Origin of the sequence: Polaribacter sp. Hel_I_88 (assembly GCF_000687935.1) — a bacterium.
Lineage (GTDB): Bacteria > Bacteroidota > Bacteroidia > Flavobacteriales > Flavobacteriaceae > Polaribacter.
In genome coordinates, this window is record NZ_JHZZ01000001.1 from 57,672 (window position 1) to 288,357 (window position 230,686).

The following is a 230,686-nucleotide window of genomic DNA, read 5'->3' on the forward strand; positions in this document are numbered from 1 at the left end:
TGCCCCAGGTATTTCTGTAATTGCACCAGCTTATAACGAAGAAAAAACAATTATTGTAAATGTAAAATCTTTACTAACCTTAAACTACCCACTTTTTGAGGTAATTATTGTAAACGATGGTAGTAAAGACAAAACATTAGACCTACTTATAAAAGAATTTGATTTAGTTGAGGCACCTTTTGCTTATGTAGAAAAAATTAAAACAAAGCCTTACAAAAGAACATTTAAATCTCAGAATCCTAAATACGAAATTTTAACAATTATTGATAAAGAAAATGGAGGTACTAAAGCAGATGCCTTTAATGCAGGTCTTAATGCATCTGTATTTCCATATTATCTAAACACAGATGTAGATTGTATTTTAGCAAGGAATACGCTTACTAAAATGATTAAACCAATTTTAAGTTCTAAAGTTACTGTTATTGCAGTAGGTGCAACTTTAAGAATGTCTAATAATTGTGAAATTGAAGAAGGAATTATTACAAGAGTAAGACCTCCAAAAGCATTAATTCCACGTTTTCAAGAATTAGAATATATTAGATCTTACCTTTTAGGAAAAATGGGGTGGGAATTAATAAACTCTGTTCCTAATGTATCTGGAGGTTTAGGAATGTTTGATAAAGATATTGCTATTAAAGCTGGTGGTTATGGAGCAGATTCGCATGCAGAAGACATGGATATGATGACACGTATGGCTGCACATATGATGAACAACAGACTTGATTATAAAATTGGCTATATTCCTCTTTCTTGTTGTTGGACAGAAGGACCACCAAACATCCAAATTTTAGGAAGACAAAGAACAAGATGGGCCAGTGGATTATTTCAAATGTTTAGTGACCATAGAAAAATATTATTTAACCCAAGTTATAAAAGATTGGGTTTAATTACATTTCCATATATTTTTATATATGAGTTTTTAGCACCAATTATAGAAGCTTTTGGTATACTATTTTCTATATTCTTATTATTTTATGGTTATGTAAACTGGAATTTTGCACCATTAATCCTATTGTATTCTTACACATTTGCAATTATGATTTCATCAATTGTAATTATTTGGGATCAAATGACGTTTAAGTATTATAATACCACTAAAGAAGTTCTTACTTTATTTTTAACCGCTTTTATTGAGCCATTTTTATATCACCCTATGATCATGTTTTTCTCTTTAAAAGGATATTTCAGTTACGTTACCTCTCAAGAACTTGCTTGGGGTACAATGACTAGAAAAGGATTTGATAACGAAGATGATAAAAAGAAGAAATCTGACAGTAGTAACGACAATAATAACGATCAGAACAATAACTCTGGAGGTTCGAATGAAAAGAAACCTAACATTTTTGAAAGATTAAAAAAAGATAAAAGCTCAGATTCAGATTTTGAGCCTATAAAAACATAAATTACCGATTATTAGTTATGAAAATAAATAAATCCATTTTTATTTTTATTGTGATATTACTTTCACAATTAAATATTTATTCTCAGGTATTTGATTCTTCGGATTTATATTTCGAAGAAGCTAAAAAAGATATTGCAGAACAAAACTTTACGAAAGCTGCAAAAATGAGCTGGAGAGGACTACAAATTTCTAGAGAAGATCTAGATTTAAAAGTTCTTTTAGGAAAAGCAAATCTTCAACTTGGTAAATACGATACTGCAAGATATGTATTAAAACAAGTTTACGATAAACGACGAAAAGATATTGATGTATTACAATATTTAGTAACCATAGAGCAAACAACTCAAAGATATTCTGATGCTATTTGTTTTGTAAACGAATTATTAGAAATTACTCCTTATAGTAGAGGCTGGCATTTACGTAAAATAGAAATCTACAAAGAAATGGGTAATTTTGAAGAAGCAGAAAGAGCTTTAAAAAGAATTTACCAAATTTATCCTAATGATACTGAAATAGAAAGCAGGTATAATTACATTATGATAGGTGATGGAAATGATGCCTTAAAAAATAAAAATTACGATGATGCTAACCAAATCTATAAAACGATTATCGATAATAATCCATCTAACAAAGACGCATATTTAGGGTTAATTCGAAATGAGATTTTAAAAGGAAATCCAGAAGTTGCACTTCAATACACAAACAGATCTCTTTTAGAATTACCATCTGATAGAGAATTAGTAGAAAAAAAGGTTGGTTTATTAGAACAATTAGGCAGACATGAAGAAGCTATCGTTTATATAAAAACAGATCCTAGTGTTAGTGCAGATAAGTTTCCTGAATTGCACTCTAAAACTTTACCTTATTTAATGCAGCAATCTGCAAGTTTTAATGAATACAATGATACTTATGAAATAAATAAGAAATTAGCAGAAATGAATGGCAATTCAGAATCTACAACCTATGTTATTAATAACGCTTTAGGAAAAGGATATGATATTGATGCTGAATATTTCTTAAAGAAAAACATCAAAAGAAACCCAAATAATAAAAAATTCTTAGTTCAATTAAAAGAACTTTATAGACCAATAAAAGATAAGGAAAGGTTTGAAAAAGAAGTAATTGAACTACATGAAAAATTTCCTAATGATTCTGACATTACAGCAGATTATAATTTGGTAATGTACAACAGAGCAAAACAGTTTGTTATAAATAAACAATATAGTGAAGCTCTAGAAATTTTTAACGAATTGATAAACTTTCCAGATTTTACAGAAGAATCTGAAAGTCAAATTTTTGGTATTTATCTACTACAAGAAAGATATGATGAAGCTACAGATCAAATCGATAAATTAATTGGTTTGGCTCCAGATGATCCAGATTATTTAGAAAAAAAATCTACCCTTTATCAACAAATGGAATTATTTGATGATGCTTTAGAGATTACAAGATCATTAGAACAAAACTATCCATTAGAACAAAGATACCCAACTTTATATGTAAGTCAAGTAGAAGCGTATGCTACGTATTTAATGAGAGAACAAAGATATAGAGCTGTATTACCATTGGTAGAAGATGGTTTAACAAGAGAAAATAACAATAAAAGATTATTAGACATTGCCATAAACGCATCTTCTGCAATACCAGATTATGAAAGAGGAATCAATTATGGAAAAAGTGCCTTAAGTTTTTATCCAAATAATAAAAACTTTAAGCTAAAATTAGCTAATCTATACTCTCAAAACAAACAATATGATGAGGCTAAAGGTGTTTTAGATTCTTTAAGAACTGTATATGTTTATGATAGAAACGTTAAAAATGCACTAGCTGAAGTTTTATTTTACAGAGCAAGAAACCAGGAAGAAGAAGGATTAGTTGATGAAGCTTTAGTAAATTATGACTCTGCAGTAGCTTTAAATCCAGCTGATAGAGGTTCATTAATGAGAATGGTAAATTTACACATTACTCAAAAACCAAATGATGAATCTTTAGAATTTATTAATGAAAAACTAGAAAAAACACCCGAAGATAATTTCTTAAAATATAAAAAAGGGATAGTTTTTGAATTATTACAACAATATGATTCTGCTTATTATTATCAAAAATTTAGAGAAATTGATAATCCTTATGAAAAACAACAATGGGAATTAGCGTTGGAAGTTTTAAGAGCGGCAAAACTAAAAAATCAGTTAGCAGCAACGTACTCTCAAGCCTCTGCAGATTCTACTGCTTTTAGTACATCTTTAGCAAGTTTAAGTTACAGTCATAAATACGATGATAAAAACTCATTTGGAGCTAATTTAAATTATGCAGCAAGAAGATCTGGTGTTGGTGTTCAAGGAGGTGTTAATTATTCTAGAATATTCTCACCTACTTTATATGCAGATGTTGGTGTTTTATTGGGAAACCTGTTTTTTCCTAAATTCGTTCTATATGGAAACGCTTATAAAGGTTTAGATAATGATTATGAAGTTCAAGCTGGTGTTCGATTTTTAAGGTTACAAAACGATATAAACTTTTTTAGTATTCATGGAGGGGTTTCTAGAACTTGGGAAGATATTTGGTTAAATGCCAAATTAACATTAATGAGAGATGATCAATTTAATTACTTTAATTTTGCAACACAAACAAGAATTAACGTAAACCCAAGAAAAGATTATGTAAGCTTTATTGTTTCTTTTGGTAGTGCTCCTTTCAACGATCAATTACCTGAAGCAGAAGCAGCTTTTTTGAACTTTTCTAACGTACTTGTTGGAGCTGGATATGGATACAATATTTCTCCAAAAACATCATTGATATTTAATGGATCTTGGATTAACTTTCAAAGTCCAGTAACTGATAGTAATGCTCTAGCTTTTATAAATGTTTATAACGTTTCTATTACTATTGTAACAAAATTTTAAACATATAATTTTATTATAATTATGTTTACAAAAAACATTTATCTAATTATATTTTTTTTAAGCCTAACATCTTGTGCTCAAAATAAAGTAACCTTGTTTTCAAAGAAAGAAAAAATAGCTCCAAAAATAAGCATTCCTTTTAGTGCTGATATTTTAGTAACAAATGCTGCAAATAAATTTAATGAAAATTTTAAAATTGTTACCGGAGAAATTTTAAATATTGAGAGAAGTAATAACTTAAATAAAAATTATAACTATATTCTTTTAAGGGTAAATCCAACTCAAAAAGAGGATTTTTGCATTTATAAAAAAGATCAAAATATTACAATTCAAGGTACCACATCGCAAAATTTAGAGTATGCCATTGACGATTTTTTTAAACGCTACACCAATCTTAATTTCGAGAAAATAAAAGAAAATAAAGAAGAAAATTCAATTTTAGATTCTATTGAAGTGCCTGAGAAATTTAGCGAATGCTCATCTCCTGTATTTGAGTATAGAGAACCTTACTATTCATCAAATTTTAACCCGAATTTTAGATCTTGGAACAAGACTAATTTTTTAGAATTAGAATGGGGAATTTGGGGCCATAATTTAAATAAAGTATTAAAAGATATTGAAGTACCAGAATCTATTTATGCTAGAGTTGGTAACAAAAGAGTTAAAGACCAATATTGTTTTACAAGCGACAGTTTGTTTAAATATGTAAACGAAAAAGTAAAAGTTACTTACGATAGTGATCATGCTCTTAACAAGTACATGATTTTACCCAATGATAACGATATTGTTTGCACCTGTGGTACTTGTAAAGCTGCTGGAAACACAAATACAGATGCAGCACCAGCTGTTTTTACCTTTTTAAATAAATTGGCTAAAGAAAATAGAAAATTATCTTTTTTTACAACTGCATATATAACTGTTAAAAACGTTCCAAGGTTTAAAGCAGAGTCTAATACTGGTGTTTTTTACAGTACTATAGATATTCAAAAGGGAATTGCTATAGAAAACACTAAATACGCTAAAGAGTTTCAAGAGGAAATTACCAAATGGCGAAATTATGTAAACAACGTATATATTTGGGATTATACTGTAAATTTTGACAACTATTTTGATATTTATCCGATTATTAAAGTTACACAGCAAAATTTAAAATTGTACAATAAATTAGGGGTAAATGGCGTTTTTTTACATGGAAGCGAATATGATTATAGTACTTTCCAAGAGTTAAAAGCTACCCTATTTGCAAAACTATTATGGAATCCTAACATCAATATAGATCAAGAAATAAATGACTATTTCCAAATACGATTCTCAACTAAATTAGCTAATGTTTTAACCAATTATTACACTTTTATAGAAAACTCATTTTCTACAAATAAAAAGGAATTAAGCATCTATAGTGGTATCAATAAAACTGTAAAAAAATATTTAGATCCAAAAGTGTTTTTTGAATTTTATAATGAATTCGATACGCACACCCAACAAAATAAGTTTGATAAAGATTATTTAAAAATAGCCACAGGACTTACATTTCTTAAATTAGAAATTATGCGAGATTATGGTTTGGGATCTTATGGTTTTGGTATCTTAAATGAGGATAAAGAAATTATCGTAAAAAACGAAGCTGCTGTTTTATTAGACCATTTGTCAGCCTACAGTAAAGCTGCCAATCTTAAAACGTATAATGAAAGAGGTTATAAAATTGATGACTATATTGATAGTTGGCGAAAAAATATATTTAAATATCATAAAAGAAAACATTATTTTTACAAAAAGGATTTTGAGGTAACATCTAAATTAGATGAAGATTACCAAAACACCAAAATTTTAAATGATGGTGCTTTTGGTTTGAATGATTACAATACAAACTGGCATATAAGTTCTATTGATAATTTAGTTTTAAAAATAAAAAAAGACGATATTTCTAAATCTAAAAAAATTACGTTTTCATTTTTACAAGATACAAAACACAAAATTTATTATCCAAGTTCCATTGAAATACTGGATGCAGAGTATAAAATGATTAAAAAAATAAAGTTAAAAACCGATACAACAGTATTAGACACAAAAGAAGTTTCTATAGATTTACCATCAGAATTCGATAATAAACAACTTTCTGATTCATTTATCATTAAAGTAATAAAACCTATAATTGCTGGTAAAAATGCTTTGGCTTGTGATGAAATTATATTTAATTAATAACAATTAAATTTACAAAAAATGAAAAAATTATTTATAGTATTCTCCTTGCTTCTGATTACTACATCTTGCTTTAGAAAGCCAGATTTAGAAAGTGCAAGAAAAACAAAAATGGAGATTATTGATCCTGAAAGACATTATTATCCAATTTTACGTGGCTCAGAACTAACTGCTGAATTTAAAATATACAATAGAGGTAATGAACCTTTAATTATTTATGATGTGCAAGCTTCTTGTGGTTGTATAGAGTTAGATTTCCCAACAGGTTCTATTGGTAAAGACGATTTTGGTTTTATAGTTTTAGATTATGACAGTGCTAAAAACATTGGGTATGTAGAGTTTTTTGTAACCATACTTGCCAATACAGAAAAAGATGTGTTTACCACTGTTAAATTCGATTTAAACGTAGTTACATCTCCTCATTATACACAAGATTATGAGGAAATTTATTTAGAAAGAAGAAAAGCAAAATTAGCTGGTGAAGTTGATGGAGATTTAACCCAACAAGGGTATTATATTGATGAAGAAAGAACAGTAAGATAATAATTATTAAAATTTAAAAATATGAAAGCAAAATATCAAAGTGTATTAGACTTAGGAGAAAAGTTAAACATTCAAAATGGTGATGTAAAAGAAGAAGGTGGAAAATTAAAAATTAATGGAACTGCTAAAACTCAATATGAAAAAAACCTTCTTTGGGATGAAATAAAGAAAGTTGGTGGAGAAAATCCAACGGATTTAGTTGCAGATATTAAAGTAGAAGATACTTCTGTTTTTGCATATCATACAGTAGAAAAAGGTGAAACTTTAGGTAAAATAGCAAAACAATATTATGGAAACCCATCAAAATATACTGCTATTTTTAAAGCCAATGGAAATATTTTAAAAAATCCAGATGTTATTCATCCAGGTCAAGAATTAGTGATTCCTAATTTATAAGAATTAAAAAATAAAAATATTTAAAACCGAAGTTAAAAGCTTCGGTTTTTTTGTATTTTATATTGAACAATACTTTTTTTTATAGAATATTGAAACAACGTTTTTAAAACATTTCAGTATTTATAAATTATTCTATTAAAAATAAATGACTTCCTAAATTTAGAATCTTATTTTTACAAAAAATATATCCTTTGATAACCAACAAGAAATTTTCTATATAGAAGTTACAAAAACAATAATAAAGTTGATAATTGCAGAAGTTTTAATCGGATTTTTAAAACAAATCGACGGAATTATTACAATAGAGACATTAATCTTAAATTCTAACAAGAAACTATCTTATATAATAAATTAATTAACATGAACTCTAAAGAATATTACAAAAAGAAAAATGATGGTTTCCTGAAATATTGGGGACCTAAAAGAAAAAACAGACTGAAATTTTCGCTTTTACAAAGCTTATATTTTGCTGTTCCTTTTAGTATTATTTTTCAAGTTTTAGAAAGTTTTGATAATTTTTTGAGTTTACAATTTGTGTTTAAATTTATTTCTATCTTTTGTGTTTACTTTCTACTTACTCATTATATTACTTATAATATGTATGAAAAACGTTATCAAAAATTAATTAAAGAACCACAAAATCTTGATCACTAATAAAAAGAAATTTTCATTAGAAATTACAAAAGCAATTATAAAATTAATTATTGCTGGCGTTTTAATTGGTGTTTTAAAACAATATGATGCAATTATTGCAGGAATCCTTATCCTAAAAATAATACATAATATTTATAAAGACATTTTAAAACCTAAAACAGATAAAAATTATCTTTTGATAGCTGGTATGCTTTTAACTGGTTTTGGTGGCATTGTTGGCGAAACTTGGGGCGTTGCAAATGGTTATTGGGAATATCATCAAGTAACCAGAGAAATCCCATTATGGGTACCATTTGCTTGGATGTTGGCTTTCCATTATTTATATAAATTAGAGGGAAAATTGATTCCGCTATTAGTACATCAATCACAAAAAAATAAAATAATTTTAGCTATTATTTTAGCATTAATTTTGCCAGCTTTTGGTGAAATCGTAACTATTTATCTAGGAGTTTGGACCTATTATTGGCCATATCAAATTTTTGGAGTTCCTTTATATGCTTTTATTTGCTTGGTTTTTGTGCACATGTTAGTTTATGTAATTTTACATTATATCTGCAAAAAATATAAAATTAAAGATATTGTTTACAATTAAAAACAATTATAAAAATAATATTTCACAAAGATTCACAGAGAAAAAAACAAATTTCAAAAAGTATTCATGTTAATATCATATAGATATTTGCATAACAGAGTTTTCCTTTTTAGGGAAATTGAAAAAAATCATAAGAGTATTTTCCCCTTTGGGGAATTAAAGGGGCCATTGCCAACAAACAATTCTAGTAAATTTATTACCTTGGTTCATTGGGATTACTTTAAACGCTGTTACGCCTAATTTTTTAGCTGATTTTTCTAAACTTTCAACGTTTTCTTTTTTAGAAACCAAGCTTGTAAACCAGTTACTTTTTTCTTTAAATAAAGAACTTTCGTATAAATAATTGTGTAAAAAAGCTTTCTCTCCTCCAACATACCAAAGTTCGTTATTGTTTCCAGAGAAATTTCTAACAGCATTATTACCTAAATTTCTGTTTTTACGTTTGTTTGCTCCTTGGGCTTCTTCTGCAGATTTGTAAAAAGGCGGATTACACATTGTCACCGAGAATAAATCATCATTTTTTAAAATTCCTTTTAAAATTTGTTGTTCATTAAATTGCTGACGTAATTCTATTTTTGACTCTAGCTTATTATCGTAAATAATATCTTGAGCAGTATCTAAAGAATCTAAATCGATGTCTGTTGCTACAAAATCCCAATTGTATGCAGCAACTCCTAAAAGTGGATAAATACACGTTGCTCCAGTACCAATATCTAAAATTTTTATGGTTGAATCAGATGAAATTAAATCATTTAAATGATGAATATAATCTAACCTTCCAGGAATTGGAGGACATAAGTTAGCGTCAGGAAAATCCCAAGTCGAAATTGCATCAAACGTAAACAATAAGGCTTTATTGAGTTCTTTTACAGCTTTAGGATTTGAAAAATCAATTGTAACTGAATCGTATTTATTTATAGTTACAAACGGTTTTAACTTCGGATTTACTTTAACAAGTTCATCAAAATTATATCCTTTATCAAACTTATTATTTGGATGAAGTCCTTTTTCTTTCATTTTTTTTTCTGAAATTTGAGATTTATGTCTTTGCGAGGCACGAAGCAATCTTTTAATTATAAATTCCTAATTATATTTAAGAGCCATTTTCTTAATTATAATTACATTTCTAAAATAGTAAACTCCAGCTCTAATGGTTTTAAAGCTTCTTTTAGGTTGATGATAAAATTACGACCATATTCTAAATAAAATTCAGAAAAATTTCTTTGACGTTCTTCTAAAGATTCATTTGGCAACAACTCATTTTGAATGATTGTAATTCTATCTACTAAGTCTTTTTGACGCTTTTTCTCGGCTTTTAACAACCGTTTTTCAAGATTTTCTAATCCCTTTATCTGTTTTCTTTCTTGAGCGTTTACAGCGTTTATAAAAGTAACATCCGTTTTTTCTGCAACTTTTTTTAAGTCTTTAAATTGATTTTTTAAAAACTCAATTTTATCACTAAAATCAGTTTCAATATCTGTATTTTCAATTACTTTTTTCGATAGCAATTCAAACTGATTTAAGAAAATCTCTTCTTTAGTAATGTTTAATTTTTCTAATTTACCAGCTTGTTTTTCTGATATAATTTGTACAGAATTTCTTAACAATAAAATAGGAAAAGGAACATCAACTTTATTAAAATAATCTTTTAGTTCTAACCAATATGCCATTTCTCCTCCTCCACCAATGTAACAAAGGTTGGGTAAAATAACTTCTTGAAACAAAGGTCTCATAATTACATTTGGCGAAAAAGCTAACGGATTTTCATCCACTTCTTTTAAAATTGCTGCCTTTGTAAAAGTGATTTCTGTATTATTTACCTTGTATAAATTGTCTTCAAAAATGATGCGTTCTCTATAATCATCACCTAAATAAAACAAATTAATTTCTCTAGGATTTACTTGAATTGGATAGTTTTTTTCAAGCGTTTCAATCGTTTTTGATACTTCTTTAAAAGAGGTTTCGTTTTCTAATTCGTCTTTAACAAAAGGCGTAAATAATTGTTTTAAACTTTTATCATCTCCATCAATAATTACCAAACCATATTCTTTGAACAATTCGTTGGCAATAAAACGAGTGGCATCTGCTAAATTATTATGTTTTAAATAGCCTTCAGAAAAAAGGCTTTTTAAATAATTCGCATTTTTAGAATTCCCTAAATGATTGGAAAACACTTCAAAAACTTCCTCCAAACCTTCTGTTGAAAACCTGCCAACTGCTCCACCATCTTTTCTGTTCCAAATAACCTTTTTACCATCAAAATTAAAATAATTTATCTCATCAAAATCATGATCTTCAGTAGCCATCCAATAAACAGGAACAAATTTTTCTTCTGGGAATTTTTCTGATAATTCTTCAGCTAAATTTATGGTAGAAATAATTTTATATAAAAAATATAAAGGCCCTGTAAATAAATTCAATTGATGACCAGTAGTAACTGTAAAGGTATTTTGTTGTTTTAAAAGCTCTATATTTTCATCTGTTTTTGCTGATGTTTCAAAACTTTTATACTGATTTTTTAAAGCATCAACCAACACTAATCGAGACTGTAAACGAAAAGATTTCTTCTTTTCTTCAAGCTGATTATGAAAGCCATTAATGTCTGGAAAATTATGATAAAATGAAGTTATATGTTCATTTTTCTCCAAATAATCGGCCATTGTTTTAGAGAAAAACCCTGTTTTTTGGAAAGGGATCTGTGTTATTTTCATAGATTAATAACACTTTTTTATGCAACAATCTGAATCTGAATTCGCGTTCATGTAGTTTGATTAATTTTCGATAAAAATACAACTATTTTAAGTGAACATAAAAAATGTAAATCAATCTAACATATTTTTAACTTGATCCTTTACTTCTCACCTTAAAGAATAAAATTTATTGCTTATTTTTGATGATTATCAAATAACTATTTTATGAAATTAAAAGCTATTTTACTTCTTTCTTTTTTAACAATCGGAACCATTTTTTCGCAAACAATTCAATCTCCATCAGAGTTTTTGGGTTACGAAATTGGTACTCGATTTACAAGACATCATAAAGTTGTCGATTATTTTGAATACGTTAGCAACACTTTAGCTAATGTACAACTGGAAAAATATGGTGAAACCAACGAAAATAGACCTTTGTATGTTTCCTATATTTCATCTGAAGAAAATATTAAAAATTTAGAGAATATTAGAAAAAATAATCTTGCTCAAACAGAAATTTTATCAGAAAATACAACGAATAAAACAGCGATTGTTTGGTTGAGTTACAATGTACATGGAAATGAAGCTTCAAGCACAGAAGCTTCTATGCTAACGCTTTACGATTTAGTTACTACAAAAAAAGCGTGGTTAGAAAACACTGTAGTAATTTTAGATCCGTGTATAAATCCTGATGGAAGAGACAGGTATGTAAATTGGTACAACCAAGTAAAAAGTACACCTTTTGATGTTACTCAAGATGCCAAAGAACACAATGAACCTTGGCCTGGAGGAAGACCAAACCATTATTTATTCGATTTAAATAGAGATTGGGCTTGGGCAACACAAGTAGAAAGCCAGCAAAGAATTAAAATTTACAATAAATGGATGCCACACATTCATGTAGATTTCCACGAACAATATATTAACAATCCTTATTATTTTGCACCAGCTGCAGAACCTTTTCATGAGATTATTACAGATTGGCAACGAGATTTTCAGACTGCAATTGGTAAAAATCATGCAAAATATTTCGATAAAGAAGGTTGGTTATATTTTACCAAAGAAAGTTTCGATTTGTTGTATCCAAGTTATGGAGACACATACCCGACTTTTATGGGCGCTATTGGAATGACGTATGAACAAGCAGGTCATGGAATGGCTGGTCTAGGAATTAATACAAATGAAGGTGAAGTTTTAACGTTAAAAGATAGAGCAATTCATCATAAAACTACAGGCTTATCCACGGTTGAAATTGCGTCTCAAAATGCGGAAAAATTAAATACTGAATTTAAAAAATTCTTTGATAATACTAATTTAGCATATAAAAGTTTCGTCTTAAAAAATGAAAATCAAGATAAAACGAATCGTCTTAAAAAATTATTAGATACGCATGAAATTAAGTATGAGTATGCAACAAATGGATCTGTAAAAGGCTACAATTTCAGCAATCAAAATGATGAAAAATTCACAACTTCTGAAGGGGATTTAGTGATTCATACCAACCAACCAAAAGGGAAAATGGTGAATGTTTTATTTGAACCTTCTGCAAAATTAGCAGATTCATTAACCTATGATATTACTGCTTGGTCATTGCCTTATGCTCATGGTTTTAAAGCTGTAGCTAGTAAAAGCAAGGTAAGTTCATCAACGAATGCAACAATAAAAAGCGTAACAAATACTGTTGATAAAAATGCGTATGCGTACATTTCTAAATGGAATAGTCTTGAAGATGCTACTTTTTTAGGCGAATTACTAAAAAATAATATTGTGCCTCGTTTTTCAGAAAAACCATTTTCTACAAACGGAAAATCTTTTGAAAGAGGAACTTTGATCATTTTAAGAAATGATAACAGAAACCAAGATTTTGATTTAACTATCGTAAAAATTGCAAATCAAAACAACCGTCAATTAATAACAACTTCTACTGGTTTTTCTGATGCTGGTGTAGATTTTGGTTCATCTGCAGTAAAACCAATCAACAAACAAAAGGTTGCCTTACTTTCTGGTGAAGGAACTTCTTCCTTAAGTTTTGGAGAAATCTGGCACTTCTTTGAAACTGAATTACAATATCCATTAACCATTTTAGATTCAGATTATTTTAGCCGTGTAAATTTTTCTAATTATGATGTAATCATTTTACCAAATGGATATTATAGTCGTGTTTTAAACAAAAACACATTAGATAAATTATCGACTTTTGTAAGTTCTGGAGGAACTTTAATTGCCATTGGAAGCGCTTTAAATAGTTTTGCTGATAAAAATGGTTTTGCCTTAACAACAAAAAAATCTGATGACAAAGATGACAAATCGCCAAACTTAACTCCTTATGCAGAACAGGAAAGAGAACGTGTAAAAAACTTGATTACAGGTGCAATCTTTAAAAGTAAAGTAGACAATACACATCCTTTAGGTTTTGGTTATTCAGATGAATATTTTTCTTTAAAACTAGGTGGAACTTCTTATAATTATTTAAGTGAAGGTGTAAATGTTGCTTATTTTGACGAAAATTCTAAAAATATTTCTGGTTATGCAGGCAGTAAAGCTGTAAAAAATATCCCAGAATCTTTATTGTTTGGTGAGGAACAAAAAGGAAGAGGAAGTATTATTTATATGGTAGACAATCCATTATTCCGTTCTTTTTGGGAGAATGGAAAGCTATTTTTGGCAAATGCAGTTTTTCTTTTAAATTCAGATAACTTGAATAAATAAATTTAATTAATTTCCTGCAAGGTCTTTTTTTTGACCTTGTAGGTATTTATTTACAACCAATAATCGCAAAGTTTATAATGCTGTAAGCATTTCAAATAAGAGTAAGCTAACCATAAAAGATTATTTCAGAATAACAAACTGAAAGCAAAATGACAAACTGTATAGGAATTTCAAAAAAATCTATAATTATTTTTTCTTTTGATGCATAGGAACTGGCTTATCTAATTTCTTAACAGGAGTTCCATACAAATCGTAATCGCCAGCTTCGTAAATTTTAACATCAATAAATTCACCTATTTTAATATAATGTTGTTTAGCATCAACTAAAACATCATTATCCACATCTGGTGAATCAGATTCTGTACGTCCGTAAAAATATTCACCATCTTTTCTATCAAACAAACATTTAAATGTTTTCCCTATTTTTTGTTGATTCAATTCCCAAGAAATTTGAGACTGAACTTCCATAATTTCATTCACTCTTTTGAATTTTACTTCAGCAGGTACATCGTCTTCTAAAACATATGCTCCTGTGTTTTCTTCATGAGAATATTCAAAAGCACCTAATCTTTCAAAACGCATCTCCTCTACCCAATCTTTCAGCTCTTGAAACATTGCTTCTGTTTCTCCTGGATACCCCACAATTAGCGTAGTTCTAATTGCCATTTCTGGCACAGCTTCTCTAAATTTATGAATTAAAGCAGTCGTTTTTTCATGTGTTGTTCCTCTTTTCATCGACTTTAACAACTCTGTGTTAATGTGTTGTAAAGGAATATCTAAGTAATTACAGACTTTTGGCTCACGTTTCATCACCTCTAAAACATCCATAGGAAAACCTGTAGGAAACGCATAATGCATTCTAATCCATTCAATTCCCTCTACTTTTGCCAAGGCTTCTAATAATTGTGCTAATGCTCTTTTTTTGTAGATATCTAAACCATAATAGGTTAAATCTTGGGCAATTAGCATAATTTCTTTGATGCCTTTTTCTGCTAATTTTGTTGCTTCTGTAACAATATCTTCAATAGGCGTAGACCTGTGTTTTCCTCTCATTAAAGGAATTGCACAAAAAGAACAAGGTCTATCACAACCTTCTGCAATTTTTAAATATGCATAATGTTTTGGAGTAGTTGTTAAACGTTCTCCAATTAATTCGTGCTTATAATCTGCCTCTAATACTTTTAATAAATTAGGTAAATCGTGTGTCCCAAAATACTGATCTACGTTAGGAATTTCCGCTTCTAAATCTGGTTTGTAACGTTCGCTTAAACATCCAGACACAAAAACTTTATCAATTTCTCCAGCTTCTTTTCTCTGAGCATAGTGCAAAATAGTATCAATAGATTCCTCTTTTGCTTTCCCAATAAAGCCACATGTATTAATCACGACAATATTTCCATCATCATTTTCATCTTCGTGCACTACATTTTTTCCGTTGGCTTTCAATTGCCCCATTAAAACCTCACTATCGTAAATGTTTTTTGAGCACCCTAAAGTTACAACGTTAATTTTATTTTGTTTGATGGTTTTTGTACGCATATTTTTAACTTTATGCTTAAGCCATAAGCTTTTAGCAGGAACTATTTTTAAACTTTCTTAAATTTTAAAACGAGTGCAAAAATAGGCATTTTCTAAGGATTGTTATTATATCTATTGATAATTTCTAGGCATTTTTCGAACTCTGGTTAATTGTTCAAAAATATAGCCAATTTCTAACAATCTTCGTTCGGAAAAAGGAACTCCAACAAACGTTAAACTTACAGGTTCTCCAGATTTTTTATAACCCATAGGCACTGTTAATGTTGGGTGAAAAGAAACTGCTGCGATTCCTGAATGATAATTATTAATCGATAAAATTGCATCTAAATTTTCGTCTTTTAAGGCTTGTAAATATTTTTCTGCTTCAGCTTTTAGATTTGCTTTTATGACTGCTAATTCTTTTAATGTAGTTTCGTCTTTTACAATACCCTCAAATAATTGTTGCCCATAAGGAGCTCTAATTAAAGAATCTTTTTTATTGAATTCAACTACATCCTTTACATTTTTTACAAAGATCGATTTATCTGCATTGTTTTTTAAATAACTTGGTAAATCATATTTCATATCAATATTTAACAGCGTTACAAAACCATCAAAAGAGATTTCTGGAGGCGTAATTTCTATAATTTCTGCACCAACTTGTTTTAATTTATCAACAGTTAAAGCATAAATAGAATCTGTTAAAAGAGAACTCAAAACACCTAATTTTATACCCTCTAATTCTTTTTGAAATCCATTTTGAAAATAATCTTCTTCTAATTTTAGAGACGCTTTATCATTTTTATCATAACCCAACATGGCATTCATAAAAATTGCATTGTCAATTACATTTTTTGTCATTGGCCCAGGTGTATCTAAAGTTGATGATATTGGCACAATGCCACTTCTACTCAACACACCAATTGTTGGTTTTAAACCCACTACAGAATTTTGACTTGAAGGTGAAGTAATAGAACCAGAAGTTTCTGTACCCACTGCAACTACAGCAAAATTGGCTGCAACTGCTACTCCACTTCCTGCAGAACTTCCTCCTGTTTCAAACTCAGCTCTTCCATAAGGATTTAAGGTTTGTCCACCAATGGCAGAATAGCCTAAAGGACAGCCAGAACAGAAAAAATATGCCCATTCACTCAAGTTTACTTTTCCTAAAATCAAAGCACCATTTTCTCTTAATTTTTCTACGATAAATGCGTCACTTTTGGTATAATTTCTTTGCAATGCAACTGCACCTGCAGTTGTTGGCATTTCTTTAGTATTGATATTGTCTTTTAATAAAACTGGCATTCCATACATGGAAAATTCAGAAATATTTTCCTTGTTTTGATCTTTTTCTCTAGCTTCTTGTAAAACATTTGGATTTAAAGAAATGATGCTATTTAAAGATAAAGTAGAATCGCTTTCAAATTTTCTGATTCTATATAAATAAAACAATGTTAGTTTTTCATACGATAACTTTCCTTCTTGTACACTTTTTTGAATTGTTGGGATGTCTTGCTCTAAAATTAAAGGTTTTAAATCTTCATAAGTATCTTCTGAAAATTGAGCCAAGTCTGTATTAAAAGGTTTAAAAACTTCATTCATATCTAAGGTTTTAGATTGAAAAAGTTTGAATTGCATTCTCTTTTTTTCGTGATTTTGTTGAGCTGCTAATTGCTCAGTTTCATCATAATTTTTAAAATAAACGATTTCTTTTTCTTGTTTCTTTTCACAAGAAGAAATTAAAAGGATTGAAAAGATGATAAAAAATATTTTTTTCATGATATTTGGTTTGATACTCAAAGATAGCATTTTAAACCTTCAAGAAAAAAAAGCGTCTTATTACAAATCTGTTTTTTTATGAACTTTATTAAAAATGGTATTTTAACAATCGGTTTTTCTTTATTATTCATTTTCTGTTCTAAAGATGATGAAATAAAAAATAGTGTAATTGATTCTTCTGCTAACGAAATTTATTTTCCTAAAATAAATGCTGATGTTTGGGAAACTAAAGCAGTTTCTGAATTAAATTGGAATGAAGATAAGCTAACTCCTTTATTCAATTTTCTAGAAGAAAAAAACACCAAAAGTTTTATCATTTTACACAGAGGTAAAATTGTTATTGAAAAATATTTTGATCATCATACTTCATCTTCTCTTTGGTATTGGGCAAGTGCAGGCAAAACACTAACCTCAACTTTAGCTGGAATTGCACAAGATGAAAGTTTCATAAATATCGATCAAAAAGTTTCAAATTATTTAGGCGAAAATTGGACAAGTATTTCATTAGCAAAAGAAAACCTAATTACTTGTAAAAATCTATTATCTATGACTTCTGGTTTAGATGATAGTTTAGGTGAGAATATTTCTCCTCAAAATTTAAAATATGTTGCTGATGCTAATGAAAGATGGGCTTACCATAATGTGTATGCTAAAATGCAAGATGTAATTGCAAACGCTGCAAAAACAGATTTTACAACCTATTTTAATGATAAACTAAAAAATAAAATAGGAATGAATGGGGTTTGGAGAAATATAGGAGATTTAAATGTTTATTGGAGTAATAGCAGAAGTATGGCTCGTTTTGGATTGCTAATTGCTGCCAAAGGAAAATGGGAAGACACACAAATTGTATCAGAAAATTTTATTACAGAAGCTACTTCAACTTCTCAAAACATCAATAAATCATATGGATATTTATGGTGGCTAAATGGCAAAGAAAGTTATCATTTACCACAATCGCAAAATGAATTTATGGGACAATTAATTCCTAATGCTCCAAAAGATATGTTTTGTGCTTTGGGTAAAAATGACCAAAAAATTTATATTGTACCCAGTAAAGATTTGGTAATTGTAAGAATGGGAGAAGCTGCAAATGATGATAATTTTGCTTTATCTTCTTTTAATAATGATTTATGGATAAGAATTAATGCTTTGATTGATTAAAATTTTACTTTTAATAATTAGCATTTTGTAAATATAGAATTTATCGAAATCTTCACTACTTAAAAAAACTATCTACAAACTCAACTTTATTAAACACCTGTAAATCGTCTATACCTTCTCCTACTCCAATATATTTTACAGGAATTTTAAATTGATCTGAAATACCAATCACAACACCACCTTTTGCTGTTCCATCTAATTTTGTAACTGCCAAAGAAGTAACTTCGGTTGCTAACGTAAATTGTTTTGCTTGTTCAAAAGCATTCTGACCTGTAGAACCATCTAAAACTAGTAAAACATCGTGAGGAGAATTCGCCACAACTTTTTGCATTACGCGTTTAATTTTAGTCAACTCATTCATTAAATTAACCTTATTGTGTAAACGACCAGCTGTATCTATAATTACAACATCTGCATCTTGTTTTACTGCTGATGTTAACGTATCAAAAGCAACAGAAGCTGGATCAGAACCCATTTCTTGTCGAATAATTGGCACACCTGTTCTGTCTGCCCAAACTTGTAATTGATCTATTGCTGCTGCTCTAAACGTATCTGCTGCTCCTAAAACAACTTTAAATCCTTGTTTTTTAAACTGACTAGCTAACTTACCAATTGTAGTTGTTTTACCAACACCATTTACGCCAACAACCATTAAAACATAAGGCGTTTTTTTACCTTCCGCTGTTTTTGGTAACGTCGGAATTGTAAATTCAGTGGCATTTCCTTTATTCGTTTCTGATAATAAACCAGCAATTTCTTCGCGAAGAATAGTGTTTAACTCATCTGTACCAACATATTTATCTTTAGCAACTCGCTCTTCGATTCTTGTGATAATTTTTAAAGTTGTGTTGACACCAACATCAGATGCTACTAAAACCTCTTCTAAATTATCTAAAACATCGTCATCTACTTTCGATTTTCCTGCAACAGCTTTTGATAATTTACCAAAAAAACTTTCTTTAGATTTCTCTAAACCTTTATCTAATGTTTCCTTTTTTTCTTTCGAAAATATATTTTTGAAAAAACTCATTTTTTTATTTTTATACTATAAAGCAATACGTTAAAAAACGTGCCAATAGTTAGGTTTGGTCAAATTGTCATTAAAGTTGCCTGCGTTAGGGATTGAAACGACATCCTTTTTTGTTTTTCTCAAAAAAGATATAGTGTAAAGCCCGACCTTTAGGGAACGCCCAAAAATACGCAATTATAAGGCACAAAAAAAACTACTTCCTAAATTTAGAAAGTAGTTTGTATATTTTGTAAGATTTTTGTCTTATTTGTCTGCTAAAAATGCATCTACGTTTGCAGGATCTATAATAGTTTCTACAAATGTATAAGCTCCAGATTTTGGAGATTTTACCATTTTTATTGCTTTACTTAATCTTTTAGAAGAAGTCTGTAAAGATGCTACTGTCTTTTTTGCCATTGTATGAATGTTTTAAAATCTATGTGCTCAACTAATTGAGTTCTAGATAGTATAATTATTTAATTTCTTTATGAACAGTCATTTTCTTTAAGATAGGATTGAATTTTTTAATTTCCATTCTATCTGGAGTGTTCTTTTTGTTCTTAGTAGTAATATATCTAGAAGTACCTCTTTCTCCAGAAGCTTTATGCTCTGTACATTCTAAGATTACCTGAACTCTGTTTCCTTTTTTTGCCATCTGTATATGATTTTATGAGCTTAAACTTATTTAGTTAAAAATCCGTTTGCTCTAGCTTCTTTAATTACTGCAGAAACTCCTAATTTATTAATGTTTTTTAAAGCAGATGCAGATACTTTTAAAGTAATCCATTTATCTTCTTCTGGAATATAAAAACGCTTGGTCATTAAATTAGCGTCAAATGTTCTTTTTGTTCTATTTAATGCTTTAGAAACATTGTTTCCAACCATTGCTTTTTTCCCTGTTAATTCACAAACTCTAGACATCTTCTTACAGTTATTTTAGTGTTATCTCTAAACGAGGTGCAAATCTACAAATAAATCTAATTCTGAACAAAACAAATTTATTAATTTTTTAATATTTCTTTTAATAATAACTCTAAAGACTTATTTACAGTTTTATCGATAACTCTTCCTCTTGGTTTCCCAAAGTTAAATTCTTCTACAAAAACATCAAAATCTGTTGCTATGGCTATAAATACAACTCCAACACTTTTATCTGTATCGTCTGTTGATGGTCCAGCATTTCCTGTAACTGCAATTGCATAATCTGTTTTCAATTTTTCTTTAGCTCCTTTTGCCATTTCTATAGCTACTTCTTTGCTAACTACAGAGTGTTTTTTGATGGTTTTTACTGAAACTCCCAACAAATTAATTTTTGTTTCTGCAGAATATGGAATAATGCTTCCTTTATAATAGGCTGATGAACCTGCAACCGAAACTAATGTTGCTGCAATTTTTCCTCCAGTTAAACTTTCTGCTGTACAAATTGTTTTTCCTTCTTTTTTTAAAAAGATGCCAATTTTGTCTTCTATTTTTCCTCCCTCGTCAAAACCAGAAATGATGTCTGGAATTAGTTGATACAGTTCATCAATTTGTTCTTGAAGTGTATCTTCTAATAACTTTTTATTGTTTCCTTTGGCTGATAAACGCAAACGAACTCTGCCAAAATTGGGCAAATACGCTAACTTTACAAAAGCTGGCAAATTATTTTCAAAATCCTCAATTCTTTCTGCAACCACACTTTCTCCTTGTCCATAAGTAATCAAAGTTTTATGGATAATAAATGGCAATTGAAACTCTTTCCTTATTTTTGGTAAAACTTCATTTTTCATTAAACCTTTCATTTCTTCAGGAACTCCTGGTAATGAAACAAAAACAGTATTATTTTCATTAAACCACATACCTGGAGCTGTGCCATATTCATTTTTTAAATAGGTTGCTTTTGTAGGAATCATTCCCTGCAATCTATTTAGCTCGCCAAAAGGAATGTTATATTTTGCAAATAAGGTTTTAATATGATGCACAACTTCTTCATTTAATACTAAGGTGTCATTAAAATACTCAGCAATTGTGTGTTTTGTAATATCGTCTTTTGTGGGTCCTAAACCTCCAGTAATAATCACAATATCTACTCTTTGTTGTGCCTCTTCTAGCGCATTTAAAATATGTTGCTTATCATCTTGAATAGAAGAAATCTGATACACAGAAACTCCAATTTTATTTAATTCTGTTCCTATCCACTGTGAGTTTGTATCTACGATTTGCCCGATTAAAATTTCGTCTCCAATAGTTATAATTTCTGCTTTCATTCTTTACCTATATCATTTATATCTTGATAATCTGTATTGTTTTTTTGTAATCTTTTTCGCAAAAAAACGAAAAGTATATATGGAATAATAACACTTAATAAAATTGATAAATTTCTATTGTCTTGAAAATCTTGGTGAATTTCGAAATCAGTAATAAATCCATAAATTAAAAGGTACAAAAATCGAATTGCTAAAGATGTGAAAAATCCCACACAAAAATAAAAGATTTTGTTTTTATGAAATCTTTTAGCCAAATATGTAAAACAACCACCAATAAATATGGATGCAATTATTTGTATTGTAAAATTTATCAAATCTTTTTATTCTAATATTAAATAATTTAGTACTGTGTAATCACTAAAATTAAGTACTTATTTGGTCTGAAGGTTTTCCTATTTCGTCAATTAACTTATTTGTGTTTGGTATTTCTTTTTGCCAAGTCTTTTTTAAATAATTATACAAGAAGTAACATGTTAAAAGACCAAAAGGCATAGCTATTACACCTAATAAAAAATCGCTTATAGAATCATCAGAATACTCGTTAGAAAAAGCATCAATTAAAAATAGAATAATTACTCCAAATAAAAGACTTCCAACATAATAAACTACTATGCCCAAAATTGCAAAAACCCATTTGCTTTTATCATATTCCTCTGCTAATTTGTAGAAATATTTTCCAATCCAATACAGTAATATTAATCCTAACATAGTTTTTCAATTTTTAAATTTTATTTTTATACTTTCCCAATATCACTGATTTTAGAATCTTTAATTAATTTTTTAAATTTTCTTTCTAAGAATTTATAATAAATTCCAGATATTAGTAAAGCAAGAGGTATTATGAAACATCCCATAACAATTTCATTCGAAAAAGATAACTTATCAAAAGCAAATGAAAAAAGAGATACTGAAATCACATATAAAAAATAATAGCTTAATAAAAAAGACAATAACCCCAATATTGAATATAAAAATAAATATTTATTATATTTTTTCGCTAAGCTGAAAAACATTCTAATTACAAAAAGACAAAAAATAATTGATATTGGATTCAATTCAGTTCTAGTTTTTTACTTTACTCTTATATTAAATGCTTCTTTGCCTTCAATGATTCCTTTTAAATTGTCGTTTTCTACAACTTTACCAACACCTGCAGGAGTTCCTGTAAAAATGATATCTCCTTTTTTTAAGGTGAAATATTGAGATACATAAGCAATCAACTCGTCAGTTTTCCACAACATTGCATTTGTGTTTCCATCTTGTACCAGTTCATCATTCTTAAACAATTGGAATTTTAAATTGTCTAAATCAAAGTTATCCTTTGGATAAAATTCGCCAACAACTGCACTGCCATCAAAAGCTTTTGCTTTTTCCCAAGGCAAACCTTTTTCTTTGCACTGTTGTTGTACATCTCTTGCTGTAAAATCGATTCCCAAACCAATTTCGTCATAATATTTATGCGCAAACTTGGCATCAATATGTTTACCAACTTTATTTATTTTTATCAACACCTCTACTTCATAATGCACATCATCAGAAAAAGGTGGAATAAAAAATGGATTTTTCCTCGGTAAAATTGCAGAATCTGGTTTTAGAAAAACAACAGGGTTTTCTGGTTTTTCGTTTGCTAATTCCTCAATATGTTTTGCGTAATTGCGCCCAATACAAATTATTTTCATTCCCATCTTAATCTTCCCAAAGGGAAGAAACTATTATATTAGTATTATGTTTATTTTCATTTTATATCCACAAGATTGTTTTCCCCTTTGGGGAAATTAAAAGGGCTACTCCCCAGCTTCTGGGAATACAATAGCTCTATTTCCAGAAACAATTATTTGGTTGTTTAAATGACATTTTATAGCTCTTGCCAAGACTAACTTTTCTATATCTGCACCAATTCGTTTTAAAGTAGTTGGTGTACTTTCGTGCGAAACTGGCTTTACATCTTGCTCTATAATTGGACCTTCATCTAAATCTTCAGTGGCATAATGTGCAGTTGCTCCTATTAACTTCACGCCTCTTTCATAGGCTTTTTTATATGGATTTGCTCCTTGAAAAGCAGGTAAAAAAGAATGATGAATATTGATAATTTTCTCTGGATAATGATTGATAAATTCTGATGACAAAATTTGCATATATCTAGCCATTACAACCAAATCAATATTATTGGAATCTAGCAAATTAATAACCTGTGCTTCTTGATTTGTTTTTGTTTCTTTTATAACTGGTAAATGATAAAAAGGAACATCAAACATTTCTGCAATGTGCCTTAATTTATCGTGATTACTGATAATCATTTTTACATTACCATTTAAACTTCCTTCTTTAAAGCGCTCTAACAAATCATATAAATTATGACTTGTATGTGAAACCATTAATGCAACATTTTGTTTTTTATCACCATAATTTACAGACCAATCAAATTTTAGAGGTTCTGCCAACTCTAAAAAACTTTTTTCTAACTCGTTTTTAGAAATATTTGTGCCTTCTGCATTTAAACGAACTCGCATAAAATAGGTGTTTTCAATAGAGTTTACATATTGCTGACAACTTAAAATATTGAATCCTTTTTCATAAAAAAAACTGGTAATTTTTGCTACCAATCCTTTTTGATCTGGACATTTTATTAAAAAAGTTACTAGTTGTGATTTCATTCCCATCTTAATCTTCCCAAAGGGAAGAAACTGTTATGTTATTAATATTGTGTTTTGCTTTCTGTATCCTCAAGAATGTTTTCCCCTTTGGGGAAATTAAAAGAGGATTATGGTATCCATTTTTTAGGAAAATTTGGTTTTCTTTTTTCCAAAAACGCATCTCTTCCTTCTTTTGCTTCGTCTGTCATGTAAGCCAATCTTGTTGCTTCACCAGCAAAAACTTGTTGCCCAACCATACCATCATCTGTTAAATTCATGGCGAATTTTAGCATTTTTATAGACGTCGGACTTTTCTCTAAAATTTCTTGTGCCCATCCATAAGCTGTACTTTCTAATTCTTCATGAGGAATTACAGCATTTACCATGCCCATTTCGTACGCTTCTTGTGCAGAATAATTTCTTCCTAAAAAGAAAATTTCTCTGGCTCTTTTTTGTCCAACCATTTTTGCCAAATATGCAGATCCATAACCACCATCAAAAGAAGTTACATCTGCATCTGTTTGTTTAAAAATAGCGTTTTCTTTACTTGCTAATGTTAAATCGCAAACAACGTGTAAAGAATGTCCACCACCAACTGCCCAACCAGGAACCACTGCAATTACTGCTTTTGGCATAAAACGTATCAACCTTTGAACTTCTAAAATATTCAATCGATGATACCCATCTTCACCCACATATCCTTGATGACCTCTTGCTTTTTGATCTCCTCCAGAACAAAAAGAATAAATGCCATCTTTTGTACTTGGGCCTTCAGCAGATAATAAAACCACCCCAATATTCACATCTTCTCCTGCATCATAAAAAGCATCATACAATTCTTTGGTAGTTTTTGGTCTAAAAGCATTTCTAACATTGGGTCTGTTAAAAGCTATTCTTGCAACTCCATTGCATTTTTTATACGTAATATCTTCGTATTCTTTAACAGTTTTCCATTCGGGTTGTATCATATTTTTGTATTTTAGACGTTGTTAATTAAGAAAAAAGCTATTATCAGCAAAAATAAACAATCTAAGCTATGATTCAGAAAACACTCTCATTATTATTTATACTTTTTTCTTGTGTAGGATTTTCTCAAAAAACAATTCAACATTCTTTAGAATCTGACATTTTAGAAACCACAAGAAATATTAAAATTTATATTCCTGAAGGATATGAAAAAGATAGTATTAAAAATTATCCTTTGACAATTGTTTTAGAGGAGGAATTGCTCTTTGATATTTATGTAGGCAATTCAGTGTTATTTGCCAAAAAAGACAAAGCTCCCAAACAAATTGTAGTGGGTATTTCTATGGAAGATACAAAAGGACAAGATATTTCTTTCAATAGAAATACGGGTCAATTAACAACTACAGCCAGTAATTTTTACGAGTTTTTAAGAGACGAAGTTATTTTTTATATGGAAAGCAACTATAGAACATCGCCTTTTATTTCTTTGTTTGGTGAAGGATACTCTGCAAACTTAATTTCTCATTTTTTGAGAGAAGATGCTGCTTTTATCAATTCTTTTATTTGTATAAATCCTAGTTTTTCTGATTTTATTGGTGGTGAATTACAATCTTATAATTTAGATAAATTTAGCAAAAAGGACAATACTTTTTATTTTTACACCAATAATTCAACCTCTTTTTCAACTGATAAACAGCAAAAAATTGAGCAAATTCAGACAGCATTAAGTAGTGTGGAAATTAAAAATTTTAATATCATAAACGATGTAATTACAACCTCTAGTTCTATTTCTGCTGCAAGTGAAGCAATTCCAAGAGCAATGACTAAGATTTTTGAAATTTATTCACCAATTTCTGATGAAGAATTTAATGAAAAAGTAAAAGATTTGGCACCAAGTGATGCCATTTACTATGTAGAAAATAAATATTTAGAAATAGAATTTTTGTTTGGCACAAATTTAGGAATTAGAGAAAGAGATATTTTTGCAATTGAAAAAATTATCATCGAAAAAGAAAATGGCGACAAATTAAGAGATTTTGGCAAGATGATTTTAAAATTATATCCAACATCTCATTTAGGTGATTATTATATTGGTAGATATTATGAATCTGGAAAAATGTTTAAAAAAGCATTAAAACAATACAAAATAGGTTATGGAAAAATGGATCCTGCTGATCCTAATTCGGATGCTTTTTACGAGAATATATTAAGATTGGGAGGACAGTAAGGCCCCTTTAATTCCCCAAAGGGGAAAAATGTTTGCGGTTTTGTGTTTGTAGTAAAAAAAACAATGGTTAATGGTTAATGGTTAATGGTTAATGGTTAATGGTTAATGGTTAATGGTTAATGGTTAATGGTTAATGGTTAATGGTTAATGGTTAATGGTTAATGGTTAATGGTTAATGGTTAATGGTTAAACCTAAAAAATCAAGAAACATTATAAAAATTAAATGTGTAATTATTTTTTATTGAAAGGAACTCTCCAAGTAAAACCAGCACCAACAAAAAGTCCATCATTTTCACCAATTAAAGCATCTAGCTGAAAATTAGTATTGATTAAATAATAGTACCCAGCATCAAAATTAATTTGATCTGTATTGTTTAAAAATGTTCCGAAAGTTTCTACAAAAACACCCATTTTAGTATTTAGACTATAAGCCATATTAAATACATACAATGCATTATTTGTATTAAAATCATCATTTACATTGATTCCCAAATTGGCAGTATACGAAAGTTTATCCGTAAAAGAGCTTCCAAAAATATAGGTTAATTGTGTGTTTTTAGCATCTGCACCAAAATCATAAGATAGTTGTAAGCTAGATTTTGAATTGCTATCTACATTGCTTAATAAATATCTTGCTCCTATTGTAAAAGATGCTAAATCGCTTGCAAAGTTTTCTCCTGATAAAATGAACCCAGAATTTAGTTCTAATTTTTCTGAAAGTCCAAACCTAAAAAAAGAACTTGGTACATAAAGAGAATTATTTTCAAAAAAATCTATTCCTGTTTGGTTTTGAAAAACATTTTTACCAACCGTATTTACAGACAACGCTTGTCCTGGTCTGTCAGAAGCTAAAGATTCTGTAAACTGAGCTTTTACAGTAATCGAAAACAATACAAAACAAAGAAATACTATTTTTTTCATAGCTATTTTACCAATTCAATTCTGTCTTCTTTGATCACAATTAGCTTTTGTTTGTACAAATTACCAACTGCTTTTTTAAACGCTTTTTTACTCATTTTCATATGAAAACGAATTGCATCTGGAGAGCTTTTATCTGTCAATAATAAAAAACCTTCTCTACTATCTTTTAATTTGTTTAAAACTTTATCAACATCTGCATCTATAACATTTCTAAAACCTTGAGGACGCAAAGAAACATCAATTTTACCATCTTCTCTGATGTTTTTGATGTACCCAACAACTTCCATATTTTCTTCTAACTCCTGAAAAACTTCGCTTCTAAAAAGCAAACCATCAAATTCGTCGTTAATGCAAACTGTGTATCCTAAAGCTGTTTCGTTTTCAATCACTAAACTTACTTTATCTCCTTCTTTAAAATCATATTCGAATTGTTGAGAATCTTCTTGCTCATTATTTTCAAACTCTTGATGCTCGTTTTCTTCTTCGTGTAAATCCATTATTTTATATATTTAAAATAGTCTTTTAAAACTGAGTCGTTTTCTAAACTCGGTGTAAATATCTCTAAAATTTTTGGTTTTTCTGATGTTTCATAAAAACCTATCAATTCTTTTTTTACAGTTTCAGTAGAAAATGCTTGTTGATATTCAAATTGGTGCATTTTACACAAATGTTCTGCTGTTAAACAATGTGGAGTTTCAAAATACTTGGCTGCATTTGTTGTTCCTGGTCCAGGAATAATTTTAAAAATTCCTCCACCAGAATTATTCACTAAAATAATTCTAAAATTAGCAGGAATATTTTTATTCCAAAGTGCATTTGCATCGTAGAAAAAACTTAGATCGCCAGTAATAAAAATGGTTTGTTTTGTTGATGCAAAAGCGGCTCCAATTGCTGTACTTGTACTTCCATCAATACCACTTGTACCTCTATTACAAAAAATACTAATGCTATCTTTTACGCTAAACATTTGTACATATCTAATTACAGCACTGTTGCTAGATTGTACTTGGCAATTTTCTGGAACACTTGCTATAATTTGCTCATATACTTTTAAATCTGAATGTTTTATTTGTGATAAATATTCAGCATGTTTTTCTCTTCTTCGGTCTCTAATGGCTAACCATTTTGGCTGATAATCGCTTTCTTTTTTTGAAATAATTTTATTAAACTTCGAGAAAAAATCGACGGGTTTTGTTTGGATAAATTCTGTTAAACAGAAAAAAGTATTCATGGCTTTTTTCTCATCGATATTCCAATGATGTTTTGGTTGATAGCTTCTTAGAAATTTCTTGATTCTCTTGGAAACAATCATACCACCAAAAGTGATGAGAATATCTGGTTGCAATTCTCTAAACTCTTCATCTTCTAAAGAAAAAATTAATTGATCTATGGCATTAATGGCTTTTTCATGATGCAAGTTAGAGGTTGTTTCCGTTAATAAAATAACAGAATCATCTTCTGAATACAAATCCATTAATTTATGGAGTGCTGCATCTGGATAATTTACACCAACAACCAACATTTTTTTATTGGCCTTGTTCCAAATGTCTGCTAAACTGCTATAATTAATATGAGAATTATCTAAAGAACTTAAAGAAATATGTGGAAAATTAAAGTGTGCTAACTCACCAACAGTTTCGTACAAAGGCTCATCAAAAGGCACATTTATATGCACTGGACCTTGTTGAGAAACCGAAATTTGTAAGGCTTCTCCTATTAACTGAGCATTTCTGGTTTTATACTTTTCGCTTTCAATTAAGTTTGCCGAAAATAAAATATGATTTTCAAACACATTTTCTTGTCTGATGGTTTGTCCATCACCAATATCGATTAAGTGTTTTGGTCTGTCTGCAGAAATTACCACCAAAGGAATATTACTGTAAAAAGCTTCTGCAATTGCAGGATAATAATTTAACAACGCTGAACCAGAAGTACATAAAATTGCCACTGGTTTTTGGGTTTGCTGTGCAATTCCCAACGCAAAAAAAGCAGCACATCTTTCATCTACAATACTCAACGTTTCTATTGCTGGATGATTAGAAAACCCAATGGTAAGTGGCGCATTTCTTGATCCTGGAGAAATTACAACTGTAGCAATGTTAAATTGATGACAAGCTGCAATTACTTGTTGGGCTAACTCTTTTTGTGGAAAAGCCCCTTTTAATTTCCCCATTTCGTCTGCGCTCAATGCAGGCTTCTGGGAAAAACTATTGCTGGATAAAGTTTGCTTTTCTGTTTGTTTCATTCAGAAATGTTTTATTTCTAATTTTTATTTTTTTAACTAAAAACTCCAAACTTTTGCGAATTTGGAGTTCCTGTAATTTTGATGATGCTATTAATTAGCAAACAAGTTTAGCCCTGATTGAAACGACATCCTTTTTGCTTTTTCAGCAAAAAGATATAGTGGAAAGCAGGAAATAGCTCCAAATCATTATTATTAGTTTTGACTAAATACGAATAACCAATAACTAATAACTTTTTTTAGTTTCCTTTTTTATAATCCTCTAAAAACTTCGCCAAACCAATATCTGTTAAAGGGTGCTTTAAAAGCCCTTCAATAGCGCTTAAAGGCCCAGTCATAACATCAGATCCTAATTTTGCGCAATCGATAATGTGCATTGTATGACGCACTGAAGCTGCTAAAATTTGAGTTTCGAATCCGTAATTGTTATAAATATGACGAATTTCTGATATCAAATTTAAACCATCTGTAGAAATATCATCTAATCTACCAATAAATGGCGAAACATAGGTTGCTCCTGCTTTTGCTGCCAATAAAGCTTGCCCAGCAGAAAAAACTAACGTTACATTTGTTTTAATACCTTTAGATGAAAAGTATTTACACGCTTTAATTCCGTCTTTAATCATTGGTAATTTTACCACGATTTGCGGGTTTAAAGCAGCCAAAGCTTCCCCTTCTTTAACCATTCCATCAAAATCTGTAGCAATAACTTCTGCAGAAACATCTCCTTCTACCAACTCGCAAATTGCTTTATAATGATTAATGATATTGGTTTGCCCAGTAATGCCTTCTTTTGCCATTAAAGATGGGTTTGTGGTTACACCATCTAAAATTCCTAAAGCTTGCGCCTCTTTTATTTGCTCTAAATTTGCTGTGTCAATAAAAAATTTCATCTTTTAATATTTATATGTATGCTACAAAGATAATAAGTTTGGTTCTTTATCTTTTACATATTGATGACAAGTTTTTTAAAGTGAATTATATTTTACGTAATTTATAGTATTTCAAATTTTATTTAAACAAGGTTTAACAGAAAAAGTTTATCAACTTAATTTTAATCTTTTAATTTTGTAAAAATTATGACCCTTACTAGAAACATATTTACCCTTTTGATTTTTTTCAGCATTTTTTCATGTGAATCAAAAAAAGAAGAAATACCTCCTTTTAAAATTGATGAAAATGGGAAAATTATTTGTAATAATACAGCAACCTCAATAACAAAAGGTGATACTATTGTTGTTGAAAATGGCGAAAACTCTATTGTTTGGAAAGGAACCTACACTGAAACCTCTATACACATTAATTTTACAATTCCTATTGGTAGTAGTGGAGAAAGCGAACAATATAATTTTATTTTCGATAAAACTTCTGAGTGCCCAAAAATAGAACGTGCTTTTAAATTTTATAATGGAAATGATGATGATGTTTCTGCGGTTACAGAAATGGACGTTTTAGAATTTTACAATCATGCTTGGGAAAAAGACAAACAGTTTTCTGGTCTTTTAGTATATAAGGACCCTCATAACAAACAATTATTTTCTAGAAAATTTTGGTTAGATTTTACAGAAAGTGACAAAATCACAGAAAATACAAATTTTTCTTTTTTTGATGATTATTTTAATGGAAAACTACCCATTGATATTGACATGGATAAAAATGGTAGTATTGATTATAAAATGGTAGCCGAAGCAAAAAGAGATATTGGGAACACACCTCAATTTAATTCTTACACTATCAAATTAATTTCTACCAACGAAGATGAAAATTTAATTTTATCGCCTATTATTAGAAATGGACCTTACACTGTTATTTACGAAGCTCCTTTTAATTCTGAAAATAAAAGACAATATAACAATGATGTTAAAGATGCGTTGGATGTTTTTTATGAGTTTGATGCTCCTTATCAAAACTACAATTACTTTTTAGGCAATAATTTAACAAATAAAAATTTTCTAAGCAATAATAAAGAAGATTACTATATTATTAGAATGAATTTTGGTGATAAAAAATTTTATGGATGGATAAAGTTTGCCTACGATTCAGAAAACTACAATATTGAAATATTAGAAACTTTTTTAAATCCTATTGAAACCAAACATGTATATGTTGATTAAAATATAATGTTATAATTTATAGTGATTCATTAATATCTTTTCATACAACCTATCTGGTAAAATTCTTTTTAAAACAATAGAAAACTTCTCTAAAAGATTCCCAACTTTATAATGAATTTTAGGGTTTTTAGCATTGATTATTTTATAAACAGTTTTCGCCATTTCTATAGGATTCATTCCTCCAGTTACATCAGCATCAATAATATCTAAGTTGGTTTTATAATCTTCTCTATAAGCAGAATCCTCAAAAACTGGAGTGTGATATCTACCTTGAGCAATGTTTGTAGCAAAATCTCCAGGTGCAACACTTACCACTTTTATTCCAAACCCTTTAACCTCCATACTTGTAGCTTCAGTAACTAACTCTAAAGCGCCTTTAGTTGCAGAATACATTCCTCTAAAAGGTAACCCCATGTAGCCAGCAAAAGAAGTTACGTTTATAATAGTGCCAGATTTTTGCAAACGCATTTGAGGTAAAACCGTCTTTAAAACATCTATAGCTCCAAAAAAATTGGTGTCAAAAACAGCTTTCATTTCTTCTGAAGGAGTATCTTCAATGGGCCCAGTAATGCCCATTCCTGCATTGTTTACCAAAACATCTAATCGTCCTTCTTTATTAATAATAAAATTAACGGCATTTTTGATGGTTTCAATTTTTAAAACATCTAAAGCAATTAATTTAAAAGGATAATTTTCTATGTTTTTAGGTTTTCTACTTGTACCATAAACATGATATCCTTTTTCATGCAAAAAAGTAGCAATTCCTTTCCCTATTCCAGAGGAAGCTCCTGTAACCAGTATAACTTTGCTCATAAAAATTTAAGATTCAAGATTTAAAGTTTAAGATTCTACTAATATAGAATATTTAAGAATACAGAAATATATCAAAAAAGAAAAATATTAATCAATAAATGTTTTTTTGAAGTCCTTTCCTTTGGAAAGGATTTAGGATAGGAATAAAAAATGGCAAGCTACCTACATCACACTGCTACAACCTAATACCTTTGCTGTGTTCCCACCCTGGAGGATTCAAAGGGAGCTAGTTGTGTAGGACTTGCCACTGCAAATTTACAACAGATTTTTATTTTATCCATAAAAAATTGTATAATTTTTGTAAGATTTTTAATGATTTGATACTGAAATAGATGTTGCTTTTAATTAGCGTAAAACTATTGATTCTACTGATAAATATGTAAATTTTAGATAAAATTATTCCTCAAAAAATGATTCAGAAATATTTTTATCTGACAAAAGATTATGAAAGAATCTAAATTTTTCACAAAACTCTAAAAAGAATTAATATTCCGTCCTTCTAAGGCTTAAGAGCGCTTGTAGAATAAAATGCTATTAATATTTCATCCCTTTGAGATTTTTCAGCTCTGTAAGAGGGAAAGATTAATAATAAAATATATTGTAAAAACTAAGAAGCTCCATAGGAGCGAAATTCAATTAAAGATTATGAATTAAATTGTAGTTGAAAAGGATTGTTTTTAAGAAAAGTACTTTTTACTTTCATTCCAATACACATCCATTTCTGTTAAGGACATATCTGAAAGTTCTTTCCCTTCTTTTTTGGCAGCTTTTTCTAAATACTGAAATCTATTAATGAATTTTTTGTTTGTTTTTTCCAAGGCATTTTCAGGATTCACACCTATAAAGCGTGCGTAATTGATCATGGAAAATAAAACATCGCCAAATTCTTTTTCGGTGTTTTCTTTATTTCCTGCTTTAACTTCTTCATTTAATTCTGTAAGTTCTTCTTGTACTTTTTCCCAAACTTGTTCTGGCTTTTCCCAATCGAAACCAACTCCTGCAACTTTTTCTTGAATTCTACTTGCTTTTATAACTGCAGGCAAACTTTTTGGCACTCCTTCTAATACAGATGTTTTACCTTCTTTTAGTTTTAATTGTTCCCAATTGCGCTTTACTTCTGTCTCGTCTTTCACTTTTACATCACCATAAATATGAGGATGTCTGCTAATTAATTTATCAGAAATACTATTGGCAACATCAGCAATATCAAAAGCTTTTTTTTCACTTCCTATTTTTGCATAAAAAACAATATGTAATAAAACATCACCTAATTCCTTTTTAATTTCTGGCAAGTCATTATCAAGAATTGCATCTGCCAACTCATAGGTTTCCTCAATGGTTAAATGACGTAAACTTTCTAGAGTTTGTTTTTTATCCCAAGGACATTTTTCTCTGAGATCGTCCATAATATCTAACAAACGATTAAAAGCGGAAAGTTGTTCTTTTCTTGAGTTCATAATAAATTGAGTATAAATAAAAATTCTACAAAACTATGTTAAGCTTTGTAGAATAATTATAGTTGTATTTCTAGATTTTTGTTGATGTTAGCAAATTGAAAATTATGAATGCCAAGTGCAACTGCTAACTGATTACTTTTTTTTAAGCCTCTTTTTCAGCATTTTCTTCAGCAGCAACTTCCTCAGTTTTTGTAAAATCAAAACCAGCTTCAATTAACAAATTAAACCACTGAATTACTTTTTTAATGTTAGAAGAATACACTCTCTCAGCATCGTAATTTGGTAAAACTTCTTCGAAAAAAGAGGCTAATTTTTTACCACTTTCTTTATGAGAAATTGCTTCTTTACCTTCTGTTTTTGCTGCCATAGCTTTAAAAACTTCTAACAAAGGCATATCTTCTTCGTAGGTATAAATCGCAATATTCTCTAACATACTCACATTTTGTGTAGCATTAATTGCCAATCTTTTTTTATCGGTTAAAGATTCTACAATAATTGCATTTTTTGATTGTGATACTACTTGAAATAAACCAGGTTTACCAGTTACTGAAATAATTTTACTAAATTCCATTTGTATATATTTTTATAAAGTGTCTTTTTTTGATTGTAATCGATAAGGTTTTAAATTTTATATTTAATTGATATTTTAATATAAAACATCAATAAAAATTATCTACCTTTTTTTAAGTTTGGGAAACGCATTCTATAATCCGCATTTATTTTCCCTTTAGAAATGTTTTCTAGTTTCTTTTTAATCAATCTTTTTTTAAGTGATGATATTTTGTCTGTAAACAAAACACCTTCTATATGGTCATATTCGTGCTGAAAAACTCTTGCTGCTAAACCTTCTAAAACCTCAGTATGCTTGTTAAAATCTTCATCTTGATATTCAATAGTTACTTTTGGCTGACGAAAAACGTCTTGACGAACATCTGGAATACTTAAACAGCCTTCGTTAAAAGACCATTCTTCTCCTTCTTCTTCTAAAATTTGTGCGTTGATAAAAACTTTATTAAAAGATTTTAGCGTTTCTCTGTCAGCTTCATCTAAATCTTCATCTTCTGCAAAAGGAGATGCATCAATTAAAAACAAACGAATTGCTTTGCCTATTTGAGGGGCAGCTAAACCAACACCAGAAGCATTGTACATGGTTTCTTTCATGTTTACAATTAGTTCTTTTAGGTTTGGATAATCTGCATCAATATCCTTACATTCCTTTCTAAGAACAGGATCTCCATAAGCTACAATTGGTAAAATCATTTTTTCTTTTTTTGTGGGTGCAAAAGTACAATTTACAATTCCGAAATCCGAATTTTTGAAATCGATTTTTTTTTAAAGAACGTATTCTTTCAATTAAATCGTATTATATAAATAAGATTGTAAAATAATAGTGGCGCTAATTTCATCTACCAACGCTTTATTTTTTCGTTGATTTTTTTTCAATCCACCATCAATCATGGTTTGAAAAGCCATTTTAGATGTAAAACGTTCATCTACTCTTTTTACAGGAACTTGAGGAATTTGTTTCGCTAATTTTGTAAGGAAAGGCAATATTAAAGCTTCACTTTCACTATCAGTATTATTCATTTGTTTTGGTTTGCCAACTAAAAAAAGTTCTACATTTTCTTTGCTTATGTATTCTTTTAAAAACTTGATCAATTCACCCGTTTTTACAGTCGTTAAACCAGATGCAATTATTTTTAATTCATCTGTAACTGCTATTCCTGTTCTTACTTTTCCAAAATCAATGGCTAAAATTCTTCCCAATTTAAATACTTTTTTGGCAAAAATAAAGTTTAAACTTTTAATAGGATACATTAAAGAGAATAAAATCAATCTATTAAAAAAACTAAGCCTAGTATTTTAAACAAACAAGCCATATCTGTTAAAAAAACGTATATTCGCCTTGGTTTTTGGCAATCAATTTATATTTGCAAAAATGAATTTATTAGAATGGAAGATATTAGAAAAATTATAGAATCGGCTTGGGAAAATCGTGATTTATTAAAAGAAGAAAACACGATAAACACAATTAGAAAAGTTGTTGATTTATTAGACAAAGGTGAGTTAAGAGTTGCAGAACCAACAACTGATGGTTGGCAAGTAAATGAATGGGTAAAAAAAGCAGTTGTTTTGTATTTCCCAATTCAAAAAATGGAAACGTTAGAAGCTGGTATTTTTGAATATCATGACAAAATTCCATTAAAGAAGAACTTTGCAGAAAGAGGAATTAGAGTTGTACCAAATGCAGTTGCAAGACATGGAGCTTATATTTCTGCTGGCACAATTTTAATGCCAAGTTACGTAAATATTGGTGCGTATGTAGATGAAGGAACCATGGTTGACACTTGGGCTACAGTAGGTTCTTGTGCACAAATTGGTAAAAATGTACATTTATCTGGTGGTGTTGGAATTGGTGGAGTTTTAGAACCATTACAAGCGGCTCCTGTAATTATAGAAGATGGTGCTTTTATTGGCTCTAGATGTATTGTTGTAGAAGGTGTTAGAGTAGAAAAAGAAGCTGTTTTAGGAGCAAATGTTGTGTTAACAATGAGTACTAAAATTATAGATGTTACTGGTGACGAACCTGTTGAAATGAAAGGAATTGTCCCTGCAAGATCTGTAGTAATTCCTGGAAGCTATACCAAGAAATTTGCTGCTGGAGAATACAATGTACCTTGTGCATTAATTATCGGAAAAAGAAAAGAAAGTACCAATAAAAAAACATCTTTAAACGACGCTCTACGTGAGTATGATGTTGCTGTTTAAAGATTAAATGCTATGACAAAAATTACTGCAATAATTCCTACTTTAAATGAAGAAATTCATATAGAAGAAGCTATAAAATCTGTTGGTTTTGCTGATGAAATTATTGTAATAGATTCATATAGCACAGATAGTACAGTTGCATTAGCTGAAAAATACAATGTAAAAATCATCAAGCGAAAGTTTGATGATTTTTCTTCTCAAAAAAACTTTGCGATTCAACAAGCTAAACATCCTTGGATTTATGTTTTGGATGCTGATGAAAGAGTAACTTCAGAAGTTAAAAGAGAAATTTTAGAAGCTGTACAAAACCCAAACAATTGTGTTGGTTTTTATGTGCGTAGAAGTTTTTATTTTGTTGGCAAGAACATCAATTACGGAGGTTGCCAAAGAGATAAAGTAATTCGACTTTTTTTGAAAGAAGAATGTATGTATAGAGGTATTGTTCATGAAAAAATTACTACAAATGGTAAATTAGGATTTTTCAAGCATAAAATTGAACATTATTCTTATAAAAATTATGATCATTATATTTCTAAAATGAATCACTATGGTGCTTTAAGAGCAAAGCAATATTTTGATGAAGGAAAAACAGTTAATTTATATCATATTCTAATAAAACCACCTGCAAGATTTTTTATTCATTATTTTTTAAGACTAGGCTTTTTAGATGGTTTTCCTGGTTATATTTTTGCAAAAACCCAAGCTTATGGAGTTTATGTTAGGTACGTAAAACTCTGGCTTTTAAACAGAAACGTGAAGTAAATCTTATTTTAAAGTTTGATAAAAGAAGTAATTTCGAACACATCTTTGTAATTTATAGGTAAATAGCGTAAAAATTTGCCAAAAAGGTCTGATAATTTCTCTTTTAACTTTATTGAATTTAGGTAAGTTATTTTGCTGAATAGTACTACCTCCCATTTTCTTATCAACACTTACAACATATTGTTTATTGGTAGAATATAATGGCACTTTATGTTTGTAAACATCTTGTTTCATCACATCAATGGGTGCATAATAATCACTCAAATTATCCGTTAATTTTTGTGCTGCATTTTTACCAATAATTTGTCCAATCATTAAAACTGGAGGCATTAAAAATTTATTGAGTAATTCAGTTTTTTGGAGTGAATAAAAACCTTTTTTACCTGAAATATCTAAAAAATCGTTTATTGTTATTTTTGATAAAAGCTGATCTAAATCTTTAAAAAAGTCGTCATGAACCAAAGCATCATCTTCTAAAACAATCGAAAAATCTTCTGGCTGATTTGCTAAAAATTCCCACAATTTAAAGTGCGTTAAACAAATACCAATTTCTCCATCATTTGGGTAAGGAAAATGTGCTAAAATATTGTGTTTCGCTTTTTCTTTTTTTAAGAAATTCGGATCTAAATCTTTACCATAAGTTGCAGAAATTCTGGTAATTGGAATGTTCAATTTTTTAAATTGATTTTCCATAAAATCTCTACGTTCTTTACTTTTATCTAAATTGATGTAATAAACTTTGTAAGACATCATAATTGAATCCAATTTTTAGAAGCGACTTCATTTTTTTGACTTACAAACCATTTTTTAGGAGCAATAACTGTTTTGTCTTTATATTGATTTAACCAAGCTCCCCACCAAGAAAAACTACTATTTGCTGTAATATTGTGGTTGCATAAACTCATTAAAAACATGTCTTCATGTGGAATTGTTTTATGGTCTATATAAGTTGCATTTTCTAATTGTAAGTTTTCTTTTGTCCAAGCAATATTATCAGAAAAAACAAAAAAGTGAGTAGTATCAAACTTTTCATTAATCAACTTAATAGCGGCTGCATAATAATTTAAATCGCAAGTTCCATGAACACTATTTGCTTTTTCATCAGTAATATAATCTCCTCTTCTAATATGCAAAGAACAAGAATTTTTATGCTGATGAATTTCTTTTGAATATTCTTTTGTTGAATTAGAAAGCTCTGATTTAATCGTAAATTGTTTTAACAGAATTTCTCTAATAGATAAAAAATACTTTTCAGTTTGAAAATATCCTTTTACAAATTCATTCCCTTTAAGTTTCAATAAATTTTCATCAAACAACAAACTTTTTTCTTTTACATTTTTCTTTAGTTTTAATAAAGATAAAAATGTGTCTAAAGAACCTGCTTTTTGTAAATCGATATTATAGGAATCTAAATGATAACCACCATGTAATTTGTATGTTTTGAATTTAGAAATATCAATTTGAACATCAAAACCTTTTTGTTGCAAAGATTTCGCATACGCATATTGAAACATTTGGTTTCCAAGTCCACCAACAATTCTTACAATAATCATTTAAATTTTAGTTTGATAAAAGAAGTTACAGCAAAAATACAAATGTTCTTACTATTTTTCTTCTTTTAAACTATGTAAAACAATAAATTTGCCAATTGACTGCAAAAAAAATATGAAGTACACAGAAGCAATTCAATCAGAAATATTTACAATCATTTCTCAAGCATCCAAAGAACTAAACATCGATTCTTATGTAATTGGTGGATTTGTGCGTGATTTTTTTCTAAAAAGAGGCACAGCAAAAGACATTGATGTAGTAGCTGTTGGCAGTGGCATTGAGTTGGCTAAAAAAGTAGCACAGCTAATTCCAAACAAACCTAAAGTGCAAATTTTTAAAACTTATGGAACAGCAATGTTGCGTTTTAAAGATGTTGAGATTGAGTTTGTGGGCGCAAGAAAAGAATCATATTCTGAAGATAGCAGAAATCCAGAAGTTACTGAAGGCTCTTTAAAAGACGATCAAAATAGACGTGATTTTACTATAAATGCGTTGGCTTTAAGTTTAAACGAAGACAATTTTGGAGAGTTGTTAGATCCTTTTAATGGTATTGAAGATTTAGAAAATAAAATTATTAAAACACCATTAAATCCTGATATTACTTATTCTGATGATCCTTTAAGGATGATGAGAGCCATTCGTTTTGCAACCCAATTAAATTTTGAAATCGAAGAAAATTCGCTTGCTGCTATTTCTAAAAACGCAAACCGATTACACATAATTACTAAAGAAAGAATTGTAGTTGAGTTGAATAAAATTATGTCCTCAGCAACACCATCTATAGGGTTTTTGTTATTAGAAAAAACCAAATTACTACCTCAAATTCTGCCTGAATTAATTGCATTAAAAGGTGTTGAAGAAGTTGAAGGTCAAAAACATAAAGACAACTTTTACCACACTTTAGAAGTGGTAGATAATATTGCAGAACATACAGAAGATGTTTGGTTACGTTGGGCTGCACTTTTACATGATGTTGGAAAAGCACCTACAAAAAGATTCAGTAAAAAAGTGGGTTGGACGTTTCATGGACATGAATTTGTGGGCTCTAAAATGGTATATAAAATCTTTAAAAAATTAAAAATGCCATTGAACAATAAAATGAAATTTGTTCAGAAAATGGTATTGTTGAGTTCAAGACCAATTGTATTAGCAAGCGATGTAACAGATTCTGCTGTAAGACGTTTGGTTTTTGATGCAGGTGATGACATCAACTCTTTAATGACGCTATGTGAAGCAGATATTACTACCAAAAACCCAAGGAAATTTAAATTGTATCATAAAAATTTTGATTTAGTTCGTTCTAAAATTAAAGAAGTGGAAGAACGAGATAGAGTGCGTAATTTTCAACCTCCAATTACTGGTGAAGAAATTATGGAAGCCTTTAATTTAAAACCTTGTAGAGAAATTGGGCAAATAAAAGAAGCCATTAAAAACGCTATTTTAGATGGTGAAATTCCTAACGAACATAAAGCAAGTTATGATTTTATGATTGAAAAAGGCAAAAAACTCGGTTTAAAACAAGATTAAAAACCTACATTAAATTATCATTTTATCTAAAAAATTAAGATAAAGCTATTTTTTTCGCCATACTTACTCTTACTCATTTTTCCTATTAATTTATCAATAAAAGCCATAATTTTCTTTTACTCATTGATTTCTGTATTGTATCTTTAAAGCAATAAAAAATCAATCAAAAAGAAAAAAAATGAAAATTAAAAAAGTATTAGTTGCAAACAGAGGAGAAATTGCTATCAGAATATTTAGAGCTTGTACAGAAATTAATGTAAAAACGGTAGGTATTTATACTTTTGAAGACAGGTATTCTTTACACAGATATAAATCTGACGAATCTTATCAAATTGGTGAAGACAATCAACCTTTAAAACCTTATTTAGATATTGATGCAATTATAAAAATTGCCAAAGAAAATAATGTAGATGCCATTCATCCTGGTTATGGTTTTTTATCAGAAAATGCACTTTTTGCTCAAAAATGTGAAGAAAATAATATCATTTTTGTGGGGCCAAAAGTATCCGTTTTAAAATCTTTAGGTGATAAAATTACGGCTAAAAAAGTAGCAATTGATAACAATATTCCTATCATTCAAAGCAATAAAAAGCCTTTAGAAAATGTAGAAATTGCTTTAGAAGAAGCAGAAAATATAGGTTATCCTGTAATGCTAAAAGCAGCTTCTGGAGGTGGAGGAAGAGGAATGAGAGTTATTAGAAAAGCAGATGAATTAAAGAAAGCTTATGGAGAAAGTAAACGTGAAGCTTTAAATGCTTTTGGAGATGACACTGTTTTTTTAGAAAAGTTTGTAGAAAATCCAAAACATATTGAAATTCAGATTGTTGCAGATAATTATGGCAACACTGTTCATCTGTTTGAAAGAGATTGTTCTGTGCAAAGACGTTATCAAAAAGTAATTGAATTTGCGCCTTCTTATGGCTTAAATGACGAAATAAAAAATGCCCTTTACAACTATGCAATTAAAATTTGTACAGCTGTAAATTATAACAATATAGGAACTGTAGAATTTTTGGTAGATGATGATGGTTCTATTTATTTTATAGAAGTAAATCCAAGAATACAAGTAGAACATACTGTTACAGAGGTTATTACAAACATAGATTTGGTAAAAACGCAATTATTTATAGCAGGTGGTTACAAATTAGAAGATCAACAAATAAAAATACCAAGTCAAGAATCTATCAAAATAAATGGCTATGCTTTGCAATGTAGAATTACTACAGAAGATCCTCAAAACGATTTTAAACCCGATTTTGGCACAATTTCTACTTACAGAAGTGCATCTGGTTTTGGAATACGTTTAGATGCAGGTAGTATTTATCAAGGTGTAAAAATATCACCTTTTTTTGATTCTATGTTAGTTAAAGTTACTTCAAACAGTAGAACTTTAGATGGTGCTGCACGTAAAATTAGAAGAGCTTTAAGCGAGTTTAGAATTAGAGGTGTTAAAACAAATATGCCTTTTTTAGATAATATTTTACAACACGAAACTTTTAGAAAAGGAGAAATTACTGTAAATTTTATAAAGTCTACACCTAGTTTATTCGAGTTTAAAGCACCAAGAAACAGAGCCAATAAAATTATTACTTATCTAGGAGATATTACTATAAATGGTAATAAAGATGTCAAAAAATTTGATGCAACAAAAACGTTTGTAAAACCAAAAGTTCCTGCTTTTGATGTAAATACGAGTTTCCCAAAAGGAACAAAAGATATTTTAACAGAATTAGGTCCAGAAGGATTTTCTCAATGGTTAAAAAATGAAAAGAAAATTCATTTTACAGACACAACAATGAGAGATGCACATCAAAGTTTATTGGCAACAAGAATGCGAACTTTTGATATGCTAAAAGTAGCAGAAGGCTATGCAAAAAATCATCCAGAAATATTTAGTATGGAAGTTTGGGGTGGAGCAACTTTTGATGTTTGCTTGCGTTTTTTACAAGAAAATCCTTGGGAAAGGTTACGTTTATTAAGAGAAAAAATGCCAAACGTTTTATTACAAATGTTAATAAGAGGCTCAAATGGAGTTGGTTATACAGCTTATTCAGATAATTTAATTGGCAAATTTGTAGAAGAATCTTGGGAAAATGGAGTTGATTTATTCAGAATTTTTGACTCCCTAAATTGGATGAAATCATTGGCACCTTGTATAGAACATGTTCGAACAAAAACGAATGGTTTAGCTGAAGGTTCTATTTGTTACACAGGTGATATTTTAGATGTAAAAAACACCAAATACAACTTAAAATATTACATTAATCTTGCAAAAGAAATCGAAAATGCTGGTGCACATATTTTAGCAATTAAAGATATGGCTGGTTTGTTAAAACCTTATGCAGCATCAGAATTAGTATCTGCTTTAAAAACGGAATTAAATATTCCAATTCATTTGCACACACATGATACATCCTCTATACAATCTGCTACCTATTTAAAAGCAATTGAAGCTGGTGTTGATGTTGTAGATGTTGCTTTGGGTGGTTTATCTGGTTTAACATCGCAACCAAATTTTAACTCGATTGTAGAAATGATGAAGTTTCACGAAAGAGAAAATCCTATAAATACAACTTCTTTAAACGAATATTCTAATTATTGGGAAGCTGTTAGAGAATATTATTATCCTTTTGAATCTGGTTTAAAAGCAGGTTCTGGAGAGGTTTTTAAACACGAAATACCTGGAGGACAATATTCTAACTTAAAACCTCAAGCACAATCTTTAGGATTAGAAAGTCGTTTTCATGAAATTACAAAAATGTATGGAGAAGTAAATACGTTGTTTGGAAATATTGTAAAAGTTACACCAAGTTCTAAAGTTGTTGGTGATATGGCTCAGTATTTAGTAAGTAATAATTTAACGATTCAAGATGTTTTAGAAAAAGGGGAAAGTATTTCTTTTCCACAATCTGTAGTAAGCTTTTTTAAAGGAGAATTAGGTCAACCTGTTGGTGGTTTTCCACAGAAATTGCAAAAACTCATTTTAAAAGATCAACAACCTTTTACTGATAGACCAAATGCACATATTCCTCCTGTAGATTTTGAAGTAGAATATGCCGAATTTAAAAGAATATTTGAAAATGATTTAGGAAGAACTATAGAATTTACAGATTTTTTATCTTATAAATTATATCCAAAAGTATTCACAGAAGCTTTTAACAAGCATCTTAAATATGATAACCTGACTAATTTACCAACCAAAAACTTCTTTTATGGAATGGAAATTGGAGAAGAAATTACAGTAGATTTAGATAAAGGAAAAACAGTTTTAATTACGTTAGATTCTATTGGAGAAACCAATGAAGAAGGTATGATTACCATCTATTTTAAAGTAAATGGACAAGGTAGAACTGTAGAAGTTAAAGACGAATCTATTAAGGTAAATATCATTAAAAACACGAAAATAGATAAGAATAATGCATCTCAAATAGGTGCGCCCTTGCAAGGTTTGTTATCTAACATTTTAGTAAAAAATGGCGAAAAAGTTTCTAAAAATCAACCTTTATTTATTATTGAAGCCATGAAAATGGAAACTACAATAACAGCAAATAATGAAGGAACTATCAACAAAATAGTTCTAAAAGCAGGAAATATGGTAAATTCTGATGATTTGGTTATCGAAATGAAATAATTTTTTAAAACTAATCATAAAAAGTAAAGTCATAAAATTTTAAAATTTTATGACTTTACTTTTAAAAAAAAACTATATCTATTAGAAAAATTTTAACCAATACATTTAAGGCTAACTCAAGCTTTGCATGGTAACTAATTTAAAATATTCGCTTTTTTTAGCTAATAATTCTTCGTGTTTTCCTTGCTCTACAATTTTTCCTTTTTTCATTACTACAATTTTATCTGCTTTTTGAATGGTAGAAAGCCTGTGAGCAATTACTAAAGAAGTTCTGTTTTGCATCATTTTTTCCAAGGCTAATTGCACTAATTGTTCAGATTCTGTATCTAATGCAGAAGTTGCTTCGTCTAAAACCATTATTGGTGGGTTCTTTAAAACTGCTCTTGCAATCGATAAACGTTGCTTTTGTCCTCCAGAAAGTGTGCCTCCACTATCACCAATATTAGTCTCAAATTTTTCTGGTAAATTCTGAATAAATTCGTTCGCATTTGCAATTTCCGAAGCTTCTAAAACTGCTTCTTTTGTTGCATGTTCTGTTCCTAGTTTTATGTTGTTTTCAACAGTATCATTAAACAAAATAGATTCTTGAGTTACAATACCCATTAAATCTCGTAAAGATTTTTTGGTTATATCTTTTATATTGATATTATCAATTAAAATATCGCCTTTATTTACATCATAAAATCGCGTAATTAAATTGGCTAAAGTCGATTTTCCACTTCCAGATTGTCCAACCAAAGCAACAGTTTCTCCTTTTTTAATCGTTAAAGAAAAATCTTTTAAAACGTAATCGTTTTTATATTTAAAGGAGATATTTTTAAAATCAATTTGATTTTCAAAACGCTCTTTAACAAGTGCATTTGGTTTGTCTTTAATACTGTTTTCAGTATTTAAAACTTGCATAATTCTTTCTGCAGAAGCTTCACCCTTTTGAATATTATAATACGAAGTTGTAATTAATTTAATAGGATTTAAAACTGTATAAAACAATACAATATAACCCATAAATTCATCTGGCTGTAAAGAACTTGTGTTCGATAAAACCTCAGTTCCTCCATACCAAAGAATGGCAATAATTGTTGCAGAACCTAAAAACTCACTCATTGGAGATGCCAAGGTTTGTCTGTGAAAAACGCTCGTCATTAAATTTCTAAAAGTTGTGGTAGATGTATTGAATTTACGCTCAATAATTTTCTCTGAGTTAAACCCTTTTATCACTCGTAAACCTGTTAATGTTTCTTCTATAAATGATAAAAAAGTTCCTGTTTCTTTCTGTGCTTTTACAGAGTTCGATTTTAATTTTTTACTAATAGATGAGATTATAAATCCAGAAACTGGTAGTAAAATAAACACAAAAAGCGTTAATTTAACACTCATAAAAAGCATGATAGAAATAGCAATTACAACTGTAAGAGGCTCTCTAACAATAGTTTCTATAGATGTTAAAATCGATACCTCAACTTCTTGCACATCCGCTGTCATTCTTGCAATAATATCTCCTTTACGTTTTTCTGTAAAGTAAGAAATAGGCAATTCTACAATTTTATGATATAGTTTATCTCGTAAATCTTTTACAATTCCTGTTCTTAAAAAAGTAATTACATAAGATGCTAAATAGCGAAATAAATTTTTTAGAAAAAATAGCGACAATGCTAAAAGGCATATAAAAAATAAGGTTTTTATTTGTCCTTCATTTTCAATTTTTTCTGATATAAAATAATAGAAACTTTCTTTTAGAAAAGTACCAATATTTGTAATGCCTTCGTAAGTTGGTTTAGAAACAACTTCTTTATCCGTTTCAAAAAGAATTCCTAGAACAGGAATAAAAGCCAACACTGATAAAACATTAAAAAGAGCATAGAAAATATTAAATACTATATTGAGTACTGTAAATTTTCTATACTTCTTTTCGTACTTTAAAATATCTTTAAAATAGTTCATTAATTCAACTTCATCTCTTTAATGATTCGTTGAATTTTAGCATCCAAATTCGCTTCTACTTCTGCTGCATTTTTAATACTTTCTAAAGGAGAATTTACGCTAAAATAAAATTTTATTTTTGGCTCTGTTCCACTAGGTCTTGCAGCAATTCTTGTTCCAGATTCAGTTTGATAAATCAACACATTCGATTTTGGCAAATCGATTTTAGAAACCTCACCAGTAATTAAGTTTTTCTTGGTTGATGCATCATAATCACAAAGCGATTCTATTTTTTCACCATCAATTTCTGTGATTGGGTTGTTACGCATATCACTTAACATTTGCTGAATTTCTGCAGCTCCATCCATTCCTTTTTTGGTAATTGAAATTAAGTGTTCTTTGTAGAAACTATTCTCAACATAAATATTTAGTAATTCTTGATAAAAAGAACTACCATTTTGTTTTGCCAAAGCTGCAACTTCACAAGCTAAAAGTGTTGCAGTAACTGCATCTTTATCTCTTACAAAATCGCCAACCATATAACCAAAACTCTCCTCACCTCCACCAATAAAATCAAGCTCTGGGAAATCTCTTACCATTTTTGCAATCCACTTAAAACCAGTTAAACCCACTTTGGTTTCAACACCATAACTTGTGGCAACATCGTTCACCAATTCTGTAGAAACAATCGTAGAACCAACAAATTGACTTCCATTCAATTTACCTTCATCTTTCCACTTTTTTAGCAGAAAATTTGTCATAACAACCATGGTTTGGTTTCCATTCATCAACTTCATGTTGCCTTCTAAATCTCTTACAGCAACTCCTAACCTATCACAATCTGGATCTGTACCAATTACAATATCAGCATCAATTTTATTTGCTAAATCTGTAGCCATTTTTAAAGCTTCTGGCTCTTCAGGATTTGGCGATTTTACAGTTGGGAAATCACCATTTGGCTCTCTTTGTGCTGAGACAATATGAACATCTGTATAACCTGCTTTTGCTAATGCATCTGGCACAGAAACAATTGAGGTTCCATGTAAAGATGTAAAAACTATTTTTAAATTTTTACGATCAATTTTATTATATAATGATCCATTTTTTACAGCATCTTCTATAAAAACGTCATCTACTTCTTTACCAATAATTTCAATTAAAGCTTCATTTGCATCAAACTTAATTTCAGAAAAATCCAACGAATTTACGTTTCCAATAATTCCACTATCATGAGGTGGTACAATTTGTCCTCCATCTGCCCAATACACTTTATATCCATTATATTCTGGTGGATTATGAGAAGCTGTTAACACAATTCCTGCATCACAATTTAAATGACGAACTGCAAAAGATAGTTCTGGAGTTGCTCTTAAATCTTCGAACAAAAACACTTTTATATTATTTGCTGATAAAACATCCGCAACAACTTTAGCAAACTTTTTACTATTATGCCTACAATCAAAAGCAATCACAACACTTAATTGTTCTTTTTTTACATTCTCAATTAAATAATTAGACAAACCTTGCGTTGCTCTACCTAACGTATATTTGTTAATTCTGTTGGTTCCTGCACCCATAATTCCACGCATTCCACCAGTTCCAAATTCCATGTCTTTATAAAATCTGTCTGCTAAATCGTTTGGATTGTTATCGATTAAATCTTGAATTTCTGACTGCGTTTCAGCATCAAAAGTAGCAGTTAACCATTGTTTTGCTTTGTCTAAAATATCTTTCATAGGTAATAAAAAAAGTTAATTGAAATACAAATATACAGATTAGAAATTGAGTTTTTCCTTTATTGTATAGTGTTTTTCGTCAGGTTTCATTTTTATGATCAATTCGCCTAAAAATCCTGATAAAAAAAGTAATGTTCCTAAAATCATGGAGGTTAGTGCTATATAAAACCAAGGATTACTGGTTACCAAAATGGTTTTAATTCCATTAAAAAGCTTGTAAAGTTTAAGAACACCAATATAAAAAGCTAAAGAAGTTCCGAATAAAAACATCAAAGTGCCCCACAAACCGAAAATATGCATAGGTCTTTTACCAAACTTTGATAAAAAAGAAATGGTGATTAAATCTAAAAAACCGTTTATAAAACGATCAATTCCAAACTTAGTTTCGCCATATTTTCTTGCTTGATGCTGCACTACCTTTTCTCCTATTTTATTAAAACCTTCGTTTTTGGCTAAAACAGGAATGTATCTGTGCATTTCTCCACTTACTTTTACAGCTTTTATAACCTCATTTTTATAAGCTTTTAAGCCACAATTAAAATCGTGTAATTTTAAACCCGAAGTTCTTCTTGCAGCTGCATTAAATAATTTTGAAGGTATATTTTTAGTGACAACATTGTCATATCGTTTCTTTTTCCAACCAGAAATTAGGTCAAAATCATCCTTGATAATTAAATTGTATAGTTCAGGAATTTCTTCTGGATTGTCTTGCAAATCAGCATCCATTGTAATAACAACTTTGCCTTTTGCAAGTTCAAAACCAGCATCTAATGCTTGACTTTTTCCGTAATTTCTTTGAAAACGAATTCCTTTTACAGCAGTATATTTGGCTGATAATTCTTCGATAACTTGCCAGGAAGTGTCTGTGCTGCCATCATCAATAAAAATAATTTCATATAAATAACGATTGGATTGCATAACTTTTGCAATCCAATCGTGTAATTCTTGTAAAGATTCTTCTTCGTTAAGAAGTGGTATAACTACCGAAATTTCCATATTATTCATTCAATATTCTAAAATCAAAGTTCAAAGTTACGATTTTATGAATTATTGAACGTTGAAGTTTGAAATTTAGTAAGTTTCTTCTTCAGATTTTTTCATTGTAGCAGCTGCAATTAAAGATGTAACTCCACCTAAAAATAAATTCCATATTAAAATTCCTCCAAACATACTTAAGAAAAAATTGTCTTCAGAGTTTTTAGTAGCTTCTTCAATTTGCCCTTCTGTCATTCCAAAAGAATCTGCAAACATCGTTTTTTGAGCTTCAATAGTGTTTGTTACAAAATCTGGTTCAATTACTGTTGATAATAAAACATAATAAATTATAACAATAATTGTTGCAATCATAGAAACACCTATACCTATTTTAACACCTTGACCAAATGTTAAAAAACCACCATTGTCGCTTTTGTATTTTTTTATACTTAAAATTACAAAAACAATTAATAAAATTATACCAGCAATACCTGAATAAAACTCTGTAACATAAAGGTTTCCTGTGGCGTATTTAATTAAACTTATAAAAATACTTATAATTCCTAAATACAATCCATAATTTAAAATAACACTTTTACTGTTTGCTTGATTTTCCATTGATTTTAAAGTTTAGTTAGTTTACAAATATAAAATTTTCGTTTTAAAAGTTTTTTAAACAATTTCTAAAACACTTTTATCATATCTTATTAGTATTCATTTAATTAAAATTGTTACAGAAAAATATACTTTTTTTTTAAATTGATACATCAATTGTATGTATCTAATTCTATCTATAAAATATTCCTTTTTGATTTTTTTTTTTAGAAAAACCTTCGTAATTATTCAAACAAATATGGTCTTCAATAAAATTTCTAATCATAATATTGATGTTGTTTTGTGAGATATAAATTTGCTTATAAATTCATTAAAGTAAATGTAACAAAAAACCACAACTAAAAGATGTGGTTTTAAAATATTAAGAATCAAAATAATTTTGTTTGTTTATATTTCGCTCCTATGTAGCTTTAATTTTAAATTATATTTTATTTCCTTATTAATATTACGCTCCTACAGAGCTAAAAATCCCAAAAGGATAAAATAAAAATACTAAAATCAAAAAAACCACAATCTTTCAATTGTGGTTTTGTCTTGTATCTTGGTTCAAAAAAATCTTGTTTCTAAAAGTTTAGTTATTCAACATCACTGGCATTACCAACATGGTTACTTGTTCACCTTCATCAGTTCCATCAATAGGAGTTAAAATTCCTGCTCTGTTTGGCAAAGACATTTCAATTAAAACTTCATTAGAGCTTAAATTGTTTAACATTTCGCTTAAAAAACGTGAGTTAAAGCCAATTTGCATGTCATCTCCTTGATAATCGCAACTTAAACGCTCATCTGCTTTGTTGGCAAAATCTAAATCTTCAGCAGAAATATTTAATTCTGTTCCTGCCATTTTTAAACGAATTTGATGTGTAGTTTTGCTAGAGAAAATAGAAACACGTCTTACAGAGTTTAAGAAAGAAGCTCTATCAACTGTTAATTTATTTGGATTCTCTTTTGGAATTACAGCTTCATAATTTGGATATTTTCCATCAATTAATCTACACACTAAAACTACATTATCGAATGTAAACTTTGCGTTTGCATCATTATATTCAATCGTAACTTCGCTTTCAGATCCACCTAAAATACCTTTTAATAAATTTAAAGGTTTCTTTGGCATTATAAATTCTGCAGTTTGATCTGCAGTAACATCTGTTCTAGAATATTTTACCAATTTATGAGCATCAGTAGCTACAAAAGTTAAACTTTGAGAACTAAACTGAAAAAACACTCCACTCATTACTGGGCGTAAATCGTCATTTCCTGCAGCAAAAATAGTTTTAGAAATCGCTGTTCCTAAAATATGTGCTGGCACAATAGTTTTACTTGGACTTGGTAAAGAAACCGCTTTTGGGAATTCATCACCACCAAAATAAGCCATATCATATTTACCTTGATCAGAACTTATTTCAATAGTATTATCACCTTCCGTTTTAAACGTTAAAGGCTGGTTTGGAAACGTCTTTAAAGTATCTAACAACAAACGTGCAGAAACAGCTATAGAACCAGTACTATCACTTTCTACATCTACTACAGAACTCATAGTGGTTTCTAAATCGGATGCTGAAACTTTTAATTGATTTTCTGATAATTCAAACAAAAAATTGTCTAAAATTGGTAAGGTATTGTTGCTATTTATTACGCCCCCTAAAACTTGTAATTGTTTTAAAAGTTGCGAACTCGATACAATAAATTTCATTTAGTTTTTTTCTTAATTAGTGTTACAAATATAATGTTAATATGTGATTCTGAAAATTAATTTATTAACAGGTTATCAGCATTTTGTTGATGCACTCTAAAACGTTATAAAAATGTTAAGACCTTCCTTTTTACTGATAAATTAAAGTACATTTGTTCGTTATCAAACAATAAAAATGAAGAATAGTTTACTTACAATTTCAGCTTTTTTGCTGATTTCCACGTCAATTTTTGCACAAAAACCTCAAAAATTAACTTCAAATGAAATTTACGAGAAAATTCAGAAACTTAATTTTTTAGGAACTGCACTTTATATTGCTGCACATCCAGATGATGAAAACACTCGTTTAATTGCCTATTTAGCAAATAACGTAAAAGCACGAACTGGCTATTTATCGTTAACAAGAGGAGATGGAGGCCAAAATTTAATTGGCTCAGAAATTAGAGAATTATTAGGCGTTATAAGAACGCAAGAATTATTAGCTGCCAGAAAAGTGGATGGTGGAGAACAATTTTTTACACGAGCAAACGATTTTGGTTACTCTAAACACCCTGATGAAACTCTAAAAATCTGGAATAAAGAAAAGGTTTTGAGTGATGTAGTTTGGGCAATTAGAACGTTTAAACCCGATGTTATTATCAATAGGTTTAATCACGAAACTCCAGGAACTACCCATGGTCATCATACAAGTTCTGCCATGTTAAGTGTAGAAGCTTTTGAGTTGGCAAATGATAGCACACAGTTTACTGCTCAACTAAAAAAGACCAATACTTGGCAACCAAAACGTTTGTTTTACAATACTTCTTCTTGGTTTTATAGAGATAATGCCGCTTTTGAAGCTGCTTCTAAAGATTTTATAAAATTTGATATTGGCGAATATTATCCTTTAAAAGGTCTTTCCAACAACGAATTAGCTTCCATTGCTAGTAGCCAACATTTGTCTCAAGGTTTTGGACGCGAATCCACAAGAGGATCTCAAAACGAATATTTAAAATTTTTAAAAGGCGATTCTTTACAAGATAAAAAAGATATTTTTTCAGGAATCAATACCACTTGGAATCGAATCAATGGTGGTGGAAAAATTGGCGATATTTTATATGATATTGAAGAAAATTTCGACTTTAGAAATCCGTCTAAACACGTATCAAAGTTATTAGAAGCGTATCAAAAAATTGAATTATTAGAGAACGAGCATTGGAGAGATTTAAAGAAAAAACAAATTTTAGAAATCATTGAAGCCTGTGCAGGTTTGTATTTAGAAGCTTCTGCAGAAAGCAATAAAGGAACTCCAAATTCTAACATTAAAGTTGATTTTGAAGTTTTAAACAGAAGTAATGTTAATATGACTTTAGCTTCTATAACTTCTACATTAAATCAAGAAGTTTTTGTAAAACAGCAAACCATTTCAAATAACCAAAAAATTAATTTTACAGAAACTATAAATCTTTCTGTTGATGAGTATTCTGATCCATATTGGTTAAGAAAAACGCCAACTTTAGGAATGTATACTGTAGATGATCCTTTATTAATTGGAAAACCAGAAACACCAAGCCCTGCAAAAATTGATTTTAATATCGTGATTGGAAATATCCCAATTACCATTACTAAAAATATTGTAAGAAAATATGCTGAAAGTGACAAAGGAGAAATTTACGAACCTTTTGAAATTTTACCTTTAATAACTACAAAATTAGAGGACAAGGTTTTTATTTTCGCAAATGAAAATCAAAAGAAAATACCTGTAACTATAAAGGCTGGTGCAAATTTTACTTCTGGAAAAGTAACTTTAAAACTTCCTGAAAATTGGCTAGTTTCACCTAGCGAAATTATGTTTAACATCGAACAAAAAAACGACGAAGAAACTGTTGAGTTTTTGATATCTCCTCCAAAAGAGGCGTCTGTTGGAAAAATGGAAATAGTTGCCACTTATAATGGTAAAGAATATACCAAAGAGTTGGTAGAGATTAACTACAGCCATATTCCTAAACAAACTGTTTTATTAAATTCTGAAGCTAAAGTTGTCCGTTTAAACATTAAAAAAGCAGGTGATAAAATTGGCTATATAAAAGGTGCTGGAGATGCTCTTCCAGAAAGTTTGCGTCAAATTGGGTATACTGTTGATGAAATAAATCCTGCTGATATTAACGAAGATATTTTAAAAAAATACGATGCTATTGTTTTAGGAATTAGAGCTTATAATGTTGTAAAAGAACTAAAATTCAAACAAAAATATTTGTTGGAATATGTTGAAAAAGGTGGGAATATGATTGTGCAATACAACACAAACAGAGGTGTTAATGTTGATGCTCCTTACAAATTAAGACTTTCTAGAGATCGAGTTACAGACGAACTTGCAGACGTAACTATTTTAGATAGCAATCACGAACTGCTAAATTACCCGAATAAAATTACTGACGAAGATTTTAATGATTGGGTGCAAGAAAGAGGTTTATATTTCCCAGATGCTTGGGATCCAAATTTTACGCCTCTACTTTCCATGTATGACAAAGGCGAATTGCCAAAAAACGGAAGTTTGTTAATTGCAAAATATGGCAAAGGAAATTACATATACACAGGTTTAAGTTTCTTTAGAGAATTGCCTGCTGGAGTTTCTGGCGCTTATAAATTATTTGCGAATATGTTGTCTGTGAAAGGAAGGTAGTTTTTCAAGTTATGAGTTATGAGTTTATAAAAAAATCATTTTTTTGTTCATCAACAAGTAGTAATTATTTTATAAAAAACGGTTTGAAATAAATAAGTTTAGCCCTGATTGAAACATTTGTTTGAGCTCTTTTTTAGTGTCAGTTCGAGTGAATTTGCTTTTCGCAAATTTGTATCGAGAACACACTAAAAAAAGCGAGTGTTGAAAGCAGAAAATAGCTTCAAATAAAAACAAGATACAATGAAACAAGAAAAATATACTTGGAAAACAGCATACACATTAGTCTTAATTGCCAATGTTATTTACATCATCGCATTTTATTTTATTACGAATTATTTTACAGTTTAAAAGATGGAAATAGAAAGCAAATTACATCTGGTAGATTGGATAATTTTAGCGACAACCTTACTTTTTATTGTAGGTTATGGAACGTATGTAACCAGAAAAAACAGCAACGTAACTGATTATATTAAAGGTGGAAGTGATTCAAAATGGTGGACAATTGGCTTATCAGTTATGGCAACTCAAGCCAGTGCCATTACGTTTTTATCTACTCCAGGACAAGCATTTCATAGTGGAATGGGTTTTGTGCAATTCTATTTTGGGTTGCCAATTGCCATGGTTATTATTTGCGTGGTTTTTATTCCTATTTATCACAAATTAAAAGTTTATACAGCCTACGAATTTTTAGAAGGAAGATTCGATTTAAAAACACGAAGTTTAGCTGCAATTTTATTCTTAATTCAACGTGGTTTGGCTGCTGGAATTACCATTTTTGCGCCTGCAATTATTTTAAGCGCAGTTTTAGGTTGGGATTTAATGACCTTGAATATTATTATCGGGTTTTTGGTAATTATTTACACAGTTTCTGGAGGCACAAAAGCTGTAAATGTTACTCAAAAACAACAAATGATTATCATTTTTATAGGAATGTTGATTGCATTTTTTATGATTATGAGTCAGCTTCCTGAAAATATTACGTTTACAAATGCACTTGAAATTGCTGGAGCAAGCAATAAAATGGAAGTGTTAGATTTTTCTTTCGATTTGAGTAATAGATACACAGTTTGGACAGGGATTTTGGGAGGAACGTTTTTAATGTTGTCCTATTTTGGAACGGATCAAAGTCAAGTGCAGCGTTATTTGTCTGGGAAATCTGTGAGAGAAAGTCAGTTAGGTTTAATTTTTAACGGTCTTTTAAAAGTGCCAATGCAGTTTTTTATTTTGTTGATTGGTGTGATGGTTTTTGTGTTTTATCAATTTAATCCTGCTCCTTTAAATTTTAATCCTGGTGCAAATATTGAGGTTCAGAAATCTAAATATGTTGAGGAATATAAGGCTTTAGAGCAAGAACACATCAATATAGAAAATAGTAAAAAAGCACTTTTTTTGGATGGTTTTCAAGTGGAAGAAAAACAACAAGTTCAAGAGTTAAATGAAAGAGATTTGGCTGTTAAAGCAAAATCGAAAGCCATTATTGATAAACTTGATGAAGAAAATTTATTAGAGAAAATAGAATCGAATGATAAAGATTATGTGTTTATTCATTTTATTTTAAATAATTTACCAAGAGGTTTAATTGGTTTGTTATTGGCTGTAATTTTATCTGCAGCAATGTCATCTACAGCATCCGAATTAAATGCGTTAGCTGGCACAACTGCCATGGATTTATACAAACGAAATGTAAAAGGAGAAAAAAGTGATGATCATTTTGTAAAAGCCTCTAAATGGTTCACGTTAGCTTGGGGAATTATTGCCATTTCTGTGGCTTGTATTGCAGATTTGTTTGATAATTTAATTCAATTGGTTAATATTATTGGATCCATATTTTATGGAAATGTTTTAGGGATTTTTCTATTGGCATTTTTTGTGAAATTTGTGAGAGGAAATGCTGTTTTTATTGCAGCATTAATTACGCAAATTATTATTATTACTGTTTACTTTTTAGATTGGTTACCTTATTTATGGCTCAATTTATTAGGTTGTGCTTTGGTTATGGGAATTGCAATTATTTTGCAAACCTTTATTCCAACAAAAGATAAAATTGAGGAAGATTTGGAAGCTATTGGCTTGGATTAATCAAATTTTCAGAGCTGAAAAAATCTTTATGAAAAACTCAAGATATTAATTTGACAAAAAAATAAAAAGCACTAATTCACGAATTTTTATTTGGAATTTTTAATGTTTTAAAAGTTTTATTCGTGAGTTCGTGACATTTCAAAAAAAATATTTATGGAAAAAAGAACAATTAAATGGGGAATTATTGGTTTAGGCAAAATCGCCAATAAGTTTGCAACAGATTTAGCAACCATAGAACATGCAGAATTAGTTGCTGTAGCTTCTCGAAGTCAAGAAAATGCAAATGATTTTGCTAAAAAATACAATGCAGAAAAAGCTTATAATTCTTATGAAGCTTTAGCTAAAGATGTTGAAGTAGATGCTGTGTATATTGCAACTCCACACAGTTTTCATAAAGAGCATGCTATTTTATGTTTGCAAAATAAAAAAGCAGTTTTATGCGAAAAACCTTTTGCAATGAATTTACAAGATGTTTCAGAAATGATTGCTGTCGCCAAAGAAAATGACACGCTACTAATGGAGGCTTTATGGACGTATTTTTTACCTCACTTTAATTTTGTTTTAGAAATTATACAACAAGAAAAATTCGGAAAGCTACAAGAACTAAAAGCAGATTTTGGTTTTTATACACCTTATAATACAGATAGTAGAGTTTTTAAGAAAGAAGTTGGTGGAGGCAGTTTATTAGACATTGGTATTTATCCAATTTTTGCAGCTTTATCAACTTTAGGCAAACCAAAAAACATCGAAGCAGAAGCTACATTTTTTAAAAACGGAGCAGATTCAAGTTGCTCTATGATTTTTGAATATGAAAATTCAAAAGCCTATTTAAAAAGTACACTGTTAGAAGAAACGCCAACTGAGGCTATTTTTACGTTTGACGATGCCATTGTAAAAATAAACACACAATTTCATGAACCTTCCAATGTTACCATTATAAAAGATGGTAAACAAGAAACCATCGATTTTGGGTACAATACTATTGGTTATAATTACGAAACCGAACATTTTAATCAACTAATTAGAGAAAACAAAAAAGAAAGTACTATAATGACTTTTGAGTTTTCTAAATCTTTAATGAATACTTTGGATGACGTTCGAAAAGTTATTGGTTTGGAGTATTAACGTACTTCATTCGTCAAACCCTCACCATTTTCAAACTCTTTAATATTATTTAAAGTAGTAGTCGTTATTTCTGTCATCGCTTCTCTTGTAAAAAAAGCTTGATGAGAAGTAATCAACACATTAGGAAAACTATTTAACCTCATTAACAAATCGTCTTTAATTATGCTTTCTGATAAATCATTGAAAAAAACATTTTCTTCTTGCTCATAAACATCGATTCCTAAAAAAGCAATTTTTTTAGACTTTAAACCTGCAATTACATCTTTTGTATTTACTAATGCACCTCTACTTGTGTTTACCAACAAAACACCTTTTTTCATTTTTCCGATAGAACTTTTATCAACTATATGTTTTGTATGTTGATTTAAAGGACAATGAAGCGAAATAACATCACTTTTATTAAAAAGCGCATCCAAAGAAACATATTGAACACCCTTTTTTTCTAATTCCTCATTTTTATTGATATCATAAGCCAAAACCTCACAACCAAAACCCTTTGCAATGTTACAAAATGCAGCTCCTATTTTCCCTGTTCCAATAACGCCTACAACTTTTTTATGCAGATTAAAACCAATTAAATTTGTTAACGAAAAATTACCTTCTCTAACTCTATTATAAGCTTTATGTGTTTTCCTGTTGAGTGTTAAAATGAGCGCCATTGCATGTTCTGCAACAGCTTCTGGACTATAAGCTGGTACTCTTACAACTTTTATATTATTTTGTTTACAAGCATCTAAATCTACATTATTAAAACCTGCACATCTTAAAGCTATTAATTTTACACCTTTTTTTGCAATAACTTCAACCGTTTTTTTGTTCATTACATCATTTACAAACACACAAACTGCGTCAAAATCTTTAGTTAGGTTTGCTGTATTAGGTTTTAAACTTGTTTCAAAATAAGATATTTTTATATCATATTCTTTTTTGAATTTATCAAAATACTCTTTATCATAAGGTTTTGTACTAAAAACGGCTAGTTTCATTTTCTGTTTATTTTTAAAACTAATTTAGTTAAAATTAATTTACAAAAAAAAAATCTCAAGCATAAACTTGAGACTTTTTATTTTTTTAATAGAAAGTTACAATTTACATTGCTCCCCATTCTTTTAAAGATGCTTTGTTCATTTTTACATAACCAGCATTATTAGCTTTTTCAGCATATTCTAAAGATTTTTTTGCAGCAGCAATGGCACCTTTAGTATTCCCAGCTTTTGCATGGATTAAAGATTGCTGACGTAAAAACCAAAATTTTGGAGCATCAGCAGTCATTTCTACAGCTTTATCAATCCAAGTTTGTGCTTGTTTAATGTCTTTATCTGCTTCTAAATAATATACTGCAGCTGCATACATATCCTGTGCAGAAGGTCCAGCCATTAAAGCAGTAATTTGCTTAGAAACCATTGAATCTGTTGGCACTTCAAACTTAAAAGGTACGTAAACGTTTTCCCACATAATTCCTAAAACAGCAGAATTGTTGGTTAAGTCGTCAAAAGTAATGGTAAAAGTTTCAATTGGCATTGGCATATCGTAAGGAGTTACAGTTACTTTTGCAGCAACTTTAGTTTCATCCCACTTTGCAGGAGCTCCCCAATTTGATGCGTCTGTGTATAACATTACATCCCAAGTTTCTTTTCCAGGAATGGTATACAAAGCGTACGTTCCTGCTTTTAACATTTTACCATCTACCATAAAATCTGTAGAAAAAGTAAGTTTTGTGTTTGCATTTGCGCCTGTTCTCCAAACTTTTCCATAATCTTCTAAACCTCCAAAAATGGTTCTACCTTTCATGCTTGGTCTTGAATATTCTAAAGTTACGTCTGTTAAACCAACTGTTTGTTCCGTTTTTTGAGATGGACTTGGTGCTGGTGTTTTAATTTGTGCAGTTGCAGAAAAAGCAAAAGCTGCTACAAATAATGATAGTATAATTTTTTTCATAATGAGTGAGTTATTTAATTTATAATAATATCAAAATTACGATTTAGAAAAAATAGAAATGTTAACAAAAGCCTAAATTAAGGGGTTGTATCTTTGTAGGTATTCAACAAAAATAACATTACATCTATGAATAAAATAAGCATTTTAGGTTGTGGCTGGTTAGGGAAATCTCTGGCAATTTCCTTGATAAATCGAGGATATTCTGTTAAAGGTTCTACAACATCCGAAGAGAAATTAGAGTTGTTAGAAATGAATAACATAGAACCTTATTTGGTTGACATTAGCGATTTTGAAGCAGATGATAGTTTCCTAAATTCCGATATTTTAATTGTAGCCATAACTTCTAAAGATATAAATGGTTTTGAACGTTTAATTGCTCAAATTGAAGAATCGCCAATTCAAAAAGTGATTTTTATAAGTTCTACTTCTGTGTATGATAAATTGAATAAAGTAGTCACAGAGGAAGATGCAGTACTTGAAGATAATCCTTTAGTAAAAATTGAAAATCTATTTAGAGAAAATACATTATTCGAAACAACAATTATTCGTTTTGCGGGTTTGTTTGGTGATGAAAGACACCCAGCAAATTGGTTTAAAAACGGAAAGAAAATTCCACAACCAGAAGGTTTTGTGAACATGATTCATAAAGAAGATTGTATCGAAATTATTCAGGAAATTATTGCTCAAGATTGTTGGAATAGAACTTTTAACGCGTGCTCAAATCATCACCCAACAAGAAGAGAGTTTTATACTTTAGCGAAATTAAGTCACGATTTTGAAGCTCCAGAATTCGAAGAAAATGAAAATTATGAATGGAAAATTATTAGCTCTAAAAAAATACAAGACGTTTTAGGCTATACTTTTATTCATGATGATTTGTTAAGTATTTAAAATTTTGTATTTTTATTTTGATTAGAAAAATCGAAAAACTTAAACTTATTTTAAATGATACAACCTTTTCATATTGCCATTCCTGTTCAGAATTTAGAACCTTGCAGAACATTTTACAGAGATATTTTAAATTGCTCTGAAGGCAGATCTACAGAAAATTGGGTCGATTTCAATTTCTTTGGTCATCAATTAGTAATTCATCAAAAAGACGATTTTAAGCCACAAAGAATCTCAAATCCTGTAGATGGTTTTGATGTTCCTGTGCCTCATTTTGGTGTTGTTTTAACTTGGGAAGATTGGCATAATTTAGCAGACAGATTAAAAGCTGCCAACACAAAGTTTGAAATTGAACCTTGTATTCGTTTTAAAGGAAAAGTGGGTGAACAAGCAACTATGTTTTTTAAAGATCCAGAAAATAATGCTTTAGAGTTTAAAGCTTTTCAAGATATTGGGCAATTGTTTGCTAAATAGCTTCTTTATTTTTTTCGTAGTTATTTTTAATTTGATTTTTTTATCTTTAGAAAATAAACCAAACTACAAATATTATGAAAAAAATTATCCTTCTTTTTTCTTTAATCCTCAGTTATTCAAGTTTTTCTCAAGGCACAAGATTGTTAAGGCAACCCACATTATCAAATACTGATGTTGTTTTTGTGTATGGAGCAGATTTATGGAAAGTGCCAATAAATGGTGGAAATGCTGTTCGTTTAACAAGTGATGAGGGCGAAGAATCCAATCCAAAATTTTCTAAAGATGGACAGTGGATTGCTTTTACAGCAGAATATGATGGAAATACAGATGTTTATCTAGTTCCTGCAATTGGTGGCGAACCAAAAAGATTAACCTACCACTCTGCAGCAGATATTGTGCAAGGTTGGACTCCTGATGGAAAAATATTGTTCAGATCTAACAGGGAATCTAAACCTACACAGACTAATAAATTCTTTACAATTTCTACGGAAGGTGGCATGCCAGAATCTTTTGAGATTCCAAGAGCTGCTTTTGGAGAAATTTCTGAAGACAATAAATACATTGCCTATACTCCTATTACAAGTTGGGATGCTGAATGGAGAAATTACAGAGGTGGACAAGCAATGCCAATTTGGATTGTAGATTTAAAAACCAAAGAATTGATAAAAACTCCACAAAAAGATGGAGAAAGACATGTAAATCCTGTTTGGTTTAATGGAGATGTTTATTACATTTCAGAAAGAGATTATACTGCAAATATTTGGTCTTACAACATCAACACAAAAACAGAAACTCAAGTTACATTTCACAAAAAATTTGATGTTAAAAATCTTGATGCTAATAAAAACGGAATTGTTTACGAACAAGGAAGTTATTTACATTTCTTAAACCCAGAAACCAAAGAAACCAAACAAATTATAGTTACTGTTAAAGGAGATTTAAACTATTCAAGAACAAGATGGATGAACGTTACTGGTAGAAACTTAACAAATCCTAACGTTTCGCCAAATGGAAAAAGAGCCATTTTTGAATATCGAGGAGAAATTTTTACCATTCCTAAAGAAAACGGAACTTGGAGAAACTTAACAAACTCCTCTGGAGTTGCAGATCGTTCTCCAATTTGGTCTCCAAAAGGCGATAAAGTCGCTTGGTTTTCTGATAAAAATGGAGAATATGAAATGGTTTTAGCAGATCAAAATGGCGATAATCAAGAATATATAAAACTACCAAATCCTACTTTTTATTTTCAGCCAGATTGGTCTCCAGATGGAAAACACATTGCTTATACAGATACTAATTTTGTAATTTGGATTATCAATATTGATACTAAAAAAATTACGAAAGTAGATGCTGATGGTTTTGCACATCCAAACCGAACTATGAATCCAAAATTTTCTCCAGATAGTGATTGGATTGCCTACGCAAAACAGAATGACAATAGTTTTAAATCTATTTATGCGTATCAAATTAGTACACAAAAAATTATTCAAATTACAGATCCAATTGCAGATGCAATTTGTCCAGTTTGGGATGCTTCAGGAAAATATATTTACACCTTAGCAAGTACAGATTATGGATTGCAAACGGGTTGGTTAGATATGAGTTCTTATGATCCAAGTGTCACAAGATCTTTATATACAGTAGTTTTAAATTCAACAGACAAAGCACCAACATTACCAAAAACAGATGAAGAATCTTTAGAAAAAGAGAAGGCTAATGATGATAAAAAAGACAAGAAAGATGACAAAAAATCATCCGAAGAACATAAAACCATTATTGATGAAAAAGGATTATTTGATAGAGCTGTTGTGTTAGATTTACCTGCAAGAAATTATGTAGCTTTATTAAAAGGCCCAAAAAACAAAGTTTTTATAGCAGAATCTATTCTTAATGATAATGGTTTAACCTTACATTCTTATGATGTTGCTAAAGAAAAAGCGACAGTTTTTGCTACAGGAGTTTCTTCTATGAATGCTTCTAATGATAGAGAATCCATATTGCTTTCTAAAAGAGGAAATTGGAGTTTAAACAAAACGAGTGCAGAAAAAGCTGGAAAAGAATCTTTAAATACAAATCTTAAAATTAAAGTTGATCCAAAAGCAGAAGCACATCAAATTTTTAAAGAAGGTTGGAGATATATGCGTGATTTTCTATACGTAGATAACGTGCATGGAGCGCCTTGGAACGACATTTACGAATGGTATGCTCCTTGGATAAATGATGTAAAACACAGAAGCGATTTGAATTATGTGGTTGATATAATGAGTGGTGAAGTGGCTATTGGACATTCGTATGTTTCTGGTGGAGATTTACCAAATATTGATAGAGTTCCTGTTGGCTTGTTAGGTGCAGATTTTGAAAAGAAAGACGGATTTTATCGTTTTGCTAAAATTTATAATGGCGAACGTTGGAATCCTTCCATAAAAGCTCCTTTGGGAATTCCTGGAATTAATGTAAATGAAGGCGATTATTTAATTGAAATTAATGGAATTGCTTTAACATCAAACATGAATCCTTATAAACTTTTAGAGCAAACTGCTGGAAGAGAAATCTATATTAAAGTAAATGATAAACCATCCACAAAAGATGCAAGAACAGTTTTGATTACTCCAACTTATAGCGAAAGAAATTTACGTTTTATAGAATGGGTCGAAGGTAATAGAAGAAAAGTTGATGAACTTTCTAAAGGAAAATTAGCATATGTGTATGTTCCAAATACTAGCAACCCTGGTTTTACATCTTTCAACAGATATTACTTTTCTCAACAAGATAAAAAAGGTGTTGTGATTGATGAAAGAAATAATGGTGGTGGTTCTGCTGCAGATTATATGATTGATATTATGTCTAGAGAAGTAGTTGGTTACTTTAATAGCAAATCTGAAAGTAGAAAACCTTGGACAACACCAATGGCTGGAATTTGGGGTCCAAAAGTGATGATTATAAATGAAAGAGCTGGTTCAGGTGGAGATTTACTTCCTTATATGTTTAAGGAGAAAAATTTAGGTCCATTAGTGGGGACTAAAACTTGGGGTGGCTTAGTTGGAACTTGGGATACACCACCTTTTATTGATGGAGGAAGAATGGTGGCTCCAAGAGGTGGTTTCTATGATGTTGATGGAAATTGGGCTGTTGAAGGAGAAGGAGTTGCTCCAGATATTGAAGTGCATCAAACACCAAAAGAAGTCTTGGCAGGACAAGACCCTCAGTTAGAAAAAGCAGTAGAAGAAGCTTTACGATTGTTGAATTTGAATGAATTTAAAATGAAACCAGAACCCAAAGCACCAATTCGTTCTAAAAGACCAAAAGGCTATAAAAATTCTGATAATTAGCATATTTAAACGGATTATTTTTAAAAAATAATCCGTTTTTTAAATTACTTTATTTTTGAATACTTCAGAAACTCATATTGTCAAAAAACTAGAAAAACCAATTCGTTTTCAAAAATATGGCGTTGGTATTTTTAAAACAATTCCCACAAAATCTGGGATCAAAAAAGCCATCAAAAAAGAATTAATTTTTATTGATGGAATTTTAGCAACCACCTCAAAATATATTTCTGGTGGCGAAAAAATTGAGCTATTTGAATCTGAAAATTCATCAACTTTTGAAAGATTAGAACTCAATTTAGAAATTTTATTTGAAGATGATTTTCTAGCCATTATTTGCAAACCTGCAGGAATTTTAGTGAGTGGCAATAAATTTGTAACAATTGCAAATGGTTTAGCTCAAAACCTACAAAAAAGCAATCAAATTGATGCTGTAAAACCACAACCCATTCATAGATTAGATTACCCAACAAGTGGACTTTTAGTAATCGGAAAAACGAGTGCATCAATCTTAAAATTGGGCGAATCATTCAAAAATAAAGAAATTCAAAAAACGTATTTTGCAATTACTATAGGTAAAATGCAACCTCGAGGAGAAATCAATTTTTCTGTGGACGAAAAAGAAGCATTCACTAAATTTGAAGTTGTACAAACTGTAAAATCTGAACGTTTTGACTTTTTAAATTTAGTGAAGTTATCACCCAAAACAGGAAGAAAACATCAATTAAGAAAACATTTATTTGCTATTGGGAATCCTATTTTAGGCGATAAAATATATTTTTTAGATGATAAAATTTTAAAAGGAAAAGGTTTGTATTTACATGCTGCAACTTTAGAATTTTCACATCCATTTACGAAAGAACAAATAAAGGTTTCTAAAGAATTGCCTAAAAAGTTTACAAATATTATTGGTGATTTTGATTTGAATAATAAATAAGATTGTTACTAAAGATTCCAAAGCTAAAGAATAACAACTATATATAAGGTATTTTATTATTTAGTAAAACAGCATAAAAATATCATCAATATAAAAAAGCTATCTAGTATAAATATCAAAACACATCATAGATTATTCTCTTCAAAATAAATAAGTTCCTTTAAAAAGTAATAAATTTGTGTTTTAAAATTGAAAAAATAAAATGAAGAAAGTTTTTAAGTTTTTAGGAATTCTCCTAGTATTAGTAATTATTGCAGGAACTATTTTTTATTTCGCTAAAAATGAAGATTTACCTCAAGGTAAACAAGGTGTTGAAGCAGATGCTTTAGCAACTAAAATGTTTAACGCCTTAAATCACAAAGCTTTTGAAAACACAGAAATTATTGAGTGGGATTTTAGAAACGCACATTTTTATAAGTGGTACAAACAAAAAAGCATTGTAGAAGTTTCTTGGGATGATAATAAAGTAATCTTAAATACCAAAGAACCTAAAGAATCTGAAGTATTTGTTAATGGCAAAAAAGTTGAAAACGCGGAACTTATAAAAACTGCCGAAGACTACTTTAACAATGATTCTTTCTGGCTAATTGCTCCTTATAAAATATTTGATGCTGGCACCAAAAGAAGCATCGTAAATTACGAAGGCAAAGAAGCTTTACTGGTTACCTATACTTCTGGTGGCTCAACTCCTGGAGATTCTTACTTGTGGTTTTTGAATGATAATTATATGCCAACATCATTTAAAATGTGGACAAACATTATTCCAATTGGTGGAATTGAAGCAACTTGGAGCAATTTTAAAAACACAAATTCTGGGATAAAACTACCTACAAAACATTCGCTTTCTTTATTTGGTTTAGAAATTCCAATTAATAATGCAAAAGCATACAATGAAAATGCTGATGCTTTAGCTAATAAAATTTTAGATGCTATTAATCACGAAAATTATAAAAATACTAAATTCTTAGAGTGGAGTTTTGGTGGAAAAAGAGCTTTTAAATGGGATAAAGAAAACCACATTGTAGATGTTTCTTGGGATGATTTTCGAGTGCATTTATATCCACAAGACATTGATAAAAGCACTGTATTTTTTGAAGGCATAAAACAAGAAGATACAGACGAAAAAATAATAAAAAGAGCTTGGGATATTTTTAATAATGATTCATTTTGGTTGGTTGCACCCCACAAATTATTTGATGATGGAGTAATAAGAACCCTAGAAAATTTCGACAATCAAGAAGTTTTAAGAGTTACTTATACTTCTGGAGGCACAACTCCTGGAGATTCTTATGTATGGATTTTAGATCATAATTTTGTACCAAATAGCTACAAAATGTATCTTAAAAATGGCAGGATGAATGGAACTTCTGCTACTTGGGAAGATTGGATAACTACTGAAAGTGGCACTTTATTACCAACAAATCACACTTTTGAGAGCGGAAGTGAATTAAGTATGGGCGAAGTTAAAGGGTATAACTAATGACATCAAAAACAATTTCGAACGGAATTTTAAGAGCCATCACAATTATTTTAGGTGTTGTTTTGCTTTTATATTTTCTTTTTAAAATTCAATCTGTAATTGTTTATATCGTAATTGCTGGTGTCGTTTCTTTAATTGCAAGACCTTTTACTAAGTTTTTAAGAATACGATTAAAATTCCCAAATACCATTGCTGTTGTAACCACAATGATTTTAATGTTAGGGCTTTTGGCAGGGATATTTGTCTTATTTATTCCATTAATTATTGAGCAAGGTAGAAATTTATCACTCTTACAAATCGATCAATTAGAAACCGATATTCAAAATATTTTTAGTCAAATTACTACTTACTTTTCATCAAAAGGAATCGATGTTTTAGGTGAATTAAAAAATATTAATATGACACCTCAATTTAAAGCGATTCCAAATTTATTAAACGCTATTTTAGAAACGTTAGGATCTTTAAGTATTGGCTTGTTTTCGGTGCTATTTATTACGTTTTTCTTTATGAAAGACAATCAATTATTAAAAAACGGAATTATGACATTAATTCCCAATAAAACAGAAGGCAGATTTTCTAAATCACTAGAAACCATTAACGATTTACTATCGAGATACTTTATTGGTCTTATTTTTCAAATTACAATTCTATTTGTTTTATACACCATTATTTTATTAACTTTTGGTATTACAAACGCAGTTGTTATTGCATTTTTATGTGCCCTACTAAACCTAATTCCTTATATAGGTCCTGTAATTGGTTTTGTAATAATGCTCATTTTAACAATGACTAGCAATCTTCAACAAGATTTTCAAACGGAAATATTGCCAACAACAATTTATGTGATGATTGGTTATTTTATTGCTCAAATTATCGACAATTTCTTAAGTCAGCCAATTATTTTCTCAAAAACAACAAAATCGCATCCGTTAGAAATTTTCTTAATAATTATTATTGGAGGTTTATTATTTGGTATTTTAGGAATGATAACTGCTGTACCTATGTACACAGCTTTAAAAGTTATTCTAAAGGAGTTTTTAGCAGATAATAAAATTGTAAAATCATTAACTAAAAACCTATAATTTCTTTTGAATTTCGATATTTTAAATGATGATGTCCAACAATTTATTTGTGATAATTTAAACTCAGAAATCACAAAACTGATTTTAAAAGGAAGTCCTTTTGGAAATATTTCTATTCAAGAATTAGCGAATCAATTAGTTGCAAAGCAAAAATCAACAAAAAAACTACCAACTTGGTTTTCTTCGGATAAAATTTATTATCCTGCAAAAATTAGTATTGAGCAAACCTCATCAGAAATTACTGCCAACTACAAATCAACCATTATTTCTGGTGATGCCATTATTGATATTACAGGAGGTTTTGGAGTAGATTGTTATTACTTTTCAAGACAATTTAAAAAAGTAATTCATTGTGAAATTAACGAAGAGTTATCGAAAATTGTAAAACACAATTACCAACAATTAAACATCCAAAATATTCATACTTTTTGTGGAAATGGTTTTGATTATTTAAAAGGAGCAGACCAAGTATTTGACTGCATTTACATAGATCCATCAAGAAGAGATGATGTAAAAGGAAAAGTGTTTATGCTAAAGGATTGCCAACCATACATTCCTCCAAAAATTGATTTTTTCTTTACAAAAGCCAATCAAATTTTAATAAAAGTTTCACCTATTTTAGATCTTAAAAACACAATTAGGGAATTACAAAATGTAAAAGAAATTCATATTGTTGCTCTACATAACGAAGTGAAAGAAGTGTTGTTTTTATTAGAAAAAAGCTATACAAATCCAATACAAATTAAAACGATTAACATTCTAAAATCCGAAAATCAAATTTTTGACTTTATTTTTGATGAAGATATTTATTCTTCATATTCAGAGCCTCTCTCTTATTTATATGAGCCTAACGTTGCTATTTTAAAGTCTGGTGGTTTTCATCAAATATCAAGAAAATTAAGCGTTTATAAATTACATCAACACTCACATGTATACACCTCAAAAAAACTCATTAATTTTCCTGGAAGAGCTTTTAAAATTGAGCAGGTAATTCCTTATGATAAGAAAAAACTTAAAAAACTATTACCAGATAACAAAGCAAATATTACGACTCGAAATTTCCCTAAAACTGTGGCACAAATAAGAAAAGAAACCAAAATTAAAGATGGTGGAAATACGTACATTTTCTTTACAACAGATGTAAATAACAATGCTAAGTTAGTTATCTGTAAGAAAGCAGACAAAAAAGTATTAAATTAATAATAATTTGTAAATTTTATCTTTTATAATTAAAATAAAATATTATATTTGTATCTACTTTATGTGTTTTATTTTTAGGGGTATAAGACACTAAAGCCCAAGTCTCGATTTTAATATCGAGACTTTTTTTTTACACCATTAATTTTTCATTAAATTTGTTTGATACAATTAACTTCAAAACTGAATGCAGATAACTAATTATCAAGGTTTAAAAATAACAAATAAAAGTACTGTAAAAATTGATGATTATTTGGTTGTAGAAGCACCACTTCAAATAAATATTAACAACGAATCTTACACGGTTGTTATGAGAACGCCAAACAACGATTTTGAGTTGATAACAGGCTTACTTTTTGCTGAAGATATTTATAAAAAAAATGCCCCATTAACTTTCCAAATTATAAAAGAAACCTTAAAAATACCTGAAATTATTAATGTTACAATTCAAAAAGAAGCATTAGGAAAAGGATATTTAAATAAACGAACTTTGCTCTCTGTTTCTTCTTGTGGTATTTGTGGAAAAAAAGAACTTGAAGACATTCATGTAGCTGGTAAAAGTTTGGAGGAAAACATTCAAATTTCTTCAGACAGTTTGCATAAAATGCATGCTATTATGAAAAATTTTCAAGAAACTTTCAATAAAACAGGTGGTAGTCATGCAGCTGCTATTTTTAATAAAAATCAAGAGTTATTAACAATAAAAGAAGATTTAGGAAGGCATAATGCTGTTGATAAGTCTGTTGGAGAATTGTTAATACATCAAAATTTAAAGAATGCACATTTTTTACTTGTTAGTGGTAGAGTTTCTTACGAAATTGTAACCAAATCTTTTATTGCTAAAATTCCTGTAATTGTTGCCATTTCTGCATGCTCTTCTTTAGCTGTAGATTTTGCAAAAGAATTTGGAATTTGCTTAATTGGTTTTACAAGAAATAACACAATGACAGTGTACGCCAATCCAAACAGTATAAATAATTTTAAGGATGATTAAAAAGACAAACGCACAACCACCAGAAAAATTAACTGGAATTGAACTTACTGATATTCCAAAATCGGCAGTTGGTGTAAAAGCCATTAAATCTTCTTTAAATCATGTTGTTGGAGAAGTTGGTTTGGTGAAAGGAATTGGTTTACTTAAAAACTTAAATCAAAAAAATGGTTTTGATTGTCCTGGTTGTGCTTGGCCAGATCCAGATGAAAAACGTGCTTTTTTAGCAGAATATTGCGAAAACGGTGCAAAAGCTGTAGCTGAGGAAGCAACTAAAAATCGTGTTTCTCCCATGTTTTTCTCTACGTATTCAGTACCTAAATTAGCAAAATTATCAGACTATGAAATTGGCAAAAAAGGTAGAATAACACAACCCGTTTATTTACCTGAAGGCGCAGACCATTACAAAGAAATTTCTTGGAAAGATGCTTTTGCTTTAATTGCTGATGAATTAAATGGGTTAGATTCTCCTGATGAAGCCATTTTTTACACCTCAGGAAGAACAAGCAATGAAGCTGCTTTTTTATATCAACTTTTTGTAAGACAATTTGGGACTAATAATTTACCAGATTGCTCTAATATGTGTCACGAATCTAGTGGAGCTGCACTTTCTGAGACCTTAGGAATTGGCAAAGGTTCTGTTACTTTAGACGATTTTAACCACACAGATTTAATTATTGTAATGGGTCAAAACCCAGGTACAAATCACCCAAGAATGTTAACAGCTTTGGGTGAAGCAAAAAAAAATGGAAGTAAAATCATCACCATAAATCCTTTACCAGAAGTTGGGTTGATGAATTTTAAAGATCCACAAAACCCTTTAAAATGGGTTAGTTCTGGACAAAATTTAACAGATTTATTTTTACAAGTTAAAATTAATGGCGATGTTGCTTTGCTTAAAATCATCTTAAAATTAATGCTAAAAAAGGAAGAAGATACTCCTTATTCGGTTTTTGATTATGATTTTATCAAAAATAAAACACATGGAATTGAAGATTTATTAGATGATTTAGAAACCTATTCTATAGATTATTTAGTACCTCAAACAGGGTTATCACTCGAAAAAATAAAAGAAGCTGCAGATTTAATTATCAACAAAAAAAAGGTAATTATTTGTTGGGCAATGGGTCTTACACAACATAAAAACTCTGTGGATACCATTAGAGAAATTGTAAACATTTTACTCTTAAAAGGAAGTATTGGAAAAAAAGGTGCTGGAACCTGCCCAGTTCGTGGTCATTCTAATGTTCAAGGAGATAGAACTATGGGGATTTGGGAAAAAATGTCTGATGAATTTTTAGACAAACTAGATGCAAATTTCAATTTTAAATCGCCTAGAAAACACGGTTTTGATGTAGTAAATGCTATTGAAGCCATGCACAAAAACAAAGCAAAGGTATTTTTTGGAATGGGAGGAAATTTTGTTTCTGCAACTCCAGATACAGAATTTACTGCTGAAGCTTTAAGAAAATGTAACTTAACAGTTCATGTTTCTACAAAGCTAAATAGAAGTCATTTAATTCACGGCAAAAAAGCGTTGATTTTACCATGTTTAGGTAGATCCGAAAAAGATATGCAAAGTACTGGAGAACAATTTATATCTGTAGAAAACTCTATGGGAGTTGTGCATAATTCGCAAGGGCATTTAAATTCTGCTTCTGAGCATCTTTTAAGTGAACCAGCCATTGTTGCTGGTTTAGCCAATGCAACTTTAAAAAACTCATCTGTTAACTGGACAAAATTAATATCAAATTACGATTTTATTAGAGATGAAATTGAAGCAGTAATTCCTGGTTTTGAGAATTATAATGAGCGTGTAAGAATTGGGAAAGGTTTCTATTTACCAAACAACGCAAGAGAAAATGATTTTAAACCAACAAATACAGGGAAAGCTAATTTTAGTATTAATTCGCCTTCTGAAATTAAATTAGAAAACAATCAATTTATATTGATGACGATTAGAACTCACGATCAATACAACACCACAATTTATGGTTTAAATGATAGATACAGAGGTGTTTTAAATGAACGTAGAGTAATTTTCATGAATCCTAAAGACATGGAAAAACTAGGTTTAGAAAAACTAGATTTAGTAGATTTAACCAGTCATTTTAATGGAGAAAAAAGAGAAGCCAAAGGCTTTTTAGCCATTCCCTATAGCATTCCTGAACAATGTACAGCAACCTATTTCCCAGAAGCTAATGTTTTAGTTCCAATAAAAAGCACTGCTGATATTAGCAATACACCAAACTCTAAATCAACGATTATTACCATCAAAAAAAGATAATTTTATCCGATGAAAAAATATTTATTATTATTCACAATTGCTTTTTTAAGTCAGCAATTAGTAGCTCAAAATGACATAGTTCCTGAAAAGAAAACACAAAAAGCGTTTGGAAAAATAGATTTTCTTTCTATTAAAATGCCAGAAACTAGCATTGTAAACGAAGCCAATATGGGTTTTACAGGAATTCATTATAACTTAATGATCAACGATTGGGCTTACACTGGTGTTGGACTTTATGGAGCTGTAACTGGTGCAAGAGGTGGTTTTTTTACGCTAGGTGTTAATGCAGGAATTAAAAAATATTTTGGAAAAGATTTTTATGTAGATTCTGGTTTTCATTTTGGTGCTGGAGGTGGAGCTGCGGCTCCAGATGGTGGAGGTGCTTTTATTTTGCCTCATTTTAATATAGGGTATGATTTTAAAAATTTCGCTATAAATTCTGGTTGGAGTTATGTCGATTTTTTTGATGGTGGAGCCATAAAAGGACATCAATTTAATGTAAGTTTAGAAATACCATTAGGGTATAATTATGCTGATTATAAAAAATCTCAAAATGAATATTCTTTTGCTACTTTAGAAAAATCTGATTGGAATATCAACTCGAAAAAAACATCTTTACTTTTTCATTTGAATAATTTAATGATAAAAGGCGATGATGATAACGTTAATGTTAATCAATTTGGTAATGCAACGATTAGACTTGCTGGTTTTGAGTTTGCAAATTATTTTTCTGAAAATTGGTTTGCTTTCTTAAAAGTTGATGGAGCTTACGCTGGAATTAGAGCTGGTTATATGGATGTGTTTTTAGGTGGTGGTTATCATTATTCATTCAACAAAAACCGCACAAATATTTTGGCTAAATTTGGTTTAGGTGCTGGAGGTGGAGGTGGTGTAGATTCGAAAGGTGGTTTTTTAGTATACCCTGATATTTCTATCGAACAAAAGATATTTAAAGATATTTATATTGCTATTAATAAAGGGTATGTGTTATCTCCAGATGCACATTTTTATACATCATCTTATGGAATTGGTTTAAAATATTATGTAGAAAGAAATGGTATAAAATCGGATGAGAAAACATTTAAAAAAGGAATTTTTAAAGGTTTAGAAGTAATTACAAAACACGATATTTATTTTGATGCAGCAAGAGATGGAAATTTTGAAGAAGATATGCACCAAATATCGGTTCAAATTAATTTAGATTTAAATAAAAACATCTTTATTGCAGGGCAAACTTCTTTTGCTAGCTTTGGTGATGCTGGTGCGTATGCAGAAGGCATTGTTGGTTTAGGTGCTAGAACAAATCCTTTATTTAATGAAAAAGTCACTTTATTTGTTCAAGGTTTAGCTGGAGCTGCAGGTGGTGGAGGCATTAGTACAGGTGAAGGTTTTATTATAAAACCAAGTACTGGTTTAAACTATAAAATATCCGATAATTTAAGTTTTAGAACTGCTGCTGGCTATGTAAAAGCAAAGGGTGCTGGACTAAGCAACACATTCATAAATTTCGGAATAAAGTATCATTTATCTTTTTTAAAGATGAATTAATATAAAAAAGCCTATTTTTAGACTCAAATTACAAATAAAATGAAAATCAAATCCCTCTTTTTTTTTAGTTTACTGATTAGTTTAAATTCTCAAAAGGTTTTATCTCAAGAATTACAAATTACACCTCGACCTTTAGAAGTGATTTCTGGAAATAATACTTTTAAAATTAATACAGAAACTCAACTTGTCTTTGACGAAAACACTAAAAAAATTGTCACTAATTTACAAGATTATTTTAAAAATGATTTTGGTTTCGATTTAAAAACAACCAATTATCAAAGTTTAAAAAAGAATTATATTGTTTTTAAAGTTGATGAAAATTTAGCTGAAGAAGGCTATGAGTTAACAATATCTGAAGACAAAATACGTATTTGCGCAAAAAACGCTACTGGCTGGTTTTATGGAACACAAACATTAATGCAGTTATGTTCTTATAATGCTGATTTTTCTAAATATGAAAAACAGTTAACACTTAAAGAAGTTACTATTAAAGATGCTCCAAATTTTAAGTGGAGAGCTTTTATGTTAGATGAAGCTCGATATTTTAAAGGAATGGAGCAAGTAAAAATGTTGTTAGATGAAATGGCCTTTTTAAAAATGAACGTTTTTCATTGGCATTTGGTTGATGATCAAGGTTGGCGAATTGAGATCAAAAAATATCCAAAATTAACCGAAATTGGTTCTAAAAGAAAAAGCACACAAATTGGTCCTTTACAATGGGAAAGTCCAATACAATCCGCAGAACCTCATGAAGGTTTTTACACACAAGAACAAGTTAAAGAAATTATCAACTATGCTAAAGAAAGACACATTACAATTGTACCAGAAATAGAAATGCCTGGACATTCTACTGCTGCAATTGCTTCTTATCCTTGGTTAGGAACTTCAAAAAAAGAAATTGAAGTCCCGATTAAATTTGGTGTGGGTAAAGATGTTTATGATGTTACAAATGAAAGAACAAATCAGTTTTTAAGAGATGTTTTAGAAGAAGTTATGGCTCTTTTTCCATCAGAAGTAATACATATTGGTGGAGATGAAGTAAAATACAATCATTGGAAATCTTCTGAATCTGTCCAAAAATATATGAAAGAAAAGAATTTGGCAACACCTGCTGATTTACAAGTTTATTTTACAAATAACATTTCTAAATACATAGAAAGTAAGGGAAGAAGAATGATGGGTTGGAATGAAATTATGGGACATAATTTACATGACTATCAAGATAAAAAAGATACAAGAACATCACAAAAATTAGCAGAAAAAAGTATTGTACATTTTTGGAAAGGTGATGTAAAACTAGCTGAAACAGCTGCTAGAAATGGTTATGAAATTGTAAATTCTCTACATACTTTCACTTATTTAGATTATAAATATAAAAATCTATCCTTATCTAAAGCCTATTCATTTGATCCTATTCCAGAAAATTTAGATGAAAAATATCATGATAAAATATTAGGTTTAGGTTGCCAAATGTGGGGTGAATGGATACCTACTAATGGCGAAATGCATTATAGGGTTTTTCCAAGAATTGCTGCGTATGCAGAAGTTGGTTGGACAGAAAAAAAACGTAAAGATTTTACTTTATTTAAAACATCTTTAAAGAATTTACAAAAAAGATGGACTGCAAAAGAGATATATTTTGCACCTGACGACTTTACAGAAAAAAATTAAATAGTCAATTTATTTAGGGCAAATCGTTTATAAAAAACAAGTTTTTTTTATAAAAAACTAATTATTATGTCTATATTGCACCACTAAAAACCCCAAAAACCCCAACATCGTGGAAAAAGATACCTTAAAACAGGTTGTACTATTTATATTTACATCGGTCGTTTTATATTTTTCAGGACTTTACTTAATGACAATAGGCAAGATAAAAAACATTAGTGACGGATTGATTGTAATGACTTTCTTTTTTGCTGTTTTTCCTTTTTTGTGCTCTTCAGCAATGTTAACTATAAAGTTTATTAAATTTTTCTTGAATCCAAAAAGATCTCAATCATAAACTATTTTTTGATTAAAATAACTTAATATATTTTATTGATTCATAATACACTATTACCAAAAAAACAACCCTCACTTTTAAAGTGAGGGTTGTTTTTTTAAATGATTCTAACTAATCATATTTATTTTTCAGTACAAACTTCTATCGAATTAATTTTTTGTACTTCAAACGTTTTGGCATTAAATCTCCACCTAAACGTTTCTTCTTATTTTCTTCATAATCAGAAAAAGAACCTTCAAAGAAATATACTTCACTATTACCTTCAAAAGCCAAAATATGTGTACAAACTCTATCTAAAAACCATCTATCGTGACTAATAACCACTGCACAACCTGCAAAATTTTCTAAACCTTCTTCTAAGGCTCTTAATGTATTCACATCCAAATCGTTGGTTGGCTCATCTAAAAGTAAAACGTTTCCTTCTTCTTTTAAAGTCATTGCTAAATGCAAACGGTTACGTTCTCCTCCAGAAAGTGTATCTACTTTTTTGTTTTGCTCACTTCCGGAAAAGTTAAATCTACTTAAATAGGCTCTAGAATTTACTTGCTTTCCTCCCATCATTACTAAATCTTGTCCTTCAGAAAAGTTTTCCCAAATAGATTTATCTGGGTTGATATTTGAATGTGCTTGATCTACATAGGCAATTTTTGCAGTTTCACCAACATTAAACGTTCCAGCATCAGGAGTTTCTTCTCCCATAATCATTTTAAAAATAGTCGTTTTACCAGCACCATTGGGCCCGATAATTCCAACAATTCCTGCTTGTGGTAAATTAAACTCTAAGTTTTCGTATAATAATTTATCTCCAAACGCTTTAGAAACTCCAGTTGCTTCGATAACATTTGTCCCTAATCGTGGACCATTAGGAATGTAAATTTCTAACTTTTCATCCACTTGTTTTTGATCTTGACTCATTAATTTGTCATAGTTCTTTAAACGTGCTTTTTGCTTTGTTTGACGACCTTTTGCTCCTTGACGAACCCAATCTAATTCTCTTTCTAAAGTTTTTTGACGTTTAGAAGCTGTTTTACTTTCTTGCGCCATTCTTTGAGATTTTTGATCTAGCCAAGAAGAGTAGTTTCCTTTCCAAGGAATTCCTTCACCTCTATCTAATTCTAAAATCCAACCAGCAACATTATCAAGAAAATATCTATCATGCGTTACTGCAATTACAGTTCCTTTATATTGTGCTAAATGATGCTCTAACCAATGTACAGATTCTGCATCTAAATGGTTTGTTGGTTCATCTAACAATAAAATTTCTGGCTCTTGTAACAATAATCTACACAAAGCAACACGTCTTTTTTCTCCACCAGAAAGTACACCAATTTTCTTATCAGAATCTGGTGTTCTTAAAGCATCCATGGCAATTTCTAATTTGGTATCTAATTCCCAAGCATTGGCTGCATCAATTTTATCTTGCAACTCAGCTTGTTGGTTCATTAGTTTTTCCATCTTATCAGCATCAGAATACACTTCTTCCAAACCAAACATGTCGTTGATTTTGTTGTATTCATCTAAAATTGCAACAGTTTCTGCAACTCCTTCTTTTACAACTTCTAAAACCGTTTTTTCTGGATCTAATTGTGGTTCTTGCTCTAAATAACCAACTTTATAACCAGGAGAAAATGTAACATCTCCTTGATAATTTTTTTCTACACCAGCAATAATTTTTAATAAAGTTGACTTTCCTGATCCGTTTAAACCAAGAATTCCAATTTTTGCTCCGTAAAAGAAACTTAAATAAATATCTTTTAAAACTTGTTTTCCTGTTGATTGATAAGTTTTAGACAACTTATTCATCGAAAAGATTACTTTCTTATCGTCACTCATTTTTTATAATTTTATAAAATTTTTAAAACTGCTACTGAAAACTGTAGACTTTTACACACGTCCTTTTAACGCATTAAACACCCAAGCAATACAGAAAAATCCAATACCAACTGTTGCAAAACCCCAACCAGCAACATCATTGTATCTGTATGCACCTAATAAGATTAGTGCTACACCCATTCCTATCATTAAAAAAGTAGCCCAACCAAGAACGGTATTTTTATTCATTTCAGTAAATTTTTAATTCGTTAATTTAATTGACAAATATCCGAAAAATTCAGGAGATTTTCTACAATTCAGCAGCCAATCTTGCACCTTGATTAATGGCTCTTTTTGCATCTAATTCGCTTGCAAAATCTGCACCTCCAATTACATGAACCTTTTTGCCTAAATCTACTAAAGGTTGATACAACTCTTTAAAAGGTGTTTGACCTGCACAAATAACTACATTATCAACATCTAAAATAATTTCTTTTTCATTTTGGATATAATGCAAACCTTGGTCATCAATTTTGGTGTAAGAAACCTCACCAATAAACTGTACTTTTTTCTTTTTTAAGGTTGATCTATGAATCCAACCTGTAGTTTTACCAAGATTTCCTCCAAACTTTCCTTTGCTTCTTTTAAACATAAAAATTTCTCTTGGAGAAGGATGAAAATCTGGTTGTACACCTTCAATTCCACTTCTAGATTTCATCGATTTATCAATCCCCCATTCTTTTAACCAAGCATCAATATTTAATGCAGTAGATTCTCCTTCATGAGATAAATATTCTGAAACATCAAAACCAATTCCTCCTGCTCCAATTACTGCAACTCGTTTTCCTACTGGTTTTTTATCTTTTAAAACTTCTATATAACTTAATACTTTTGGATGATCAATTCCTTCAATTTTTAATTCTCTAGGTTTAATTCCGGTTGCTAAAATAATTTCATCAAAATCAGATTTTTCTAAATCTCCTACTGAAACTTTAGTGTTTAATTTTACGTCAACTTTATGCAAATCAATTTGTTTTTGAAAATATCTGATGGTTTCATAAAACTCCTCTTTTCCAGGAATTTGTTTTGCCATATTAAATTGCCCACCAATTTCTGAAGCAGCATCAAAAAGTGTTACAAGATGTCCTCTTTCTGCTGCAATTGTGGCTGCTGCCAAACCTGCTGGTCCAGAACCTACAACTGCAATTTTCTTTTGATTTGAAGTAGGATTGTAATTCAATTCGGTTTCATGACAAGCTCTTGGATTTACCAAACAACTCGCTACTTTTTTCTGAAATGCGTGATCTAAACAAGCTTGATTACAAGCAATACAGGTATTAATTTCATCACTTTTTTCTGCTTTTGCTTTGTTTACCCATTCTGGATCTGCCAAAAAAGGACGCGCCATAGAAATCATATCTGCATGTCCTTCTGATAAAACTTTCTCAGCAGTTTCTGGCATATTGATTCTGTTAGAAGTTATCAACGGAATTGAGATTTCTTCTTTCATTTTTTTGGTAACCCAAGTAAATGCGGCTCTTGGAACTGATGTTGAAATCGTTGGAATCCTAGATTCGTGCCAACCAATTCCTGTATTGATAATGGTTGCTCCAGCTTTTTCAATTTCTTTACCAAGTTGCACAACTTCTTCCCAAGAAGATCCTTTTTCAACCAAATCTAACATCGATAATCTGTAAATGATGATAAAATCTTTACCTACAGCTGCTCTTGTTTGTTTTACCAATTCAATTGGCAAACGCATTCTGTTTTCATAAGCTCCACCATAATTATCGGTTCTATTATTGGTTCTTTTTGCAATAAATTGGTTGATTAAATAGCCTTCAGAACCCATAATTTCAACACCATCATAATTTGCATCTTTGGCTAATTTTGCACAGTTTACAAAATCTCTAATCGTTCTTTTGATACCTGAAGCTTTTAATTTAAAGGGTTTAAAAGGTGTTATTGGCGATTTTATATTCGATGCTCCAACATTAAAAGGATGATAACCATATCGTCCTGAATGTAGAATTTGCATACAAATTTTACCACCTGCTTCATGCACGGCTTTTGTAACTTTTTGATGATTTCTTACATGTTTTTTAGAGCTCATTCTTGCAGAAAAAGGCGCTGTCCAACCTTGAATATTTGGGGCAATTCCTCCTGTTACTATTAACCCTACTCCACCTTTTGCACGTTCTGCAAAGTAAACAGCCATTTTTTCATAACCGTTTTTTTCTTCCTCTAAACCTGTGTGCATAGAACCCATTAAAATTCTATTTTTTAAAGTTGTAAATCCTAAATCTAATGGCTCAAAAATGTGTGTGTATTTCATCAATCTTAATTTTAATTTATTATGCACGCATAACAACTGCAAGATATGTTTTATTTCTCAAAAATATAACATCAAAAAACAGAATCTATAGTTCAATTACTCCTAATTTAACAATATTAATTATCATTTAAGTTAAGAACACAATGGATTGCAATCAATAAAAACCAAATTTAAAGTAATCTTTGTAGAGTAGAAAATTTAAAAATAGGAAGATGAGCGAAGACAAAACAATAAAAACGATAAATCCTGCAACAGGAAAAACTTTAGAAACGTATAATTATTTTTCTGATGCTGATATGAATTCAGCAATCGAAAAAACTCAAAAAGCTTTTTTAGATTGGAGACATCAATCTTTAGATAAACGTGCCAAAATAATTGGTGCAATTGGTAAAAAACTAATTGAATACAAAGACGAACTTTCTAAATTGATGACCAATGAAATGGGAAAAATTATTTCTCAAAGTAATGATGAAGTTGATTTGTGTGCTGGTATTTGTAAATATACTGCCAAAAATGGCCCTAAAGAATTACAAGATGAGCATCGTGAATTATTTACGGGAGGTAAAGGAATTGTAACGTATTCACCAATCGGAATTATTTATGGGATTCAGCCTTGGAATTATCCCTCTTACCAAGTTATTAGATATGCAATTGTAAATTTAATGGCAGGAAATGCAGTTTTATTAAAACACGCATCGAATGTAACTGGAACAGGCCTTTTATTAGAAAAAATATTTGTAGAAGCTGGTTTGCCAGAAAATTTATTTAAAACCTTGTTAATTTCTCACGACCAATCTGATGAAGTTATCAAACATAAAGATGTTAGAGGTGTAACTTTAACTGGGAGTTCTGATGCTGGAAAAAATGTAGGTCAAAAAGCAACTGCCGAACTTAAAAAAGTAGTTTTAGAATTAGGAAGTAATGATGCTTACATTGTTTTAGAAGATGCTGATATTGAATTAGCAGTTGAAAAATGTGTAAAAGGTAGAATTTACAATAATGGCGAAACGTGTATTGCTGCAAAACGTTTTGTAGTTGTTGATGCTGTTTACAATCAATTTAAGGATGCTTTTGTAAAAGCGATGAAGGATGTAAAAGTAGGAAACCCAATGGATGAAAATTCAGATATGGGACCCATGGCTAGAGAAGATTTACGTGAAACTTTGCATGAGCAAGTTGAACAAAGTGTGCAAAAAGGTGCCGAAATTTTATGTGGTGGAAAAATGACAAAAGGTGATGGTTTTTATTATCCTGTTACTGTTTTAGGAAATGTAAAACCTGGACAACCTGCTTATGATGATGAACTTTTTGGACCTGTTGCTTCTTTAATTAAAGCGAAAGATGAAAATGACGCCATGAAAATTGCCAACGATAGTAGATTTGGTTTAGGTGGAGGAATTTTCTCTAAAGATGAAGAAAAAGCTAAAAACTTAGCCAAAAATTATTTTGATACTGGAATGGTATTTATCAACGCATTTGGTTTAGCAGATCCTGCAATGCCTTTTGGGGGTGTAAAAAACTCTGGTTTTGGAAGAGAACATGGAGGTTTTGGAGTGAAAGAATTTGTGAACGTTAAAGGAATTACTTTAGGGGAAGCCTAAAATATCTTTATTTATTAAAAATAAAAAAATCGTTTTGAAAATTTCAAAACGATTTTTTATGTTTTACAGCAAGGGGTTTAAACCCCTTGTTATCTGAATTGGAAAATGCTTTCTTGTTACATAGGAACATCAATAATTAATAATTTGCTATTTTTTGATGCTTTTATACTTACTTTTTCTACATTTTCGATGCCAACTGCGTCTCTATTTTCTAAAACCTCATCTGCAACAGAAACTTCGCCATCAATTAAAAAGAAATAAGCTCCATTTTTTAATTCGTATTCCGTTTCGAAATCTTTATCTAAATCAATCATAGAAATATATCCTTGCTGATTGATGGGTAAAGAACCTTCTACCTGTTTGTCTTTTGGCGAAACCAACGTTTGAAATTTGTTTTTTCTACCTGCTGAAGCAAACATTTTTTGATTGTAATAAGGGGTTACTTCTTGCTTTTCTGGAAATATCCATAATTGTAAAAAGTTAGATGCAGTTGTTTTAGAATCGTTGAATTCTGAATGTGTAACTCCAGTTCCTGCACTCATAACTTGCACTTCTCCAACTTCTATAGAACGTTGATTGTTTATATCATCTTTATGAGAAAGAGCACCTGAAATCGGAATCGAAATAATTTCCATATTTCTATGAGGATGTGTACCAAAACCCATTTTAGGCTGCACAATATCATCATTTAAAACACGTAACATTCCAAAATTCATTCTATTTGGATTTTGATAACTGGCAAAACTAAAGGTGTGATATGATTTTAACCAGCCATGATTTGCTAGTCCTCTTGTGTCTGCTTTGTGAATTGTTTTTTTCATAATTTTATGATTTTAGCAAGGGGTTTAAACCCCTTGTTATAGTTGTTGTGTTAATACAAATACCCCATTTTTCCTTGTTGATAATCACGCATTGCTTCTAAAATTTCAGTTTGCGTATTCATTACATAAGGTCCATATTGAGTTATTTTTTCGTTGATAGGTTCTCCCGATAAAATCAATAGTGTACTTTTTTGTTTCGCTTCAAATTGAATGGTATTTCCATCTTGATTGAACACAATCATTTGGTTTTCTCCTTTTTTTAAAACGTCAGAATTATTGACTACAATTTCTCCTTCTAATACATAAATTAAAGATTGATGCGTTTCTGGAATATCAATTTCTAAGGTTCCTCCTGCTTCAGCATTTGCTGTAAAAACATTGACAGAAGTTTGCGTTTTTATCAAACCTGTTTTGTTATTCTGATTTCCTGCAATGATGTTTAATTGCACTTTTTTATCATCAGAAAACACCTTTGGAATTTGCTCATCTTCTAAATGTTGATAATTTGGTGTCATCATTTTATTTTTAGCAGGAAGATTTAACCACAACTGAATTCCTTCTAAATCTCCTCCTTTTTTCACGAACTCTTTTGTTGGAGCTTCTGCGTGAATAATTCCACGTCCAGCAGTTGTCCATTGAACTCCACCAGCTTTTACAACCATTTCGTTTCCTAAAGAATCTCTATGAAATTGCTCACCTTTGAACAATAAAGTGATGGGCTCAAAACCTCTGTGAGGATGAGGACCTAAATCAAAAGGATTGTTAAATTCGGAAATTGCATAAGGTCCATAATGATGTAACAATAAAAACGGATCAACATTTTCTATACCTTGAATTGGCAATGGCTGACGCAATTTTATAGGGCCCATATTTACAAATGGACTTGCAGTTTTATGTTGTATTGATTTTAGTTTTTTCATTTTGATTTAGCTTTAGAGTTGATTTTGGATTCTTTTAAATACCTACAAAGTTTTTTAAAAACTTGCAGGAGATTTCGTTGTTTTTTATTTCCCAAGGAAAATATTAACTTAAAAAAACGAATTTTATTTAAGTGTCTGAAACAAGTTCAGAGTAACAATGTCATCTTATTTTATCTAAAAGGTCACTTAAAATGGTTGCTTCTTCTTCTGTTAAATTTTCTAAAAAAGAAATATTATTATTTTCATCAATTGTGGTTAACAACTCTAAACCTTGGTTTGTTATTTTTACAAAAACGACTCTTCTATCATCATCACAACGTTCTCTTTCAATTAAGTTTTTATCACATAATTTATCCATTAAACGAGTTGCATTTGGCGCTCTTTCAATCATTCTTTCTTTTACAATTTGCACCTTTATTTTTGTTTTTGCTCCTCTTAAAATTCGTAAAATATTGTATTGCTGAGGCGAAATTCCATAAGGTTTAAAAAACTCATTTTCTTTACTACTCAACCAATTCGAAGTATATTTTAAATTGATTAATGCCTTTACTTTGTTATTCGTAAATTTAGATTTTATGTCTTTTGAAATGTCTCCCATTATTTAGTATTCAGTATTCAGTATTCAGTATTCAGTATTCAGTATTCAGTATTCAGTATTCAGTATTCAGTATTCAGTATTCAGTATTCAGTATTCAGTATTCAGTATTCAGTATTCAGTATTCAGTATTCAGTATTCAGTATTCAGTATTCAGTATTCAGTATTCGAAAATTAAAAAATCTACTTTATTAAAAAATAATAATTCTTGATTTTTTCTCAAATTCTTGTCTCTTGTCTCTTGTCTCTTCTTATTTTCTCTTGTTTGTGAAAATTGAACACATAGGGACATAGAAAACATAGTTCTTGTGGGGTTCTTCTCTTTGTTATCTGATCTTGGTTCTTTTCTCTTTATTCTTCAAACTTCCAACTTCACTCTTCTAGCTCCCAACTTTTCTAAGCTCTCAACTTTAAATCTTGCATTATCTTATTAAACTCTTCTGTTGTTGGTGTTAAAAAAACTTGATCATCCACAAATAATGTTGGGAATTTAGCAACCCCATTATATAATTCTTTGCTGTGTTCTCTTGCTTCTACATCTTTAGAAATATCTTTGTAGGTATATGGAACATCTGTTGAGTTTAAGAAATTTTTAAAGGCTACTGTATAAGCGTGTCCTTGTTTTCCGTATAAAGTTATTTTCATCATTTAGGCTTTTAGTGTAGCTTCAAATTGCTTAATTTTTTCTTTTAATTGAGACAATAAGTCATCATTTACAATGTTGCCTTCTTTAAAATTATCGTTAAAACTTGGTAACGAATAAGAAATAATTTCTTTTGCGCCCATAAAAGGGAATTTGGCAACACCATCACTCAAAACTGACTGTCCTCCTCTTGCTCCTGGTGAAGTAGCCATTAATAATAAAGGTTTGTTTCTAAAAACTTTGCTTTCAAGTCTAGAGCACCAATCAAAAATATTTTTAAAAGCTGCTGTATAAGATCCATTGTGTTCTGCCAGAGAAAGAATAAAACCATCATAATGATCTAATGATTCACTAAACTTTTTAATATCTTCTGGAAAACCATTTTTCTCTTCATCTTCACTGTACATAGTTACCTTTAAATCTCTTAAATCTACAACGTCAAAAGCGTTATTTTCTAAATTTTCAGCAGTAAATGTTGCTAATTTTTTATTGATGGATGTTGAACTTGTGCTTCCTGCAAATGCTAATATTTTTTTCATATTTTAAAATTATTTATATGTGTAATTGTTTAGGCGTTTAATTAATTTGATAGATATTTTGTTAATTTTAAACTGTTCTCGATACAATTTTTCGAAAAAGAAAAATCACTCGAACTGACAATTTTTGAACTCTAAATTAGTTTTTATAAAGACAATTCCAACAGTGATAAACTGAAAACTGCGACTGCCAATTGAAGACTGATTTACTGCCAACTGAAGACTGATTTACTGCCAACTACATACTGAAAAACTGCAAACTGAACTACTGAATACTCGTTTCTATCACAGTTTCTCCTTTTACCATTTTAGCTACAGGACATTTCCCAGCCATTTCTAGTAATTTGGTTCTTTGTGCTGCTGTAATTTCGTTTTCGAAAGAAATTTCTTCTATTAATGATTTTTTAACTCCTTGTGATGTTAATTCCTCTTTTTGTGAAACTAGTACTTTTATTTTACCAACATCCCAACCTTTTCTTTCTACAAACATTCTTAATGTCATGGCTACACAACCACCAATTGCTGTTAATAAATATTCTACTGGAGTTGGCCCTGCATCTCCTCCACCATCTTTTATGGGTTCATCTAACACCACAAAATGATTTCTCATTTTTGCTTCTCCTAAATATCTTTTTTCTGATAAAATTACTTCTGATTGCTGTTTCATTAGGCTTGTATCTTTTTCCAAAAAAAAATAAGGTATTTAGAAAATCTTTATTAAAATTCTAATACAAAGTTACATAAAATTATTTTATTTACCAAGGAAAATAAATCCAAGGAAATATATTGAAATGATTTTATTTTGAAAAGGGTGTTTTTCCTTTTGATGTTTTATGATAAACAACTAACTTCGTTAACTTATAGTTTAAGACAGTATAAAGTCGAATATTTTTAAGAAAGTGATAAAAGATACTAAATGAAAATAAACATTTCAAAAGCAATAAAACAATTCTTTCCCAACCCTTCACTAGATCTAGTCTATTTTGAAGCTATTGCAAATTCTTTAGACGCAAATGCTACTGAAATTAGTTTAAAAGTAAATATTCAATCATTTGAAAATTCGAAGTCTTTAGAAATTGAAATTACTGATAATGGAGAAGGATTTACAAATCGAGGATTTGATAGGTTTTGTGCTTTATTAGAGACAGATTCACCTGACAATAAAGGGTTAGGTCGTTTAGTTTTTTTAAACTATTTTAATAAAGTAAATTATGATTCTTTATCAAATGATTCCAAAAGAACATTTATTCTTGACAATAATTTTGAAAGAGAATTCGAGGCGAAAACATCCTTGAAAGAAAATGGAACAAAACTTTCTTTAAATAATTATAAATTAGAAGGAATTAAAACATATGATTATATAAGAGCCGAAACACTTGCAAAATCTATAGAATTACATTTTCTTCCAAGACTTTTTTTAATAAACAAATCTGGGAAAGAAGTAACAATAACAATTCTAGTTAATACTGAAATACCAAATACAGATAAAAATTTCTATTCAGACAAAAGAATAGTTTCTTCTAAAAAACTGCCTAAATTAAAAAGTAAATTATTTAAGATTGAACAAGCGGATTTGTATGCCAATTTTGAATTACTTTACAAGGTTGAAAAAGATTATGAAAATTCAAATTTAACAATTGCTCTAAACGCAGATAATAGAACTATACCAATTTCAGATATTATTTCAAAAGATAATATACCTCAAGGTCATAATTGTATATTTTTAATTCAATCGGAATACTTTAAAGGGAAGGTAGGAAATTCAAGACAAAAACTTGAATTAGAAAAGAATCAATTTAACGCATTAAAATATTCTATAATAAAAGAAATTAAAACTATTCTAGAAGTTGAAATACCTTCAATAATTGAAAGAAATAAAAATAAAAAAGATTTTCTTGATAAAAAATACCCACATTTAGAAGGCTATTTTAATGAAAATGTTGCTGGTCTTGTTGATAAAAACAAACTTCTTGAAAAAGCACAAGAAAGTTTTTTTAAGGATCAAAAAGAAACTCTTGAAGCAACTCATTTAACCGAAGCTTTATACAAAAAATCACTTGAAGTATCTTCTAGAGTCCTTACTGAATATATACTTTACCGTAATTTAATTATTCAAAAACTAAAAAGTACAAATCATAATAACAGTGAATCCGAGATTCATGAGATGATTGTACCAATGAGGGAAACTCTCAAAGTTAAAACATATTTCACAGATTTATACAGAAATAATGCTTGGTTATTGGATGATAAATTTATGTCATATAATACCATTTTAAGTGACCAAGAACTCTCTAAATTAATAGATGAGCTAGCAATTGAGGAGGAAATTAAGCAAGATAGTTCTACAAGACCAGATATTTCTATTATTTTCAATGGTAATCCTGAAAATCAAAAAGTTGATTTAGTAATAGTTGAACTAAAAAAACGTAAAGCTGGTCTTCACGAAAATGAAAAAGTAATAGGACAAATTCAAAGAAGAGCTAGAAGACTTTTAGAATATTACCCAAATAAAATTCAAAGAATGTGGTTTTATGGTATCGTAGATATTGATGATGATTTTGAGCTTTATCTAGATTCTAACGAATACACAGAGATTTTCAGTGTAGACAAAGCCTTCTACAAAACTCAAAAAATAGTTTATAAAGTAAGTGAAGAAAAAATTGAATGTCCAATAGGAATAACGATTTTATCGTTTGATGCTTTTTTAAATGATGCAGAAAAACGAAACGAAACATTTTTGAACATATTAAAGGAATCAATAAAAACTACCAACAAAAAAGTATAAAAATTATTAAGAATAAATTTCAATTAAAAAGTTTATAAACTTTAAATAATAATACTAAAAATAAATGCTTTTTAATCTCAAACTATTATATAAAGCATTAACAAGGAAAGACTAACAACTCCAAAAGCAAGCAAACAAGTCTAGCCCAGATTGAACGACCTGTTTGAGCTCTTTTTTGCCTTTTTCAGGCAAAAAAAGCGAGTAGTGAAAGCTGGAAATAGCTTCTAATAAAAATTATGTTGATTTTATAAAAAAGATTGCTTCGTAAACTCGCAATGACGTTAGTTGTTCATTTTAATAGAATCAATCTGTTTTTGTAAACGATTAATTTCTTCCAACTTTTTTTGTTGGGTTGATAACAACTGAATGGAATCTAAAACTGCTCGGTTTTGCTCTAGAATAGTTTTCTCTTTTTCGAAATAGATATTGGTGTTTTCACTTGTTCGCCAAGCTTCATTTAATTGCTCATACAATTCCTCATTCCACGTGCTTGGTTTTTTAGCATTGATCCAAACAACATCTCTGTATTCGCTATCTACCAAAGCTAAATCTGGAGTTGCAGAACCATCAAACTGTTGTGGATTGTCTTTGCTAATCGTGGAAACTGTGCCTAGAAAAAACAACCTTTTTTTACCTGCAATATTCTTTATATAAGGTCTGAATTCCACTGGCGTATTTGAATCCCAATCGAACTCTTTTTTAGATTCCCTTACCTTTAAATGCATTGCAGAGACGCCTGCATAGCCTTCTTTTTTTGAAGCGTGATCATAAAAATAAAAGTTGTTTGAACCATCTGCAGGAATAAAAACGCTATAACTTAAACTGGTTCGTTCAGCGCCAATTGGCTCTAAACCAAACCAATGATACAAGCCAGTAAAAGCGCCAGTTTTGGTATCAGAAAAATCGAAATCAGTTACATAAGGTTGTTGGTTTTGGTCTTTTGGCGCCAATGGAATTTTTACGGCACTTTTCATATTCCAAGGTAAAGGATCTGAAAAACCAGCTAAAAACTTTAAACTTTCGGCTTGCAAACGACTTACTTTTTCTGATAATGTATTTTGCTTGGTTAAGTAGTTGTAGTTTTTCATTTCGGCTGGAGAAATGTAGGTTCCTTTTCCGATGGTAATTCGCTCTAAATAATCTGTAAAATTGTGTTCGCCATTTTCTATAACCATGACTCCACCAAAACTTGGATAAGGAAAAAAGAAACCTTTCCATTTTATGAGACTCACCACTTGCACCCAAGCATCCTTGTCGTTTTTCATATAATAGGTGTCACTTGGCTCGTAATTGAACAACATCCAAGGGTTTAAACGCTGCACAACTGCATTGTAGGTATTTCTACTAAATCGTAAAGATTCGCCAATTGAGAAAGTTACAGGAATTCTGTTTTCGCTAGAAAAACGTGGAAAAGGTGTGGTACTTGATACCGAAAAAACCTCTTCAGTATTGTCTTTAATGCCTTGCCAATAATATTTTTCTGTTGGCTGAATAGCCATTGTCCATTGATTGGAATCGTCTACTCTTACCAAATGTGGCAGAGAAACATCTTTGGTTTCGCCCACAGATTCGTTTGCCATCGAAAAAATGTTTCTTAAAGGCTGAATTCTTTCGTTTTGTGTTAATGGCAATTCTACAATTTCGATTCTGTTTAAATCGTTAAACACATTGTAGGTTTGCATAAATGCGTACATTTTTGAGTGAAAACCTACGTAATAAATTGCGCCAAAAAATATTCCTAACAATACTAAAATACCAATTCTACTTCCTGTTTTTGCTGATTTCCTGAATTTTCTTAATCCAAAAAACAAGACTGTAAAACAAAGTAAAATGATGAAAATAAACTTTCTAAAAAATAATAATGCAGGTTGATAATCGTCTCTTAAAAAGAAAACTAAGGCTAGAAGGATGATTCCTAGAATTATTAAGTTTCTTTTTTGTTTTGTTCCTTTATGCCAATAATTTCTAATCATACTAAAATCCCATCTTAATCTTCCCAAAGGGAAGAAACTCGCAGCGTGAGCAACTGTTTTTTATATTATGTGTATCTTTTTCTACGAAAATTTAAGAATAATTATTCTTTTATTATGGTTTTGGGTAATCTTGTAAACTGCCACTGAATACTGCTACTGTAAACTTTTTTTATTTCAAAAATCCTTTATCTTTCAAACGTTCTCTTGCACTTTTTTCCTGTTCTTTTGGCTTTTCAATTTCCTCTTGTGCTTTTTCAATAGCAACTGGTTCTTTTGCTTTTATATCTTCAATAAAATCTTTTCCTTTTCCGATAACATCTTGAAATTTATCTTCTAAAGATTCTGATTGTTCATCTATAATTGCTGATGATTTAAATATAAATCCTGCCAAATACGTGCCCACTAAAGTCCCAAAAATCATGGAAGCAAAAAGCGAAATTGTTGCCAAATCAATTGGAATTAAAAAACGTGTGATTACAATTCCGAATAAAAATAAGGATGTGATAAAAACCAACCTCAATAAAAATGATTGCTGATAGACAAAGCCTTTTTTATCTGATGCTTGCATTTGCAATTCTTTGGAGTTCATCAATTTATTAAAAAAACGATACACACCATTTCCTTGAGATTCTCTCCAGAAAATAATGGCTCCAAAAAGTATGGATGCAATAAATATAATAAGTTCTAAAGTCATAATTTTTATTTTTCATGCAAGGTTTTCAAAACCTTGTAGGTATTATTTCTATTTAATTTTTATCTTACTATACCTAAAAGGTTCAAAAGAAACCTTGCAGGATGTTAAACCCACTATTTTCTTATTATAAATTATTGTTGTCCTATTAAAAAACTTTATAAACGTCCAAAACTCAAACTAAATAACCAAATATTTAATATATCGCCCTTTTAGGGCTTAACAAAAATTTAAAATAATTTTCTATTGATATTTCATCCCTCTGGGATTTTTTAGCTCTGTAAGAGCGATATATTAATAAAAAAACACAAAAATGTTATAAAGCTCTATAGGAGCGAAATTCAATCGGACAATAGTAATTATAAATATACAATTTTTTTATGTCAAGCTTCCAGCTTAATTCTTCCAACTCCAAACTACCAGCTTATGACTTCAAACTTCTAGCTCAATTTATCCAACCTAAAACCCATCCTTAATAGTCTCAACTACCCAATCTTGTTTTGTTTCTTGCCACGTTTTAAAGTTTTTATAAAAATCTTCTTTGTCATACCAATACCAAAATAACACATCTTTTGGAGCAATGTTGATGAGCAACTTCCAGATTAAATCTTGATGATTTGCTCTTAGTGATGAATGTGGTTTGTGTAATGCAAAATAAAATTCTTGATCCACAATATCATTCATTTTTGTGTCTTTATTTGTTTGTTTTTTATCCAAATAACGCTCAACACTCATTACTTTTTTACGCGTTTCTATATCGATTTTATTCAAATAACTTTTGAAAAGCATTTTGTCTTTTAAAATATCGTTTACATGATGTTGGGTTTCTTTTAAAGCTTCACCAAAAATAAAATTTTTGATTCGTTCGTATCTTTTTGTGGATACTTCTTCTGCTAAATTACACTCAATAATTAAGTGATCTCTTAATTGTCGAACCAATTCTGGTTGCAAAATATGAAACATCAAGACATCATAATTAGTGTCATTGATAGCCACTTTGTAGGCTTCCTTTTTCTCGAAAATTAAAATGGGTGTTATAAAGTTTCTTAACAAATAAATGCCGCCAAAAGCTTCTGTAAAAAATGAATCAGTTGTAAAAATAATGGGCTCTAAACGTAAATCTCTTTCTCTTAAATCGCCATATTTTTTTGCTGATGTTAACAACTGTTGATGCAAATTTTCATCAATAAAATTGGTGTCTTTTTTAAATGTTTCTATCAGTTTTAATTGGGCCTCTTTGGCTTTGTCTAAATCATCTATCAACCGAAAACTGATCTTTATATCTTGATATTTTAAAACATCTAAAGGTTCATAAAAAGCATCTATATTTTGATCAAAATCTACACAAATAGCTGAGTCTCTTGTAATATTATTAATCTTTTCATGATGTGTTTTAAAAACTAATTTCATCAATTCCACGTCAAAAGAATGAGATGGATTGTAAATTGGCAATCCTTTTTGCAATGGTGAAATTATAATTGCATGCGGATTTGCTTCGCCATTATTCAAATAAAAAACTTCATTTTTTTCTTCAGCAATTTCTGGACTCCAACCCAATCCATCAATAGAAAATGACGTTAATTTGGTTACAGTAAAACCTAATTTCACTAAACATTTGTTATAACGTTCTACTAATTTCCCACTGATTGGAATTAGTTCGCTTCTATATAGATTTGCTTGTTTTAGTTTGTTCATATGGCCTATCCTAAATCCTTTCCGAAGGAAAGGACTTTTATGCTTGTGATTTATTTATCTTCATTTATAATTTAAGGATACTTTTCTTATTGTCATTCCTTTTCAGAGCTGACAGGTTTTAAAAACCTGTCAGCTCTTGTTTATTAATTTATTTATCTGTAAATATTGCAACAACATAATTGTTCTTGCGTCCATAATTTCTTGGGTTTCTATCATTTTTAGAGCATCAACAAAAAGAGTTTCTAACACTTCTATTTCTTCATTTTCTGCTTCAACTCCTCCTCCATTTTCTGTTTTGTCTTCGTCTTTATATTCACCAATAAACAAATGCACTTTTTCTTTCACAATTCCTGGTGATAAAAAAGTTGTAGTTACTTTTTTTACGGTTGCTATTTTATAACCAACCTCTTCTTCAGTTTCTCTAATTACACAAGTTTCTGGAGATTCATTTTTATCAATTCCTCCACCAATTACTTCAATAGAAAAACCATTATCAACTCCAGCAACAAAAACGGGCATTCTAAATTGTTTGGATAAAATTACTTTTTTTGATGTTGGATTGAATAACAGAATTGCAACTCCATCAGCTTTACCATACACTTCGTGTGTTAAGTTTACTGATTTTCCATTTTTGAAGGTAAAATCAAAATTTACGTGTTCAAGTTTTCCCCAGAAATTGGAAATTACTTTGGATGTTATATTGGTTATTTTATTTTTAATTTCCATTTTCAAAATTTCTTCTCGCTTCCAAATCTATATTCATTTGATTTACTCTTACATCTACTTTTCTTTTAAAATCGGTATCTGCAATTGTAGCCACATTGTCTAAATAACGTACAACTTCTTGTCTTCTAATTTCAGAAAAATCTAACCCTTTCATGTTGCTTTTCATCAATTCTTGCAACATATTAAACTTGGTTTTGTAATCTTTCTTAAAATAGATTTCAGGATTCTCAAACCAATCTTGTTCTAAATCAAAATCTGTTAATCGCAAAGAAATTGCAGATTGAATGTTTCTAACATCTCTTGATGAAAAGAATGGAAATATTTTCTGAATTTCTTTATATAAAATCGCAAAGAATAAATGTTCGTTTGATCTATGATTTCTTTCCGCTTTTTCATAAGCTTGCAAAACTCTTTCTTCATTTGGTTTTTCAACTAAATTTAGAATTTCTCCCATACTTTTTGTAACTCCTTGATCTTTCAAATACTGATAATTTGAAGGGTTTTGCATGTTTACAAAATCTGGAATTGTTTTTTCGAATTTCTTCCACCAAATATAATCTTGATCTAAAAAATCGTGTTCAGTTCTTGCTCCATCAATCTTAAAACGACCTTGAATTCTAGAAATCACAGCTTTGTCTAACATTTCTGGTAAGTTGGTGAATAAACCTACCGAAGAATTTCCATAATTTACAGCATAAGCACCTTCTGTATATCGTAAGAAAACACCAATAACTTCTTTAACTCCCGCAGAAACGCCTTGTGCAGTTCTTTCTTGTAAATTATTTTCTGCATCATCAATGGGTGCAAAAATAATTTTCGTTGGGTCTTGCAACGGTTTCATCCATTCCACCATTTTTTCTGCAGATCCTCCTTGAAAAGTTGAAATCAATGTATCTGGCATTGGATGAAATAAAAATGGAATATTTAAATGATCACAATGTTTTTTTAAACGAGTTGCAATGGCTGCAATTAACATACTTTTTCCTGTTCCTGGAATACCATATCCCATAAAAACAGGCATAAAACCTCCTAATTCTTGAAACGGATTTTTCTGAGCTTCAAAATCGTAACTCAACATTCTTTCTGTTAATCTACGTGCAAAATGCTTGGCATCTTTGTTACCAACAATTTGCTCAAACTGAATTTTATTGAATTCAACACTTTTGGCTGTTCCTTGAAAAACGTTCTCCCAACCAGCAACTGCAAAGTCTGAATTTTCTAATTTGTAGGTTCTATCAACAATCGTTTCTGTGTATTCTAAGCTGCTTTTACGTAACTGAATTTCATCTATTAAAGCTTCAAAATAAACGACTGTAAAATCGACAACATCTTTGTCGATTTTTATAATTTCTGGATGACCTAAATATTTGTCAAAATAAAATAAAGCACACGCAATTCCTTTTAAAGGTGATAAAAATGACACTTCTGGAATCCCTGCAAACTTTTGTTTCATCACAGACAAATCATCACTTGCAAAAGGTTTTAAATCGTGTAATATTTTATAGGAAGTTGCAAATAATTGAAACGCAGTTGCAGTTTGTAACTTGCTTTCAAATTCTCTTTTTTGAGATGAATTTAAGGCTGATTTTCTTTCATTTAAACTTGATAAACCTGAAGCATCATAATAAGAATCTTTGATCCAAATTCCTAAAGTTAAGCCTTCTTGAACTGCAAACAACGTTTGATTTAAATGCACAGGAATTGCAATTGAATCTGGTAATAATCGTTTTTTTAAGCCTAAAATAGTTTTAGAAATTGAGGTAATTTCTATACTACTTCCGTTATTTGCTCTTGATAAATACAATAAAATAGAATCGTCTTTTGCTTCTTTGTCTCTGCTTTTTGCTTTATTACTTTGTTCCCATTGAACAGATTTTAAATAACCTGTTGCTTCATCTCGAAGCATATCAAGTTCGTTTTGTTTTATAGGAAAAGTTGAGTTGTGATTCATAGCCCCTTTGTCTTTCAGACATTTCCCCAAAGGGGAAAATTTAGTTAGTTATTCTGGTTTCCGTTTAAAGTTTAACAAGTTATTTTATCAACTTTCAAACTTTCTACTTATTTATTTTTTTTCAGACCTCATAGGTTCTAAACCTGTGAGGTATTTGTTCTCAAGAATTTTATTATTTCAACTAAAACAATTTACCTGATTTCTGACATCAAAATAGGTTCTTTTGCCAATGTATCTAAAGCTCTTGGAACTTGATTGTGTAAAAGTTGAATAATTCTATGTGGCGCAAAAAGATATTTTTGTTTTAAAACATCGCTCCATTTTTGCATGGTTTGCTTGTTAAAAAAACTACCTTCTGTAAATGTTTCTCCAGCAAAAACTTCGTCAACATTCATTGAAACTGCATACGATTCTAAAGGAATTGTTTTGTTGGCAATACCAATTAAAAGCGCATGTGTAATTTCGTTTTCATCTTTTGCAAAAACGTTGTGTAAAGGTCCTAAATCGATTCTTTTAAAATGTTTCGGAATTAAATCTGGTAATTTCCTATCGATGTTATAAGCCATTGTATCTAAAGCCATTTCTCTATCTGCACTTTCTTTTAAAGTTTGATAAATTTTCTCCTTATCATTAATGGCATTTTTTTTATTATAATCAAAATACATAAAACAAATAAAAGGCCTGTTATGACTTACATCATAAAAACTCCAGCTTGTAACATAATCGTAATTTGCATCTTTTGGCGCTTCTAAAATTTTGCCTTGCACAAAACGATTAAAAATATAATTTTTATCAACAGTTGTATAATAAATAATAGAGGAAGCTTTGAATAAGTCTGACTTTTTAATCGATTCTTTTTTACGTAAAAGTGTGTCTAAAAATTGTTCTTTTAAAGCATCTGTATCTACTAATTTATCTAAATGTTGTTTTCTCAACTCTAAATCATTATACAAAAAACGGAACTCCAAATAATTAGGAAAGCCAGAATCTGTTAAATCTACTTTCATGTTATCTTCCTCATCATACATATACTTAATTCGCATTGCTTCAATGGAATACAATAACAAATCTGAATATTGTTTAAAGAAAATTAACTCTTGTTGTGTACACAATTTTTCTTGTTGCATGCTCACTATAATTTCCTTCAAAGCAAAATCGACCATTTTATGATAGAAAATGTATTGCTCTTTCGAGTTTAAAATAGCAGAATCTAAAGGAGTTGTAATCATAATTAGTACTTCAAAATATCGTTTAATGTTTTTTTGATAATTTCAACATCCTTTAAAGAAATCTCCCCAATTCTTTGCTCAAACCTTGTTTTAGAAACTGAACGAACGTGAAATGTTAACACTTCAGAAATTTTAGACAAACCATTTTTAGCATTTGGTTTTAAAATTAAATTCCCTTTATAATTTTTAATGCTTGTTGTTAACGGACAAACGATTACCACTTGTAAATATTTGTTTACCATATTTCCACTAATAATTACAGCAGGTCTTCGTCCATTTTGTTCACTTCCTTTGGTTGGGTTTAAATATAATTCCCAAATTTCACCTTGCTTCATTTATTTGGTTTCTGCATTGTTTAATGCAGAAAAATAATCTTGCATGCCTTCTTCTGCAACTAATAAAATATCATCATCTGCTGCTGCTTGTTGGTAAGATTTTATATAACTAGCTTTTTCTATTTGCTCTAAGTAAATTTCTAGTGCATTTTCTATCAACCTATTTTTAGGAAGTTTTAATTCTTTTGCTAAAGCCGATAATTTATCTAATAAATTATCAGGTAAAGAAGATGTGAATGTTGCCATAATTAATAATTTTATACAAATATAATATATTTACAATTTATATTTACATTTTATACATATAATAATTAAATACTTTATTTACTTCCAAAAAACAATAAACAATTTACTAAGATTTGAGTTAAGGATTGAAATGGCATCCTTTTTTCTTAGTTCGAGTGAATTTGCTTTTTGCAAATTTATATCGAGAACTCAGAAAAAAGATATAATGGAAAGCCTGACCCTATTTTTATTTTCAAAAAATAGGGAAACGCCCTTAAAATATTAACTTAACATATCATCATTAGAAACATCTTTCTTTGGAGCATCTGGAGTTTTATCATCATCAGCTTTTGGCACATTTGCATCTGCTTTGTAATAATCTTCAAAAATCTCTTTCATGTCAATTCCATATCTGTCTGCAAAATTCTTTTGAATGTCAGAATCTTTTTCTCTAATTTCCTGTAAAGCCTCTGCATACGTGCTATAAACGCCATTCATAACTTTTTCGTGAACAGGAATATTGTCCATCATTTCTTGACGAGCTCTGGCACTTGCAGAATGCATAGAGGCCAAAGTTGCACCTATATGTTCATCTGTTTTAACCCCTAAATGTTCTAAAATTGCTGCAAATTCTTGATCTGTTCTTGCTTTTAAAGCCACAACATACCCATCATAATATTTTAAACGCTCTTCAGTATCTGACTTTAATTTTGCTCTATGAGTTTGTAAGTTAGAACGCAAAGAAGTTAACACTTTGATGGTTAAATTATGCTTGTGCACAAAACTATCTTTACTTGCAGCCAAGGTTGTATATGCATTTTTTAAACCTTCTAACTCCTCAACTTTTTGCTCAATTGTGGTTACTTTGCCAATTGCCTCTGAATATGCTGTGGATTGTTTGTCTGCAATTTCATCTAATTCTTGGCGAGATTGTTTTAACAACGCATATTGCTCCTCTAACTTTTCTTCTGTTTCTTTTTTCTTCTCTAAGGCTTTTGTATGATTTTTAGAAGCTTCTACAATTGCCATTTTTAGTTTTTCTTCAACCTCTTTGATTTCTACTTCTCTATTTTTTAAACGATTTACAGCTGCTTGAGATTTAAAAGACAACTCTGCTAAGAGTGTTTGTACATCTGCACTTTCTATACGTTGTTGAAATAATGCTTTGGCTTTATTATCTGCTCCTAATCTTATTTTTTCAGCTGCTGCAAATTCTTGTTCTTCTTTTTTGATTTTCGATTTCCTTCCCCACAAATTATTCCACCAAGTATCAGGTTTGTTTTGCGCGTCTTCCAATTCTATTCTAGCTCTTTCTAATTCTTTTTGAGCATCATCGATTACTTTTTGTTCAGAAGGATTTAATGACGAAAATTTCTCGAACATAATACCTACTTCATCTTGATAATCTGTCAAGTCTTTTATGGCGTCTAAAAGTGTAGTTCTATCTTTTTCTGCCATATGAACAACATCATCTAAAGTTGCATTTAATATTTTCTGACGTTTTTGCGGGTCTTCTTCTTGAGCCAATTTAGATTTCATAGAATCTACAGCTTTACCCCAATTTACTTCTACTTTTTCAGTTTTCTCAGCAGAATTTGTTTCTAATAAATCAAAATCATCAGACATATTTTTTTAGTTTTTTAGGTTGAACAATTTTTAGATAAGCAATTTCGTATTTTTTTTTTAGTATAAGAAATTTAAATACATATATATGTAGCATAAATTATCTGATTGTTACAGTTTTTTAAAAATCTTTAAACTTTCAGTCTATTTAAGAATGTTAAAAAAACTAACTTCTTAACCTTTTTAAATATATTTGACAGAAATTATTCAAACATTATTAAATGAAGAAATTATTACCGTTTTTATTCCTCTTTTTTGCGTTTAATTTATTTTCTCAAAAGGAAGCCAACTTTTGGTATTTTGGAGAAAGAGGAGGCTTAGATTTTACTACCAACCCTCCAAACCCTATTTCTGGGGCTTTAAATACTGATGAAGGTTCAGCTTCTATATCTAACGCGAATGGTGAATTACAGTTTTATACAGATGGTTCAGTTGTTTACAATAGAAATGATGAAGTTATGACAAATGGTACAGGATTGTTGGGTGACTCTTCTAGTGCGCAATCTGCTATCATAGTACCAAAACCTTTAAGCGATACTATTTACTATATTTTTACTGTAGGAAATCAACTAGCAAATGATAATCAAGGAAATGGTGTTGCTTTTTCTGAGGTAGACATGAGCCTTAGTAATGGTTTAGGAGCTGTTATTACTAAAAACACTCCATTAGTTTCCTCTCAATTAGCTCGAGAAAAAATTACAGCTGTAAGAGGTAGTGAATGTAATACTTTTTGGGTAATTACCTCTGATAGAAATAGGTTTTACGCTTACCTCATAGATTCAAATGGTGTTAATAATGGTACTTCAGGAAGTCCAAGAATATCCGCTCATAATAATAATTTAAATAATTTAAGGGGATATTTAAAAATATCTCCTAATGGTAAAACCCTTGTAAATGCAAGTGCTAGTTCTGGGTCTTATATATTTGATTTTAATGCTCAAAATGGAGAAATCACCAATGGAGGAACTTTAAATATTGATGGTGATGGCTATGGAGTAGAATTCTCTAGAAATGGAGAAAAATTATATGTTACCACTGGTACATTTAGTCAGTTTACGAATCAAGGAACAAGAAATAATCCTGACTATGCAAGTGTTACACAATTAAGCTTAACATCTAGAGATATTTTTGATATTAATGCAAGTAAAAAACTAATTTATGAAACCAATTCAGGCTATAGAGGGGCTTTACAATTAGCAGCAAACGGAAAAATTTATTATGCCAGAAGTCGTGAAAATTTTTTAGGTGTTATTAATTTTCCTGAAAATGATTTTACAAACACTACAGCTAACGAAATTGGCTTTGAAGAAGAAGGCTTATTTTTAAATAGTAGAATATCTACTGAAGGGCTTCCTCCATTTATACAATCTTTCTTTTTACCTATAGAAATTAGAGATACTGATACAAACGAAGTTTTAAATGATCAAAATTTACAATATTGTGTTGGTGAAGATAGAGTTTTACAAACTGAGGCTGTTAATGGAAGTAATATTATTTATAGCTGGACTTTTACAGACAGCACAGACATACCCATAGATATAACACCAAGTACTAACCCAGAAACGTTAACTTTAACGAATCTACAAGTAAACAATACTGGGGAATATTCCTTAAAAATTGAGCTTACAGATGATTGTAATAACGAAATTATTTACAATGGAACTTTTAACATAGAGGTTTTTGAAGCTGCTGTAGCTACACAACCTGCAGATATTATTTTTTGTGACACAGATAGAGATGGTTTTAATGCTTTTGATTTAGAAAATCTTAAAAACAATGAAATTCTAAATGGTTTAAATCCTGATACTTTTGAGGTACTCTATTATACTACTGAAGCAAATGCCTTATCCAATTCTGATGCTTTGCCTAAAATTTACACAAATCCAACAGCTTTTAGCTCTGAAACAATATATGCCAGAGTCCATAATAAACAAGCTATGGACGCTTGTTTTGAAATCACAAATTTTACTTTGGCTGTAACTGATTTACCAGTTCCAACACAACCTGAACCCTATAGAATTTGTGATAATTTAGAAAGTACCTCAGATACTGATGGAGTAATAAATACATTTCTTTTAAATACAAAAGATTCTGAAATTTATGGGAATTTAGATAGTTCAAAATACAATCTTACGTATCACACAACTCAAATTGGTGCAGATACCAATGATACAACTACCCTAATTGATAAAAATACAAACTATAGTGTCACAAACTCTCAAACCGTTTTTATAAGAATAGAAAATAAAGACAATACAGATTGTTACGATGCAGAAACAACTCTAGAACTAATTGTAGATCCTTTACCAGTAATCACCCCAGAAGTAGATTTATTACAATGTGATGATGATTTGGATAGAATATCAACTGTAAATTTAACAGAAGCAGAAATTAGTATTTCTGCAAATTCTGCAAACGAAAGATTTGAATATTTTGCTACTGAAGCAGATGCTATTGCTGGAACTCCTTTAGTTGATGATGAATTGCGTTATCCCGTAAATCAAAATGGAGAAGCTTGGGTAAGAACCATTTCTTCTGAAGATTGTTACCGAATTTCTAAAATTAATCTAGAAGTGGAAGCTGCTGCAGATGTTGCTTACAACAAAGAATTTGAGGCTGTTTGTGATGATTTTCTGCAAACGGATGGCACAAATGGCCCTGCAAATGATGATACTGATGGTATTACAAACTTCGATTTTAGTGAAGCAAATGCTGAAATTTTAGCATTCTTCCCTCCTGCTTTACGACCAGATTTAGAAATCTCTTTTTATGAAACAAGAGACGATAGAACTGCTGTTGTAAATGCAATTGCTGATATTTCGAATTACAGAAATATCAATTTTCCTTCAGATGTTACAAGACAAACTATTTATTTTAAAATCACCAATAAAAACAACAACAATTGTTCTGGAACTGGCGAATTGTATCTAAGAACAAATACAGTTCCTGAAGCTGCAAATGTGCCAGACTTAGAGCTTTGTGATGATGCTAATGATGGTGATGGAACCAATGGGATTGTGCAATCTTTTGATTTAGAATCCCAAACTGCTGCTATTTTAAATGGTCAAAATCCTGCTGATTTTACGGTAACGTATCACCTTTCTGCTGCAGATGCCAATGCTGGATTTGATGCTCAATCATCTCCTTTTGCAAATACAACTCGCGATTCTCAAACCATTTTTGTGAGAGTTACCAATACTACAACTGGCTGTTTTACTGATCATACTTCATTCAATGTGATTGTAAATCCTATTCCTGTTGCCAATTTTGTAGAAGATTTAGAAATTTGTGATGATAACTCTGATGGTTCTGCTAGAAATGGCTTTTCACAAGCTATCGATTTGGAATCTCAAACTGCTGGTATTTTAGGAACTCAAAATCCAAATATGCATACAGTTACCTATCACAGATCTTTGGCTGATGCTCAAAATGGTAACAATCCTTTGATTTCTCCATATTCAAATAACGCTCCAAATAGAGAAACAATTTTTGTACGTATTTTGAACAAAGATACAGGGTGTGCAAACCCAATTTCTAACTTTGATGTCATTGTAAATGCTGAACCCGTTTTTGTAGTACCAACTAATTTAGCTTATTGTGATAATGACTTGGATGGTGATGATGCCAATGGAATTGTGCAAAACATCGATTTGGATAGTAAAATAACCGAGATTTTAGGAACAACTCAAAATCCAAACGATTTTAATGTTACGTTTCATAACTCTCAAGCAAATGCAACTTCTGGAAATGATGCCATCATTTCTCCATATCAAAACACAAATGCTACAGAAACTATTTTTGTGCGTATTGAAAACAAAAATACAGGCTGTGTAAATGATGATGCCAATTTTGATGTGATCGTCAATACATTGCCTGATTTTACAGTGACAACTCCTCAAATTTTATGTTTGAATGATTTACCTTTAAACATTGCTGCAGAAAATGCAAGAGATGTCTATAGCTATATTTGGCAAGATGAAAACGGAACTGTTTTAAATACAGCTTCTAGAGATAACATCAATATCACTTCTGGTGGAACCTATACAGTTACTGCAACCACCACAGATGGCACTTTATGTGAAAGATCAGAAAGTATTGTTGTTAACGAATCGAATCCTGCTACTTTAGAGCGTGATTTTATCACCATTATTGATGAAGGAAACAATATTAGCAGTGAGGCTAATTTATCTATTTCTATTGATATTGTCAATAATGATTTAGGTCCTGGAAATTATCAATTTGCCATTGTAAATACTGATGATAACTCAAGAATACCAATCATAGGTTTTCAAGACGAACCGTTGTTTGAAAATTTAGAAGGTGGCGTATATCAAATTATTGTAAACGATAAAAATGGTTGTGCTCCAGATGAAATGCTGTTAGTCTCTGTAATTCAGTTTCCAAAATTCTTTACACCAAATGGTGATGGACGAAATGACACCTGGGTTGTAAAAGGCGCCAACAAAGATTTTTATCCAAATGCAAGTATCAATATTTTTAATAGATATGGAACCTTGGTAGCACAAGAACAAATTGATAGCGAAGGTTGGAATGGAATGTATCAAGGTAAATTGTTACCTTCTGACGATTACTGGTTTAACATTACCCTGATTCCTGCTGATACTACAAAACCGACCATCAACAAAAAAGGAAACTTTTCGTTGTTGAGGAAATAGGTTTTCTCAAAGTTCTGACCACAATAAAAAATAGCCTCAAAATTAAATTTAATTTTGAGGCTATTCAGTTTTTAAAGTATCTTAAAAAATCACTTCTTAGCGTTTTATTACGAAGGAGTAGGATTTGTTCTTATTGTTTGTTTATAAAGAAGTATGATTAATACCTAAGAAAGCAAAACCTTTTTGAAAGAAAATTACCCTTAAAAAATTTGATTGTCGAACATTACATATTTACAAAAAACTTAAAATTTATAGCGTATGAAACAGAAAACAAAGAAGATTATCAATAATAATTTTACTACAATTAATCAACTTAAGCCAATCAGTTATACAATTTCGCATTAATTACTTCGCATTAAATTTATAATAAAAATCAAAGCCACGAATTCACGAATTTTAATTATTATAAAATATGTTTTATTTTATTGGTATGAAAATCCAAAGGATTTTAAAATTTGTGTTCATATATTAGATTAGATTAGTTGTATTTTAATTCGTGAATTCGTGGCAAAAATTTGATACGTTTGTCACAGGTAAAAAGTTAAAAGAGTATAAATAAGAGAATTTTAAAATATGCGAATTATTTGTTTTCAAATCGTATTAGTAAAAATTCATCTACTTTTTTAAAACAAAAAAATACCAAAACTAAACTAGCTTTGGTATTTTTTATATAAAATTAAAGAGGTTTTATTTCAACTTCTTTTTAACTGCTACTTCTTTATACGCTTCAATAACATCTCCTTGCTCAATATCATTGTAGTTCTTTAATTGAAGTCCACAATCATAACCTTTGGCAACTTCTTTTACATCGTCTTTAAAACGTTTTAAAGATGATAAAACTCCATCATGAACAACAATACCATCTCTAATAATTCTAACTTTAGAATCCCTATAGATTTTACCAGACATTACCATACAACCTGCAATGTTACCAACTTTAGAAATTTTATAAACCTCTCTAATTTCAACATTACCAGTAACTTCTTCTTTCATTTCAGGAGATAACATTCCTTCCATGGCATCTTTCAAGTCGTTTATTGCATCATAAATAATAGAATATGTTCTAATATCAACTTCTTCTTTATCTGCAATCATTCTTGCATTTCCTTGAGGTCTTACGTTAAATCCTACAATAATTGCATCAGAAGCTGTTGCTAATAACACATCACTTTCAGTAATGGCTCCAACACCTTTATGTAAAATATTTACTTGAATTTCTTCCGTAGATAATTTCTGGAAAGAATCTGTTAATGCTTCTACAGAACCATCTACATCTCCTTTTAAGATGATATTTAACTCTTTGAAATCTCCAAGTGCTATACGTCTTCCAATTTCTGCAAGTGTTAATGTTTTTTGTGTTCTTACAGATTGCTCTCTTTGTAATTGAGAACGTTTAGAAGCAATTTGTTTCGCTTCTCTTTCATCATCAAATACATTAAATTTATCACCAGCTTGTGGAGCACCATCCAAACCTAAAATAGATACTGGAGTTGATGGTCCTGCTGTTTGTAAATTATTTCCTTTATCGTCAAACATAGCTTTTACTTTACCACTATGTTTCCCTGCTAATAAATAATCTCCGATTTTTAAAGTACCTGCTTGTACTAAAATAGTGGTTACATAACCTCTACCTTTGTCTAATTGTGCTTCTACAACTGCACCAACAGCATTTTTATTAGGGTTTGCTTTTAATTCTAAAATTTCAGCTTCTAATAAAACTTTCTCTAATAATTCTGGAACACCTGTTCCTATTTTTGCTGATATATCTTGAGATTGAATATTTCCTCCCCATTCTTCTATCAACAAATTCATTTGAGATAATTGTGTTTTTACATTATCTGGATTCGCATTTGGCTTATCAATCTTGTTTATTGCAAAAATAATTGGAACCCCAGCTGCTTGTGCATGCGAAATAGCTTCTTTTGTTTGTGGCATTACATCATCATCTGCTGCAGCTACAATAATTACTAAATCCGTTACTTGAGCACCTCTTGCACGCATTGCTGTAAAGGCTTCGTGACCTGGTGTATCTAAAAATGCAATTTTTTGATCTCCAACATTTACAGAATATGCTCCAATATGTTGCGTAATTCCTCCACTTTCACCTTCAATTACATTTGCTTTTCTAATATAATCTAACAACGAAGTTTTACCATGATCTACGTGACCCATTACAGTAATAATTGGTGCACGTGTTATTAAATCTTCTGGTTTATCAACTACTTCTTCTATAGATTCTTCTACTTCTGCTCCAACAAATTCTACTTTGTGGTTAAATTCTTCAGCAACAATCACTAATGTTTCAGCATCTAAACGTTGATTCATTGTAACCATCATTCCTAAAGACATACATGCAGAAATAATATTTGTTACAGGAACATCCATCATTGTAGCAACCTCACTTACAGTAACGAATTCTGTTACTTTTAAGATTTTGTTGTCTAATGCTTGTGCTTCTTGTTCTGCATCTGATTGCTCTCTTCGAGCATCTCTTTTGTTTCTACGATATTTTGCACCTTTTCCTTTAGAAGATTTCCCTTGCAATTTTTCAAGAGTTTCTCTTACTTGTTTTTGGATATCTGCTTCTGTAGGCTCTTCTTTTTTGATAGGAGTTCTACTTGCGTTTCTTCCTCTTGGTCCTGTTCCTCTTGGTCTAGGAGCATTACCTCCAGCTCTGTTTCCTGTTGGTCTTCCTACACCACCTCCACCAGGCTTGCTAATACGTTTACGTTTCTTTTTAGCATCTGTACTAGATGTTTTTTTAACAGCTTCTGGCTTTTTCTTTTTAGGTCTTTCAAATTGCTTTAAATCAATTTTTTTACCAGTAAAGTTAGGTCCGTCTAATTTTTTATACTGTGTTTTGATAGCTTCTGCATTTTCTGCAGTCACTTCCTCAGTTTTTATTTCTTCTTTTTTCGAATCTTTTTTAGATTCTGTTTTAGCCCCTACTTTAGAAGATATCTTTTCGATTTCTGAAACTGATTTTTTAGCTTTTGGAGCTTCAGCAGCAGGCTCTTTTAAAGCTGGCTTTTCAATAACAGGTTTGTCCTCTTTGGTTTCAGCAACTTTAGGTGCAGTAACTTTAGGAGCTTCTGTTTTAGTTTCAACTTTCGTTTCTTCAACTTCAGGTTTCGTAGTAGCAACTTCTTTAGGAGTTTCTTTTACTTCTTCTTTCTTTGGTTCTTCTTTAATCTCAACAGGCTTTTTACCAGCCTTATCAATATCTATTTTACCAACAGTTTTAAACTCTAACTTATCTGCTTTGGCTTTAAGAACTTCTTCTTTTTTAGCTTCTTCCGTTCTTTTCTTTTCTAATTTAGCTTCTATTTCTAAACGAATTGCCTCTTTCTCTTTACGTTTTTCTTCGCCAACTTCTTTAGATGCAGCTTTTTTATTTGCATCAGTTTCAAAGCCATCTTGTAAAACTTGATAGATATCACCAGAAATTTTAGTAGTTGGTCTTGCTTCTATTTCATGACCATTCTTTGCTAAATATTCTACTGCTCTATCAAGAGAAATGTTTAACTCTCTTAAAACTTTATTAAGCCTCATTGTTTTGCCTACAGACATATATTCTTTTTAACTTTATAATTGTAAAAATATAAATTTTTACGTTACTTCTTTAATGCAAACCATAAATATTATTCAAATTCTTCTTTAAGAATTCTCTGAACATCCATGATAGTTTCTTCTTCTAAATCAGTTCTTTTTACTAATTCTGCAACGCTTGTTTCTAATACACTTCTTGCAGTATCTAATCCAATTTTCTTGAATTCTGTAATTACCCAGTCTTCAATTTCATCGGTAAATTCTGTTAATTCTACATCTTCCTCTTCTAAACCTTCTCTCTTAACATCAATTTCGTAACCTGTTAATTCGCTTGCTAAACGTATGTTAACACCACCTCTACCAATTGCTTTTGATACTTCTTCTGGTCTTAACAAAACACTAACACGTCCCTTTTTACCATTTCTTTCTTCTTCATACATTTCAATTTCCATTGAAGTAACCTTAGCAGGGCTTAATGCTCTTGAAATATATAATTGTTCGTTTTTGGTATAATTGATAACATCGATATTTTCGTTACCCAATTCACGAACTATGCCATGAATTCTAGAACCTTTAACACCCACACAAGCTCCAACAGGATCTATTCTATCATCATAAGAATCTACAGCTACTTTTGCTTTTTCGCCAGGAATTCTTGCAACACCTTCAACCGTAATTAAACCGTCGAAAACTTCTGGAATTTCTTGTTCGAATAATTTATTTAAAAATGCTGGTGCAGTTCTAGATAAAATTATTGCTGGCTTATTTCCTCTTAATTCTACTGTTTTTATAACACCTCTAACAGAATCTCCTTTTCTAAAGAAATCTGAACGAATTTGCTCACTTTTTGGCAAAACGATTTCATTACCTTCATCATCTAACAAAATAATTGCATTGTGACGAATGTGATGCACTTCTGCTGAGTACAATTCACCTTCTAAATCTTTAAAATGTTTAAAGATGTTTGTGCTATCGTGCTCGTATATTTTAGATATTAAATTTTGACGTAATGCTAAAATAGCTCTTCTACCTAAATCAATTAGTTTTACTTCTTCAGAAACATCTTCACCAATTTCAAAATCAGGTTCAATTTTTCTTGCTTCCGTTAATTCAATTTCTTCATTATCGTCTTCAGAAAAACCATCTGCAACCACAACTCTATTTCTCCAAATCTCTAAATCTCCTTTGTCTGGGTTTATAATGATATCAAAATTATCATCTGAACCAAACTTACGTTTTAAGGCAGCTCTAAATACTTCTTCTAAAATAGACATTAATGTTACTCTGTCTATACTTTTATTATCTTTAAATTCTGAAAACGAATCAATTAACGCTATATTTTCCATTACATCTTTACTTAAAATACAATCTTCACTTTTGCCTCTTTAATATCTTTATAGTCTATAGTTGCTGTTTTTGTTACAGTAACTTTTCCTTTACCTATTGGTTTTGGCTCTCTAGCTTTCCAGTTTAAAACAATTTTATCTTTATCTGCTTCTACTAAAGTACCTTCTATTTCTTCTTCTGCAGTTTTTACTTTTAATATTCTGTTGATATTTTTAACATACTGCCTCTTATCTTTTAACGGATGAGAAATATCTGGAGTAGAAACCTCTAAAGAAAAATCTTCTTCTTCCCTATCTAAACTATTTTCAACATTTCTGCTGATTCTAATACATTCACTTAAAGGAACGCCATTATCACCATCTACAGTTATTTGAATTTTGTTGTTTGCTGATATAGATAAATCTATCAAAAACAACGTTTCATTCAGCGCTAAAGCCTCTTCTACTAAATCCTTTACCTTGGTTTGATTCATGCTAAAATCTTATAATTTTCTCAAAAAACATTGCTTCTGAGTATAAAAAGAGGGGACTTTAAGTCCCCTCATTTATCAAATTACTGCTAAATTCGGTGCAAATATACGAATACTTTGCTATTTATCAAACGTAATTATATTCATTTTTTTTTGTAACTTTAATTATATCAATTTAAACCAGAAAATTCTACAATCATGAAAAATATTTTAGTTCCTATTGATTTTTCAAAAAAATCTGAATTTGCCTCTAAAATGGCAGCAAGAATTGCCAAGAAATCTAACAGTATTGTGTATCTTTTACACATTATAGAACTGCCAACAGGTGTTGTAGATATGGGCCCTGCAAGTAGTTTTAGTATTCCTGAAAGCATGTTGTATTTAAGAAAGATAAGAGAACGTATTTTAGAATTTAAAAATAGTTTTTTTAGTAAAAACACTCAGGTACATTATGCTATAAAACTGCAAACTCCTTATGAAGGTATTTTAAAATATGCTGATAAAATTAATGCTGATTTAATTGTAATGGGTTATAAAGGGCAATCTGAGTTTGAGGAAATTATTATTGGCTCTAACACAGAAAAAGTAGTAAGGACAGCTAAAGTACCAGTAATTGTGGTGAAAAAAGACAGTGAAAAATTTAGAATGAAAAATTTGATATTTGCCTCTAGCTTTAAAAATGAAGATAAAAAAGAAGTTTTTAGGAAATTTTTAGAGTTTGCAAATCATTTTGATAGCAAAATACATCTACTAAAAGTAAATACACCTTCAAAATTTGAAAGCACGCAAGAAGCAACTGAAAAAATAGAAACTTTTATTGAAGGCTTTGATTTACCCAAATATTCCATCAATATATATAATGATGCATTAATTGAAAAGGGAATTTTAAACTTTGCCAATAATATTGATGCAGACTTAATTGCTTTAAGTACAAGTGGAAGAACAGGTTTATCGCACTTATTTTCAGCTAGTGTTACTAAATCTTTATCAAAAAAAGCATTAAGACCTATTTTGACGATTAAAGTTTAGATTAAAAAAAACTAACATTTATAGATATTTTAAATGGATAATAAAATTAGACTAATAGCCATCAACCAGCTTTTGTAAATTTTACATTTTAAATAAAACTATTTTACAAATAAGTTATCTTTACAAAATACCAGTAGTTTTTAAATTATGATATCCTGTTAAATTTGCGGGATATGCGTAATAAAAGTTACTATATTAAGGAGTTGGCAACCATTTGACCAATTACTCTCTGAAAAACAAAACATATAATTAAAAATAAATATTATGCAAAAAGTTATTACGATTACAAGTCACACGAACATAATTGATGATGGAAACAAATTTATTGAAAATGAATATCCAAAATTAAATGAATATCTTGAAGACGGATATATAATTAGAAATACAATTCCGATTATAAAACCAGCAGATGCGAGCTATATGTATTCAATAACATTTATTCTTGAGAAATAATTAATCTGAATTACAATTGTATTACTATATTACAAAATAAGTTCTTTAAAATATTGAAAATAATTATAGACTGTGCTACCTGACTGTTAACTCAAAAATAAAGTGTTGCGAGTAATCAGATACATTCTATAAGTGCTTCTTGAATTAGATTAATGTAGCCTCTATCTAAACTATTATTACATCTAACACAATGTAGTATTAATTCCAAAACAAATTAATTTATGTCTAAAAACATAAAATCTATGGTGGTTATCTGTATAACTACTATAGTGATTTGTCTGACACTTTGTGTTTTCGGATATAAAAAACTATCGATAGAGATTCCAGCAATCATTTCGATTTCTGCTGAAAAGTAGAAAGTTTTTTAGACTGATGCGAAAGTGTCAGTTTTTTATTTTTAAAGAATTGATTTCAATTAGAATTAGAAAAAAACGGTTGCCAACACCGTATATAAAAACGTTAGGCACCATTAAAAATAAACTATGAGAAAAATATTTTACTTTTTACTTACATTAACACTTCTGATTTCTTGCAATGAAAAAAAGACAACCGATTATACAAAAAGCGGAAAATCTACACAAGTTACTTCTAGTCCAACAAAGATTATTTTGAGTATAAAAGGTTATAATCCAAGTGAACATAAAAGATATATTGATATACAAATTATTACTACCTTAGAACCGATAAAAGAGCAATTAAAAATTTCTGATGACGGAACTGTAAATTATGTGTTTTTAAACCAAAATAAAAAAGAAATAATTTTTGATTATGACAGTAGGACATTTTCATTGATTGTGAGCCCAAATGAAGAAATATTAGTGGAATTAAATATTAATGAATTATTGAATTGGTCTAAATTCAAAAATCATAAAATAAGCGGAACAAATAAAACCACTAACAATTTAATTTTAGCTAATGCATCTTTTATAGACAGCTTAATCAAACAATCAACAAATGCTTTTGTTAAAGACAGTACATTAAACAATATTCTCTACAAAAACAAACGAATGTCAGAAATGGCTAATCAGTTAAAGGTTTTTAATAAATATGTGTTTGACGAAAAAATTAAAGACAAAGTTTTCATTGATTGGGGCAAATCACAAATCAAATATAAGACAGGTTATGACTTAAACCTATACCCTTTTATGGGTAAAAGTGACCGAGATTTAGATGATGAAAATGAATACTTCAGTTTTATAAATGATGAAGGATTAAATCCCAATAACGAAATAATCTACAAAGTATATTTAGATTATTTAGAATCTTTAACAGGAAGCTATAATCTAATAGGTAATTGGTGTAATAAATATAAACTAAAAAGGGAAAAATTAAAAAAGCTCTGGCCTACACCATATTTTTTAAAGCTTGAAATACTTAAAAAACTTCCTCAAGGAAAAGATAGGGAAATAATGATGGCATATCTATTTAAAAACGAAATTAGGCTATCAAAATACACAGAAAAAGAAATACCTAAAACATATTTTGACTCTTTAAATCTTTATACCAAACCCGTTTATATTTCTCAACTATTAAAAAAACAAGAAGCAGAAAACAAATCAATTGAGGATTTAATAAAAGAATATGACATAAATGAAAAGGAGAAAAACGAACTATTAGATTTATATAAAGACACCAAAGGTAAAGTAATTTATCACGATTTTTGGGCTACTTGGTGCGCTCCTTGTATGAAAGAATTGCCGAACTACAATAAATTAATTGCAACAACCAAAGGAAAAAATGTTAACTTTATTTTTTATGGAGTGCATATGAAAAAGGACGAGTGGAAAAAGACAATTAATAATTTAGACCTCAATGGAAAACACTATTTACTAACTAAAAATCAATTAGCCTTTTTTGAAAAATATTTTGGAGTCAGTAGTTTTCCTCATCATCAAATAATAAAATCAGACGGAACTATTGGGGAAAAAGTGTCTTTTGGGGCTTATCCTAATAATTTTGACGAAATAAATAGATTAATTGAAAAACATCAAGTTGAATAAAATAACAGTGCCTAACATCCGTATATAAGTAATAAAATTTTAAAAAGACTATATCACTAACAAGATATTATCAAATTTTACCCTCTTATACTTTGCTCAAAAGGAATTCTATTTACAATACTTCTTCCTAAAGTAACCTCATCTGCATATTCTAATTCATCACCAACTGCAATTCCTCTTGCTATTGTAGATGTGGTTATATCGAACTTTTCTATTTGTTTGTAAATGTAAAAGTTTGTGGTATCACCTTCCATAGTTGAACTTAATGCAAAAATAAGCTCGTTAATTTCTCCATTTCTTACTTTGGTTATCAAAGAATCTATCTTTAAATTTTGTGGACCAATTCCTTCAATTGGCGATATTTTTCCACCTAAAACATGATACAATCCTTGAAATTGAGACGTACTTTCAATAGCCATTACATCTCTAATATCTTCTACAACACACACAATTTCTGGGTTTCTTTTCGGATTTTGACAAATGTTACATAACACTGTATCAGAAATATTATGACACTTTTCGCAGTTTTTTATATCGTTTCTTAAATGTAATAATGCTTCAGACAAAAATTTTGTATTTTCTGAAGGTTGTTTTAATAAATGTAAAACCAAACGCAAAGCTGTTCTTTTACCAATTCCTGGCAAACGTGAAACTTCATTTACAGCGTTCTCTAATATTTTTGATGAAAAATCCATAGTTGGCAAAATTACTACTTTTCATCAGAAAAAAGAACAGAGATTATAGAGAAAAGACGCTTTGAATTATAAAATCGTTTTTTGAATTATTGCCACGAATTCACGAATTAAAAACATATAATATTTATTTCTATTTAAAATAGAAATAGATATTATTTTTTCTTATCATTATACAAATACGCATCTTGGTTCTTGAATCTATTTTTATCCTGATTCTATTCAAAAACTTTACTCTTTTTTAAATCTATTTTCTATCCTCTTAAATTCCTATATTCGTAGCCTAAAAAAAGCACATTCAAAATGCAACCAATCCATATTATCTTATTAATTCTAGGTTATTTTTCGGTATTGATTTTTATTTCTTACATCACAGGAAAATCTGCAAACAATAAAACTTTTTTTAAAGCAAACAACTCATCTCCTTGGTATTTAGTGGCTTTTGGTATGATTGGAGCCTCACTTTCTGGCGTAACTTTTATATCTGTTCCTGGTTGGGTAGAAGCGCAAAGCATGAGTTATATGCAAATGGTTTTGGGCTATATTGTTGGGTATGCTGTAATTGGCTTGGTGTTGCTTCCTTTGTATTATCGACTGAATTTAACATCAATTTACACCTATTTACAAGACAGATTTGGTAATAATTCTTACAAAACTGGGGCAAGTTTCTTTTTATTATCAAGAACAATTGGTGCTGCTTTCAGACTTTTTTTAGTAGCAAATGTGTTGCAATTGTTACTGTTTGATGCATATGGAATTCCTTTTTGGGTAACTGTAACCATTACAATTTTGCTAATTTGGCTATATACTTTTAAAGGCGGCATTAAAACGATTGTTTGGACAGATACTTTACAAACTTTATTTATGCTAATTGCTGTTGGAGTTTGTATTTATACAATTTCTGATGAATTACAAATCAGCAATATTTTTAGGTATGTTGCAGATAGTGAACTTTCTAAAACCTTCTTTTTTGAGGATGTAAAAACAGGCGATTATTTCTGGAAACGCTTTTTAGCGGGTGCTTTTGTTGCGATTGTAATGACAGGTTTAGACCAAGATATGATGCAAAAAAACTTAACTTGTAGAAACTTAAAAGACGCTCAAAAAAACATGTTTTGGTTCACTATTGTATTAGTAATCGTAAACTTTTTCTTTTTAGCTTTGGGTGTTTTATTAACAGATTATGCTCAAAAAAACGGAATTGACGCTCATAAAGACGAGCTTTTCCCAATAATCGCTACAAAAGGAACTCTAGGTTTGGCAACTGCTATTTTCTTTTTATTAGGTTTAATTGCAGCTGCCTATTCTAGTGCAGATTCTGCTTTAACTTCTTTAACAACCTCTTTTAGCATCGATATTTTAGAGATTGACAAAAAACAATCCGAAGAAAATCAAGAGAAAATAAGAAAGCGAATTCATATTCTTTTCTCCTTTATATTGATAGGAACCATTTTAATCTTCAAATATTTTATTGCTGATGAAAGTGTTATTGCTAAAATATTTACGTTTGCTAATTACACCTATGGTCCTCTTTTAGGTTTATATGCTTTTGGTTTGTTCACAAAATTGAAAGTAAAAGATAAAGCAGTTCCGTTTATTTGTATTGCAGCTCCTTTTGTAACATTTTTTGTTAATTACCTATGCTTAAGTCTCTTTAATTTCGATTTTGGTTTTGCGCTTTTAATACTAAATGGTCTTGTAACTTTTGTAGGTTTATATCTTTTTAAAAAATAAAAAAGTTGTTTTTTAAGTATTTTTATGAATATTTATTTTTTTATTTAAAAAAAAATAATATATTTATCGAATAATAAAGCCCCCAAGATGAATACCTCTATTAAAAATTGTCATTTAGACAAAACCGAAACTACTACTATTAAATACTGTTTTGCTAACAAATTTAGCTATCAAAAAACAGGATATTCCAAATTACATTCAGAAATACACCTTTTCCGATATTAGTTTTTTTTATTATTAAAAATTAAACTATAATTATTTTAAAGAATTCATTCTAACCCCCAAGTTATGGAATCAAATAAAAAAGTGTTTTTATTAAAATGTGATACCTTATCATCTAAATCTTATACACAGTATTTAAATTTTAAGATTGATACCACTACTCTGTTTGCAAAAAACAACCACACAAATATTGAATTTAAAAGTTTTTTTAACCGAAAACTAGGTAACTTCAAAACTGTTTTCAGTAGCTATAAAACAACTATTACCAATTATCAAAAGATTGATAATGTAATCGTAAACAACATAAAATATTCCACTAGTTTTACTTTTGATAATTCTTTTCCTCTTTATAAAACAACCAATGATTACATCACTATATCATCAAAAAGTATAGAGCTAACAGCACTAAATTTAAAAGACGATTTACGAAAAGCAGCACCTAAAAAAAATGTAAAAATTAAATACGTTTTAAAACATAAACAACTTAAAATTAAGAGTGATACTTCATCTGTAGCCATCAAAAAAGATGTAAATTATTTTAATCATATCCCTAATATTATTAAAAAAAATACACCTACAGATGAAGAACACTCTACTTTTTTAAACTATAAAATATCACATAAATAAGAGATACTTCATCTGCAGAAATTAAAAAGTAAAATCTGCAAACTGCATCCCTAATGCTCATAAAGATAATACAACTGCGGATGAAGCTAACTCTATAACAAAATAATAAAAATTAAAGATCCATGAAAAATTACATCAACTATATTCCAAAAACTTTAGATTAAAATAAATTAAATATTCATATTAATTAAATTTTATTATCTTTGTATATTATTCAATTTTAATTAGATAAGAAAAATTTAAACCCTAATAAACTTTCTAAAAATTGATTAAAAAAAAATTTATCGAAACAAAACAAACCCCTTAGTTCAAAATTCAATTAATTTTGAACTTAAATTATAAAGTTATAAACCCTATAAAAACTTTTCAATTATGATACCCCAAAATTTCCCTAATCTTTCAGTTAGAAAAAATCTAAAATTTTTATCGAAACTTACTGACTAAGTATTTTCCAGAAAAAACATTTAGGACAGTTTGATTGCACAAATTATTGTTAAAAAAACAATTTGTGTGCTACTTATAGATTGGATTTAAACTTAAATAATGCCCTAAATCCAAAAGCCCTAAGTCTTGTTTAAAGGAGAACGAAAGTTATAACCCTAAATATAATTTTTCCAATCATGAGAAAAAAAATTACACACCTATTACAGCTAGTAATACTATTACAAATAGCAATTACTTACCCCTTACATGCTAGTTTCAATAATCTAGCAACGAATTCTTTTGAACAAAGCTTCAAAAACTCGAATGTATCTTTTTATGAACTTTACGAGCTAAATTGGAAAAACATTCAAAACTTTAATGATTCATCAATTTGGGAATCTAAAACAAACGCAACACTTAAAACAGAAAAAACTGTTTCAAGTGCTTTACCTTTTCAAGGAAATTTTGTTGGTTCTAACAACAATTGTTCAGACAATAGTGTATCAACTATTAGCGTTAATGTTCCAAGTGGTTCAGTAAACGACTTATTAATTGCTTCAGTTTCTACGGATGATGATAAAACAATAGATACACCAACAGGTTGGACTCTTGTAAGAGGTGGAGAAAATGATAAAACATCAATCTATGTTTTTTCTAGACTCGCTAGTAATTCAGAACCTAATAGTTATAGTTTCGACATTTCTTCTGGTAAAAAAAGAATGTGTGCTGCTATTCTAAGATATTCAGGTGTTAATACAACTACACCTATAGAGGCATCCAATATAACTACTGGTGATTCAGATAATCCTAATCCACCTTCAGTAACCACTGTTACAAATAACACAATCGTTGTAAATATGATTGCGATCGATAAAGATCAAAAACCCATGTCAAATCCTTCTGGAACTTCTGAAAGGATTGATATTGAAAGTGACAAACACTCTATGGGAATTGCTGATCAAAAAATAGCAACAGCAGGAGTCGTAAATCCTTCTTCTTGGAGTACTGATGATGATGAGAAATGGGTTGCAATTACACTAGCAATAAATACTACACCAAACGTAGATCCTTGTGACGCTATTGCTTCAGGCAATTTAGATACAGATTTGGATGGTGTTTCTGATATTTGTGATTTAGATGATGATAATGATGGTATTCTTGATACTGACGAAAGTGGAACTTGTAATTCAAGTAACAATAATTTAAATATAGCAGGTAATTTTGGATTTGGATCTTTAGGTAGTGGAGATAATGGAACGTACCCAACAACTTTATCAGGTTTAAATTATACTGCAACATTTACTGAAAATGGAAATAGTATTACTTCTGAAAACCTAAATGGTACTAATGAGCATGGACCCGTTTTTAAATTTAGTGGTGGTAGTGGAGATACTGGTTCAATTGACATCGTTTTTTCATACGCTATATCTGGTGCAAAATTTAAATTATCAGATTTTGATCAGCGTGAAATTCTTAGTGTAGAAGCTTATGATGCAAACAATAATTTAATTTCTCTTGCTGGCAGTACTTATGTAACTTCTGTTGGTTCACAAATAAATCAAAGTGGAAATAATTTTATAGAACCAGATACTAATAACAATGTAGATGGTGATTCTGAAACTACTGACAATCTTGGAGCAGTAACTTTTGATTTTACAGGTGTTTTAATAAAAAGAATTAAAGTATCTATTCAGCATCAGGAAGGCTCTTCAATAAGATACAAAATGGTAAATGGTACATTTTGTTCAGAAACTGACACAGATAATGATGGTATTATTGACAGCTTAGATACAGATTCAGACAACGATGGTTGTCCTGATGCAACTGAAGCTGCAAATAATTTAACTGCATCTGCTACTTTAAATGGTGGTAGTAATGGAGGTAGTTCTAAAAATTTAGGAACCTCTTCTAATAGCAATGGTATCCCTAATGGTTTAGGAACTACAACAGGTCAAAATACTTCATCTGCTGTTGTAACTGCAGAAAAAATTACTATAAATACAGCTCCACAAAATTCAAATGTTGCTAATGGAGCTAACAAAACGTTTACTATAGGAGCTTCTGCAAAAAAAACAACTGTTTTTAACAATGGAACTCCAAATTATAATTCAGGTACAACAACCACAAGTAGTTTAACATATAAGTGGTTTAAAACTTCAAATCCAAATACGGTTTTATCTACAACTAATTCATTTACATTAAACAATGCAAACGCATCAAGTGCAGGAGATTATAAGGTTCAAATTAGAGCCCTAAACAATTCTTGTTTAGAAGAAAGAACCTTTACTGTTACTATATGTACAACTGCTGAAAATAATACCAGTTCTGCATCTATAAACGAAGGACAAACAAAAACATTAACAGGAAACCCAACTGGTGGAACTTGGTCAATCGTTTCTGGTGGTGGTTCAATCAATGGTACAACATATACTCCAGATAATATTAATACTAGTACTAATGTAACAATTAGATATACAATTGCTGCTGATGGTTCTTGTGCTGCTACTACTGACGACGTTACTTTTGCAGTGACACCAGTTTGTGATGTGGTTGCTGATAACACAACTTCAACTGCAAGCATTACTGAAAATGAAACAAAAACTTTAACAGGCACTCCAGATTCAGCACCAGATGCTACAATTTTAGTAAATGTTGATGGGAATACACAAGGACAAAATCCACAACCTGCAAGAGACTTGCAAGCTGGTCAAGTTTTACGAATTATTGGAAACGGATTTTATAATGGAACTATTACTGTTAGAAGTGGAGCTCACTTGATTGTTTGTGGTTCTGTTAACATTTTTGGATCTGTGAGTATAGATAATGGTGGTCACTATTGGAAAACAAATACAACTGGCTTTACAGGTTCATTTGCAAATAATGGAACCATTCACGAAGGACCTACCAGTTGTGAAGCAGGAACTTGGTCAATCGTTTCTGGTGGTGGAACTATTAATGGAACTACTTATACACCAGATGATATCAATACTGATACTACAGTTGTAATTCGTTACACAATTGCTGCAGATGGAGATTGTGCTGCAACTTCAGATGATGTTACGTTTACTGTAACGCCTGTTTGTGATGTAGTTGCTGATAATACAACTTCTACTGCTTCAATCACTGAAGGGCAAACTAAAACTTTAACGGGTACTCCAAATGGAGGAACTTGGTCAATCGTTTCTGGTGGAGGAACTATCAATGGAACAACATATACTCCAGCTGATATTAATGAAGATACAAATGTAAAAATAAGATATACAATTGCTGCTGATGGAGATTGTGCTGCTGTAACTGATGATGTTACTTTTTCTGTACAAGTGTTACAATCTGTTACAATTTCTAAAACAGATGTTACTTGTTTTGGTTTAGATGATGGTAGTATCACCTTTAATTTTGATGACACTACATCTAGAACATTTATAGAATTTAGTTTAGATGGTGGAAGCACTTATAAAAACCAAGTTTCAGATGCCTCAGGAAGTGTTACATATTCTAACTTAGAACCAGGCACATATGATGTTTGGGTGAGATGGGGTAATGGAGATTTTCCAAGAGATTTAGGTGCAGATATTACTATTTCTGAACCAGCTGAAGTAGTTGTAAACAATACAACTTCTGGAACTTCAATTTCAGAAAATCAAACAAAAACATTAAGTGCAACTCCAGCAGGTGGAACTTTTTCTATAGTTTCAGGTGGTGGAACAATTAATGGAAATGAATATGTACCTGGAAACATTAATACAAATACTTCTGTAAAAATAAGATATACTGTTCCTGCAAACGGAACTTGTAGTGCTATTTCAGATGATGCAACGTTTACAGTTACACCTATTTGTTTAACAGTAAATAATACAACTACAACAGCTTCAATAACTGAAGGACAAACTAAAACTTTATCAGGTTCGCCTGCTGGTGGAACATTTTCTATCGTTTCTGGTGGAGGAACTATCAATGGAACAACTTATACTCCTGATAATATCAATACTGATACAACAATCGTAATTAGATATACAATTGCTGCAGATGGAGATTGTGCTGCAACAACTGATGATATTACGTTTACTGTAACGCCTGTTTGTGATGTGGTTGCTGATAATACAACTTCAACTGCTTCAATCAACGAAGGTGAAACTAAAACATTAACTGGTGCTCCAAATGGAGGAACTTGGTCAATCGTTTCTGGTGGAGGTTCTATTTCTGGAACAACATATACTCCAGATAACATCAACACTGCTACAACTGTTGTAATTCGTTACACAATTGCTGCTGATGGAGATTGTGCTGCTACAACTGACGATGTTACTTTTACTGTAACTCCTATTTGTGATGTAGTTGCTGATAATACAACATCAACAGCTTCAATTACTGAAGGACAAACAAAAACTTTAACTGGTGCTCCAAATGGAGGAACTTGGTCAATCGTTTCTGGTGGAGGAACTATCAATGGAACAACATATACTCCAGATGATATCAACACTGATACTACAGTTGTAATTCGTTATACAATTGCTGCTAATGGAGATTGTGCTGCAACAACTGACGATGTTACATTTACTGTAACTCCTGTTTGTGATGTAGTTGCTGATAATACAACATCAACAGCTTCAATAACTGAAAATGAAACTAAAACATTAACTGGGGCTCCAAATGGAGGAACTTGGTCAATCGTTTCTGGTGGAGGAACTATCTCTGGAACAACATATACTCCAGCTGATATCAACACTGATACAATAGTTGTAATTCGATATTCAATTGCTGCAGATGGAGATTGTGCTGCAACCACTGAGGATGTTACGTTTACTGTAACTCCAGTTTGTAATGTAGTTGCTGACAATACAACATCAACAGCTTCAATAACAGAAGGAGAAACTAAAACGTTAACAGGTGCTCCAAATGGAGGAACTTGGTCAATCGTTTCTGGTGGTGGTTCTATTTCTGGAACAACATATACTCCAGACAACATCAACACTGATACAACAATCGTAATTAGATATACAATTGCTGCAGATGGAGATTGTGCTGCTACAACTGATGACGTTACATTTACTGTAACTCCTGTTTGTGATGTAGTTGCTGATAATACAACTTCAACAGCTTCAATTACTGAAGGAGAAACTAAAACATTAACAGGTGCTCCAAATGGAGGAACATTCTCTATTGTTTCTGGAGGTGGAACTATCAATGGAACAACATATACTCCAGCTAATATCAATACTGATACTACTGTTGTAATTCGTTATACAATTGCTGCTGATGGTGATTGTGCTGCAACAACAGACGATGTTACTTTTACTGTAACTCCAGTTTGTGATGTAGTTGCTGACAATACAACTTCAACTGCTTCAATTACTGAAGGAGAAACAAAAACTTTATCAGGTTCGCCTGCTGGTGGAACATTCTCTATCGTTTCTGGTGGAGGAACTATCAATGGAACAACATATACTCCAGCTAATATCAATACTGATACTACTGTTGTAATTCGTTATACAATTGCTGCTGATGGTGATTGTGCTGCAACAACAGACGATGTTACTTTTACTGTAACTCCAGTTTGTGATGTAGTTGCTGACAATACAACTTCAACTGCTTCAATTACTGAAGGAGAAACAAAAACTTTATCAGGTTCGCCTGCTGGTGGAACATTCTCTATCGTTTCTGGTGGAGGAACTATTTCTGGAACAACGTATACTCCAGATGATATCAACACAAACACAACTGTCGTAATTCGTTATACAATAGCTGCAGATGGAGATTGTGCTGCAACAACTGATGATGTTACGTTTACTGTAACGCCTGTTTGTGATGTGGTTGCTGATAATACAACTTCAAATGTTTCAATCAACGAAGGTGAAACTAAAACATTAACTGGTGCTCCAAATGGCGGAACTTGGTCAATCGTTTCTGGTGGAGGAACTATCAATGGAACAAAATATACTCCAGCTGATATTAATACAGATACAACAATCGTAATTAGATATACAATTGCTGCTGATGGAGATTGCCCTGCAACATCAGACGATGTTACTTTTACAGTAACGCCAGTTTGTGATGTAGTTGCTGATAATACAACTTCTACTGCTTCAATTACTGAAGGTCAAACAAAAACATTAACTGGTGCTCCAAATGGAGGAACTTGGTCAATCGTTTCTGGTGGAGGAACTATTTCTGGAACAACCTATACTCCAGATGATATCAACACAAATACAACAATCGTAATTAGATATACAATTGCTGCTGATGGAGATTGCCCTGCAACATCAGACGATGTTACTTTTACAGTAACGCCAGTTTGTGATGTAGTTGCTGATAATACAACTTCAACAGCTTCAATTACAGAAGGACAAACAAAAACATTAACTGGTGCTCCAAATGGAGGGACTTGGTCAATCGTTTCTGGAGGTGGAACTATCAATGGAACAACATATACTCCAGCTGATATCAACACTGATACAACTGTTGTAATTCGTTATACAATTGCTGCTGATGGAGACTGTGCTTCAACAACTGATGATGTTACTTTTACAGTAACTCCAGTTTGTGATATAGTTGCTGATAATACAACTTCAACAGCTTCAATCACTGAAGGACAAACAAAAACATTAACTGGTGCTCCAAATGGAGGGACTTGGTCAATCGTTTCTGGTGGAGGTTCTATTTCTGGAACAACCTATACTCCAGCTAATATCAACATTGATACTACTGTTGTAATTCGTTATACAATTGCTGCTGATGGAGATTGTGCTGCAACAACTGACGATGTTGCCTTTACTGTAACTCCTGTTTGTGATGTAGTTGCTGATAATACAACTTCAACAGCTTCAATAACAGAAGGTGATACAAAAACACTTTCAGGTTCGCCTGCTGGTGGAACGTTCTCTATCGTTTCTGGTGGAGGAACTATAAATGGAACAACCTATACTCCAGCTGATATTAACACAGATACTACTGTTGTGATTCGTTATACAATTGCTGCTGATGGAGATTGTGCTGCAACTTCAGACGATGTTACGTTTACTGTAACTTCATCTGGTTTAGGTTCAATCGGAGATTTAGTTTGGTTTGATAATGATGGAGATGGAATAAAAGATCCTAATGAAAATGGGTTGGCTGGTGCTACTATAACTTTAGATCCAGGAACACCTAACAATTCTGCAGATGATGTAACAACAACATCAGATGCTAATGGAAAATATCTATTTGATAATTTACCAGCTGGTATTTACACAATTTCTGTAGATTTAAGTTCTGTAACTTCTGGATTGCCAACAGGAACAACAATTGGAGATTTAATACCTACATTTGATGGAAATGGAGTTGGTACCCCAAACACTAGCACAATTACTTTACCAGCTGGCGTAAACAATTTAGATCAAGGTTTTGCTTATGGAACATCTTCTGACGAAACTTCTGGTGGAAATGCTGGTGGTGTAGAATCTGAATCTTTAGGTGATGCAATTTCTAAAATTTATGTAGGTAGAAAAAAGAATTCTGTTCCAACTGAATTTGTAAAATCTGAGGCTAACTTGTATAACAAATCTAAAATGAAGTCTGTTCAACCTTATCAAGGAAAAGGACAAACCATGTTAGATATGTTTCCAACGCAATTATTTGCAGGTAACATCGCAAATGTTACCTCACCAACTGATATTTTAGATTACACAGTTGCTGATGAAGTATTATCTGTAGATTTCTCTTTAAATGGTGAAACAAAAGGTGTTGTTTTAGGAATTAAAACAACAGATAAGATATACAATCATACAAAAGCATCTTGTGATCGTTTAAGAGGGGCTGAAATTTTGAATATTCAAAAAGTAAACATCAAAGGCTACAATTTCTTAATGCAAGGAATTAAACAAAGAAGTGGTGTTGTAGAATATGCAATTTCTTTTGCTACTGCTAAAAACAATAACGATAGTCAATACACGATTCAAACAAATTGGTATGTAAATGCTTACAATAAGTTTAATGATGTATACAACTTTCAAGTATGGGCTACTAAACCAGCAGATACTCAAAAGTTAGTAGCGGATATTTTAGAGAATTTAACCTCTTTTATTCCTGTTACACAAACAGAAGTTCAAAAAATACCTGAAACCTATGCTTCTAAAATCTATAGAGATAAAGGAGATTTAGTTGTAAAATTAAGAAGTACTGAAGAAGGTAAAACTGCTGAAATTTCTATGGTAGAATTGTATTCTGAAACTGCAAATAACGTTAAATACAGAAATAATTCTTTAAGCACTGAAATTCAACAAAGTTTATCAGTAGACATTGCTGATGGTTATGAGTATGATGCACTAGTTAAAGTTGATGGAGAAATAGAAGATGCTTTTTATCATGCAGATGGAAACTGGGGCTTAGACTTTGACAAAAGATATACCAAAATTAACAAATACTTTGTTTGGAACGATTTTGATAGAGTGTACCAAGATGATGAGCATACATTAAACAGAAATATAGAATTAAAAGCAACAAGTGACTATGATTACTTAACTGTTTACAAATCTTTATTACCTGGTACTATTTCTGCAGATTATTCTGCTTACAACTATGTAGCTTTTACAGCTAAAGGTTCTGGATTAATGGAATTAGGTTTGGTTAAATCATCCATTCAAGATTGGAAAGCTCAATATAGAGTCATGGTAGATTTTTCTGAAGAAGAGCAAACGTATTATGTTCCTTTTGATCTTTTTACATCAAGTGCGAGTCAAGATAAATTAGAGGCTAATGATTTAACCACATTACTATTTACTTTTTTACCTGTTGAAGCAAACACAAACGATTTAGATTTGGAAATTTCTGACGTTCGTTTTACAAAAACAGCTGTTGAAGAATTTACGGTTAATAAAATTGAAAAGTTTGAGAACCAGTTTATGGCACACCCAAATCCATCAAAAGGAAATGTAAACTTAGTTTTATTCAGTGAGAATGATGAGGAAGCAACTGTAACTTTATCTGATGTGACTGGTAAAATAATTTACAGTGAAAAAACTACTTTAAATGCTGGTAAAAATGAGCTAGCATTCGATTTTAAAGTAAAGGCGGGTGTAATGCTTTTACAAGTAACTAGTAACGCTACTAATTACGGAACATCTAAAATTATTTTTAGGTAAAAGATAAGTTAGTAGTTTTGAACACTTGTAGGGTTATTAATTTCAATCTATTAATTTTAAAAGAGCTGGTTTTTATCAGCTCTTTTTTTGTTATAAATTTTTGATTACTTTTTTAATAAATTTTATAGAACACCAATTTCATCGATAAACTACTGGATTTCATCGATTTTACGTCAAGAAAAGAGCACGAAACCATAAAAACAGTATATTTGTATATTATTTTAATTGATATACCCCCTATTTCAAATTAAAGCTAACCTCTTTGAACGTATTATCACATGATGAATTATAATAAGAATTTAAAGCTTTTAAGGGTAAAGCTACCTCTTAATAAATTTGCACTATTTACCTTTTTTTTGTTATTTATAACAATCAATAGTAATTCACAATGTGTTAATGCTACAGACTGTGATGGAGATGGAATTGCAAACAGCATAGACTTAGATGATGACAATGATGGTATTTTAGATACAGATGAATTTAACTGTCCACCTTTAGCATCAGGAACAATTACTTCTTTTATAATTGAAAATAAAGCTCAAACTACTTCTAATAAAACAGTCAATTCTTTTTCAAATTCTAGCTCTCCTTTTGCTAGCAACACATCTTATAATTTATCTTATGGAACTAAATTTGGAAAAAGACTAAAAGGTTTTGTTTTTAGTTCTGGAAATACGGTTAAAGTTGATGATGATGCATCAATTGGAAATATTACATTTAGAAGAAACCTATCAGCCCCTGCACCTACCAATCAAATTATTTGGATTGAAAATGATGGCCATACAAACACCACAAACGCTACAAAATTACACACCAATCAAATAACAAATATGGCCGAAACATTTTCTCACGGTTTTTACAATGTGGGTAGTGACAATGTTTTCGACAATAGCTTATCTTCTCAAAACAATAATGATATAGAAAGAGTAGATGTTACTTTTGATAATGGATATTTGGTAAATTCAGCCGATAATCAATATATTACTGTTGGCGAAAGAGGTAAAAATAATTTTATTGATATTGCTGTAATTACAAGTTTAAATAGCAGTGGAACACCAACTTCTTACAGTACAGTTTATAGAGTAACTACTACCTCTATGACCACCATAGAAAAACTACCTTCTACTGTTTTAAGAAAAGAAATTTCTGACACAAATTTTAGACCAAGTACCGCTTTAAATCAAGATGTTGCTATAAGAGCTGTTAAATTATCTGATTTTGGCATTACTAATGGAACAATTATTTATGGATATTCAATTTTACCTCCAGATTATAATACAGCAAACATCTTAGATTGGAATACATACCCAACAAATACAAATTCAACTTTGGGTGGTTTAGATTTAGTACTTTTTAATTACTTTTCTTCAGATTGTGTGGCTAGAGATACAGATGGAGATGGTTTACCAGATAGTAAAGACACAGATTCAGATAATGATGGTTGCCCAGATGCAATTGAAGCAGCTGGTAATTACACAACTGCACAAGTTACAAACACTCTAATTGGCGGAAGTAATGGAGGAAGTTTATTAAACTTTCCTACCCCAGTTAACAACAACGGAATTCCAACAGCTGTTGGAACAACTAGTGGTGGAAATGAAACTATAGGACAAGTAAATGCTGCTTTTGTAACGAATGCTGAACAAATTACCATAAACACAGCACCAATAAGCACAACTGTTAATGAAAATGATAATGCTAGTTTTTCTGTAAATGCATCTTCAATCTCAACAACAACATTTGCAGCTGGCAATCCAGATTATACAATTCCACCTGCAACAAATTCAACAGGTACTTTAACCTATAATTGGTTTAAAAATTCTGCTCCCAACACAAGCTTATCAACCTCAAATACTTTAAATTTAAATACGGTTTCTTTTGCTGATGCTGGAGATTACACTTTGGTAATTACTGCTGTGAATAATTCTTGCCAAGAAGAAAGAACTGTAACTTTAACTGTTAATGACGTTCCTACTGCTACAAATGATACCTTTAACACTAATCAAAACAGCCAAAATAATAGTTTAGATGTTTTAAATAATGATTCCTTTGGGAATGATGGACCAAACACAGGTACTATATCTTTACCAAGTGGAACCACAACAAATGGTGGAACAGTAACTATAGACGATGGTGGAACACCAAATGACCCTACAGATGACAAGGTTCTTTATACACCTTTAGCAGGCTCTACAACAAACGATTCTTTTACATATACAATAACTGATGCTGATGGAGAGACATCTACAGCTACAGTTTCTATTACAGTAAGTCCAGTTGCAGATTGTAATGACAGTCCTACAGCTCCTGCACAAGGATTTAACGTGTTTGTAGAAACAAATATGGATGTAATTACCACAGAAACAAGAGGTAGTGTTGCAGTAGGTGAAAATTTAACTATAAAAGGAGATTACAATGTTGCTACTGATGATTGTGGTGATTTTGATACAAATGGATTAAAAACAGGACTTCTTGTTGGTAACCAAGTAAACTATCCACTAAATACAGTTATCAATACAACTGATGATGAATGTAATTGTGGAGATCCAACAATTGTTAATAATGGCAGTTTTGAAACAGGTGCAGTAACAAATACGTGGATTTTAAAAAATGAAAGTGATATTCCTGGTTGGTATACAACTGCGACCGATAACAAAATAGAAATCTGGAAATCTGGTTTTCAAGGTAAAAATGCTCAGGATGGAAATTATATAGCAGAGATTAATGCAAACCAAAGAGCTTCTTTATATCAAGTTATTTGTGCAGAACCAGGTTCTGTTTTAGAATGGTCTATTTGGCATAGAGGAAGACGTGGAATTGATGTTGCTAACGTAAAAATAGGTGTTTCTTTGAATTCTGCTACAATTGTAGAAACAATGAGTACAGATCAAAACGCTTGGCAGAACTACACAGGTTCTTACACAGTTCCTGCAGGAGAAAAAACTGTATATTTTGTTTTTGAATCTGTTTCAAGTCAGCCTTTTAACAATCTTACTTATGGAAATTTAATTGATAATTTTGAAGTTACCAAAACGTTTCAAGGAACATGTCCTGTTGGGGTTGGTTCGAATAATGGTTTATTAACCGTTGTCAATCCTAATTATTATACAAAAATTGGCAATAGCAATGGTTCTGTTGCATGGTATTTTGATGAATTAAATGCACCTGCTCCAATGAGAGTTACGCCAAATGGAACTTACAATTCATCATCAAGAATTCAAATGAATAACAATTCTCCTACTTACGGAGTAAGTTCTGGAAACAATCCAGTTTTTGAAAGTAATTTATTAGATTTTTCTAGTGCATTTCAAAGTTTAAGAGCGAATTCCACAAATATGGCTTCTAACAGCAATACTGCAGTTTTAGAGGATGACAGTTCAAATTCAATTACGAATACAACGTTAACTAACCAGACAGAAATAATTTTAAATAATGGTGTAAATTATTTAAATGTTACAGGTACAGATTTAAATAGTGTAAATGGTTTTACATTTCAAAACTCACCTTCAGCAACTAAAATTTTAATCATTAATGTTGATGCTCCTGGAACTTTTAGTTGGGATACTTGGCAACAGTTAGGCATAACTCAAGCAGAAAGTGCCTATGTTTTGTATAATTTCTTCAACACAACAGATTTAAATATTGAAGGAAGTGAAACTATTTACGGAACTATTTTTGCTCCTTTTGCTGATGTAAATAAAGTAGTAAACAAAGAAGATATTTATGGTCAAGTAATCGCAAAAGCGTTTATTCATGATGGTGGCGTAATTCACTGTAATAAATTCGCAGCAACAAGTACTTGTCCTACTTTTGCAGGAGTAGCACCTTCACCTGGCTTCGATATTAATGTAAACCCACAATGTTTTGTTGCAAATGATTTTGTATTCACAAATACAACAGATATTGTTGGTGTTCCTCAGCCAGAAGCGCCTATTACTTATCTATGGGATTTTGGTGATGGTACCACAAGTACAGCTATGGATACAACTAAAACCTACGCAACTGAAGGCACCTATACAGTTAGTTTAACTGCAACAAATATTTATGGATCAGAAACTTATTCAGAGCAAATAGTTGTATTGCCAGTTTTAGAACCTATTGTTTCTGTAGTAGATTTACCTTCTGGTCCTGGACAAGTTTACAAACAATTTACAATAGACAATGCAGCTTCATTTACAGATTTTTCATGGACAATTCCTGGATCTGGACCTGGATTATTTCAAAATACAAACCCAATAGTTCAATTATTTACTGCTGCTGGTTTATATTCAGTTTCTGTAACTGCAACAAGCAACGATTGTACGATAACTGTTGAGGTTCCTGTTGTAATTTCTTCCAATGAAGTAACTACTGGAAACTCAGGGGGAATTGAATCTGAATCTTTAGGAGACGCAATCTCTAAAATTTATGTCAACAGAAAAAAGAACTCTGTACCAACAACTTTTATAAAATCTTCGTCTAATATCTTCAACAAAGCTAAGATGAAGTCTACACAACCTTACCAAGGTAAAGGGCAAACAATGTTAGATATGTTCCCAACAGAATTATTTGCTGATAATGTTGCAAACGTAACTTCACCAACTGACATTTTAGATTATACAGTGGCTGATGAAGTTTTATCTGTAGACTTTTCTTTAGATGGAAAAACAAAAGGTGTTGTATTAGGAATTAAAACAACTGATAAAGTTTACAACCACACCAAGGCATCTTGTGATAGGTTGCGTGGAGCAGAAATTTTAAATATTCAAACAGTTCAATTAGAAGGATATAATTTCTTAATGCAAGGTATTAAACAAAGAAATGGAATTGTAGAATATGCTATTTCTTTTGCAACTGCTAAAAATAACAATGATGCTGAATATACTATTCAAACAAATTGGTATGTAAATAATTATACCAAATTTAATGATATGTACAACTTCCAGGTTTGGTCTACAAATCCAAAAGATACTCAAAAAATGGTTGTGGATATTATCAAGAACTTAAATTCTTTTATTCCTGTTAAACAAACAGAAATCCAGAAAGTTCCTGAAACGTATGCCGCTAAAATTTTTAGAGATAAAGCAGATTTAGTAATCTTAATGAGAAGTACTGCTAAAGGGTTAAGCTCAGAACTTACTATGCAAGAGTTGTATTCTGAAACTGCCAATAATGTAAAATATAGATACAATCCTATAAACACTCAATTAGAGCAAACTCTAAGAATAAATATTGCAGATGGTTATGAATACGATGCTTTAGTAAAAGTAAATGGCACTGTGGAAGATGCGTTTTATCATGCAGATGGAAATTGGGGATTAGATTTTGATAAAACCTATACAAAAATTGAAGTATACTTTGTATCCAACAACTTTAATAGAGTTTATAATGATGATGAACATGCCATCAACAGAAATGTAAAAATTAAAGCAACTAGCGATTACGATTATTTAACCGTTTATAAATCTTTATTACCTGGAACTATTTCAGCAGATTACTCTGAGTACAACTATGTAGCTTTTACAGCAAAAGGATCTGGAATGATGGAGTTAGGTTTGATAAAATCATCAATCGAAGACTGGAAAGCACAATATAGAGTTATGGTTGATTTGTCTGAAGAAGAAAAAACGTATTATGTGCCTTTTGATATTTTTACATCGAGTGCTAGCCAAGAAAATTTATCAGCAGAAGATTTAACAACGTTATTGTTTACATTTTTACCTTTTGAAGCAAACACAACTAAATTAGATTTAGAAATTTCTGATGTGCGCTTTACAAAAACAGCTGTTGAAGAATTTACAGTAAATAAAATTGAAAAGTTTGAAAATACTTTTATGGTATATCCAAATCCATCAAAAGGAAATGTAAACTTGTTACTATTCAGTGAAACAGATACAGAAGCAACTGTAACTTTATCTGATATTACAGGTAAAATCATCTACAGCCAAAAAGCGGTTTTAAACGCTGGTAAAAACGAAATAGATTATGACTTTAATGTGAAGGCTGGAGTATTGTTTTTACACGTTTCATCTGCTGAAAAAGATTACGGAACTTCTAAAATAATATTTAGATAAAAAAACTTAAATTTATATTTTTTAAAAGAGGAAAATCATATGGTTTTCCTCTTTTTATTTTTAATTCATAAAACTAAACCCAACACATCCTTCCTCTTCTTAAGATTTTAAGTTATCAAAAATTTATTATTAAAAATCTTTAAAAAATTAATATTTTTACATCAACAAAAAATAAAAATGGCGAAAGACTTAAGTAACTATAGAAAATCTTACGAAAAACAAGAACTTTTAGAGAGTAACTGCCCAGAAAATCCAATGGAATTATTTCAAAAATGGTTTATAAATGCAGATAATTCTGATGCTGTTGAAGAAACTAATGCCATGACAATTGCCACCATTGGTAAAGATGGTTTTCCTAAAAGTAGAGTTGTTTTACTTAAAAAATATACTTGGGAAGGTTTTATTTTTTATACAAACTACAACTCAGAAAAAGGAAAAGCAATTGAAGAGAACAACCATATTTGTATTTCATTTTTTTGGCCAGCTTTAGAGCAACAAATTATTATAAAAGGGGTTGCAGAAAAACAAGCAGAAAACTTATCTGATGGTTATTTTGAGTCAAGGCCAGATGGAAGTAAATTAGGTGCCTGGGCTTCAGAGCAAAGCAAGGTAGTTTCGTCCCGTGAAGAATTAGACGAAAGCTTAAAAAATTATGAGCAAAAATTTGAAGGTAAAGAAATACCTAGACCCGAACATTGGGGAGGTTTTTTAGTAAAACCTGTTTCTATAGAATTTTGGCAAGGAAGACCAAACAGAATGCATGATAGAATAAAATATTCGCTACAAGAAGATTTTTCTTGGAATTTAGAAAGATTAGCACCTTAAATTTTTATATTTACAATTCATTAACCAAATTAAATGAAAACACTATACATAGTTCGTCATGCAAAATCTTCTTGGAAATATTCGGGTATAGAAGATATTGACAGACCTTTAAAAAAACGTGGTATTAAAGACGCGCATTTAATGTCTAAATTTTTATCGAAAGAAATAGCAAGACCTGACGTTTTTATTTCTAGTAGTGCCAATAGAGCTTTGCATACAGGAATAATTTTTTGCGAAAACTTAGAATATCCTTTGGCTAACCTTCAAATTAGCAGGCAGTTATATAGTTTTAGCGATGGCTATTTAGTAAAAACAGTGTGTGCTTTAGATGATGCTTTTAACTCTGCTATTATCTTTAGTCACGATCATGGTATCAATACTTTTGTAAATAAATTTGGAAATACCCCAATTGCACACGTTTCTACATGTGGAATTGTTGGTATTAAATTTCAAGAAAAACATTGGAAAAATATTAAAAAGGGAAAAACTTTTATGGTTGAATTCCCTAAAAATCATAAATAATTGTAGCTTTTTGGAAATAAAAAAATACGGTGCAATCGATATCGGTTCAAACGCAATTAGACTATTAATCGCTAACGTAATTGTTAAAGAAGGGAGAGAACCACAGTTTAAAAAATCTTCTTTGGTGCGTGTGCCAATTCGTTTGGGAGCAGATTCTTTTGTTAATGGTGTTATTTCCGAAGGAAATATTAAAAGAATGTTAGATGCTATGGAAGCATTTAAACTTTTAATGGGAGTTCATAATGTAGAGCGTTACAAAGCCTGTGCAACTTCTGCAATGAGAGAAGCTGAAAATGGTAATGAAGTTGTTGATAAAATTTTTGAAGAAACTGGCGTAAAAATTGATATTATTGGTGGTAAAGAAGAAGCTGCCATTATTTCATCAACAGATTTAAATGAACTTATAAGTGGAGATAATTCTTATTTATATGTTGACGTTGGTGGAGGAAGTACCGAATTTACAATCTTTTCTGGTGGCAAAATAACCATTTCAAAATCTTTTAAAATGGGTACAGTTCGTTTGTTAAACAACAAAAAAGCTGTAAACAAAGAAATTTTTGCCAATGTTGAAAAATGGATTAAGAAAAACACCAAAGACTTAAAAAACTTATCTTTAATTGGTTCTGGAGGCAATATTAACAAACTCTTTAAAATGTCTGGAAGAACTGAAGGAAAACCAATTTCTTATATCTATTTAAATGCTCAATATCTGTTTTTAAAACAAATGAGCTATCAAGAAAGAATCTCTGAATTAAGCTTAAACCCTGATAGAGCCGATGTAATTATTCCTGCTGCAAAAATATACTTATCTGCTATGAAATGGAGTGGCGCAAGAAAAATATATGTTCCTAAAATTGGTCTTTCAGATGGAATCATAAAAAGTTTATTTTACAACAAATTATAATTTTAAAATTTTGCTATCAACTTATAAATGTTTTTAGTACTTTTGGCACAATCGTTATTTACCAAATAAAAGTATTGATTAATGTTTAAGAGTATGAAAAAATTTCTATTAAGTATAGCTATTGTAATGATGGCTACTGTTACTTTCGGTCAAGATTTACCAGAAAATCCTGAACCAGGAAAATGTTATGTTCGCTGCAAAACACCAGATATATACAAAAATGAAACTGTAAATATTGCTGTTTCTCCAGAATATAAAAAGATTGTTACGTTTCCTGCAGAATACAGAACCATTCAAGAAAAAGTTTTAATAAAAGAAAGTGGCCAAGAAGTAAAAATTGTTCCTGCTGTTTGGGGTACACAAGAAGTTACTTATTTTGAAAAAGAAGATGGTACAAGATTAGAGTCTCAAAAAGCGGTTTTTATTCAAGGATTTGAAACAGTTGAAACAAAAGCGGCTTCTGCAAGTTGGGAAATGAGTGAAAAAATGCCAAATTGTGACTCTGATAATCCAGATGATTGTAGATATTGGTGTTACAAGCCATTACCTGCTGAATTTAAAACAATGCCAGTAGAAAAATTACAAAGCGATGCAACTGTTGTAAAAATTCCTATTCCAGGTGTTAGAAAAACATACCAAAGAAAAGTAATGGTAAAACCACCAAGTACAACTTTGGTTAAAACAGAAGCAGAATACCAAACAATAGAAAAAACAGTTTTAGTAAGAGATGCAAGAACTGAAGAAGTTGTAATACCAGCAGTTTATAGATCTGTTACGAAAGAAATTTTAGTTCAAAAAGGAGGCTTAACTTCTTGGAAAGCTGTTGACTGTCAATTAATTGACAATACACCTTTACCAATTAATTGGGATTTTTCTAGTGCTACTTTAAACGAAGGTGCAAAACAAATTATTGATGCTCGTTTATTACCTATTTTAAATGATGGTGTTGCTGTTTTTATTGAATCTCATACAGATATGAGAGGAACTAAAAAAGACAACCAAGAATTGTCTGACAGAAGAGCAAAAGCTGTTACAGATTATTTAATATCTAAAGGAATCAACTTAAGCCAATTATATGCAAAAGGTTTTGGAGAATCTAGATTGCTAAACAAATGTTCTGACGATGTTGTTTGTTCTGAATCTGAACATGCAGTAAATAGAAGAACTACTTTTAGAGTTGTAAATCAAAAATAATATATAGCTTAAAAACTATGTAACGTAAATAAAAAAACGAAGCAGATTTGCTTCGTTTTTTTTTGTTTAATATTTTCCAATTACGGATTGGAAAAAAGGATAATAGTATTCTGTAATTACATACCCTTTTTTTTCTGCTATTTTTTTCCCTCTATGATTCACCATCATTAAAGTAGGAAAAGCTTTTACTTTATATTTACTTTGTAGGTATAAATTTTCGCTCATTTTATCTTCAGAAACTATATCTTTTCTTCTAGGAATATCTACTTCTAGTAATACCAAATCTTTATCTGCTATTGCCTTAAATTTTTCAGTTTGAAATAAATCCCTATCCAAAACTTTACAAGGTCCACACCAATCTGAACCTGTAAAGTAGATTAAAACAGGTTTTTTTTCTTTTTTAGATTTTTTTAAAGCATCTTTATAAGTAGCAACCCAATTCAATTCAATTTTGTTAACAATCTTATTTTCAGCAATCTCTACATCAGTAGAATCGGTATTTTGAGCATATGAGGTTTGATACGCTAAAAAGCTAATCATAAAAAACCCAAATAATTTATTCATAATCTTTAAATTTATTCAAAAGTATCAAAAATAATACCATTCATAAAACATAAACTGTGACTTGCTAAATTTTATTGTATCATAGATCTTTTAGCAATCGCATTTTAAATATTTCTAGCAAAACTAAAAAAGAGAAACCGATTTTTTTAACTTTGATTTTGTTGTATATGACTCATAACCATTTCATCAAACCTATCTTTTTGATTCTCTAAAAAACTTGTTTCTATGGGGATATAAAAAAGATTTTCGATACTTTTTTCTAATCGAACAAAATCTTTTTCTGTGGTTAGTATTATTTTTTTAGCTGATGAAATAGCATCAAATTCTTGTTGTATGTTTTCTATTTCTATGGATGAAAAATTATGGTGATCTGCAAATTGTAAATGTTTATAATTGATTTTTTTATCACTTAAAAAACCTAATAGTGGCTTTGGATTTGCAATTCCTGTAATCAAAACAATTGTATACTCTTTTAAATCATCTATTGGAATCACATCTTTTGATGACAAAATTGCTCCATAAGTAATTGTCGTGAAAAATACTTCTTTTTGATATTTCTCTAATTTTCTCTGAATCGTTTCTTGCTTTTGATGACTTAAATCTTCTGGACATTTTGTAACCACGATAACATTGGCTCTTTTTGCTCCTCCTCTACTTTCCCTTAAATTTCCTGTTGGTAATAAAAAATCATCTGTAAATAAATCATCGAATTTGGTGAGTAAAACGTAAAAACTACCTTTTACTTTTCGATGTTGATACGCATCATCTAACAAAACAAGTTCAGGTGATTTGTCATTTATCAATTTTTGAATACCTTCTACCCTATTTGCATCCACAGCAACATCAATTTTTTTAAACTTTTTAAAATATTGCAAAGGTTCATCACCAACATCTAAAGCTATATGAGTATCATTTAACAACACAAAACCAGTTGTTTCACGTTTGTATCCTCTGCTTAAAACTGCCACTTTAAATTGATCCTGAAGCAATCTTATCAAATATTCAATTTGAGGTGTTTTGCCTGTGCCACCAACACTTAAATTACCAACAACAACTACTGGTATTTTAAAAGAGGTTTGCTTAAAAATACCAACATCAAAAAATAAATTTCTGATAGTTGTTACCACATCATACATAATGGCGAAAGGAAATAATAAGAATCTTACAAATTTCATTGGTGTAAAATACAATAAAAGAATTTTTAATTTATTTCTAAAATTTAAAAATATCATTTTCAAAGATACAAAGGAATTAAAGTTGATGTTTTTTTTAGATTAAATATATTAACTTTGAGTTTCTCTAAATAATTGAAAACGATTAATAAGAAATGACTGTAAAAGCTTCTGAAATACTTATTGAAAATATAAGTAAAGATCTATTTTTAACAAATTGGCATCAACAAGATTCTGATTCGCTTTACAAAGATTTTTTTAATAACTTTAGTTTAAAAATACCCTTTAAGTTTAAAGGTAGTTCTGCAAGTATTGTGCTAAAGTCAAAATTAGTTTTAGAGGAAAATAACAAAGGTGTTTTAATAAAGCTATACAGCAACATTACAAAACCTTTAGCATTTTCTTTAGCTATTGGAGTACTATCTTCCTTAATATCTATAATTTTTTATTTCAATATTATATTCTTAATATTTATCCCAATATTGTTATCTTTCATTTTCTTGGCAACTTTTTATTGGAATACATTAAAAATAAGTGAAAAGTATTTGAATAAAATAAAAGAGAATTATATTTAATTTTATGTCAAAAAGCATCTAAAATATGACCATTCAAAACATCACAAATTATATTGAGGAATTAGCGCCTTTAAATTACGCAGAAGATTTTGACAATGTTGGCTTGCTAATTGGCAATTACCACACAGAAGTTACTGGAGTTTTAGTAACTTTAGACACTTTAGAGCAAACTGTAGATGAAGCTATTGCTAAGAACTGCAATTTAATCGTAAGTTTTCATCCGATTATTTTTGGTGGATTGAAAAAAATCAATGGAAATAATTATGTAGAAAGAGTGGTTTTAAAAGCGATACAAAATAACATCGCTATTTATGCAACACACACAGCTTTAGACAATTCTAAAAACGGCGTTTCTGCAAAAATGTGTGAAGTTTTAGGATTGACGAACACTAAAATATTAATTCCTAAAAAGGGAATTATTAAAAAACTAACAACCTATATTCCTGTTGATGAAGCATCAACATTAAAAGAAAAGTTATTTGAAGCTGGAGCAGGAAACATAGGGAATTACGATTCTTGTTCTTTTGATGTAAAAGGCGAAAGTTCTTTTCGAGGAAATAAAGACGCTAACCCAACTTATGGAAAGAAAAACGAACTTACAAAAAGAGAAGAAACTAAAATTTCTGTAGTTTTTGAGAGTAAAAATGAAAATGCTATTTTAAAAGCTTTAAAAGAGAATCACCAATATGAAGAAGTTGCCTACGAAATTGTAACCACAGAAAATGTATATCAAAATATTGGTATGGGAATGATTGGTGAGTTCGAAACTGAAATGGACGAAAAAGATTTTTTATTATTTCTTAAAAAAACAATGAAAACAGATTGTGTTCGGCATTCTGCACTCATCAACAAAAAGATAAAAAAAGTGGCAGTGTTGGGTGGATCTGGAAGTTTTGCCATTTCTAACGCAAAAAAAGCTGGAGCAGATGCTTATATTTCTGCAGATTTTAAATATCATGAGTTTTTTAAAGCCGAAAACAGCATACTTTTGGCAGATATTGGCCATTATGAGAGCGAACAGTTTACAAAAAACCTTTTGGTTGATTATCTTACGAAAAAATTTAGTAATTTTGCAGTCATTTTATCAGAAAAAAGTACAAATCCTATATATTATATATAAACATGGCAAAGAAGAAAGAAATTTCGGTTGAAGCAAAATTAAGAGCATTGTATGATTTACAATTAATAGACTCTAGAATTGACGAAATTAGAAACGTTAGAGGTGAATTACCTTTAGAGGTTGAAGATTTAGAGGATGAAGTTGCTGGATTAAATACAAGAATTACTAACTTAAATAAAGATGTTACTAGTTTAGAAACAGATATTAATAACAAAAAGTTAGCAATAGATGAATCTAATTCGTTAATGAAAAAATACGATGAGCAGCAACAAAAAGTTAGAAATAACAGAGAATTTGATTCTTTATCGAAAGAAATTGAATACCAAGATTTGGAAATTCAATTAGCTGAAAAAAGAATTAACGAGTACAAAGCTAAAATTGCTCAAAAAAATGAAGTAATTAACGCTACTAAAGAAAAATTAGCAAAGCAAGAAGCTCATTTAGGTCATAAAAAAGCTGAATTAGATGCTATTTTGAAAGAAACTGAAAAAGAAGAAGCACTTTTGATCAAAAAATCGAAAGAATTTGGTGAGTCTTTAGATGAGCATTTATATACTGCTTATAACAGAATTAGAACCAAAGTAAAAAATGGTTTAGCTGTTGTTGCCATAGAACGTGGTGCTTCTGGAGGTTCTTATTTTACAATTCCACCTCAGGTACAATTAGAAATTGCTAACAGAAAAAAAATTACTATAGACGAACATAGTGGACGTATTTTAGTGGATGCTGCTTTAGCTGAAGAAGAAAAAGAGAAAATGGATAAAATGTTTTCTTAATTTAAAAGAAATAAAATAGCAAAAAAACTCGAAGTGAAAGCTTCGAGTTTTTTTGTGGTGTTTTGTTTTGGTTCGTTTTTTACTTTTTTAGACTCAAATTTATCAAGCACAGTCTTAGCATACACAGTTTGTCTTGCTGAAAGCATCTCACACAAAAATGGTTTTTTAGGCTTTTGATTACTCAGGCTTTATCAGTTTTGTGTGGGATTTCTACGAAATGACAAAGTGAGTGGAAAACGCATAAAAATTAACTTGATTCCTAACTCAAACTTTTAACCAAAAAAAACTCAAAACTATGTTTTGAGTTTTCTTAAATTAAATATTAATATTAATTATCTAAATTTTTAAGATAATTTAGTTTTTGTTCCCATAAAGCAACCTCTTCTTTAAATTTAGTAACCTGATTTTTTACATTCATTACCAAAGGATTATCTGGTTTTGCATTTGAAAAGAATCCTAAGTTATTTTCTAATTGCTGAATTTCTTTAGTAGCTTCATCCATCTTTTTTCTGATAAAAAATTGCTCAGACTCTAACTTTCTATTGTCATTATCTGCTGCATAACCATCTACAACTGTTGTAAACTTTAGCATAGAAATTTCATCCTTGTCTAAAGATAAACTTTCTAACATGGCATCTATTTGCTTGTTAAATTTCCCTTCAAGATGACGCATATTTCTTGGCAAAGCACCAAGTGCTCTCCAATCTTCTATAGCACTTAAAACTGCTTCTTTAGTAGATAATTTGGTTTCTTTTAAGTTTTCTAAAAAGTCTTTTTTAGCAGAAACGTTTGCCTGTTCTTCTTTGCTTACATTATTTTTTTGTTGATGTAATCTATCAAAATAATAATTACAAGCTGCTTTAAAACGTTTCCATATATCATCAGAGAATTTACGAGGTACATGTCCAATTTCTTTCCAATCTGCTTGTATTTTCTTTAATGTATTGGTAGCATTGTCCCAATCTTCACTTTCCTTTAAAGACTCAGCAGTTTCAATTAATGCAATTTTCTTTTTTAAATTTTCTTGCTGCCAATTCTTTTCCTCTTTGTAAAAAACATTTTTGGCACTATTAAATTTCTTTGTGGCTTTTTTAAATTTTTGCCAAACTTCTTCGCTTTTAGAATAAGGCAATTTACCAGCATTAAAATATTGTTTTCTTAATGCCTCAATATCATTGATGCTTTTTTGCCAATCGCTATGATTTTTGTTTTTAGAAGTATCATAAGCATTAATAGCTGCAATAACTTCTAATTTTTTCTCGGTAATTTGTTGATATTTAGAACGCATCTCTTTAAAATAATCATGCCTTTTATCATGAATTATTTTTGTTGCTTCACTGAATTTATGCCAAATTTCTTCGCGCATTTCACTGGCAACTGGCCCAATATCCTCTTTCCAAATTTTATGTAATTCTTGCAATTCTTTGGAAGCAAAATTTACATCACTTTCATTTGCTAAAGCTTTCGCTTTTTCTATGATTTGTAATTTTTGCTCTAAATTATTTTTAAACTCTATATCTCTAAAATCGTTACTTAAATTTAACAAATCGTAAAAACGCTCTACATGATGATGGTAAATTTTCCAAGTATCATTATAATAGGATTTTGGCACAGGACCAATCGATCTCCAAGAATCTTGAATATCTTTAAATTTATGATACATAGTTGTGGCATCTGCCTCTTCTATAAGCTCCTTTAAATCTTCAATAACCTTTACTCTTTTTTCTAAATTAGAGTTTAGTTGTTTGTCAATTTCAACGTAATACGCATCTCTTTTCTTTTTATAATCAGCTAATAAAGAGTTGTACTCTTCTTTAACAGGTAACGTAAACTGAAAATCGATAACGTTTCCACCTTCTGCCAAAAAAGCTTTTTTCTTTTCTGAAACAAAAGCTCCAAACTTTTTATTAAAAGCACTTTTAACCTCTTCTACTTGCGTTTTTATTTTTTGAACAGGATTATCGCTCATAATTTTTTTAAGACTAGCTACTAATTCCTCAAGTGTAAATTTAGAGTAATCTTGCTTCGCAACTTCTTCATCAGCATCATTCTTTCCATCTTGCTTATTTTCTGAATTTTCTGCTACAGATTTTTCAATTTCATCTACAGCCTCTTTATTTTTATCAATAATTTCAGCTTTTGCAACTTCTTTTAATTCAGTAGTTTCTTGAACAACTTCAACATTTTTTACAGTTTCTTTCTCTGTAGACTGTTCAGCAATTTCTTGTTTGTTACTTTCTACGTTATTTTCTGTTTCAGCAGATGTTAACTCGTTTTTGTCTAAATTTTGATTAGCATTATCTAACATATATACAATGTTTAAAGGTCTTAATATAATACTATAATTATATTGTTTGTAAAAATACAGACAACTTATGTGAACCACAAGTTATCATTATAAGTAAAATTTATAATTTGTTATTATTGATTCCAAATTCTCCACGATTCTTCTGCTTGCAGCTCTAACATTTGCAATCCGTTTTTAGTAATTGCTCCTTTTTCTTTTCCTTTTGATAAAAAAGTAGAGATTGCTGGATTGTAAATTAAATCGTATAAAATGTGGTTTTTTGTGATAAATTGATAAGGTATGTTTGGACATTTATCAACATCAGGAAACGTTCCTAAAGGTGTAGAATTGATTATAATTGTATGTTTCTCTATAACTTCTTGCGTTAAACTATCGTAAGAAATTTCTTTTTTCCCTTCAGGATTTCTAGAAACAAACTTATAGGTAATACCATTTCTTTTTAATGCGAACGCAATTGCTTTGGATGCGCCTCCTGTTCCTAAAATCAAAGCTTTTTTATGGTGTTTTTTTAACAACGGAAGTAAAGAGTTTTCAAAACCAACAACATCCGAATTATAGCCTTTTAAATTCCCTCTTTTTGTGAATTTTATAGTATTTACAGCACCAATTTTTTTAGCAGTTTTATCGACCTTACTTAAAAAAGGAATAATTTCTTCTTTATAAGGAATGGTTACATTGATCCCTTTTAGATGCTCATTTTCATCGATAATTTTAGGAAAATCTTCTATATTTTGCAAATCGAAATTTACATATTTACTTTTTTTAAGTTTTAATTTTTCAAACTTATCCGTAAAATATCCTCTTGAAAATGAATAGGAAATATTTTTTCCTAACAAACCAAACAATTTATTTTTTTCTTCTCCTGTCATAATAATCAATTGCTAATATTAATCCTATTCCCAAAAATATAAAGAATATGGCTAAACCTGTTTCTAAATTTAATGTTTCTGGAATAAAACGTTCGTAATTTTCAACTATTTTATTTCCTTTTGTATCTAAAGAAACAACTCCATTGTCAGTTACATAAATCGTTTTTTTCCAAGGCCAAACAATGCCTAAAGAACCTGTAATAAAACCAATAATAACTGCATTTACTATTTTATTATAATGTTTTAACACATAGCCTAAAAGATGCGAAATAGAAACCAAACCAAATGCAGAACCTCCAGTAAAAACAGCTATTATTTTTAGGTATCTTATTTTTATTGGGTCTGATAAAACATCAAAATTACCTGTAAGCAAATTAGTCATTATGTATAATAAAGCGTTTACAGAATCTACCAAAAGCAATACATAATTGCCCAACAATATTAAAATAAAAGAACCTGAAAGCCCAGGCAATGTCATGCCAGAAACACCAATAATTCCACAAATAAAAACAAACCAAAGATTGTCATTTTCTACTGCTGGTGTTAAAAAACTAATGCCTACACCAATACTTGCTCCTATAATTAAAGAGATAAAATTCCTTTTTGTCCAACCTCCAAAATCTTTACCAATGTAATAAATTGAGCCAATGATCATCCCAAAAAACCAACTCCAAACATAGAGTTCGTAGTTTTTTAAAAAATAATCTAGTAATAAGGAAACACTAAAATAACTGAACAAACTACCTCCCATTACAAGGAAAATAAATTGCGCATTTGTATAGTGATAAAATTTTTTGAACTCGCCAGCCCATAATAACTTCAGGGCTTTTAGATTCACTTTTTGAAAAGAATAAATCAACTCTTCATAAAAACCTAAAACAAAAGAAACTGTTCCTCCAGAAACACCAGGAACTTTATTGGCAGCACCCATGGCTAACCCTTTAAAGAACAACGTTACTTTTTGCGGAAAAGTTCTTTCTTGTAGCATTTACTGCTTTTTAACGGCTAATTTTTCCATCAATAAAATAAGCACAAAACCAACAACCGCTAAAATAAGCGCAGGAATTAATTGAGAATCCAGTCCTAAATTTACCTCTGTATACTGAAAAGGAGAAATACTTTTTTCTAAAGCTACTTTGTAAGTTTCAAAATTATCAATTTGCTTTTGATATACTGACAAACTACCTACATTGCTTACCTCGTTAAATGGTACAACAGCACTCGAAGATTTATCAAAAACAGACTGCGTTAGTTTCCAAGGCCAAATTTTATTTAAAGAACCGATGATAAAACCTGTTAAAACTGCTAAGGTGTAATTTTTATAATTGGCAAATAACCATTTTAAAATTTTAGAAAACGCTAATAAACCAACCACTGCACCTGTCATAAAAATTAAGATTGTTTTAAAATCTCTATTGGTAACAGCATCTAAAATTGGCTTATAAGCTCCTAATAAAACTAAAATAAAAGAACCTGAAATTCCTGGTAAAATCATGGCACAAATTGCAATAGCACCCGCAAACAAAATATAAAGTGAAGATGAACTTTCCGAAACTAACGGATTTAAAGTAGTTATGTAAAAGGCTAAAAAAGCACCTAAGATTAAGATGATTATCGAGATTAAATTCCATTTTGTAATTTGCTTTGCGATATAAATAATACTCGCCAATACCAAACCAAAAAAGAAAGACCACAACAAAACAGGCTGATTTTCTAATAAATATTTAATAGCTTTTGCTAAAGAAACAATACTGATAAAAATACCGATAAATAAGGCTAATAAAAAATTACCATTCAACTGTTTCCAGGCTGCTTTAAAACCGTCATTCTTTAACGTTTTAAACAACCCCACATTTACATTGCTAATAGAACCTAATAATTCCTCGTAAATACCAGATATAAAAGCAATTGTACCTCCAGAAACCCCAGGAACTACGTCTGCAGCACCCATTGCCATTCCTTTTAAGCCAATTACCACATAATCTTTAATTTTTCTACTCATTATCAATTTTTTAAAAAACGAAGATAAAAGAAAATAAAGAAATCATACCAAGATTTTTTTTCAATATTCTTATCTTTGAGATTAACTATATTATAAAAATGAAAAAACAACTAATCTTATTGACTCTTTTTGCAACTATTTTTTTTGCTTGTAAAAATGATGTAAAAAAAACCGCTGATAAAGAAACGACTCCAGTTGAAGAACAAATAGCAGTTTCTGAAACTAAAATAACACCCATAAGTCATGCAACTACAGTAATTGAGTTCGATGATACTATAATGTATTTAGATCCTACAGGTGGTTTAGAAGCTTTTGCAGATTTTGAAAATGCCCATTATGTTTTAATAACCGACATTCATGGAGATCATATGAACAAAGAAACTTTAGCAAGTTTAGATTTAGAAACTACAACTATTATTGCTCCAGAAGCTGTTGCTAAACAATTAAGTGATTTAAAAGTTAAAGAAATAATTGTCATCAATAATGGTGAAGAAAAAAGTTTCGATAACTTTAAGGTTGAAGCAATACCTATGTATAATTTAAGAGAAGAAGCTTTAAAATTTCATCCTAAAGGAAGAGGAAATGGTTATGTTTTAACGATTGATACCGAACGAATTTACTTTTCTGGCGATACAGAAGATATTCCTGAAATGCGCAATTTAAAAAATATCGACAAAGCTTTTGTGTGTATGAATTTACCCTACACAATGACTGTAGAAAGTGCTGCTGATGGTGTTTTAGCGTTTCAACCAAAAAAAGTATATCCTTATCATTATAGAGGAACAGAAGGTTTAAGTGATGTGGAAAAGTTCAAAACAATTGTAAATGAAAAAAATACTGATATTGAAGTAATTCAGTGGAATTGGTACCCAAATAGAAAATAATTATTAACTAAAAATAGAAATTAAACATGAAAAATTTAAAAATAGGAATCTTAATTTGCTGTGTAGCATTATTCTCTTGTACAGAAAATGTAGAAAAAACAGCAGTTGCTAATTTATCTCCAAAAAGCGGAAGTAATGTTACTGGAAACTTAACTTTTACAGAAAGTAATGGAAAGGTAATGATGAAAGCAACCATTAAAGGGTTAACACCTGGAGGAACACATGCCATTCATATTCACGAAAATGGAGATTGTTCTTCTGATGATGGAACCTCTGCTGGAGGACACTGGAACCCAACAAGCCATGATCATGGAAAATGGAAAGAAGGAGATTTCCATAGTGGAGATATTGGAAACTTAGAAGCAGATGAAAATGGTGTTGCAACTATTGAAAAAGAAAGCGATTTCTGGGCAATAAATGGCGATGATGAAACTAAAAACATTGTTGGTAAAGGAATTATAGTACATGCAGGAGTAGATGATTTTACATCTCAACCTTCTGGAGCAGCTGGAGCAAGAGTTGCTTGTGGAGTGATTGAAGTACAATAATTTTACAAAATATTTAATCTATAGAAAGCCACTAATTTTTTAGTGGCTTTTTTTTGGGTTTTAAGTTAATTGAAATTCAATAGGTTAAACTTTTATATTACTGAAAAAAATAAATTATATTTACGGAACAATAGTAATATAAAAAAATTATCAAGTCACGTTTGTTTTATGGGATGTATATACTAAAATTTGTTATAATAAGGATTTGGCAATAATTTAACACCCCCTATTTAAAGATAATAAATTTTGATTTTTTATTAAGATATTAAAATGTATTTTTGCAAATAATTATAAATTATATCAAAAAAGTGTTTGGATTTCCAAAAGTAGAACATAAAAAGTATAATAAAAATTTTCTTAAAACTGTAGTTTTTCAATTACAATTTGAAAAATGTCTAAATTTAGAATCTAAAGAATCTGAAATAGGTCAAATTTTCAAAACTAATTTTCCAAGACTAACTGGTGGAAAAGGAAAAGGATTTGAGATTATTCTCAATAATGAAAATGCAAATTTTCAGCAAGTAAACAATGGTCATAATATAAATATGAAATCCGAAAATGGACAACGTATTATAGATATTAATGAAACTGGATTAAGTTTTACAATTGGAGGAAGCTCTTATATTTCCTTTGAAAATTTAATACAAGACATAAATAATATTATAACTTTTTTAGATTTATGCAAAATAAATTCTATTAAGAGATTAGCTATAAGAAAGATTAATATCGTTGAGTTTAAAAATAATGAAAATCCTTCAGATATTTTAAACTTCTTAATTAACCCAAATTTAGTCGGACATATTCAAGATTTTCCTAATAGAAATTTAATCAACCATAGTATACAGTCTTTAAATTATAAAGAAGATGATAAATATCTTAATATTAAATATGGGTTAAATATCCCACCACAACTTAATTCCGAATTGGGACAATTAATAATAGACATTGATTTATACAGACAAGAATTAATTGAAAGAAAAAATATTATATCTGAATCAAAATTAATGAATTCAGAAATTTTTAATATCTTTAACTGGTTAATTAATGACAATACAAAACAACTTTTAAATGGCTAAAATTGAAATTATAGACAATGAAAGAACTTTAGAGGAAATACGCGATTTTTCTGGATATGTTTTTGAACAATCTAAATTAAATCCTACTATAGCTTTTAAAAACAATGTATTTCTAACATCTTTATTAGTTGGTGCTAGTTTAGTATCAACAAATGAGGCTTCTGCTACTGAATCATTTAAATTTGAAAATTCAAATAAGAATGAAATAACAACAACCTGTGAATATAACGAAACCATCAATCAAGGTTTAGTTAAATACATCCACAACATTAATGTTATTTCTAAAAGAAAAATTTCAAAAAACTCTTTACTTAAAAGCATTCTTTCATTTAAATCTTTAACTGAAAGTTGGGATGGTTATGGAGCAGTTCCCTTAGAAATAGAAAGCGCAACAAATTCAATTCAACTTTTAGATTTGATTGGAGAAAATATTTTTTGTACTATAAGTGACTTTCATCCAAACCCAAATGGTACAATTACTTTTGAATGGGAAAATTCAGAAAATGAAATGGTCTCATTAGAAATAGGCAATAATTCATTTTCTTATTTTGTTGAAATGGCTTCAACAAATGTTATGTTTTTCAACAATAAATTAATTAATGCTAAAGAGGCTAAAAAACTTTCTGAGTTTATTCAAGCTATTTAATGCTAAGAATAAAAATCAAAAAATATCTCTTCCAAATAAAATTAACGGAACTGAGTTAATAATTCGTGCTGTTTATTCACCTATAAACCTGCACAAAAACGGAAAAAAATTAAATAACAGTTTTTACAAACCTAGAGCTGGAGAAGATGAAATATCAGTAAACAGATTAGATTTTACAACACCTATTTTCTTGAAAAAACTTGCAAAATTTTTTGAGAACACAAGTGAAAGACGAAGTTATTTTGGTTTTTCACTATTAAAAGCTTCAGAAATAGAAGATAGTGAACTAAGAACTGTTTATAGTCCACTTACAAAACCTGTAAAAAATCCTTATCACGCAGATATAAAAATTGATTATACTGTTGAAAAAGGTGTTCAGCTTCCTGCTGAAATAAGCCATAAGATAAAAAACATCACAATAAAATCAAGGTTCTATTCTGACCCTGATCCTGAATCTAACGAATGGAATGGGAGTGAATTAATTTAAAAACTTTTGCCTATATCCGAAACATAAGTTAAAAATTCTTATAACTCAAATTCAGGTTTTTTCAAAAATAATAGAATTGAAAAACTGAATCCAATTTTCGAAATATACTATTGAACTTCATGTTAAAAAATTAATGTGGCTTTACACGAAACTGATTTATAAAATAAATTATAACTAAATTTTTGATTTATAAAGAGCAATCTACGAATACTCAAATGTTCCGAATTCACTTTTGATAGTCAATTTCTTAGTTTGGTTCTGATTTTCATCAGAATTAAAAACTTCAACTTTTCCCACAATTTTAGCATCCACATTAAAAGATTTAGAGATTGCAATAATATCTTCTGCAATTTCTGGAGAAACGTAGATTTCCATTCTATGACCACAGTTAAAAACTTGATACATTTCTTTCCAATCTGTTTTAGATTGTTCTTGTATCAATTTAAATAATGGTGGAATTGGAAACATATTATCTTTTACAATATGTAAATTATCCACAAAATGTAAAATTTTTGTTTGTGCGCCTCCAGAACAATGAATCATTCCATGAACTTTATCTGAATTGAATTTTGATAAAATTTCTTTGATAATTGGTGCATAGGTTCTTGTTGGCGACAAAACTAGTTTACCTGCATCAATTGGCGAGTTTGCAACCTCATCTGTAAGTTTTACTTGACCTGAATACACTAATTCTTCTGGAACAGCAGCATCAAAACTTTCTGGATATTTATCTGCTAAATATTTATGAAAAACATCGTGTCTTGCAGATGTTAATCCATTAGAACCCATTCCTCCATTATATTCGGTTTCGTAACTTGCTTGTCCAAAAGATTCTAAACCCACAATTACATCTCCAGCTTTTATATTTGCGTTGTCAATAACTTTAGAACGTTTCATTCTTGCAGTTACAGTAGAATCTACAATAATGGTTCTTACCAAATCTCCAACATCTGCAGTTTCGCCTCCAGTTGAATGAATCGTAACTCCAAAACCTTTTAAGTCTTCAATCAGTTCTTCTGTTCCGTTGATGATGGCTGATAAAACTTCGCCAGGAATTTTACTTTTATTTCTACCAATGGTCGATGATAACATGATATTACTAGTTGCACCAACACACAATAAATCATCGATATTCATGATTAAAGCATCTTGTGCAATGCCTTTCCACACAGAAATATCGCCAGTTTCTTTCCAATACATATATGCCAAAGAAGATTTTGTTCCTGCTCCATCTGCATGCATTATTAAACAATAATCATCATCATTGGTTAAATAATCTGGTACAATTTTACAGAATGCTTTTGGGAATAATCCTTTGTCGATATTCTTAATGGCATTGTGTACATCTTCTTTAGATGCTGATACTCCTCTTTGTGCGTAACGTTTTGAAACTTCTTGACTCATATTGCTGTGTTGTTTGGCAAATTTAGGCTTTTGATTAAAAAAACAGTAGAAAATAAAGTGAAATTATTTTTAAGAAATTTATCCTTAAATAACATCTATTGAATTTTGGTAATAATTAATGTTTTTTTTAAAAAATTATTGACCACATAGTAACATAGAAAACATAGCCTAAATTGTGGTAAAAACCTCACCGATTTTTATGGTGAAACAAGTTCAACACAAAAAATCTGTGAGGTTTAAAATATTTATTAATTTATTTTATTGACTCCCTTTTCTAAACATTTCAATATTCGTTCAAGATTGAATGAGTTTTAATTGACCACATAGGGACATAGATGATATAGCCTAAATTGTGATTAAACTGGCTAGATTTTTATTTGTATAATCAGTTTGATGAAATAAAAACCTCACAGGTTTTGAAAACCTGTGAGGTTTAGAAAAATCGATTCGCTTATTTTTATAACTGTTCTTTTGAGTTTGCGATATGCGTTAAGGATTGAAACGACATCCTTTTTATGCTGAACTAGATTCAGTATCTGTTAAAAGTAATAAAATTAGTTCTTAAAAATATACAGATGCTGAAATAAATTCAGCATAAAAAGATATAGTGGAAAGCCTGTTAAAACGCCCACATAAAAGTTATAATTTATCTGGTAAATAACAATTCTCTGTATTTTGTTAATGGCCATAAATTATCATCTACCATAGTTTCTAGTTTATCACAGTGATAACGAATTTCCTCAAAAAATGGTTTTACTTTTTTGCTATACGCTTCTGCAGATTTTAAACCTTCTAACTTATTTGCTTTTCTGCGTTCGTCAATCATTTTTAAGGTTAGTGAATTAATCTCGGTAATATGATTGGAAATTATCATGATTAACTCGATTTGCTCTTTTGCGATGGTTTTATAATCTGCACCAAAAACTTCTTTTAGATTTTTGGTGTTTTCTAACAATGTATTTTGATAATTGATGGCTGTTGGCACAATATGGTTTCTTGCAATATCGCCCAAAACCCTACTTTCAATTTGCAAACGCTTTGTATATTCCTCTAAATCAATTTCGTATCGCGCTTCTAACTCAATTCTATTCATCACTTCCATTTCTTCAAAAAGATGAATTGTATTTTTAGCAACCTTAATTTGTAACGCTTCTGGAGTAGTTTTGTTATTGCTTAAACCTCGTTTCTTCGCTTCTTTTTCCCAAGCTTCTCCATAACCATCGCCTTCGAAACGTATTTTTTTAGAGTCCTTAATGTATTCTCTTAAAATATTGAAAATTGCTTCGTCTTTTTTAAGGTTTTTAGTATCGATTAAAGCATCTACTTCAATTTTAAATTCTTTTAATTGTTTGGCAACAATAGTGTTTAAAACCGTCATTGGAATGGCGCAATTTGCTTTTGAACCAACTGCTCTAAACTCGAACTTATTTCCAGTAAACGCAAATGCAGAAGTTCTATTTCTGTCTGTATTATCTAATAAAATTTCAGGAATTTTACCAATAATGTTTAGTTTTAAATCGGTTTTTTCTTCTGGTGATAATTTTCCTTTGGTTACGTTTTCTAATTCATCTAAAACTGCTGATAATTGTGTGCCAATAAACACAGAAATAATAGCTGGTGGTGCTTCATTTGCTCCTAATCTATAATCGTTACTTGCAGAGGCAATGGAAGCTCTTAACAATTCTTCATTTTCGTAAACAGCTTTTATGGTGTTTACAAAAAAGGTTAAGAACTGTAAATTTTTCATGGGTGTTTTTCCTGGACTTAATAAATTGATACCATCTGCTGTAGATAAAGACCAATTGTTATGTTTTCCTGACCCATTGATTGCTGTAAATGGTTTTTCATGAAAAAGCACTTTAAAATGATGACGTGCAGAAACCTTGTGCATCACATCCATTAACAACGCATTATGATCTACAGCTAAATTTGCTTCTTCAAAAATTGGGGCTAATTCAAACTGATTGGGTGCAACTTCATTATGCCTTGTTTTTAAAGGAATGCCTAACAACATACATTCTTGCTCTAAATCTTGCATAAAACTCATAGCTCTTGCAGGAATACTACCAAAGTAATGATCATCTAATTGCTGCCCTTTTGCAGGTGTGTGCCCCAATAAGGTTCTACCAGTCATTAAAATATCAGGTCTTGAAGTAGCCAAAGCATCATCAATTAAAAAATATTCTTGCTCCCAACCTAAAGTTGCGTTTACTTTACTAGCATTTTTATCAAAATATTTACAAACAGCGGTTGCATGAGTATCGATTGCTTGCAAAGCTCTTAACAAAGGTGTTTTATTATCTAAAGCCTCACCTGTATACGCCACAAAAATGGTTGGAATACACAAAGTTGTTTCATACACAAAAGCTGGTGATGTAGGATCCCAAGCTGTGTAACCTCTAGCTTCGAACGTATTTCTGATTCCTCCATTTGGAAAACTAGAAGCATCTGGTTCTTGTTGCACTAATTGCTCTCCATCAAATTTCTCCATGGCTAAACTACCATTGATTGATTCAAAAAAAGCATCGTGTTTTTCTGCTGTTGCTCCAGTTAATGGCTGAAACCAATGTGTATAATGAGTTGCGCCTTTAGAAATAGCCCAATCTTTCATACTTACTGCAACTTGATCTGCTATTTTACGATCTATTTTAGTTCCTTTATCAATAGCATTCATAACACTTGTGTATGCAGCTCTTGTTAAGTATTGTTGCATAGCGTATTTGTTAAATACATTTTGCCCAAATAAAACAGATCTTTTTTCTGTTTCTATAATTTTTATAGGTTTTCTATTTAAGGTTTCTTGTAATGCCGAAAATCTAATTGTTGACATAATATGATTATTAAAGGATAAAATTAAACTTATTACAAATATACCCCATAAAAATTAGGGATAAAATTATTTTTAAACGATTATTAAAAATACACCCCTCTTTTTTTTGATATGTAAGTAAAATATTTCATTTTTGCAGTATTAAAATTACAAAATCATCATTTACTATGGCAAAAATTAAATTAGAATACATTTGGTTAGATGGATATTTTCCAACCCAAAACATGAGAAGTAAAACAAAAGTTGAAGAGCACAAAAACTTTAAAGGAACTGTTGAAGAACTTGGAATGTGGTCTTTTGATGGTTCATCTACAAAACAAGCCTCTGGAGGTTCTTCTGACTGTTTATTAAAACCAGTTGCTGTGTATCCAGATCCTACAAGAATAAATGGTTACTTAGTAATGACTGAAGTTTTAAATGCTGATGGTACTCCACACATTTCTAACGGAAGAGCTACAATAGATGATGATGATAATGATTTCTGGTTCGGATTTGAACAAGAATATTTTATTATGGATTCAAAAACTCAATTGCCTTTAGGTTTCCCTATTGGTGGGTATCCTGCTCCACAAGGAATGTATTATTGTTCTGTAGGTGGTAAAAATACACATGGAAGACTTTTAGTTGAAAAGCATGCAGATTTATGTATTGATGCTGGTTTAAACTTTGAAGGAATTAATCAAGAAGTTGCTTCTGGACAATGGGAATTCCAATTGTTTGCAAAAGGCGCTAAGAAAGCCGGTGATGAAATTTGGATTGCTCGTTATTTATTAGACAGGTTAACAGAACAATATGGTTATTATATTGAATATCACCCTAAACCATTAGGAAAAGATATGGACTGGAATGGTTCTGGAATGCACGCAAACTTCTCTAACGAAGTTTTAAGAACATGTGGAGATAAAGAAACGTACGCTAAAATTTGTGAAGCTTTTAGACCTGTTGTAAAAGAACATATTGCTGTGTATGGTGAGTTTAACGACCAACGTTTAACTGGTGATCATGAAACTGCATCGATTCACGATTTCTCTTGGGGAGTTTCAGATAGAGGAGCTTCAATTAGAATTCCTATTATTACTGTAGAGAAAGGTTGGAAAGGTTGGTTAGAAGATAGAAGACCAGCATCTAATGGAGATCCTTACAAGATTGCAGGTAGAATTATAAAAACTGTAAAATCGGCTAATATTAGCTAAGTTTTACAACTTATATAAAAAATTGAAAAACTCCGAAGTTTATATTTCGGAGTTTTTTAGTTCAAAGAAGTAACAAAATAACATCGAACCGAAAATAGTTGTTATTGCAAGCCAACAACAACTATTCTAATGGACTGAATTTTAATTATCTAAAAAAATATTCATAATTGTAATACAATGAGCGTTAAAAAATTAATTTTATTAATCATTAATAGTTTAGTAATTTTAGTTGTAATTGCACTTTCCCTTATTTTTTATTTTGAATTTTCAAAGGTTTTAGACGAACGTATTTTGTATCATTTAACCTCCATAAAAACACTTAAAAAAATTCAAATAGAAAATCTTGTTCAAAAAGAATGGAAAACTTTTAATGAAACTGAAGAAGTTTTTGTTGATAATAGTAAAATTAACTTGCCAAACAACAAGTATTTAAAAGCAGGGATTTATGATCTAACACACCTACACCCTACAAAAGAAACATCTATTGGCTTAATTAAAATTAAGGATAATAAACGATTATTAAAGGTAGTTCCATATAATAAGTTAGAAGAAATCTTATTAGAACGAACTGGAATGGGAGAAAGTGGAGAATCCTATATTGTTGGAAGCGATTATAGATTGCGCTCTCAATCTCGTTTTTTTCCAGAAAAAGTACCTTATTTAATCGAAGCAAAAACCATTGGGGTTTTAGATGGAATTACCGATAAAAATGGAGAAGGCATTTTTTTTGACTACAGAAAAATTGATGTGTATAGTGCTTATAGTTCTTTGAAAATAGACAATTTACATTGGGTTTTACTATCAGAAATTGATGTGGATGAAGTTACGATTCCCTTAAAAGAAATGCGCTTAAAACTACTTTTCTTTACACTAATCATCTTAACATTATCTGTAATTATCTCTTTATTTTTAACGCGAATCATTACAAACCCAATAAAAAAGATACAAAAAAGCCTTCTTGTAATGGCTAAAGGGAATTATAATGAAAAGTTAGTTCTAGAGAAAAGTCCTACTGAAATAGCAGCAATGTTTAAAGCTTTAGAAAATTTAAGAATAGCCATTGTTGGGGCTGTAGATTTTTCGGTTGATATAGGAAAAATGAACCTTTCGTCTACCTACAAACCGAAAAGTAATCATGATTTACTAGGTAGAAGTTTGATAAAAATGCGAGATAAATTAGAGAAATTTAGAATTGCAGAAAACAAGATAAACATTACCAATAAACGTTTGCTTGTAAAACATTTAGAAGATGAAAGAAGAAGATTAGCAAGAGAATTGCATGATGGAATTGGCCCTTTATTAACCACCATAAAATTGTACGTTCAAAACCGAGTTGAAGCAAACGAACACAAAGAAAGCTTAAAAGACATGATTGATTCGACCATCAACGAAATTAGGCAAATGACCAACGTTTTAATGCCCACAAGTATCGATAAATTTGGCATTGGTGCTACTTTAATTAATTATGTAGAAAATATTCAAAAATCTTCGGAAGCATCTATTCGTTTTGAAGATTTAACAAAAAAAGAAAGCTCTTTAATTACCAAAGAACAGGAAATAAATCTTTTTAGAATTGTTCAAGAACTCATTAACAATTCCATAAAACATTCCAAAGCTACTAAAATAAGAATCTCATTAACTGAGTTCGATAATGTTTTGTCTTTGTATTATTTTGATAATGGTATTGGTTTTAATATAAAGGAAGTAAAATTAGGTTCTGGACTAAAAAATATAAAAGAACGTGTAGAAATCTTTGATGGTACTTTAGAAATTGAATCTACAGAAAATACAATTTTTGAAATTGAAATGCCCATAAAATTATAAATGATGATTAAAATTGTAATCACTGACGACCATGAACTTTTTAGAGTTGGACTCTCTGAATTGCTAAAAAAACAAGAGGACATAGAGGTTGTTGCAGAACTATCTAATGGAAAAGAGTTTTTAGATTTTATTGCTAAAAAACCAGCAATAGATATTGTTTTGTTAGATATTACAATGCCAATAGTTGATGGTTTTGAAGTTTTAGATGCATTAACAAAAAATAAAAGCACTATAAAACCAATTATGGTTTCTATGTTTGATGATGGAAACTACATTGCAAAATGTGCAAAAAATGGCGCTTACAGTTATTTATTAAAGAACACAGACGAATTCGAATTATTAAAAGCCATAAGAATTGTAGCAAAAGGGAAAAAATATTTTAATCAGGCTATTTCCGAGAAAATGATTAATTTTATGTCAACTCAGCATACAAGTATTAAAAAACTATCGAATAAAGAATCTGAAATTTTAATTTTAATTGGCAAAGGACTTACCACAAAAGATATTGCCTCTAAATTATTTATCAGCACAAGAACTGTTGAAACTCATAGAGCGAATATCCTTAAAAAATTAGAAGTTAAAAACACTGCTTCACTTATTAAAAAAGCCACAGAAAATAACCTCCTCTAATCATATATCCGTATAAATACGGATGCAAAATACCAAATTTCTTATAAGCACAAAAACCTGTTTCTGGTTGTATTTTTGTAGTAGTTAATTAATAATAATTAGCGAAACTAAAATACATTTATCATGAAAAACATACTATTAGTATTCGGATTTATATTTATTGCTTCCTCTTCATTTGCTCAAAAAAAGGATGCATTAAAAAGTTTTGAAGTAAAAAACGCTAAAGTTAGCAAGTACGTTTCACAAAACACAGTGATTACAATAAATAGTACAAAAAGCAACTTAAAAAGCTACGAATTTAAAAACCATAAAATTTGGGAAAACAAAAAAGAGGATTCTGAAGTAGTAACTATTGAAACTTCTAAAAGATCTAAATTAATGGGACCAAAATACAAGAACTTTAAACACTAAGTAAAGTTCCTTTAAAAGCAAAAACTCCGAAATTTACATTTCGGAGTTTTTTTATTTGATATTTTTTAAGCTTACTTCTTTTCATTTCCTGGAGGAAATCTAGAAATAATTTCTTTTACAAAAAGATTAATTCTTTCTTCTTTCTTTTCTCTGTTTTCTATTTTTAAAGCACCAGTTCCAATTCCTTGCCAAACTAATTCCTTTTTTTCCTTATCAATAAAATCGATAAATAACGTACCTTCTGTAAACTGAGAAACGTTAATATTATTGTTCATTCCATTCATCATCCAAGGATTCCAACCCCAGCCCCAGCCCCAACCAAAGCCCATGTTATTTTGATTTACGTTTACACGTTCTCTAGACTTTGTAAAAAAGCTCACCAGCATTGCAGGGTTTTCTGATTTCGTAAAACCTTGTGCTAAAAGCTCTCTTTCAATAGCTCTTAAAACACGTTTTTTATCTAAATCAGAAATATCTGCTTTGTCTATTCCAGGTTTGTAAAATGCAAATGTTTTTAATCTGCTAAAATCTACTTGCGTGTCGTAATCTGTAGTTACTTTAATAGCACTACAAGAAGATAATACCAAAGCAAAGACTACAATTATTAATTTAGAGTATTTCATATAGTTAAATTTTAAAAGTTTTTAAAGCGTAAGTTTTAATAGAATTTGGTCGAAAAATAATTTACAAAAATCACTGGCAACCACATAAAATGCAACAATAAACATGCCAAAAACCTACTAAATAAGTATTTTAGAGTTAAAGGATATATAGAACCCGTTTTATTTTGAGAATAGTACAAATATAGCTATTTTCGACTATTATTTAATTGCTGGTATTTCTATGATTTTTATTTCGAAATATATAGTTCCAAAAGGTTTTTTAGGTATTACAATATTTCCTTTTATAGTTTTAAATGATAAAAATTTAAAAACTGGTTTAGTCTTAATACAGCACGAAAAAATTCACCTACAACAGCAAAAAGAAATGTTTCTCCTCTTCTTTTATATTTTTTATGGAGTAGAATGGTTTCTAAAATTGCTAATATATAAATCGAAACATAGTGCTTATTTGAACATAAGTTTTGAACGAGAAGCGTATCAAAATGAAAATAAATTAAACTATTTAAAAATAAGAAAACCTTGGGCTTTTTTAAACTATCTATAAAACTTACACTTCTTATTTTTTGCTTCGGATGTTTTGCAAACTGTAAAAAACAGCAAAAGAATATCGAAGTTAAAGATACTATTGCTGTTCAGAATAAAGACACAGTTCCTAGTTTTCCTGATTACATTACCAAAGAATATGTTTTAGGGAAATTTGATTATACTCAAAATGATGATTTTATGTTGGTTCCAGAAAATTTATCAAACAAAAAAATATATGTTCGCAAAGAAGTTTTAGAAGCTTTCCTAAAAATGGAAATGGCTGCTCAAAAAGAAAACATCCACCTCACTATTATTTCTGGAACTCGAAATTTCGAACATCAAAAGAGAATTTGGAACTACAAATGGAACGAAAAATATAAAAATATTCCAATGCCAAAAAGAGCTTTAAAAATCTTAGAATATAGTTCTATGCCCTCATCATCAAGACATCATTGGGGAACAGATATTGATTTAAATAGTTTAAATAATACTTATTTCTCTTCTGGAAAAGGTTTAAATGAATACAATTGGTTGCTTGAAAACGCAGCTAAATTTGGTTTTTATCAACCTTATACATCCAAAGAAAATGGAAGAACTGGTTACAATGAAGAAAAATGGCATTGGTCTTATTTACCACTTTCTAAACTTTATTTAGATTTTTATAATCAACAAATTACATATCAGGATATAAATGATTTTGAAGGTGCTGACTTTGCTAAAGAAATTGACATCATTAAAAATTATGTGAATGGTATTAGTGTAGAACTGAATAAATAAAAAATATCAACACTTCTTTATAAAATAAGTATTAAGAATTTGTTAATCGTCATTCATAATTTTTAAGATTATCGTAAATTGCAACTCTAAAATATAACATTTATTACGAATGGAACAAAGTGCACCTTATAAACCGAAACATAAAGTAAGAATCGTAACTGCTGCAGCTCTTTTTGATGGGCATGATGCTGCCATAAATATTATGCGTAGAATCATCCAATCTACAGGAGTTGAAGTAATTCATTTAGGCCATGACAGATCTGTAGAAGAAGTAGTGAATTGTGCCATCCAAGAAGACGTGAATGCCATTGCAATTACTTCTTATCAAGGGGGACACATGGAATATTTCAAATACATGTTTGATTTATTGAAAGAAAAAGGTGCAGGTCACATCAAAATTTTTGGTGGTGGTGGAGGTGTAATTTTACCAGAAGAAATCAAAGAATTGATGGATTATGGTATTACCAGAATTTATGCTCCAGATGATGGAAGAGCCATGGGTTTACAAGGTATGATAAATGATTTGGTCCAAAAAAGCGAAGAAGCCCATCCCAACCTTCCCAAAGGGAAGGAGCTCCAATCTGACTCAAAAGATACTAGAAAAGTTTGTAATGAGGATGGAGATTGGTTGTTATCATTAGGAAATGATAAGGTTTTAGAAAACCTTAAAAATAAAAATGTGAATACAATTGCTAGATTAATTTCTTTAGCAGAAAATAACCACGAAGATTTTAATAAAATTTTTAATCACAACAGTGATAGTTCTTCCCCTTTGGGGAAGTTAGATGGGGCTCCTGTTCTCGGAATTACTGGAACTGGTGGTTCTGGAAAATCTTCTTTAGTTGATGAATTAGTAAGACGTTTTTTAATTGATTTTCCTGAAAAAACTGTTGGTTTAATTTCTGTTGATCCTTCAAAAAGAAAAACGGGTGGGGCTCTTTTAGGAGATAGAATTAGAATGAATGCTATTAATAACGAACGAGTTTATATGCGTTCTTTAGCAACGCGTCAATCTAATTTAGCTTTATCTAAATACGTAAATGAGGCTGTTCAAGTTTTAAAAGCAGCTGAATTCGATTTAATTATTTTAGAAACTTCTGGTATTGGACAATCTGATACAGAAATCATAGAACATTCTGATACTTCTTTATATGTAATGACACCTGAATTTGGTGCAGCAACTCAATTAGAAAAAATTGACATGCTGGATTTTGCTGATTTGGTTGCCATTAATAAGTTTGATAAAAGAGGTGCTTTAGATGCTGTAAGAGATGTAAAAAAGCAATATATGCGTAACAATAATTTGTGGGATGTTCATATGGATGACATGCCTGTTTTTGGTACAATTGCTTCTCAATTTAATGATCCAGGAATGAATACTTTGTACAAAAGTATTATGGATAAATTGGTTGAAAAAACAAACGCAGATTTAAAATCTACCATGGAAATCACCAAAGAAATGTCTGAAAAGATCTTTGTAATTCCACCAGCAAGAGTTCGTTATTTATCCGAAATTGCAGAAAGCAATAGAAGTTATGATGACACAGTTGATGAACAAGTTTTGGTTGCTCAAAAATTATATGGAATTCATCAAACGATAGAATCGATTACAAATTCTTCTGCAGAACTTATTAAAACTGGTTTAGATGAAGATGTTATTATAAATCAAATTAAAGAAGACGAAAAAGATTTTGTAAAACTTTTATTGGCGCAATTCGAAAAAGTAAAAATGAATTTAAACCCATTCAATTGGGAAATCATTTTAAACTGGTCTGAAAAAGTTCAAAAATATAAAGACCCAATTTATACGTTTAAAGTTCGTGATAAGGAAATTAAGATTGAAACACATTCTGAATCGCTGTCTCATTCTCAAATTCCAAAAATAGCCTTACCAAAATACCAAGCTTGGGGAGATTTGTTACGTTGGAACTTGCAAGAAAATGTTCCTGGAGAATTCCCATTTACAGCAGGTTTATATCCGTTTAAAAGAACTGGAGAAGACCCAACAAGAATGTTTGCTGGTGAAGGAGGCCCAGAAAGAACCAACAGACGTTTTCATTATGTGAGTTTAGGAATGGATGCAAAACGTTTATCAACCGCTTTTGATTCTGTAACTTTATATGGAAATGACCCTGGACACAGACCTGATATTTATGGTAAAATTGGAAATGCAGGTGTTTCTATTTGTTGTTTAGATGATGCTAAAAAATTGTATTCTGGTTTTGATTTAAGTCATCATATGACTTCTGTTTCTATGACGATTAATGGCCCAGCACCTATGTTGTTAGGCTTCTTTATGAATGCTGCTATTGATCAGAATTGTGAGAAATACATCAAAGAAAATAATCTTGAAAAAGATGTTGAAGCGAAGTTTAACGAAATTTATGAATCTAAAGGTTTAAATAGACCTGTTTATCAAGGTAAATTACCTGAAGGAAACAATGGTTTAGGGTTGATGTTGTTAGGTTTAACTGGAGATTTAGTTTTACCTGAAGATGTGTATCAACAAATAAAGAAAGACACGTTAGCGCAAGTTAGAGGAACTGTACAAGCAGATATTTTAAAAGAAGATCAAGCACAAAATACCTGTATTTTTTCTACCGAATTTGCGTTGCGTTTAATGGGTGATGTGCAAGAATATTTTATCGAAAAACAAGTTCGTAACTTTTATTCGGTTTCTATTTCAGGGTATCATATTGCAGAAGCTGGTGCCAATCCTATTACTCAATTGGCATTGACATTATCAAACGGATTTACGTATGTTGAGTACTATTTATCGAGAGGAATGGACATTAATAAATTTGGTCCGAACTTATCGTTTTTCTTTTCAAACGGAATTGATCCTGAATATTCTGTAATTGGTAGAGTTGCTCGTAAAATTTGGGCAAAAGCCATGAAAAATAAATACGGAGCCAACTCGAGAGCGCAAATGTTAAAGTATCATATACAGACTTCTGGGCGTTCTTTACATGCGCAAGAAATCGACTTTAACGATATTAGAACTACGCTGCAAGCTTTGTATGCTATTAACGATAATTGTAATTCATTACATACAAATGCCTATGATGAAGCCATTACAACGCCTACTGAAGAATCTGTAAGAAGAGCGATGGCAATTCAATTGATTATCAACAAAGAGTTAGGGTTGACTAAAAATGAAAACCCTATTCAAGGTGCTTTTATTATCGAGGAGTTAACAGACTTGGTAGAAAAAGCTGTGTTGGATGAGTTTGATAGAATTACAGAAAGAGGTGGTGTTTTAGGAGCGATGGAAACCATGTATCAGCGTTCTAAAATTCAGGAAGAAAGTATGTATTATGAAACACTAAAACATAATGGGGAATTCCCAATTATTGGTGTAAATACGTTTTTGAGTTCTAAAGGATCGCCTACTGTGCAACCAGCAGAAATAATCAGAGCATCAGAAGAAGAAAAGCAATTCCAGATTCAAACAAAAGAATTGTTGAACAAGGCAAATCCGAATAAAGTTGTGGAACAGATTGCAATTTTGCAAGAAGCTGCGATTCAAAATGAGAATTTATTTGAAAAGTTGATGGAAGCAACCAAAGTTTGTTCTTTAGGGCAAATTACGGAAGCGTTGTTTAAAGTTGGTGGGCAATATAGGAGGAATATGTAAGCAGAGAACCAATATTGCCTTTTGGCAATATTGTGTGAATCGCTTATCCCGCTTTTTAGCGGGATCTGTTTGTTGAAAATCTAAAAATATATTTATTAGTTCTAATTTTTGACCACATAGAGACATAGATAACATAGCCATGTTTGTGTGAATTGCTTATGCCGACGAAAGGAGGTATCTACAGAGAATCGCTTATCTCGCTTTTTAGCGGGATCTGTTTGTTGAAAATCTAAAATATATTAATTCTAATTTTTGACCACATAGAGACATAGATAACATAGCCATGTTTGAGTGAATTACTCATGCTGATTTTTAGCGGGATCTTTTAGTTGATATTCAAAAAATATATTTACTATAATTTTTGACCACATAGAAACATAGACAACATAGCCAAGTTTGGGTAAATCAAGTATAATCATATAAATAAGACCTCTCAGGTTTAAAAACTTGTGAGGTCTTTTTGTATACTTCTTTTAGATATTGTTTTAAATATTAATTCAATATTTTTGAGGCAAATTAAAACCTCCTTGAAAAAGACATTTTTACTTATTGTATTCCTTTTTGTTAGTGTCACAAATTTAATTGGGCAAGAAACCTCTTCGAAAGTTCGGTTTAAAGTTGTTGATAAAGCATCCAAAGAACCCGTTGTTTATGCAACTGTAATGTTAGCAAACATCAACAGAGGAACGCATGCCGATTTTAATGGTTTCTTTGAGATTCCTGCTTCTTATATAGCCAATGGTATCATTAAAATATCTTCCATTGGTTATCTTTCTAAAGAGATAAAATTAGCATCGGTAGTTAAAAAAAATACAACAGTCATCTATTTAGAAACTGCCAACAATGCTTTGGGTGAAGTAGTAATAAAAAGAACCAAAAAGAAAAAAAGAGCTTTGTTTGCGAGAGAAATTGTAAGAAATGCAATCAATTCTGTTCAGGATAATTATCCTAATGATGCACATTCTTATATTGGTTATTATCGAGATTATCAGCAACCTGTTGATGCTATGTATCAAAAGATGATAAAATCTGAAACGCCTATTGAATACGTAAATGTTCATGAAGCTATTATAGAATCTTTTGATCATGGTTTTGATTCTGATAAGCTAAACAGTAAAAAAAATCAATCTTTATTATATGAATATAGGGTAAACTCGAATTTTATTCAAGATTCTACGTTAACGATTCCCTATGATAATAAGAGAAATAAATATTCGGAAAGTGTTTATATTAGTCCTTTAGGTGGGAATGAGTTAAACATTTTAAACCTTACAAATGCGATTAGAAATTACAATAAAATGTCGTTTTCGTTTGTAAATACGCTCAATAAAAACTTTATCGACAATCATTATTTTGAAATAGAAAAGGATGTTTTTTTAGACGATACCATTTTATATACCATTTCTTTTACCTCAAGAAAAGACAGAACTAGTTTTGATTACGCAGCAAAAGGCACCCTTTATATTGCTAAAGATAACTTTGCCATTCATCAACTAAATTACAATTTATATTACATCAAAAATAAAAGTCCACAATATGCGGTTACAATAGAGTATGCTGAAAAGAACAACAAAATGTACTTGAACTACATTACTTTTAACAACTTTTTTGAAGCCAAAAATGGTAATTATTTTAAGATTGATAAAGCGTTGTTCGATGTAAACAAAAACGCTTTCAAAATTTATTTTAATAGAACCGTTGATATAAATTCTTTAGAACCTTTGCGTAGAAATTTTAAGATTTATTATAAGGGTAGCAAACTAAAAATTATGAATGTAAGTGCTTTTGATACCAGTAATAGCGTATTTAGCATCGCTATTGATAAAGAATCTATAGCAGAAATAAATTTTGATGAAGAAAGTAAAAACCCTAATTACCGTAATTTTTTTACGTTTGATATTACAAACATTAAGGATATAAATGGTTTTGAAATTGATCAAAGAACAAGCATAAAAATGAACCAATATAGGGAGTTTTTTGTGCAAGAAGTATTTGAACAAAAAGCATTACCTCTTCAAAAAAACTTTATCAATAAAAGAGAACCGTTGTTTAAAGCTACAATTACACCTTTGCAATTAGAGGAGAATTATTGGCTGAATTCGCCATTAAAGAAGGAGAAGGAATAGATACATTTTATTAGTAATTTAAAATATCGAAAATAAACCTCACAGGTTTTAAAAACCTGTGAGGTTTTGAATTCTATAAATTTTCTCTTTGAATCCTCATATTATTCTGTTTACTAGCTTTTCTACCTTTTAAAAAGAGCAAAATAAAAGCAATCATTACAATTCCTAAATAAATAGAAAATCCTCCAATTTTACTGCTTAAAACCTCAACCATATCTTTATAACCAATTAAATCATAAATCTCTATGATTCTTAAAGCAAAACCAATGTTTAAGAGGTAAAAACCTATTTTAAATAATTTGTTGGTTGCCATTGCAATTTCTGTTTTCTGATTAAAAATATCCAACATAAATATTTTACTGTTTTTAAATAAGTGTTGAGAAACAAATGTTGTTAAACCGATTGCAATTGGTAAATAAATGATGTACGCAATTAACTCTAATGAAATGTTCATAATTATTGATTTTTAACGTGTTTGTGAATTAAATAAACTGTGTAAATATTGATAAAATGAAGTAAGCCAATGATTAATAAAATAAAGCTCAATCTTCCTGTAATTTCTAAAATCATTTTTGTTGGAGTTTGAATATCGTTCATAGAATGTAAACTCCAAATTGCCAAACCTAAGTTTAATAAATAATAAGCAATTCTTAATAATTTATTAATTCCGTTTCCGAAATTTAGATCATCTGGAAAATAATTTAAGATGTAAATTTTGCCATTTTGATAACAAAAGTTTCCAACATAAATTACAATCAAACTTGATAATATTAAGTAGAATATATATGTAATTTGGATCATAATTCATTATTTATAGATTCTAAAATATGTGTCCAGAAAAGTGAAAACGGAATTGGAACAATCCAAAAAATAATATAAATTGTTTCTTTAATTGAAACATGTCTTTCAAATTCAAAAAATAAGAAAACACAAAAAAAATATAATACAACTGAGAAAACATAAATCAATATGAGCTTAAAATTCTTTATTTTCTTATGATAAAAAAGTGTCATTAATGAAGATAAAACCTGAAAGCAACCTAATAAAAAAGCAATGTACATTGAATAGAAAAGGTAGGTTGAATCCACTATTGATATTAATAGAGAAATTAAAAAAGGAATCATTAAAATTCTGTTTACCCAAGTAATTATTGAAATATTTGTTTTCATGATTTTTATTTTTAAAACTTTCAGAAATTATTGAAAGTTTATGTTCAAATTTTTTTACTTTTTAACCATTCTAGTAAAGTTGCTCAATAGCCAATGCTCATCTGCTTTAATAGACTTTTCTAAAATATTATTAACAGTTGTTGTAACTTTAGATAAATCTGCCAAAACCTTTTTAAACTCCTGCCCTTCTTCAGAATCGTCTTTTATATCTTGTAACTCGTTTAATACTTTTATAACAGGTTCTATTTCTCTTTTCTTGCGCTCTTTAGCAATTTGTTTGAACAACTCCCAAATATCTTTTATGGCGATAAAAAACTCTTTTCGTTCGCCTACAACGAATTCTTTTTGAACGATTCCCCAATCAATTAAAGCCCTTACATTCATATTAACATTACCTCTAGAAATCTGTAAGGTTTCCATAATATCTTCTGCAGATAATGGTTTTGTAGAAACTAACAACAAAGCATGTACTTGAGCCATTGTTTTGTTAATACCCCAATTTGTGGCTAAACTACCCCAAGTATGTATATATTTTAACTTCGCTTCTTGTAATTCCATGATACAAATATACAATATATTTCTAAACTTTCAATAATTATTGAAAATAAAATAACCCAAATTTTAACCCACTACATAACCCCAAAAATATATAGTTCAATTATCTTTGCAAAAACACAAATATTCATGAAAAAAATACTTTTATTATTTATTATTGCTGTTGGTTTTTCTTGTTCAGACGATGAAATAATCGATTATACAGCACAGAATGAAGCAGACATTCAAGCGTATTTAGCTGCCAATAATATAAACGCTCAAAAAACACTTTCTGGGTTGTATTATGTTATTAATGAGGAAGGAAATGGAGAGTCGCCCATTTTTAACTCTAATGTAACTTTAGGCTACAAAGGTTATTTTTTAGACGGAACTACTTTTGATTCCTCTAGCAAGGCTACTTTTAACGTAAACCAAGTAGTGCCAGGTTTTGCAGAGGCAGTTACCATTTTAAAAATAGGAGGTTCTGGTACTTTTATTTTACCATCGAGATTGGGTTATGGCAACAGAGGTTCAAGAAGCATTGCTCCTGGAGATGTTATTGTGTTCGATATTAATTTAATCAGCATTAATTAAGCTACTTTTAAAAAAAGTGTTCATTTTTTGCATCTTTTTAAAGTATATAACGTCTATTAATTGAACATTAAAAACAAATAAAATGAAAAATCAAAATAACTGTACTTGTGGCTGTGCACCTTGTATTAACAACGATTGTAAACAATGTACTTGCACAAGTTGTACCTGTGCAAATTGTAATTGTTAAAGGTATTTATTAAATTAAACGTCTTTGCGAGGCACGAAGCAATCTGTAAGTTATTGATAACTATTTACATTTATCATCAACTTAAATTAGTTATAATTAATAAACAGATTGCTTCGTCCTAACGTCCTCGCAAAGACAAGTTTAAAATAGCAACTGAATCAAGTTCAGTTTTGCGTATTTTTAAGAAAATACTTATGACTACAAAGCAGGTTTGGACTTCCTATTCTGATGATTTAAAACGATTTATTATCAGCAAAGTAAAAGATAATACGATTGCAGATGATATTTTGCAGGATACTTTTATTAAAATTCATACAAAACTGCATACTTTAAAAGACATTACAAAACTAAAATCTTGGTGTTTTACAATTGCCAGAAATGCTATTTTAGATTATTGGAAAGCTAAAAAGAACACGTTCGAAATTGCTAATTTTGAGACAGAAACACTTCCTTTAGAAAATTCTCATACAGAAGAAGATTGCTTAAAAGGCATCTTAAAAAACTTGCCTAAAAAATACAGAAATCCTTTATTTTTATCTGATATAAAAGGGTTGAAACAGCAAGAAGTTGCCCAACAATTACAACAAAGTGTATCGACTACAAAATCTCAAATTCAGCGTGCACGAAAATTAATTGCACAAGGTTTTATGGATTGTTGTGGTTTTGTACTGAATGATGAAGGCAATTTGGTTGGCGAAATTCAAGAAAAAGAAGATTGTAAAGTGTGCAAATAAAAAGGGGACATATCTTTTTAAGCTATTTTTAATTGTAAAATTAATGTGTTAATTTTACTAAAAACAGGCATATGGAACATTATAAGAAAACCTTTCGATTTAAAAATGAGCATAATCTTGCCAACACTAAATTGAAAATCAAAAACTATTTTGAGTTTTATAACTTTCAATATGAAGAACAAGATGAAAACAACTTTATTTTCTTTAAAAAATTTTCCTTTTTAAGTGGTTGGAAGTTCAATCCTTTGCACTGGGAATCGCAGGTGAATATTCAACTTACAGAAAACGCTATTACCATAAAATATGTGAATGAGGGGAATGCCCACATTACACCTTTTGCGTTTAACGAATTATTTATTCGCTTTTTTAGCAACTTGCAACGTTACGTTTCCAAATCAATCGATTTTAAAGAAAACAATCGTATTCTTTTTAAAAAAGCGAAACAAAAAGTAGTGTTTCAATTTTTAATAGTTTTTGTTTTTATGGGACTTTTATATACAGTAATCCACAGCTTTTTCGGGCAAAGTAAAATTATGTATCTAGCTTTTATGATAGCATGTTTGTTGCCGTTAAAATTAGTGAATCAATATTGGCAATCTAAAAATGATACAAAATTGATTATCAATTTGTGAATCCTGTAAATCTTACTTCGCTTTATTATTTTAACTATCTTGGTTGAAAATCTAAATTTCAACAAGATGGAACTCAAAAAAGAAGATATTAGTCAAGAAGTATTTGATTTATATGACGATTACGCTCACAACAAAATGGACCGAAAAGAGTTTTTGCAAAAACTCTCTTTATACGCAGTTGGTGCCATTACCTTACCAGCCTTATTAAGTTTTATTTCACCCAATTATATCGATTCTATTTTAGTGGATGCCAATGATCCACGATTAAATTCAGAGTTTATTACCTATGCTTCCCCAAAAGGTGGAGGCGAAATAAAAGGGTTACTTTCCATTCCAAAAGACGCAAAAAAGAAATTACCAGGCATTATTGTGGTTCATGAAAACCGCGGATTAAATCCGTATATAGAAGATGTTGGCAGAAGAGCAGCTTTAGAGGGTTTTATTACGTTGGCTCCTGATGCATTATCGCCTTTAGGTGGTTATCCTGGGAATGATGATGAAGGAAGATCGATGCAAAGAAAAAGAAATCAGCAAGAAATGTTAGAAGATTTTATTGCTGCTTATCATCACTTAAAAAATCATAAAGATTGTACAGGTAAAGTTGGTGTTGTTGGTTTTTGTTTTGGTGGATGGATTTCGAATATGATGGCTGTTAGAATTCCTGAATTAGGAGCAGCAGTTCCTTATTATGGTAGACAACCAGAAAGCGAAGATGCAGTAAAAATTAAAGCACCTTTGTTATTGCAATATGGTGAATTAGACAAAAGAGTAAACGAAGGTTGGCAAGCGTTTGAAACCGTTTTAAAAGAAAATGATATAGCACATACAGCGCATTTTTACCCAAATGTAAATCATGGTTTTCACAACAACACCACACCAAGATTTGATAAAGAAGCAGCAGATTTATCTTGGGAAAGAACCATTGCTTTTTTTAATACACATTTAAAAGCATAAAAATAATCTTGTTATTTTGAGCGAAGTCGAGAAATCCATCAAGACCTTTCGACTGCGCTCAAGGTGACACATTTGTATAAAACTATTGAGGAACGCTAATTTCCCCTCCTAAAAAAAGTGCATTTAAAAATAACTTATTAGTTCCATACCAAGCACCTCTAAAATTAGGATTGTCTGCAAATAACACAACTCTACCACTACCCATTTTACTTACCAATAAAGAGGCTGAGGGTTTTATAAAGTTTTCTAAGTTATTTTTTGAGATAAATCCATCAATATGTGGATTCTCTGAATACTTAGCCACTGTTCCATAAGCACTTTTACTTGGGGCTAAAAACACCATATTATTCTTATAAACTGGTAATTTTGAAGCACGATACCCAAACCCTAAAGGATGTGTTACATCTAAATCGACTTCAAAAATTGCGCCTCCTACTCTTTCTCTTCCAGAATTTTCTGAAGCATCTACATAAGGCAATCTTTGTACTTCTTTGTTGGTGGTATCTTTTGGCTTTTTAGTCAAACTTTCTTTGACTAATTTTTTATCAATCACCCATTTTGATGCACCAGCAATTGTAATTAACGTATTTCCTTTTGTAGTCCAATCTTTCAACTTGTTTCTTTGAATAGAATCTAATTGATTGTAATTCCCGGAAACCATCACCAACGTATTGTATTTGTCTAAATTAGCGCTGTTATAATTGGTCATTCTAATTTTGGTGATTGGCATATGCACTCTTGTATCTAGTAAATGCCAAACTTCTCCTGCTTCATAAGAGTTAACTCCTTCACCAATAAGTATGGCCACTTTTGGCTTTTTCAAAGCTCTAAAGTTATTACTTCCTAAATCAATTCCTTTTAAACTATATCCGCTATTAGTGCCATAAACAGGAATATCAAATTTTTCTTGTGCTAGTTTTATGATTTTATAAACCTCATCACTTTTAAGTTTTTGTTTGCTAACAGGAATTAGTAAACTACCATAATTAAAACTTTTTTCGCCTGCTGAAGTTTTGATTGAAAAAGGTTTAAAGGCAGCAGCAGCAATCAATCCTTTGGTTTGCATATAATACAAAGCAGCTGGTGTATTGTAAGCATCCCAATCTATAATATACGCATATTCCGTTTTTTGAATTGCAGCATTTTTTTCAAAGTTTTCTGTGGATGTAATCTCTGTACCTAATTTTACTGATTTTTTACCTTCATATTTTATGTTGTAAAAGTTCGCCAAACTCCAAGCTGAAGCATCATAAAAAACGCTATCTCTATACGTATCATAGGTTTCAAACATGGTTTGCACCATTCTATGTTGGGGCTGTTTTAGTGGAACTGTATAGGTGTTTCCACTTTTGTAAACTTTTATTTTATGGGTTAACAGTTGATTTACAAATGCCTTCTCTCTGTTTTTATCGTATTTTTCTTGAAACTCATAGCCTTCAAAACCAGATGTTGCTTTTTTTGTTACAGCAGATTTAAAAAATTCTTGCTGATATTTTCGTAGGAAACTTTTGTTTTCAACAGCTGCTTTAATGGTTGCAAAAGTGGAAATGTATTGATTTCTGATCGTAAAAGGAAAAGTGATTTTTCCATAATCTGTATCTTGCACATGCCCTCTAGAACTTGCTTGTTCAAACAACAACGCCAAACCTCCTTGTAAATCTGGATACGAAGATCCATAGCCAGGATAGGTTCCGTCAAAAGATTCTTTGGTGTAATATAAAGAACCAACTTTATCTAAAGCGTTTACAAAATAAGGCGCAAATAAATTATTTAAATCTTCATAATTTTCTTTTGGCATTATTGGATCCATAGAACCGATTGGTTTCATAGGTTCAAAAAAGTGATGACTATTGGTGCCCATTTCATGAAAATCGGTTACTACATTTGGATACCAGGAATGCATCCATTTTAATTTTCCTTGACTTTCTGGATGCACAGCCAATAACCAATCTCTGTTTAAATCAAACCAATAATGATTAGTTCTTCCTCTTGGCCAACCTTCATTATGTTCTGCATCAATATTATCAGAAACTAAGTTTTTTGCTTGATATTGATTCGCCCATTGTGTGTGCCTGTCTCTCCCATCAGGATTGATAGTTGGATCTATAAAAATGACAGATTTATTTAAATAATTTAAAACTTCATCACTATTAGAAGCTACTAAAGTATAAGCCGTTAACAAAGCTGCTTCTGAACTTGAAGGCTCATTTCCATGCACATTATACCCTAATTGAATAATTACTGGAACTTCATCATAATTTTTAACATTGGCATCTGTATTTACGAATGCTAAATGTTGCGATTTTATAGGCGCTAAATTTTGAAGGTTTTTGGGTGATGTAACTGCAAACATCACCAGCTTTCTTTTTTCGTGTGTTTTCCCATAAATTTCGATGGATGCTCTATCAGAAATTTCTGATAGTTTTGTTAAATAGGCAACAATTAAATCGTGTCTTGTATGATGTTCTCCTATTTTATAACCTAAAAATTCTTCTGGTGTTGGTATTTTTTCATCAAAAGGTGCTTTCTCTTTAAAGTAATAATCTTGTGCAATTGATGATTGGGCTAAAAATACTGTAAGTATAACTGTAAAAACGTGCTTGTAAAGTTTCATTGTAGTGCAATTGGTTAGTGCACTAAAATAATGATTAAATAGGAATCATTGATTTAATTTAACATTCAAAATATTAGTTTATTTTTGAGTATATTTTAAAAGATGAAAAACGAACCACTTATCAGTAAAGAACTAAACGATTTTTACAACAAAGCTTCAGAAGAAACCCGACTTGAAAAAGGAATGGGCATTTTTGAATTTGAACGTATTAAAGAGTTAATAGAACTTCATATCTCCAAACCAAAAGCAACAATTATTGATGTTGGTGGAGGAACAGGAAAATACAGTGAATGGTTAGCATCAAATAAGCATACAGTCCATTTAATAGAACCTGTTTTAAAACATATAAAGCTTGCTAAAAAAAGAGCTAAAAAACTAAAAAATCCGTTTTCGGTTCAAATTGGTGAGGCTAAAAAATTACCTTATGGTGATGCTATTGCTGATTTGGTAATTCTTCATGGACCTTTATATCATTTGCAAAAAAGAGAAGATAGAGTTGCAGCCATTTTAGAAGCTAAAAGAGTTGTTAAAAAAGACGGAATTATTTTAGGTTTCGCCATCAATGCAACAGCATCAACTGTTGTGGGTTTGCTAAATGATATGATTCATCACAAAGCTTTTTATGATATGTGTAAAGAAGAATTAACAACGGGAATCCATAATGCTCCAAAAGAATTTCCTTTTTTATTGGCAGATGCTTATTATCACAAACCAAAAGATTTAAAAGCCGAATTTTTAGAACAAGATTTAAAATTCATCAACCTTTTTGCAGTAGAAGGAATGATTTGGTTAGACAATCAATATTTTGCAAATATGCTCGATAAAAAGAAATCGAAAACGTTAAAAGCCTTGCAAAACCTGACTCAAAATGATGAGTATTTATTGCCTTTTAGTCCTCATATAATGATTGCTGTTAGGAAGTAACCCCTCAAAAACCTTTTTGTATCTTTGTTAAAATTGATAAAAGAATAAATATTTTACCCTGAATTGCAACCCATGATAAAACAATATGAAAACACCTTAAGAAAATTAATTATTGATGTTCTTGGTGATGCTGATGAAAGCGATTATAAAATTCCTAAAAATATATCGAATAAATGGTTTCAAAAAAGAACTGTTGAACAAGATAAAAACGATGGCTTTCTATTCGAAAAGAGAATAATTTTTTATGCTGATTTTGAACATTTGGGGTTAGTTATTGATGAAAATTGGCAAAAATTTGCTCCTATTTTAGGCGATAAAAAAAGATTTCTTGTCTTTTTTAATGAAGTAGAACACTTCAAAAAAATAATGAATAACGGAAAAGATTTAATTAAAAGTCAAGAAGATTTACTATCTGGAATTGTATCAGATTTAAAGAATACCATTACAATTTATAACAATAAACATAATTCGGTTGATGATTATTTTATAACAATCACAAAAATATCTGATAATTTAGGCACTTCTTGGACAAACTCAAATAAAGAAAACCAAGAAAAACCGATTTTAAAAGTTGGTGATGCGTATGAGTTATTAGTGGAGGCTAATGACCCAAAAGATAGAGAAATTGAATACCAACTATCTCATTTTACTGGGAAATTAAGAATCAATCAAAAATCAAAAAGATTCAATTTTAAAATTGAAAAAGAATTTATTGGGCAAAATACTATGTTAATTATCAAAGCATTTACAAAGAATGCTGATTATGTAAACGAAAGTATTTTAAAAATTTATCTTACTGTTTTGCCCGATTAAAAATTTACGCTCTAATTAATGGCAATGTAGAACAACGCAATAAACCCTCTTGTTTCGCAATTTCTGTATAAGGCACTTCTTCTACTATAAATCCGTTTTCTCTTAACCAATTATTTAATCTTGTAAAATTTTGTTCAGAGATAATTACTTTTTCAGAAATAGAAAAAATATTACTGTTCATATGAAACATTTCTTCTTTTGTAATTTCAAAAACATTCTCTTTTCCGAAATAATTTAGCAACCACTCATATTCACTCTCAATCAAAAAGCCATTTTTATGAAGAATTGCTTTGTCTTTTCCTATTGGTTGAAAACAGCAATCTAAATGTAATGCATTTTCTTTAGCATTCGTGTTCGATTTTCTTAACTCAAAAGCTTTTACAATCTTATTTGGGAATATTTTTTGAATTTCTTTAACAGCTTGCACGTTTGTTCTTGCAGTTATAAAATCTGCATAATCGTCTCCTGAATATGTACCCACAAAAATATACTCATTCCAAGGCATAACATCTCCACCTTCTACATGGCATTCTTCTGGTAAATGAATTATATTTTTCGGATTAATTTGATCTAAAACATCTTGTATCGCTAAATATTCTTTTTCTCTATCAGGTAAAATATTTGCCTTAATAAGTTTATCTTCAATAACAAAAGCAATATCTCTAGAAAATATTTGGTTGTAATCTTCAATAATCTCAGGTCTAAAAACTTTAATATCATATTTTTTAAAAATGGTTGCAACAGCTTCCATTTCTGCAATCATATCTTCCTCTTTTGGGTATGTTCCATTTAAAACATGTTGTAAACTTTTAGGATCATAACAATCTTCTGGTGTAGGAATTGCCCCATTACTTTTTGCAGTTCCTAAAATTACTGCTTTTAAACTGGCAGTTTCATTCTGAATATTAAGTTGTAACATATCTTTTATCATTAAAAAAAGCTCCATAAATTATGAAGCTTTTAATTATTTAGTAAAAATAGTATTATTTTTTATCTTTTATCAATATCTATAAAATCTCTTGTAGTTTTTCCTACATAAATTTGACGAGGTCTTCCTATTGGTTCTTTGTTCAATCTCATTTCTCTCCATTGAGCAATCCAACCTGGTAAACGACCTAAAGCAAACATTACTGTAAACATTTCTACAGGAATCCCCATAGCTCTATAAATAATACCTGAATAGAAATCTACATTTGGATATAATTTTCTGTCAACAAAATAAGGATCGTTTAATGCTTCTTGCTCTAACCCTTTTGCGATTGCTAAAATAGGATCTTCTACACCTAAATCATTTAAAACTTCATCTGCTGCTTTTTTAATGATTTTTGCTCTTGGATCAAAGTTTTTATAAACTCTATGTCCAAAGCCCATTAATCTAAAAGGATCATCTTTATCTTTAGCTTTTGCCATGTATTTTTTAGTGTCTCCACCATCCGCTTTAATTGCTTCTAACATTTCTAAAACTGCTTGGTTTGCACCTCCATGAAGTGGTCCCCAAAGTGCAGAAATTCCTGCTGATAAAGAAGCGAATAATCCTGCGTGAGAAGAACCAGCAATTCTTACAGTTGATGTAGAACAGTTTTGCTCATGATCTGCATGTAAAATTAATAATTTGTTTAAAGCTTCTACAACAATATCATTTGTAACAAATTCTTTGTTAGGTTGCTTAAACATCATTTTATACATGTTTTCTACATATCCTAAACTACAATCTCCATAATCTAATGGCAAACCTTGTTTTTTACGCATTGTCCAAGCTACTAATACAGGGAATTTTCCTAATATTTTTACGATAGCTCTATACATATCTTCTTCAGAATTTACATTCACAGAAGAAGGATTAAATGCTGTTAATGCAGATGTTAATGAAGAAATTACACCCATTGGATGTGCAGACTTAGGAAAAGCTTCTACAATTTTTCTTACATCTTCATCTAATATAGATTGATCACAAATATCTTGTTTAAACTTTTTTAGTTGCTCTATAGTTGGTAAATCACCGAAAATTAATGCATAAGAAACTTCTAAAAAAGTAGCTTGTTCTGCTAATTGCTCAATAGGATATCCTCTATATCTTAAAATACCTTTTTCACCATCTAAAAATGTAATAGCACTTTCACAAGAACCTGTATTTTTAAAACCTGGATCTATCGTAATTACTGAATCTGTTACCCCTCTTAAAGATTTTATATCTATGGCAAGTTCATTTTCTGTTCCTTTAATTAAAGGAAATTCGTAGGATTTGTCTCCAATTTGTAATTTAGCTATATCTGACATTTATGGTGATTTTTTTATATAATTATCTAATCACGAAGATACCAATTTTTACAATACCTTAAAAGGCGTAGAGCATAGATTTTTAATATTAAAAAATAAGTAGTATTGATTTAACAATTCTTTAATATATACAGAAGAGCCTTGCAAAAATCACAAGGCTCTTAGTATAAATATATTAGATTTTTTCTTAGAAAATTAATACTTTTTTTAAGATAAAAAAGGACTAATATTTAAAGTTAAAAATTCTTAGTTTATAAATTAAACGCATTCTGTTTAGGAAAATAAGCTACATCTCCTAATTCCTCTTCTATTCTTAATAATTGGTTGTATTTAGCCATTCTATCAGAACGTGAAGCAGACCCTGTTTTAATTTGACCACAGTTTAAAGCTACAGCTAAATCTGCAATAGTATTATCTTCAGTTTCTCCAGATCTGTGAGACATTACAGAAGTGTAACCAGCATTTTTAGCCATGTTTACAGCTGCAATAGTTTCTGTTAACGTACCAATTTGATTTACTTTTATTAAAATTGAGTTTGCAATTCCGTTTTCGATTCCTCTTCCTAAACGTTCTACATTCGTCACAAATAAATCATCACCAACTAATTGAACTTTATCACCAATTTTATCTGTTAAATATTTCCAACCTTCCCAATCATTTTCATCCATACCATCTTCAATAGAGATAATAGGATATTTAGCTGCTAGTTCAGCTAAATAATCTGCTTGTTCTTCAGAGGTACGAATTTTTCCTGTTTCTCCTTCAAATTTTGTGTAATCGTATTTACCATTTACATAAAATTCTGCAGCAGCACAATCTAAAGCAATCATAATTTCATCACCAAAAGAATAGCCAGCATTTTTTACAGCTAAAGCAATAGTTTCTAGTGCATCTTCTGTTCCTCCTTCTAAATTTGGTGCAAAACCACCTTCATCTCCAACAGCTGTAGATAAATTTCTATCGTGTAAAACTTTCTTTAAATTATGGAAAATTTCAGAACCCATTTTCATAGCTTCTGTAAAATTTTTAGCTTTTACTGGCATCACCATAAATTCTTGAAAAGCAATAGGTGCATCAGAATGAGAACCACCATTGATGATATTCATCATTGGTAAAGGTAACGTGTTTGCAGAAACACCACCAACATACCTGTATAAAGGCATTCCTAATTCATTAGCTGCAGCTTTTGCTACTGCTAAAGAAACTCCTAAAATTGCATTGGCTCCTAATTTCGATTTATTTGGAGTTCCATCTAAATCAATCATTAATTTATCAATACTATTTTGTTCAAAAACAGAAACTCCTAAAAGTTCTTCAGCAATTAACGTATTTACATTTTCTACTGCTTTAGAGACTCCTTTACCCATGTAATCTTTTCCTCCATCACGTAATTCTACAGCTTCATGTTCTCCTGTAGATGCTCCAGATGGTACAGCTGCTCTACCTAAAACTCCATTTTCTGTAGTTACGTCAACTTCTACTGTTGGGTTTCCTCTTGAATCAAAAATTTGACGTGCATGAACGTTTATGATAATACTCATTATATTTTTTGTTTAATTAATTTAATATTCAGTTACTTCTGCTAAATTACAAAATGTAAAAAGAATTTAAGAAAATGTATTTAATTAATTACGAAAACGTTTGCTACCTTATATACATAAAAAAACCCACTCAATAAATTGAGTGGGAAAATTGCTATGAAAAAGAATGTGATTTTTCAATCACACTTCAAAGATACAACATATATATAAATTAAATCCTAAAAAATGACGAACTACTTTTAACGATAGACGAATAACGTTTAAACTAAGACAAAACTTCTTTTGAGGCTTTTATATTTGCTATAAATTGATCAAATAAGTATACAGAATCATTAGGTCCAGGACTTGCTTCTGGATGGTATTGAACAGAAAATGTATTTTTATCTTTTATGCGAATTCCTGCAACTGTATGATCATTTAAGTGCACATGTGTAATTTCAACTTGTTCATGCGCTTCAGTTTCCTCTCTATTAATAGCAAAACCATGATTTTGAGAAGTAATTTCACCTTTTGTAGTTAGTAAATTTTTTACTGGATGATTAATTCCTCTATGTCCATTATGCATTTTATAGGTTGATATTCCTTGTGATAAGGCAATAACTTGATGCCCTAAACAAATCCCAAATAAAGGCAAATCTCTTTTGATAATTTCCTTAGCTAATTCAATTGCATCTGTTAAAGGTTCAGGATCTCCTGGACCATTTGAGATAAAAAATCCGTCAGGATTAAAAGATGATAAATCTTCAAAAGATGAATTGTATGGATACACTTTTATATAAGCGCCTCTTTTTGATAAATTTCTTAAAATATTCTTTTTAATACCTATGTCAAGAGCAGATATTCTAATATCTGAATTTTCGTCACCTACAAAATATGGCTCTTTCGTAGATACTTGCGATGCTAACTCTAAACCTTCCATGCTTGGAACCTTAGATAATTGTTCTTTTAAAGCATCAATATTATCAACATCTGTAGATATTATTGCATTCATAGCTCCATGATCTCTAATATAAGAAACTAAGGCTCTAGTATCAACATCAGAAATTGCAACTAAATTATGCTTTGTAAAATAGTCTTTCAAATTTCCATCAGAATCTACTCTAGAATGTGTAAAACTAAAATTTCTACAAATTAATCCCGAAATTTTAATTCCATCGGATTCTACATCATTATCATTTACGCCATAATTACCAATATGTGCATTCGTGGTAACCATTAATTGTCCAAAATAAGATGGATCCGTAAATATTTCTTGATATCCAGTCATACCAGTATTAAAACAAATTTCTCCAGTAGCTGTTCCTTCAATTCCTACAGATTTACCGTAAAAAATTGTTCCGTCTTCTAATAATACTAATGCTTTTTTTCTTTGTTGATATTTCATTGATGATTATATTTCTGAGATTACAAATTTACAAAATATTTATTTTTATAATTCTAAATTTTGTGCTTAACAAAATAATTAAATAGTATACTATTTATGATTTTGAGAGCAATAGAATTCCGAAAACATAAAAAAAGGGATAAACGTAAACGTTTATCCCTTTTTTATATGAATTAAAAATTTTCATTCTTTATTCTTCTGTTTTTTCTTCAGTAGCAGTAGTTTCTACTTGAGCAGTTTCTGTTTTGTTAGATCCTCCTCTTCTACTTCTACGTGTAGATTTTTTAGCTTTTGTTCCTTTAGGATTATAAAGTTCGTTGTAATCAACTAATTCAATCATAGCCATAGGAGCATTATCTCCTTGACGATTACCTAACTTTATGATACGTAAATAACCTCCTGGTCTGTCAGCCACTTTTACAGAAATTTCTTTGAATAATTCTGTAACAGCAAATTTATCACGTAAGTGAGAAAAAACGATACGTCTGTTGTGAGTTGTATCACTTTTAGACTTTGTAATTAAAGGCTCTGCAAAAACTCTTAAAGCTTTCGCTTTAGCAACTGTTGTATTAATACGTTTATGTTCTATTAAAGAACATGTCATATTAGCTAACATTGCTTTTCTGTGAGCTGTTTTTCTACCTAAATGATTATGCTTTTTTCCGTGTCTCATTTTGTTTGTCTTATACTTTCATCTTGCATCTACCCATTTTGAGGAGCAAAATATGAAAAATTAATGTTTAATATTGATGATAAAATACATCATACAAAAATATTAGAAATTAATAGTAACTTCTAATATTTTTATATGTTTTTAGTATTAATCTCTATCTAATTTATATTTTGTTAAATCCATTCCAAAACTTAATCCTTTAACAATCACTAATTCTTCTAGCTCTGTTAACGACTTTTTACCAAAGTTTCTAAATTTCATTAAATCACTTTTATTAAAAGAAACTAAATCTCCTAATGTATCAACTTCTGCTGCTTTTAAACAATTTAAAGCTCTCACAGATAAATCCATATCGATTAATCTAGTTTTTAATAATTGACGCATATGTAATGATTCCTCATCATACGTTTCTGTTTGTGCAATTTCATCTGCTTCTAAAGTGATACGCTCATCAGAGAATAACATAAAGTGATGAATTAAGATTTTTGCTGCTTCAGTTAATGCATCTTTAGGATTAATTGAACCATCAGTATCAATATCGAATACTAATTTTTCGTAATCCGTTTTTTGTTCTACACGAAAATTCTCAATTGCATACTTTACATTCTTAATTGGAGTGTAAATAGAATCCGTAAAAATTGTTCCTATAGGAGCAGATGCTTTTTTGTTCTCTTCAGCAGGCACAAATCCTCTACCTTTTTCAATTGTAATTTCTGCGTTTAACTTCACAGACTTATCCATATTACAAATTACTAAATCAGGATTCAATACTTGAAAACCTGAAATAAATTTCTGTAAATCTCCAGCAGTAAATTGCTCTTGACCAGAAATTGAAACAGATACAGTTTCTCTATCAGTTTCATCTATTTGCTTCTTAAAACGTACTTGTTTTAAGTTTAAAATAATTTCTGTAACATCTTCTACAACACCAGCAACAGTAGAGAACTCATGTTCTACACCATCTACTCGTAAAGATGTAATTGCAAACCCTTCAAGAGAAGATAAAAGTACTCTTCTTAAAGCGTTTCCAACAGTTAAACCAAATCCTGGTTCTAAAGGTCTAAATTCAAATCTACCAGAAAAATCTGTAGATTCAATCATAATAACCTTATCAGGTTTTTGAAAATTTAAAATTGCCATTTTTCTTCTTTTTAATTGTTATTTAGTTGCGCGATTTATGAGTGTGAAGAAGTACAAATAAATCCTTTGGCTAAATTTCAATATTATTAATATTACTTAGAATATAATTCTACGATTAATTGTTCTTTGATGTTCTCAGGAATTTGTAATCTTTCTGGTACTTTCACAAAAGTTCCAGTTTTAGTATCATTATTCCAAGTTAACCATTCATAAACATTACTGTTAGAAGCTAATGCATCTTCAATAGCTACTAAAGATTTAGATTTTTCTCTTACAGCTACTACATCTCCTTCTTTTAACTGGTAAGATGGTACGTTAACGATAGCACCATTAACTGTAATATGTCTATGAGAAATTAATTGACGAGCTCCACTTCTTGAGTTAGAAACTCCCATTCTGTAAACTACGTTATCTAAACGAGATTCACATAATTGTAATAAGATTTCACCTGTAATTCCAGATGCAGCTTGTGCACTTTTAAACAAGTTACTGAATTGACGCTCTAAAATACCATAGGTATATTTAGCTTTTTGCTTCTCCATTAATTGAGTTGCATATTCAGATTTTTTTCCTCTTCTTCTTGCATTTCCATGTTGTCCTGGAGGAAAGTTTCTTTTTTCGAAGTTTTTATCTTCTCCGAAGATTGCCTCGCCAAATTTACGAGCAATTTTAGTTTTTGGTCCTGTATATCTTGCCATTTCGTTGTTGTTAAATTAGGGATTATGAATTAAGGCTTTCTCCTTCGATAATCTTAAATCCTAATTGATTAAAAATATAAATAAATACTAATTGTGTTATATAACAAAGTAGATTTAGAAAAAAAAATCTAAATCTACTTAAAATATATAATTTTCTTAAACTCTTCTTCTTTTTGGTGGTCGACATCCATTATGAGGAATAGGAGTAACATCTATAATTTCAGTTACTTCAATACCTGCATTGTGGATAGATCTAATTGCAGACTCTCTTCCATTTCCTGGACCTTTAACATACACTTTTACTTTACGTAAACCTGCTTCTTTTGCAACATTTGCACAATCTTCTGCTGCTAATTGAGCTGCGTAAGGAGTATTCTTTTTAGAACCTCTAAAACCCATTTTTCCAGCTGATGACCATGAAATAACATCACCTTTTTTATTTGTTAAAGAAATAATGATATTGTTAAAAGATGCAGTTACATGCGCTTCTCCAATAGCATCAATTATTACTTTACGTTTTTTTGCACTTGCTTTTGCCATAATATTTGGTGTTCTGTTATTACTTTCTAGTAAATTGTAATATAAAAATTACGGCACACTAGTAGTTAATAACAAGTTTAATCTCTAACTTATTTTTTCTTGTTAGCTACTGTTTTTCTCTTACCTTTTCTTGTACGAGAATTGTTTTTAGTTCTTTGTCCTCTTAAAGGTAAACCTAATCTATGACGAATTTCTCTTTGGCAACCAATATCCATCAAACGTTTGATGTTTATTTGAACTTCAGAACGTAATTCACCTTCTATTGTGAAAGAACCTACTTGCTCTCTAATTGCTGCGATTTGATCATCAGTCCAATCTTGAACCTTAATACTTTCATCTACTTTTGCATCTGCTAAAACTTGTTTAGCTCTGCTGTTCCCTATACCAAAGATGTAAGTTAAAGCGATAACACCTCTTTTATTCTTTGGAATATCAATACCTGCTATTCTTGCCATTACCCTTGTCTTTGTTTAAATCTAGGATTTTGTTTATTAATTACATATAATCTACCTTTTCTGCGTACTATTTTGCAGTCGGCACTTCTTTTTTTAACTGATGCTCTAACTTTCATCGTTTCTAATTTTTATTTAAAAATTAAAAGATTAAAAATAATCCTTCAATCTTCTAATTATTTAATTTTTAATATCTATAAGTTATTCTCGCTTTCGATAAATCGTAAGGACTCATTTCTAATTTCACCTTATCACCAGGTAATAATTTGATATAATGCATACGCATTTTACCAGAAATGTGTGCTGTTACAATATGTCCATTTTCTAATTCTACACGAAACATTGCATTTGATAATGCCTCTGTAATAGTCCCATCTTGTTGTATTGCTGATTGTTTAGCCATATTATTTATTAGATTTTCTATTACTATTTCCTGCTTTCATTAAACCATCATAATGACGATTTAATAAATACGAATTAATTTGTTGTAAAGTATCAATTGCAACACCAACCATAATAATCAATGATGTACCACCGTAAAACATTGCCCAACTCTGCTGAATTCCAAATTGAAATGCTATAGCTGGTAAGATTGATAAAGCTGCCAAAAATATTGATCCTGGAAAAGTAATTCTAGACAATACAGAATCTAATCTATCTGCTGTATCCTTTCCTGGTCTTATTCCTGGTATAAAACCACCACTTCTCTTTAAATCATCTGCCATCTTATTCGTAGGAATAGTAATTGCAGTATAAAAGAAAGAAAAAACAATGATTAAAATTGCAAATATTAAATTATAACTTAATCCGTTAATATCTGTTAAACCTGATAAAAAAGGAAACTTATTTCCTAAAGCCATTGGTAAAAACATAATTGCTTGTGCAAAAATGATTGGCATAACACCAGCAGCATTTAACTTCAATGGAATATAATCTCTTGAACCTGCAACGTTTTGAACACTTCCTGCTACTGTTCTTCTAGCATATTGAACTGCAATCTTTCTAACAGCGGTTACTAATAAAACTGTAAGTAAAATAACTACAAGCCAAACAATAATTTCAATTAAAATCATCATGATTCCACCTGCTCCAGCATTTGTTGTTTTAGCAACAAATTCTTGTAAAAAAGCAGCTGGGAAATTAGCTATAATACCAACCGTAATTAATAAGGAAATTCCATTTCCAACTCCTTTATCAGTGATACGTTCTCCTAACCACATAGCAAAAATTGTACCTGCAGTAAGAATAATTATAGATGAAACCCAAAAAGTTGCTCCACTTACTAAAAAAGCTTCAGGACCTAAACCAAATTGTGTTTTAATAGCTGTGATATAAGTTGGTGCTTGAACTAAAGTAATACCAATAGTTAGCCATCTCGTTATCTGTGTTATTTTTTTACGACCACTTTCACCATCTTTTTGTAATTTTTGTAGATAAGGAACCGCAATTCCCATTAACTGAACTACAATAGAAGCTGAAATATAGGGCATAATACCAAGAGCCATTACTGATGCTCTAGCAAATGCTCCTCCTGTAAATGCATTCAATAATCCTAAAAGACCTCCTTGAGTACTATCTTTTAATGCTGCTAATTGTAAAGGATCTACTCCAGGTAATGGAACAGCCGCCATAAAACGATATACAGCAATTAAACCGATTGTTAGAAGAATCTTATTTTTTAATTCTTCAATACTAAAAATTTCTTTTAATCTATTAATTAAATTCATCCTTTAAGAATTCTTATAAAGTAACAGCTTCCCCACCAGCTGCTTCGATAGCTGCTTTTGCGGTTGCTGAAAATTTATGTGCAGTTATGTTCAATTTAGTTTTTAACTCTCCATTCCCTAGTATTTTAACTAGTTCATTTTTACCTGCTAAACCATTAGCAACTAAAATTTCTAAATTAACTGTATCTGAAATAGTTCCGTTATCAACTAAAGATTGTAATTTATCTAAGTTGATCCCTTGGTATTCCTTACGGTTTAAATTTGTAAAACCAAATTTTGGCACACGTCTCTGAAGTGGCATTTGACCACCTTCAAATCCAACTTTTTTAGAATATCCTGAACGTGACTTCTGACCATTGTGACCTCTTGTAGAAGTACCACCTTTACCAGAACCTTCACCTCTTGCTATTCTCTTTTCCTTTTTAACGGAACCTTCTGCAGGTGTTAAATTATGTAAACTCATTTTATTTAAATATCTTATTTAATTTCTTCGAAAGAAACTAAGTGTTTAACTGTATTTACCATACCAATTACTGAAGGAGTTGCCTCATGTTCTACAGTTTGGTGCATTTTACGTAAACCTAAAGCTTCTAAAGTTCTTTTTTGACTTTGAAGACGACCGATTTGACTTTTTACTTGTGTAACTTTTATTCTTGCCATCGTTTTTAGATTTATCCGTTAAATACTTTTTCTAAAGATATACCTCTTTGTTTTGCAACATCTACAGCACTACGTAATTGTAATAAGGCATTAAAAGTTGCTTTTACTGCATTATGAGGATTAGAAGATCCTTGAGATTTTGATAAACAATCATGTATTCCCACTGATTCTAATACTGCACGAACTGCACCACCAGCAATAACTCCTGTACCAGCAGAAGCAGGTTTGATGAACACTTTTGCTCCACCAAACTTACCTTTTTGCTCATGAGGCAAAGTTCCTTCTAAAATAGGTATTCTTACTAAATTTTTCTTAGCATCTTCAACAGCTTTCGCAATTGCAGATGAAACATCTTTAGATTTTCCTAGTCCATGACCAACAACGCCATTACCATCACCAACAACTACAATTGCAGAGAAACCAAATGCTCTACCACCTTTTGTTACTTTAGTTACACGTTGTACACCAACTAATCTATCTACAAGCTCTAATCCGCTTGGTTTAACTCTTTCTACGTTTTTATATCCTTGCATAATTTCTTAAAATTTTAAACCAGATTCTCTTGCAGCATCTGCTAATACTTTAACTCTTCCGTGATATAAATATCCGTTTCTATCAAAAGCAACATTTTCAATTCCTGCTTTTATAGCTTTTTCAGCAATCGACTTCCCAACTTCAGTTGAAGCTTCAGACTTAGTAGTTGCTTTAATATTTTTATCTCTAGATGAAACTGAAGCAATTGTTACTCCGTTTACATCGTCTATCAATTGAGCGTAAATCTCTTTATTACTTCTATAAACCGATAATCTTGGTTTTGTAGCAGTACCTGAAATGATTTTTCTAATTCTACGCTTAATTCTTAACCTTCTTTGTAGCTTTGATAATGCCATAATACTATATATTATGCAGATTTACCTGCTTTTCTTCTTAATATTTCACCAACAAACTTAACTCCTTTTCCTTTGTAAGGTTCAGGTGCTCTGAAAGATCTAATCTTTGCAGCAATTTGACCAACTAATTGTTTGTCAAATGAAGATAATTTAATGATTGGGTTTTTCCCTTTCTCAGATATTGTTTCAACTTTTACTTCTGGAGCTACTTCTAAAACAATATTATGAGAGAAACCTAAAGCTAAATCTAATTTTTGTCCTTGATTAGAGGCTCTGTAACCTACACCAACCAATTCTAAATCCTTAGTCCAACCCTTACTTACACCTTCAATCATATTAGCGATTAAAGCTCTCATTAAACCATGTTGTGCTTTATGGTCTTTACTTTCTGATGCTCTATCTAAAGTGATAACACCATCTTCAATTTCAACTGTAATTCCGTCAGAAATAGTTTGAGATAACTCTCCTAATTTTCCTTTAACAGTAACTACGTTGTCTTTTACGTTAACATCTACACCTTGTGAAATGCTAATGGGATTTTTTCCTATTCTACTCATTTCTTAAAGATTAATAAATGTAACATAAAACTTCTCCTCCAACATTGTCTTGCTTAGCCTTCTTATTTGTCATTACACCTTTAGATGTAGAAACAATTGCAATACCAAGTCCATTTAAAACTCTTGGCATTTCAGAAGAACCAACATACTTTCGTAATCCTGGCGTACTAATTCGTTGAATTTTTCTGATTACTGACTCTTTTGTTTCTTTATCATATTTTAAAGCTATCTTGATAGTTCCTTGAACTTTATCTTCATTGAACTGGTAACTTAAAATATAACCTTGATCGAACAAAATTTTAGTCATTTCCTTCTTTAAATTAGAAGCTGGAATTTCCACAACTCTGTGTCCTGCAGCTATTGCATTCCTTACTCTTGTAAGATAATCCGCGATTGGATCTGTATACATACTTATTTATATTGCGACTATGGTTTTCAACTACCTCTATTTTCCTACAGATTTCTCTGTGATAATTGAACCTATAATCAGTTAAATTTCTAATACTCAAAAAAAATAGAGCGTGCAAAGATACACATTCTATTTTAGTTTTTATAATTTATTATAGTTTTCTACCAACTTGCTTTTTTAACGCCTGGTATTAACCCTTGGTTTGCCATTTCACGGAATGTTACACGTGATAAACCAAACTGACGCATATATCCTTTTGGACGACCCGTTAATTTACATCTATTATGTAATCTTATTGGCGATGCATTTTTAGGTAATTTTTGCAGAGCTTCATAATCTCCAGCTTCTTTTAAAGCCTTTCTTTTATCAGCATATTTTGCAACAATACGTTCTCTCTTGCGCTCACGCGCTTTCATTGATTCTTTAGCCATAATTTAATTTTTTTGGAATGGTAAACCTAATTCTCCTAATAATGACTTTGCTTCTTTATCAGTATTTGCAGATGTTACAAACGTAATATCCATACCGTTAATTTTTTTAACTTGGTCAATATTAATTTCTGGATATATAATTTGCTCAGTAATACCTAAATTGTAATTACCTCTACCATCAAATCCATTAGCTTTTATTCCGTTAAAGTCTCTTACACGTGGTAAAGAAGCTGTAACTAATCTATCTAAAAACTCATACATTTTATCACCACGTAAAGTAACTTTTGCTCCAATTGGCATACCTTTACGTAATTTAAATGCTGCAACATCTTTTTTAGACATTGTTGAAATAGCTTTTTGACCTGTAATTTTAGTCAACTCTTCTAACGCGTAATCTATTAATTTTTTATCAGCAATTGCAGCACCAACACCTTTAGAAATAACTATTTTTTCTAATTTAGGTACTTGCATTACATTTGTATAACTGAATTCCTCAGTAAGAGTATTCACTACTCTTTCTTTGTATTCTGCTTTTAATCTTGGTACGTAACTCATGATTATTATTATTTTTTAGTTTTTTTAGAGAATCTAGTCTTAGTATCTCCATCAACTTTATAACCTACTCTTACAGCTACACCATCTTCTACTAACATTAAATTAGAGATGTGCAATGATGCTTCTTTTTTTACAATTCCACCTTGAGGACTTTGAGCGCTAGGTTTAGTATGCTTAGAAACTAAATTAACACCTTCCACAAGAACACGATCTTTATCTTTAATGATTTGTAAAACCTTTCCTTCAGATCCTTTATGATCACCTGCGATTACTTTTACAGTATCTCCTGATTTTATTTTAAACTTCTTCATTTTATGATGATTTAAAGCACTTCAGGTGCTAGTGAAACTATTTTCATAAATTGTTTTTCACGAAGTTCACGAGCTACAGGACCAAATACACGTGTTCCTCTCATCTCCTCTGTAGGATTTAATAAAACACAAGCGTTATCGTCAAATCTTATATAAGATCCATCTTTACGTCTAACTTCTTTTTTCGTTCTTACAACAACTGCTCTAGATACTTGACCTTTTTTTACAGTTCCATTTGGAGTTGCAGATTTAACAGATACTACAATTTTGTCTCCAATGCTTGCGTAACGTTTTTTTGTACCTCCTAAAACTCTAATTACTAAAACTTCTTTTGCTCCAGTATTATCTGCGACTTTTAATCTTGATTCTGTCTGTAACATATTATTTAGCTCTTTCTAGGATTTCTACTAATCTCCAACGTTTAGATTTACTCATAGGTCTAGTTTCCATGATCCTTACAGTATCTCCTTCGTTGCAATCATTCTTTTCGTCGTGTGCAACGTACTTTTTCGTTTTTAATACGAACTTACCGTACATTGGGTGCTTTACTCTCTTAGTTTCAGCAACAACAATAGATTTTTCCATTTTGTTACTAGAAACAACACCAATTCTCTCTTTTCTAAGATTTCTTTTTTCCATCTTTAAAATTGACTATAGAATTATTGTAATTCTCTTTTTGTTAATTCTGTTGCAATTCTTGCTACAGTTCTTCTTAAACTTCTCAACTGCAATGGATTTTCCATTGGAGTTATTGCGTGAGACATTTTAAGATCAGTATAATTTTTCTGCAACGCTCCCAACTTTTCATTAAGATCTGTTGTGGATAAATCCTTTATTTCTGATTGTTTCATTCTATTTAGAATTATGCGTTAATATCAAAATCTCTTGCAACTATAAACTTCGTTTTTACTGGAAGTTTTTGTGCAGCTAATCGTAAAGCCTCTTTTGCAACTTCGATTGGTACTCCACCAACCTCGAACAAAATTCTACCTGGTTTGATAACAGATACGAAATGATCTGGAGCTCCTTTACCTTTACCCATACGTACTTCTAAAGGTTTCTTTGTGATAGGCTTGTCTGGAAATATTTTTATCCATAACTGACCTTCTCTCTTCATGTGACGTGTAGCTGCAATACGAGCCGCTTCAATCTGACGTGAAGTTAACAAATTCTGATCGATAGATTTAATACCAAACATTCCATTAGAAAGTTGTGTTCCTCTACCTGATAGGCCAGACATATTTCCTTTACCTTTCTGTACTTTACGGTATTTTACTCTTTTTGGCTGTAACATTTTTAATTTCTAATTTTAAAAATTATTTTCTTCTACGAGGTCCACGCTTAGATCTATCACCACCACCTTTATTGCCACCTTGTTTCTTAGACAAACCAACTAATGGAGATAATTCTCTTTTACCATAAACTTCACCCTTCATAATCCACACTTTAACACCTAATCTTCCATAAGTAGTATGTGCTTCTACTAATGCATAATCAATATCAGCTCTAAAAGTTGAAAGTGGTATTCTTCCTTCTTTGAAATGCTCTGAACGAGCCATCTCTGCTCCATTTAAACGCCCTGAAATCTGTATCTTTATACCTTCAGCGTTCATACGCATAGTAGCCTGAATAGCCATTTTTATTGCTCTTTTGTATGAAATTCTATTTTCAATTTGACGAGCAACACTAGTTGCAACTAATTTTGCATCTAATTCTGGACGTTTAATTTCAAAAATATTGATTTGAACTTCTTTACCAGTAATTTTCTTAAGCTCTTCTTTTAACTTATCAACTTCCTGACCACCTTTACCTATTATGATACCAGGTCTAGCAGTAGTAATTGTAACTGTAACAAGCTTTAAAGTACGTTCAATAATAATTCTAGACACACTTGCTTTTGAAAGTCTTGCATGAATATATTTTCTTATTTTATCATCTTCAGCTAATTTATCTCCGTAGTCATTACCACCATACCAATTAGATTCCCAACCTCTGATGATACCTAAACGATTTCCTATTGGATTTGTTTTCTGTCCCATTTATACTTCGATTAATTACTTAAATTTTTACTACCTAACTCTAAAGTAACATGATTAGAACGCTTGCGAATTCTGTGAGCACGTCCTTGTGGAGCTGGTCTTAATCTTTTTAACATACCTGCACTATCAACACAAATAGACTTTACAAATAAACCTGCATCTTCAATAGATGAGTCTTCATTTTTAGCTTGCCAATTTGCAATTGCAGATAATAATAGTTTTTCTAAATTTATAGATGCTTCTTTAGGACTGAACTTTAAGATTTGCAAAGCTTTTTCAACTTCAACACCTCTTACTTGATCAGCAACTAAACGCATTTTTCTTGGTGATGTAGGGCAGTTTGTCAGCTTTGCGAAAGCACGTTGCTTTCTATCTGCTTTCAACTGATCTGCCATATTTTTTTTACGAACTCCCATTGCCTACTATTTTTTACCTTTATTTTTAGCACCTGCATGTCCTCTAAATGAACGAGTTGGTGAAAATTCGCCTAACTTGTGCCCTACCATGTTTTCAGTAACATAAACTGGCACAAACTGACGTCCATTGTGAACAGCAATTGTTTGACCAACGAAATCTGGAGTAATCATGCTTGCTCTAGACCAAGTTTTAATTACTGTTTTATTTCCAGCTTCTACATTAGCTAAAACTTTTTTCTCTAATTTATAGTGAACGTAAGGTCCTTTTTTTAATGATCTTGCCATAACTTATTATTTCTTTCTACGTTCTATAATATACTTATTACTTGCTTTGGTTTTAGATCTAGTCTTATAACCTTTAGCAGGTATTCCGTTTCTTGATCTTGGATGTCCTCCTGAAGCACGTCCTTCACCACCTCCCATTGGGTGATCTACAGGGTTCATTCTTACAGCGTTAACTCTTGGTCTTCTACCCAACCATCTTCTTCTTCCTGCTTTACCAGAAACTAAAAGTTGATGATCTGAATTGGAAACAACTCCGATTGTTGCTAAACAAGTTAATAAAATTAATCTTGTTTCACCTGAAGGCATCTTTACAGTTGCATATTTACCATCTCTTGCCATTAATTGTGCAAAAGAACCTGCTGAACGAGCCATTACAGCACCTTGACCAGGACGTAACTCAATACAAGATATTGTAGTTCCTAATGGAATTTCACTCAAAGCCATTGTATTCCCAATCTCTGGAGCAATACCACTTCCTGAAACAACAGTTTGACCAACTGTTAAACCATTTTGTGCAATTACATATCTTTTTTCTCCATCAGCATAATTTAATAATGCGATAAAAGCAGTACGATTTGGATCGTACTCGATAGTTTTAACTATTGCAGGAACATCTTTCTTATCTCTTTTAAAATCGATAATACGATATCTTTGTTTATGACCACCCCCTATATTACGAGTTGTCATCCTACCTTGACTGTTTCGACCTCCAGATCTTTTTTTCGGAGCAAGTAAACTTTTCTCCGGCTTATCAGTTGTAATGGCGTCGAATCCATTTACAACTCTAAAACGCTGACCTGGTGTTATTGGTTTTAATTTTCTAACTGACATTTTGTATCTTAAAGATTGTTATAAAAATCAATACTTTCTCCTTCTGCTAACTGCACAATAGCTTTTTTATACCCACTCTTAATACCAGTTACTAAACCTTTTTTAGTAAATTTGGTATTTCTTTGAATTGGGTAATTTAAAGTTTTTACACTAGAAATAGAAACTCCATAAGCTGTTTCAACAGCATTTTTAATTTCTACTTTATTAGCTTTCTTATCAACAACAAACGTATAACGATTGAATAATTCACTATCGTTTGTAGCTTTTTCCGTAATAATAGGTTTAATTAGAATACTCATTTTGAATCCCTATTTGCTTAAATTTGTATTAATTCCCTCTAAAGAACTTTCAGTAATCACAATCTTATTAGCATTTAACACACCATAAGTATTTATTTCTGAAGCTTTCAATACCTTAGAGTTTTTTAAGTTTCTAGATGATAAATACACATTTGCATTTTCACTATCTAAAATAAATAATGACTTCTTAGTATCTATATTTAAAGCTTTTAAAACATCAACAAAGTTTTTTGTCTTTGGCGTTTCAAAATTAAAATCTTCAACGATTACTACGTTCTCATCATTTACCTGAATACTTAAAGCTGATTGACGCGCTAATCTTTTTAAATTTTTATTCAACTTAAAAGAATAACTTCTTGGTCTTGGACCAAACATACGACCACCACCTCTAAAAACTCCAGACTTAATTGAACCTGCTCTTGCAGTACCTGTTCCTTTCTGTTTCTTTATTTTTCTTGTAGAACCTGAAATTTCAGCTCTTTCTTTAGACTTATGCGTTCCTTGACGCTGATTTGCCAAGTATTGCTTAACATCTAAATAAATAGCATGGTTATTAGGCTCTATTCCAAATACATCTTTAGAAAGCTCTACTTTCCTTCCTGTATCTTTTCCTGTAATATCTAAAACTGCTACTTTCATTATTTCTGAATAGTTACAAAAGCGTTTTTGTGACCAGGAACAGCTCCCTTAACAACAAGTAGATTCTTTTCAGCAACTACCTTCAACACTTTTAAGTTTTGTACTTTCACTTTATCTCCACCCATTCTACCTGCCATACGCATTCCTTTGAATACTCGAGCTGGATACGATGCAGCACCAATAGAACCTGGAGCTCTCAAACGGTTATGCTGTCCATGAGTAGCTTGACCTACACCAGCAAATCCATGACGTTTTACAACACCTTGAAAACCTTTACCTTTTGAAACACCAGAAACATCAACAAACTCACCTTCTTTAAAGTGATCTACAGTTACTGTATCTCCTAAATTATAAGTTTCTTTGAATCCTTGAAATTCAAAAACTTTTTTCTTAGCAGTTGTGCCAGCTTTTTTAAAGTGACCATCTAACGCTTTGTTAGAACTTTTTGCTTTTTTGTCATCGAAACCAAGTTGTAAAGCATTGTAGCCATCAACATCCTCAGTTCTGACTTGAGTGACAACGCAAGGACCTGCTTCAATGACAGTACATGGTATATTCTTACCATTCTCATCAAACAAACTGGTCATTCCAATTTTCCTCCCTATTAACCCAGACATTCTGTTAATTTTTTAGACGATTAAATACTATATTCAGCGCGTCTATTAATAATTTATTATTTGAAACAAAGTTTCCTTAAAATCCTTTAAGAATTGAGCAAAAAAAAAGCGCAAAACAAATTCAACGCTGATTTTGTTTTTCCGTTTTTCCTTCGCGAAACGCTCTGGACATGTTCCCATTTATCAGGTAAAACCTAACAAACAGATTCCCAACTGTATTTGGGATTGCAAAAGTATAAAATATTTTCGGTTTAATAAAATTAAACCGAAAATAAATTAAAACTATTTTATTATACCTTTATTTCAACTTCAACTCCACTTGGTAACTCAAGTTTCATTAGCGCATCAATAGTTTTTGAAGAAGAACTATATATGTCTAATAATCTTTTGTATGAAGCTAACTGAAATTGCTCTCTAGATTTTTTGTTTACGTGTGGTGAACGTAAAACAGTAAAAATCTTTTTATGTGTTGGTAAAGGTATTGGTCCATTAACTACAGCACCCGTACTTTTTACCGTCTTTACAATTTTTTCAGCAGATTTGTCCACTAAATTGTAATCGTAAGACTTTAATTTTATTCTAATTTTTTGACTCATCTTGTATTATTTAGTAGATTATCCTTTTGCTTTTGCGATTACATCCTCTGAAATATTTGATGGAGTTTCAGCATAGTGCGAAAATTCCATTGTAGAAGTTGCTCTACCTGAAGACATTGTTCTCAAAGCTGTTACATAACCAAACATTTCTGATAATGGCACTACAGCTTTTACAACTTTAGAACCTGCTCTATCAGACATATCGTTAACTTGACCTCTTCTTCTGTTCAAATCTCCAACAATATCTCCCATGTTTTCTTCAGGAGTTAATACTTCTAACTTCATTAATGGTTCCATAATTTTTGCTTTTGCAGACTTTGCAGAAGCTTTATATCCCATTTTTGCAGCTAATTCAAAAGATAATGCATCAGAATCCACAGCGTGGAAAGATCCATCTCTTAAAGTAACTTTCATTGAATCCATTTCGTAGCCTGCTAAAGGTCCGTTTTTCATAGCTTCTCTGAATCCTTTCTCTACAGAAGGTACAAATTCTCTAGGAACGTTACCTCCTTTAATAACAGAATCAAATTGTAAACCTTGAACACCTTCGTCAGCTGGACCAATTGTAAACACAATATCAGCAAATTTACCACGACCACCTGATTGTTTCTTATAAATTTCTCTATGTTCTGCTTCTGCAGTAATAGCTTCTTTATATTCCACCTGTGGTTGCCCTTGGTTAACTTCTACTTTGAATTCACGTTTTAATCGATCTACAAGTACATCTAAATGCAATTCACCCATTCCAGAAATAATAGTCTGTCCTGAAGCTTCATCTGAACGTACTGTAAACGTAGGGTCTTCTTCTGCTAATTTAGCAAGTCCAACACCTAATTTATCTACATCTGCTTTTGTTTTAGGCTCAATAGCAATACCAATTACAGGATCTGGAAAATCCATAGACTCTAAAACAATAGGATGCTTCTCATCTGTTAACGTATCACCAGTTTTAATAGATTTAAAACCTACTGCTGCTCCAATATCTCCAGCTTCGATAAAATCGATAGCATTTTGCTTGTTAGCATGCATTTGATAAATACGAGAGATTCTCTCTTTTTTACCAGAACGATTATTTAACACATAAGATCCAGCATCTAATCTACCTGAATACGCTCTAAAGAAAGCTAAACGACCAACAAAAGGGTCAGTAGCAATTTTAAATGCTAAAGCAGCAAAAGGCTCTTTAACACTTGGCTTACGTAATTCTTTTTCTTCTGTATCTGGATTTATACCTATAATTCCTTCCTTATCCATTGGAGAAGGTAAGTAACGACATACAGCATCTAAAAGAAACTGAACACCTTTATTTTTGAATGAAGAACCACAAATCATTGGAATGATAGCCATATCCATTACAGCAGCTCTTAATGCATTATGCACCTCTTCTTCTGTAATAGAATCTTCATCTTCCATGAATTTTTCTAATAAGTTCTCATCATAACTAGCTACTTCTTCGATTAATAAAGCACGGTATTTACGTACTTCATCTTTCATATCTTCTGGAATAGCAACAACATCGAATGTAGCTCCGAAGTTATCATCATGCCATACAATAGCTCTGTTTTTTACTAAATCCACAATACCCTTAAACTCATCCTCATCACCAATATTTAAAACAATTGGCACTGCGTTAGACTTTAACATATCTTTAACCTGCTGACAAACTTTTAAAAAGTCCGATCCTTGACGATCCATTTTATTAACGAATCCAATTCTTGGAACTTTATAATTGTCTGCTAATCTCCAGTTTGTTTCAGATTGAGGTTCAACACCATCAACTGCCGAAAACAAAAACACCAAACCATCTAATACACGTAAAGATCTATTTACTTCTACAGTAAAATCTACGTGACCAGGAGTATCGATGATGTTAAAATGATAATCTTTTGCTTCTGGAGTTGGTTCTGCATTTTCTTTTGGAAAAACCCAAGTACAAGTTGTTGCAGCAGAAGTAATTGTAATACCTCTTTCCTGCTCTTGTTCCATCCAGTCCATTGTAGCTGCACCATCATGAACCTCACCAATCTTGTGAGAAACACCTGTGTAGAACAAAATACGTTCTGTTGTTGTGGTTTTACCAGCATCAATATGCGCTGCAATTCCAATATTTCTTGTATATTTTAAATCTCTAGCCATTTCTTAAAATCTAAAGTGAGAGAATGCTTTATTAGCTTCTGCCATTTTGTGAGTATCTGTACGTTTTTTAACAGCTGCACCTTCTTCTTTAGCCGCAGCTAAAATTTCAGCAGCTAAACGTTGCGCCATCGTTTTTTCGTTTCTCTTACGAGTATACAAAATCATCCATTTAATAGCCATAGATACTTTACGATCTGGCCTAATTTGCATTGGTATTTGGAATGTTGCTCCACCAACACGTCTAGAACGAACCTCTACATGTGGCATTACATTTGACAAACCGTCTTTCCAAATTTCTAAAGCCGATTTTTCTTCGCCTTCTCCTTTTCTTTCTTCGACTAACTCCAAAGCGTCATAAAACACTTTAAATGCTACTGACTTCTTACCACTCCACATTAAGTTATTAACAAAACGTGTTACTAACTGATCATTAAACTTTGGATCTGGCAATAAGACTCTTTTTTTTGCTGCTCTTTTTCTCATGTCTTTACATTAAAAAAGTTACTAAATTACTTTTTTGGGCGTTTCGCACCATACTTAGACCTACGTTGAGTTCTACCCTCAACACCTGCTGTATCTAATGCTCCACGTACCACGTGATATTTAACACCTGGTAAATCTTTTACCCTTCCACCTCTAACTAATACTATCGAGTGCTCCTGTAAGTTATGTCCTTCACCTGGAATGTATGCGTTTATCTCATTACCATTTGTCAATCTAACTCTGGCTACTTTACGCATTGCAGAATTAGGTTTTTTTGGTGTTGTAGTATAAACACGAGTACATACCCCACGTCTTTGAGGACAAGACGACAAAGCAGCCGATTTACTCTTCTTAGTTATTTTGGTTCTTCCTTTACGAACTAATTGTTGAATAGTTGGCATACTAAATTGTTGCTGTTTTTCGTTTATAATTAAACCTTGCTCTTTTTTAAGAGTTTGCAAATGTACAATTAAATTCTAATTATTCAAATATCAACGAGTTATTTTTTTAAATGATTTTTTAAAACCATAATTTTATGAATTTCTTTTACATTTGATCATTATATATAAATGTCTTGAAACAAAAAATATTTTTTAAACTACTTTTAGTCCTATCATTATGTATATCTAAATGTTTATACACACAAAATATAAATTTAAAGGTTTCTAGCGTAACCAAAAATGACTCAACAGTTATAAGTAAATTCAATTATCAAAAAAAACATAAGGATTCCATATCTGTTTTTTTGGAAATTAAAAGAGTTTCTAATAATTTGAAAAACATTGGTTTTTTCACAAACACGATTGACTCTATCATAAAAAAGGAAAACAACTACATTGCTTATTTTTCATTGAACGAAAAGATTACTCAAAGTGTAATTTATATAGAACTGAATGATCAATATCTTTTTTATAATTTTAAAATAATCAATAATTCAATTGCTATCAATCCAGAAAAAGTTCAAGCCTTATTATTAAATACTTCAAAAAAATTAGATCGAGAAGGAAAATCATTTTCTAAAATTCAATTGAAAAAAATCGTAATTAAAGATAAAAAATTATTTGCAAATTTATCGATTGAAACATCACCAAAAAGAATTATTAATAAAGTTACTATAAAAGGGTATGATGATTTCCCTAAATCGTTTTTAAAAAATCATTTTAAAATTAACACGAGTACTATTTTTAATGAAGAAAAAATAAAAAGTATTTCTGAAAAGTCTAAAAATTTGCAATTTGTTTCAGAAATAAAACCACCAGAAGTTTTATTTACAAAAGATTCCACATTTTTATATGTGTATTTAAAAAAAAGAAATAATAGTAGTTTTGACGGACTCATAAATTTTGCGACAAATGAAAATGGAAATTTATTATTAAATGGCAACATAAACTTAGAACTAAGTAATATTTTAAATTCCGGAGAAAAAATCATGTTATTTTGGAACAGGATTGGGAATGAACGACAAGAGTTTGAAATAGCACTTAAAAAACCTTACATATTTAATTCTAAAATTACACCTGAATTATCATTTTCAATATATAAACAAGATTCTACTTTTTTGAGCACAAAATTCGAATCAAAACTATTTTACAGCTTAAATCAAAAAATTAATCTTGCCTTAACCTATAACGTTGAAAACTCCGAAAATTTAGCAGAGAACATTAACAATATTGATACTTTTAATAATTATTTTCTGGGCCTTCAATTTGATTATAGGATTCCAAAAAATGATTTTTCTTTTAGCGATAAAATCTCAATAAAAATAAACCCTACAATTGGAGAAAGAACTAGCCAACTAAAAAATAGTAATCAATTTAAAATAAAAACTAGTATTTCTTATATATGGGATTTAGATTTTAGAAATAGCATTTTTATTAGAAATGAAAATGGTTATTTGAATTCAGAAACTTATTTAAATAATGAACTTTTTAGAATAGGAGGCCCAAATTCAATAAGAGGTTTTAATGAGCAGAGCATTTTTGTGAATCAATATGCTTTTTTAAATTTAGAATACAGATTTTTAACATCAGAAAAATCATATGTATATACTGTAACAGATTTGGCAAAGATAAACTCCGTAAATCAAAATGAAAATTTAATTGCCTTAGGACTGGGGTTCTTATTTGGAAGCAACAACTCTCTAATTAACATCAATACTATTGTAGGTAAGAAAGAAAATGAAAATTTTGATTTTAACAATGTAAAGCTATTTGTAAATTGGAAAACATTTTTTTAGCTAATTTTAAAAAATGGAACAACACCGTGTTAAAATAATAAATCATAAAAAATGTAATTACATTAAGAAATACTTTAAAAATTCACAAAAAAAATAAACATCAGTTAATAGAAGGTAAAATTTAGTTCCTTTTTACAAAAAGATGAAAGTAAATCTGAATCTTTCCCCTTATTCATATAACAATGTTCCAAACAATTAAAATATTTTAAATAATTAGTGTTAAAAAATTGTTTTTTTAAGTTTTATTTAAGACTTTTGGCACTAATTAATTCAAATAATTATACAATGAAGACAAAGTTTAATGGAATTTTAACGCTATTACTGGCGTTTGTCGTGCAAATATCCTTTGCGCAAGAAAAAACTGTTTCTGGTAGTGTAACTGATGAGTCTGGTACTTTACCAGGTGTAAGTGTCCTTGTAAAAGGGACTACGAAAGGAACTGAAACGGATTTTGATGGTAAGTATTCAATCAAAACAAAAACTGGTGATATCTTAGTTTATAGATATCTTGGTTACAAAGTAGTAGAAAAAACTGTGGGAGCATCAAATGTTATTGATGTAAAATTAGTTGAGGATTCTAATCAACTTGAAGAAATTATTGTAACTGGATATAGTACAATATCTAAAGCAAAAGTTTCTACAGCTTCTACGCAGGTTAGTGCTGCAACCATTGAAAACAGACCAAGTGGAAACTTAGTAAATACTCTTGCAGGTCAAGTACCTGGTTTGGATATTTCTATAAGTTCTGGTCAGCCAGGAGCAAATGCTTTGGTACAATTAAGAGGGGTTAACTCTATTAATGGTAATACTGAGCCTCTATTTATCTTAGATGGTACTCCAGTAGATGAGGATAACTTTAGAAGTTTAAATCAAAACGAAATTGCATCGATCACTGTTCTTAAAGATGCAGGAGCAACTGCTATTTACGGAAGTAGAGGAGCAAACGGAGTTATTGTAATCAAAACTAAACAAGGTAGAAAAAATACTCCTTTAGTAGTAAATGTTAACAGTATCTATAGTTTTTCAGAATTCCCAAATGATCGTTATAACTTAATGAATTCGCAACAATATGCGACATTAGAAAGACAAAGAGGAATTGGATTAGGTGCAGGTAATGCTGTAGGAATATCATATCCTTCTAATGGAGGTCCTTTAACTGACGAGCAAATTGCTGCTTTACCAAATGGTGATTGGGCTGGTGAGTTTTTAAGAACTGGAGCTACTGCAAACCATACAGTAACGTTAACAAGTGGTGGTGAAAATTCTAATCAATTTACTTCTTTAGGATATTTTGAACAAGAAGGGATTTTAGCTGTGAGTGATTTAAAGAGATTTAACTTAAGAAACAACATTAACGGTGGTTCTGATAAGTTTAAATATGGAACATCTGTTTCTCTTAACTATTCAACTAACAATACACCAACAAGTGTAGGTACATCTGGTATTAATCAGAATCCATTTTTTGGAGCAAACTCTGCATTACCGTATTTACTTCCTGAAGAATCACCAACAACACAAGAATTGGTTGACAATTTGATTTTTGGTTATAGCCCATATTTTATTCAGGATAAATTATTTAAGGATGTATCTTTAGTAGAAGAACTAAAAATAGTTGCTTCAGTAAACGCAAGTTTAAATATTACAGACAATTTAGTTGCTTCTGTAGTTAGTGGTGTAGATTATCAAAGTACTTCTTTTATAGGCACTAGAAACCCAGAAGGTTTTAACGCTCAGTACTTTAATCCAAACAACCCTGGTTTTTCAAGTCAAAACTCAAGAAGAAGAGCTGCTTTTAATACAACTGCTTCTTTAAACTATACATATGAAACAGGGAAACACACTTTAAATGCTGGTTTATATTCTGAATATTTCAAAGCTTTTTTAAGAGACTTTGGTTTTACATCTAATGGTTTAAACCCAAAAACTTTCTTCCCAGGTGATGGTGCAGGATTTATTGGTGACAATGCAAATGATGATTTATTTGTAGATACTGTTTTTGCGAACAGAATTGATGCTGGATTATTATCTTATTTCGGTACTCTTGATTATGATTATGATTCTACATTTGGTTTAAGTGCTACTTTTAGACGTGATGCTTCTTATAGATTCTCTACTACGAATAGATGGGGTAATTTCTTCTCTGTTTCAGGTAGAATTAATTTAGATCAGTTAGATTTCATGGAAAACACTGCATTTAATTCACTTAAATTAAGAGGTTCTTATGGAACAACTGGTAACCAAAGAATTGCTGGAGGAAATTATTATTCAGCACCAGATTTAGCATTTGACTTTTTTGGAACTGGAGTTGGTTATAATGGAGAACAAACAATTGGTTTAAGCCAGTTAGGAAACGATACTCTTAAATGGGAAACTGTAGCCCAAGGAAATATTGGTATCGATTTTGGTGTTTGGAACAGTAGATTAAGAGGTTCTCTTGATTACTATAGAAAAAAGACATCTGATCTTTTCCAAAGTTTACCAGTATCAGCTATTACAAGTGTAACGTCAATTAGTGCAAACGTAGGTAGTTTATACAACAACGGTTTTGATTTTGAACTTTCTTATGATTTAGTAAGAAATAATGATTTAACGATTACTGTAAATACTGTTGGAAACTTTAACGAAAACTATTTAGATGACTTACCAGCAGAAGTTGATGAAGTAACTGGTGAAGTACAAATTTTAGGAATTGGTAGAAACGGAGGTCCTATTTTTGAAAGATTTGATGTTCGTTATGCTGGTGTAAACCCTGCAAACGGAAACGAATTATTTCTTGACAGAAATGGAAACTTAACAGAAAATCCTAACCCAGATACTGATAGAGTTTGGTCTGGATTAAACACAACTCCAGAAGCTCAAGGTAGTTTTGGTTTAAATGTAGATTACAAAGGTTTTTTCCTTCAAACACAATTCAATTATGTTCTTGGAGTTGATCAATTAGACTTTGATTATGCTAACTTTATGGATCCAGGAGCTATCACGCAATTTAATTTATCAGCAGATATGTTAAGAGCATGGACACCTACAAACAGAGTTACAGATGTACCATCAATTCAACCAGGAGGTAACGTTGGAGTTTTTAATTCAAATAGATTTTTAGCAGATAAAGACCATGTTAGATTAAGATTTGCTACTATTGGTTATTCATTCCAAAAAGATGTTCTTCAGAGAATTGGATTTAAGACTTTAAGAATTTTTGCAAACGGAGAAAATTTAGTAACTTTTACTAAGTTTAGAGGTTTTGATGCTGCATCTAGATTAACAGGAAGAGAATATCCAACGCCAGTAACATATTCATTAGGAGTAGAAATAGGATTATAAAATATAAAAACATGAAGAATAAAATATATAAATTAACAGTCGTTGTAATGATTGCAATTTTCTCAAGTTGTGAAAATGCAGTAGACATAACGCAAGTTGGTAGAGTTACAGCGGATGTAGCTTTTACAAACGTATCAGAACTGAGAGATGGTTTAATTAGCTCATATGGATTTTTCGATTTAACAAGAGAAGTTGCTATGGCAGTTAATTATACTGACGAAACAGCCGAAGGAACTGAAAATGGTGGTCAAGGAAGAACAACAGGTCATATTTTCAATTTAAACGCGGGTTCAGCTGCTGCTTCAACTTTTTGGACTAATGGATATGATAGATTAAATTCATTAAACAGACTAATTGAGGCTGCAGATCTTGTAGAACCAGCAGATGCAGCTGAAACTGCACAAAAAAATGACATCCTTGGTCAAGCATACGCATTAAGAGCTTATGCAAACTTCCAATTGGTAAGTTATTATTCTACAGATTATACGAATGATGCTGCTTTAGCAGTATTAAAAGTAGATTTTGTACCAAGTATTGCTGATAAATTATTAAGAAGTACTAATGGAGAACTTTTTCAATTGATTGATGAAGATTTAACAAAAGCAGCTTCATTAATAGATGATCAAAGCAATCCTATATTTGTTTCTAAAGATTTCGTGACTGCATTACGTGCTAGAATGGCTGCTTACAGACAAGATTATACAACAGCTGAAACTTTAGCGAATAGTTTAATGACAAGATACCCATTAGCAAACCGTACTCAATATAGATTAATGTTTGTAGATGAAGATAACACAGAAATTATCTTTAAATTACAAAGAGATGTTAACGGAATTTATGATAACCAACCTGGTTCTGGTACAGTAGCTGCTACTGGTTGGATTGGTGGTGTAACATTATTTGGTGCTAACACTCCATATTTCGAAATTGGTCGTAGCTTATTCAATCTAATTGATCCGGATGATGTTCGTTATAATGTAATTGTTGATCCAGTTTCAATTGTGGCTCCAGATTATACAAATACTTCAAATTATAGAGAAGAGGATGTATTACAAGTAAATAAATATCCTGGTAAACCAGGTCAAGTTTTATTGAATGACAATAAAGTATTTAGATCATCTGAAATGTACTTAATCATTGTAGAGGCAAAAATTGCTAGAAATGATTTAACAGGTGCTGCTCAAGATATCAAAGCTTTAAGAGATATTAGATTTGGTGATGCACAACCATTACCTATTTATGCTTCTCAACAAGAAGCTTATGCTGCTCTTTTAAACGAAAGAAGAGTTGAATTTGCTTTTGAAGGACATAGATGGAAAGATATTAAAAGACTGGGAGTAAGAGCTAATCAAGGAGCTGAAAGAGATCCTATTGATGTTGCAGAATTTGGAATGACACCAAGGTTAGCACCAGATGATTTCAGATTTACATTACCAATTCCTTTAGTAGAATTTAATGGAAATCCTGAATTACGTGCACAACAAAATCCTGGATATAACAATTAATACTTAAAAATATAAAAATGAAAAACTTAATTAAAATATTTACACTATCATTAGTATTGGCTTTTGCTAGTTGTGGAGAAGAGGAAAATATCACCTTAGATATTGGAGACGGTTTTGTACAGTTTGCAGGTTCAAGTGCTTCTGTTCAAGAAAATAGTACAGACCCTATAAGTGTTGAAGTATTATATGGTGGTAGCCTTGCATCTAACACTAATGGTATTAATGTTAATTTCACTTTAGAAGGTGCAGACGCTAGCAGATTTACTGTAACACCAGCTAATGGAACTATACAAATTCCTGCAGGGCAAGCTTCTGCAAGTATTACTGTTTTACCAATTGACAACAATGTTGTTGATGGTAATTTAAATTTCAGCATTACTTTATCAGCAGATGGTGATAAACCTGTTGGAATTGGAGGTGAAGGAATCAATAACAGTACATTTGATTTAACAATTGTAGATAATGATTGTCCTGTAGACATTAACGGTTTTGTAGGTACATATACTGTTTTTGAAAACTTTACAGGTGGTACGAATGCTCCATCAGGTTTGAATAACTTTTTTGGTGAATCTTACCAATTAGAGATGACATTAGCGCCTAACGATCCTTCTGGAACAAAGTTAATTGTTAACAATTCTCCTGGTTTTGATACTTACATTCCAAATGGAACTGTATTAGCTTTTGATACTTGTAATGGAAAAGTAACTTTTAATGGTGCATCTCAAGTACAAGTAGCATTATTCAGAACTTTTGTTTACACTGATTCAGGTTATGACGAATCAGAATTTGTAATTGAAGCTACTGGTCCTTTAGCAACTTTTGGTCCATATCAATTTACATTTACAAAACAATAAAAACGTATATTTAAAATAGAAAACAGTGAAGTTAATTCTTCACTGTTTTTTTTTATCAAAAAATAAAGAAATGAGTGATATAATTTTTGGAATAAGAACAATTATAGAAGCGATTGAAAGCAACAATACTATAAACAAAATATATCTACAAAAAGGATTGCGAGGCGATTTATACTATGAATTAGATAAAATTATTAAATCTAAAAAGATTGCGACCAGTATTGTTCCTATAGAAAAACTAAATCGATTATCTAAAAACAACAATCATCAAGGAGCCGTAGCACAAATATCTCCTGTAGAATTTTATGATTTAGAAAATATTATAGAAAAAACAATGGTTGCTAACAAAATGCCTTTGTTTTTAGTCTTAGATCAATTATCTGATGTTCGTAATTTTGGCGCTATCATAAGAACTGCTGAGTGTACTGGAGTTGATGCTATTGTTATTCAAAAAAACGGAAGTGCGCCTGTAAATGCTGAAACGATTAAAACTTCTGCTGGAGCAGCATTTAAAATACCTATTTGTAAAGTTGATCATATTAAAGATGCTTTATTCTTATTACAGGCCTCAGGAATAAAAACAGTGGCAGCTACTGAAAAAACAGAAGAATCTGTATATGATATCAATTTTAATGAACCAATAGCTATTATTATGGGTTCTGAAGATAGAGGTGTAAATCCTTCTGTATTAAAAATGGTAGATTACAAAGCTAAATTACCTATTTTAGGAGAAATAGAATCTTTAAATGTTTCTGTTGCCTGTGGTGCTTTTTTGTATGAAACTGTAAGACAAAGAATTAAAAAGTAGTTTTTGAAGTTTGGAATTGGAAGCTGTGAAAGATTGAAGTTGGAAGCTGGGAGTTTGAAGTTAAGAGTTATTAAAAATAGTAATTAACTCTATTCCTCTTCAACTTTTTTATCATTTTCCTCTTCTATTTTTGGTGGAGAAAAATTTCCATGTTCATCAAATAACAAATCAAATTCGGTTTCTATAAATTGATGTTCTTCTTTTACAATACCTTTTTTTCTAAATATAAAAGCAAAAGTAAATCCCACTACAAAACCTGATAAATGTCCTTCCCAAGACATGCCTTCTTTTATAGGAAAAACATACCAGATCATACTTCCGTATAAAAAGATAATTATTAAAGATAACGCAACCAGCCTAAAATGTTTTCTGATAATTCCGCTAAAAAAAATAAAACTAAATAATAAATACACAATTCCACTAGCTCCTATATGATAGGAATCTCTTGCAATAATCCAAGTTAAAAATCCTGTAAAAAAACCACCAAATAACAGGATTTTTAAAGCAACATCTTTATAGAAATAAAAAAGACTTGTTAAGAGCACAAATAAAGGAATTGAATTATTAAAAAGGTGACTTGTATTACTATGGATAAAATGGGTAAAGAAAACACCTCTAAAACCTTTTAAAGTTCTTGGATATACTCCGAATTTATTAAAATTGAAAGAAAAATAGATTTCAACCCAATAAATAAACCAAATTGCAACTACATACGCAACTGGTACTAAAAAAATTGATTTCGATATTTTTAACTGATTCTCGTCATTCATCGTTATAAAAATAACAAAAAACGAACCAAATAGTTTTTATACAAATTCTGTCATAAATCTTTATTATTTTTACAGAATGAATGAACCTTTGGCAGAAAGAATTAGACCAAAAACATTAGAAGATTACATTAGCCAACAACACTTGGTGGGTACAAATGGTGTTTTAACCAAATTAATAAAACAAGGAATTATTCCTTCTTTAATTTTGTGGGGACCTCCTGGAATTGGTAAAACTACGCTTGCAAATATTATTGCTACAGAGTCTAAACGTCCATTTTATACCCTTAGTGCCATAAGTTCAGGTGTAAAAGATGTAAGAGAAGTCATTGAAAAAGCTAAAAATAGTGGTGGTTTGTTCACGGCTAAAAATCCGATATTATTTATTGATGAAATTCATCGATTTAGCAAATCTCAACAAGATTCTTTATTAGGTGCTGTAGAAAAAGGTTGGGTAACTTTAATTGGAGCCACTACAGAAAATCCAAGTTTTGAAGTGATTCCTGCCCTACTTTCTCGTTGTCAAGTATATATATTAAACTCATTTGATAAAAATGATTTAGTAGCATTATTGCACAGAGCCATAGAAAAAGATAGCATTTTATCAACCAAAAAAATAACACTAAAAGAAACGGATGCTTTATTACAAGTTTCTAGTGGTGATGCTAGAAAACTCTTAAATATTTTTGAATTGTTGGTTTCTGCAGATGATGAAATTGTTATAACAAATGAATTAGTTTTAGACAAAATTCAGAAAAATACAGTCAGATATGACAAAACTGGTGAGCAACATTATGATATTGTTTCCGCTTTTATCAAATCGATTAGGGGTAGTGACCCAAATGGAGCTGTTTATTGGTTGGCTAGAATGATTGAAGGAGGAGAAGATGTTAAATTTATTGCTAGGCGATTGCTTATTGCTGCTTCTGAAGATATTGGCAACGCAAACCCGACAGCATTAATTTTAGCTAATAACACCTTTCAAGCGGTTTCAGTAATTGGGTATCCTGAATCTCGAATTATATTAAGCCAATGTGCAGTGTATTTAGCAAATTCCCCAAAAAGTAATGCTTCCTATTTAGCGATTGGAAATGCTCAAAATTTAGTTCAAAAAACTGGTGATTTATCAATACCTCTTCATTTAAGAAATGCACCTACAAAATTAATGAAAGATTTAAATTATGGGAAAGAATATAGGTATTCTCATGATTATCCAAATAACTTTATAGCACAAGAATTTTTACCAGATGAAATTTCTGGCACAAAACTATATGAACCAGGCAATAATCAAAGAGAAAATCAGTTTAAAGAAACTTTAAAACAACGTTGGAAAGACAAGTATAATTATTAGAATTTAATTTGATATTCTTCTTTTACTAGTTGACCTGCTTTATAATATTCAGCAACCCAAATAGCATCTTTTTTATAAAAACTACCGTTTTTATCTTTAATCAAATATGTGTCTTTTATACTGGTTTTTAATAATACAAAAACCACTTCAGGCACAGTATTTACAAGTTGAAATCCATTGTCTATGGCTTGTGCATAAAGAATTGGTGCATTTTTATCTTTTTTTGTTTCGGTATTATTAGTCGAGTTTTCTTTATCAGAATTTAAAACTTTAGGAGCTACCATAGCATTATGTACAACATCTTCTGAAATATTTTTAGCAACAATTTCTTCTTTTTCTAAGTTTTTTTCTACAGAAATTAAAAAAGCATTATAACTATATTCAAAATCTTCCATAGATTCATATGCCATTCTTATAGCATCTTGGTATCCTTTTTTGTAATCTTTTATTTTTGATTTACCGACTTTTGAAGTGTAAATTATTGTACCATAACAATCCTTAATTTCGATTAAATTTTTTATAGTAAGCAATCCAGATTCGTCTTTAACAGAGGCGTATAAAGCCAAACATCTATCTTTAGCTAATTTATTTGGTAGGGTTTCATCACTTAAAAAGACTTTAAACCCTTTTTTCTTTAATAAGAATTTAGTTAGGGAACTTGTTTGATATTGATCTACTTCTTTCAAAAAATCGAACCTATCTGCTACAACAATATATTGATATGCATCTAAATTTGTTTGTTGACTTAGAAGTGAATTACTCACTAAAAGCATCAGTAAAAAAATTGTTTTTTTTATCATTTTTAATTAAATATTACATTAAAACCTACTTGTAAAGATAAACTATTTGCTGCTGATAGGTTTCTATATGATAATAGATTATCGACCATTCCATAAAAATTAACGCTTCCTATTTGTGCAGATACACCTGCTCCAAAGTTGGTAAAAGAAACATCATCAATGGTATATGTAAATTTTGTATGAATTTTATTAGTGATTGATTTTTGATAAAATCCAGTAAAAGCCAATTGAGGATTTAATGGTCTAAACACAGTATGTAATTGAAAACCCAAAGCATCCGTATAAAAATCTTTGAATCGATTGTCATAACAAACCTTGCTCCTTCGTTCTCCAAAACTATACTTTAAAGCAGCATTTATTTTTGTTGGACGCCAAGAAATATAGGACTCTTGGTCTTCTGTAATTGGCAATTGTTCTTTAAGACGCTTATCTATTTCTCCCCAATAATTTCTTGGAGTATTGGCATCAAATGTAAAAATAACTCCTTCATATACAAAATCACCTTCAACTTTAGAATTTTTTATATTGGTTTTATGATTGATGAAACCAACATCTAAAATGCTTCCAGAAATTTCTAGTTGAGGAGACATTTTATAGGTAAAACCAACATCAAAACCTACACCTATATTATCACCTAAAAAAGTATTTTTAAGATATTGACTTGTATCTTCAATATATTGATTGGTTTCGGAATTAACCAAACCAGATGTTCTTGCATTCAAATGTATGTTATTTAAATAATGCGTGTATAAACTATTTACACCTTCAGTAGTTGTAAAAGTTCCTGTATTATAAGTCGATTGCATATTTAAAGCGGAAGAATAGAGTTTAACTCTTGCTCCCAACGTAAGTTGCTCATCAATTTTTTTTGAAAATCCTGCATGGAGAACTCCTAAAACATCTAATTGATATGATATTTCCGAAACTCTAAAATTTTTGTTGAGAAAAGCGTTGTTTCCTTCTGTAAGCAGCGTTAATAAATCTTTAGGAAAATAACCAAAGGCATCTATTTCTTCATAAAAACCAAAACTTATATAAGTTTTATCTTTATAGCGAAAACCACCACTTAAAATCTCTACTTGTGTATTTAGTTTTAAATAATCGTTTGGTCTTAAATTGCTGATGGCTTCAACAATTTTATCATTTATATTTCGATTGTCCACAGCAAAAATATCTTTTAATACAACTCCTTTAGAACCAATTTGAGCAGAAAAACCAGACAAAAAAGGAACTCCCACATGAAACTTATAATTGGTTTCAGCTGCAGGATTTAACAATAGTGTTTGTGGTAATTCTGCAAAATTGTATAGAATTTGTTTGTTTTGTGATGTAGCTGAAAACGCTAATAAAACCTGCAATAAAATTAAAAATTTTTTCATTTTAAAATGCTGATTCTATAAATAATGTTACAGAAGATTTGAAATCAAATTCACTAGGATCTGATGGATTTAGCCCTGTTGTTGAGTTTTCTAAAGATGCTGTAATTTTTACTTGAGTTGTATTTAAAACTTGAAGATTATCAGCAATTATTATTTCTTCTTCAAATGGAGGTGGATTTACATCGAAACTTTCTACAAAAATGGGCGAAAAAGAATAAATTATTATATTGCTACTATTCAAAAAATCTACTTGAATGGTAACATCTCTATCAAATTCGTTTTTAAATTCTGCATTAAAAATCAACTTAACAACGTTATTTCTAAGATACCTTTCATCAAACCCTTTAAATTCGAAAACATCAGATACACTGTTATTTTGTATAGTTCCTGAAGAGTCAAAAAATTGAATAGGTTTTGCAGTAAAAGAAGCTAAAGCAGCTGTTACAACAGGTTTTAATTTGTAGTCTTCAATTTGCGTAAAATCTAGCGTTTCTGTACAACCAGCAACTATACATAATGCCAAAAAAAAGACTATCTGTTTGGGGTATTTCAACAAGTATTTCATGTAGATAAGTAACGCTTATGCTTTTACAAATATTGCTTTAATTCTAAAAGAGATGTTATACTTTTATAAGCAGGATCGTTTTTAGGTTTGTTATCAAAATTGCAATAAATGGCAGGCATGCCAATATTTATGGCCCCAAAAATATCTGCTTCTAAACTATCGCCAATCATAATAGAATTTTCTTGATTTGCGTTGGTAACCTCTAAAGCATGATGAAAAACTTTTGGATTCGGTTTTTTAACACCCACAGATTCTGAGGTAATGATGGCATCAAAATAAGTAAGTAATTTGGAAGCTTCCATTTTTTTATGCTGAATTTCCTGAAAACCATTGGTAATAATATGCAATTGATATTTACCTTTTAAATACTCTAAAATTTCGAAAGTTCCCTCAAAAAGATGATTGAAATCTGGTAAAAACTCAATATATTCAATGGCAATAATATCAATTAAATCATCTGAAATTGTGTAGTTTATACTATCGAATGCTTTTTTTAATCGACCATATCTTAATTCTTTTTTAGATACTTTTTCATCTCTATACAATCGCCAGTATTCAAGGTTTATAGGTCTGTAAACCTCTAAAAAAGCATGTAAATCTGTATCTATTTGTTGTTTTTTAAACACTTTTTCAAAGGTTAAATCAGAATTTTTTTCAAAATCCCACAAAGTATGATCTAAATCAAAAAAGACGTGTTTTATATTTATCATTTAAAGTATATTTGGTAAAATAAATTTATTTGGAAACTAAAGTACATAAAAAACAGTTAACTTTCTTTTATAAGAATATTCTTATAATGTTTAGAGGAACAGCAATTGCACAAGTTATTGCAGTTTTAGGAGCTGTTTTATTAGCTAAAATTTATGGCGAAGAAGGTTATGGCTTGTTTGGCGTATTTATTAGTATTACAAGTATTACCTCTATAATATCTACTTTTCAGTTAGATAAGTGCATTGTTATCTCAAAAAACGAAAAAGAAAGTGCAAATTGGTTTAATTTTTTACTTATTTTAATTCCTGTAATTTCACTATTAATTACACTTATATTAATTTTATTTTCTGATTTTTTTTTAAAAAAAATTGTTGATTTTAATATTTTTTTATTTTCTGCTGTTGGAACTTTATTGTTGTGCTATAATTTGATAAATGAAAGTTTATTTACATTTCAAAAAAGATTTACAATCATATCTAACTCAAAAATTTTTTTAACTATTAGTAATGTATGTCTTCAAATTATTCTTTACACTTATTTTAGTTTAACAGGATTAATAATAGGTTTTTTAAGTTCACAGTTTCTTTTAATGCTATTTTTCTTTTTTAAAAACAGAAAAGTAATTAACAAACCTGATTTTAAAGAAATTAAAGTTGGAATTAAAAAAAGAAGTACAATTTTAAAGTATTTACTTCCATCAAATACCATAAATAGTTTAGCTAATAATTTAATGCCAATTTTAATTCTAGCTTTTTTTGGTGCTAAAGAAACAGGAGTATATTTTTTTAGTATAAAAATTTTAGCAACTCCTTTATTTTTAATATCATCATCAATATCACAAGTTTATTTTCAAAAATCAGCTGAATTACTAAAAGAAAATAAAAAAGCATTACTAAAACTTACCAAAAAAATTGTAATTACAAATTTGCTTATCATGTTTGCTTTTCTTTTGATTATAAACACGATAGGTATGTATTTATTGGAATATTTTTTTAGTGAAAAATGGTTAAATTTAAGAATTTTTACATTAGTATTATCTATCCTTATATTTGCAAGAACCGCATTTAACCCCATAAGTAGTTTAATTGTTGTTCTGAATAAAAACTTTGAAAGTTTGTTATTTAATAGTTACTTATTTTTAATTAATTTAATTGCAATTTATTTTGGATATATATATGATGATATATTAATAACAATTACTATACTCTCTTTTTTAGGTGGTTTAGGCTATCTGACATTACTCATTTATTTTTTGAATCACTTAAAATATTTAATAAAAAAAGATGTTTAAAAAACTAGATTTTTTTCTTTTTGGCTGGATTATAAATTGGTTTTATCCTGAATATTACCGACCAAAATATGGGTATCAGCGTTATTATGTGTTGTTTTTTCAATATTTAGTTCCGCAAAAAATGTTCAGATTAAACCCAAAAGTAAAATGGCCAGTTCATTTTACATCTAAAGTTTTATCACCAGAAAAAATAACTAAAGGAATTTTATGTGATCCTGGAGATAACCTCAACAACTACATACAAGCCAATAATGGTATTGTTTTTGGCTCAAATATAGAGTTAGGTCCAGGAGTTTCTATTATTTCATCAAACCATGAAAGTGATAATTTAAGAGCACATAAAAAAGGGAAATCAATTACGATTGGCAATCATGTTTGGATTGGCGCAAACAGTACAATTTTGCCAGAAGTTACTATTGGAAACAACGTAATTATAGGTGCAAATTCTTTGGTAAATAAAAATATTCCTGCAAATTCTATTGCTGTTGGTAATCCTTGTAAGGTAATTAAGCAAAAGAAAAAGTACGTAGAAAATTTATCGGAATTAATTTTTAACAAAAAAATTCCTAAAAAATATGTGGCGTTTTTGAATGCTAACCTTTAAAAATCTTAATAAACCAAGGCAACTTGTTAAATTTAATTTGCTGATAATTAAAAGTCTCTGCACCAAAGCTCAAAAAAAACTTTGCAATACTGTCCATAGATGAACCCCCAAAATGAAAAAGATCAAATTTTTGTTGATATTTAAAAATTGCACGATCAATTAAAAAAGTATTCTCGCCATTTTTACGATGTTTAAAATCTGTAGAAGAAACTAAAATGGTTACTTTATGTTGATGTTTTAAAAAGAAACCAGATGCAACTAATGCATTTTCTTTATTGTAGATCGAAAGCATCTCTCCTACTCCTTTTTTGATACAAGTTTTAATTAACTCCTCTAAAACTAAGTAGTCTTTATTTGTAATATAAGGTGTTCTTTTACCCACATTATCTTTAAAAAGCTGAATTAAATTTGCTGGAGACTCATTCCATTTTTCAACCAAATTTGCTTTTTCTGCTTTTCTTAAGTCTTTTTTTCTGTCTTTTCTGTATCCCTCAAAAACAGTTTCGTAATTTTCCTTAATCGATACCATTTGCATTTGTTTATCAATCAAAAAACCAGCTTTTTCTTTTACTTCATTATCGGTATTTAACCTTGTTTCTACAGCTTTAAATTTCTTAAAAAGAAAATCAAAAAAAAGTTTAAAATCGATGCAATCATCCAAAGAAAAAATACCCAATTCTAACAACCAAAAAGGTGGGTATACATATTTAATTCCATATTTTTTACGAATGGGAATAGGCATTACAGCTTGGTAATCATCCAAAACCAAAACAGCCCAATTGTCTGCAACAATATCTAAATACCAAGAAAATCCATAGATGTTACTTTGGATTGAATTCTCAATACATTCATCATATTTTGCGACATTTAAGTCTTGTCTTTTTACGTAGTTTATCATTTAAGAAATGGCAACTTTTAACATCGATTCGTATAAGCGTTTCCAACCTTTCCATCGTAAATAATTACTTAAACTTTCGTTGTGGAATAATGTTATAAAAGTTCCGTTTACAGCTTGCACCTCGTTTTTTAAATCTCTAATTCTACCTAAAGATTGTTTTGGTGTTAGCTTCATATAATCGTTTAAAGTAGTATCCATCAACGCAAAAGGATATATTTTTAATGGTGTTTGAATTTCAAAATCCAAATCATAGAAGTAAAAAGGTGTACATGTACTCGCTCTAAAACCTACGTTGCTAGCATAGCCCATAGAATAATCTTCTTCGATTTCTAAATCTATTAAATGTTGATAGGTTTCTGGTAGACTAAAGCGCAAATAGTGTTGTCTAGAAATTTTTACAGGTGTATTTGTTATATGCTCCAAACGCTCTTTTTCTTTCTTTAAAAGTTTCGCTTTGTCCATTGTAAAATAAGAAGGATGCAAACCAACTTTTGCATAATCGCCCATTTCTTTTATGAGCAATCTATATTTACTTTTTGAAGCAGAAACATTGGTATCAAAAGTGGTATAATCGCCAATTAAAAAAAAGAAAATAGTTTTTACATTGTAGGTAGTTTTGAGTCTTAATAATTTTTGAAAGGTATCAAAAGGATCGTCTTTAATATTAAAAATTACGGCTAATCGATACAATACATTTAACAATCTGAATTTAAACAAGTCGTTAAAAAAACCACCAATACTTCTTATTAAGCTTTTGTGTTTATAGGCAAAAGCATTGTCTATATCAATTGTAGAAATATAAGTATAGGTTCTTGTTTTGTAATCGTATTCTGGAAATTTTTCTTTCAGTAATTTTAAAAATTTATACGCCCAAATATCTACTACTGGTTGTTCTAAAAAACCTTTTTTAAACGCTAAACTTTGCTCAGCAGAATAACGTCCATGAAGATCTTTTACGTGTGGCAAATATTCTTCATAACGAGTAACTAAATAAAAACTAGCTGCAAAAATATCAAAAGGGATGGCTGACTTTAAATTGGTGGCGAAAAAACAAGGTACATCGTCCCATTTATTCATTGTAATTTCTAGATCGTTTACACCTTGTTCAAATAATAACGGATTACTTTTTATAAAAAACTCGCTTCCTAAAGGTGTTTTTGTGTACGATAATTTTGGTCCATTATGTGCCACAAATTCTTCTACTTTAGCAGTAAAATCTACAGGAATTAATAAAGTTCTTGTAAGTATATGCTTAAAAATATAACGAATTCTTGGTGTAATTTTATGTGTATAAACTAATATCATTGTTTTGTTTAGTATTCAGTCCTCAGTTGGCAATATTCAGTTGGCGTTTTCAGTCTATTGATGACTGCCTACTGCAAACTGTTTTACTGTCAACTACAGAATCCCTTCATCTGCAAAGCTAAAATAATCTTTTTCAGTAATGATTAAATGATCCAACAATTTAATATCTAAAGTTACACCCGCAGTTTTTATTTTTTGAGTAATTTGTTTATCAGCATTACTAGGCTGTAATTTTCCTGAAGGATGATTATGACACACAATAATAGCCACGCAAGAAAGCTCCAAAGCCTTTTTAAAAAGCAATCTTACATCAACAATCGTGGCTGTTAAACCCCCTTTGCTAATTTGTGTTTTTGCCAAAACTTTATTGGAATTATTTAAGAATAAAACCCAAAATTCTTCGTGATTTAGATCGCCAATAATGGGCTGCATTAAATTAAAACCGTTTTTACTTGAATTTATTTTGGGCTTTTCGAGTGCAATTTCTAATTGTCTTCGTTTTCCCAATTCTAAAGCAGTAATAATAGAAATAGCTTTGGCCTCTCCTATTCCTTTAAATTCGCATAATTTTTCTACGGATAATTTTGCCAATGTATTAATATTGCCCTCTACAGATTGTAAAATTCTTTTTGATAAACCTACTGCGCTTTCCTCTCTATTTCCAGAACCAATTAATATGGCTATTAATTCTGCGTCAGACAACGCTAATTTGCCTTTAGCAACTAATTTTTCTCTAGGTCTATCATCTAAAGCCCAAGTTTTTATGGTAAGTTTTTCCATCATCATTTTTTATAAATGTACAAAAAACCTTGAAAATGCTAAAAAACGTATTTTATTACTTTACCTCCTTAACTCTTCTTATCTTTGCACTCTATATTTATTTTTAAAATATGAAGATTATAATTGCAGGTGCTGGAGATGTTGGTTTTCATTTAGCAAAACTATTATCTTATGAATCTCAAGATACATATATTATCGATTTTGATGGCGATAAATTAGAGTACCTCAACAATCACTTAGATGTAATTACCAAAAAAGGTGATGCAACTTCCATAAAATTATTAAAAGAAATTGGCATAAGTTCTGCTGATTTACTAATTGCTGTTACTGAAAGCCAGAATACAAATTTCACAATTTCTGTAATAGGTAAATCTTTAGGAGCAAAAAAAACCATAGCAAGAATTGATAATCCTGAGTTTTTAAACAATTGTGAAGTAGATTTCACAAAATTCGGTGTAGATTTTATGATATCTCCCCAAGAATTGGCAGCAAATGAGATAAAAATGTTGCTAAACCAATCTTCTTTTAACGATACTGTTCAGTTTGAAAGTGGTCTTTTTAATGTAATGGGTACTGAGCTTTCTTACAAATCTCCTTTGGTAGATTTAACAGTAAAAGAAGCCAAACAAAAGTTTAAAAATGTAGATTTTATTACCATTGCCATTAAAAGAGAAAATGTATCTCAAACGATTATTCCTAGAGGAGATACTGTTTATAATTTAGATGATCAGGTGTATTTTTCTGTACCTAACTATGCTATTAAAGATTTATACCCCATTATTGGTAAAGAACAATTCGATATTAAAAGCGTTATGATTCTTGGTGGTAGTAGCATAGGCGAAAAAACAGCAAGGAATCTTTGTCAAGATAACTTTAAGGTCAAATTGATTGAAAAAAATAGAGAGAAAGCAGAAGCTCTTGCAGAAAATTTATGCGACACTTTAATTATAAATGGTGATGGTCGTGATTTAGAACTTTTAGAAGAGGAGAACATCAGAGAAATGGATGCTTTTGTAGCTGTTACTGGAAATTCTGAAACCAACATCATGTCTTGTTTAGTGGCAAAGTCTAAAGGTGTAAAAAAGACAATAGCTTTAGTTGAGAACATGGATTATATTGATATTTCTCAAACCATAGGAATACAATCGTTAATCAACAAAAAACTAATTGCAGCCAGTAATATTTTTAAACATATTAGAAAAGGTGGCATTTTAGAACTCGCAAATTTACACAATATCGATGCTGAAGTTTTTGAGTTTGAAGTAAAACCAAATGCAAAAGTTACAGAAAAACCGATTAGAGATTTACGTTTTCCAAGAGAAGCCGTTTTTGGTGGTATCATTAGAAATGGAAAAGCGTTAATGTCTTTTGGAAATATGCAAATACGAACTGGAGATAAAGTAATCGTTTTTTGTTTGCCAGAAGCAATTGCTACCGTAGAAAAACTTTTTAAATAAAAATGGGTTCTTTAAATTTAAAAATAATTTACCGATTTTTAGGAATTACAGCCATCTTAAATGGTTGTTTTATGTTTATTGCTTTTCCTTTTAGTTTTTTTAATTTAGAACCTGAAGCTTGGGGAATTTTAAATGCAGGAGTAATTACTGTATTTATTGGACTATTGTTTTTCTTTTTAAACAAACCTAAAAACACAAGCATTCATAAAAAAGAAGGCTATTTAATTGTTACTTTAGGTTGGCTAACATTATCTATTACAGGCATGTTGCCCTATTTATTATCTGGAGCTATACCAAGTATTCCAGATGCTTTTTTCGAAACTATTTCTGGCTATTCTACTACAGGATCATCAATTCTATTAGATATTGAATCCATGCCAAAAGGAATTTTGTTTTGGAGATCTGCCACACATTGGATTGGTGGAATGGGTATTATCGTTTTAACAATAGCCATTTTACCATTGTTAGGAATTGGAGGGATGCAGCTTTTTATGGCTGAAGCTCCTGGCCCATCTGCAGACAAACTACATCCAAGAATTACAGACACTGCAAAACGTTTGTATTTAATTTATGTGGTGCTGACTTTTGCCCAATTTTTTCTATTAAAATTTGCAGGTATGACTTGGTTTGATGCCATAAATCATGCCATGGCTACTGTTAGTACAGGTGGTTTTTCTACCAAAAACAATAGTGTTGCTTTTTACAACAACTTACCATTTGTACAATATATTATCATCTTTTTTATGTTGGTTGCAGGAACTAACTTTGTGCTTACCTATTTTGCATTGAAAGGGAAAATTCAAAAGGTTTTTCAAAGTGAAGAGTTTAAATATTATTTATTTGGCATTATTGGTGTTTCCTCTATTATTACCATTTTAATTTTCTTTTTTCAAGATCCTAATTTGCAAACTACCATTGCACATCCTAAAGTTTTTGGAGAAGCAGAAAGTGCCATAAGACATGCTTTGTTCATGGTAACTTCTGTAGTAACCACAACAGGATTTGTAACTGCCGATTTTACCATGTGGAGTTTCTTTGCTACAGGAATTTTCTTTGCACTCTTTTTTACAGGAGGTTCTGCAGGTTCTACAAGTGGAGGCGTAAAAGTGGTAAGACATATTATCATGCTTAAAAACAGTTTTTTAGAATTTAAAAAAGCGTTGCATCCAAATGCAATTATTCCAGTACGTTATGATGGTAAATCTGTAAACCAAACCATTGTTTTTAATATTCTTTCTTTCTTTATCATATACATGCTAATTTTTATCATGGCCTCTGTAATTTTAACGTTTTTGGGATTAGATTTTTTATCTGCTGTTGGTGCAGCAGCTTCTTCTTTAGGTAATATTGGCCCAGCTATAGGTTCTGTTAGTCCTGTTGATAATTTTGCACACCTTACTTCTGCTGCAAAATGGTTTTGCTCTTTTTTAATGTTAATTGGTAGATTAGAACTTTTTACAGTTTTGATTTTGTTTACGCCTTTCTTTTGGCGTAAAAATTAATAACTCCTCTAGTTTTAGAGGATATTTTTTATTGATTTCATAAAATTCTACTATATATTTTATAAAAAAACAATTAACATTATTTCTATATTATACTATTGCTATCTTACTGTTAAATAGTATTATATACTTTTTTTTGTCCATTTTTTTTGTAACTTAGAAGCTCACAAAAAAAAACAAATTATGAAAAAAGAAAACTTATTAAAAATTGCATTATTTACAATTTCACTTTTATTTACAAATCTCACAATAGCACAAGTTAGTATTGATGCTGGTGCAACTAATTATACTATAAATTTTGATTCTACTTTAAGTGGAGTTAACAATGGTGTTTTTAATGGTTCTGGATTTCAACCAACACCTGCTGGTGGTAACTTAGATGCTGATGCATGGAAAATCATAGGTTTAAGTGATGGAACACATAATTTTGGTGATACTAGTATTTCTGGTGATTTTGCAAGAGGTCAGAAATCAGGAGGTAATTCAACAGGAGGACTCTATGCTTTCGAAATAGCTACTGGAAATTATGCTTTAGGTTTTCAAGCTGGTAATTCTGATTTCACTCCTGGTTCAATTATCTTAAAAATAACCAACAATACATCTAGTACAGTTACAGATGTTGCTATTTCTTATAATATTTGGGAATATAATGACCAAGGAAGAAGTAGTTCGTTAAATTTTTCTCATAGTATAGATGATGTAACTTATACAAATGTTGCTAGTCTAAATTTTACATCAACTGAGGCAGCAAATGGAAGTCCAAGTTGGGTTTCTACAGCAAAATCAACAACAATTAGTAGTTTAAATTTAGCTATTGGAGCCTCTATGTATATTCAATGGACAAGTGATGATGTTGCTGGATCAGGCTCAAGAGATGAAATTGCTATTGATGATATTGTTATCACTGCAACAACAGGTGTCTCTTTACCAACAGTTAGTTTTAATGAAGCAACAAGTTCTGTAACAGAAACTACAACAGATCAAACTGTTTTGATTCCAGTAACAATGGTAAATCACGCAGGTACAGAAATTACATTGTCTGTAACTCCATCTGGCACAGCAGATGTATCAGATTACACTTTAAACACTACTTCTCTAACCTTTAATGCAGATGGTTCTCAGAACGTTTCCTTAACGATAAAGGATGACGTAGACAGAGTTAATGAAACAGTTATTTTAACATTGGCTGAGACTACCAGTACAGGTGTCGTTATCTCTACAAGTGACCATACAGTCTCTATTTCAGATGACGATTTACCAAATATTATTATTAATGAAATTTTAGCTGATCCAGGCTCAGTAGTAGATGCCAATGGTGATGGCGTTTTTGATTCTTCTGAAGATGAATTTATTGAATTCGTAAATACTGATACAATTTCTTATGATTTAACAGGCTATACTGTTGAAGATAGCTCATTACGCTATACTTTTGGTGCAACTACAATACCTGCAGGTGGTTCAGTAGTTATCTTTGGTGGTGGAACACCAACAGGAATTTTAGGAATTTCGGATACAGCTAATGAAAGCACTATTCTAGGTTTAGCCAACACTGGAGATACAGTTTATTTAAAAAACTCAAGTGGTACAATAATAGCAACTTATACTTATGGAAGTGAAGCTAATGACGACCAATCAATTGGTAGAAATGATGATTTAACAGGAGATTTTGTCAAGCATTCTGAAATTTCATCAAATCCTGTAAGTGCTTCTCCAGGAAGATATAATTCTTCTAACTTGCCTTTTTCTACATTAACTTGGACAGGGGCAACAGATAATTCTTGGACAACAGCTTCTAATTGGAGTACAGGTGTAGTGCCAATAGCTAGTGATGATATTCAAATTCTAAAAACCACCAACCAACCAACAGTTAGCACAGCTGTAACAGTTAATTCTGCTACAATAAATTCTGGTGCTACTTTAATTGCCACCAATACATTTACAGGAAACGTAACTTTTAATAGAACTTTAGCAAATGCTGGTCAATGGTATTATATGTCATCACCAGTTGTAGGCGAAACTTATAACGACTCATGGGTTTTAGCAAATTCTGTTGCTTCTGGTCAATTTAATAATAGAGGTATTAGTACTTACGATAATTCTTCTTTTGATACTAATACTGGTGCTGGTGATACAGAAACAGGATTTTGGAGATATTTGCAAGCTACAGGTTCTGATAATTTTAATGTAGGAGAAGGTTATGGATTATATTTATCTGCACCAAAAACAGTTTCATTTTCTGGAACAGGCATTTATACTTCTGATCAAACTTTTACACTTACTCAAGGTGTTAATAATTTTAATTTAATAGGGAATCCATTTACTTCTTTTATTACTTTAGGAACTTTTTATACTACAAATTCTGCAAACATAGATACAGATTTTTATTTTTGGAATGGCTCATCTTATACAACTTTAACTTCTGGTTCTGATGCTACTTATGAAATAGCTCCTGGACAAGGATTTTTTGTAAATGCTACTTCAGCAGCTAACGTAACTTTTGAAATTGCTGATGCTTCTCATCAAAGTACAGATACGTTTAAAAAAACAGCAAATACAAGGCCTGAAATTAATGTAACAGTTAAAGAAGACACTAAAGAAAGTTTTGCAAGAATTTTGTATATCGACGGAACTACAAAGGGTTATGATAAAGGTTTTGATGGAAAGTTATTTGGAGGTGTTTCTCATTCTTTTGTCATCTATTCTGATTTAATAGAAAGTGATGGTAAAAAATACCAATCACAATCTTTACCAAGTTCAGACTATGAAAATATGGTAATTCCAGTTGGTCTTAAAGTTGCAGCAAACAAAGAAATTACGTTTACTGCTGATGCTTTAAACTTACCTGCTGATATCAATGTATATTTAGAAGATAGATTTACAAATACATTTACAAGGTTAGATGAAACAACTAGTTCTTATAAAGTAACATCAGATATTGCTTTAGATGGAATTGGTCGTTTTTATTTACATACAAAATCTAACAGTGCTTTAAATGTTGATAGTGTAACTTTAGAAAACATCAGTATTTATAAAACAAACAATTCGAATTTAAGAATTGCTGGTTTGTCTAAAGGAGAAGCGAATATTAAAGTATATACTATTTTAGGTAAGGAAGTTTTAAACAAATCTTTTACTTCTAATGGCGTTCAAGATATTACGTTGCCTTCATTATCTACAGGAGTTTACATTGTTCAATTAGAAACTGAAACTGGTAGTTTAAACAAAAAAATAACATTAGAATAATTACGAGAATTTTATATACCCAAACATTATGAAGAAAAACAATAAACATAAACAAGAAGAAATTACTCGTAAAGCAGCTATTAAAAAAATAGGAAATTACGGAAAATATGCAGCATTAACTGCTTTAGGAACTTATATGATTTTAAATCCACAAAAAGCACAAGCAGCATCAGCAACTGCACCATCAGATCCTGGAACTGGATTTTAATAAAAATAATTACTACTTTAAACGCCTCAAAATTTTTGAGGCGTTTTTATTTTTATATATTTATAGTAAGTATATTTAGCAACTATGAAATCAATTAAAACGCTGTATAAGGTTATTGAAGACAAAACAATTACTTGGTTTGAAAACACCAATGAATATGTAGTTTTAGAAAATACCACAGCCGATATTTTAAAAAGACTAAGCAAAGGGATTTCTGTTGAAGTGATCGCCAAAGCACTTTCTAAAAAATTAGATGTCCCTATTGAAAAAGCCGAGGATTTTATTCTAAATCTAAAAAAGAATCTTTATGAACCTAAGAATTCCAAAAAGAAAGCTGCTACCAATGACGATAGAGATATAAAAAAACCAACTACGTATCAATTCGTAACGTTTTATAAAATAAATGATGTTATTTTTAAAATTTCGTATTTAAATGATAAAGAAAGGTCTTTAATTCACCCGAAATTTGAACATTTGGTTATTGAAGCTGTTGAAAAATTTGACCATGAATTTGAGGTTTTTATCAGTACTAATTTTATATTTCTTTACGTAAACAAGCACTATATTGGCTCTTGGAATCATTTAGATGTTCATTATTTTCAAGGAAAGTTTTCAATGGAATTCATTCAAAAAATACATCAAAAGAATGAAGAGGAATGGCTAGGTGTTTTTCATGCGTCTGCGATTAGTAATGGAAAAAAATCAATGTTATTTTTAGGCGATTCTGGCAATGGTAAAAGTACATCTTTAGCACTTTTACAAGCCAATGGTTTTACGTGTTTAGCGGATGATTTTGTTCCTGTTGATGCAAAAAATCAAGAGGTATATAGTTTTCCTGCAGCAATATCTATCAAACAGAATAGTTTAAAAACGTTGATGCCAATATATCCAGAACTAGCTACCAGTAAAGAATATAATTTTACAAGACTGAATAAAGTTGTTCGCTATTTAAAACCAAATAACACTGATTTCTTTACACATTTACCTTGCAACGATTTGGTTTTTATCAAATATGAGAAAGATGCAAAACTTAGTTGTAAAAAGATTTCTAAGATTGATGCTTTTCAGCAATTAATTCCAGATTCTTGGTTATCACCCAAAAAAGAAAATGCTCAAGTATTTTTAGATTGGTTTGGTGGTTTACATTGCTACCAATTAACCTATTCTAACAACGAAGAAATGATAAAAACTGTTTCAAATATTTTTAAGAATGACGTATAAAGAAACCTTACTTTTTGTTGCAAAATGCTTGACAATTAACCACGAAGAACACAATAAAACAATTGTTGAAAACAAGCTAAAATCTAACACAGTAGATTGGGAAGCTGTTGTAAAAGTAAGCACAGCTCATTTTGTATTTCCTGCTTTATATTGTAATTTAAAAAAAGCCGATTTTCTTATATATGTACCAACAGATTTGGTTGCGTATATGATACATATTACAGATTTAAATCGTGATAGGAACCAGCAAATTATAACGCAAGCTAAAGAAATTAACAAATTATTACTAGCAAATGAGATTACTCCAATATTTTTAAAAGGAACAGGAAATATTCTAGAAGAATTATATGAAGATATTGCAGAAAGAATGGTGGGTGATATTGATTTTATTTTCTCTAAAGAAGATTACCCAAAAGCTATAGAGGTTTTACAAAATTTCAAGTATTCTAAAGTTCATGACACAACCTATGATTTTCCGATGTTTAAACATTATCCGAGATTACAGAAAGAAAATAATATTGCAGCAGTAGAAATTCATAAAGAATTATTAATTGAAGCATATGCAGATGAATTCAATTATACATTCATAAAAAAAGATGCACAATTAATTAATGGCATACATTTTTTGAGTTTTAAAAATCAATTGAATTTATCGATTATTGCAAAACAAATTAATGATAAAGGGTTTCATTATAAAGATATTTCTTTAAGAAATGCCTATGATGTTTTTCTGCTTTCTAAAAAAACGACTGCAAAATCGGCTTTTAATGATTTTATCAACCTTAAAAATCCTTTAAACTGTTTTTTAGCTTCCTGTTATGCTGTATTTAACAAACCTACATCTTTGGAATATATTGAAACCAAAGAAACCAAAGAATACATTGACTTCTTTAGAAGAAATATAGAGAATAATGCTCAAAGCAAAAAGTTTCATAAAAAAACTGAAACAAAGCTTTTTATAAAGCAAAGACTAAAAATTATTAAAGATTCAATTTTTGATAAGGAAAAAAGAATTTGGCTCATAAAAAGAACAACCGATAAAAACTGGCAGCATGAAAAACTGGTGCAATTAGGCTTGAAAAAATCTAAACCAAACGCTTAACCTCCTCAAAATCTAAACCACCATAATTACCAGAACTCATTAAAACAACTGCGGACTTCTCTAAATTTTCGGCAAACAAAAATTCTTTAAATGTTGCTGGATTGGTATAAATAACCAAATCTTCTCTTTCAAATGCATTGGCTATTTGTTGATGTGTTACCTCTTCCAATTGTTTAATTTTTACTGCATCTGGAGAGTAAAAAACAACGGCTTTATCTGCAAAGTCTAAGGCTCCTTTATATTCTGCTAAAAACTCAGCATTTAAACTAGAATAAGTATGCAATTCTAAACAAGCAAAAACAGTTCTTTCTGCATATTGTTCTTTTACTGCCTTTGTAGTTGCTGCAACTTTACTTGGCGAGTGTGCAAAATCCTTAAAAATAACAGTCGAATTACTTTCTGCAATTTTCTCTAAACGTTTGCTTGCACCACTAAAACTAGCAATCGCTTCGTAAAAATCATCTTCATCTACTTGCATATGTTGACAAATCCATTTTGCGCCTGCTAAATTTTGTAGATTATGTTTCCCAAAAATCTCTAAAGGCAAATCTCCTTCTTCAGTTTCTAAATACGTAATTCCGTCTTTTATAAAATGATTCGGAGTTTCGTAAGGATATTTTTTAATGTGATTTTCAGAAGATTCTACAACGTCTTTTACATGTTCGTCTTCAATGTTATACACCATACTTCCTCCATTGATCATGGAATCTGTAAAAATTTTAAACTGTTCTTTATAATTTTCGAAAGTTGGAAAAACATTAATATGATCCCAAGCAATACCACTTAAAAGCGCAATATTTGGTTTGTATAAATGAAATTTAGGACGCATATCAATTGGCGAACTCAAATACTCATCACCTTCCAAAACCATAAAATCATTTTCTTCAGTTAAATGCACCATCGTCTCAAAACCATCCAATTGAGCACCAACCATATAATCTACTTCTCTTTCATGATAATTTAAAACATGTAAAACCATAGAAGTTATGGTTGTTTTTCCATGAGAACCACCAATTACAACACGCGTTTTATTTTTACATTGTTCATATAAAAACTCTGGATACGAATAAATTTTTAACCCTAATTCTTGTGCTTTTAGCAATTCAGGGTTGTCTTTTTTTGCGTGCATTCCCAAAATAATCACATCTAAATCTGATGATATTTTTTCTGGAAACCAACCAAATTCTTTTGGCAACAAACCATATTTTTCTAATCGAGATTTTGATGGATTGTGAATTGTGTCATCACTACCAAAAACTTGGTATCCTTTTTGGTGTAAAGCAATTGCTAAATTGTGCATTGCACTTCCTCCAATTGCAATAAAATGAATGTTCATAGGTAAAAATTATAAAGGGTAAAAATACAAAAGCTTTGCACAATATGAAATCTCTTTATAGATAAACTCTAAAGTAATTGCGTTAAAATAAATGCCACGAATTCACGAATTTTATTTTTTAAGTAAGTATGTTACAAAAATGTTCGTTAAAATATCGCTCCTATGGAGCTGAAAATCCCAGAGGGATGGAATATTAATAATAAAAATATAACAAAGTTAAATTGAGCTCCAGAGGAGCGGTATATTTAGCACATAATTTTTGAGTAAGCATTTGGAGGTTTATAGTATAATGAATGCGATTCTAGTATAAATGTTATTAAAAAGCAAAAAGTAGATGAACAATAAATTCGTGGATTCGTGGCAAAAATTAACAAAATCATAAACCACCAAACTCAATTAAAAACTAGTTTTACCAACCAAAACAACGTGTTCACTAATTATTGATTGTTTTATAAACTTAAATTCACGTGCTTTATAGTAAAATTCCCGATTTTCGGGAATAATAATTTCAAAAGAAACCAATAAATACAATCTTGAAGATTTTTTATAAATTGATGAATAATGAAAAAATTGACAACAACCATAATAATGATATTCTTATTTTCTTTAACCTCAAATGCTCAAAACGATTTTGAGAAACTTTGGACACAAGTCGAAAAACTTGAGGTTGATGGTTTGCCAAAATCGGCTTTACAAATTGTAGAAGAAATTTATGCAAAAGCAGAAAAAACCGACAATTCTCCACAAATTATAAAGTCGCTTTTTTACAAAAGCAAATTTGCTTTAACATTAGAAGAGGATGCACAATTACAAGTTATTCAAAACTTTAAAAAGCATATTGGTAAAAACCAAGCACCTACAAAAAATGTATTAGAAAATGTTTTGGCAAACTTATATTGGCAGTATTTTACTCAAAATAGATATAAATTTTACAACCGTACAAAAACGCAAGTTAAAATTGATATTAATGATTTTAGAACTTGGGATTTAGATACGTTATTTGAAGAAATTCATATGTATTTTAAAGCTTCTTTAAAAGAAGAGAAACTTTTACAAAAAATTAATATCGAAGAATTTTCAGACATTCTTCAACTTCAAAAAACAGCAAAAATATACACTCCTACTCTATTCGATTTTTTAGCGAATAATGCTTTAAATTTTTACAAATCTCCAGAAAACTCCATCACTAAACCTTCGTATCAATTTACGATTGATAATCCTAATTATTTGAGTGATGCAAAAACGTTCTCTAAATTGAATATCACTTCAAAAGATAGTTTGTCTTTGCAGCTAAATGCTTTAAATATTTATCAAAAATTACTTGAGCTACATACAAAAACCAACAACAAAAAGGCATTTGCAAATAGTAATGTAGAACGTTTGTTCTTTGTGTATCAAAATGCGACTTTCGAAAATAAGGAAAGTATTTTATTAGCAACATTAAAAACATCCGAAGCTAATTTTAAAAATGATGAAGCAAGTGGTTTGTACGCTTTTGAAATTGCTCAAATCTATAAAAATCAATCTAAAAACCAAGAAGCTTTAACAATTTGCAATCGAATTATAAAAGATTTTCCCAATAGCTTAGGAGCACAAAAATGTTTTGTTTTAAAAAGTCAAATTGAACAAAAAACACTTTCTATTCAAGCTGAAGAATTTATTCCTATTGATAAAAATTCGAGACTTTTAGTTACCTATAAAAATGTAAATAAGCTATTTTTTACAGCGTATAAAATCACTCAAAAACAATTATTAGAATTCAATAAAACTTACAAGTTTGATGATAAAAAAGCATTCATCAATAAATTAGAAAAAAACAAAACTTGGCAACATACCTTAAGAAACGAAGATGATTATTTGCAACATTCAACTGAGGTAATTGTCCCAAAATTTGAAGGTGGCATGTATTTAGTTTTGGCGTCAGAAAGTGAAGATTTAAATGTTAATTCAATCTACGGAACTACTACAATTCAAGTAACCAACTTAACATTGATTGAAAACACTTTTGAAGGAACATACAATTTTCAAGTAGTTGATAGAAATACAGGGAAACCTATTAAAAATGCTGAATTACATTTACAAAATGAAAAAAGAAATAATAGCAAATCAATCAACAAAAAATTAATTACGAATAATAATGGTTTTGCTTCTTACAAAAGTAACGACTACTTCAATAATGTAGAAATTATAATTACTACTAAAAATGATTTTGTAATTTTTGATAATAATTATTTATACAATCAAAGTTCTAATAACAATGGTAATAACGTAGATGATGAAATTACTATAAAACCATTTATTTTTACAGATAGAAGCATCTACAGACCAGGTCAAACTGTTTATTTTAAAGCGATCGTTATCAAAAAACAAGGTGATAAATCCGAAGTTTTTAAAAATGAATTTGTTGAGGTAACCTTATATGATGTAAACCAACAAATTGTAAAAACGTTAGATTTAAAACTGAACGATTTTGGTTCTGTTGCTGGCGAATTTATAATTCCAAATAATGGTTTAACTGGCGAATTTACAATCGATGTTGATGAAAGTTCTAAAAAAGAAAGTAAATTTTATGATAATGCAGACTTTGATATTGATTATAATAATTCCGTAACTATTTCAGTAGAAGAATACAAAAGACCAAAGTTTGAAACGGAATTTAAGCCGATTACAGAAAGTTATAAAATAAACGACTCCATTACTATTAATGGATTTGCAAAAGCGTTTTCTGGTGCAAATATCACAGATGCAAAAGTGGTGTATAGAGTCCATAGAAAAGTGCAATATCCAAGTTGGTATTCTTGGAGAAGACCAAACCCTGCTTCTAATTCGCAAGAAATAACCAATGGAGAAAGCATCACAAATGCATCAGGTAATTTTTCTATTAATTTTAAAGCTATCCCTGATGAAAGTGTTGACAAAGAAAGTTTGCCCGTTTTTAATTATGAAATAACTGCGGATGTTACAGACATTAATGGCGAAACAAGAAGTGCTACAACAATAGTAAAAGTAGGCTATCATTCTTTGATTGCAACCATTTATGTAGATGATAAAATTGATAAAAATCAAGAAGAAACTTCTATTAAAATTGAGACAAAAAACTTAAATGGCGAGTTTGTTGCAGCAAAAGGAAGCATCAAAATTCACAAATTACAAGCACCTAAAAATCCGTTAAGAAACAGACCTTGGTCTGCTCCAGAGTATCAAGATATTTCTGAAAATACATTCAGAACCTTATTTCCCAATGATCCTTATTCAGATGATGAAAGTGATTCAACTAATTGGAAAAAAGGCGAATTGGTATTTTCAAGCGATTTTGACACCTCAACTTCAAAAGAAGTTATTATAAAAAATCCTAAAAAGTGGCTTTCAGGTAAATATATCATCATTTTAGAAAGCGAAGATAAATTTGGGCAAGAAGTAAAAGACGAAAAAAGAATTACAGTTTTCTCTACTAGAGATAAAAATGTAGCAGACAATCAACTTTTTACCATCAATACTAATAAAACGTTTTACAATGTTGGTGATCAGGTTGAAATCCAAATTGGTTCTGCATCTAAAAACATGACTGTTATTGTGCAAATTGAAAAAAATTATAAAATTGTAGATACAAAACTCATCAAACTAAATAATTGTGTAGAAACGATTAAAATCCCTGTTAGCAAGAAAGATGTAGGCGGTTTTGCTGTTAAATATCACTTTGTGAATTACAACTATTTTGAAAGTGGAAATTTATTGATTAATGTTCCTCATCCAACAGAGAATAAGATAGAAATTATCACCAATATTTTTAGAGATAAATTACAACCTGGTCAAGAAGAAACTTGGAGTTTTACCATAAAAGATGATAAAAATGATGCCATTGCTGCAGAAGTTATAGCAAGTATGTATGATGCTTCTTTAGATGATTTCAAAGCTCATCATTGGAATTTTAATCCAATTGTTGGGAAGCAAAATTACAGTTCTTACCAAACCAGTAATGCCAACAAAAGTTTTGGGAACACCAATTTTTATATCAGAAATAACGAGAGAAATTATTATCAAATTCCAACAATTGGCAATAATTCCTACAATTGGTTTGGGTTTAGTTTGAATACTAACAGATGGTTAAATCAACAATATTTAAGAGAAACAAAAAACAAACTAGAAACCACAAGAACAGATTTTGATGAAACAGTTACAGGAACAGTTTCTGATGAAAATGGTGAGCCTTTGCCTGGAGTAAACATTCAAATTAAAGGAACAACCTTTGGAACAACTACAGATTTTGATGGGAATTATTCCATCAAAATTAAAAAAGAGGATGTTTTAGTTGTAAATTATTTGGGATATAAGTCAGTAGAATATTTAATCGATTCCCAAACAACTATAGATGTAAAGTTAGAAGAAGACACTAGCTCTTTGGATGAAGTTGTTGTTGTAGGTTATGGAACTTCGAGAATAACTAAATTATCTGCTACAGTTTCTATGGATGAAGCTGAAGAATTTAATTTCGATTCTGGACAACCAGGTGCAAATTCATTAGTCCAATTAAGAGGGATAAATTCTATAGATGGGAATACCAATCCTTTATATATTATTGATGGTGTTATTGTTGATGAAAGTAGCTTCAGGAATTTAACCGCAAATAAAGTTGCAGAAATATCAGTTTTAAAAGACGCTTCAGCAACTGCACTTTATGGCTCAAGAGGTGCAAATGGTGTTATACTTATCACAACAAAAGCTGGTCAAGAAAAAATAGATGCAGCCTTATCGCAAGTTCAAGCACGAAAAGATTTTAAAGAAACTGCTTTCTTTTATCCACAGTTAACAACAGACAAAGAAGGCAAAGTTAGTTTTTCTTTTACAATGCCAGAAGCATTGACAAGATGGAAATTACAAGTATTAGCACATTCAACAACCTTGAAATCAGCTACAAAAACTTTGCAAACGGTTACTCAAAAAGAATTGATGGTCGTACCAAATGCACCAAGGTTTTTACGAGAAAAAGACACAATTACATTGAGTGCAAAAATTACCAACTTAACCAATAACCAATTAAGTGGTTTTGCAAAACTGATGTTTACAGATGCTATTTCTGGAAAAGAAATTGATTCAGAATTACAAAACATACATTCAAACAAGAATTTTACAGTTGATAAAGATGGAAATACAAATGTTTCTTGGAGTTTAGCAATTCCAGAAAACATACAAGCTGTGCAATATAAAATAGTAGCAAAAGCTGGCGACTTTTCTGATGGAGAACAAAATGTGTTGCCTGTTTTAAGCAATAGAATGTTGGTAACAGAAACGCTTCCAATGTGGGTTAAAGCAAATGAAACCAAAACTTTTACGTTGGATAAATTGAAAAATTCAACTTCATCAACTTTAAAAAATCATCAATTAACTTTAGAAATGACCTCAAATCCTGTTTGGTATTCAATTCAGGCTTTGCCCTATTTAATGGAATATCCTTATGAATGTTCAGAACAAATATTTTCTAGATATTATGCAAATACGTTAGCGAGTTTTGTAGCGAATTCAAATCCTAAAATTCAAGATGTATTTAATGCTTGGAAATCTTCGGATGCACTTTTATCGAATTTAGAAAAAAACCAAGAGTTAAAATCATTGATCATTCAAGAAACGCCTTGGTTAAGAGATGCACAATCTGAAACCGAACAAAAAAAGAGAATTGCGCTGTTGTTCGATTTGAATAAAATGAAAAACGAGCAAGAAAGAGCCATTAAAAAATTGCAAGATAACCAAATGAATTCTGGTGGCTTTCCTTGGTTTAAAGGCAGTAAATACGCAAACACATTTATTACGCAGCATATTGCCACTGGTTTTGGACATTTACAAAAGTTAGGTGTTACTGATTTTGATGCATCCACCAAAAATATGATTGAAAAATCTGTTAAATTTTTAGATGCTGAAATTTTAGAAAATTATGAAAAACTGTTAGAAAATGCTAAAAAAATTAAAGTAGCATCAAAATCTAAAAAAGAAGGAGAAAAGAAATATGAAACTTATTTAGCTAAAAACAATTTGAATTATTCTACGATTCAGTATTTGTATATGCGTAGTTTTTATGGTGATATTTCTTTAGATGATAAAACAAAATCAGCTGTTACCTATTATCAGAAACAGTCTGCTTCCTATTGGAAAGATTATAATTTATATGCGAAAGGACAAATTGCCTTATCACTTTTTAGAAATAACGAAAAAGCGACTGCAACTAAAATTCTTAAATCATTAAAAGAAAACTCGATAACTTCTGATGAATTAGGAATGTATTGGAAAAACAATACTGCTGGTTATTACTATTATCAAGCACCTGTGGAAACTCAAGCTTTAATGATTGAAGCTTTTTCTGAAATTGAAAACAAGGTTGAAACGATTGATAACCTTAAAATCTGGTTGTTAAAAAATAAGCAAACCAATAGTTGGAAAACTACAAAAGCAACTACAGAAGCTGTTTATGCTTTACTATTAAATGGAAGTGATTGGGTTTCAATTAATGAAACAGTTGCTGTGAAAGTTGGTAATCAACAAATAAATCCATCAGAAATAGAAAATGTACTAGTAGAAGCTGGAACTGGATATTTTAAAACTTCTTGGAATACTGATGAAATAAAACCAGAAATGGCAACAATTACCATCAACAAAAAAGAAAAAGGAATTGCTTGGGGTGGTTTATATTGGCAATATTTTGAGGATTTAGATAAAATTACATCCGCAGAAAGTCCGTTAAAATTAAATAAGAAATTATTCTTAAAAGTAAATACAGATACAGGAAAAGAATTGAAAGAAATCAACAAAAACACCACTTTAAAAGTTGGCGATTTACTTACTGTAAGAATTGAATTGCGTTCTGATCGAGATATGGAATTTATTCATTTAAAAGACATGAGAGCATCTGGAGTTGAGCCAATTAACGTATTATCAACCTATAAATGGCAAGATACTTTAGGCTATTATGAAAGTACAAAAGATGCATCAACTAATTTCTTT

190 protein-coding genes and 1 other RNA gene (2 of these 191 only partly in view) are annotated in these 230,686 nt (G+C 30.3%); 78 read left to right on the plus strand and 113 right to left on the minus strand.

The genetic code is table 11. The features are described from left to right. From P161_RS17820 to P161_RS0100290, 6 genes are all read left to right on the plus strand, one after another. A protein-coding gene (locus P161_RS17820) for a glycosyltransferase (RefSeq protein WP_231494683.1) crosses the window boundary here: on the plus strand, nucleotides 1–1,402 show its 3' portion. Its footprint begins 164 nt before the window's first position; the window shows 1,402 of its 1,566 coding nt (coding positions 165–1,566); the start codon falls outside the window, past its left edge; its stop codon occupies nucleotides 1,400–1,402. A gap of 17 nt (nucleotides 1,403–1,419) precedes the next feature. Continuing rightward, a complete protein-coding gene (locus P161_RS0100265; RefSeq protein ID WP_026775103.1) occupies nucleotides 1,420–4,305 on the plus strand; it encodes a tetratricopeptide repeat protein in 2,886 nt (961 codons plus the stop codon). Nucleotides 4,306–4,398: 93 nt separating this feature from the next. Beyond that, a complete protein-coding gene (locus P161_RS0100270) occupies nucleotides 4,399–6,504 on the plus strand; it encodes a DUF4838 domain-containing protein (RefSeq protein ID WP_197026310.1) in 2,106 nt (701 codons plus the stop codon). 21 nt (nucleotides 6,505–6,525) lie between these two features. Next, nucleotides 6,526–7,047 carry a DUF1573 domain-containing protein gene (locus tag P161_RS0100275; protein ID WP_026775105.1) on the plus strand — a complete coding sequence of 174 codons (522 nt, stop codon included), beginning with the start codon at nucleotides 6,526–6,528 and terminating at the stop codon, nucleotides 7,045–7,047. 21 nt (nucleotides 7,048–7,068) lie between these two features. Beyond that, the gene (locus P161_RS0100280) at nucleotides 7,069–7,443 is read left to right on the plus strand and encodes a LysM peptidoglycan-binding domain-containing protein (RefSeq protein ID WP_026775106.1); all 375 of its coding nucleotides are present in this window, start codon (nucleotides 7,069–7,071) and stop codon (nucleotides 7,441–7,443) included. A 643-nt stretch (nucleotides 7,444–8,086) separates the two neighbouring features. Then, entirely contained in the window at nucleotides 8,087–8,689 is a 603-nt protein-coding gene (locus P161_RS0100290) for a hypothetical protein (protein WP_026775108.1), read from the plus strand. A 156-nt stretch (nucleotides 8,690–8,845) separates the two neighbouring features. On the opposite strand, the gene rlmF is transcribed toward P161_RS0100290, so the two are convergent. Continuing rightward, nucleotides 8,846–9,706 (minus strand): 23S rRNA (adenine(1618)-N(6))-methyltransferase RlmF, encoded by an 861-nt coding sequence (gene rlmF, locus P161_RS0100295; RefSeq protein ID WP_026775109.1) that lies wholly within the window; start codon nucleotides 9,704–9,706, stop codon nucleotides 8,846–8,848. Nucleotides 9,707–9,807: 101 nt separating this feature from the next. Continuing rightward, nucleotides 9,808–11,400, minus strand: coding sequence for a bacillithiol biosynthesis cysteine-adding enzyme BshC (gene bshC / locus P161_RS0100300; protein WP_026775110.1), 1,593 nt, complete (start codon nucleotides 11,398–11,400; stop codon nucleotides 9,808–9,810). A 204-nt stretch (nucleotides 11,401–11,604) separates the two neighbouring features. Between bshC and P161_RS0100305 the strand changes: the two genes are divergently transcribed. Continuing rightward, nucleotides 11,605–14,088, plus strand: coding sequence for a M14 family metallopeptidase (locus tag P161_RS0100305; RefSeq protein ID WP_026775111.1), 2,484 nt, complete (start codon nucleotides 11,605–11,607; stop codon nucleotides 14,086–14,088). Nucleotides 14,089–14,274: 186 nt separating this feature from the next. Here the strand turns inward: P161_RS0100305 and rimO are convergent, their stop codons facing one another. After that, nucleotides 14,275–15,627: a 30S ribosomal protein S12 methylthiotransferase RimO gene (gene rimO / locus P161_RS0100310; protein WP_026775112.1), complete on the minus strand. Its 1,353-nt coding sequence runs from the start codon at nucleotides 15,625–15,627 to the stop codon at nucleotides 14,275–14,277. Nucleotides 15,628–15,738: 111 nt separating this feature from the next. Next, nucleotides 15,739–17,385, minus strand: coding sequence for an amidase family protein (locus P161_RS0100315; RefSeq protein WP_026775113.1), 1,647 nt, complete (start codon nucleotides 17,383–17,385; stop codon nucleotides 15,739–15,741). A gap of 87 nt (nucleotides 17,386–17,472) precedes the next feature. Here P161_RS0100315 and P161_RS0100325 point away from each other — a divergent pair, with 87 nt between their 5' ends. After that, entirely contained in the window at nucleotides 17,473–18,549 is a 1,077-nt protein-coding gene (locus tag P161_RS0100325; protein WP_026775114.1) for a serine hydrolase, read from the plus strand. Nucleotides 18,550–18,604: 55 nt separating this feature from the next. Here the strand turns inward: P161_RS0100325 and ftsY are convergent, their stop codons facing one another. The 10 genes from ftsY to P161_RS0100380 form a co-directional block, all read right to left on the minus strand. Beyond that, nucleotides 18,605–19,579 carry a signal recognition particle-docking protein FtsY gene (gene ftsY, locus P161_RS0100330; RefSeq protein ID WP_026775115.1) on the minus strand — a complete coding sequence of 325 codons (975 nt, stop codon included), beginning with the start codon at nucleotides 19,577–19,579 and terminating at the stop codon, nucleotides 18,605–18,607. Nucleotides 19,580–19,822: 243 nt separating this feature from the next. Next, nucleotides 19,823–19,975: a DUF4295 domain-containing protein gene (locus P161_RS19260; RefSeq protein WP_081816952.1), complete on the minus strand. Its 153-nt coding sequence runs from the start codon at nucleotides 19,973–19,975 to the stop codon at nucleotides 19,823–19,825. A 55-nt stretch (nucleotides 19,976–20,030) separates the two neighbouring features. Beyond that, nucleotides 20,031–20,213: a 50S ribosomal protein L33 gene (gene rpmG, locus P161_RS0100340; RefSeq protein ID WP_026775116.1), complete on the minus strand. Its 183-nt coding sequence runs from the start codon at nucleotides 20,211–20,213 to the stop codon at nucleotides 20,031–20,033. 26 nt (nucleotides 20,214–20,239) lie between these two features. Continuing rightward, complete coding sequence (gene rpmB, locus P161_RS0100345; protein ID WP_026775117.1) at nucleotides 20,240–20,479, minus strand: 50S ribosomal protein L28; 240 nt, start codon at nucleotides 20,477–20,479, stop codon at nucleotides 20,240–20,242. An 80-nt stretch (nucleotides 20,480–20,559) separates the two neighbouring features. Next, a complete protein-coding gene (locus P161_RS0100350; RefSeq protein ID WP_026775118.1) occupies nucleotides 20,560–21,804 on the minus strand; it encodes a competence/damage-inducible protein A in 1,245 nt (414 codons plus the stop codon). A gap of 363 nt (nucleotides 21,805–22,167) precedes the next feature. Further along, nucleotides 22,168–22,512: a hypothetical protein gene (locus P161_RS0100360; RefSeq protein WP_026775120.1), complete on the minus strand. Its 345-nt coding sequence runs from the start codon at nucleotides 22,510–22,512 to the stop codon at nucleotides 22,168–22,170. A gap of 26 nt (nucleotides 22,513–22,538) precedes the next feature. Then, a complete protein-coding gene (locus tag P161_RS0100365; RefSeq protein WP_155810393.1) occupies nucleotides 22,539–22,859 on the minus strand; it encodes a hypothetical protein in 321 nt (106 codons plus the stop codon). Nucleotides 22,860–22,874: 15 nt separating this feature from the next. Further along, the gene (locus P161_RS0100370; protein WP_026775122.1) at nucleotides 22,875–23,483 is read right to left on the minus strand and encodes a fumarylacetoacetate hydrolase family protein; all 609 of its coding nucleotides are present in this window, start codon (nucleotides 23,481–23,483) and stop codon (nucleotides 22,875–22,877) included. Nucleotides 23,484–23,588: 105 nt separating this feature from the next. Beyond that, nucleotides 23,589–24,458: a formyltetrahydrofolate deformylase gene (gene purU / locus P161_RS0100375; RefSeq protein WP_026775123.1), complete on the minus strand. Its 870-nt coding sequence runs from the start codon at nucleotides 24,456–24,458 to the stop codon at nucleotides 23,589–23,591. 107 nt (nucleotides 24,459–24,565) lie between these two features. Continuing rightward, nucleotides 24,566–25,405: a 1,4-dihydroxy-2-naphthoyl-CoA synthase gene (locus P161_RS0100380; RefSeq protein ID WP_026775124.1), complete on the minus strand. Its 840-nt coding sequence runs from the start codon at nucleotides 25,403–25,405 to the stop codon at nucleotides 24,566–24,568. Between the two features lie 68 nt (nucleotides 25,406–25,473). On the opposite strand from P161_RS0100380, the gene P161_RS0100385 reads away from it, so the two are divergent. After that, on the plus strand, nucleotides 25,474–26,631 hold the full coding sequence (locus P161_RS0100385) for a hypothetical protein (RefSeq protein WP_026775125.1): 1,158 nt from the start codon (nucleotides 25,474–25,476) through the stop codon (nucleotides 26,629–26,631). Between the two features lie 231 nt (nucleotides 26,632–26,862). Here P161_RS0100385 and P161_RS0100390 read toward each other — a convergent pair whose 3' ends face one another. The 4 genes from P161_RS0100390 to fsa form a co-directional block, all read right to left on the minus strand. Continuing rightward, entirely contained in the window at nucleotides 26,863–27,552 is a 690-nt protein-coding gene (locus P161_RS0100390) for a hypothetical protein (protein ID WP_155810395.1), read from the minus strand. Nucleotides 27,553–27,554: 2 nt separating this feature from the next. After that, a complete protein-coding gene (locus tag P161_RS0100395; RefSeq protein ID WP_051605622.1) occupies nucleotides 27,555–28,049 on the minus strand; it encodes a hypothetical protein in 495 nt (164 codons plus the stop codon). Then, complete coding sequence (menD, locus tag P161_RS0100400; RefSeq protein WP_197026311.1) at nucleotides 28,049–29,797, minus strand: 2-succinyl-5-enolpyruvyl-6-hydroxy-3-cyclohexene-1-carboxylic-acid synthase; 1,749 nt, start codon at nucleotides 29,795–29,797, stop codon at nucleotides 28,049–28,051. Before menD ends, P161_RS0100395 begins: the two co-directional genes overlap by 1 nt. A gap of 236 nt (nucleotides 29,798–30,033) precedes the next feature. Continuing rightward, nucleotides 30,034–30,687 (minus strand): fructose-6-phosphate aldolase, encoded by a 654-nt coding sequence (gene fsa / locus P161_RS0100405; RefSeq protein WP_026775129.1) that lies wholly within the window; start codon nucleotides 30,685–30,687, stop codon nucleotides 30,034–30,036. 216 nt (nucleotides 30,688–30,903) lie between these two features. Between fsa and P161_RS0100410 the strand changes: the two genes are divergently transcribed. Beyond that, complete coding sequence (locus P161_RS0100410) at nucleotides 30,904–31,908, plus strand: hypothetical protein (RefSeq protein WP_155810397.1); 1,005 nt, start codon at nucleotides 30,904–30,906, stop codon at nucleotides 31,906–31,908. Nucleotides 31,909–31,917: 9 nt separating this feature from the next. Here the strand turns inward: P161_RS0100410 and P161_RS0100415 are convergent, their stop codons facing one another. From P161_RS0100415 to ruvX, 6 genes are all read right to left on the minus strand, one after another. Further along, the gene (locus P161_RS0100415) at nucleotides 31,918–32,721 is read right to left on the minus strand and encodes an SDR family oxidoreductase (RefSeq protein WP_026775131.1); all 804 of its coding nucleotides are present in this window, start codon (nucleotides 32,719–32,721) and stop codon (nucleotides 31,918–31,920) included. A 148-nt stretch (nucleotides 32,722–32,869) separates the two neighbouring features. Then, nucleotides 32,870–32,968, minus strand: an RNA gene (gene ffs, locus P161_RS19265) — signal recognition particle sRNA small type. Nucleotides 32,969–33,398: 430 nt separating this feature from the next. After that, complete coding sequence (mazG, locus tag P161_RS0100420) at nucleotides 33,399–34,178, minus strand: nucleoside triphosphate pyrophosphohydrolase (protein WP_026775132.1); 780 nt, start codon at nucleotides 34,176–34,178, stop codon at nucleotides 33,399–33,401. A gap of 142 nt (nucleotides 34,179–34,320) precedes the next feature. After that, nucleotides 34,321–34,749, minus strand: coding sequence for a DUF5606 domain-containing protein (locus P161_RS0100425; RefSeq protein ID WP_026775133.1), 429 nt, complete (start codon nucleotides 34,747–34,749; stop codon nucleotides 34,321–34,323). 98 nt (nucleotides 34,750–34,847) lie between these two features. Next, nucleotides 34,848–35,438: a peptide deformylase gene (gene def, locus P161_RS0100430; protein ID WP_026775134.1), complete on the minus strand. Its 591-nt coding sequence runs from the start codon at nucleotides 35,436–35,438 to the stop codon at nucleotides 34,848–34,850. A gap of 93 nt (nucleotides 35,439–35,531) precedes the next feature. Beyond that, complete coding sequence (ruvX, locus tag P161_RS0100435; RefSeq protein WP_026775135.1) at nucleotides 35,532–35,945, minus strand: Holliday junction resolvase RuvX; 414 nt, start codon at nucleotides 35,943–35,945, stop codon at nucleotides 35,532–35,534. Nucleotides 35,946–36,131: 186 nt separating this feature from the next. Here ruvX and P161_RS0100440 point away from each other — a divergent pair, with 186 nt between their 5' ends. Together P161_RS0100440 and P161_RS0100445 are read left to right on the plus strand one after the other, a co-directional pair. Beyond that, entirely contained in the window at nucleotides 36,132–36,947 is an 816-nt protein-coding gene (locus P161_RS0100440; protein ID WP_026775136.1) for a 2,3,4,5-tetrahydropyridine-2,6-dicarboxylate N-succinyltransferase, read from the plus strand. 12 nt (nucleotides 36,948–36,959) lie between these two features. Continuing rightward, nucleotides 36,960–37,709: a glycosyltransferase family 2 protein gene (locus tag P161_RS0100445; protein ID WP_026775137.1), complete on the plus strand. Its 750-nt coding sequence runs from the start codon at nucleotides 36,960–36,962 to the stop codon at nucleotides 37,707–37,709. A gap of 3 nt (nucleotides 37,710–37,712) precedes the next feature. Here P161_RS0100445 and P161_RS0100450 read toward each other — a convergent pair whose 3' ends face one another. Both P161_RS0100450 and P161_RS0100455 read right to left on the minus strand, forming a co-directional pair. After that, a complete protein-coding gene (locus tag P161_RS0100450) occupies nucleotides 37,713–38,462 on the minus strand; it encodes a glycosyltransferase family 25 protein (protein WP_231494684.1) in 750 nt (249 codons plus the stop codon). Next, nucleotides 38,459–39,262 carry an alpha-1,2-fucosyltransferase gene (locus P161_RS0100455; protein ID WP_026775139.1) on the minus strand — a complete coding sequence of 268 codons (804 nt, stop codon included), beginning with the start codon at nucleotides 39,260–39,262 and terminating at the stop codon, nucleotides 38,459–38,461. Before P161_RS0100455 ends, P161_RS0100450 begins: the two co-directional genes overlap by 4 nt. 112 nt (nucleotides 39,263–39,374) lie before the next feature. Here P161_RS0100455 and P161_RS0100460 point away from each other — a divergent pair, with 112 nt between their 5' ends. Together P161_RS0100460 and P161_RS0100465 are read left to right on the plus strand one after the other, a co-directional pair. Further along, nucleotides 39,375–40,787 (plus strand): CCA tRNA nucleotidyltransferase, encoded by a 1,413-nt coding sequence (locus P161_RS0100460; protein WP_026775140.1) that lies wholly within the window; start codon nucleotides 39,375–39,377, stop codon nucleotides 40,785–40,787. A gap of 178 nt (nucleotides 40,788–40,965) precedes the next feature. Next, nucleotides 40,966–44,418: a pyruvate carboxylase gene (locus tag P161_RS0100465; protein WP_026775141.1), complete on the plus strand. Its 3,453-nt coding sequence runs from the start codon at nucleotides 40,966–40,968 to the stop codon at nucleotides 44,416–44,418. 111 nt (nucleotides 44,419–44,529) lie between these two features. Here the strand turns inward: P161_RS0100465 and P161_RS0100470 are convergent, their stop codons facing one another. The 5 genes from P161_RS0100470 to dnaN all read right to left on the minus strand — a co-directional run bounded on the left by P161_RS0100470 (nucleotide 44,530) and on the right by dnaN (nucleotide 51,354). After that, nucleotides 44,530–46,359 carry an ABC transporter ATP-binding protein gene (locus P161_RS0100470; protein WP_026775142.1) on the minus strand — a complete coding sequence of 610 codons (1,830 nt, stop codon included), beginning with the start codon at nucleotides 46,357–46,359 and terminating at the stop codon, nucleotides 44,530–44,532. Next, on the minus strand, nucleotides 46,359–48,074 hold the full coding sequence (locus P161_RS0100475) for a phospho-sugar mutase (RefSeq protein ID WP_026775143.1): 1,716 nt from the start codon (nucleotides 48,072–48,074) through the stop codon (nucleotides 46,359–46,361). Before P161_RS0100475 ends, P161_RS0100470 begins: the two co-directional genes overlap by 1 nt. A 39-nt stretch (nucleotides 48,075–48,113) precedes the next feature. Continuing rightward, complete coding sequence (locus P161_RS0100480; RefSeq protein WP_026775144.1) at nucleotides 48,114–49,070, minus strand: glycosyltransferase family 2 protein; 957 nt, start codon at nucleotides 49,068–49,070, stop codon at nucleotides 48,114–48,116. Nucleotides 49,071–49,145: 75 nt separating this feature from the next. Further along, the gene (locus P161_RS0100485) at nucleotides 49,146–49,667 is read right to left on the minus strand and encodes a DUF4199 domain-containing protein (protein WP_026775145.1); all 522 of its coding nucleotides are present in this window, start codon (nucleotides 49,665–49,667) and stop codon (nucleotides 49,146–49,148) included. Between the two features lie 568 nt (nucleotides 49,668–50,235). Further along, nucleotides 50,236–51,354: a DNA polymerase III subunit beta gene (gene dnaN, locus P161_RS0100495; RefSeq protein ID WP_026775146.1), complete on the minus strand. Its 1,119-nt coding sequence runs from the start codon at nucleotides 51,352–51,354 to the stop codon at nucleotides 50,236–50,238. A gap of 175 nt (nucleotides 51,355–51,529) precedes the next feature. On the opposite strand from dnaN, the gene P161_RS0100500 reads away from it, so the two are divergent. The 3 genes from P161_RS0100500 to P161_RS0100510 all read left to right on the plus strand — a co-directional run bounded on the left by P161_RS0100500 (nucleotide 51,530) and on the right by P161_RS0100510 (nucleotide 57,220). Further along, nucleotides 51,530–54,016 (plus strand): PIG-L family deacetylase, encoded by a 2,487-nt coding sequence (locus tag P161_RS0100500; RefSeq protein ID WP_026775147.1) that lies wholly within the window; start codon nucleotides 51,530–51,532, stop codon nucleotides 54,014–54,016. 351 nt (nucleotides 54,017–54,367) lie between these two features. Continuing rightward, nucleotides 54,368–56,095 (plus strand): sodium:solute symporter, encoded by a 1,728-nt coding sequence (locus tag P161_RS0100505; protein WP_026775148.1) that lies wholly within the window; start codon nucleotides 54,368–54,370, stop codon nucleotides 56,093–56,095. Between the two features lie 135 nt (nucleotides 56,096–56,230). Continuing rightward, nucleotides 56,231–57,220: a Gfo/Idh/MocA family protein gene (locus P161_RS0100510; protein WP_302846540.1), complete on the plus strand. Its 990-nt coding sequence runs from the start codon at nucleotides 56,231–56,233 to the stop codon at nucleotides 57,218–57,220. On the opposite strand, the gene P161_RS0100515 is transcribed toward P161_RS0100510, so the two are convergent. Beyond that, entirely contained in the window at nucleotides 57,217–58,206 is a 990-nt protein-coding gene (locus P161_RS0100515; protein WP_026775150.1) for a 2-hydroxyacid dehydrogenase, read from the minus strand. The two genes, P161_RS0100510 and P161_RS0100515, sit on opposite strands and share 4 nt — an antisense overlap. Before the next feature lie 103 nt (nucleotides 58,207–58,309). Further along, nucleotides 58,310–59,158, minus strand: coding sequence for a DUF2911 domain-containing protein (locus P161_RS0100520; protein WP_026775151.1), 849 nt, complete (start codon nucleotides 59,156–59,158; stop codon nucleotides 58,310–58,312). Nucleotides 59,159–59,284: 126 nt separating this feature from the next. Here P161_RS0100520 and P161_RS0100525 point away from each other — a divergent pair, with 126 nt between their 5' ends. From P161_RS0100525 to P161_RS17830, 11 genes are all read left to right on the plus strand, one after another. Further along, nucleotides 59,285–60,049, plus strand: coding sequence for an NAD(P)-binding domain-containing protein (locus P161_RS0100525; RefSeq protein ID WP_026775152.1), 765 nt, complete (start codon nucleotides 59,285–59,287; stop codon nucleotides 60,047–60,049). 54 nt (nucleotides 60,050–60,103) lie between these two features. Next, nucleotides 60,104–60,520 (plus strand): VOC family protein, encoded by a 417-nt coding sequence (locus P161_RS0100530; RefSeq protein ID WP_026775153.1) that lies wholly within the window; start codon nucleotides 60,104–60,106, stop codon nucleotides 60,518–60,520. Nucleotides 60,521–60,594: 74 nt separating this feature from the next. Then, nucleotides 60,595–63,849: a S41 family peptidase gene (locus P161_RS0100535; protein ID WP_197026312.1), complete on the plus strand. Its 3,255-nt coding sequence runs from the start codon at nucleotides 60,595–60,597 to the stop codon at nucleotides 63,847–63,849. Between the two features lie 55 nt (nucleotides 63,850–63,904). Then, nucleotides 63,905–64,783 carry an RluA family pseudouridine synthase gene (locus tag P161_RS0100540; protein WP_026775155.1) on the plus strand — a complete coding sequence of 293 codons (879 nt, stop codon included), beginning with the start codon at nucleotides 63,905–63,907 and terminating at the stop codon, nucleotides 64,781–64,783. Between the two features lie 202 nt (nucleotides 64,784–64,985). After that, a complete protein-coding gene (locus P161_RS0100545) occupies nucleotides 64,986–66,263 on the plus strand; it encodes a hypothetical protein (protein WP_026775156.1) in 1,278 nt (425 codons plus the stop codon). Continuing rightward, nucleotides 66,263–67,345, plus strand: coding sequence for an AI-2E family transporter (locus tag P161_RS0100550; RefSeq protein WP_026775157.1), 1,083 nt, complete (start codon nucleotides 66,263–66,265; stop codon nucleotides 67,343–67,345). The genes P161_RS0100545 and P161_RS0100550 overlap by 1 nt, the downstream gene beginning before the upstream one ends. Nucleotides 67,346–67,351: 6 nt before the next feature. Beyond that, nucleotides 67,352–68,545: a class I SAM-dependent methyltransferase gene (locus P161_RS0100555; RefSeq protein WP_026775158.1), complete on the plus strand. Its 1,194-nt coding sequence runs from the start codon at nucleotides 67,352–67,354 to the stop codon at nucleotides 68,543–68,545. A 184-nt stretch (nucleotides 68,546–68,729) separates the two neighbouring features. Next, complete coding sequence (gene fdhD, locus P161_RS0100560; protein ID WP_026775159.1) at nucleotides 68,730–69,536, plus strand: formate dehydrogenase accessory sulfurtransferase FdhD; 807 nt, start codon at nucleotides 68,730–68,732, stop codon at nucleotides 69,534–69,536. After that, entirely contained in the window at nucleotides 69,529–71,820 is a 2,292-nt protein-coding gene (locus tag P161_RS0100565; protein WP_026775160.1) for an FdhF/YdeP family oxidoreductase, read from the plus strand. Before fdhD ends, P161_RS0100565 begins: the two co-directional genes overlap by 8 nt. A gap of 9 nt (nucleotides 71,821–71,829) precedes the next feature. Then, nucleotides 71,830–73,368 (plus strand): hypothetical protein, encoded by a 1,539-nt coding sequence (locus tag P161_RS0100570; protein WP_026775161.1) that lies wholly within the window; start codon nucleotides 71,830–71,832, stop codon nucleotides 73,366–73,368. A gap of 39 nt (nucleotides 73,369–73,407) precedes the next feature. Continuing rightward, complete coding sequence (locus P161_RS17830; protein WP_036841120.1) at nucleotides 73,408–75,039, plus strand: beta-N-acetylhexosaminidase; 1,632 nt, start codon at nucleotides 73,408–73,410, stop codon at nucleotides 75,037–75,039. 475 nt (nucleotides 75,040–75,514) lie between these two features. Here P161_RS17830 and ettA read toward each other — a convergent pair whose 3' ends face one another. From ettA to P161_RS0100590, 3 genes are all read right to left on the minus strand, one after another. Then, the gene (gene ettA, locus P161_RS0100580) at nucleotides 75,515–77,206 is read right to left on the minus strand and encodes an energy-dependent translational throttle protein EttA (protein ID WP_026775162.1); all 1,692 of its coding nucleotides are present in this window, start codon (nucleotides 77,204–77,206) and stop codon (nucleotides 75,515–75,517) included. Nucleotides 77,207–77,257: 51 nt separating this feature from the next. Next, the gene (locus P161_RS19625) at nucleotides 77,258–77,434 is read right to left on the minus strand and encodes a CAL67264 family membrane protein (protein ID WP_197026313.1); all 177 of its coding nucleotides are present in this window, start codon (nucleotides 77,432–77,434) and stop codon (nucleotides 77,258–77,260) included. Between the two features lie 61 nt (nucleotides 77,435–77,495). Next, nucleotides 77,496–79,523 (minus strand): FAD-dependent oxidoreductase, encoded by a 2,028-nt coding sequence (locus P161_RS0100590; protein ID WP_368086197.1) that lies wholly within the window; start codon nucleotides 79,521–79,523, stop codon nucleotides 77,496–77,498. 209 nt (nucleotides 79,524–79,732) lie between these two features. On the opposite strand from P161_RS0100590, the gene P161_RS0100595 reads away from it, so the two are divergent. Further along, nucleotides 79,733–81,121 carry an NAD-dependent succinate-semialdehyde dehydrogenase gene (locus P161_RS0100595; RefSeq protein ID WP_026775164.1) on the plus strand — a complete coding sequence of 463 codons (1,389 nt, stop codon included), beginning with the start codon at nucleotides 79,733–79,735 and terminating at the stop codon, nucleotides 81,119–81,121. Between the two features lie 116 nt (nucleotides 81,122–81,237). Here P161_RS0100595 and P161_RS0100600 read toward each other — a convergent pair whose 3' ends face one another. From P161_RS0100600 to P161_RS0100625, 6 genes are all read right to left on the minus strand, one after another. Beyond that, complete coding sequence (locus P161_RS0100600) at nucleotides 81,238–81,942, minus strand: pirin family protein (RefSeq protein ID WP_026775165.1); 705 nt, start codon at nucleotides 81,940–81,942, stop codon at nucleotides 81,238–81,240. A gap of 50 nt (nucleotides 81,943–81,992) precedes the next feature. Further along, on the minus strand, nucleotides 81,993–82,862 hold the full coding sequence (locus P161_RS0100605) for a pirin family protein (protein WP_026775166.1): 870 nt from the start codon (nucleotides 82,860–82,862) through the stop codon (nucleotides 81,993–81,995). A gap of 160 nt (nucleotides 82,863–83,022) precedes the next feature. After that, entirely contained in the window at nucleotides 83,023–83,460 is a 438-nt protein-coding gene (locus P161_RS0100610) for a MarR family winged helix-turn-helix transcriptional regulator (protein WP_026775167.1), read from the minus strand. A 393-nt stretch (nucleotides 83,461–83,853) separates the two neighbouring features. Beyond that, entirely contained in the window at nucleotides 83,854–84,102 is a 249-nt protein-coding gene (locus P161_RS0100615) for a glutaredoxin domain-containing protein (RefSeq protein ID WP_026775168.1), read from the minus strand. Nucleotides 84,103–84,105: 3 nt separating this feature from the next. Then, on the minus strand, nucleotides 84,106–84,639 hold the full coding sequence (locus P161_RS0100620) for an NADPH-dependent FMN reductase (RefSeq protein WP_026775169.1): 534 nt from the start codon (nucleotides 84,637–84,639) through the stop codon (nucleotides 84,106–84,108). 262 nt (nucleotides 84,640–84,901) lie between these two features. Continuing rightward, nucleotides 84,902–85,303, minus strand: coding sequence for an OsmC family protein (locus tag P161_RS0100625; RefSeq protein WP_026775170.1), 402 nt, complete (start codon nucleotides 85,301–85,303; stop codon nucleotides 84,902–84,904). Between the two features lie 249 nt (nucleotides 85,304–85,552). Between P161_RS0100625 and P161_RS0100630 the strand changes: the two genes are divergently transcribed. Next, nucleotides 85,553–87,421, plus strand: a complete 1,869-nt coding sequence (locus P161_RS0100630; RefSeq protein WP_026775171.1) for an ATP-binding protein — start codon at nucleotides 85,553–85,555, stop codon at nucleotides 87,419–87,421. 281 nt (nucleotides 87,422–87,702) lie between these two features. Here P161_RS0100630 and P161_RS0100635 read toward each other — a convergent pair whose 3' ends face one another. From P161_RS0100635 to P161_RS0100675, 9 genes are all read right to left on the minus strand, one after another. Further along, nucleotides 87,703–89,394 carry a hypothetical protein gene (locus tag P161_RS0100635; RefSeq protein WP_026775172.1) on the minus strand — a complete coding sequence of 564 codons (1,692 nt, stop codon included), beginning with the start codon at nucleotides 89,392–89,394 and terminating at the stop codon, nucleotides 87,703–87,705. A gap of 169 nt (nucleotides 89,395–89,563) precedes the next feature. Next, a complete protein-coding gene (locus tag P161_RS0100640) occupies nucleotides 89,564–90,088 on the minus strand; it encodes a hypothetical protein (protein WP_026775173.1) in 525 nt (174 codons plus the stop codon). Nucleotides 90,089–90,544: 456 nt separating this feature from the next. Further along, nucleotides 90,545–91,780, minus strand: coding sequence for a DUF6638 family protein (locus P161_RS0100645; RefSeq protein ID WP_026775174.1), 1,236 nt, complete (start codon nucleotides 91,778–91,780; stop codon nucleotides 90,545–90,547). A gap of 129 nt (nucleotides 91,781–91,909) precedes the next feature. Beyond that, nucleotides 91,910–92,506, minus strand: a complete 597-nt coding sequence (locus tag P161_RS0100650) for an NUDIX domain-containing protein (RefSeq protein ID WP_026775175.1) — start codon at nucleotides 92,504–92,506, stop codon at nucleotides 91,910–91,912. Further along, nucleotides 92,496–94,457, minus strand: a complete 1,962-nt coding sequence (locus P161_RS0100655; protein WP_026775176.1) for an AAA family ATPase — start codon at nucleotides 94,455–94,457, stop codon at nucleotides 92,496–92,498. The genes P161_RS0100650 and P161_RS0100655 overlap by 11 nt, the downstream gene beginning before the upstream one ends. 191 nt (nucleotides 94,458–94,648) lie before the next feature. Then, complete coding sequence (locus P161_RS0100660; protein WP_026775177.1) at nucleotides 94,649–95,686, minus strand: hypothetical protein; 1,038 nt, start codon at nucleotides 95,684–95,686, stop codon at nucleotides 94,649–94,651. Nucleotides 95,687–95,688: 2 nt separating this feature from the next. Next, nucleotides 95,689–96,021 carry a type II toxin-antitoxin system PemK/MazF family toxin gene (locus tag P161_RS0100665; protein WP_026775178.1) on the minus strand — a complete coding sequence of 111 codons (333 nt, stop codon included), beginning with the start codon at nucleotides 96,019–96,021 and terminating at the stop codon, nucleotides 95,689–95,691. After that, nucleotides 96,022–96,267: a ribbon-helix-helix domain-containing protein gene (locus P161_RS0100670; protein ID WP_026775179.1), complete on the minus strand. Its 246-nt coding sequence runs from the start codon at nucleotides 96,265–96,267 to the stop codon at nucleotides 96,022–96,024. A gap of 261 nt (nucleotides 96,268–96,528) precedes the next feature. Further along, a complete protein-coding gene (locus P161_RS0100675) occupies nucleotides 96,529–97,872 on the minus strand; it encodes a hypothetical protein (RefSeq protein ID WP_026775180.1) in 1,344 nt (447 codons plus the stop codon). A gap of 218 nt (nucleotides 97,873–98,090) precedes the next feature. Between P161_RS0100675 and P161_RS0100685 the strand changes: the two genes are divergently transcribed. Then, the gene (locus P161_RS0100685; protein ID WP_026775181.1) at nucleotides 98,091–102,545 is read left to right on the plus strand and encodes a T9SS type B sorting domain-containing protein; all 4,455 of its coding nucleotides are present in this window, start codon (nucleotides 98,091–98,093) and stop codon (nucleotides 102,543–102,545) included. A gap of 687 nt (nucleotides 102,546–103,232) precedes the next feature. Here the strand turns inward: P161_RS0100685 and infB are convergent. From infB to rimP, 3 genes are all read right to left on the minus strand, one after another. Continuing rightward, nucleotides 103,233–106,115, minus strand: a complete 2,883-nt coding sequence (gene infB, locus P161_RS0100690) for a translation initiation factor IF-2 (RefSeq protein WP_026775182.1) — start codon at nucleotides 106,113–106,115, stop codon at nucleotides 103,233–103,235. 71 nt (nucleotides 106,116–106,186) lie between these two features. Next, nucleotides 106,187–107,440: a transcription termination factor NusA gene (nusA, locus tag P161_RS0100695; protein ID WP_026775183.1), complete on the minus strand. Its 1,254-nt coding sequence runs from the start codon at nucleotides 107,438–107,440 to the stop codon at nucleotides 106,187–106,189. Between the two features lie 11 nt (nucleotides 107,441–107,451). Continuing rightward, nucleotides 107,452–107,913 (minus strand): ribosome assembly cofactor RimP, encoded by a 462-nt coding sequence (gene rimP / locus P161_RS0100700; RefSeq protein ID WP_026775184.1) that lies wholly within the window; start codon nucleotides 107,911–107,913, stop codon nucleotides 107,452–107,454. 195 nt (nucleotides 107,914–108,108) lie between these two features. On the opposite strand from rimP, the gene P161_RS0100705 reads away from it, so the two are divergent. The 3 genes from P161_RS0100705 (at nucleotide 108,109) to P161_RS0100715 (ending at nucleotide 111,392) form a co-directional block, all read left to right on the plus strand. Continuing rightward, the gene (locus P161_RS0100705; RefSeq protein ID WP_026775185.1) at nucleotides 108,109–108,939 is read left to right on the plus strand and encodes a universal stress protein; all 831 of its coding nucleotides are present in this window, start codon (nucleotides 108,109–108,111) and stop codon (nucleotides 108,937–108,939) included. Between the two features lie 264 nt (nucleotides 108,940–109,203). Next, entirely contained in the window at nucleotides 109,204–109,392 is a 189-nt protein-coding gene (locus P161_RS0100710; RefSeq protein ID WP_026775186.1) for a hypothetical protein, read from the plus strand. Between the two features lie 482 nt (nucleotides 109,393–109,874). Next, a complete protein-coding gene (locus P161_RS0100715) occupies nucleotides 109,875–111,392 on the plus strand; it encodes a TlpA disulfide reductase family protein (protein WP_026775187.1) in 1,518 nt (505 codons plus the stop codon). Between the two features lie 77 nt (nucleotides 111,393–111,469). Here P161_RS0100715 and recR read toward each other — a convergent pair whose 3' ends face one another. Then, nucleotides 111,470–112,087 (minus strand): recombination mediator RecR, encoded by a 618-nt coding sequence (gene recR / locus P161_RS0100720; RefSeq protein WP_026775188.1) that lies wholly within the window; start codon nucleotides 112,085–112,087, stop codon nucleotides 111,470–111,472. Between the two features lie 300 nt (nucleotides 112,088–112,387). On the opposite strand from recR, the gene P161_RS0100725 reads away from it, so the two are divergent. From P161_RS0100725 to P161_RS0100760, 8 genes are all read left to right on the plus strand, one after another. Beyond that, entirely contained in the window at nucleotides 112,388–113,818 is a 1,431-nt protein-coding gene (locus P161_RS0100725) for a sodium:solute symporter (protein ID WP_026775189.1), read from the plus strand. Nucleotides 113,819–114,106: 288 nt separating this feature from the next. After that, nucleotides 114,107–114,667, plus strand: a complete 561-nt coding sequence (locus P161_RS0100730) for a hypothetical protein (RefSeq protein WP_026775190.1) — start codon at nucleotides 114,107–114,109, stop codon at nucleotides 114,665–114,667. Between the two features lie 620 nt (nucleotides 114,668–115,287). After that, entirely contained in the window at nucleotides 115,288–124,206 is an 8,919-nt protein-coding gene (locus P161_RS0100735; protein ID WP_026775191.1) for an SdrD B-like domain-containing protein, read from the plus strand. A gap of 356 nt (nucleotides 124,207–124,562) precedes the next feature. Continuing rightward, complete coding sequence (locus P161_RS19995; protein ID WP_026775192.1) at nucleotides 124,563–130,259, plus strand: collagen-binding domain-containing protein; 5,697 nt, start codon at nucleotides 124,563–124,565, stop codon at nucleotides 130,257–130,259. Nucleotides 130,260–130,436: 177 nt separating this feature from the next. Further along, complete coding sequence (gene pdxH / locus P161_RS0100745; RefSeq protein ID WP_026775193.1) at nucleotides 130,437–131,084, plus strand: pyridoxamine 5'-phosphate oxidase; 648 nt, start codon at nucleotides 130,437–130,439, stop codon at nucleotides 131,082–131,084. Between the two features lie 33 nt (nucleotides 131,085–131,117). Then, entirely contained in the window at nucleotides 131,118–131,606 is a 489-nt protein-coding gene (locus P161_RS0100750) for a histidine phosphatase family protein (RefSeq protein ID WP_026775194.1), read from the plus strand. Between the two features lie 10 nt (nucleotides 131,607–131,616). After that, nucleotides 131,617–132,510 (plus strand): Ppx/GppA phosphatase family protein, encoded by an 894-nt coding sequence (locus P161_RS0100755; RefSeq protein ID WP_026775195.1) that lies wholly within the window; start codon nucleotides 131,617–131,619, stop codon nucleotides 132,508–132,510. A 93-nt stretch (nucleotides 132,511–132,603) separates the two neighbouring features. Beyond that, the gene (locus tag P161_RS0100760; RefSeq protein WP_026775196.1) at nucleotides 132,604–133,704 is read left to right on the plus strand and encodes an OmpA family protein; all 1,101 of its coding nucleotides are present in this window, start codon (nucleotides 132,604–132,606) and stop codon (nucleotides 133,702–133,704) included. A gap of 66 nt (nucleotides 133,705–133,770) precedes the next feature. On the opposite strand, the gene P161_RS17835 is transcribed toward P161_RS0100760, so the two are convergent. Then, a complete protein-coding gene (locus P161_RS17835; protein WP_051605623.1) occupies nucleotides 133,771–134,268 on the minus strand; it encodes a thioredoxin domain-containing protein in 498 nt (165 codons plus the stop codon). A gap of 146 nt (nucleotides 134,269–134,414) precedes the next feature. Then, nucleotides 134,415–135,443, minus strand: coding sequence for a tetraacyldisaccharide 4'-kinase (lpxK, locus tag P161_RS0100770; protein WP_026775197.1), 1,029 nt, complete (start codon nucleotides 135,441–135,443; stop codon nucleotides 134,415–134,417). Nucleotides 135,444–135,595: 152 nt separating this feature from the next. Here lpxK and P161_RS0100775 point away from each other — a divergent pair, with 152 nt between their 5' ends. Genes P161_RS0100775 through P161_RS0100785 form a run of 3 tightly spaced genes read left to right on the plus strand, consistent with a single transcriptional unit; the run spans nucleotide 135,596 to nucleotide 137,911 of the window. After that, entirely contained in the window at nucleotides 135,596–136,015 is a 420-nt protein-coding gene (locus P161_RS0100775; protein WP_026775198.1) for a hypothetical protein, read from the plus strand. A 25-nt stretch (nucleotides 136,016–136,040) separates the two neighbouring features. After that, on the plus strand, nucleotides 136,041–137,135 hold the full coding sequence (locus P161_RS0100780) for a Nif3-like dinuclear metal center hexameric protein (RefSeq protein ID WP_026775199.1): 1,095 nt from the start codon (nucleotides 136,041–136,043) through the stop codon (nucleotides 137,133–137,135). A gap of 2 nt (nucleotides 137,136–137,137) precedes the next feature. Continuing rightward, nucleotides 137,138–137,911, plus strand: coding sequence for a zinc ribbon domain-containing protein (locus P161_RS0100785; RefSeq protein WP_026775200.1), 774 nt, complete (start codon nucleotides 137,138–137,140; stop codon nucleotides 137,909–137,911). A gap of 328 nt (nucleotides 137,912–138,239) precedes the next feature. Here P161_RS0100785 and P161_RS0100795 read toward each other — a convergent pair whose 3' ends face one another. The 4 genes from P161_RS0100795 to P161_RS0100810 all read right to left on the minus strand — a co-directional run bounded on the left by P161_RS0100795 (nucleotide 138,240) and on the right by P161_RS0100810 (nucleotide 143,090). Then, nucleotides 138,240–140,219, minus strand: a complete 1,980-nt coding sequence (locus P161_RS0100795; protein WP_026775201.1) for a DUF349 domain-containing protein — start codon at nucleotides 140,217–140,219, stop codon at nucleotides 138,240–138,242. Nucleotides 140,220–140,332: 113 nt separating this feature from the next. Next, complete coding sequence (locus P161_RS0100800; RefSeq protein WP_026775202.1) at nucleotides 140,333–141,088, minus strand: shikimate dehydrogenase; 756 nt, start codon at nucleotides 141,086–141,088, stop codon at nucleotides 140,333–140,335. Then, nucleotides 141,066–142,076 (minus strand): DUF368 domain-containing protein, encoded by a 1,011-nt coding sequence (locus P161_RS0100805; protein ID WP_026775203.1) that lies wholly within the window; start codon nucleotides 142,074–142,076, stop codon nucleotides 141,066–141,068. The genes P161_RS0100800 and P161_RS0100805 overlap by 23 nt, the downstream gene beginning before the upstream one ends. Continuing rightward, nucleotides 142,077–143,090, minus strand: coding sequence for a DUF368 domain-containing protein (locus tag P161_RS0100810; protein ID WP_026775204.1), 1,014 nt, complete (start codon nucleotides 143,088–143,090; stop codon nucleotides 142,077–142,079). A 98-nt stretch (nucleotides 143,091–143,188) separates the two neighbouring features. Between P161_RS0100810 and P161_RS0100815 the strand changes: the two genes are divergently transcribed. From P161_RS0100815 to P161_RS0100835, 5 genes are all read left to right on the plus strand, one after another. Beyond that, on the plus strand, nucleotides 143,189–143,974 hold the full coding sequence (locus tag P161_RS0100815; protein WP_026775205.1) for an MBL fold metallo-hydrolase: 786 nt from the start codon (nucleotides 143,189–143,191) through the stop codon (nucleotides 143,972–143,974). Nucleotides 143,975–144,000: 26 nt separating this feature from the next. After that, complete coding sequence (locus P161_RS0100820; RefSeq protein WP_026775206.1) at nucleotides 144,001–144,522, plus strand: superoxide dismutase family protein; 522 nt, start codon at nucleotides 144,001–144,003, stop codon at nucleotides 144,520–144,522. Between the two features lie 278 nt (nucleotides 144,523–144,800). After that, nucleotides 144,801–145,598: a TIGR04255 family protein gene (locus P161_RS0100825; protein WP_036841126.1), complete on the plus strand. Its 798-nt coding sequence runs from the start codon at nucleotides 144,801–144,803 to the stop codon at nucleotides 145,596–145,598. After that, nucleotides 145,591–146,244, plus strand: coding sequence for a hypothetical protein (locus P161_RS0100830; RefSeq protein WP_026775208.1), 654 nt, complete (start codon nucleotides 145,591–145,593; stop codon nucleotides 146,242–146,244). Before P161_RS0100825 ends, P161_RS0100830 begins: the two co-directional genes overlap by 8 nt. Continuing rightward, nucleotides 146,198–146,731, plus strand: a complete 534-nt coding sequence (locus tag P161_RS0100835; protein ID WP_026775209.1) for a hypothetical protein — start codon at nucleotides 146,198–146,200, stop codon at nucleotides 146,729–146,731. The genes P161_RS0100830 and P161_RS0100835 overlap by 47 nt, the downstream gene beginning before the upstream one ends. A gap of 201 nt (nucleotides 146,732–146,932) precedes the next feature. Here P161_RS0100835 and P161_RS0100840 read toward each other — a convergent pair whose 3' ends face one another. Further along, nucleotides 146,933–148,135: an AIR synthase related protein gene (locus P161_RS0100840; RefSeq protein WP_026775210.1), complete on the minus strand. Its 1,203-nt coding sequence runs from the start codon at nucleotides 148,133–148,135 to the stop codon at nucleotides 146,933–146,935. Nucleotides 148,136–148,781: 646 nt separating this feature from the next. Continuing rightward, a complete protein-coding gene (locus P161_RS0100845) occupies nucleotides 148,782–150,965 on the minus strand; it encodes a glutamine synthetase III (protein ID WP_026775211.1) in 2,184 nt (727 codons plus the stop codon). 167 nt (nucleotides 150,966–151,132) lie between these two features. Here P161_RS0100845 and P161_RS0100850 point away from each other — a divergent pair, with 167 nt between their 5' ends. From P161_RS0100850 to P161_RS0100865, 4 genes are all read left to right on the plus strand, one after another. Continuing rightward, the gene (locus P161_RS0100850; protein WP_026775212.1) at nucleotides 151,133–152,158 is read left to right on the plus strand and encodes a glutamine synthetase beta-grasp domain-containing protein; all 1,026 of its coding nucleotides are present in this window, start codon (nucleotides 151,133–151,135) and stop codon (nucleotides 152,156–152,158) included. Nucleotides 152,159–152,335: 177 nt separating this feature from the next. Next, nucleotides 152,336–153,982: an ATP-binding protein gene (locus P161_RS0100855; RefSeq protein WP_026775213.1), complete on the plus strand. Its 1,647-nt coding sequence runs from the start codon at nucleotides 152,336–152,338 to the stop codon at nucleotides 153,980–153,982. 3 nt (nucleotides 153,983–153,985) lie between these two features. Further along, entirely contained in the window at nucleotides 153,986–154,612 is a 627-nt protein-coding gene (locus P161_RS0100860; RefSeq protein ID WP_026775214.1) for a response regulator transcription factor, read from the plus strand. 123 nt (nucleotides 154,613–154,735) lie between these two features. Further along, complete coding sequence (locus tag P161_RS0100865; protein WP_026775215.1) at nucleotides 154,736–155,023, plus strand: hypothetical protein; 288 nt, start codon at nucleotides 154,736–154,738, stop codon at nucleotides 155,021–155,023. A 71-nt stretch (nucleotides 155,024–155,094) separates the two neighbouring features. Here the strand turns inward: P161_RS0100865 and P161_RS0100875 are convergent, their stop codons facing one another. Further along, nucleotides 155,095–155,646 (minus strand): DUF4136 domain-containing protein, encoded by a 552-nt coding sequence (locus tag P161_RS0100875; protein ID WP_026775216.1) that lies wholly within the window; start codon nucleotides 155,644–155,646, stop codon nucleotides 155,095–155,097. Nucleotides 155,647–156,165: 519 nt separating this feature from the next. Between P161_RS0100875 and P161_RS0100885 the strand changes: the two genes are divergently transcribed. From P161_RS0100885 to P161_RS0100900, 3 genes are all read left to right on the plus strand, one after another. Beyond that, nucleotides 156,166–156,948, plus strand: a complete 783-nt coding sequence (locus P161_RS0100885) for a M15 family metallopeptidase (RefSeq protein WP_231494685.1) — start codon at nucleotides 156,166–156,168, stop codon at nucleotides 156,946–156,948. A 109-nt stretch (nucleotides 156,949–157,057) separates the two neighbouring features. After that, entirely contained in the window at nucleotides 157,058–160,585 is a 3,528-nt protein-coding gene (locus P161_RS0100890) for a methylmalonyl-CoA mutase family protein (RefSeq protein WP_026775219.1), read from the plus strand. Between the two features lie 527 nt (nucleotides 160,586–161,112). Next, the gene (locus tag P161_RS0100900; RefSeq protein WP_026775220.1) at nucleotides 161,113–162,711 is read left to right on the plus strand and encodes a carboxypeptidase-like regulatory domain-containing protein; all 1,599 of its coding nucleotides are present in this window, start codon (nucleotides 161,113–161,115) and stop codon (nucleotides 162,709–162,711) included. A 73-nt stretch (nucleotides 162,712–162,784) separates the two neighbouring features. On the opposite strand, the gene P161_RS0100905 is transcribed toward P161_RS0100900, so the two are convergent. From P161_RS0100905 to P161_RS0100920, 3 genes are all read right to left on the minus strand, one after another. Continuing rightward, entirely contained in the window at nucleotides 162,785–163,165 is a 381-nt protein-coding gene (locus P161_RS0100905; protein ID WP_026775221.1) for a hypothetical protein, read from the minus strand. Nucleotides 163,166–163,167: 2 nt separating this feature from the next. Then, nucleotides 163,168–163,512, minus strand: a complete 345-nt coding sequence (locus tag P161_RS0100910; RefSeq protein ID WP_026775222.1) for a hypothetical protein — start codon at nucleotides 163,510–163,512, stop codon at nucleotides 163,168–163,170. A gap of 422 nt (nucleotides 163,513–163,934) precedes the next feature. Then, entirely contained in the window at nucleotides 163,935–164,438 is a 504-nt protein-coding gene (locus P161_RS0100920; protein ID WP_026775224.1) for a GbsR/MarR family transcriptional regulator, read from the minus strand. Nucleotides 164,439–164,564: 126 nt separating this feature from the next. Between P161_RS0100920 and P161_RS0100925 the strand changes: the two genes are divergently transcribed. The 4 genes from P161_RS0100925 (at nucleotide 164,565) to P161_RS0100940 (ending at nucleotide 167,515) form a co-directional block, all read left to right on the plus strand. Further along, nucleotides 164,565–165,008, plus strand: coding sequence for an FKBP-type peptidyl-prolyl cis-trans isomerase (locus P161_RS0100925; RefSeq protein WP_026775225.1), 444 nt, complete (start codon nucleotides 164,565–164,567; stop codon nucleotides 165,006–165,008). Nucleotides 165,009–165,389: 381 nt separating this feature from the next. After that, nucleotides 165,390–165,929, plus strand: a complete 540-nt coding sequence (locus tag P161_RS0100930; RefSeq protein ID WP_026775226.1) for a sigma-70 family RNA polymerase sigma factor — start codon at nucleotides 165,390–165,392, stop codon at nucleotides 165,927–165,929. 71 nt (nucleotides 165,930–166,000) lie between these two features. Continuing rightward, complete coding sequence (locus tag P161_RS0100935; protein WP_026775227.1) at nucleotides 166,001–166,561, plus strand: hypothetical protein; 561 nt, start codon at nucleotides 166,001–166,003, stop codon at nucleotides 166,559–166,561. 66 nt (nucleotides 166,562–166,627) lie between these two features. Continuing rightward, complete coding sequence (locus P161_RS0100940; RefSeq protein WP_036841127.1) at nucleotides 166,628–167,515, plus strand: dienelactone hydrolase family protein; 888 nt, start codon at nucleotides 166,628–166,630, stop codon at nucleotides 167,513–167,515. A gap of 82 nt (nucleotides 167,516–167,597) precedes the next feature. Here P161_RS0100940 and P161_RS0100945 read toward each other — a convergent pair whose 3' ends face one another. Further along, a complete protein-coding gene (locus P161_RS0100945) occupies nucleotides 167,598–170,129 on the minus strand; it encodes a M14 family zinc carboxypeptidase (protein WP_026775229.1) in 2,532 nt (843 codons plus the stop codon). A gap of 102 nt (nucleotides 170,130–170,231) precedes the next feature. Here P161_RS0100945 and P161_RS0100950 point away from each other — a divergent pair, with 102 nt between their 5' ends. Together P161_RS0100950 and P161_RS0100955 are read left to right on the plus strand one after the other, a co-directional pair. Then, a complete protein-coding gene (locus tag P161_RS0100950) occupies nucleotides 170,232–171,053 on the plus strand; it encodes a class I SAM-dependent methyltransferase (RefSeq protein ID WP_026775230.1) in 822 nt (273 codons plus the stop codon). 72 nt (nucleotides 171,054–171,125) lie between these two features. Next, nucleotides 171,126–171,866 (plus strand): hypothetical protein, encoded by a 741-nt coding sequence (locus tag P161_RS0100955; protein ID WP_026775231.1) that lies wholly within the window; start codon nucleotides 171,126–171,128, stop codon nucleotides 171,864–171,866. Between the two features lie 4 nt (nucleotides 171,867–171,870). Here the strand turns inward: P161_RS0100955 and P161_RS0100960 are convergent, their stop codons facing one another. The 36 genes from P161_RS0100960 to rpsL form a co-directional block, all read right to left on the minus strand. After that, nucleotides 171,871–172,785 carry a dimethylarginine dimethylaminohydrolase family protein gene (locus P161_RS0100960; protein WP_026775232.1) on the minus strand — a complete coding sequence of 305 codons (915 nt, stop codon included), beginning with the start codon at nucleotides 172,783–172,785 and terminating at the stop codon, nucleotides 171,871–171,873. Nucleotides 172,786–172,856: 71 nt separating this feature from the next. Continuing rightward, nucleotides 172,857–174,143 carry a citrate synthase gene (locus P161_RS0100965; protein ID WP_026775233.1) on the minus strand — a complete coding sequence of 429 codons (1,287 nt, stop codon included), beginning with the start codon at nucleotides 174,141–174,143 and terminating at the stop codon, nucleotides 172,857–172,859. Nucleotides 174,144–174,394: 251 nt separating this feature from the next. Then, a complete protein-coding gene (gene eno, locus P161_RS0100970; RefSeq protein WP_026775234.1) occupies nucleotides 174,395–175,684 on the minus strand; it encodes a phosphopyruvate hydratase in 1,290 nt (429 codons plus the stop codon). A 265-nt stretch (nucleotides 175,685–175,949) separates the two neighbouring features. After that, a complete protein-coding gene (carA, locus tag P161_RS0100975; protein WP_026775235.1) occupies nucleotides 175,950–177,068 on the minus strand; it encodes a glutamine-hydrolyzing carbamoyl-phosphate synthase small subunit in 1,119 nt (372 codons plus the stop codon). Nucleotides 177,069–177,258: 190 nt separating this feature from the next. Further along, on the minus strand, nucleotides 177,259–177,741 hold the full coding sequence (gene rplQ / locus P161_RS0100980; protein ID WP_026775236.1) for a 50S ribosomal protein L17: 483 nt from the start codon (nucleotides 177,739–177,741) through the stop codon (nucleotides 177,259–177,261). 147 nt (nucleotides 177,742–177,888) lie between these two features. Continuing rightward, nucleotides 177,889–178,881: a DNA-directed RNA polymerase subunit alpha gene (locus tag P161_RS0100985; RefSeq protein ID WP_026775237.1), complete on the minus strand. Its 993-nt coding sequence runs from the start codon at nucleotides 178,879–178,881 to the stop codon at nucleotides 177,889–177,891. Between the two features lie 92 nt (nucleotides 178,882–178,973). Next, entirely contained in the window at nucleotides 178,974–179,579 is a 606-nt protein-coding gene (gene rpsD / locus P161_RS0100990; RefSeq protein ID WP_026775238.1) for a 30S ribosomal protein S4, read from the minus strand. 156 nt (nucleotides 179,580–179,735) lie between these two features. Then, nucleotides 179,736–180,119 (minus strand): 30S ribosomal protein S11, encoded by a 384-nt coding sequence (gene rpsK / locus P161_RS0100995; RefSeq protein WP_026775239.1) that lies wholly within the window; start codon nucleotides 180,117–180,119, stop codon nucleotides 179,736–179,738. Nucleotides 180,120–180,208: 89 nt separating this feature from the next. After that, a complete protein-coding gene (rpsM, locus tag P161_RS0101000; RefSeq protein WP_026775240.1) occupies nucleotides 180,209–180,574 on the minus strand; it encodes a 30S ribosomal protein S13 in 366 nt (121 codons plus the stop codon). Next, nucleotides 180,574–180,690: a type B 50S ribosomal protein L36 gene (gene ykgO / locus P161_RS0101005; RefSeq protein WP_004568720.1), complete on the minus strand. Its 117-nt coding sequence runs from the start codon at nucleotides 180,688–180,690 to the stop codon at nucleotides 180,574–180,576. The genes rpsM and ykgO overlap by 1 nt, the downstream gene beginning before the upstream one ends. Before the next feature lie 68 nt (nucleotides 180,691–180,758). Further along, entirely contained in the window at nucleotides 180,759–180,974 is a 216-nt protein-coding gene (infA, locus tag P161_RS0101010; RefSeq protein WP_004568721.1) for a translation initiation factor IF-1, read from the minus strand. Nucleotide 180,975: 1 nt separating this feature from the next. Next, nucleotides 180,976–182,298: a preprotein translocase subunit SecY gene (gene secY, locus P161_RS0101015; RefSeq protein WP_026775241.1), complete on the minus strand. Its 1,323-nt coding sequence runs from the start codon at nucleotides 182,296–182,298 to the stop codon at nucleotides 180,976–180,978. A 13-nt stretch (nucleotides 182,299–182,311) separates the two neighbouring features. Beyond that, nucleotides 182,312–182,761, minus strand: coding sequence for a 50S ribosomal protein L15 (rplO, locus tag P161_RS0101020; protein WP_026775242.1), 450 nt, complete (start codon nucleotides 182,759–182,761; stop codon nucleotides 182,312–182,314). 14 nt (nucleotides 182,762–182,775) lie between these two features. Then, nucleotides 182,776–182,958, minus strand: a complete 183-nt coding sequence (gene rpmD / locus P161_RS0101025; protein ID WP_026775243.1) for a 50S ribosomal protein L30 — start codon at nucleotides 182,956–182,958, stop codon at nucleotides 182,776–182,778. A gap of 11 nt (nucleotides 182,959–182,969) precedes the next feature. Next, nucleotides 182,970–183,494, minus strand: a complete 525-nt coding sequence (gene rpsE / locus P161_RS0101030) for a 30S ribosomal protein S5 (protein WP_036841128.1) — start codon at nucleotides 183,492–183,494, stop codon at nucleotides 182,970–182,972. Between the two features lie 3 nt (nucleotides 183,495–183,497). Next, the gene (gene rplR / locus P161_RS0101035; protein ID WP_026775245.1) at nucleotides 183,498–183,848 is read right to left on the minus strand and encodes a 50S ribosomal protein L18; all 351 of its coding nucleotides are present in this window, start codon (nucleotides 183,846–183,848) and stop codon (nucleotides 183,498–183,500) included. 11 nt (nucleotides 183,849–183,859) lie between these two features. Continuing rightward, nucleotides 183,860–184,405, minus strand: coding sequence for a 50S ribosomal protein L6 (gene rplF / locus P161_RS0101040; protein ID WP_026775246.1), 546 nt, complete (start codon nucleotides 184,403–184,405; stop codon nucleotides 183,860–183,862). Nucleotides 184,406–184,415: 10 nt separating this feature from the next. Then, nucleotides 184,416–184,814: a 30S ribosomal protein S8 gene (gene rpsH, locus P161_RS0101045; RefSeq protein ID WP_026775247.1), complete on the minus strand. Its 399-nt coding sequence runs from the start codon at nucleotides 184,812–184,814 to the stop codon at nucleotides 184,416–184,418. A 161-nt stretch (nucleotides 184,815–184,975) separates the two neighbouring features. Beyond that, the gene (gene rpsN / locus P161_RS0101050; RefSeq protein ID WP_026775248.1) at nucleotides 184,976–185,245 is read right to left on the minus strand and encodes a 30S ribosomal protein S14; all 270 of its coding nucleotides are present in this window, start codon (nucleotides 185,243–185,245) and stop codon (nucleotides 184,976–184,978) included. Nucleotides 185,246–185,248: 3 nt separating this feature from the next. After that, entirely contained in the window at nucleotides 185,249–185,800 is a 552-nt protein-coding gene (gene rplE, locus P161_RS0101055) for a 50S ribosomal protein L5 (RefSeq protein ID WP_026775249.1), read from the minus strand. Between the two features lie 8 nt (nucleotides 185,801–185,808). Continuing rightward, a complete protein-coding gene (gene rplX / locus P161_RS0101060) occupies nucleotides 185,809–186,111 on the minus strand; it encodes a 50S ribosomal protein L24 (RefSeq protein WP_026775250.1) in 303 nt (100 codons plus the stop codon). Nucleotides 186,112–186,122: 11 nt separating this feature from the next. After that, a complete protein-coding gene (gene rplN / locus P161_RS0101065; RefSeq protein ID WP_015482230.1) occupies nucleotides 186,123–186,491 on the minus strand; it encodes a 50S ribosomal protein L14 in 369 nt (122 codons plus the stop codon). A gap of 1 nt (nucleotide 186,492) precedes the next feature. Beyond that, the gene (gene rpsQ, locus P161_RS0101070; RefSeq protein ID WP_018943599.1) at nucleotides 186,493–186,750 is read right to left on the minus strand and encodes a 30S ribosomal protein S17; all 258 of its coding nucleotides are present in this window, start codon (nucleotides 186,748–186,750) and stop codon (nucleotides 186,493–186,495) included. A gap of 20 nt (nucleotides 186,751–186,770) precedes the next feature. Further along, the gene (gene rpmC / locus P161_RS0101075) at nucleotides 186,771–186,962 is read right to left on the minus strand and encodes a 50S ribosomal protein L29 (RefSeq protein WP_026775251.1); all 192 of its coding nucleotides are present in this window, start codon (nucleotides 186,960–186,962) and stop codon (nucleotides 186,771–186,773) included. Nucleotides 186,963–186,973: 11 nt separating this feature from the next. After that, nucleotides 186,974–187,405, minus strand: coding sequence for a 50S ribosomal protein L16 (gene rplP, locus P161_RS0101080; RefSeq protein ID WP_026775252.1), 432 nt, complete (start codon nucleotides 187,403–187,405; stop codon nucleotides 186,974–186,976). Nucleotides 187,406–187,427: 22 nt separating this feature from the next. Continuing rightward, entirely contained in the window at nucleotides 187,428–188,150 is a 723-nt protein-coding gene (rpsC, locus tag P161_RS0101085) for a 30S ribosomal protein S3 (protein ID WP_026775253.1), read from the minus strand. An 11-nt stretch (nucleotides 188,151–188,161) separates the two neighbouring features. Further along, nucleotides 188,162–188,566 carry a 50S ribosomal protein L22 gene (gene rplV, locus P161_RS0101090; RefSeq protein ID WP_015482225.1) on the minus strand — a complete coding sequence of 135 codons (405 nt, stop codon included), beginning with the start codon at nucleotides 188,564–188,566 and terminating at the stop codon, nucleotides 188,162–188,164. A 6-nt stretch (nucleotides 188,567–188,572) separates the two neighbouring features. Next, nucleotides 188,573–188,851 carry a 30S ribosomal protein S19 gene (rpsS, locus tag P161_RS0101095; RefSeq protein ID WP_015482224.1) on the minus strand — a complete coding sequence of 93 codons (279 nt, stop codon included), beginning with the start codon at nucleotides 188,849–188,851 and terminating at the stop codon, nucleotides 188,573–188,575. A 6-nt stretch (nucleotides 188,852–188,857) separates the two neighbouring features. Continuing rightward, nucleotides 188,858–189,682, minus strand: a complete 825-nt coding sequence (gene rplB, locus P161_RS0101100; protein ID WP_026775254.1) for a 50S ribosomal protein L2 — start codon at nucleotides 189,680–189,682, stop codon at nucleotides 188,858–188,860. Between the two features lie 8 nt (nucleotides 189,683–189,690). Continuing rightward, nucleotides 189,691–189,981, minus strand: coding sequence for a 50S ribosomal protein L23 (gene rplW / locus P161_RS0101105; RefSeq protein ID WP_026775255.1), 291 nt, complete (start codon nucleotides 189,979–189,981; stop codon nucleotides 189,691–189,693). Nucleotides 189,982–189,990: 9 nt separating this feature from the next. Continuing rightward, entirely contained in the window at nucleotides 189,991–190,620 is a 630-nt protein-coding gene (gene rplD / locus P161_RS0101110; protein ID WP_026775256.1) for a 50S ribosomal protein L4, read from the minus strand. Continuing rightward, entirely contained in the window at nucleotides 190,620–191,237 is a 618-nt protein-coding gene (gene rplC, locus P161_RS0101115; RefSeq protein WP_026775257.1) for a 50S ribosomal protein L3, read from the minus strand. The genes rplD and rplC overlap by 1 nt, the downstream gene beginning before the upstream one ends. A gap of 290 nt (nucleotides 191,238–191,527) precedes the next feature. Further along, nucleotides 191,528–191,833, minus strand: a complete 306-nt coding sequence (gene rpsJ / locus P161_RS0101120; RefSeq protein ID WP_004568745.1) for a 30S ribosomal protein S10 — start codon at nucleotides 191,831–191,833, stop codon at nucleotides 191,528–191,530. 18 nt (nucleotides 191,834–191,851) lie between these two features. After that, complete coding sequence (gene fusA / locus P161_RS0101125; protein ID WP_026775258.1) at nucleotides 191,852–193,969, minus strand: elongation factor G; 2,118 nt, start codon at nucleotides 193,967–193,969, stop codon at nucleotides 191,852–191,854. A gap of 3 nt (nucleotides 193,970–193,972) precedes the next feature. Then, nucleotides 193,973–194,452 carry a 30S ribosomal protein S7 gene (gene rpsG / locus P161_RS0101130; protein WP_026775259.1) on the minus strand — a complete coding sequence of 160 codons (480 nt, stop codon included), beginning with the start codon at nucleotides 194,450–194,452 and terminating at the stop codon, nucleotides 193,973–193,975. A gap of 26 nt (nucleotides 194,453–194,478) precedes the next feature. Then, complete coding sequence (rpsL, locus tag P161_RS0101135) at nucleotides 194,479–194,853, minus strand: 30S ribosomal protein S12 (protein WP_018943587.1); 375 nt, start codon at nucleotides 194,851–194,853, stop codon at nucleotides 194,479–194,481. A gap of 371 nt (nucleotides 194,854–195,224) precedes the next feature. On the opposite strand from rpsL, the gene P161_RS0101140 reads away from it, so the two are divergent. From P161_RS0101140 to rlmB, 5 genes are all read left to right on the plus strand, one after another. Continuing rightward, complete coding sequence (locus tag P161_RS0101140; RefSeq protein WP_026775260.1) at nucleotides 195,225–196,688, plus strand: hypothetical protein; 1,464 nt, start codon at nucleotides 195,225–195,227, stop codon at nucleotides 196,686–196,688. Nucleotides 196,689–196,973: 285 nt separating this feature from the next. Next, complete coding sequence (locus P161_RS0101145; RefSeq protein ID WP_026775261.1) at nucleotides 196,974–200,009, plus strand: SusC/RagA family TonB-linked outer membrane protein; 3,036 nt, start codon at nucleotides 196,974–196,976, stop codon at nucleotides 200,007–200,009. A gap of 11 nt (nucleotides 200,010–200,020) precedes the next feature. After that, entirely contained in the window at nucleotides 200,021–201,514 is a 1,494-nt protein-coding gene (locus P161_RS18910; protein ID WP_081816956.1) for a RagB/SusD family nutrient uptake outer membrane protein, read from the plus strand. 17 nt (nucleotides 201,515–201,531) lie between these two features. After that, nucleotides 201,532–202,368, plus strand: coding sequence for a hypothetical protein (locus P161_RS0101155; protein ID WP_155810399.1), 837 nt, complete (start codon nucleotides 201,532–201,534; stop codon nucleotides 202,366–202,368). Nucleotides 202,369–202,438: 70 nt separating this feature from the next. Further along, nucleotides 202,439–203,176 carry a 23S rRNA (guanosine(2251)-2'-O)-methyltransferase RlmB gene (gene rlmB, locus P161_RS0101160; RefSeq protein WP_026775263.1) on the plus strand — a complete coding sequence of 246 codons (738 nt, stop codon included), beginning with the start codon at nucleotides 202,439–202,441 and terminating at the stop codon, nucleotides 203,174–203,176. An 89-nt stretch (nucleotides 203,177–203,265) separates the two neighbouring features. Here the strand turns inward: rlmB and P161_RS0101165 are convergent, their stop codons facing one another. Next, on the minus strand, nucleotides 203,266–203,946 hold the full coding sequence (locus tag P161_RS0101165) for a rhomboid family intramembrane serine protease (RefSeq protein ID WP_026775264.1): 681 nt from the start codon (nucleotides 203,944–203,946) through the stop codon (nucleotides 203,266–203,268). Nucleotides 203,947–204,022: 76 nt separating this feature from the next. Between P161_RS0101165 and P161_RS0101170 the strand changes: the two genes are divergently transcribed. Further along, nucleotides 204,023–205,294 (plus strand): replication-associated recombination protein A, encoded by a 1,272-nt coding sequence (locus P161_RS0101170; RefSeq protein WP_026775265.1) that lies wholly within the window; start codon nucleotides 204,023–204,025, stop codon nucleotides 205,292–205,294. Here P161_RS0101170 and P161_RS0101175 read toward each other — a convergent pair. The 4 genes from P161_RS0101175 to P161_RS0101190 form a co-directional block, all read right to left on the minus strand. Next, on the minus strand, nucleotides 205,291–206,094 hold the full coding sequence (locus P161_RS0101175; protein ID WP_051605625.1) for a hypothetical protein: 804 nt from the start codon (nucleotides 206,092–206,094) through the stop codon (nucleotides 205,291–205,293). The genes P161_RS0101170 and P161_RS0101175 overlap by 4 nt on opposite strands. Before the next feature lie 2 nt (nucleotides 206,095–206,096). After that, nucleotides 206,097–207,473 carry a DUF5723 family protein gene (locus P161_RS0101180; protein ID WP_026775267.1) on the minus strand — a complete coding sequence of 459 codons (1,377 nt, stop codon included), beginning with the start codon at nucleotides 207,471–207,473 and terminating at the stop codon, nucleotides 206,097–206,099. Between the two features lies 1 nt (nucleotide 207,474). Beyond that, nucleotides 207,475–207,996, minus strand: coding sequence for a hypothetical protein (locus tag P161_RS0101185; protein ID WP_155810401.1), 522 nt, complete (start codon nucleotides 207,994–207,996; stop codon nucleotides 207,475–207,477). A gap of 65 nt (nucleotides 207,997–208,061) precedes the next feature. Beyond that, nucleotides 208,062–208,748: a YjjG family noncanonical pyrimidine nucleotidase gene (locus P161_RS0101190; RefSeq protein ID WP_026775269.1), complete on the minus strand. Its 687-nt coding sequence runs from the start codon at nucleotides 208,746–208,748 to the stop codon at nucleotides 208,062–208,064. A 29-nt stretch (nucleotides 208,749–208,777) separates the two neighbouring features. Here P161_RS0101190 and P161_RS0101195 point away from each other — a divergent pair, with 29 nt between their 5' ends. Next, entirely contained in the window at nucleotides 208,778–210,040 is a 1,263-nt protein-coding gene (locus P161_RS0101195; RefSeq protein WP_302846533.1) for a lipopolysaccharide biosynthesis protein, read from the plus strand. Beyond that, nucleotides 210,033–210,644, plus strand: coding sequence for a DapH/DapD/GlmU-related protein (locus P161_RS17845; protein ID WP_051605626.1), 612 nt, complete (start codon nucleotides 210,033–210,035; stop codon nucleotides 210,642–210,644). Before P161_RS0101195 ends, P161_RS17845 begins: the two co-directional genes overlap by 8 nt. On the opposite strand, the gene P161_RS0101205 is transcribed toward P161_RS17845, so the two are convergent. The 3 genes from P161_RS0101205 to radC all read right to left on the minus strand — a co-directional run bounded on the left by P161_RS0101205 (nucleotide 210,634) and on the right by radC (nucleotide 213,627). Continuing rightward, the gene (locus P161_RS0101205; protein WP_026775271.1) at nucleotides 210,634–211,542 is read right to left on the minus strand and encodes a hypothetical protein; all 909 of its coding nucleotides are present in this window, start codon (nucleotides 211,540–211,542) and stop codon (nucleotides 210,634–210,636) included. The two genes, P161_RS17845 and P161_RS0101205, sit on opposite strands and share 11 nt — an antisense overlap. Beyond that, nucleotides 211,543–212,847 (minus strand): polysaccharide deacetylase family protein, encoded by a 1,305-nt coding sequence (locus P161_RS0101210; RefSeq protein WP_026775272.1) that lies wholly within the window; start codon nucleotides 212,845–212,847, stop codon nucleotides 211,543–211,545. It lies immediately after the preceding gene. A 93-nt stretch (nucleotides 212,848–212,940) separates the two neighbouring features. Next, the gene (gene radC / locus P161_RS0101215) at nucleotides 212,941–213,627 is read right to left on the minus strand and encodes a DNA repair protein RadC (protein ID WP_026775273.1); all 687 of its coding nucleotides are present in this window, start codon (nucleotides 213,625–213,627) and stop codon (nucleotides 212,941–212,943) included. Between the two features lie 110 nt (nucleotides 213,628–213,737). Here radC and trkA point away from each other — a divergent pair, with 110 nt between their 5' ends. The 6 genes from trkA to P161_RS0101245 all read left to right on the plus strand — a co-directional run bounded on the left by trkA (nucleotide 213,738) and on the right by P161_RS0101245 (nucleotide 222,360). Beyond that, nucleotides 213,738–215,084, plus strand: a complete 1,347-nt coding sequence (trkA, locus tag P161_RS0101220; protein WP_026775274.1) for a Trk system potassium transporter TrkA — start codon at nucleotides 213,738–213,740, stop codon at nucleotides 215,082–215,084. 2 nt (nucleotides 215,085–215,086) lie between these two features. Further along, nucleotides 215,087–216,586 (plus strand): TrkH family potassium uptake protein, encoded by a 1,500-nt coding sequence (locus P161_RS0101225; protein ID WP_026775275.1) that lies wholly within the window; start codon nucleotides 215,087–215,089, stop codon nucleotides 216,584–216,586. 183 nt (nucleotides 216,587–216,769) lie between these two features. Further along, on the plus strand, nucleotides 216,770–219,829 hold the full coding sequence (locus tag P161_RS0101230) for a lamin tail domain-containing protein (protein WP_026775276.1): 3,060 nt from the start codon (nucleotides 216,770–216,772) through the stop codon (nucleotides 219,827–219,829). Nucleotides 219,830–219,857: 28 nt separating this feature from the next. Next, complete coding sequence (locus P161_RS0101235; protein ID WP_026775277.1) at nucleotides 219,858–220,037, plus strand: hypothetical protein; 180 nt, start codon at nucleotides 219,858–219,860, stop codon at nucleotides 220,035–220,037. 84 nt (nucleotides 220,038–220,121) lie between these two features. After that, a complete protein-coding gene (locus P161_RS0101240; RefSeq protein WP_026775278.1) occupies nucleotides 220,122–221,258 on the plus strand; it encodes a hypothetical protein in 1,137 nt (378 codons plus the stop codon). Further along, entirely contained in the window at nucleotides 221,248–222,360 is a 1,113-nt protein-coding gene (locus P161_RS0101245) for a nucleotidyltransferase family protein (RefSeq protein ID WP_026775279.1), read from the plus strand. Before P161_RS0101240 ends, P161_RS0101245 begins: the two co-directional genes overlap by 11 nt. On the opposite strand, the gene P161_RS0101250 is transcribed toward P161_RS0101245, so the two are convergent. After that, the gene (locus P161_RS0101250; protein ID WP_026775280.1) at nucleotides 222,344–223,696 is read right to left on the minus strand and encodes a UDP-N-acetylmuramate--L-alanine ligase; all 1,353 of its coding nucleotides are present in this window, start codon (nucleotides 223,694–223,696) and stop codon (nucleotides 222,344–222,346) included. The genes P161_RS0101245 and P161_RS0101250 overlap by 17 nt on opposite strands. A gap of 561 nt (nucleotides 223,697–224,257) precedes the next feature. On the opposite strand from P161_RS0101250, the gene P161_RS0101255 reads away from it, so the two are divergent. Then, nucleotides 224,258–230,686: the 5' portion of a carboxypeptidase-like regulatory domain-containing protein gene (locus tag P161_RS0101255; RefSeq protein WP_036841136.1), read on the plus strand. 156 nt of this gene lie beyond the right edge of the window; only the first 6,429 of its 6,585 coding nucleotides appear in the window; it begins with the start codon at nucleotides 224,258–224,260; the stop codon falls past the right edge of the window.

Excerpts from the sequence above, each read along its gene's own strand:
- P161_RS0100960 (WP_026775232.1), bottom strand. The coding sequence starts at position 172,785 with ATGTTACAACTTAATATTCAGAATGAAACTGCCAGTTTAAAAGCAGTA.
- P161_RS0100635 (WP_026775172.1), bottom strand. The coding sequence starts at position 89,394 with ATGATTAGAAATTATTGGCATAAAGGAACAAAACAAAAAAGAAACTTA.
- rplF (WP_026775246.1), bottom strand. The coding sequence starts at position 184,405 with ATGAGTAGAATAGGAAAAAATCCCATTAGCATTTCACAAGGTGTAGAT.
- rplQ (WP_026775236.1), bottom strand. The coding sequence starts at position 177,741 with ATGAGACACGGAAAAAAGCATAATCATTTAGGTAGAAAAACAGCTCAC.
- P161_RS0100785 (WP_026775200.1), top strand. The coding sequence starts at position 137,138 with ATGGCAAAGAAGAAAGAAATTTCGGTTGAAGCAAAATTAAGAGCATTG.
- rplD (WP_026775256.1), bottom strand. The coding sequence starts at position 190,620 with ATGAAAGTAGCAGTTTTAGATATTACAGGAAAAGATACAGGAAGGAAA.
- P161_RS0101205 (WP_026775271.1), bottom strand. The coding sequence starts at position 211,542 with ATGATAAACTACGTAAAAAGACAAGACTTAAATGTCGCAAAATATGAT.
- P161_RS18910 (WP_081816956.1), top strand. The coding sequence starts at position 200,021 with ATGAAGAATAAAATATATAAATTAACAGTCGTTGTAATGATTGCAATT.
- P161_RS0100710 (WP_026775186.1), top strand. The coding sequence starts at position 109,204 with ATGCAAAAAGTTATTACGATTACAAGTCACACGAACATAATTGATGAT.
- pdxH (WP_026775193.1), top strand. The coding sequence starts at position 130,437 with ATGGCGAAAGACTTAAGTAACTATAGAAAATCTTACGAAAAACAAGAA.
- rpsK (WP_026775239.1), bottom strand. The coding sequence starts at position 180,119 with ATGGCAAAAGCAAGTGCAAAAAAACGTAAAGTAATAATTGATGCTATT.
- ettA (WP_026775162.1), bottom strand. The coding sequence starts at position 77,206 with ATGAGTGACGATAAGAAAGTAATCTTTTCGATGAATAAGTTGTCTAAA.
- P161_RS0100550 (WP_026775157.1), top strand. The coding sequence starts at position 66,263 with ATGACATCAAAAACAATTTCGAACGGAATTTTAAGAGCCATCACAATT.
- rplR (WP_026775245.1), bottom strand. The coding sequence starts at position 183,848 with ATGGCATTATCAAAGCTACAAAGAAGGTTAAGAATTAAGCGTAGAATT.
- P161_RS0100265 (WP_026775103.1), top strand. The coding sequence starts at position 1,420 with ATGAAAATAAATAAATCCATTTTTATTTTTATTGTGATATTACTTTCA.
- P161_RS0100795 (WP_026775201.1), bottom strand. The coding sequence starts at position 140,219 with ATGTTAGATAATGCTAATCAAAATTTAGACAAAAACGAGTTAACATCT.
- carA (WP_026775235.1), bottom strand. The coding sequence starts at position 177,068 with ATGAAATATCAACAAAGAAAAAAAGCATTAGTATTATTAGAAGACGGA.
- rplC (WP_026775257.1), bottom strand. The coding sequence starts at position 191,237 with ATGTCTGGGTTAATAGGGAGGAAAATTGGAATGACCAGTTTGTTTGAT.
- rplB (WP_026775254.1), bottom strand. The coding sequence starts at position 189,682 with ATGTCAGTTAGAAAATTAAAACCAATAACACCAGGTCAGCGTTTTAGA.
- P161_RS0100515 (WP_026775150.1), bottom strand. The coding sequence starts at position 58,206 with ATGAAACTAGCCGTTTTTAGTACAAAACCTTATGATAAAGAGTATTTT.
- def (WP_026775134.1), bottom strand. The coding sequence starts at position 35,438 with ATGATTTTACCAATTGTAGCTTATGGAGATCCTGTTCTTAGAAAGGAA.
- P161_RS0100640 (WP_026775173.1), bottom strand. The coding sequence starts at position 90,088 with ATGACTTTAGAACTTATTATATTTATTGCATCCATACTTTTTGGAGCC.
- P161_RS0100675 (WP_026775180.1), bottom strand. The coding sequence starts at position 97,872 with ATGTCTGATGATTTTGATTTATTAGAAACAAATTCTGCTGAGAAAACT.
- P161_RS0100605 (WP_026775166.1), bottom strand. The coding sequence starts at position 82,862 with ATGAAAAAACTAAAATCAATACAACATAAAACTGCAAGTCCATTTGTA.
- P161_RS19260 (WP_081816952.1), bottom strand. The coding sequence starts at position 19,975 with ATGGCAAAAAAGACAGTAGCATCTTTACAGACTTCTTCTAAAAGATTA.
- rpmC (WP_026775251.1), bottom strand. The coding sequence starts at position 186,962 with ATGAAACAATCAGAAATAAAGGATTTATCCACAACAGATCTTAATGAA.
- rpsH (WP_026775247.1), bottom strand. The coding sequence starts at position 184,814 with ATGTATACAGATCCAATCGCGGATTATCTTACAAGAGTAAGGAATGCA.
- fsa (WP_026775129.1), bottom strand. The coding sequence starts at position 30,687 with ATGAAATTTTTTATTGACACAGCAAATTTAGAGCAAATAAAAGAGGCG.
- P161_RS0100630 (WP_026775171.1), top strand. The coding sequence starts at position 85,553 with ATGAAAATAAACATTTCAAAAGCAATAAAACAATTCTTTCCCAACCCT.
- P161_RS0100475 (WP_026775143.1), bottom strand. The coding sequence starts at position 48,074 with ATGAAAGATATTTTAGACAAAGCAAAACAATGGTTAACTGCTACTTTT.
- P161_RS0100425 (WP_026775133.1), bottom strand. The coding sequence starts at position 34,749 with ATGGAATTTAGTAAAATTATTTCAGTAACTGGTAAACCTGGTTTATTT.
- rpsS (WP_015482224.1), bottom strand. The coding sequence starts at position 188,851 with ATGGCAAGATCATTAAAAAAAGGACCTTACGTTCACTATAAATTAGAG.
- rplX (WP_026775250.1), bottom strand. The coding sequence starts at position 186,111 with ATGAAGAAGTTTAAAATAAAATCAGGAGATACTGTAAAAGTAATCGCA.
- lpxK (WP_026775197.1), bottom strand. The coding sequence starts at position 135,443 with ATGAAATTTGTAAGATTCTTATTATTTCCTTTCGCCATTATGTATGAT.
- P161_RS0100520 (WP_026775151.1), bottom strand. The coding sequence starts at position 59,158 with ATGAAAAAAATTATACTATCATTATTTGTAGCAGCTTTTGCTTTTTCT.
- infA (WP_004568721.1), bottom strand. The coding sequence starts at position 180,974 with ATGGCTAAACAATCAGCAATACAACAAGATGGGACTATTACAGAGGCA.
- P161_RS17845 (WP_051605626.1), top strand. The coding sequence starts at position 210,033 with ATGTTTAAAAAACTAGATTTTTTTCTTTTTGGCTGGATTATAAATTGG.
- P161_RS0101225 (WP_026775275.1), top strand. The coding sequence starts at position 215,087 with ATGGGTTCTTTAAATTTAAAAATAATTTACCGATTTTTAGGAATTACA.
- trkA (WP_026775274.1), top strand. The coding sequence starts at position 213,738 with ATGAAGATTATAATTGCAGGTGCTGGAGATGTTGGTTTTCATTTAGCA.
- P161_RS0100445 (WP_026775137.1), top strand. The coding sequence starts at position 36,960 with ATGACAAAAATTACTGCAATAATTCCTACTTTAAATGAAGAAATTCAT.
- P161_RS0100920 (WP_026775224.1), bottom strand. The coding sequence starts at position 164,438 with ATGGAATTACAAGAAGCGAAGTTAAAATATATACATACTTGGGGTAGT.
- rpsM (WP_026775240.1), bottom strand. The coding sequence starts at position 180,574 with ATGGCAAGAATAGCAGGTATTGATATTCCAAAGAATAAAAGAGGTGTT.
- P161_RS0100855 (WP_026775213.1), top strand. The coding sequence starts at position 152,336 with ATGAGCGTTAAAAAATTAATTTTATTAATCATTAATAGTTTAGTAATT.
- P161_RS0100750 (WP_026775194.1), top strand. The coding sequence starts at position 131,118 with ATGAAAACACTATACATAGTTCGTCATGCAAAATCTTCTTGGAAATAT.
- rpmD (WP_026775243.1), bottom strand. The coding sequence starts at position 182,958 with ATGGCAAGAATAAAAGTTACACAAGTAAAAAGTCAAATCGGTCGTCTT.
- P161_RS0100815 (WP_026775205.1), top strand. The coding sequence starts at position 143,189 with ATGAAAAAACAACTAATCTTATTGACTCTTTTTGCAACTATTTTTTTT.
- rpsL (WP_018943587.1), bottom strand. The coding sequence starts at position 194,853 with ATGCCAACTATTCAACAATTAGTTCGTAAAGGAAGAACCAAAATAACT.
- P161_RS0101250 (WP_026775280.1), bottom strand. The coding sequence starts at position 223,696 with ATGAACATTCATTTTATTGCAATTGGAGGAAGTGCAATGCACAATTTA.
- rplV (WP_015482225.1), bottom strand. The coding sequence starts at position 188,566 with ATGGGAGTTCGTAAAAAAAATATGGCAGATCAGTTGAAAGCAGATAGA.
- P161_RS0100280 (WP_026775106.1), top strand. The coding sequence starts at position 7,069 with ATGAAAGCAAAATATCAAAGTGTATTAGACTTAGGAGAAAAGTTAAAC.
- P161_RS0100910 (WP_026775222.1), bottom strand. The coding sequence starts at position 163,512 with ATGATCCAAATTACATATATATTCTACTTAATATTATCAAGTTTGATT.
- P161_RS19625 (WP_197026313.1), bottom strand. The coding sequence starts at position 77,434 with ATGAATAAAAATACCGTTCTTGGTTGGGCTACTTTTTTAATGATAGGA.
- P161_RS0100390 (WP_155810395.1), bottom strand. The coding sequence starts at position 27,552 with ATGAAAAAAATAGTATTTCTTTGTTTTGTATTGTTTTCGATTACTGTA.
- P161_RS0100395 (WP_051605622.1), bottom strand. The coding sequence starts at position 28,049 with ATGGATTTACACGAAGAAGAAAACGAGCATCAAGAGTTTGAAAATAAT.
- recR (WP_026775188.1), bottom strand. The coding sequence starts at position 112,087 with ATGGATTTTTCATCAAAAATATTAGAGAACGCTGTAAATGAAGTTTCA.
- P161_RS0100570 (WP_026775161.1), top strand. The coding sequence starts at position 71,830 with ATGAAAAAATATTTATTATTATTCACAATTGCTTTTTTAAGTCAGCAA.
- P161_RS0100835 (WP_026775209.1), top strand. The coding sequence starts at position 146,198 with ATGCTAAAGAGGCTAAAAAACTTTCTGAGTTTATTCAAGCTATTTAAT.
- nusA (WP_026775183.1), bottom strand. The coding sequence starts at position 107,440 with ATGGAAAATATAGCGTTAATTGATTCGTTTTCAGAATTTAAAGATAAT.
- ftsY (WP_026775115.1), bottom strand. The coding sequence starts at position 19,579 with ATGAGTTTTTTCAAAAATATATTTTCGAAAGAAAAAAAGGAAACATTA.
- P161_RS0101180 (WP_026775267.1), bottom strand. The coding sequence starts at position 207,473 with ATGAAAAAATTTTTAATTTTATTGCAGGTTTTATTAGCGTTTTCAGCT.
- P161_RS0101235 (WP_026775277.1), top strand. The coding sequence starts at position 219,858 with ATGAAGAAAAACAATAAACATAAACAAGAAGAAATTACTCGTAAAGCA.
- ykgO (WP_004568720.1), bottom strand. The coding sequence starts at position 180,690 with ATGAAAGTTAGAGCATCAGTTAAAAAAAGAAGTGCCGACTGCAAAATA.
- P161_RS0100530 (WP_026775153.1), top strand. The coding sequence starts at position 60,104 with ATGATACAACCTTTTCATATTGCCATTCCTGTTCAGAATTTAGAACCT.
- P161_RS0100485 (WP_026775145.1), bottom strand. The coding sequence starts at position 49,667 with ATGGAAAATCAAGCAAACAGTAAAAGTGTTATTTTAAATTATGGATTG.
- P161_RS0100775 (WP_026775198.1), top strand. The coding sequence starts at position 135,596 with ATGACTGTAAAAGCTTCTGAAATACTTATTGAAAATATAAGTAAAGAT.
- P161_RS0100665 (WP_026775178.1), bottom strand. The coding sequence starts at position 96,021 with ATGAAGCAAGGTGAAATTTGGGAATTATATTTAAACCCAACCAAAGGA.
- P161_RS0100715 (WP_026775187.1), top strand. The coding sequence starts at position 109,875 with ATGAGAAAAATATTTTACTTTTTACTTACATTAACACTTCTGATTTCT.
- P161_RS0100935 (WP_026775227.1), top strand. The coding sequence starts at position 166,001 with ATGGAACATTATAAGAAAACCTTTCGATTTAAAAATGAGCATAATCTT.
- P161_RS0100450 (WP_231494684.1), bottom strand. The coding sequence starts at position 38,462 with ATGATGTCTTACAAAGTTTATTACATCAATTTAGATAAAAGTAAAGAA.
- P161_RS0100940 (WP_036841127.1), top strand. The coding sequence starts at position 166,628 with ATGGAACTCAAAAAAGAAGATATTAGTCAAGAAGTATTTGATTTATAT.
- P161_RS0101165 (WP_026775264.1), bottom strand. The coding sequence starts at position 203,946 with ATGAATGACGAGAATCAGTTAAAAATATCGAAATCAATTTTTTTAGTA.
- secY (WP_026775241.1), bottom strand. The coding sequence starts at position 182,298 with ATGAATTTAATTAATAGATTAAAAGAAATTTTTAGTATTGAAGAATTA.
- radC (WP_026775273.1), bottom strand. The coding sequence starts at position 213,627 with ATGGAAAAACTTACCATAAAAACTTGGGCTTTAGATGATAGACCTAGA.
- P161_RS0100860 (WP_026775214.1), top strand. The coding sequence starts at position 153,986 with ATGATTAAAATTGTAATCACTGACGACCATGAACTTTTTAGAGTTGGA.
- P161_RS0100380 (WP_026775124.1), bottom strand. The coding sequence starts at position 25,405 with ATGATACAACCCGAATGGAAAACTGTTAAAGAATACGAAGATATTACG.
- rlmB (WP_026775263.1), top strand. The coding sequence starts at position 202,439 with ATGAGTGATATAATTTTTGGAATAAGAACAATTATAGAAGCGATTGAA.
- P161_RS17835 (WP_051605623.1), bottom strand. The coding sequence starts at position 134,268 with ATGAATAAATTATTTGGGTTTTTTATGATTAGCTTTTTAGCGTATCAA.
- P161_RS0100525 (WP_026775152.1), top strand. The coding sequence starts at position 59,285 with ATGAATAAAATAAGCATTTTAGGTTGTGGCTGGTTAGGGAAATCTCTG.
- P161_RS0100890 (WP_026775219.1), top strand. The coding sequence starts at position 157,058 with ATGGAACAAAGTGCACCTTATAAACCGAAACATAAAGTAAGAATCGTA.
- P161_RS0100985 (WP_026775237.1), bottom strand. The coding sequence starts at position 178,881 with ATGGCAATTTTAAATTTTCAAAAACCTGATAAGGTTATTATGATTGAA.
- P161_RS0100945 (WP_026775229.1), bottom strand. The coding sequence starts at position 170,129 with ATGAAACTTTACAAGCACGTTTTTACAGTTATACTTACAGTATTTTTA.
- P161_RS0100805 (WP_026775203.1), bottom strand. The coding sequence starts at position 142,076 with ATGCTACAAGAAAGAACTTTTCCGCAAAAAGTAACGTTGTTCTTTAAA.
- P161_RS0100610 (WP_026775167.1), bottom strand. The coding sequence starts at position 83,460 with ATGGGAGACATTTCAAAAGACATAAAATCTAAATTTACGAATAACAAA.
- P161_RS0100850 (WP_026775212.1), top strand. The coding sequence starts at position 151,133 with ATGGCAAAAATTAAATTAGAATACATTTGGTTAGATGGATATTTTCCA.
- P161_RS0100875 (WP_026775216.1), bottom strand. The coding sequence starts at position 155,646 with ATGAAATACTCTAAATTAATAATTGTAGTCTTTGCTTTGGTATTATCT.
- P161_RS0100600 (WP_026775165.1), bottom strand. The coding sequence starts at position 81,942 with ATGAAAAAAACAATTCACAAAGCAGACACAAGAGGACTAGCAAATCAT.
- rpsJ (WP_004568745.1), bottom strand. The coding sequence starts at position 191,833 with ATGAGTCAAAAAATTAGAATAAAATTAAAGTCTTACGATTACAATTTA.
- P161_RS0100305 (WP_026775111.1), top strand. The coding sequence starts at position 11,605 with ATGAAATTAAAAGCTATTTTACTTCTTTCTTTTTTAACAATCGGAACC.
- P161_RS0100955 (WP_026775231.1), top strand. The coding sequence starts at position 171,126 with ATGATAAAACAATATGAAAACACCTTAAGAAAATTAATTATTGATGTT.
- P161_RS0100670 (WP_026775179.1), bottom strand. The coding sequence starts at position 96,267 with ATGGCAACATTCACATCTTCTTTACCTGATAATTTATTAGATAAATTA.
- P161_RS0100685 (WP_026775181.1), top strand. The coding sequence starts at position 98,091 with ATGAAGAAATTATTACCGTTTTTATTCCTCTTTTTTGCGTTTAATTTA.
- P161_RS0100865 (WP_026775215.1), top strand. The coding sequence starts at position 154,736 with ATGAAAAACATACTATTAGTATTCGGATTTATATTTATTGCTTCCTCT.
- P161_RS0100820 (WP_026775206.1), top strand. The coding sequence starts at position 144,001 with ATGAAAAATTTAAAAATAGGAATCTTAATTTGCTGTGTAGCATTATTC.
- P161_RS0100565 (WP_026775160.1), top strand. The coding sequence starts at position 69,529 with ATGATTAAAAAGACAAACGCACAACCACCAGAAAAATTAACTGGAATT.
- rpsD (WP_026775238.1), bottom strand. The coding sequence starts at position 179,579 with ATGGCAAGATATACAGGACCAAAAACTAAAATTGCTCGTAAATTTGGC.
- P161_RS0100615 (WP_026775168.1), bottom strand. The coding sequence starts at position 84,102 with ATGAAAATAACTTTATACGGAAAACAAGGACACGCTTATACAGTAGCC.
- dnaN (WP_026775146.1), bottom strand. The coding sequence starts at position 51,354 with ATGAAATTTATTGTATCGAGTTCGCAACTTTTAAAACAATTACAAGTT.
- P161_RS0101155 (WP_155810399.1), top strand. The coding sequence starts at position 201,532 with ATGAAAAACTTAATTAAAATATTTACACTATCATTAGTATTGGCTTTT.
- P161_RS0100460 (WP_026775140.1), top strand. The coding sequence starts at position 39,375 with ATGAAGTACACAGAAGCAATTCAATCAGAAATATTTACAATCATTTCT.
- P161_RS0100505 (WP_026775148.1), top strand. The coding sequence starts at position 54,368 with ATGGAAATAGAAAGCAAATTACATCTGGTAGATTGGATAATTTTAGCG.
- purU (WP_026775123.1), bottom strand. The coding sequence starts at position 24,458 with ATGAAATCACAACTAGTAACTTTTTTAATAAAATGTCCAGATCAAAAA.
- P161_RS0101230 (WP_026775276.1), top strand. The coding sequence starts at position 216,770 with ATGAAAAAAGAAAACTTATTAAAAATTGCATTATTTACAATTTCACTT.
- P161_RS0101210 (WP_026775272.1), bottom strand. The coding sequence starts at position 212,847 with ATGATATTAGTTTATACACATAAAATTACACCAAGAATTCGTTATATT.
- menD (WP_197026311.1), bottom strand. The coding sequence starts at position 29,797 with ATGAAACAAACAGAAAAGCAAACTTTATCCAGCAATAGTTTTTCCCAG.
- P161_RS0100730 (WP_026775190.1), top strand. The coding sequence starts at position 114,107 with ATGGAATCAAATAAAAAAGTGTTTTTATTAAAATGTGATACCTTATCA.
- P161_RS0100545 (WP_026775156.1), top strand. The coding sequence starts at position 64,986 with ATGAAGAAAGTTTTTAAGTTTTTAGGAATTCTCCTAGTATTAGTAATT.
- fdhD (WP_026775159.1), top strand. The coding sequence starts at position 68,730 with ATGCAGATAACTAATTATCAAGGTTTAAAAATAACAAATAAAAGTACT.
- P161_RS0100845 (WP_026775211.1), bottom strand. The coding sequence starts at position 150,965 with ATGTCAACAATTAGATTTTCGGCATTACAAGAAACCTTAAATAGAAAA.
- P161_RS0100780 (WP_026775199.1), top strand. The coding sequence starts at position 136,041 with ATGACCATTCAAAACATCACAAATTATATTGAGGAATTAGCGCCTTTA.
- P161_RS0100725 (WP_026775189.1), top strand. The coding sequence starts at position 112,388 with ATGCAACCAATCCATATTATCTTATTAATTCTAGGTTATTTTTCGGTA.
- rplO (WP_026775242.1), bottom strand. The coding sequence starts at position 182,761 with ATGAGTTTACATAATTTAACACCTGCAGAAGGTTCCGTTAAAAAGGAA.
- P161_RS0100535 (WP_197026312.1), top strand. The coding sequence starts at position 60,595 with ATGAAAAAAATTATCCTTCTTTTTTCTTTAATCCTCAGTTATTCAAGT.
- P161_RS0100655 (WP_026775176.1), bottom strand. The coding sequence starts at position 94,457 with ATGAATCACAACTCAACTTTTCCTATAAAACAAAACGAACTTGATATG.
- P161_RS0100625 (WP_026775170.1), bottom strand. The coding sequence starts at position 85,303 with ATGAAACAGCAATCAGAAGTAATTTTATCAGAAAAAAGATATTTAGGA.
- rplP (WP_026775252.1), bottom strand. The coding sequence starts at position 187,405 with ATGTTACAGCCAAAAAGAGTAAAATACCGTAAAGTACAGAAAGGTAAA.
- P161_RS0100735 (WP_026775191.1), top strand. The coding sequence starts at position 115,288 with ATGAGAAAAAAAATTACACACCTATTACAGCTAGTAATACTATTACAA.
- P161_RS0100465 (WP_026775141.1), top strand. The coding sequence starts at position 40,966 with ATGAAAATTAAAAAAGTATTAGTTGCAAACAGAGGAGAAATTGCTATC.
- P161_RS0100950 (WP_026775230.1), top strand. The coding sequence starts at position 170,232 with ATGAAAAACGAACCACTTATCAGTAAAGAACTAAACGATTTTTACAAC.
- P161_RS0100315 (WP_026775113.1), bottom strand. The coding sequence starts at position 17,385 with ATGAAAAAAATATTTTTTATCATCTTTTCAATCCTTTTAATTTCTTCT.
- P161_RS0100350 (WP_026775118.1), bottom strand. The coding sequence starts at position 21,804 with ATGAAAGCAGAAATTATAACTATTGGAGACGAAATTTTAATCGGGCAA.
- eno (WP_026775234.1), bottom strand. The coding sequence starts at position 175,684 with ATGAGTATTATCATAAACGTTCATGCACGTCAAATTTTTGATTCAAGA.
- P161_RS0101190 (WP_026775269.1), bottom strand. The coding sequence starts at position 208,748 with ATGATAAATATAAAACACGTCTTTTTTGATTTAGATCATACTTTGTGG.
- P161_RS0100650 (WP_026775175.1), bottom strand. The coding sequence starts at position 92,506 with ATGGAAATTAAAAATAAAATAACCAATATAACATCCAAAGTAATTTCC.
- P161_RS0100620 (WP_026775169.1), bottom strand. The coding sequence starts at position 84,639 with ATGAAAAAAATATTAGCATTTGCAGGAAGCACAAGTTCAACATCCATC.
- P161_RS0100440 (WP_026775136.1), top strand. The coding sequence starts at position 36,132 with ATGGAAGATATTAGAAAAATTATAGAATCGGCTTGGGAAAATCGTGAT.
- P161_RS0100925 (WP_026775225.1), top strand. The coding sequence starts at position 164,565 with ATGAAAAAAATACTTTTATTATTTATTATTGCTGTTGGTTTTTCTTGT.
- rpmB (WP_026775117.1), bottom strand. The coding sequence starts at position 20,479 with ATGTCTAGAGTTTGTGAATTAACAGGGAAAAAAGCAATGGTTGGAAAC.
- P161_RS0100500 (WP_026775147.1), top strand. The coding sequence starts at position 51,530 with ATGAAGAATAGTTTACTTACAATTTCAGCTTTTTTGCTGATTTCCACG.
- bshC (WP_026775110.1), bottom strand. The coding sequence starts at position 11,400 with ATGAAAATAACACAGATCCCTTTCCAAAAAACAGGGTTTTTCTCTAAA.
- P161_RS0100800 (WP_026775202.1), bottom strand. The coding sequence starts at position 141,088 with ATGACAGGAGAAGAAAAAAATAAATTGTTTGGTTTGTTAGGAAAAAAT.
- P161_RS0100480 (WP_026775144.1), bottom strand. The coding sequence starts at position 49,070 with ATGGAAATTTCGGTAGTTATACCACTTCTTAACGAAGAAGAATCTTTA.
- rimO (WP_026775112.1), bottom strand. The coding sequence starts at position 15,627 with ATGCGTACAAAAACCATCAAACAAAATAAAATTAACGTTGTAACTTTA.
- infB (WP_026775182.1), bottom strand. The coding sequence starts at position 106,115 with ATGTCTGTAGGCAAAACAATGAGGCTTAATAAAGTTTTAAGAGAGTTA.
- P161_RS0100595 (WP_026775164.1), top strand. The coding sequence starts at position 79,733 with ATGAGCGAAGACAAAACAATAAAAACGATAAATCCTGCAACAGGAAAA.
- P161_RS0100660 (WP_026775177.1), bottom strand. The coding sequence starts at position 95,686 with ATGATTACAACTCCTTTAGATTCTGCTATTTTAAACTCGAAAGAGCAA.
- rplW (WP_026775255.1), bottom strand. The coding sequence starts at position 189,981 with ATGAGTATTCTAATTAAACCTATTATTACGGAAAAAGCTACAAACGAT.
- rpmG (WP_026775116.1), bottom strand. The coding sequence starts at position 20,213 with ATGGCAAAAAAAGGAAACAGAGTTCAGGTAATCTTAGAATGTACAGAG.
- P161_RS0100455 (WP_026775139.1), bottom strand. The coding sequence starts at position 39,262 with ATGATTATTGTAAGAATTGTTGGTGGACTTGGAAACCAAATGTTTCAA.
- P161_RS0101145 (WP_026775261.1), top strand. The coding sequence starts at position 196,974 with ATGAAGACAAAGTTTAATGGAATTTTAACGCTATTACTGGCGTTTGTC.
- P161_RS0100905 (WP_026775221.1), bottom strand. The coding sequence starts at position 163,165 with ATGAACATTTCATTAGAGTTAATTGCGTACATCATTTATTTACCAATT.
- rpsN (WP_026775248.1), bottom strand. The coding sequence starts at position 185,245 with ATGGCTAAAGAATCAATGAAAGCGCGTGAGCGCAAGAGAGAACGTATT.
- P161_RS0101170 (WP_026775265.1), top strand. The coding sequence starts at position 204,023 with ATGAATGAACCTTTGGCAGAAAGAATTAGACCAAAAACATTAGAAGAT.
- P161_RS0100385 (WP_026775125.1), top strand. The coding sequence starts at position 25,474 with ATGATTCAGAAAACACTCTCATTATTATTTATACTTTTTTCTTGTGTA.
- P161_RS0100415 (WP_026775131.1), bottom strand. The coding sequence starts at position 32,721 with ATGAGCAAAGTTATACTGGTTACAGGAGCTTCCTCTGGAATAGGGAAA.
- P161_RS0100840 (WP_026775210.1), bottom strand. The coding sequence starts at position 148,135 with ATGAGTCAAGAAGTTTCAAAACGTTACGCACAAAGAGGAGTATCAGCA.
- P161_RS0101240 (WP_026775278.1), top strand. The coding sequence starts at position 220,122 with ATGAAATCAATTAAAACGCTGTATAAGGTTATTGAAGACAAAACAATT.
- rpsQ (WP_018943599.1), bottom strand. The coding sequence starts at position 186,750 with ATGGAAAAAAGAAATCTTAGAAAAGAGAGAATTGGTGTTGTTTCTAGT.
- rplE (WP_026775249.1), bottom strand. The coding sequence starts at position 185,800 with ATGAGTTACGTACCAAGATTAAAAGCAGAATACAAAGAAAGAGTAGTG.
- fusA (WP_026775258.1), bottom strand. The coding sequence starts at position 193,969 with ATGGCTAGAGATTTAAAATATACAAGAAATATTGGAATTGCAGCGCAT.
- P161_RS0100470 (WP_026775142.1), bottom strand. The coding sequence starts at position 46,359 with ATGAACTATTTTAAAGATATTTTAAAGTACGAAAAGAAGTATAGAAAA.
- P161_RS0100275 (WP_026775105.1), top strand. The coding sequence starts at position 6,526 with ATGAAAAAATTATTTATAGTATTCTCCTTGCTTCTGATTACTACATCT.
- P161_RS0101175 (WP_051605625.1), bottom strand. The coding sequence starts at position 206,094 with ATGATAAAAAAAACAATTTTTTTACTGATGCTTTTAGTGAGTAATTCA.
- P161_RS17830 (WP_036841120.1), top strand. The coding sequence starts at position 73,408 with ATGAAAATCAAATCCCTCTTTTTTTTTAGTTTACTGATTAGTTTAAAT.
- P161_RS0100370 (WP_026775122.1), bottom strand. The coding sequence starts at position 23,483 with ATGAAAATAATTTGTATTGGGCGCAATTACGCAAAACATATTGAGGAA.
- P161_RS0100705 (WP_026775185.1), top strand. The coding sequence starts at position 108,109 with ATGAAAAATATTTTAGTTCCTATTGATTTTTCAAAAAAATCTGAATTT.
- P161_RS0100760 (WP_026775196.1), top strand. The coding sequence starts at position 132,604 with ATGAAAAAATTTCTATTAAGTATAGCTATTGTAATGATGGCTACTGTT.
- P161_RS0100965 (WP_026775233.1), bottom strand. The coding sequence starts at position 174,143 with ATGTCAGATATAGCTAAATTACAAATTGGAGACAAATCCTACGAATTT.
- mazG (WP_026775132.1), bottom strand. The coding sequence starts at position 34,178 with ATGAACTCAAGAAAAGAACAACTTTCCGCTTTTAATCGTTTGTTAGAT.
- P161_RS0100810 (WP_026775204.1), bottom strand. The coding sequence starts at position 143,090 with ATGAGTAGAAAAATTAAAGATTATGTGGTAATTGGCTTAAAAGGAATG.
- P161_RS0100930 (WP_026775226.1), top strand. The coding sequence starts at position 165,390 with ATGACTACAAAGCAGGTTTGGACTTCCTATTCTGATGATTTAAAACGA.
- rplN (WP_015482230.1), bottom strand. The coding sequence starts at position 186,491 with ATGTTACAGACAGAATCAAGATTAAAAGTCGCAGATAATACTGGAGCA.
- P161_RS0100645 (WP_026775174.1), bottom strand. The coding sequence starts at position 91,780 with ATGAACAAACTAAAACAAGCAAATCTATATAGAAGCGAACTAATTCCA.
- rlmF (WP_026775109.1), bottom strand. The coding sequence starts at position 9,706 with ATGAAAGAAAAAGGACTTCATCCAAATAATAAGTTTGATAAAGGATAT.
- P161_RS0101245 (WP_026775279.1), top strand. The coding sequence starts at position 221,248 with ATGACGTATAAAGAAACCTTACTTTTTGTTGCAAAATGCTTGACAATT.
- P161_RS0100360 (WP_026775120.1), bottom strand. The coding sequence starts at position 22,512 with ATGTTAGGATTAATATTACTGTATTGGATTGGAAAATATTTCTACAAA.
- rpsG (WP_026775259.1), bottom strand. The coding sequence starts at position 194,452 with ATGAGAAAAAGAGCAGCAAAAAAAAGAGTCTTATTGCCAGATCCAAAG.
- rpsC (WP_026775253.1), bottom strand. The coding sequence starts at position 188,150 with ATGGGACAGAAAACAAATCCAATAGGAAATCGTTTAGGTATCATCAGA.
- P161_RS0100830 (WP_026775208.1), top strand. The coding sequence starts at position 145,591 with ATGGCTAAAATTGAAATTATAGACAATGAAAGAACTTTAGAGGAAATA.
- rimP (WP_026775184.1), bottom strand. The coding sequence starts at position 107,913 with ATGAATCAAACCAAGGTAAAGGATTTAGTAGAAGAGGCTTTAGCGCTG.